Raw genomic sequence first — 230,686 nt, 5'->3', positions numbered from 1 at the left:
CGTTGGCATGGTCTTTCAAAGTTATGCGTTATTCCCGAATATGACAGTTGAAGACAATATCGCCTTCGGCCTAAAAATGCGTAAAGTCAACAGCACTGAGCGCAATAAAGCGGTTGCAGACGTTATTGAAATGGTTGAGTTGCAAGGTAAAGAGCAGCAATTTCCTCACCAGCTTTCGGGTGGACAGCGGCAACGTGTCGCCCTTGCTCGTGCATTGGTGATGAAGCCCCAAATATTGCTATTGGATGAGCCACTTTCGGCATTAGATGCGCGTATTCGTAAACATCTGCGCCAACAGATCCGTCATATCCAACGTGAGTTAAAATTGACGACCATTTTTGTTACTCATGATCAAGATGAAGCCATGATCATGTCTGATCGCATCTTTTTAATGAATAAAGGGGCGATTATCCAGAACGATACAGCTGAGAATATCTACACGCAACCAGCCAATGAGTTTGTGGCGCGTTTTATGGGCAATTACAACCTTGTGGAGGCTGACAAAGCCAATGCGCTACTCGGGCTTAATTTGCAAGGTACGCTCGCTATTCGCCCAGAATCCATCTATGTTAAAGAAGCAGGGCGACATTACGGTGAGCATATTTCACAGCCCGTCGATGCGATTATTTTAGATCATCAACTGTTAGGTAATATTATTCGTTATTCCGTCAATACCGCGGCAGGCAATATGACGGTTGATTTGTTAAATCGCTCATCTGAAAGACTATTTGAACCCGGTACACGCCTTGAGTTAATGTTTAATAAGAACGAAATTCGCGCACTACGTTAGCAAACGAGATAAAAGAGGCACAATGCAAAACAAATTGGCGGTTTTTGATTTAGATGACACCCTAATTCAGGGGGATAGCAGCGTACTGTGGACACAATACCTGTGGGATAAGCAAATTATCACCGACCCGCGTTTTGTCGAAGCCGACAAACAAATGATGGCACAATATAACTCAGGCTCCCTAGATATGGCGACTTACCTGCGTTTTAGCCTGCAATCGCTATCTGGGTTCAGCATCGAGCAAGTTGATCTCTGGTTAGATGATTTTGTTGAGAGCATGATCGTGCCACGTATATATCCCGAAGGGATCCGCACAATCGAGCAGTATCGAAAGCAAGGGATCCCGATCATTGTGATCTCTGCAACCGTTTCTTTTATTGTGAAAAAGATAGCCGAACGATTCGCTGCTGATGTCGTGATGGGAATCGACATCAAGCAGAAAAATGGCGGTTACAGCACCGAAATAGAAGGCATTGCGACTTTTAAAGCAGGCAAAGTCAAACGCCTGCTTCAGTGGATCAGCCACCAGCCAATTACCGATGCCTATATTTATTTCTATACCGATTCCGCCAATGATCTGCCCATGTGCCAATTTGCCGATGAGGTGTTTATCGTAAATGGTGACGCGCGTCTTTGCCAAGTCGCCACCGAACAACATTGGACACAATATCACTGGGAAGTTTGAATATTTTTTTTGCACCTCTTATACTAGGTCCATCTTGTCGGAGTGCCTAGTGGCGAAAGCTACGGGCTGAGACCGTTAATTCGGGATCCGCGGAACCTGATCGGGTTAATACCTGCGAAGGGAACAAGAGTAATCATTCAGCGTAACAATTTTGGTTATTTGCTTTTGCATATTTAGGCTGACAACTCATACGCAACACAGCAAACGTCAGCTAACAAAATGAACACGCAACGCCATACCATTACTCCATCCGAACTCCAGACAAGCAACTTTCTTACGATAAACCTGAGTGCTACGCCCATATACGCGTAATCGCTCGTGACAATGTCAGGAAATTGCTATGTCCCAAAATAATATTATCCCTACAAGCGATCTTTCTCCTAAAGCGGCGCCTGCAAGAACGCGCAAAGCACAACGTGATGCGGCCGAAAACTTTATCAATACGGTTTCTGGCGTATCCTTCCCTAATTCAAAACGTATCTACCTAACAGGTTCAAGAGACGATATCCAAGTGCCAATGCGAGAAATCCAGCTCTCACCAACCCTCATTGGCGGCGATAAAGATAATCCTCAATTTGAAGATAATGAGCCTGTTCCTGTTTATGATACTTCAGGCCCCTATGGCGACCCAGCCGCAGAATTAAATGTTCATAAAGGATTAAAAAAGATCCGTGAAGGTTGGATCCGCGAGCGTAATGATACTGTTCCGGTTGATACCCTCAGCTCAGATTTTACGCAGCAGCGACTTGCCGACGCGGGTCTCGATCACTTACGATTTAATCATCGCCCCCACCCATTGAAAGCGATGAAGGGTCGCTGTGTAACACAGCTTCATTATGCACGCCAAGGTATTATTACCCCTGAAATGGAATTTATCGCCATTCGCGAAAATATGGGACGTGAACGTATTCGTGGTGACGTTTTAAGACAGCAGCACCCCGGACAATCATTTGGTGCAAATCTGCCTGAAAACATCACGCCGGAATTTGTCCGCCAAGAAGTTGCCGCGGGCCGTGCCATCATCCCAGCCAATATCAATCACCCTGAATCTGAGCCAATGATTATTGGTCGCAACTTCCTAGTGAAAGTGAACGCCAATATCGGTAACTCATCGGTGACTTCTTCCATTGAAGAAGAGGTTGAAAAACTGATTTGGTCTACCCGCTGGGGAGCCGATACCGTTATGGATCTGTCTACTGGTCGTTATATTCATGAAACTCGTGAGTGGATCCTACGTAACAGTCCAGTGCCAATTGGTACTGTGCCTATTTATCAAGCACTCGAAAAGGTTAATGGGGTTGCCGAAAATCTCACGTGGGAAATGTTCCGCGATACACTGCTTGAACAGGCCGAACAAGGGGTCGATTACTTTACTATCCATGCAGGTGTGCTCCTGCGCTATGTCCCTATGACGGCGAAACGTTTAACCGGTATTGTCTCCCGTGGTGGCTCGATCATGGCGAAATGGTGCCTCTCTCATCACCAAGAAAACTTCTTATATGAAAATTTCCGTGAAATTTGTGAGATTTGTGCAGCCTATGATGTATCACTGTCATTAGGTGATGGTTTACGCCCAGGGTCAATTCAAGATGCTAACGATGAAGCCCAATTTGCTGAACTGCATACCCTTGGTGAGCTTACAAAAATTGCTTGGGAATATGACGTGCAAGTGATGATTGAAGGCCCAGGACATGTGCCAATGCAGATGATCCACCGCAACATGACGGAAGAGCTTGAACATTGTCATGAAGCGCCATTTTATACCCTCGGCCCACTAACTACCGATATCGCTCCCGGTTATGACCATTTTACATCAGGTATTGGGGCAGCCATGATCGGCTGGTTTGGCTGTGCAATGCTCTGTTATGTCACCCCAAAAGAGCATTTGGGCTTACCAAATAAAGAGGATGTTAAACAAGGGCTAATCACCTATAAAATTGCGGCTCATGCTGCCGACCTCGCGAAAGGGCATCCCGGAGCACAAATTCGTGATAATGCTATGTCTAAAGCGCGTTTTGAGTTCCGCTGGGAAGATCAATTTAACCTAGCTCTCGACCCAGATACCGCACGTGCTTATCACGATGAAACCCTGCCACAAGCGTCAGGGAAAGTTGCCCATTTCTGCTCTATGTGTGGTCCTAAATTCTGCTCAATGAAAATTTCACAAGAAGTCCGTGATTATGCGGCGCAAAAGGAAGCTGGCATGGAGCAAATGTCCGAAGCTTTCCGCGCTCATGGCAGCGAGTTGTATCACAGTGCCGAGGTCGTGTCCGATGAAAAAATTGCCTAGCACTCCCTTTGCTCCCACTGAGCAACGATTGGGGCTTTATCCTGTGGTCGACTCTGTAGAATGGATTGAACGCTTGCTTAATGCAGGCGTAACGACTATCCAGCTACGTATTAAAGATAAGCATGATGATGAAGTGCGTGATGATATCCAACGAGCGATTGCTCTCGGTGAAAAGCATCATGCGCGGCTATTTATCAATGACTATTGGCGCTTAGCTATCGAGCTCGGTGCCTATGGTGTTCATCTTGGGCAAGAAGATCTGGAAACCACCGACCTATTGGCTATTCATCAAGCTGGGCTACGTTTAGGCATCTCAACTCATGATCAACATGAGCTTGCTATCGCTAAATCCGTGCGCCCTTCTTATATTGCGATGGGGCATATTTTCCCAACAGAAACCAAGAAAATGCCCTCAGCACCTCAAGGATTGGAGACACTCAAAACCATGGTAGAAGCGACTCCCGATTACCCCACGGTCGCGATTGGCGGTATCTCTATCGATAGAGTGCCAGCAGTGCTCGCAACCGGTGTTGGAAGTGTCGCCTTAGTGAGTGCAATTACCAAAGCAGATGATTGGCTAGAGGCAACAAAAACCCTTTTACGCCTCGTAGAAAATCACTGATTACCTGAATCAAACCCGCCCACACGCTCTCGTGATGGCGGGTTAATTCGAGGAGTTCATCATGTTAAATGATCATGAATTTATGCGTTATAGCCGCCAGCTACTGCTTGAAGATATCGGCCCTGAAGGACAAGGCAAACTTAAAACGAGTAAGGTACTGATTGTTGGCCTTGGTGGTTTAGGCGCACCGGCATCACTTTATTTAGCAGCCGCTGGCGTCGGTGAGTTATGGCTTGCGGATCACGACGAGCTACACCTTTCTAATCTACAGCGGCAAGTTTTATATGGCACTGAGGACATTCCTCAATCTAAAGCCAAACTTGCCGCAAAACGACTACAAGATCTTAATCCACTGATCCATACCCATGTCTTACAACAAAAGTTAGATATTCACACATTGCTTCCCTTGGTTGAGCAAGTCGATTTAGTTCTCGATTGTTGCGATAACATGGCCACTCGCCATGCCGTTAATGCGGCCTGTGTCATGGCAAATAAAACATTGGTTAGTGGCAGTGCCGTGGGGTTTGGTGGGCAGCTTATGGTGCTTGAGCCACCCTTTAATCACGGCTGTTACGCATGTTTATACCCTGACCAGACGGAGCCTCAGCGTAACTGCCGTACCGCTGGTGTACTTGGCCCTGTCGTGGGGGTCATAGGCACATTGCAAGCCTTAGAGGCCATCAAATTATTAGTCGGATTGCCTTCCTCGCTAAGCGGTAAATTGCGTTTATTTGATGGTAAACAGCAGCAATGGAATACCTTGCAACTGACACCGTCCATTCAATGTCCAATCTGCCGAGAAGAAACATGCGCCTTATAATTAACGACCAGCCAATGGAGTTTGATGCGCCATTAACCGTGTCTCAATTACTCGCTTCTCTAGAGCGCAGTACGGTCGGCACGGCTTTGGCCATCAACCAAGTGATCATTCCTCGTCATCAATGGGATTCACACCTCGTGAATGACCAAGACAATATCTTATTGTTTCAAGCTATCGCTGGAGGCTAATCATGTTAAAAATTGCCGATGTGACTTTTCAGTCACGCCTCTTTACTGGCACAGGAAAATTTGCCAATCCAACATTGATGCAAAACGCAATCACTGCATCAGGCAGTCAGCTTGTTACCATGGCGATGAAACGTATAGATTTACGTGGCAATGACGATGGCATTTTAAAGCCTTTGCAAGAGATTGGGGTAAGACTGCTCCCTAATACTTCTGGTGCGAAAAATGCCCAAGAAGCTATTTTTGCCGCACGCCTTGCCCGTGAAGCGTTGGGAACTCATTGGGTTAAACTAGAAATTCACCCCGATGTGAAATATCTCTTACCCGACCCCGTCGAAACCTTAATTGCTGCCGAACAACTCGTAAAAGAAGGGTTTGTGGTACTGCCTTATTGCAGTGCTGACCCTGTGCTGTGTCGTCGTCTCGAAGAAGTCGGTTGTGCAGCCGTAATGCCACTTGGTGCACCGATTGGCACCAATAAAGGTTTAGTCACCAAAGAGATGTTACGGATCATTATTGAGCAATCGACGATCCCCGTAGTGGTTGATGCTGGGATTGGCGCACCTAGCCATGCGATCGAAGCGATTGAAATGGGGGCCGATGCCGTACTAGTCAATACCGCCATCGCTGTAGCAAAAGATCCTGTGCTCATGGCTCAAGCTTTTAAAGTCTCCCTTGAAGCCGCAGAGCTTGCCCGACGCGCTGGCCTTGCTAGCCCGAAACAACATGCTGAAGCTTCAAGCCCATTAACCGAGTTTTTGGGAGCATTACAATGAACAGCAGCTTTCGCCAACGCTGGCAGCAGCTAAATTGGGATGACCTAACCTTACAAATTTATGCCAAAAATACGCGAGATGTTGAGCAGGCTCTTGCTAGCGATACTTTAACACTTGATGATTTTATGGCATTGCTCTCCCCTGCCGCTCGCCCTTTTATTGAGCAATTAGCGCAGAAAGCCCAAAAGCTAACACGGCAACGTTTTGGTAATACCGTGGGGTTCTATGTGCCACTGTATTTATCAAATCTATGCGCTAATGATTGTACATATTGTGGTTTTTCAATGAGTAATCGCATTAAACGAAAAACGCTCGATAAAAACGAAATCATTAATGAGTGCGAGACAATCCGTAAAATTGGTTTTGATAGCCTGTTGTTAGTCACAGGGGAGCATCAAAATAAAGTGGGCATGGATTATTTTCGTGAGCATTTACCCACAATACGCCGCTATTTTAGCGCCTTGATGATGGAAGTTCAGCCACTGAGCACCGAAGAGTACGCTGAACTCAAGACATTAGGACTAGATGGTGTGATGGTGTATCAAGAGACTTACCACGAGCCAGCTTATCAACTACATCATTTGAAAGGTAAAAAACAGGATTTTCATTGGCGGCTGGAGACCCCTGACCGTTTAGGGCGGGCTGGTATCGATAAAATAGGACTTGGAGCATTAATTGGTTTATCTAACAGTTGGCGCACCGATTGCTATATGGTGGCGGAGCACCTGATTTATCTCCAAAAACACTATTGGCAGAGCCGTTATTCTATTTCATTTCCTCGTTTACGCCCTTGTGCTGGTGGTATAGAGCCGGCTTCTTTAATGAGTGAAGCTGAACTTGTGCAGCTTATTTGCGCATTTCGTTTATTGGCGCCAGATGTTGAGCTATCACTTTCAACCCGCGAATCGCCTTATTTTCGCGATCACGTTGTGCCACTTGCCATTAATAATGTCAGTGCGGGTTCAAAAACACAGCCGGGCGGTTATGCCGATGACCATGCTGAATTGGAACAATTTGCACCGCATGATAATCGTAGTGCCGCACAAGTTGCAGAATCTTTAATTCGTTCGGGTCTACAACCGGTCTGGAAAGATTGGGATGGCTATTTAGGGCGTTAATTTATCCGATAAACTTCAAGGAGGAAGTTTATCCCTTTTTTGGCTACTTTTACGTTTCATTTATCGGGCTATACTCCGTTCTCTGTTCACGACAAATGAATCATATATGATGACCCAAAAATGGTTTTTTCTACTTTTTGTCTTATTCTTTTCATTATTAATGAGTGGCTGTGCCAACGTTCGTTGGAAGCATCCAACGCCTTCGCGTGAAATCATCCAATTAATGATGTTGGAAATTCAGGGAGCCAGAAATATTGATGAAGAAGAGTTCGCCGTAGAAGAAACGCTTGCCCGATTAAAAGCACAAAAAGTATCTCATGGCACACGCCCTTTTCAGGTCGTATTGTTCGGTAAAGATCATGAAATACGAGTTGAAGGCTATAGTGAGTATTTTGATTCACTTGGCATAATTTCCGATGCCGATTTTGCGCGTTTTTCTATCCCAAATAAAAACAATATTCAGGGATACTACTACTCCTACCGCGGCACAATGAAAGCTGTGGATTACAGCCTCCCTCACATGGTAAGGGATTCAAACAGTAAAGACAGCTTAGTTTTATATACCAAACCACTCACAAACTACCAGATCACCGTGATCTATTTAGAGGGTGCCCAATATCAATTTAACTACGGCTCGGCGGATTCAAGTCCGAAGTGCAACGCTAAGCCGCCTTTCTTAGCTCCGCAAACACCACCGAAGGTTGTCTGAACCCCAGACACTTGCGTGGCCTGCTGTTCAACGCTCCCTGATAGCGTTGTAAGTCTTCTTCTGTCACTGTCCGCAGGTCTGTTCCTTTCGGGATAAACTGTCTTAACAACCCATTCGTATTCTCGTTCAGCCCACGCTCATGCGAGGCATACGGATGGGCAAAGTACGTATCTGCGTTCAGTGCTTCTGCTATCGCCTTGTGCTCACTAAACTCTAGACCGTTATCGAACGTTATTGTGTGACATACATCCTGATACTCACTCAGCAGTGAGATAATGGCCTTACTGACTTCCACCGCATCCTTTGAAAACACCTTTTTTGTCAGGTAAATACGGCTTTTGCGTTCTGCCAGTGTCACGATAGCACCAGTGCCCTGTTTACCCTGCACCAAATCGGCCTCCCAGTCCCCCAGACGGCTACGGTCATCGACGACTGACGGCCGTAGCTCAATGGATACCGCATCAGGGATGCGCCCTCGTTTCTGCCCGTAGCCCTTACGATATCGCCGTTTGCCCTGCCTAAGATGCCTGTACAACTCGCCACCGCTACGCTTATCCGCATAGATATACTGGTAAATCCATTCATGGCTGACGCTAAGACCAATAATGCTGCCAATTGCACTTATTTGCTCAGGACTCCACTTCCACTCCAGAGCAAATATCACGAAATCTATGGTCTGCTGAGGAATTGTCCTTTTGGCAGATGACAGCCGCCTATCACAGCACTTCTGGTGTGCCTGTTGTGGGTTATAACCAGTATCTGAAGTGTTACGCCTCAGTTCACGGGAGACCGTGGACTTGCTTACACCGATACGGATACCTATCTCATGGCAGGATAAATTATCCTCACGCAGTATCGATATCTGGTATCGTTGTCCTTCGGTTAGTTGCTGATACTTCATACTTACTCGCTCATCTTTGGTCGGAAGAGCAGGATAGCTTATCAGTAGCTAACCGTCCTTCCATCTAACATGACCGAGCGTTGCACTTATTATCTGAATTCGCGCTCAATGCCAATATCAATCGGGATTTTTGGTCCCGCTAAGTCCTATAAGAATAGTTTTGATGGCCGGTTTTATATCTCACCTAGCGACAAAACAAATCGTTACCAACTCCGCTCGCCAATGTACTAATGCGTGATCTAACCTCATTATAAACGCTACATAATGAGGTTTTTCTGTATTCGTTAATGAATCTTATCCCACTTAATACTGTTTTCGAGGATCAACGACAAAATGATCCCCATTAACAAACCATTCCCTAATAATGAACTAAACATCATTGGTAATGAATCCATGACAGCATCGGGGGCTGACATTAAAAAAATACCGATAAATAATGGTAGTGCTAAACGATAAATATTGCGGGCGTTCAGTTTAATTTCGGCTAGAAATGAAAAAGAAGAGAATAATAATGGCAAATAAGTTGCCAACATCACCGCGCTACCAATCGCTAACGGTAATGAACGAAAAAACTGGGTCAATACGGCAACTGCACCAACGAATAACAGCAGTAAACTCCCAATCGTAAAAGAGACCCGCGAAGTATCCTTGGTCTGTGTAATCAAACCAATGGATGAGACAAACGGTGAAAACGGCACAACACCTAATGGTGCTGAAAATAAAGTTAAAACACCTGACGTCACAAAACTCCGCCGATAAATAGATTTTGTCGACTCTTTTTGCGGATAAAAAACATCACTGCCTCGTATCGCACCAAAAGTGTTTGAGGTATTCAAAATACCTGCCAGTATCGCAGTGATCACAATGCTTGGTTGAATATCATCTGCCCGTCCTAATGGAAAGAGTAGCCATTTAGCCTCTGAAACTGTGGAGATTTGTCCATGAAATAGCAGGCTGTAAGCCCCCCAGCCTAGAACAGTTCCACAGAGTAAAGCGTATGTGCTAATACTCGGGGGTAGAAAGACAATCATAGCGATAACAAAAATCAGCACTGCAAAGGCAAGAAAGAAAACTGGATAATTAACGGTAACGCTAGGATCTGAAACCCCAAAGGGTAGCCCTAACATCCCTTTTAGGAAAATTGAGACTAACTGAGCGCCAAGTAAAAACATAAATACGACTAAGACACCCGGTTTAAATAAGCCAGAGAGCCAGTTACCTAGTCCTGTTAGCCCTATTAATATAGTAACAATACCTGATAAAAAAATACCGACGGCGAGACTCCAACCAATAATTGCTAAAGAGGTTCCTTGCATCGACTCTGATAGCGTCACGGTTAAGATTGTTGCCCACCATAAACCGGTCGAACCTTCCATCAGTGCACGTTTGTGCCCTAAAAAAGCTTGTAGCAAACAGGCTAATGCAATAAGCAAAAAAGCGTATTGGGTGATAACAAATGTGGTTTCAGCCGATAAATGAAAGGCAGATTGCAGTGTAGGTGGAATAACAACGGTATTGCAAAAAATAAAGAAAAACCATTGGAAGCCCGAAATAAAGCTACTTTTTTTGATTATATTTTTCTGCACTGAAGACCCCATTATTTATTATTATCGATGGTTAACAGTCTAGTCGTGTTTAAATTAAATTTCTAATTATTATTTTTGGCCTATTACTTGGATATTTATCGATTATATTGAAAGGGCAGTCGCTAACAATGCTCTAAAATTAATGGTTAAATTTATTTAATTTTGAGTTAGGGAGATAGTATTTTTCTTTCATGACCTATTTTATTAAATTTGCAAATTAACTTTTAAACCTACTCTTCATATTTATTTAATGTCATAGCGATAAGTTCACATTAATCACTTTATAATAAAAGCTAATAAATAAACATATATCCTATCGCTATTTATATTTGTGATATTAATGACTATGTATATTCTTTTCTACTTAAGGACATGACATGGTGACTCGAAAATATCGTGTTATGCCTTCCATTGAGAATGACACCATCAAACATAATTTGCAGTATTCTTCTTTTGATACATTACCCGATATTTATGAAGAGATATGGCGTTGGCCATATCTAGAAATACCTACGATCGAATGCAGGATTTCATGAAATTAAAAAAGAGCCTTTAATTTCTTCCCCAAATAATTATTTTCCAGAGTTAGCCAATTATCTCGCGTGTCCGCATATTCACATTATCACTGCCAATAAGGGTTAGTGGCAAAACGGACATTTTATATTGCTGATTTATACCTACAAAAAAACCGGCGCTATTGAAGCGCCGGTTTTATTATTGTGTTTCAATCAGGCTTATAAGCCTTAATTGTTATCGCTGCTGAACCCTGCATTTAACAGTTCAGCCAGGTTAGCCGTAGCTTCATCTGCGCTGACTTGTGGCGCTTCCACAACATCATTCAGATGACGGCGACGGATACGGTCTTGATGATACGCAAAACCAGTACCTGCTGGGATCAGACGACCCACAATAACGTTCTCTTTCAGACCGCGAAGCTCGTCACGTTTACCTGCAACGGCAGCTTCTGTCAGTACGCGTGTGGTTTCTTGGAACGATGCTGCTGAGATGAAGGATTCTGCTGCCAGAGATGCCTTCGTGATACCCAACAGGTCACGTTCGAACTTAGCTGGGATCTTACCATCCTGCTCAAGTTTACGGTTAGAAACTTTAACACGTGAGTACTCAACCTGCTCACCTTCAAGGAATTCAGAGCTTCCCGCGTCAGAGATAGTCACTTTACGCAGCATCTGACGAACGATAACTTCGATGTGTTTATCGTTAATCTTAACGCCTTGTAAGCGGTAAACTTCCTGAACCTCGTTCGTGATATAACGCGTAACCGCATGAACACCACGCAGACGCAAGATATCGTGTGGAGACTCTGGGCCATCGGAGATCACGTCACCGCGCTCTACGATCTCACCTTCAAACACGTTGAGCTGACGCCATTTAGGGATCATCTCTTCATACGGATCAGAACCATCCATCGGTGTGATCACCAGACGACGTTTACCTTTGGTTTCTTTACCGAAGGAAACAATACCGCTGATCTCAGCCAAGATTGCAGGCTCTTTCGGACGACGTGCTTCAAACAGGTCAGCAACGCGTGGTAGACCACCCGTGATATCTTTAGTCCCCACAGATTCTTGTGGAATACGCGCTAAAGTATCACCCACGTTGATAGCGATGCCATCATCTAACTGAACAATTGCTTTACCCGGTAAGAAGTACTGAGCAGGCATGTCTGTGTTAGGAATAAGCACATCGTTACCATTTGCATCAACAACACGCAATGCAGGACGCAGGTCTTTACCACCACTAGTACGTTCCGCAGTATCCAGAACAACGATTGAAGACAGACCGGTTAATTCATCAGTCTGACGAGTCATTGTTTGACCATCAATCATGTCAGAGAAGCGGATAATACCGGATACTTCACTGACAACTGGCATGGTATGTGGATCCCAGTTAGCAACAGTTTCGCCACCGTTAACTGCTTCACCGTCACCTTTAGTCAGGTGCGCACCGTAAGGAACTTTGTAGCTCTCTTTAGTACGACCGAACTCATCAATCAGGCGTAATTCGGTATTACGTGAAGTAATAACCAGTTTGCCTTCTGAGTTAGTCACAAATTTCGCGTTAACCAGTTTCAGCGTACCTGGATTACGAACTTGGATGCTAGATTCTGCTGCCGCACGAGATGCCGCACCACCGATGTGGAACGTACGCATCGTCAACTGTGTACCTGGTTCACCGATTGACTGTGCCGCGATAACCCCGATAGCTTCACCTTTGTTGATGATATGACCACGAGCCAGGTCACGACCATAACAGTGAGCACACACACCGAAGTCAGTTTCACAGCTAACGACGGAACGGACTTTAACGCTGTCAACAGAGTTTTCTTCTAACAGGTCACACCATTTTTCGTGTAGCAACGTATTACGTGGAACCAGAATGTCCGCGGTACCTGGGATCAGGATGTCTTCCGCAGTCACACGCCCCAATACACGCTCACGCAGTGGTTCTTTAACATCGCCACCCTCGATAACCGGAGTCATCAGGATACCTTCGTGAGTACCACAATCGTCTTCAGTCACAACCAAGTCCTGAGCAAGGTCAACGAGACGACGAGTCAGATAACCAGAGTTCGCTGTTTTCAATGCGGTATCCGCAAGACCTTTACGAGCACCGTGCGTAGAAATAAAGTACTGGAGAACGTTCAGACCTTCACGGAAGTTCGCCGTGATTGGTGTTTCGATGATTGAGCCATCTGGCTTAGCCATCAGACCACGCATACCCGCAAGCTGACGGATCTGAGCGGCAGAACCACGAGCACCGGAGTCGGCCATCATAAAGATACTGTTGAAAGAAACCTGTTGTTCTTCTTCACCGTCACGGTTAATAACTGTTTCAGTTGACAGGTTTTCCATCATCGCTTTAGCAACACGTTCGTTTGCCGCAGCCCAGATATCGATAACTTTGTTGTAACGTTCGCCTGCTGTCACCAGACCAGACTGGAACTGTTCCTGAATTTCTGCAACTTCCGCTTCTGCTTCGGCGATGATCCCTGCTTTTTTCTCAGGAATAACCATATCGTCGATACCAACAGATGCACCAGAGCGTGCCGCGTAGGCAAAACCGGTATACATGATTTGGTCAGCAAAAATAACCGTTGGTTTCAGACCCAGTACACGGTAACAGGTGTTCAGCATTTTGGAGATCGCTTTCTTACCTAGCGCTTGGTTAACCAGCGAATAAGGCAAGCCTTTTGGTACGATCATCCACAAAATTGCACGACCAACAGTAGTATCAACCATACTGGTGTTAATCGTAATATTACCTTCACCGTCTTTCACTTCTTCAGTGATACGGACTTTAACGCGGGCATGCAGTGATGCATGACCTGAACGGTAAACACGCTCAGCTTCTTTCGGGCCGGCCAGAACCATGCCTTCGCCTTTCGCGTTTACGCAGTCACGAGTCATATAGTAGAGACCCAATACAACGTCCTGTGAAGGAACGATGATAGGCTCACCACTTGCTGGTGACAGAATGTTGTTGGTTGACATCATCAACGCACGTGCTTCTAACTGAGCTTCCAGAGTTAGAGGAACGTGTACCGCCATTTGGTCACCATCGAAGTCGGCGTTATATGCCGCACAAACGAGTGGGTGCAATTGGATAGCTTTACCTTCGATCAGAATTGGTTCGAACGCTTGGATACCCAGACGGTGAAGTGTTGGTGCACGGTTCAGCATGACTGGGTGTTCACGGATAACTTCATCCAAGATATCCCAAACTACCGCTTCTTCGCGCTCAACCATTTTCTTCGCTGCTTTAATGGTTGTTGCCAGACCACGTAGTTCTAATTTGCCATAAATAAATGGTTTGAATAGCTCAAGAGCCATTTTCTTAGGCAGACCACACTGATGCAGACGCAGGTATGGACCTACTGTAATAACCGAACGACCTGAGTAGTCAACACGCTTACCTAGCAAGTTCTGACGGAAACGACCTTGTTTACCTTTGATCATATCAGCCAAAGATTTCAGAGGACGTTTGTTAGAGCCTGTAATTGCACGACCACGACGACCGTTATCTAACAGTGCGTCAACCGCTTCTTGCAGCATACGTTTTTCGTTACGTACGATGATGTCTGGCGCAGCCAGATCCAGAAGACGTTTCAGACGGTTGTTACGGTTGATCACGCGACGATACAGATCGTTCAGATCTGACGTTGCGAAACGGCCACCATCCAGAGGAACTAATGGACGTAGATCAGGTGGTAACACAGGTAGAACGTTCAGGATCATCCACTCTGGTTTGTTGCCAGATTGAATGAACGCTTCTAATAGTTTAATGCGCTTAGTCAGCTTCTTACGCTTAGTTTCAGAGTTAGTTTCATTCAACTCTTCGCGTAGTGTTTCACACTCGTTCTCAAGATCGAGGTTTTTCAGCAGACCTTGGATTGCTTCCGCACCCATTTTCGCGTCAAATTCGTCACCGAACTCTTCCAGCGCATCGAGGTATTGTTCTTCTGTCAGGATCTGTCCACGTTCAAGGCTAGTCATACCGCCTTCAACAACGACATAAGATTCAAAATACAGAACACGCTCGATATCACGCAGAGGCATATCAAGTAACAAACCGATACGGGATGGCAGTGATTTTAAGAACCAGATGTGTGCTGTCGGAGAAGCAAGTTCAATATGCCCCATGCGCTCACGACGAACTTTAGTCTGGGTGACTTCAACGCCACATTTCTCACAAATCACACCGCGGTGTTTTAAACGTTTGTACTTACCGCACAGACATTCGTAGTCTTTTACTGGCCCGAAAATACGCGCACAGAAAAGGCCGTCACGCTCAGGTTTGAACGTACGGTAGTTAATGGTTTCTGGCTTTTTCACTTCACCGAATGACCATGAACGGATCATATCAGGTGATGCCAGAGCAATTTTGATCGCATCAAACTCTTCGGTCTTGGTTTGCGCTTTCAGAAACTTAATTAAGTCTTTCACAAAATGGCTCCTGTCGGAGTTAGACCTGTCAGGTGAGAGGCCCCTGCCTCTCCCCTAATCCCAGTACTTATACTGGCCGGAAGACTAAAATTAGCCTTCCGGTACAAACGAATTACTCGTCTTCCAGTTCGATGTTGATACCCAGTGAACGGATTTCTTTCAACAATACGTTGAAGGATTCCGGCATACCAGGTTCCATCTGATGGCTGCCATCGACGATGTTTTTATACATCTTCGTACGGCCGTTAACGTCATCCGACTTAACAGTCAACATCTCTTGGAGTGTATAGGCTGCACCGTATGCTTCCAGTGCCCACACTTCCATCTCCCCGAAACGCTGACCACCGAACTGAGCTTTACCACCCAGCGGTTGCTGAGTAACCAAGCTGTAAGAACCAGTAGAACGGGCGTGCATTTTATCGTCAACCAAGTGGTTCAGTTTCAGCATGTACATGTAACCAACAGTTACTTGACGCTCAAACTTCTCACCAGTACGGCCGTCGAACAATGTAATCTGACCAGAAGTTGGCAGACCACCCAGTTTCAACAGTTCTTTAATTTCAATTTCTTTCGCACCATCAAACACTGGCGTTGCGATTGGCATACCTTTTTTCAGGTTCTCAGCCAGACGCAATACTTCTTCATCAGAGAAAGTATTCAGATCCACTTTTTGACGTGGGTCATCACCAAGGTCATAGGCTTTCTGGATAAACTCACGCAGTTTGGCAACTTCTTGCTGCTGTTTAAGCATAGCATTAATTTTGTCACCAATACCTTTCGCAGCCATACCCAAGTGGGTTTCCAGAATCTGACCGATGTTCATACGTGAAGGTACGCCCAGTGGGTTCAGAACGATGTCTACAGGGTTACCGTTTTCATCGTAAGGCATGTCTTCAACTGGGTTGATTTTTGAGATAACACCCTTGTTACCATGGCGACCCGCCATTTTATCACCCGGTTGGATCTGACGTTTAACAGCCAGATAAACCTTAACAATTTTCAGTACGCCTGGAGCCAGATCATCACCTTGGGTGATCTTACGACGCTTAGCATCGAGTTTTTTCTCAAACTCAGATTTCAGCTCATCGTACTGCTCAGCAAGTTGCTCTAACTGGTTCTGTTTCTCTTCATCAGCCAGAGACAGCTCTAACCAGCGATCGCGAGGCAGTTTGTCCAGTTTCTCTGCTTCAATTCCGCCACTGATCAATACAGAACGGATACGAGCAAATATACCGGCTTCGAAAATACGTAACTCTTCAGTTAAGTCTTTCTTAGCATCACGTAATTGTGTTTCTTCGATTTCCAGCGCACGCTTGTCTTTTTCTACGCCATCACGGGTAAATACTTGTACGTCAATAACCGTACCAGAAACACCGTTAGGAACGCGTAGAGAAGAGTCTTTAACGTCAGACGCTTTTTCACCAAAGATTGCACGTAGCAATTTCTCTTCTGGTGTCAGTTGGGTTTCGCCTTTCGGCGTCACTTTACCAACTAGGATATCGCCGCCTTTAACTTCAGCACCGATGTACACGATACCAGACTCATCGAGTTTAGAGAGTGCCGCTTCACCGACGTTAGGAATATCAGCAGTAATTTCTTCAGGCCCCAGTTTGGTGTCACGAGACACACAAGAGAGTTCCTGAATATGGATGGTTGTAAAACGGTCTTCTTGAACAACACGCTCAGAAACGAGGATGGAGTCCTCGAAGTTATAACCATTCCATGGCATGAATGCCACGCGCATGTTTTGGCCAAGTGCCAATTCACCTAGGTCAGTTGAAGGACCATCAGCTAACACGTCACCACGTTCAACTGGTTCACCTAAAGATACACAAGGCATCTGGTTAATACAGGTGTTCTGGTTAGAACGGGTATATTTGGTTAGGTTATAAATATCGATTCCAGCTTCACCCGGATACATCTCATCTTCATTAACTTTAATAACAATACGAGAAGCATCAACGTACTGAACTGTACCACCGCGTTTTGCAACTGCTGTTACACCGGAGTCAACAGCAACCGCACGTTCCATACCTGTACCCACTAATGGTTTATCAGCGCGTAAAGTTGGAACCGCTTGACGTTGCATGTTCGCACCCATCAATGCACGGTTAGCATCATCGTGTTCAAGGAATGGGATCAGTGACGCACCAACAGAAACAACCTGTTGAGTCGAAACGTCCATATATTCAACTTGATCGCGGCTGAACAAGCTTGATTCACCACGGTTACGACAAGTGATCAGTTCTTCAACGAAGCTACCATCTTCCGCCAATACGGTGTTTGCCTGAGCAATGATGAAGTTACCTTCTTCAATTGCTGACAGATAGTGAATTTCGTCAGTAACGATACCATCGCGCACTAAACGGTAAGGTGTTTCTAGGAAACCATACTCGTTAGTCTGTGCATAAACAGACAATGAGTTAATCAGACCGATGTTCGGACCTTCAGGGGTTTCGATTGGACAAACACGACCGTAGTGAGTTGGATGAACGTCACGTACTTCAAAGCCCGCACGCTCACGAGTCAGACCGCCTGGGCCTAACGCTGAGATACGACGTTTGTGTGTGATTTCTGACAGTGGGTTGTTTTGGTCCATAAATTGAGACAATTGGCTGGAACCAAAGAACTCTTTCACTGCCGCAGAAATTGGCTTCGCGTTGATCATATCTTGTGGCATCAATGCATCGAGGTCGCCCAGAGAAAGACGCTCTTTCACTGCACGCTCAACACGGACCAGACCGACACGGAACTGGTTTTCTGCCATTTCACCAACAGAACGAATACGACGGTTACCTAAGTGGTCAATATCGTCGACTTCGCCTTTACCGTTACGGATATCGATGAGCTTACGCATAACATCAATGATGTCTTCTTCACTCAGGATACCAGAACCTTCGATTTCATCGCGGCCCAGTGAACGGTTGAACTTCATGCGACCTACCGCAGACAAGTCGTAACGATCTTCTGAGAAGAACAGGTTATCGAACAGGTTTTCAGCCGCTTCACGTGTTGGTGGCTCACCAGGGCGCATCATACGGTAGATTTCTACCAGCGCGCTCAGGCGGTCATTTGTTGGATCGACACGCAGGGTTTCAGAAATGTAAGCACCGTGGTCTAAGTCGTTAGTAAACAATGTTTCAATTGTTTTATGACCCGCTTGGCTCAGACGTGCCAACATATCTAATGAAAGTTCCATGTTAGCCGCACAAATCAGCTCGCCAGTACTTTCATCAATGTAATCTCTTGCGACTACTTTACCCGCGATATATTCAACAGGCACTTCAATGCTGTTGACTTCTTCTTTTTCTAGCAAGCGGATATGACGTGCAGTGATACGACGGCCTTTTTCAACATAGACTTTGCCGTTTGCTTCGATATCAAATGAAGCAGTTTCACCACGTAGACGCTCAGGAACCAGCGTCATCATCAGCTTGTTATCACGGATTTGGAATACAGTTTTGTCGAAGAACAAGTTCAGAATGTCTTCGGTGCTGTAATCCATTGCACGTAGAATAATGGTCGCAGGTAATTTACGGCGACGGTCGATACGTACAAACAGGTTATCTTTCGGATCGAATTCGAAATCAAGCCATGAACCGCGGTAAGGGATAATACGCGCGTTGTACAGGACTTTACCTGAGGAGTGTGTTTTACCTTTGTCGCTGTCGAAGAACACACCAGGGCTACGGTGTAACTGAGAAACGATAACACGCTCAGTACCGTTGATAACGAAGGTTCCGTTTTCGGTCATGAGTGGAATTTCACCCATGTAGACTTCTTGTTCTTTGATGTCTTTTACAGTGCCTTCTGGTGCTTCACGCTCATAAACAATGAGGCGCAGCTTAACACGCAGTGGTGCAGAGTATGTGACGCCACGGATTTGACATTCTTTAACATCAAAAACAGGCTCACCCAGACGATAGCTGACATATTGCAGTTCAGCATTACCGCTGTAGCTCTGAATAGGAAACACAGAACGGAAAGCTGCTTCCAGCCCGTTCTGACCATCAGGATCTTGCTCGATAAACTTCTGGAACGAGTCAAGTTGGATAGAAAGGAGATAAGGTACATCCAACACTTGTGGACGTTTACCAAAATCCTTACGAATACGTTTTTTCTCGGTATAGGAGTAAACCATAGGGTTCCTCAGCTCGCTGATCAGTGACCCACTCTGTCCGTCCATAAGGACAGCATCGATAACGCTATTTTTTGAAATGGAAAATGAACACTTTCCGTAATACTCATTGCTATTACTCTTAAATCATTTCATTGTGCCACTCTGACTACCGAGCTACCCGAGCGGGTCGTAGCTGAGAACACAGTATATTAAGTCGTCAATAGAAAGAAGTATTGGAGGGTTTGTTAACATCAAAATTGCGTGAAAAAGCTGTTAACACCCAATCACGCTTTACAGCGCAAAAAGGCTGGTGATTAAAAAATCACCAGCCATCAGCCTTTAAGTTAGGCTGCAAACTGAAGACTGAACTTATTTAAGCTCAACAGAAGCGCCTGCTTCTTCAAGAGATTTTTTCAGAGCTTCAGCTTCGTCTTTGCTAGCACCTTCTTTAATAGTTGCTGGCGCAGATTCTACCATATCTTTAGCTTCTTTCAGACCCAGACCGGTCGCACCGCGAACTGCTTTGATAACAGCAACTTTGTTACCGCCAACAGAAGCCAGAACAACGTCGAACTCAGTTTTTTCTTCAGCAGCTTCAGCAGCAGCACCTGGAGCAACAGCAACAGCTGCAGCAGCAGAAACGCCGAATTTTTCTTCCATCATAGTGATCAGTTCAACAACGTCCATTACAGACATTTCAGCAACTGCGTCAAGGATTTGGTCTTTAGTGATAGACATAACAAGTGTTCCTAAAATTCAGAAATAGTTTATACGTTAAAAAGCAACGAAGGAAAGGGCTTATGCAGCTTCTTTCTGATCGCGCAGAGCAGCCAGAGTGCGAACCAGTTTGCCTGCAGCGGCTTCTTTCATGGTTGCCATCAGGCGTGCGATTGCTTCTTCGTAAGTTGGGAGTGTTGCCAGACGATCGATATCTTTCGCTTGGATTAACTCACCTTCAAAGGCCGCAGCTTTAATCTCAAATGCTGGATTCGCTTTCGCGAACTCTTTGAACAGACGAGCAGCAGCGCCCGGGTGTTCGTTAGAGAAAGCAATCAAGGTTGGACCAACAAACGCGTCTTTCAGGACTTCGTAAGAAGTACCTTCAACAGCACGACGGATCAGCGTGTTACGAACAACACGGATGTAAACGCCAGCTTCGCGACCTGCTTTACGCAGTTCAGTCATTTTTGCTACAGTTACGCCGCGTGAATCAGCAACAACTGCAGAAAGCGCGCCTTTGGCTACTTCGCTGACTTCAGCAACAATCGCTTGTTTGTCTTGAAGATTTAGTGCCATTAGCTTCTTGCTCCTGGATTAACCGGGAAACCCCGGGGACTCACATCACCCAAACACGACATGTGTTGAGCGCTAAAACACGGTGAGCAGAAGCCAGAATAAAATTCTTGGTATCTCTGTCACCGTCTACGCAGGTAGATTAAGTATTGCTACACCTGCGGTCTTGGACGGGGTCTGGAAAGGCCAGACTCCATACCGAAATTCGTGGTTTACTAATACTAAAATAGTACTAGCAAACTCAAGGCGTCAGATTTTATACAAATCTGACGCAAAGGTAAAGTTTAATTACTAAAAGTATTAGTATTAAACTGCTGCTGACAGACCAGCTTGGTCGATAGCAACACCTGCACCCATCGTAGTAGACAGGCTAACTTTCTTGATGTACACGCCTTTAGCAGAAGCTGGTTTTGCTTTTTTCAGCGCAATCAGCAGTGCTTCTAGGTTTTCTTTCAGTTTGTCAGCATCAAAGTCAACTTTACCGATAGTGGTGTGAATGATACCGTTTTTGTCGTTACGGTAACGAACCTGACCTGCTTTAGCATTTTGAACTGCTTCAGCAACGTTAGGTGTTACAGTACCCACTTTCGGGTTTGGCATCAGACCACGTGGACCCAGGATTTGACCTAATTGGCCAACAACGCGCATTGCATCTGGAGAAGCAATAACAACGTCGAAATCCATCTCACCAGCTTTAATTTTATCAGCCAGATCGTCCATACCAACCAGCTCAGCACCAGCAGCTTTAGCTGCTTCAGCGTTTGCGCCTTGAGTAAAGACTGCAACGCGAACTGAACGGCCAGTACCGTGTGGCAGTACAGTTGCACCACGTACGTTCTGATCAGATTTACGAGCGTCGATGCCGAGGTTAACAGCAACGTCAACGCTTTCTACGAATTTAGCAGTCGCTAATTCTTTCAGCAGAGCAACGGCTTCGTTGATGTCATACTGTTTAGTTGAATCAACTTTTTCACGGATATTGCGCATGCGCTTATTCAGTTTAGCCATTGATTAGTCCTCCACAACCAGGCCCATGGAACGAGCAGTACCTTCGATTGAACGCATCATAGCGTCAACATCAGCACCAGTCATGTCCGCAGCTTTAGTTTCAGCGATTTCGCGAATCTGAGCAGAGGTTACTTTACCAACTTTCTCTTTGTTCGGCTTACCAGAACCAGACTTAACGCCAGCCGCTTTTTTCAGCAGAATTGCAGCCGGTGGAGTTTTGGTAACGAAAGTGAAAGAACGGTCTGCGTAAACAGTGATAACAACAGGAATTGGCAAACCTTTTTCTAGGCTGTCTGTTTTTGCGTTAAACGCTTTACAGAATTCCATGATGTTCACACCTTGTTGACCCAGCGCTGGACCAACCGGTGGGCTTGGGTTAGCCATACCAGCCGCAACTTGCAGCTTAACGTAGGCTTGTACTTTCTTAGCCATGTATATTTCCTCTAGATGGGTGATAGCGCCTAATTTTAGGCTCCCCGTTAATTAACACGCCCCGCAATTTGTTAACCAAATAATGCAAAGCGTAAAAAACAAAAGGCGCGAAATTGTAGTCAAATTTCACACCTTTTGCAAGCCAGTTTTTGCCGTAAAAAGTTAGACTTTTTCGACTTGGCTGAAATCTAATTCGACAGGCGTTGCACGACCGAAAATAGAAACAGAGACCTTCAAGCGGCTCTTTTCATAGTCGATTTCTTCAACCACACCGTTAAAGTCAGCGAATGGACCTTCGCTAACACGCACCATTTCACCTGGCTCAAACAATGTTTTAGGACGTGGTTTGTCGCCAACTTGCTGTAGGCGATTCATAATCGCATCGACTTCTTTATCACTAATTGGTGCTGGACGATCCGACGTTCCACCGATGAAGCCCATCACACGCGGTACACTACGTACTAAGTGCCATGAATCATCATTCATAACCATTTGAACTAATACATAGCCTGGAAAAAACTTACGTTCGCTTTTGCGACGCTGACCACTACGGATCTCAACAACTTCTTCGGTTGGAACCATGACTTCGCCGAAAGAGTCTTCCATACCATGCAATTTGATATGTTCACGTAGTGATTGCGCTACACGGCCTTCAAAACCAGAGAAAGCCTGAATAACATACCAGCGCTTTTTAGGTGAATCTGACATTTAGAATAACCTCAGGCTTGTAATAATCGAAACTAAACGCACTAGGATACCATCTAATCCCCACAGTATTAATGACATAACAGCCGTTACTGCAGCAACAATCAAAGTCGTTTGTAATGCTTCTTGGCGAGTTGGCCAAATCACTTTTCGCATCTCAATGCGAGCTTCACGCGCAAACGATAGTGCTTGTTTCCCCTTTACGGTCCACAAAGCGACAGCACCTGCAATGGCGACAATAGCCACAACAGCAAAAGCACGCAGCGCGAGGTTATATTGACGGAAGTAATAGTTGCCAGCTATAGCAATCAGTAGTAGGACAGCTACCACCACCCACTTAAAGACGTCTACACTGCGTCCACTTCCTTGAGCTTCGCTATTCGCACTCATAATTCAACCTGTTACCATGAAGTATGTATAAAGCCTGTTAGCCTACAAAACGGTAAAGCAAACAGACCGAACCAATAGAATATGCCAACATATCCCTTATGTACCCGCCGAGCTTGCTAAGTCAAACAGGGAGTATCGTTGACAATACCTGCAAAAGTAAAAGTGTCGTCAGCGAGCAAAAAGACAATTGCGCCCTATCTACTTTCCGCAGGTCATTACTGGCATGCTCAGCAAATTTTTCGCCACGATATTATGAAAATGAATTTCTTAATGTGGCAGCGGTAAAATATACCATATCTTCTGAGCAAAACCTTAATAAATCTCATATAACTGCATAAAGCTGGTGATACAGCCGTTATTTCGTTGCATCAGAGCCTATCTCACCAATAATTAGAACAACTATTGATGAGATAGGTTCTTAATTTTACAACGCATATACTCACAATCCATCGGGTCATATAGTTAGTCTATATAACTCGAATAATTTTAAGTATAAAAAGGGCATCCTATAGATGCCCCTTTTCACTACAGTGGGTTGTTATTATGCAATGATTTTTGCAACAACACCCGCACCTACTGTACGGCCACCTTCACGGATTGCGAAACGCAAACCATCGTCCATCGCGATTGGGTGAATCAGAGTTACTTTCATGTTCACGTTGTCGCCTGGCATTACCATCTCTACGCCTTCTGGCAGTTCGATAGTACCTGTTACGTCAGTTGTACGGAAGTAGAACTGTGGACGGTAACCTTTGAAGAATGGCGTGTGACGACCACCTTCATCTTTGCTCAGAATATAAACTTCTGATTCGAAAGTTGTGTGTGGCTTGATTGAACCTGGTTTCGCCAGAACTTGACCACGTTCGATTTCTTCACGCTTAGTACCACGCAGCAGAACACCTACGTTCTCACCTGCACGGCCTTCGTCCAGCAGTTTACGGAACATTTCAACGCCAGTACAAGTGGTTTTCGCAGTCTCTTTGATACCTACGATTTCAACTTCTTCACCAACTTTGATGATACCACGCTCAACACGGCCTGTGACTACTGTACCACGACCTGAGATTGAGAATACGTCTTCGATTGGCAGCAGGAATGGCTTGTCAATTGCACGCTCTGGCTCTGGGATGTAGCTGTCCAGTGCTTCTGCTAGTTCAACGATTTTCGCTTCCCACTCTGGGTTGCCTTCCAACGCTTTCAGCGCTGAACCACGGATAACTGGAGTGTCATCACCTGGGAAATCGTATTGAGACAGAAGTTCACGAACTTCCATTTCAACCAGTTCCAGCAGCTCTTCGTCGTCTACCATGTCACATTTGTTCAGGAACACGATGATGTAAGGAACGCCAACCTGACGACCTAACAGGATGTGCTCACGAGTTTGTGGCATTGGGCCATCTGTTGCCGCAACAACTAGGATTGCACCGTCCATCTGAGCAGCACCCGTGATCATGTTTTTAACATAGTCGGCGTGTCCTGGGCAGTCTACGTGTGCGTAGTGGCGAGTTGGTGTATCGTACTCTACGTGAGAAGTAGAGATGGTGATACCACGCGCTTTTTCTTCTGGTGCGTTATCGATTTGATCGAATGCACGAGCGCTACCGCCGTAAGTTTTTGCCAGAACAGTAGTGATTGCTGCTGTCAGGGTAGTTTTACCGTGGTCAACGTGGCCGATTGTACCAACGTTAACGTGCGGTTTTGAACGTTCAAATTTTTCTTTAGACACGACTCTATTCCTTATGGAGTTCCTTCTTCACTGTGAAGAAGGAACTTAATTAAAGTAGTTAAATCGATTAAAACCGATTATTTAGCGTTACGAGCTTCGATAACAGCTTGTGCAACGTTGTTTGGTGCTTCATTGTACTTCAAGAACTCCATTGAGTATGAAGCACGACCTTGCGTTTGTGAACGCAGGTCAGTCGCGTAGCCAAACATTTCTGACAATGGTACTTGTGCACGGACAATTTTACCAGTTGCCATGTCATCCATACCTTCAATCAGACCACGGCGACGGTTCAAGTCACCAATTACGTCACCCATGTAGTCTTCTGGTGTTTCCACCTCAACTTTCATGATTGGCTCAAGCAGAACAGGTTTCGCTTTTTTGAAGCCATCTTTAAACGCGATTGATGCCGCCAGTTTAAATGCCAGTTCAGATGAGTCAACATCATGGTAAGAACCAAAGTGCAGACGAATCCCCATGTTAACAACAGGGTAACCAGCCAGTGGGCCAGATTTCAACTGCTCTTGGATACCTTTATCAACGGCAGGGATGTATTCACCAGGGATAACACCACCTTTGATTTCGTTGATAAATTCGTAATCCATTGGAACGCCGTCTTTATCATTTTTGTCAAGTGGGTACATATCGATAACCACGTGACCGTACTGACCACGACCACCAGACTGTTTCGCGTGTTTACCTTCGATATCAGTAACTTTCGCAGTGATAGCTTCACGGTAAGCAACTTGTGGTTTACCAACGTTCGCTTCAACTTTAAATTCACGACGCATACGGTCAACCAGAACGTCCAAGTGCAATTCACCCATACCAGCGATGATAGTTTGACCTGTTTCTTCATCACTTGATACGCGGAATGATGGGTCTTCCTGAGCCAGACGACCCAATGCGATACCCATTTTTTCTTGGTCAGCTTTAGTTTTTGGTTCAATTGCAACAGAGATTACTGGCTCTGGGAATTCCATACGTTCTAGGATGATTGGTGCATCAACCGCACACAGAGTATCACCTGTAGTAACGTCTTTCAGACCGATAGCAGCCGCGATGTCACCAGCGCGAACTTCTTTAATCTCTTCACGCTTGTTAGCGTGCATCTGAACGATACGACCAAAACGTTCTTTTTTAGCTTTAACTGGGTTCAGTACAGTGTCACCTGAGTTAACAAAACCAGAGTAAACACGGAAGAACGTCAGGTTACCAACGAACGGGTCAGTTGCAATTTTAAATGCTAAAGATGAGAACGGCTCATCGTCACTTGCGTGACGTTCCGCTGGAGTATCTTTACCGTCATCCAGAATACCGTTGATTGCAGGTACATCTGTCGGAGATGGTAAGTACTCAATAACTGCATCCAGCATTGCCTGAACACCTTTGTTCTTAAATGCAGAACCACAGGTAACCAGGATAATTTCGCTTGCAAGAACGCGTTGGCGAAGAGCCGCTTTGATCTCTTCTTCAGACAGTTCATCACCGCCCAAATATTTTTCCATCAGTTCTTCTGATGCTTCAGCAGCAGATTCAACGAGGAAGTTATGCCATTCTTCAGCTTGTTCTTGCATGTTTGCAGGGATATCTTCGTATTCGAAGGTAACGCCCTGATCTTCATCGCTCCACTTGATCGCTTTCATTTTGATCAAGTCAACAACGCCGGTGAAGCCTTCTTCAGCACCAACTGGCAGTTGAAGTGGAACTGGGTTTGCAGCCAAACGTGTTTTTAATTGATCAACAACACGCAGGAAGTTTGCACCCATACGGTCCATTTTGTTAACGAACGCGATACGTGGAACTTTATATTTGTTAGCCTGACGCCATACTGTTTCAGACTGTGGCTGAACACCACCAACTGCACAGTAAACCATGACCGCACCATCAAGAACACGCATAGAACGTTCTACTTCGATTGTGAAGTCAACGTGTCCTGGGGTGTCGATAATGTTAATACGGTGTGGTTCGAATTGTTTTGCCATACCAGACCAGAATGCAGTAGTCGCTGCAGACGTGATAGTAATACCACGTTCTTGCTCCTGCTCCATCCAGTCCATTGTTGCAGAACCTTCGTGAGTTTCACCAATTTTATGGTTTACACCTGTATAAAACAGAATACGTTCAGAAGTTGTTGTTTTACCGGCGTCGATGTGTGCACTGATACCGATGTTACGATAGCGTGATATGGGCGTTTGACGAGCCATTTTTTCCTCTCTCGTGGGCGTTCAATTCATCATTTAAAGGGTAGCAGAAAGCTACCCTCAGAAACACTAACGTGGTGAAATTACCAACGGTAGTGAGCGAACGCCTTGTTAGCTTCTGCCATACGGTGAACGTCTTCACGTTTCTTAACAGCAGAACCTTTGTTTTCAGCTGCATCCGATAATTCGTTTGCCAGGCGCAGAGCCATTGACTTATCACCGCGTTTACGAGCAGCATCAACGATCCAACGCATTGCCAGTGCATTACGACGAACCGGACGAACTTCTACAGGAACTTGGTAAGTTGAACCACCAACACGGCGGGATTTAACTTCCACAGTCGGACGCACGTTGTCTAGTGCAAGTTCGAATGCATCAAGTTCACTCTTACCAGAACGCTGAGCCAGGGTCTCAAGCGCGTTATATACGATTGCTTCAGCAGTAGATTTTTTCCCGTCTACCATCAGGATGTTCACAAATTTGGCCAGTAATTCTGATCCGAACTTAGGATCTGGAAGAATTTTACGTTGACCAATTACGCGACGACGTGGCATGGATATTACTCCGTTTTTAATTCAGGTTTGCCCAAAACTCGATTCGAGTATTTTGACATTAAGTTTAAAAATGTTTGGCCTTACTTAACGGAGAACCATTAAGCCTTAGGTTTCTTAGCACCGTATTTAGAACGGGCTTGTTTGCGGTCTTTAACACCAGAGCAGTCCAGTGCACCGCGAACGGTGTGATAACGCACACCTGGCAAGTCTTTAACACGACCGCCACGGATCAGGATTACGGAGTGTTCCTGCAAGTTGTGGCCTTCACCACCGATGTAGGAAGAAACTTCATAACCATTAGTTAAACGAACACGGCATACTTTACGTAGTGCTGAGTTTGGTTTTTTAGGAGTGGTGGTATATACACGAGTACATACGCCACGTTTTTGCGGGCAAGCTTCCAGTGCTGGAACGTTGCTTTTAACAACTTTCGAGCTACGTGATTTGCGTACCAGCTGATTAATAGTTGCCATTATTAAAAAAGCTCCTGGTTTTTTTGCTTCGTAAACACGGATTTTCGACCTCGTTCGCCAACATGACGATACACGAGGACGCGAAATTTTATTGCTGACTGACTCAGGTGTCAAGAAATATACAACTTTTAACCCTTTTATAGGGCAAAATGTTGTTTATGACTCACTGTGAGCTGTACAAAATCTCGATATGAGGCTAAAGACACCTGCTCTGAAATCATATTCTGCAAGCCGCGGGCATTAACATCTGCATCTAATGCGTAGACTCGCGCACCTTTTTGTTGCAGTTCACGTAAATGAGTCGATTGACTTACCGCGGCAATCACACCGTCTTGTATCAGTAATACCGCATCATCTGGCGCAATCAGCCGCAAAATGGCCGTGAAATCACAATGAAAAGGTGAAGTTGCTATAGTATAAAGCATAGAAAAGATCCTACAACAGATCAAAATTTAAGCACAACATCACATTTGGATAATTTATCGCGAATTTGTGTCGAATTGATGACACTCGCGTCCACAATCCATCGACTCTCTTCGCAAATTCCTCTTTCCTTTAAAGAATCAGAGCAAATGTAAATATTGTCGATATCGTAAAGCGGCAAAATTTTAAAGGTAGAAATATAGTCCCGCGCTAAAATTTCAGTGGGATTTTGATTTGCCAGTAACTGGCACACACCATCCGACAAGAAAAACACTGAAATATCCTCCGTCAGTGCTGATGTCGCCAATAAGGCATCTAACCCTTCTCGGCCACTGGCATTTCCATGAGGCATTGATGTAAAAACAAAAGCGAATTTTTTCATATCTGCTCTAAATAATTCGAAATGCGGCTAGGCATTGAGGTAACGGCATCATTCGCACGGATCCCCCACGAACGTCACCATTTCTACTGCAATATCATGCTATTTTTGCAGTATAACGAGGAAGCCCTAAAAACGGATAGTACGATCTGCCGTCATCATTGCTTCTGCCAAACTGCCTAATCCGCTCATGATAAAGCCATCACCGAGGTTACTGACAGCAAGGGAGAGTAGCTCAGCTTGTTCTTTATCGACCACACCACGGCGCAATGCAGCAGACACACAGATATGCATTTCACAACCCGACTTTTGAGCAAGCTGTTGCCATGCTTTCACTAAATTAAATTCATCATTGGCAGGTGAAGTGAGCGCATTCGCATTTGTAACACCTTCACTGTAAAAAAACAGTGTTTTTAAACAATGCCCTTCTTCAAGAAGGGCATGAGCAAATTGGTAAGCACTCGCGGCTTGCTGAGTACCATAAGCAGGCCCGGTCACCAGCAAACAGTATGTTAGAGGTTGTGTGTTCATTCCCCACTCTTAAACTGGCGAATATAGAGATAAACAGTATGTTTAGAGATATTTAGGCGATCTGCAACTTGGTTTATCGCATCTTTGATATCAAAAATCCCTTTTTCATAAAGATTCAGGACAACCTGTTTATTTTTCGCATTATTTGACACATTACGATCAGAGCTAACTTCTTCAATCGTATATTCTAATGTTTGTGCAACCAAATCATCGACTGAGGAGGCAAAGTTAACGTCTGAAGTCACATCTTGCTTCTCTTCAGGGACAAAACTTTTGATGATTTCTGAGAATGGCACATCAAGATTCATGTTAATACACAGTAAGCCAATGACACGCTGATTGCGGTTACGAATGGCAATCGTAACCGATTTCATTAAATCGCCGCTTTTAGCCTTGGTGAAATAGGCTTTTGATACATTAGATTCTTCATCAGCCATGTCATGCAGCATACGCAATGCAAGATCCGTGATTGGTGAACCAATTTTACGCCCTGTATGTTGCCCGTTGGCTATTCTGACGGCTGAACATTTTAAATCTTCCAGAGAATGAAGGACAATTTCACAATGTGCACCTATCAACATAGCTAAGCCATCAACGGCCGCTTCATACGATTTTAGAATTTCATGATCGGTTTGGGTGAAAGGCTCATTATTAAGTAAATTAATATCACTGTGATCATTTGAAAGTACTGAGTTAGACATTTTTAAACACCATCCTTCAAGTGTACGAAAATTCACCAACCTGACTAATGAGGCGTTAATTGTTAGAGGCTTTTGCCTGCATTTCATTATAAAGCGTCAGTAAATAAGGCGAAGAAATAATAAAACGTTATATAGTGAAGTTAAAACTACGGGGCGCTGCCGTCAAGCGATTGCATGCAAGACAGTTTGTTTTATCACAAGTTTTAAACAAAATAAGCATTATTTTTAGCAAATAATCAATAAACTTATTCGAAATCAAATTCCAGATGGCTTTTCTTAAATATGTCAGCATAATCAACTAATTATTTATTATATCTTGTTTAACTTTTTCTTCGCAAAAAATAAGTTGATCCCGCCTTAACGTAAAAAACCCAGACAATGCTGGGTTTTTTAAACTACTGCTTAAAAGTTATTTGCCTGTTGGCTTGATATCTAACAATTCAACATCAAACACCAGTGTGGAGTTAGCAGGAATACCTGGAACACCATTTTCACCGTACGCCAGTTCTGCAGGGATCACTAACTGGATTTTCCCGCCTTTTTTCACGTTAACTAGACCTTCGGTCCAACCTTTAATCACTGAATTCAGTGGGATTGTCAGAGGTTCATTGCGTGAATATGAGCTATCGAACTCAGTACCGTCAACTAATGTACCTTTATAATGAACAACAACGGTATCATCTGCTTTAGGTTTAGCGCCAGTACCTTCTTTTTCAATTTTGTATAACAGACCAGATTTCGTTTTCACTACGCCTTTTTCTTTCGCGTATTTTTCACGATATTCAGCACCTGCTTTTTCGTTAGCCGCTGACTCATCTTTCATTTTTTTTCAGCTGCTTCTTTCACTTGGCCTTCAAACTGACGCAAAGTTTCTTCAACTTCTGCATCCGTCATTTTACTTTTGTTGTTGAACGCATCTTGAACGCCTGCAAGCAGTTGCGCTTTATCTAAATTGATACCAATATTTTTCTGCTCATCCAGTGAGTTTTGCATATAGCGGCCTAAAGATGCCCCTAACGCATAGGCATTACGCTCTTCGGCTGATTTAAATGCGCTACTTGTTGGCGCTTTCGTTGTCGTTTCAGCGGCCATAACTTGTGGTGCTCCGAAAGCTAGCGCCAATGTCGTTGCCAGAAGACTTGCCTTAAACAGTGATTTCATCCTAATCTCCGATATCTATTATAAGTATGCGTTGTTACTTACTTCATAATCTTTAGTATAGAATAGTAAGCAACAGAATTGACTACTTAGACAACATTAACAAAAAGAGGTTTCAACGCCTATCCTTTTAACTAAAACTTATCTATTGATTTGTAATGTTCAGTTATTATGATGATTTTTTTATGATGAAAAACCATAAGGAGCCACTAAATGGATTCATCGGACGCTTTTGAACAACGCCTTGAGCTTTTGGAAAGCAAAGTTGCTTTTCAAGAGGTAACGATAGAACAGCTCAACCAAGTCATTACGGACCAACAAATGCAACTGTCTAAATTACAAGAGCATATCCGTATTGTGGCTGAAAGACTAAAATCATCACAATCCTCGCATCTTGCGAGGCCTGAAGAAGAAACACCACCGCCACACTATTAAGTTTTCACCCATTATAAAAACAAAAAAGGAAAGCGATTTCAATGCGTTCCTTTTTTTAATATTGATTAATTAGTGGCAGCCACAACCGCCGTGTTTGTGACCATGTCCGTGACCTTCGCTACCACCACAGCAACCACCTTCTTCGCCATGGCTATGACCGTGACCACCGCCACAGCAACCCCCTTCATGGTCATGATCATGACCGTGAGCGCCATGTGCGTGACCATGAGCTAATTCTTCTTCTGTTGCTTCACGAATTGCGATGATCTCAACATTGAATTTTAGGTTTTGGCCAGCCAACATGTGGTTACCATCAACGATCACTTCATCACCTTCAATACCGGTAATTTCAACTGGCACTGGTCCCATATCTGTATCAGCCAAGAAGCGCATACCAACTTGTAGTTCTTCAACGCCCATAAACACATCTTTTGGAACACGCTGAACTAAATTTTCATCGTATTGACCATATGCGTCGTCTGATGCCACTTCAACGTCAAAGTGATCACCCACCGCACGGCCTTCTAGCGCTTTTTCCAAACCTGAAATTAAAGAACCACGGCCATGTAGATAGTCGAGTGGCGCATTTGCCGGGGACTCATCAACTAAAACACCGTCTTCTGTTCTTACTTGATAAGCCAAGCTGACTACCAAATCGTTTGCTACTTTCATGACATCTCCTACTACCCATAGAGGGGGAAAAAATTTTGCTAATTGTACCGGAAAACAAGACGGCTGTATTGAGAATTGACAAAATTCTCTTACTCAGGTGTAAAAATTCCGATAACTTGTTCCTGCTTGCGTACATGAGGCGTTGCACTATCGTCAACTTGGCGCTGCTGATCCCCACAATTCACACATTCGACGACATCAATTTTATCTTCACGCCACATCATAAGAGTGTCTTGTGACTGACATTTAGGGCATGTTGCCCCTGCAATAAATCGCTTACGTGTTGACGACATTGTCCTATCCTTTATTCATCATGATTCCAGCTATGAGGCTGGCGGTGCTCTCTAAGCATCTCTTTTTCGAACAGCTCATTTAATTCTCTACGAGCCTCTTTCACACGGGAAATTTGACCACTATCCCCTTCATTTTCAGGGATAATCTCTCTTAATACCCGCATATCTAAGCGCCTAAAATGCTGTTTTGCACGATAGGCTTTATGAGGGTGCATTCCCGTACTGATTAACGCCTTGCTGCCAAGCTCTAAAGCACTGGAGAACGTTTCACGGCTGAAATCTTTAACGCCGCTTTGCAATAATTCATGGGCTTCAACGCGCCCTTTCGCCCTAGCAATAATATGCAGGTTAGGGAAATTTTCTTGGCATAAATGAACAATTTCCATGACCTCTTCGGGAACATCGCTCGTGATCACAATCGCCTTCGCTTTATCTGCCCCAGCAGAGCGTAGCAGTTGTAATTCGCGCGCATCCCCATAATACACCGTATAACCATAACGGCGCATGGTACTAATTGCCGTGACATCCTGCTCAAGTACCGTAATTTTAACTTTGTTCGCCATCAATAAACGCCCGACGACTTGCCCCATCCGCCCAAAGCCAACCAAAATAACGTGTGGGTCGTTATCTTCCACAAAGGGCTTCTCCGTGGACGTTGGCTGGCGATTATAACGGTAGTTGAGGTAGGCATCTATCAACTGCATCACAAGTGGCGTCGTCATCATAGACAAGGTGACGACGACTAAGAGTAGATCCATTTGCCTTTCATCAATCACGCTTGCCCCAGAGGCGGTCGCAAAAATAACAAAAGCAAATTCACCACCTTGGCTTAATACCCCTGAAAATTGAGCTCTCGCGCCACCGCGTAATCTTGCTATCCAACTTAAGATATATAAAACCAATGCTTTAACCGTGACTAAAGCCAACACCCCAAGCAAAACTTGCGGTAGGTATGACCAAAGGACTTGTAAATTTAACGACATCCCTACTGAGATAAAAAATAGCCCCAATAATAGCCCTTTAAATGGCTCTATATTGATCTCTAATTCATGACGAAATTCCGTTTCCGCCAGCATTACACCAGCCATAAACGTACCTAATGCCATAGAGAAGCCAAGGCTTTCCATAATCAGTGCAGAGCCAAGCACTACGAGCAATGCCGCCGCGGTAAAAATTTCATGTACGCCAGATTTTGCAGCAAGACGGAACATTGGGCGTAACAGATAGCGTCCTACAACCCAAAGGCCAGCGAATGCCACCACTTTTATCCCTATACGATACCAATCATTACTTGCTGTATCGCCAGCTAACAGTGGGATCAACGCCATTATCGGGATCACCGCCATATCTTGGAATAGTAAAACCGAAAACCCTAGCTGCCCGCTCTCTTTGTTGGACATCCCTTTTTCGTTCATGAGTTGCAATGCCATTGCGGTTGATGACATCGCCATACCAAGACCACCCACAACGGCAGCTTGCCAAGAGAACTTAGCTAAAAAGAGTAAACCTGCCATTAAAGCAGCCGTCACAACGACTTGAGCCGTTCCTACCCCAAAAATTGAGCGGCGTAGCTCCCACAGTTTGGATGGTTTCAGTTCCAATCCAATCAGAAACATCAAAAAGACAACGCCCATTTCTGAGAAATGGAGAATATCGTCAACGTTATGGATAAAGCCAAATACGAATGGCCCGATCACAATCCCTGCGAGAAGGTAACCCAGTACCGCCCCTAAACGAATTTTTTGTGCGATGGGCACCATCACTACACCAGCACACAAGAAAATAATCACAGATTCAAAGATATCGAGTTGCCCCATTAGGATAGCCCCCCAATTTGTAGTGGCTGTTGAATCCACTCGCGATATCCCGCAATAATCTGTTGTAACTGTTTTTTATCTTGCCGACGTGCTGCATAAATCACACTTGGCTCTAACCATTGCATATCACACATCGCTGCCGTTAATTCAAAAGGCCGTAAAATATCGCTCAAAGGGTAATGGTTATACCCTCCGTATTGATAGGCCTCTTGAGGTTCCCCTGTAGTAATAATGGAACGCCAATATTTCCCTTTTAGCTTTTGATATCCCATATCCGTTGCGAAACGGCGAGTTAATACCCTATCAAACCACTCTTTTAATAAGGCCGGACAGCTATAGGTATAAAGTGGGTGTTGAAATACAATAATATCGTGCTGGCATAACAATTTTTGCTCTGCCGTCACATCAATAAAATAGTCAGGATACGTCGCATACAGATCATGAATTGTGACATGTTCTAAATCCTCAACGGCTTTGAGTAAAGCTTTATTGGCGACGGATTCATCAGGATCTGGGTGTGCATAGAGCACCAGTATTTTCAATTTATTTGACATCTTTCCCTCCTCAAAGGCGTGTCAGACGGATAATTTTCCGTTACCATGCAGCTTTTGGTAAAGCGCTTTTATTTTTACGCCCCGTCATTTTCATATGGCCATACGCTTGTTGAAAATCTGAGGGTATTCATTATTTAATTTAACATATTTTCAACTGACGGCTGCTATGATTGTTTTCTCTTCCTTACAAATTCGCCGTGGCGTACGTGTTCTTCTGGACAATGCCACCGCTACAGTTAACCCCGGTCAAAAAGTTGGGCTCGTGGGGAAAAATGGCTGTGGCAAATCCACACTGCTTGCGTTACTCAAAGGTGAATTACAAGCAGAAGCAGGCTCAGCTACCTTTCCCAGCACATGGTCACTGGCATGGGTTAATCAAGAAACACCTGCGCTGGATGTTCCTGCTCTAGAATATGTCATTGATGGTGATCGCGAATTTCGTGCGCTTGAACAACAGCTACAACTTGCCAACGAAAAAAATGATGGTAATGCAATCGCGGCCTTGCATGGTCAACTTGATGCAATTAATGCTTGGAGCATCCGCTCTCGCGCCTCTAGCCTATTACATGGCCTAGGTTTTAGCCAAAACCAGTTACAAGAGCCTGTAAAATCTTTTTCAGGTGGATGGCGTATGCGCCTTAACCTTGCTCAAGCGCTGCTATGTCGCTCAGACCTCTTGCTGTTGGACGAACCGACCAACCACCTTGATTTAGATGCTGTTATTTGGCTAGAAAAATGGCTCAAAAGCTATCCCGGCACATTAATATTAATTTCTCATGACCGAGACTTCCTCGATCCTATTATCGATAAAGTGCTGCATATTGAACAAGAAACAATGTTCGAATATACGGGCAACTACTCCTCATTTGAACGTCAACGCGCCACGAAACTCGCTCAGCAACAATCTCTCTATGAGAGTCAGCAGGCTAAAGCGGCTCACTTACAAAGTTATATCGACCGATTTAGAGCAAAAGCCACCAAAGCGAAACAAGCACAAAGCCGTATTAAGATGTTAGAGCGTATGGAAATGGTGGCACCTGCACATGTGGATAATCCGTTTCATTTTTCATTCCGCCAGCCAGAGAGTTTGCCAAATCCATTATTAAAAATGGAGAAAGTCAGCGCGGGTTATGGTGATAAAGTCATCCTAAACTCAATCAAATTGAATTTAGTACCAGGCTCTCGTATTGGTTTATTGGGCCGTAATGGCGCAGGTAAATCGACACTGATTAAACTACTTGCAGGTGATTTGCAGCCTCTGCAAGGCGTAGTATCGCTAGCGAAAGGGATTAAACTCGGCTATTTCGCACAGCATCAGCTTGAGTACTTGCATGCGGATGAATCCCCTTTACAGCACCTAGCACGAATTGCGCCACAAGAGACTGAACAACAGTTACGTGATTATTTGGGAGGGTTTGGTTTTAAAGGCGATCAAGTTACTGATCCTAGCGGGCGTTTTTCTGGAGGGGAAAAAGCACGCTTAGTGTTGGCATTGATTGTTTGGCAACGGCCTAATCTGTTACTACTCGATGAGCCAACCAACCATCTTGATTTAGATATGCGCCAAGCCTTAACAGAAGCTTTAATTGATTTTGAAGGTGCATTAGTTGTCGTTTCCCATGATAGGCACTTATTACGCTCAACAACGGATGATTTGTATCTCGTGCACGACGGTTTAGTAGAGCCTTTTGATGGTGATTTAGATGATTACCAGCAATGGCTAGCAGAGCAAAATAAACTGGAGTTGCAGCAGGTTCGTGAATTGCAAGAAAAAGAGCGACCAACCAATAACGCAACGGTCACTGCGCAAGATAGGAAAGATCAAAAGCGCCGCGAAGCAGAATTTCGCCAACAAACTCAGCCTATCCGTAAAAAATTGATTGAGTTGGAAAAGAAAATGGAGAAACATTCAGCGCTGCTAGCAGAATTGGAAGCAACATTATCTGACGCTGCAATTTATGAGCAAGAGCGTAAAGCTGAATTGACCGAGTGCCTGAAAAAGCAAACGGAGCAAAAAAACGCATTAGAAGAGGTAGAAATGGCGTGGATGGAGTTGCAAGAGCAGCTTGAAACCATGACTAGCGAATTTGAGGCCAACGCATAATTGTTTGATTAAGATAGCCCATTTAATATCGGGCTATCTTTTATCGCTTATTCATCACATGTTTTCACACACATCACATAATATTGGCCATCAATAATTTCTGTTCCTTCTGTTTCATGCTCAAACCCGGGAAATTCACTATCCCATGCCTGTAAACTCCGTAGATAATGAATATGCGGGCTATTTTCATCACCAAAGTTCTCCCCCGATAAGAGCATCGGGATCCCCGGTGGATAAGGAATAATCGAGTTTGCAGCCACTCTCCCCATGAGCTGATCAACGGGTACGGCTTCAACACGGTTAGCGACTATTTGTTGATAGGCATCGCGTGGAGTCATCATCACTTGAGGTAATTGCGAATAGGCCTGATTTAATCGTGCACCCGGATTATTTTTTTGTAGATAGGCAAACATTTTATCGCCGAGATCACGTAACCCCATTTCACCATAAATTTCAGGTGCTGACGCCACGACTTCGGGTAACACCTTTTTCAAGGCAGTGTTGTTATCATAATGGCGTTTAAAGGAAAGTAACGTATTAACTAATGTTCCCCATTTCCCTTTGGTGATGCCCATGGAGAATAAGAACATAATTTGGAAATCCGTCGTTCTTGTTGGCACAATGCCATAGTGATTCAGCCATGCTGTCACGAGAGCGGCAGGAACCCCTGTATCTAACAGCTTTCCATCGTCTCCCATACCGGGAGCAAGAATACTCACTTTAATGGGGTCTAGCATGGCCCAATTATCAGGAATATCATTAAAACCATGCCATTTATCTTCAGGGTGCATTACCCAACAACTCTGTTCCCTCATCAATAATTCAACAGGTGCATCTTCAAAGGCGTATCGTTTCCCTGTTGCGGGGTCTTTCACCATCTCCTGATTCCAAGGTTTGAAAAACCATTCATCATCATTGAGAAACTCTTTATATAGGTAGGCTAAAGATTGCCTAAAGTCGATAGATTCTCGGATCACTTCATCCGTCAGTGAACGTCCACTATTGCCGTCCATCATGTCGGCAGCAATATCATTAGATGCACAAATAGCATATAGCGGTGAGGTTGTTGAGTGCATTAGATAGGCTTGATTAAAACGATTAAAGTCAATGGCGTTACGCCCGTTACGCACATGAATAAACGACGCTTGAGACAGCGCATTGAGTAATTTATGGGTGGAATGGGTAGCGAAGATAGTCGGCTCGTTTTCTGTCCGCTCTTCGTCACGCATGGCAAAGTGGTTACGATAAAGCGGGTTAAAGCGCGCGTAACCATACCAAGCCTCATCAAAATGAATACGGTCTAAAGAGCCATCGAGCAAATCTTGCACTTTACGTGCGTTATAGCAGACACCATCATAAGTACAGTTAGTCACCACACTATAAGCGGGTTTTTGCTTTACTTTACCTTTCGTTAACGGGTTAGCCGCGATTTTAAATTTAATCGCATCTGGGGTCATTTCTTTTGGGTAAATTGGCCCGATAATACCGTAACGGTTACGACTTGGGATCATATAAACGGGTTTTGCTCCCGTTAAAATCAAGCCCTGCTCGATCGATTTATGGCAGTTACGGTCAATCACCACCACATCATCATCGGTCATACAGGCCTGCATAATTGTCCGATTAGAGCCGGACGTACCGACCACCACGGAATAAGATTGGTCGGCGCCAAAAATGCGAGCGGCGTTTTTTTCACACTCACCAAATGCACCGGTATGATCCAGTAGCGATCCCACTGCCACCCGTTCAATACCAATATCTGTACGAAAGAGATTTTCACCAAAGAAATCATGGTAAATACGTCCAGCAGGCGTTTTGGTAAAACCAACACCTCCTTGGTGCCCCGGCGCTGCCCATGAATATTCATGAACATCACTGTATTTAATGAGGCTTTTCATGAGCGGCGGGAGTAGTTGTGAGCGATAACGTTGGATAGCGGCAAGTACTCGACCCGCAATAAAGTCGGCAGAGTCCTCCAATATCCATGCGAACTCGTCAACTTGCTCCATCATATTGCGGTCAAAGGCGACCAATGCCTCTTCACGGTCACTAAGCAAGAAAACCGGTACATCTTCTTGCCTTCGGTGTAATTGCGTAATTAAGCGATGTGCTTGGATTTGTTCGTCACGATCCGACATATCGCGACCGTATAACAAGCAATCAATACTGGTATTTGAACGGATATAAGCGAGGCCATCTTCAAAGTCACGAATAATGACAGTTTCCACATGCTCATCATTCAACTCACTGGCAAGTCTTGCTACGGCATGGCTAATCACGGAATCTTTATCCGTTAGCTCGGTATAAACAATTAGTGCCCTCATTAATAATGCCCCTATAAATTACGTCAAATTATTCACTCACTACATTAGTCTTAACGCAAATAGGTACTTTTTGCAAAAACAAGCGGATTACTAATTGATAAAAAACAGCTTTATTTTTATTCATCTAGCCTGTTGATCATGACTCGCGCATTCATCACCAACATTTTCGCCCGTGCTTCACGTTTTTGTAATAGCGCCATAAACAGCAGATCGGTTAAGGTATTTTGTGCCGTGCGTGAGGAAATCGATGAACTGCGCCATTCATTTTCTTCCGCGATACTCTCAAGCACATAATCAGCTAATTGAGCAAGCGGTGACAGCCGGCTACGGGTGATTGCAATCACATTCGCGCCTTGCTTACGTGCAATACTCGCGGCGGTCAGCATGTCTTTACGTTTGCCCGTAAAAGAAATGACAATCTGTGTATCTTGTGGGGTCAATGTCAACGCTGCAGCAATTTGCACATGATGATCGGATTCCACCAATGTGGTAATGCCTATCTTTTGTAATTTATAGCTTAAATCCTTCGCGGTTAACCCCGAGCCGCCAATGCCAACAATTTGTACACGCTGGGATTTATCAATGGCATCCACAATTTTTTCAAACAGTTTGAAATCGATATGGCGAGTTGTTTCAGTAATCGAATAATTTTTTTCTAATGCTAATTTTTGTGCAACTACCATCAAGTTATCATTTTGCGTGATACGGTTATGCAACGCCGTATGCGGATTGGCCTCATCAAATTGCTGCCGTCCGATGATCTCACTTAACGCTAACTTCAATGCTGGATACCCTTTGACACCGACTTTTTGGCTAAATTTCACCACAGCGGATTGGCTCACATTTAATGTTTCCGCTAACTGCTGTGACGATAAGCTCAGTACACGCTCTGGCTTCTCAAGAATAAACTGAGCGATCCTACGTTGGTTTTCCGCAAGTCTTGGCAGCAAACAAGTGATGGTATCCAGTAAAGTCATCCTTAATTCCTTATTTGTTGAATATAATAAAAAATAAATTATTCCTATTAGAATAACTTCATTACTTAGTTTTAATCCTTTAAATTCAATAAGTAATTTATTTAAGCAATCTAAATTATCCGAAAATATTCTTTCATATTGGCAATTCAGAATAGAGAACGCCGTGATCATTATCACATCACTGGAATAAATAATTCCTTAATATCGCCTCATTAACTGAGGTAGGAGTAATTTATTATGACCATTGACTTAAGCAGAATGGTAACTGAAAGCCGTAACGCCGCGAGCACCAATATCGATCAACTGTCGACCATCGATATGTTGCAAGTCATTAATAACGAAGACAAGCAAGTGCCTTTAGCGGTTGAGAAAGTCCTGCCGCAAGTTGCCCAACTTGTCGATAAGGTGGCCCAAGCATTTCTTAATGGTGGCCGCTTAATTTATGTTGGTGCTGGCACTTCTGGCCGTTTAGGAATTTTAGATGCCAGTGAATGCCCTCCTACCTACGGTACACCTCATGAACAGGTGGTCGGCTTAATCGCTGGCGGCCACCAAGCTATTTTTCGCGCTGTGGAAAATGCCGAAGATAAGCCAGAGCTGGGTGAGCAAGACCTGCTTAATATCCAATTTAATGATAAAGATGTTTTAGTGGGTATCGCGGCAAGTGGGCGTACACCTTATGTACTCGGGGCACTGGCTTATGCGCGCAAGGTCGGCGCAGTTACCGCTTCAATCAGCTGTAATCCGAATAGCCCTGTCGCAAATGCTGCCGATATCGCCATCACCCCTATTGTCGGGCCTGAAGTCGTGACTGGCTCTTCACGTATGAAAGCAGGTACTGCACAAAAACTGGTGCTCAATATGATCACGACTGGCGCCATGATCCGTATCGGAAAGGTTTTCGGTAATTTAATGGTGGATGTCGAGGCAACCAATGCCAAATTGGTTGAGAGACAAGTCAAAATTGTCATGGAGGCAACTGAGTGTGACAGGCAAACTGCGGAGCTAGCACTACAACAATGCCAAAGACACTGTAAAACTGCAATTTTGATGATCTTATCTGGGCTTGATGCTCAGGAAGCGCGTCAATTGCTATCGGACAACCAAGGTTTTATTCGTACAGCTCTTAATGTCGCAAAGTCCGTTTAATACACGGGAACTGATAGGGTAAATGGCATGGCTAAAATAACAAAAGAAATGATGCAGGCAATCCTGCAAAATGTCGGGGGTAGTGAAAATATTCGTCATGCAGGAAACTGTATGACACGTTTACGTTTGACCCTCAACAATGACCAACTTGTCGATAAAACAGCAATTAAACAGATCCCCGGCGTTCTTGGTGTGATTGAAAGTGAAGATCAATTGCAGATTGTACTCGGCCCCGGCAAAGCACAAACCGCCTCTGATCTCATGAATCAGCTCTTAGAAAGCGATGAATCTGGTTTCTTTTCTAACATCGATACATCATTAGAAAATAACTTAAATGCCCTCGCTTCATCCAATAAACAGCAAATGAAGCAAAAGCAAACAAGTGCAATTCATCGTTTTTTATCTAAGTTTGCGACCATTTTTACCCCTCTTATTCCGGGCTTTATTGCAGCAGGCTTATTACTCGGTTTTGCTACGTTAGCAACTCAAACCCTTTACCCTGGGGGTTTACCGAAGTCGCCTGAACAACAGACATTCGCAGTTCATCTGATCCTGTATATGTCAGTGTTTAGTAAGGGGCTATTTAGCTTTTTAAGCATTCTGATTGGTTATAACGCGCAAAAAGCATTCGGTGGAAGTGGCGTCAATGGTGCTATCATCGCTGCACTATTCGTCCTTGGTTATGACCCAAATGCCACTTCAGGGGTCTTTTCTGGAATGACCAACTTCTTTGGTTGGGATATCGACCCGCGTGGTAGCATTATTGGCGTGTTAATCGCTTGTATTTTCGGTGCATCGGTTGAAAAACAAGTCCGTAAAATCATTCCTTCTAACCTCGATATGATTTTAACATCAACCATCACGTTGCTTATTGTTGGTGCTGCCGCTTATGTTGTCATTATGCCACTAGGAAGCTGGTTATTTAATGGCATGTCATGGCTGTTTATGCACTTAAACGGTAATCCTTTCGGAACGGCAATATTAGCGGGTTTATTCTTGATTGCGGTGATGTTTGGTGTACACCAAGGGTTTGTTCCCGTCTACTTTGCCCTAGTGGATGCACAAGGCTTCAACTCCCTATTCCCTATTTTAGCAATGGCGGGGGCAGGACAAGTCGGTGCAGCATTAGCGCTCTATGCGAAAGCGAAGAAAGGCTCTATCTTACGTAATCAAATTCGTGGCGCTATCATTCCGGGTTTCCTCGGTATCGGCGAACCGCTGATTTATGGTGTCACCTTGCCTCGAGTAAAACCTTTTGTAACGGCTTGCTTGGGGGGTGCTGCGGGTGGTTTCTTCATTGGGCTAATCGCTTGGATGGGGTTACCTGTCGGGCTTAATACCGTATTCGGGCCATCGGGTCTTGTCGCCATTCCGCTAATGACATCAGCCCAAGGCGTATTTGCAGGAATGGCTGTGTATGTTGGTGGTATTGCTGTTGCTTATGTGTGTGGATTTATTTTCACTTACTTATTTGGCAGCAAAAATATCGATTTAACATAAAGCCAATCAATGCAATGGGGGGGTTATCTATCCCCCCTTTTTTATTCGAGCCAAATTAATGGCACACACGCCGCGGTTAATAGCCCCATCACTAAGTTAAAAATAAACCACGCTCTGCGACTTTTTAGAAAATGGCCGATCAATGCTCCGCCCGCCATCCAGATTAGCCCTGCCACAAAATTAACGGTAACCACCGCAATACTCATGATGATAATGGATTGCACAAACAGTTCTCCGGGTAGACTATAGCTCCCCACAGCACCTAACCCCATCATCCATGCTTTAGGATTTAAAAATTGTAACAAACCACCTTGATACCATTTGATATTTTTTGTTGCTGTCGTTTCTGTTTTTAGTGGCGAATAACGAGCCGTAGCGGTTTTCCATGCTAACCACAATAGGTACGTACTACCCGCGATTTTCATCGCCACATGCAAAGCAGGATAAAGCAATAAAAGCGCTGCAACACCGAAAGCGGAGAGGTAAAGTATTGATTGCATGCCTAACATAATCCCTAATAATAAGGGAATACTGCGACGAAACCCATAATTTGCCGTGCTTGATGTTAATAGCATGTTATTAGGGCCAGGTGTTATTGCTGCAATGAATAGAAATGTAAAAAGAGAAAAAACCAGCCCTAGACTCATTTATAATCAATCCTCAAAAATTGAGCATACTTGCATCATAAAAAAATAACAGTATGTTATGTGCCCTACAAGGGAATTACTAAATTAAATTAAGGCTATGTCAGAAAACTTTCGCCCTATTAATTGGGCTAAAAATCCACATCTTCAAACATTATTGCCAAGAATTTTTCGTAGAACGCCGAAAATCAAACCAATTTGGCAACGGCTAGAGCTACCTGATGGCGACTTTATTGATCTTGCATGGAGTGAAGCTCCCGAACAGGCAAGCAAAAAACCTCGTTTAGTCATCTTTCATGGCTTAGAAGGTAACTTTAAAAGCCCCTATGCGCATGGGATGCTTGAAAGTGCCCAAAAGCAGGGATGGCTGGGTGTGATTATGCATTTTCGCGGTTGCAGCGGCGAGCCTAACCGCCAAAAACGGATCTATCACTCTGGCGAAACCAGTGATGCACGTTACTTTTTGCATTGGTTAAAGCAGACTTGGGGGGATGTTCCGACAGCGGCTGTTGGTTATTCTCTTGGTGGCAATATGTTAGCCTGCTATTTAGCAGAAAATGGTGATGACGCCGATATTGATGCAGGTGTTGTTGTTTCCGCACCTTTAATGCTAGAGCCTTGCTCAATCCGTATGGAAAAAGGGTTTTCTCAATTTTACCAACGCTATTTACTTAATGGATTAAAGCGTAACGCAACACGTAAACTCGTTCGCTACCCGGGTTCATTACCGCTTAATTTGCTACAATTAAAGCAGCTAAAACGTATTCGTGAATTTGATGATGTGATCACCGCAAGAATTCATGGTTTTGAGAATGCGACCGACTATTACCAGAAATGCAGTGCATTACCAAGGCTGCCTCGTATTACAAAACCAACATTAATTATTCACGCAAAAGATGACCCTTTTATGGCACCTGAAGTCGTGCCAGATATCTCACGTTTACCTGCTAATATTGAATACCAAATGACAGAGCATGGTGGGCATGTTGGTTTTGTTAGTGGTAGTTTAAGAAAGCCAGAAATGTGGCTAGAGAAACGTATTCCACAGTGGCTAACACCGTATTTGGATAAACAATCATGATTATTCCTTGGAAAGATTTAGCACCTGAAACTTTGGAAAACCTAATTGAAGCTTATGTGCTCCGTGAAGGAACGGATTACGGCGAGCATGAAAAGACGTTACAGCAGAAAGTGGATGATGTGAAACGGCTGTTAGTTTCTGGGGAAATTGTGCTAGTCTGGTCAGAATTGCACGAATCTGTTAATTTTATGCCTAAAAATCAGTTTCGCCCGTAACCCCGTTTCGCTCATGGCTTAAACAGCGTGGACGTAACGCAACACAGGGAGTCCACGATGTCAAAAAAGCACCCCATTATTGCAATTACCGGTTCTAGCGGTGCTGGAACCACCTCAACAAGTCTGGCATTTCGTAAAATATTCCACCAATTAAATATTCAAGCCGCAACCTTAGAAGGTGATAGTTTCCATCGTTATACTCGGCCTGAAATGGACATGGCTATTCGCAAGGCGAGAGAGCAAGGCCGCCATATCAGCTACTTTGGTCCAGAAGCCAATGACTTCGCCTTATTAGAGCAGACACTGTTAGAGTATGGCTTACATGGTAATGGTAAATCGCGTAAGTACCTGCATACCTATGATGAAGCGGTACCGTATGGGCTTCAACCCGGTACATTTACGCCATGGGAGTCCCTGCCTGCGAACAGTGATATTCTTTTTTATGAAGGCTTGCATGGCGGGGTGGTGACGCCAGAAAATGATGTTGCACAACATGTTGATTTATTGGTGGGCGTTGTACCAATTGTTAACCTTGAATGGATTCAAAAGTTGATCCGCGATACGACCGAACGCGGCCATTCACGTGAAGCCGTCATGGACTCCGTCGTTCGTTCAATGGGGGATTACATCAACTATATTACGCCGCAATTTTCACGTACGCATATTAATTTCCAACGCGTCCCCACTGTCGACACATCAAACCCATTTTCTGCGAAAGCGATCCCTTCACAAGATGAAAGTTTTATTGTGATCCGTTTTAGGGGGCTGGAACAAATTGACTTCCCATATTTACTGTCCATGTTAAACGGCTCATTTATATCAGCAATGAATACCATTGTTGTTCCTGGCGGTAAATTAGGCTTAGCCATGGAATTAATTATGACACCTCTCGTTGAAAAATTAATAAAGCAGAAACACGATTAAGCGCCGATGATGCTTATTATTATTTAATAAATAAGCATCATGAATTAAAAAAATTATATAATTAATAAATAAATTATTGATTCTGGATTTCAAAACTGTGGGTAACTTTAACCGCTTTTTCTAACATTAAAGAGACTGAGCAATATTTTTCAGCCGAAAGTTGAACTGCACGTTCAACCGCTTTTTCCGTTAAATCCGTTCCAGTTACAATAAAATGTAAGTTGATATGGGTAAAATAACGTGGAGCTTCATCGCGGCGTTGTGAGGTTAATTTAACTTCACAACCTTTTACGTCATGGCGGCCTTTTTGTAGAATAGACACAACATCCACTGAACTACACCCCCCAACCGCCATTAACACCATTTCCATTGGACTTGGAGCTTTATCACCTGAATTGCCATCCATCATAACTTGATGGCCTGATGCTGATTCTCCTAAAAATGAGAGACCTTCAACCCATTTAACTCTTGCTTCCATATTTAATTCCCCTAGGAAAATATTTTCTAAAAGATAACATTGTTGCATAAATACTTTCAATCAAATAGCTGCTTTAAGATGCTGAACCGATAAAAGCAAGACTTTCTCGGTTGAATATGTTACAAACAAAGTTCCACCTGATAGGGTTAAGATCAAAACTCAAGGTTTCAATTGATAATATTATAGTGTTGGTATTAACTTGCTCTATAATGCGAATTAATATGCTAAGCTAGTGACTTTAAAAACCAGCCGTTCTCGTTACAATTAACTGAATGGCTGTATTAACATACAGAGGATAACGCTAATGGTTCTCGGCAAGCCACAAACAGACCCTACTCTTGAATGGTTTTTGTCACACTGCCATATTCATAAATATCCATCCAAGAGCACTCTGATTCATCAGGGTGAAAAAGCAGAAACCCTTTACTATATCGTTAAAGGCTCAGTGGCTGTTTTAATCAAAGATGAAGAAGGCAAAGAAATGATCCTCTCCTATTTAAATCAGGGAGATTTCATTGGTGAACTAGGGTTATTTGAAGAAGGACAAGAACGTTCAGCTTGGGTTAGAGCAAAAAGTGCCTGCGAAGTCGCTGAAATTTCTTACAAAAAATTCCGTCAACTTATTCAGGTCAATCCTGATATTCTTATGCGCCTTTCTGCGCAAATGGCAAGTCGCCTGCAAACCACCTCAGAAAAAGTCGGTAACCTTGCTTTCCTTGATGTGACAGGCCGTATTGCACAAACTCTGCTTAATTTAGCGAAACAGCCCGATGCGATGACGCATCCAGATGGAATGCAAATTAAGATCACTCGCCAAGAAATTGGCCAAATCGTTGGTTGTTCACGCGAAACCGTTGGTCGCATTTTGAAAATGCTAGAAGACCAAAATCTGATCTCCGCACACGGTAAAACGATTGTCGTGTACGGTACTCGTTAACCGATATTAGTCTCACCACTTTGGTAAGACCGCGATTGCATAATGGCTTTATATCTTTGATATAGAGCCATTTTTGCTTCAACATCACCGAAAAACCAGAAAATAGCATTAATATCGTTATTTTATATTATTCATATCTACTAAAAAATAAAATCTAGAATAATTAATATACTATTATTTGAAGGTTTTATTAAAATGAAAATAAGTGAACATCGTCCATCCCTAAAATATATCAACCAAACAATCACGGCTCATGCAGAGATGCTAAAGCGTGGCAATATGACCCCTGAGACAATCTCTGAATCATGCCGGATAAAAAGAAATAATTTAGAGGCAAAATATAAGTTTCTTAACGAAACAAATAGCATTAAGCCAATATCAATCACCTTACCTACACCAGTAAAATTCGATGACAACGCATTTAAAGAGCGACAAGCTAAAATCGATGCGGCAATGAATATCGCCAATATCCTAAAGGAGAGTCAACTCCCTTCTCTGCCCTCATTATCGTTACCATTGAACTATTCATTAAAATCGAAGCATTCAACAAATACGATTAAAGAGCATGATTGTAATATGAGTGGTAACCAGTCAGCTCATTCGCTAAATATACCTAGACCCACAACGGATCTTCGACAAAAACTTGAGCAGTTGAGATCTAAATGTGAGAGGGTTGCTGCTAATTTAGATGCTAATAGTTATTCTGCTGAATCACTAAAGGTGAATTCAATGATCCACCTGAAAAAATTAGAACTCAATGCAAGCCTTATTGGCACTGACTACTCAGAGCTGGATTTAGTATGGTATATGGATAAAAAAGCACAAACTCAATCCGAGAAAGAGGCAATAATTAAAAATTTCACGCCCCCAAAACCAATCGCACATCAAAAAGGAAGCCGAATTCCCCTCAAGATACCGACTATCACTCAGGAATTAGATCAACCTAGAAAAAAACGTTCCATTCATCAGGCTACTGACATTATTTCATCTCATTCTCAGGGCAAGGGGCGAGTGATTATCAATGGGCAGGTAAAAAGAGACCTGAGTGGAATGGCATTATCCCCTTCGACTGCCGATCCGCGCAAAACAAATATCGATAAAATGCCAAAGAAAGAAATTAGCATTAATCATACAAAAAATATCAATACAAAAAGTGCTAAGGCATGTTGACCTTTGCTGTTTATTTTTTAATAAATCATATAGGGAGCCACATGACTGAACATGCTAAGGCAATCATGTTTTCATAATTGCTTGTTAATTTGTGATACCGAGTTGCGACGGCTCGGTATTTCTAAATTTACAGGAAGGCATTTTCAACTACGTGCCAATATTACTTGTCCACAGCTCCTTAATTGAGACAGCGATAATTAGATTTTTAGCCCGAAAAATATAACGCTTGTTGCCGACATCCAGTGTGTGGGCTGGCTGAATCATGCCAATGAAGTTATTTATTGAATAAGTGAAATCAAATCTCAGTAGATAAAATTAACTACTGGTAACTGATTGAACAGTTAAGGATTTTTAAGTCTATAGTCGAGGTGATTGTACTGTAAAAACACAAACAGCTAAAGAACACGCGGTAAAATCAAGACAGTATACCATGGGGTACTTGCGCCCCCGCCCATAGCTGATTATTAGTGGTCAGTGGCAGAATGAGCTCGGGTTTACGGCAGGCAGTCACTTTACCCTCACACACCAAGCCGAGTCGTTGATTATCCGGCTGACTGATAATTTCAATCCTTCTTTATCTGCCATTGCGGCAATATCCACATACAGGCTCTTTTGTCACCCTCATATTCATATCTCGACTAACGGTAATAATCTTCATATGCTTACGAATAGTACCAACTTCAGCATGAGCAGAAGCCATATTTCCATTCGATACATATTTGCTAGGATTTTTTCTACTTTAGTTTCATTCTATCGTTAATTAACGTTGGACGATTTTTATCACCTAAAAAATAATCCGGTCTATTTCCTTGGTTAGTATCTTTAAATATTTCGCTTTTTTCTTTATTTATTAATTAATTCCGCTTTCACCTTCGGAATAGATGTATGTGTAGTGGCATAGTTAATTTGGCCACCTAAATAGAGCTGTTATTATACACTGCATAACTTAACAGGTGACATGTATAACAAAGCAAATTCGACGTAACTTCAGGGCGGAATTTAAACGAGAAGCGGCTCAATCAGTTCACTCGACGGCTAACTAAACTGACCGTTGAAACAACATTAAATGTGGAATTAACTAAACACCTTGAGCATGAAAAAATCCCCCTCAATCAGGCTCTAATGATCCTGTGCGTAAAGCCATTTATTTAGCGATTGAATCGGCCTCTAAAAAGTAGAGTATGCCAATTCAAAACGGGAAACAGGCAATGAGCCGTTTTATTATTGTATTTGGTGACCGCCTAAACGGTCACCTTTAATGAAAGGCAAATACCCCAAATTATTTATAGGGTCAAAAAGACTCAAAGAGGTATTAACCTCTTTGAGTGTTAAAAATGTATTTATTTCAGAATACGTTCAATCGCTTTTTCTAATTTCAACATACCACTATTAATTTCTTCTTCCGAAATAATTAACGATGGCGTAAAACGTAATACATTAGCGCCAGCATTAAGCATCATTAATCCTTCATTGGCACAAGCTTGTAAAATATCTTTCGAACGATCTTTTAATTCCCCTTTAAGCTCTGCACCAATTAATAGCCCCATACCTCTAATTTCAGCAAAAATATTATATTTCTCATTCAGCTTATTCAAATGAGCAACAAATAATTCGCGACGCTTTGTCACACCATCAAGTACCTCTTTTGTATTGATAATATCAAATGCTGCATTACCAACCGCACAGGCTAATGGGTTACCACCATAAGTGGTACCGTGAGTTCCCAACCCCATAGCTTGCGCAATTTCATGGGTTGTTAACATTGCACTGATAGGGAAACCGCCACCTAAAGCCTTAGCTGTAGTCAGAATATCCGGTGTCACGCCGTAGTGCATATAAGAGAATAACTGCCCAGTGCGCCCCATACCACTTTGTACTTCATCAAATACCAGTAATGCATTGTTATCATCACATAGCTTACGCACACCTTGCATAAACTCTTGCGTGGCAGCAGTCACACCACCTTCCCCTTGAACAGGCTCTAATACCACCGCACAGGTATTTTCATCTATCACCGCTTTCACGGCATCGAGATCATTAAATGGCACATGAATAATATCAGCAGGTTTCGGCCCAAAACCATCCGCATATTTCGCTTGGCCTCCAACTGAAACCGTAAAGAAAGTACGCCCGTGGAAAGCTTGTTTGAACGCAATAATTTTGGTTTTATATGGGCTGTGCTTGGTAATGGCATAATGGCGCGCTAACTTAAACGCAGCTTCATTAGCTTCCGCCCCTGAATTGGCGAAGAACACTCGCTCAGCAAACGTCGCATTGATCAGCTTCTGTGCCAATCTTAAGGTTGGCTCATTAGTAAAAATATTACTGACATGCCATAGTTTCTCACTTTGCTCACGAACAGCAGCAACTAATGCAGGATGACAATGGCCTAATGCCAATACCGCGATCCCACCAGCAAAATCGATATATTCTTTACCTTGCTGATCCCAAACTCGGCTACCTTCCCCACGGACAGGAATAAATTCCGCTGGAGAATAAATAGGTAAAATAACCTGATCATAAGTTTGCCGATTTACTGCTTGTGGTTCTTTCATACCCCTCACCTGCCTTATCCAATGCCTAAGTGAAAATATAATCATTAAATATGAATAAAAAATCACAAAAGAGCAATAGCAAAGCGAGTGATGGGGATGAATTTATTTTTTTATAGATACAGTGAGTAACTAATATTTTAAAAAATTATTCAGTAATTCATGGCCTTGTTCACTCAGAATACTTTCTGGGTGAAACTGAACCCCCTCAATTGGCAGAGTTTTATGACGTATTCCCATAATTTCATCTACGTCACCGTTATTCAGTGACCATGCGGAGACATCAAAAGACGCTGGTAATGTTTCTGCGGCAATAACGAGAGAATGATAACGTGTAACTGTTAGTGGCCGATTTAAACCTTTAAATACCCCTTGGTGGTTATGATGAATAGCCGATGTTTTGCCATGCATCACTTCTCTAGCCTTCACAACCGTTGCACCAAAGGCTTGACCGATCGCTTGATGACCAAGACAAATGCCTAAGATAGGGATTTTCCCTGCAAAATATTTAATTGCTTCAAGAGAGATCCCTGCCTCATCAGGCGTACAAGGGCCTGGTGAGATCACTAGGTGTGTAGGCGCTAACAACTCTATCTCTTCGATAGAAATTTCATCATTACGTTTAACGAGTACTTCCGCCCCTAATTCACAGAAGTATTGATATAGGTTATAAGTAAATGAATCGTAATTATCAATAAGTAAAAGCATAGTAGCCTATCCGACTGATTTTTATCATTATATGTTATATTCCCATACACAGTTTTTTGCGCTTAGCAATCAGAACTCTGACTAAAAAATAGCAAAAAATAGTCGGGGGCAGGTATCATAACACAGCCGAAGCAGGAAAATAGCCTATTTAAATCAAGTAATCTGATTTACTGAAGCCAGTTTCCATATAAAAATCATGGAATTATATTCACATACTGATAACAAGTTATTCTTAATTAATAAGAATAACAACGTTCCATTCTACATCTATTCATACAATTGCAAGACAACCGCTTAGGGCATGGCGTTTCATACCCTAAATCTGTTTATCGTTGAAAAACCCGCTTACCGTTTACAAAGGTTGCTTGTATTTCGCCTGCTGTATCACAGAGCGTTAAATTCGCTTGCTTGTTGGGGGCGATTGATCCCAGACGATCCGCAATACCTAATGCTTTTGCTGGATATAAACTGCCATGTAACCATGCTTGTGCGAATGATATGTCGCAAGCTTGCTGCAATGTTTTCACTCCTTGTTCGAGGGTTAAGGTACTCCCTGCGAGGCTACCACTTTCTGTTCTGACAACCCCCTTTTTCATCTGCACAGTCATTTCACCGAGAGAGTATTCACCATCAGGCATGCCAGTAGCACGCATCGCATCTGTAATCAGTAGTAACCGCTCCCCACAGCAGCGGTAAACCACTTTGATAGCGGCAGGATGTACATGATGACCATCACAGATTAATTCAACCTGACATTGGTCGTTGGTTAAGGCTGCACCGACCATGCCTGGCTCACGATGATGTAGGCCATTCATGCCGTTATAGCAATGAACAACCCCATCCGCACCTTGATTTAGCCCATCCTGAGTCAATGCATAATCCGCACTGGAGTGGCCAAGCATGACACGGATCCCTTGTGATTTTAACCAAGGTATTAGTTCAAGAGAGGTTGGATGCTCGGGTGCGAGAGCTACACATTTTAAACTTCCTTCAGCAAGTGATATCCATTGCTGTAATAGGGCTTTCTCAGGTTGGTGCAATAAGCTTTCTGGGTGAGCTCCTTTATGTTGGGCCGTAAAAAATGGCCCTTCAAGATAACTTCCTAGAATTTCGGCGCCATCTACCCCTTGCTTCTGGCTATCTTTCACTTGAACCAATGCCCGCTCAATATCTTTATGCTGGGCGGTCACTGTTGTTGCTAAAAATGCGCCAACGCCTTTCGATGCTAAGAAACGAGATATATTATTGAGCGATTCATGGGTCGCATCCATCACATCGGCACCAGCACTACCATGAATGTGGGTATCAATAAGTGCAGGCAATAATGTGAATGGCAATAGCTCTTCAGCAGACTGCGTATTCGGGATAACGTGTTGGATACACCCATTATCATTCAATACGACTAAAACATTATCAGCCCACCCAGAAGGCAATAATGCCCTACGAACATATATCTGTTTATCTGATTTCATCATCTTACATCCTATCAGTGCCTCTTGTATGCGTCAGTAAACACGACTTACATCATACCTGCACTGCCACAAATATTGATTTTACTTTCAACGACTTTACGCATTGCCTCTTTACCTGGTGTAATATATTTACGAGGGTCATTAGCGTCTGGGTGCTCAGCAAAATGCGCTTTGACAGCATCCGCAAAAGCAATTTTTAAATCTGTTGCCACATTCACTTTGCACACACCAAGTGAAATCGCTCGTTTAATCATCTCTTCAGGGATACCAGAAGCACCGTGTAGGACCAAAGGAATATCGACTTGCTGTTTAATCGCCGCTAAACGCTCAAAATCAAGGTGAGGTTCACCATGATATAAGCCATGGGCGGATCCTATCGCGACGGCCAATGAATCAATACCTGTACGCGTGATATACTCTTTCGCCGCCATAGGATCAGTATAGAAGCTATCTTTGCTATCAACGACTAAATCGTCCTCTTGCCCCCCTAATCGCCCTAACTCCGCCTCAACGCTGACATCATAATTTTGGCAATATTTCACGACTCTACTGACGGCTTCGATATTCTGTTCGAAAGCAAAGTGAGAGCCATCAATCATCACAGAACGAATACCGGCACGTACTTTACGGCAAATATCGTCATACTCCTCATGGTGATCAAGATGTAATGCAATCGGTAAGTGATTCACTCGTGCAGCTTCACGACAAATCGATACCATGTATTCCAATCCTGCATAAGTAAACGTGCTCGGTGTTCCTGCTAAAATAACAGGGGATGACATTGCTGCTGCTGTTTCGACAACAACTTGAACAGTTTCAAGGTTATGTACATTAAAAGCGGGAACTGCATAACCATTACGTTGTGCTTTTTTCAACATTTCACGGTTAGAAATTAAATACATATGCTCTCCTTAAATGCCATCATCATGAGCAACAGATTGTTTTTCACGTTGTTGCTCATGCCACAAACTGGTTAACCCCCGATGCCCACACTCCAATGCCATATCGCGGAATTCTGTTACTGACATTCCATCCCTCTCCAGCATCATTTCTGCGACCATTTGCATATTGGTTCCAGTGATAACTTGGTAGTTTTGATTTTCCAAGGCCATCAATGACGCTTGCCGAAATGGTGAGCCACCTAATAAATCTGTTAAAAAAACGACACCATCACCTTGATCACATTGCTGACTTGCCTTTCTTAATGCTTGTTGAAGCGAATCGGTACACATTCCCTCAGGAAAATCTATCGCAACACATTGTTCTTGTGGGCCAATAACCTGTTGTACTGCTTGTAACAGGCCACTCGCAAAACCTCCATGGCCTGTAATGACGACACCTAACATTTGCCATTCCTCTTATAAGAATCCAACTAATTTACCAAGCACGCCAAATACCACGGTGACACCAATTAATTTCACAGGTGAAAAACCTTTTTTCATTAGCCAGTAGACAAGTAACGTAAAGCTTAATGGCAATAAATTTGGCATCAGTTTGTCTAAAACGTCTGTCTGTAAAGCCACTTTTGCTTCACCAGCCGTCATGATTAGTGGTGTAGAAAGATGCACATAAGAGGCAACTAGGGCGCCGATAACCGTCATTCCAACAATAGAAGCGGCATGTGAGATATTTTTGGTATGTGCTTTTAGCATGGTTATCGCTTTTGTTCCCGCGCGATAACCATAATGAGCCAGTCCAAAACGCAATGCGAAATGCACGATATTGAACATAAGCAGAAAAATAATCGGCCCAAATAAACTGCCTTGTAGTGCGAGTGATGCCCCAATACCAGCACAGATGGGCAATAAGGTTAGCCAGAACAACGCATCGCCGATGCCGCCTAGCGGCCCCATTAACGCTATTTTCACTGCACGAATGGTGGAAATCTTCTCCTTGCTACGCTCCATCGCTAGCACTAAACCGGATAAAAATGTCACATCAAATGGATGCACATTGATAAATTCCATATGCATTTTCATAGAATTAGATAGATCTTCCGGTTTTTTATGAATTTTACGTAACGCTGGGATCAAGGTATAAAGCCAACCGCCAGCTTGCATACGTTCATAGTTAAAAGAAGCTTGTAGTAATAGCGAACGCAGTGCCATAACGTTAATATCACGGTGAGTCAGTGCTGTTGCAGGTTCGCTATCAAGGTAATCATCACGCTCAACCTGACTAGTTGCCATCGCTTGAGCCATTCGTTGCTCCGCTTTTGCTGCCAGAGCTTCATCATTGTCATTAAATGCCATCATTCATCTCCTGAGCAACTTTAGGTGAGCTGCCGTTATCATTGTTGTCATTACGTGTGCGGTTGAAGAAATCAATCAGTGCGATTGCAAACGCGCCAAGTGCGACCGCAATAATGGGCATATTCAGGAAAGTCACTGAAATAAAACCAAGAATAAAATAGGCAACATACGTCTTTTTCATCATGATTTTCATCAGTAGTGAGAAACCAATCGCAGGCATCATGCCCCCCGCCACAGCTAAGCCATCCAATAGCCATTGAGGTGCTTTTTGTACCATGGCGCTTGCGGCATCAGCACCAAAGTAGATGGGTAAGAAAGCAACAATAAAGTAGAAAGAAAACAGAATCAGGATCCCAAAATAGTTCACCATCTCAATACCGCGCCAATTGAGCTTTTTCACCATTTCGTCGCATTTATGCATCATGGGTGAATAGAGTGTGAACAGTAATGTGATACAGCCTTGTACCGCGATAGAAAACGGTACAGCAATACCGATAGCAACTTTAGGATCCGCATGTGTCATGATGGCAAATGTCGTGCCAATAATACCGCCAATCACGACATTGGGTGGCTGAGCACCAGCAAGTGGCACCATCCCCATCCAAACCAGCTCTAGCGTTCCTCCGACTAATAACCCCGTTTGCACATCACCTAAAATCAATCCAACAATAGGCCCAATAACCACAGGTCGATGGAAGTGTGTCAAACCATTAAATAAATCGACTCCCGCGATCCCAGCAATCAAAGCGATAAGTAGTGCGTCAGTCATCATACTGACCTCCTTAGCTAATTAGCTTAGAGACGGCTTCCCCCGCCTCATCAGGTACACGACGAATTTCACAAGTGATCCCTAATTTTTCTAATTCGCGGAATGCATTAATATCGCTATCATCCACAGAGACCGTTTTATGAATTTGTTTTTTACCTTCGATAAAGTGCATATTGCCAACATTGACAAATTTGATAGGAACTCCACCTTGAACTAGGGTGAGTACATCTTGAGGCGTTTTACAAACGATAAAAATCTTTTGTCGATCCGCAGCCTTATGGATCACATCAATGGTTTTTTGCAGCGTAAAATAGCGAGTTTGTACACCATCGGAAACCACCATATCCATCAAAGATTGAGCAACGGGATCAACGGCGGCTTCATCATTTGCAACAACCACTAAATTAGCACCAAGAGAATTTGTCCAAGTCACGCCAACTTGACCATGGATCAAACGATTATCGATACGAGTCATCAATATATTTGGGGTAGACATACTCACTCCTATTATTATTTTGTTGATTTGTATGGGTATAGCTGAACACCTTTAACAACACGATTCACTTCCCCCGTCGGACAAGGGTTATCCGGTGATAAACCATGATTGAGAGAAGCTTCAAATGACAAAAGCTGTAAAAAGACGAGATAAGGAAATATCAACCAAATATCATTGAGTGGGCTATCAAGCACGACGGCCTGCTCTAAAGGTAAACTACTCAATGCCACAATGTGTTTTGCCCGCTGGTCATGTTTCAGCTCATTGAGCAAATCTATATCATAGTGACGGCAATACTCCTCGGCTGATAACATCACTATTACCAATGTTTCTTTATCAATCATAAATTTAGGGCCATGGCGAACCCCTAATGTTGAATCAAAGCGCGTTGCAACTTTCCCCGATGTGAGCTCTAACATCTTCAGCGCCCCTTCTTCGGCAATCCCCGTAAAACAACTTGAGCCAAGCACAACCATTCGACTAAAACCATTTCCTGTCATGCCTTGGATCATCGGCAACCATTGTGGAATGCCGGTTTCTGCAAGTGTGGCAATCTCTTCAACATAACTACGTGCTTGAGTAAAATCTTGAACACCAAATAGTAATAATGTCGCTAATGTCATACAGCTAAAGCTTGAGGTCATGGCAAAGCTGCTGTCATGAGAACCATCGGGCATGATTAAAGAGCAAACATGCTTTTTCCCTTCCGCATAACGTGCCAAAGCGCCATCTGGATTACAGGTCAACATAAGGTGATAAACATCGTCGAGTAGCTCATCTGCCAGCTCTACGACACCAACACTTTCAGGACTGTTACCCGAGCGAGCATAAGAAACTAATAATGTCGGTTTATGTTTATCGAGGTAATGCCAAGGTGTTGGTACAATATCGGTAGATGCATACGCATGTACGTCTAATCCACAATATTCACGTAACCAAGGTGCCATGGCTTTCCCTGCAAAGGCAGACGACCCAGCACCACATAACACAATTTGTAAATCCGGCTTGGCGAGCAGTTCAAATAAAAACGGTTGCCATTGCTCCGATTTAGCCGCTAACTCCCGATATAATTCACGCCATAAGCGGGGCTGATGAGTAATTTCTTGTGCAGTAAACAGAGCGCCGTGCTGCTCTAACCATGATTGTGAATATGACAATATTTCCTTCATGCCACCGCTCCTTTTGACTGTGATTCACATGCCAACGCATATTGAAGTAATACGCTTCGAACCTTATCCATGACCCACGCTTTTGGGTCATTCTCTAAGTCACCGACTTTAACGGCTTCGGCCTGCTCTGGTAGGTATTGGCTCAGCATCGAAATCGGTACTGGGTTTTGCCGTAAGTTGTCCAATAATTTCGCCACTGCTTTTTCAACTTCAGGCTCCGCCCAGTAATAGCGAATACGGTCACTTAAGCTATATTGTCTGTCGATGTATTGCTGATGAGCACTTCCTTTGTAATAAGGGCTCCAACGCTCTGGCTGCTCATTCATAATTTGTTCGAGGGTTGCGTGTAAATGGGCAGCATCACGCTCACCATTCCATTCACGATCTAATTTATCGAGTGCAAATAACCCTTCACGTAAAGCAAACGTTAATGCAGGGCCAACTTTTAAGATCGCAAAATGGTCGCGGACTAACTGACGATACGCCTTTAGTGCTTGGTAATCGGTAGAGTGTGCTTCATAAACAAGATGGGGAACTGATTCGATAAATTGGCTAAGTGCTTTCGCTTTTTCAGGTTGATAATGTTCAACATTGTGATGATCAAATTCGACCCCTGGCTGAACAACCAAGGCAATCACTCGGGGCCACACATCGGCTAACCCATGCTCTTGCCATTTATTTTTATGGATAGACAATGTGGTTTTAGCAGCTTCGGGCGATGTAACTTGTAATCCATCCATCGATTCTTTCGCACCGCCCGGCACAGGAACTTCTGTGCCAATAACATAAACAGGGGCTTCACCACCATGATCTTGCCAGCTACGTTCAGCCACTTGGCATAGCCTTGCCGCACGGGAAGCGACAACGTCATCGCTCAAAGGAATAGGGTCATCAGCACAAGACATTGAACAATCAAGGTGAATTTTACGAAAGCCTGCCGCAACATAATCATAAATGAGTGTTTCTGATAGTTGCATCGCCTCATCAGCGCAACGATTTTGCCATGCATTAGGGCCTAAATGATCGCCGCCTAACCACACTTTTTCACGTGGGAAAGCCAATCGATCGGCAATTTTCCATACCATTTCACGAAAATCGCAAGGAAGCATACCGGTATAGCCACCGAACTGGTTAACTTGGTTAGAAGTGGCTTCAATTAATACTGAAGAGTTACGTTGTTTAGCAAAACGAATCGCACTTTCTAGAACCCAAGGGTGTGCGGAACAGACAGAGTAAACCCCAACGTCCTCGCCAGATTTATGGCGATGGATCAGCTGTAATAGCGGCTGCATAATATCTCCAAATAACTCAGATATGATTAAAAACGTTGCGTTTTTAATTAAGAATTAAAATAGATATGCCTTATTCATCAACAACAATGACTTCTACACCAAATGCCGTTAAAGCTTGGCGATAATGAAGTGGAATGCGGCTATCAGTAATAAGACGATGGATCAGTCTAGCTTCGCGTATTAAACAAAAACTCTTTCGCCCAAATTTAGTACCATCTGCTACAGCGATAATTTGATGTGCCACATCACACATCACACGGTTGAGATGCGCTTCTCCGCTATTCGGTGTGGTGATCCCAGCTTCAAGATCAAAGCCATCTACCCCAAGAAACAACGTATCAAAACGGTACTGTGATAACTGCTGTTCGGCGGCAGGACCATAAAGGGAATAAGAATTTTTGCGTACGTGTCCACCAAGAACCATAACATCTACGCTGTCGAAACCGGCCAGTTCGTATGCGATATTGAGAGCATTAGTCATCACGACTAAATCACGGTGGTGTTTTAAAAAAGGAACGATTTCTGCTGTTGTTGAGCCTGAATCAATGATGAGAGAATCCCCATCATTCACAAATTCCGCCGCTTTTTTGGCAATACGAGTTTTAATTTCTCGATCCATGCGGCCTTTCACTTGTAACGGTCTATCAAAAGCAAATTTATGATTCACCATTGCGCCGCCATAAGAGCGTAAGGCACAACCCTTTTTTTCCAGATAACGTAAATCATTACGAATAGTGACGCTAGAAACATTAAACTGTTTGCTTAAAGCATCGACACGAACACTCCCTTCTTGGCACAACATATCCATGATGCATTCACGTCTTTTTACGGTATCTGTACTCATGTTTATCACTCCGAAAAACATCACCTTGTTATCACGATTGACCATGCTAACAACATATCTGAATTACAGCAGAGTGAGCCAATCGAAAATGTGATCCTTGTTAAAGTTCATTTTTAGAGCAAAAAACCTCAAAAAACCTTTCGATTCCATTCAAATCGAAAGTCATCGCTTTCAATTGATTGACTTATTTTTTCATGCAAATGCCTAGCAAAGGCCAATATTTAAGTTAGTAAATCTATTAACAACGAAACACAAAGAAAAAATGTCAAACAAACCGTTTTCAAACCGCGCGGTGAGCAAGATCACAAAATTGAATTTATGTAAAAATAACTAGCAGGTTAATAAGAAGAAAAGAATGAAAAAAGAGAAGAGAAAAAGAAAATAAATTCTAATTAATGAGGAAATATACTCAGTGAGTACATCACTACATAAATAGCACTCACAGTGATACAGCCTTATACATGAAAAATAATATAAGTGGGTAAATACTAGCGACCTACCCACTCTATCTATTATGGCTTTTTAATGACTTCCGCAGAAATAATTGATATTGGTTCAACAGGCACATTTTGATATGGACCAACATTCTCTGTTTTTACTTTAGAGATTTTATCCACTACATCCATGCCTTTTACCACTTTACCAAAAACAGCGTAACCAAAATCACGTTGACCGTGATCTAAGAAAGCATTGTCAGCGACATTAATAAAAAACTGGCTGGTCGCACTGTCTTTATTCGCTGTACGTGCCATAGAAATGGTTCCACGTAAATTGCGCAAACCGTTATCTGCTTCATTTTTAATTGGAGCACGAGTCTGCTTTTGCTGAAGATCTTTGTTAAAACCGCCACCCTGGATCATAAAACCAGGAATAACACGGTGAAACGTTGTTCCGTTGTAATAACCTTCATTCACATATTGTAGAAAGTTCTCAGTGGTCACAGGTGCTTTTTTATTATTCAGTTCTAATTCAATATTACCTGCTGAGGTGACTAATTTAACATACGTTTCACCCGCAGCTAATGCTAGAGAAGATGCGCTGATAGCACAGACCGCCAGTAAAGGCACAAAAATTCGTTTTAACATTCAAGATCCCTTTCGCTATAGCTAAATGACTTAATTATACTCGAAATAGTTCGAGGTGCAGCTAAGCGCATAAGCAAATATGTGACTCATGTGAATAGACATAGCCAACAAAGCTGCAACTGGAAGTATGACGAGTACAATTCACCAATTCTAGAGCTAAGCTGAATATATTGCTAAAGATTTACCTTTATTTACGTCAGATAAGCGAGTAATCATCAAAAACAGTCAGATGACGCCCAATATGTACGTAAAATCGTTGTTTCAAAAGCAAACAGCTACTGCTCTATCGCAATTTTGGCTTTGTTTGTCTGCCACCAGTCGCTATAATCCCTCAGCCTCAAAAGGTCAACTCAGGGAGAACAACCTATGACAATCAAAAACCATAACTACCATATGACAAAATTTGTCATCAGTGCACCCGATATCCGTCATCTACCAAAAGATACGGGTATAGAAGTTGCCTTTGCAGGCCGCTCCAATGCAGGTAAATCCAGCGCACTAAACGCGCTTACACAACAAAAAAGCCTTGCTCGCACCAGTAAAACGCCTGGACGGACACAGTTAATTAACCTGTTCGAAGTGGAAGAAGGCATTCGTCTTGTCGACTTACCGGGTTATGGCTATGCCGAAGTGCCGGAAGAGATGAAACGCAAATGGCAAAAAGCGCTTGGTGAATACCTACAAAAAAGGGAGTGTATTAAAGGTCTTGTCGTATTGATGGATATTCGCCATCCACTAAAAGACCTTGATATGCAAATGATTGAATGGTCTATTGCGATGGAAATTCCTGTATTAGTCCTTTTGACTAAGGCAGATAAACTCGCTTCTGGCGCACGCAAAAAACAATTAATGGAAGTCCGCCAAGCACTCTCTCCATTAGGGGGAGACGTCGAAGTCGAATATTTTTCAGCATTGAAAAAAATCGGTATTGATAAATTGCGTCTCAAACTTGATAGCTGGTATAGCACGCCAATTTGATCCATTTCGATCCTTGTGCGTCACTCGGCGCACAACGGCAAGCACGATAACTTTACACAAATTTTGGATAAAAAAATGCTCCAGTCAAAATTTTGACTGGAGCAGCTAATATTCAGCTAAATCCGATTACGTGAAGTAAAAGGTCTGAAAGATAGAACATCTTACCTCTGTACCCTACGCCTTATACTTTACTTGATTTTTTACGCGAAAAAAAGCTTTTCTGTAATTTTTTTTCAATGCTTACTACGATTCAGCGAATAAAACATCATAATAATAGCCAAAAAACGTATTTTTATTACATATTTATGAGAGCCAAGTCGCATTAATATGTAATGTAAATTTTTTATCTCATTAGGTAATAACGCGTATTTTGTTCAAATAACAGACAGAAATAAGCTTTATCGCATCTATATGGCAACATGCGATAAAGAAAATAAGAAGAGTGTTTTATCGAATCGGCGAATAGGTTGACGCCATTATTGATGACTCAGAGAATAAGCAAGCTCGCCTCTATTGTTTTATATCCGCTGATGACAATGCGCTTTCGGGAAGTAATGCTCCGCCATCAACGACAATAGTCTGTCCTGTCATATATCCCGCGGCTTGTGAGGCTAAAAATACCATAGCGGCAGCAATATCTTCTGCTTCCCCTAAACGCCCTAGTGGTACAGCACGAGCAATCCTTTGATTCAATTGCTCATCCCCTAAGTTTTCCATCGCAGGTGTTCGTATCATCCCCGGCTCAACGCCATTCACCGTTATCCCAAAAGGAGCCAACTCCAATGCGGCTGACTTAATAAAACCATTAACCCCCGCTTTAGAGGCGGCATAATGCGCAAGCCCTGGGTAAGCGACTTTAGGACCAGTGACAGATGAGGTGATTAAAATACGCCCTCTTCCCTGCCTTTTCATAATCGGTTGAGCAGCTTGAGCCAAATAAAAAGGCGCCATTAAATTAACACTCAGTGTCTGTTGTAATAAAGCCTCATCAATTTGCATAAATTCTGTTAGCGGAAAATAAGCTGCATTATGGATAACAACATCTAATTGATGATATTCGCGATCTATTTTTGCAACCAAAGCTGTTATTTGTTGCTGCTTTGCACAGTCACAACCTTCCGCCTGAACGTTAAACCCTTTTGCTACTAATGAAGCTGCGGCTGCTTGCGCCTTTTGTAACTGCAAATCAGCCATAATCACGCAAGCCCCTAATTGAGCAAAGGCTTCAACAATCGCTAAACCAATACCTTGAGCCCCACCAGTAACTAGCACGACCTGCCCTTGAAATGCAGTTGGAGAAAATAAGCGTTCCATGATTAATCCTTTGGCTCTGAGATAAGCCTGTCGCCATAAAAGATATTACGTTACATGAACGCTATATTGAGGTAAAAAAATGTACTGTGACAATCGTTCTTAGGTAGTAAATGCACATTACGTTCGACAGTAAAATAATCTCATTTTTTACACTAACTTAATCAAGTTAGCTCATATAGCAAAACATATACATTAAATTAAACTTTTAAATGTGGTTTTTTATATTTACATTTTAATAGCTGAGCTATAATTTAATTAAAACCTCTTTCTTAAATCCCATTTAGACTAAACTGTAAAAAATTAATTAGGAATTAATAATAATGAATAAAATAATTAAATTATTTATTTTAATAAGTTCAATAATTATAGGTTATAATTGTAACGCAGAGGATTTATTGCAAGTTTATAAAATAACGAAAGATAACAACCCCACATTAAAAAAAACAGAAAGTGAACGTTATCAAGCCTATAAAAAAATAGATGAAGAGCGTAGCTCATTACTCCCTCAATTAAAATTAAAAGCTAATTCAAACTATAAAAACAATGATGGTACAGATGATAATAAAAATATTAAGAACACCGAATTATCTCTACAAATGACACAATCTATAATTGATATATCTAAGTGGAAATCACTATCTATTCAAGAAAAACATGCAGCTATTTCAGATATTAACTATCAAATAAGCCAGCAAGATCTGCTGTTAGAAACGGCTATCTCTTACTTTAATATATTAAAGTCTATTGATGCCCTCACTTACATAAAAGCCCATAAACTCGCGGTTTATCATCAGTTAGATCAAACCACACAACGCTTTAATGTAGGGCTAACGACCATCACTGACGTACAAAATGCGAGAGCTAACTATGACAGTATCATTGCTCAAGAGGTTCTAGGTTACAACGAATTGAAGAATTCAGTTGAGGTATTAAGAAAAATCAGTGGAGTACGATATACTCAATTAGCAAAACTCAATATTAATAAGTTACAACTCACCAAACCAGATAATATCACATTTCTACTTGAAAATGCGCGAATTAAAAACCTGAGCTTATTAAAAGCTCGCCTGTCACAAGAAATATCAAATGATAAAATATCCCTCGCCAAAAGCGGGCATTTACCTATAGTCACTTTAGATGCTTCTACAGCCATCAATAACACTCGGCTAGATAAGAATAGTATCGAAAGCCAGCATAAAATAAATAACCATTCAGGGAAAAACAATGCAGCCCTCTCGTTAAATTTACCAATCTATCAAGGAAATACGGTTAATTCTCAAGTTAAGCAAGCTCAGTATGGTTTTGAGGCTGCAACAGAGCAACTTGAAAGTGATAATCGAAACGTCATCCAGCAAGTTAACTCTTCATACAATAATCTATTGTCGTCAATAAGTAGTATTAATGCCTATAAGCAACTAATCATTTCAACACAAAGCTCATTAGATGCCACAGAAGCGGGTTATCAAGTAGGAACACGCACTATTGTCGATGTACTATCTGCAACTGCCGCCCTCTATCAGTCGAAAAAAAATTTATCGAATGCCCAATATGATTATTTAATCAACCAATTAAAAATGGAATATTTACAAGGTTCCTTAAACGAAAATAGCATTCAGCGTATCAATAAAATGCTAGGCAATGAAATATCAATTTATGAACCAACAATGCAATAATTAGCATTCGAATTATTTAATATTAAATAATTTATTTTAATTAAAACTTAATAAATTTCATTTTTATCACTCATCATTTTCTATGCCATTATTGATTTTAAAGTAAAAATGAGCTCAAGGAAATAAACAGTGAAAGTAAATGAAATGTATTGCATTAAAAATGGAGAAGCGTTAATCATTTCTCCTTCACCACAAAAAAGGAAAATAACCATTCCAAAATTGATGGCATCGAGTAGAGGGCAAAAAACAAAAGCCCATCACCGTCTAGATATCAATGGAAAGCAAGTTGCAATTGCTGAAGTTGATACACGTTATAATCAATATGGAGTTACTTTAATCAGTATATCATCTTGGTCTGGAATTATTGAGCCTAATACCCAAATGAAAATCATGGCTAGTGAAAGAACATCCAAATATTCATCTGTACTTAGTTATGTATTAGTATTAATAGAATAATATATAATTTCACAATAGATAAGGCGGATTCAAGTCCGAAGTGCAACGCTAAGCCGCCTTTCTTAGCTCCGCAAACACCACCGAAGGTTGTCTGAACCCCAGACACTTGCGTGGCCTGCTGTTCAACGCTCCCTGATAGCGTTGTAAGTCTTCTTCTGTCACTGTCCGCAGGTCTGTTCCTTTCGGGATAAACTGTCTTAACAACCCATTCGTATTCTCGTTCAGCCCACGCTCATGCGAGGCATACGGATGGGCAAAGTACGTATCTGCGTTCAGTGCTTCTGCTATCGCCTTGTGCTCACTAAACTCTAGACCGTTATCGAACGTTATTGTGTGACATACATCCTGATACTCACTCAGCAGTGAGATAATGGCCTTACTGACTTCCACCGCATCCTTTGAAAACACCTTTTTTGTCAGGTAAATACGGCTTTTGCGTTCTGCCAGTGTCACGATAGCACCAGTGCCCTGTTTACCCTGCACCAAATCGGCCTCCCAGTCCCCCAGACGGCTACGGTCATCGACGACTGACGGCCGTAGCTCAATGGATACCGCATCAGGGATGCGCCCTCGTTTCTGCCCGTAGCCCTTACGATATCGCCGTTTGCCCTGCCTAAGATGCCTGTACAACTCGCCACCGCTACGCTTATCCGCATAGATATACTGGTAAATCCATTCATGGCTGACGCTAAGACCAATAATGCTGCCAATTGCACTTATTTGCTCAGGACTCCACTTCCACTCCAGAGCAAATATCACGAAATCTATGGTCTGCTGAGGAATTGTCCTTTTGGCAGATGACAGCCGCCTATCACAGCACTTCTGGTGTGCCTGTTGTGGGTTATAACCAGTATCTGAAGTGTTACGCCTCAGTTCACGGGAGACCGTGGACTTGCTTACACCGATACGGATACCTATCTCATGGCAGGATAAATTATCCTCACGCAGTATCGATATCTGGTATCGTTGTCCTTCGGTTAGTTGCTGATACTTCATACTTACTCGCTCATCTTTGGTCGGAAGAGCAGGATAGCTTATCAGTAGCTAACCGTCCTTCCATCTAACATGACCGAGCGTTGCACTTATTATCTGAATTCGCGTAATATGACTAAATAAAACTGAGTCGAATTAAGCATTATCCGACTCAGTTCAGACTCTAGCTAGTGGGCTTCATCCCAGTTATCACCAATACCGACATCAACCTTCAACGGTACATCAAGTTGCATACTTTGTTCCATCAACTCACGTATTTTGGTGGTCACACTATCAAGCTCTGACTCTTTGACTTCGAAAACTAATTCATCATGCACCTGCATTAGCATGTCTGCATGCGGTTTTTCGGCCTGTAACCAAGCATCCACCGCGATCATCGCTTTCTTGATAATATCTGCTGCCGTACCTTGCATCGGTGCGTTAATAGCCTCACGCTCAGCCGCTTTACGACGCATTCCATTACTTGACTTAATGTCGGCAAGATACAAGCGACGCCCTTCTAACGTTTCAACATACCCCTGCTCAGCCGCTTGATGGCGCGTATTTTCCATATAGCGCAGCACGCCTGGATAACGTTCAAAATAGAGGTCCATATAACGCTGAGCTTCACCACGAGGAATGCCTAACTGTCGAGCAAGACCAAATGCGCTCATACCATAAATCAAACCGAAGTTAATCGCTTTTGCACTACGACGCTGATCACTTGTCACTTCATCCAGTGGTACACCAAATACCTCTGCTGCCGTTGCACGGTGAATATCTTTGCCTTCAGCAAACGCCGTTAATAGCCCTTTATCTTGCGATAGATGCGCCATAATACGTAATTCGATTTGCGAATAGTCCGCGGCCACTACTTTGTAGCCTTTGCGTGCAATAAATGCTTGGCGGATACGGCGACCTTCTTCCGTCCTAACCGGAATATTTTGTAAATTGGGGTCTCGAGATGATAAGCGCCCTGTCGCTGTCACTGCTTGATGATACGAGGTGTGTACCCGTTGAGTTTTCGGGCTGATCATCAACGGCAACTTGTCGGTATAGGTTGATTTCAGTTTTGCGAGACTACGGTGCTCAAGCAAGAGTTTAGGTAGGGCGTGATTTAGAGCCAACTCCTCAAGCACTTCTTCGTTGGTAGACGGTGCACCACTCGGTGTTTTTTTCACTACAGGCAGTTGTAGCTTTTCAAACAGAATCGTTTGTAATTGTTTGGTTGAAGCAAGATTGAACTCTTCACCCGCAAGCTCAAATGCCTCTTTCTCCAATTCTGCCAAACGCGCAGTAATCTCTTTCGATTGGGCCGCTAGTACCGCAGCATCGATTAATACCCCTTTACGCTCCATTCTGACAAGAACAGGCACTAATGGCATTTCAATTTCACGAAAAACGTGATTCAGTTTAGGCTCAGCCTCTAATTGAGGATACAGTGCTTGATGAAGCAATAACGTCACATCGGCATCTTCTGCCGCGTAATTGGCTGCCTGCTCAAGCGCTATTTGATTGAATGTCAGCTGCTTTTTCCCCTTCCCTGCAATCTCTTCAAAAGAGACCGTTTTATGGTTAAGGTGCCGTTCAGCGAGGCTATCCATATCATGGCGCCCCATGCCCGCTACGCTATTTAGCACATAGGATTCCAGCATGGTATCAAATGCAATACCTTTCAGTTCAATATCGTAGTTGAGTAAAACCTCAGCGTCATATTTTAAGTTCTGACCTATTTTGAGTATTTTATCATTTTCCAATATCGGCTTCATGGCAGCCAACACATCATTTAATGGGAGTTGGGCTGGTGCATCAAGATAATCATGACCTAATGGCAAATAGGCCGCATAGCCGGGTTCAATGGCAAATGACATCCCAACTAAACGCGCTTCTTGTGTATCCAAACTGTCCGTTTCAGTATCAAAGGCAAAGATTGAGGCTGACGTGAGTTTTTCTATCCAGCGGTCTAAATCCGCTTTTTCCAAGATAGTTTGATAGTTTTCCGCACTCAACGTCGGTGCTGCCATGACGGCTTCAATTTTCTTTTCTGTTTTACTTGCCGCTGGCGCACTACTTTTACCACTTTTACCATCCATCCACGTGCCATTCTCAACATCCGCTAACCAGCGTTTAAACTCATAACGGCTAAACAACTGGTAAAGTTTGTCTGTGTCTGGCTCGGAGATCGCAAGTTCTTCGCAGCTTTTTTCTAGCTCCACATCGGTTTTGATGGTCGCTAATTGGTATGAAAGGAAAGCAACCTCGCGATTCTCTTCCATTTTCGGGGCTAATGTTTTCGAGCCTCTAAAGCCAAGTGGGGCGATTTTATCTAAAGAGTCGTAAATCTCTTTTAAACTGCCAATGCCTTGCAGCAAAGCAAGTGCCGTTTTTTCGCCCACACCGGGAACGCCTGGAATATTATCGGAAGAGTCGCCCATCAATGCGAGGAAGTCGATGATCAGCTCTGGCGGAACCCCATATTTATCCTCAACTTCTTGAGGGCCTAAAATGGTATTGGTCATGGTATTGATCAAGGTGATATTAGGCTCAACCAATTGAGCCATATCTTTATCGCCTGTGCTGATCAAGACAGGGATCCCTTTTTGACTCGCTTGCCTCGCAAGAGTACCAATGACATCGTCCGCTTCAACACCGGAAACCACCAGCAACGGTAGTCCCATCGCTTCGACCATTTCATGCAATGGCGCTATTTGCTCACGCAAATCATCTGGCATCGGTGGGCGGTGTGATTTATAACTCTCAAACAGCTCATCACGGAATGTTTTTCCTTTGGCATCAAAGACGACAGCCACATGACTTGGCTTATATTGCATAATCAAGCTACGCAACATATTGAGCACACCATACATGGCTCCTGTCGGTTCGCCCGCACTGTTAGTCAGTGGTGGGAATGCATGATAAGCACGGTACAGGTAAGATGAACCATCTACCAATATAAGGGGATTTTCTGCTATCTGAGCCATAATCTGTCATCATCTTTTTGTCAGGAATGAATAATAATAGGATGCCACAATGTGCGCTTAGATACACGTCGAGTTTCAACTTCATCAACAATCCTCCCCCTACTCAATTAAATAAATTAAATCGTCATTTTACTCCTTCGCTACCCTATTTTGACCGATATAACCTGTGGATAACTCTGTGAGCAAAATAATGTTATGCCTTAGATTCAATGACTAAGAAAAGATCAAGGGGTTAAACAAGAAAATAAAATCAATGAGTTAGACGAAAATCGCTTGATCTAGCTCAAAAAAAGGATTTTAAACGTATTGTGGATATTGATTACGGAACGTGAATAATTATGAATGTGGCGGCGAGTCACGCCGCCACAAGGAGAGATTATTTTTTGTCGAGCAGATAGTTCACAACTTTAGAAAACTCTTGCCCATAATCTTCGGCTTTATCGACCGCAATGCCATCATTACGGATTTGGTATTTACCATCAACAAACATCGCTGGCACACCACGTAGTTTTAGATCTTGCGCTGCGTTTTGTTGTTTAGCGACTAAAGATTTTACAACGAAGCTGTTTAGTGCAGCATCATACTCTTCACCACTCACACCTGCTTTAATAAAGGCGTTACGGATATCGTCTACCGTACGAATAGATTGTGTTTTTTGGATACCTTCAAACAGAATTGGCGTCACTTTATCTTCAACTTTTAGAACGATTGCCACTGCCCAAGATTGAGTGAGGTTTTTCCCTAATGGGCCTAAGAAATCAACGTGGTAACGTTCCATTTTGACGCCTTCAGGTAAGTTTTTCTCTACCGTTTGTGGCACTTTATACACATTTTCAAACTGATAGCAGTGAGGGCAATAGAAAGAGAAGAACTCTAAAACTTGTGGTAAGTTTTGTACTGGTTGTTTTAAAGCAACGTACTCTTTCCCTTCTGAATAGTTTGCGGCCGCTGCCCCAAATGACATGGCAATACCAATTAAAGCCAACATGATTTTTTTCATATACTACGTTCTCCAAAAAATACCACTTATTTATTAAAATTGAGGGTTTAACTGCAAAGGGGCTTCCTGCAATCGTTCAATTTGCTGAGCAAATTCGACGGATTGTTTTTGCCAAAAATCATCATCCTGCAACCATGAAAATGCTCTTGGAAAAGCGGGATCTTGCCAGCGGCGAATAATCCATCCTAAGTAATGAACCATTCTCATGGCTCTCAGTGGCTCGATTAATTTGAGCTCTTTTACATCAAAGTCACAAAACTCATTATAGGCTTCTAACAGCGTATCTAGTTGGATTAATTGATCCTGACGCGAGCCATTTAATAGCATCCACAAATCTTGTACCGCTGGGCCATTACGCGCATCATCAAAGTCCACCAGCCAAGCCTCATCACGCCACAAAATATTACCGGGATGGCAATCCCCCTGTAAACGTATTGGTGATGAGATAGTTGGCCAATACTGCTTCACTTGCGTAATCAATCTATCGAGTGATTCAATAATGGAAGCCTGCCACCTTGGAGCGATCAATTCACTTTGTACGATAATTTGGCGAGGTTGCTCAAGATACTCAGCAACACTCAGTGTTGGGCGAAAAACAAACGTTTCTTTCTTACCAATTTGGTGAATACGGCCTAATAAGCGCCCGACGTCTTCAAGCTGAAATAAATTATCGGTTTCATACTGGCGACCACCAATACTTGGAAAAACAGCAAAGATGAAACCACCAAATTCCAGCACGGTTTGCCCTGCAAACTCCAGTGGCGCAGCCACAGATAAACCCGCGTCTTGCAATTCTAATGTGAAATCATGCTCTTCTTGAATTTGTGACCGGCTCCAACGCTCGGGGCGATAGAATTTCACGACAAAGCGTTTTCGGTTTTCATCCTGAAACTGATAAACCCGATTCTCATAGCTATTTAGCTCTGTTAATCCTGATTCAGGGTAAATGCCCGCTTCCATCAACGCATCAAGGATCAAATCAGGGGAAATCCCACTAAAGTGAAAATGAGAGTGTTCGATATTATTCATCTCTGATTAATCTTTTATGATGCCGCGAGCGCGCAATAACGCGGTTTTAAAGTCTTCTTCATAATCTTTTTTCAAGCCCGGTATCGCTTCATCACTGCTTTTTCCACGCATTTTCAGGTGATATATCAACACATCATCTGTTAGCTCAGACAATGGTCCTTTAAAACCTGCCTCATCGGCCAGCTTTTGTAGTAATTCCACTAAGTTTAAGTCTGAGTTGTCTTTCCATACAGGATGCAGCAGCTCAATAACTTCATTTAAGCGATGGCATTTCATGTTTATTCCTTCATCACGAATATTCGGGCTAAATTAATTGCTATCATACAAGAGAAAAAGCGAATTGATGTCAATCTAAGTAAAGTTTAACTTTAATTCGCATGAACATTCGTTGATTTTATAGGAAAATAGAATAAATTTTGGCAAATACTATAACGAAATTTATTTTCGAACATGTTGAAACCTTTTATTGAAGATAGTCAGGAAAATTGAATATGTTAGATACGCAGTCAATTACGGGTGTCATACTCGCAGGCGGTTTAGGTCGGCGTATGGGGGGCGAAGATAAAGGCTTGGTACCTTTACTCGGTAAGCCACTGTATCAACATATTATTGAACGCCTAATCCCACAGGTAGGCACGCTGATTATCAATGCTAATCGCAACCAAGAGCGCTACCAACAAAGTGGATTTACCGTCATCTCTGACCTCAATCATGATTTTGCAGGGCCACTAGCAGGCATGCAAGCAGGGTTACATCATGCAGCCACAGAGTGGGTACTGTTTGTGCCTTGTGATGTACCTGCTTTTCCACTCACACTTGCAGCAACCATGTTTCAACACAAAGGTGATAGCTTGGCTTGTTATGCCAATGATACTGAACGTGACCACCCAACTTTTGCCTTACTCCATCGTTCATTAGCCCCCTCATTGGATGAGTACCTTGTAAAAGGAGAGCGCAAATTAATGTTTTTTATGCGGGAAATAGCAGCGAAATGTGTGATTTTCCCTCCACAATTAGGCTCTTTTGCTAATTTAAATACCCCTGAAGATAGCCTCAACTGGGAGCAACAACAAAAATAATCATGAAACAAAAATCTCTACCTCTACTCGGCATCACCGCCTATAGTGGCACCGGCAAAACCACACTATTAAAAAAAGTGATCCCATTATTACGGCAACGCAATGTTCGCGTCGGTTTAGTCAAACATACACATCACGATATGGATGTCGATAAACCCGGCAAGGACAGTTATGAATTACGTAAAGCGGGCGCTGATCAAACACTTGTCGCCAGCCAAAAGCGCTGGGCGCTGATGACCGAAACCCCAGCTCAAGATGACGAATTAGACCTGCATTATTTGGCGGGCCGTTTTGATCCTAGCTCCCTCGATCTGATTTTAGTCGAAGGGTTTAAGCATGAGACGATCGATAAGATCGCGCTGTTTAGATCGGAAGTGGGTAAACCATTAGATGGCTTAATTGACCAACATGTGATCGCCGTCGCCAGCAATCAAATTATTGATACCACCTTGCCACAATTAGATATCAATAACCCAGAACAAATCGCTGATTATATTGTGTCTTGGTGGCAAAAAAGCCAATAGCCCCCTGCCGCTGGATTTTGGGTGCATTAAAAACAGGGAATCAATATGTTAAAAATGGAAACAGTGCGACTCAATAGTATAGCGGGAGCTATTAGGCATGACACAACGGGATTTAGCCAATAAGTAGAGGCACGGTGAATACGATCCATAAAATAGTATCAGCATAGCCCCTACGCTCAGGTATTTCACTGGCAATGATTTAAATGGATTCGTCGGAGTTTAGTTATTTGGAGTGAAATGTCTGAGGCTGAACGGATAACGTTCAGCCTTTTTAACGTGTTGTGACGGTGACTCTTAACGCATTGTCACAAATTCTTCTGCCGCTGTTGGGTGGATAGCCACAGTATTATCGAAATCTTTCTTCGTTGCCCCCATCTTCAGTGCAACGGCAAAGCCTTGTAAGATTTCATCCATACCAAAGCCAATACCATGAATACCAACAATTTTCTCATCCGTTCCCACACACACCAATTTCATACGGCATGGCTGACGATGAGAAGTGACCGCGGTATACATCGCTGTAAATGAAGATTTATAACATTTAACCTGATCCGCCCCGTATTTTTCGATTGCTTCAGGCTCCGTCAAACCAACGGTACCAATAGGTGGATGGCTAAACACAACGGTTGGAATATTACTGTAATCTAAGTGTTCATCTGGCTTATTATTAAATAAACGTTCAGATAGACGACGACCCGCAGCAACCGCAACTGGTGTTAACTCAACAGCCCCCGTGTTATCACCTACCGCATACACACCCGCGACGTTGGTGTTTTGGTATTTATCGACTTTGATATAACCTTTTTCATTCAGCTCAACACCCGCTGCTTCAATATTCAGGTTATCAGTCATTGGTTCACGGCCAATCGCCCAAATCAATGCATCGACAGTTTGTTCTTTGCCATTTTCCAATTTCAGCGTCAAAGAACCATCGGCATTTTTGACGACCTCTTTTGGTACAGATTCTGTATGCAGAGTTGGACCTTCGGTATTCATCACCTCAACCAAAGTTTCAACAATCAGAGGGTCAAACGAACGTAGCGGAGCATGTTTACGGACAAATAGATGAGCCTCACTGCCTAGACCATTTAAGACACCCGCCAATTCAACCGCAATATAACCAGCACCAACAACCGCAACACGTTTTGGTAAATCTTCAAGCTCAAAGAAGCCGTCCGATGTCATGCCATATTCTGCACCAGAAATGGCAGGGATCACTGGGCGACCACCTGTTGCAATTAAAATATGATCAGCGGTATAAATTTCACCATCGACTTCAACAGTATGTGCATCGACAAAACGAGCAAACCCCTTGATCACATCGACCTTGTTATTACCTAATACACGGTCATAAGATTGATGGATACGATCAATATAAGCAGTACGACTTGCAATTAAGGTTTTCCAATCAAAACGGTTAATTGTGGTATCAAAACCATAGTCAGGGCCATAAGCACGGATCGCCTCAGAGATTTGTGCGGCATGCCACATCACTTTCTTCGGTACACATCCCACGTTCACACAGGTTCCACCTAACGCTTTCGCTTCAATTAGGGCACACTTTTGTCCATACATTGCCGCTCGGTTCATAGAAGCAATACCGCCACTTCCGCCACCAATCGCAATATAGTCGTAATGTTTGCTCATAACTTGGTTATTCCCATTTTTGATTAATTAAAAAGCTAATACTTACTATTATGCTATTTATCAATTTGATCACAATAGCAATAAAAGATAGGTATCTCCTCTTAATGAAATAGAGGCTGCCTATTCAGGCACAATCCACTCGACTAAGGTATGCCCTGTTCCTTCTGGAACGAGGGTTTTGTGTAGCCAAGGGAGCACTTTTTGCATCTGCTGCTCTAATTTCCATGGTGGATTGATCACAATCATACCTGATGCCGTCATGCCTCGTTGATCGCTATCAGGACGTACAGCTAATTCAATTTGCAATATTTTACGGATCCCAGTCGCTTCCAATTGACTGATCATGCGCTTAATTTGTTGTCTCAATACAACAGGATACCAGATCGCATACGTTCCCGTCGCAAAGCGTTTATAGCCTTCGACGATCCCCTTCACGACAGCTTCATAATCAGATTTCAGCTCATAAGGCGGATCAATCAACATAAAACCGCGACGGCTTGGTGGCGGTAATTTCGCTTTCAGTTGTTGATAACCATCGTCTTTGGACACCTGAGCACGGTGATCGCGAGAAAATTCTGCACGCAATAACGGGTAATCAGTAGGATGCAACTCAGTGAGCACCAATTTGTCTTGCTCACGCAATAAATGCTTCGCTAATAGCGGCGAACCAGGGTAATAACGTAACCGCCCATTTTCATTCATGCGACGGACAATATTCATATAAGGAAGCAATTCCTCTGGTAAGTCCGGCTGTTCCCAAATGCGCGCAATCCCTTGTAGATATTCACCTGTTTTTTCTGCATGTTCACTGGTTAACTGATAGCGACCAGCCCCCGAGTGCGTATCCACATACAGGAAAGGTTTTTCTTTCTCTTTAAGAGATTCAATAATAAGGCTTTGAACAGTGTGTTTTAACACATCTGCATGGTTGCCTGCATGAAAACTATGGCGGTAACTTAACATGACACTTTTCTTTCCTGAGGAAATTCAACACTAGCCAAATATGACTATTATCAAATAGATTCTTTAAAGACAGCCTGTAAAATAAAACATAGACCGAATGATTTGTTCTGATTCTGAACCATTATAGCCAAATTTCGTTAAAATTAGCACTATTCCTAATTTGACAAAACGGCATGACTTCAACATGATAAAAAGCTATCCTAAACAAAATTAAAATATAATTAAGGACAAAAAAATGCATAAATCACTCATGACAACGATAACAGCGGTTTTACTTTTAGCAGGGACTTCGGCAACGGCAGGAAATAAACAAAATGGCTGTGAAATTAAAAAGCAGAAAATTGAAACTCAAATAAAATACGCCAAAAAACACGGTAACACTTACCGTGTTGCAGGTTTGCAAAGGGCTCTTGATAACGTTAATACCTATTGCACGCCGACATCGCTTTACCGTGACAGCCAAAAAAATGTGGCTGAAAAACGAGAAAAAGTACAAGAAAGAGAAGCTGAATTATTGGAAGCAAAACAAAAAGGAAATAGCGATAAAATCGCAAAGCGCGAACGTAAGCTAAAAGAGGCTCAAGAAGAGCTAAAAGAAGCACAAGCGGAGTTAGAGCTCTATAAAACAGGCCTATAAATTCTTCGTAACCTTCTATTTTTCCGACCAAATTCAGTCCTCATTTGCAATGAAATAACCGACCTTAAAGCCTATTTTGTAGATAAAAATGGGCTTTAAGGTGAAGAATTTTGCAAATTTACGCTATAGTATGGTGAAAATTAAGTAAAATTAGATACGGAGTCAAAGGGGAACGAATGTCGAATATGCATGAAGAAGAGCAAAAAGACGCCAGTAAATTAAAATCAAAGCTCAATAAAAGCATCGATAACAGTAAAAAAGCACTGACATTTTCTATGCGAGTAGTGAATTTTATTTGTGCAATTCCTTTTATTGCACACCTTATTCGTACTGCTCAACGATTCACTGATCGTATGGGGAACCAGTTCGGTGCTGCGATTACCTATTTTTCGTTTCTTTCTTTAATCCCTGTATTAATGTTTACCTTTGCAGCAGCGGGTTTTGTATTAGCCAGTAACCCAGAATTACTTGAACGGCTAGTTCGCGGTATTTCTGCCAGCATCAGTGACCCGACATTAGCCAATACATTAGAAAGAACCATTGATACCGCAATCCGCCAGCGGACTACCGTTGGTTTAACCGGTTTGGCATTAGCCGTTTACTCGGGCGTAAACTGGGTTAACAACTTACGATTAGCCATTTTGGCGCAATCACGCCCTGTTTGGGAGCGCAATGAAGATGAACATGAAAAAATTTATTTCCGCTATTTGCGCGATTTTCTATCCTTAATTGGCCTACTTATCGCCTTGATCGTAACAATTACGCTCACCTCTGTCGCAGGCTCCGCTCAAGCAACCATTGTTAGAACGCTTGGCCTAGATAATATCGAATGGTTAAAACCGGCTTGGACTCTGATTGGTCTGACGATTTCAATTATCGCTAACTTCTTGCTGTTCTTATGGATTTTCTGGATTTTACCGCGTATGCAGCACCGCCGCTCTTCCTTATTGAAAGGCACTCTACTCGCGGCTATTGGCTTTGAAGTGATTAAATCAATCATGACTTGGATTTTACCAAACTTAGCCTCATCCCCTTCTGGCGCGGCTTTCGGTTCGGTGCTGGGCTTAATGGCCTTCTTCTACTTCTTTGCTAGATTGACTCTATTTTGTGCTGCGTGGATCGCAACGGATGAGCCAAAGAACGCAAAAGAGAACGAAATTCTCACTTCTTAACGCATTGACAGGGTGGCAAAAGATCCATCATTTGCCACCCTTCAAAATTTCTCACATGTTACAACTTTACACATTATTTCGTCATTTCTGATACAAGCGTCTCTACCAATACGCTCGCTGGCATCTCTCGCGCTTTCAACGCATTTTGGCCCGCCCAATGTGCGGCAAAATCATCACTCCCCATTTTACTTGCTGCTGCATGCAACTGTTTTCCAAGATCATACGCTATCGGGTAATCCGGTATAGCAGGACAATCATCCGCTTGTGTCATACGAATAAATTGGTTCACAATCCCTCTTGCGGGTCGACCAGAGATAGCCGCTGTTAATGCCGTGTCCGCTGCATTTTGGCTTTTCAGCTTATGACGGTAACCTTCATTTGCTGCTGATTCAGGGCACAAAATAAACGCTGTACCAAGTTGAGCCGCCACGGCTCCTTGCTCTAAAGCTGTTTTAATTTCTTGCCCATCCATCAAGCCGCCCGCAGCAATAATCGGTAATTGGCTATTTTTCACTAGTAATTCAACCAAGTGGAATGTTGTTATCGCTTCATCTTCGGCATTAACATCAAACATTCCTCGGTGCCCACCCGCTTCAATGCCTTGAGCGATAATGGCATCAATACCTGCCTGCTCGATCAACTGAGCCTCTCGTAAGCAAGTTGCCGTCGCCATTGTATAGATCCCTTGGGCTTTTAACTGATCAATCACCTGTTTATCCGGAATATTAAAATGGAAACTGACAACTGCTGGCCTCATTTCTAGCAGTAGTGCCAACATGTGAGGATCATCTAAGAATGATGTGTAAACTTGGTTTAATTGCTGAGGTGGCAATACGTTAAACTGAGCTAATTGTTGGGCAAAGTAATGAATCCATGCTTGTTCAATCTCACGATTACGTACGGGGGTAGAATGGCAGAACACATTCACATTAAAAGGTTTGTCTGTTAAAGCATTAGTTTTCTCAATCAATGCTTTAGCTTGAGGTACAGAGCTAGCCCCAAGCCCTAATGAGCCTAGCCCCCCTGCCTCAGAAACTGCCGCAGCCAACTCAGGTGTTGAAACGCCCGCCATAGGGGCTTGAATGATTGGGTAACGTAAGCCCAAACGTTGGAGAAATACTTCAGAATGCTCCATTATCTTTCCTTTATCATCAAGTAGGGTTACACTTATTATTCTGTTATTAAGAATAAATATAGCATCATATTCACGAAAAAAGAAAATGAACTCTGAATCCCTAAAAATATTTTGCATGGTCGCAGAAGAACTCAGTATCACACGCGCAGCAATGCGCCTCGGTAGGGTTCCCTCAAATATTACAACGCGTATTCAACAGCTTGAGTCCGATCTGGGAGAGCCGCTGTTTATTCGTCAAGGTAAGCAGATGCAATTGTCAGAAGCCGGCACACGCTTCCTACAATACGCCTATCGTTTACTGGCGTTAGAGCAAGAAGCCCGCCATGTCACGAGTTTAGGCAGAGAAGGAGGACAACTAAGAATAGGTAGCATGGAGAGCACGGCGGCCTGCCGGTTACCTCAACCTTTGGCAGCCTACCACCAACAGCACCCAACAACCCAATTGTCATTATTAACCGGAACCTCACAAGCCCTAATTGAGCAAGTACGTCGTGAACAGTTAGATTGTGCTTTTGTGGCTCTTCCCCAAGATTTGTATGATATTAACCAACTCTGTGATATGGGCATTCAGTCACAAGTCGTTTGGCAGGAGCAGCTAGTCTTATTGCTTCCCGAGCAAGATAAATTAGCAAAGACCGCCTCAGATATTCAAACACGCTCACTTGCTACCTTCGCCCAAGGATGCAGCTACCGCTATATTGCTGAGCAGTGGCTAAATATCCCAAATCAACGAGATTGGCATATTCAGCAACTTAGCTCCTATCATGCGATGGTCGCATGCGTCAGTGCAGGAAGCAGTATCGCGCTACTACCGGCTCAATTATTTCATTCTATGGGGGATGCTTCCTCATTGTTAGCCTCGCTCCCCGTCACAACATGTGATACCTATTTGATTTATCGTACTGGATACCAAGTGCCTGCTTTTACGGCTTTTAAGACATTAATTTTATCGCGTGAGGTTAATTAAAAATTCACCGCCTTTCTGGACACATGGCAAGCTGATTATTCAAGTATGTTATAAGTGAATATGAGCACTCACTCTATCTCTAAAGACCAAATGAGTTGGGAGAAAAATGATAACTACACAATATATTCAGCAGTTAGAAGACTTACCTTGCGGCGTTGTGCTTTACTATCACAACCAAAAAAAGGCGAGTATCAGTACATTTTGTGCTAGAGGAAGCGATCTGGCAGGTCGCCCATTGACGGTTGATACCCCATTACGCATTGCCAGTAACACAAAAACGTTTACCGCAGCAGCCATACTTAGGTTAGTTGAAATGGGGAAATTATCGTTAGATGATGCCATTTCACAACATATCACACCTGAATTTAACCAATTACTGTGTGACAGCTATGCCACCGATCATATCGCTATCCGTCATCTACTCAGCCATAGTAGCGGGCTTTTTGATCATGCAGATGATCACTACCTCAAGCGCGTACTTGCGAAACCGACACACCAGTGGACTCGGTTAGAGCAAATACAGCTCTATGTGCGTAAAAAATTCCCCGTTGTCGCACCTTCAGACACATTTATTTATTCAGATACAGGTTACATACTGTTAGGCGATATCATTGAACGTGTTACGGGCCAATCGTTAGGCCACGCCGTTAGGGGGTTATTAAAATTCAATAAAATTGGATTAGATACCGCTTATTGGGAGTATTTAGAGCAACCTACGACAGATGCACCTCGTGCACGCCAATACCTAAAAGAGATAGAAGGTACACATATTCATGCTTCGATGGATGTGTATGGCGGGGGTGGTTTAATTACCTCATCTCAACAAATGGCTCGATTCCTTGAAGCCTTATTTAATGGCGAAATCTTTGAGAAACCAGAAACTCTACAGACAATGCTGAGTGTAGGTCACCATGTGGGCGCCCAAGAGTACCGATTAGGGTTGATGGCAAGTGTTGTAAATGGCATGACGCTATATTCACACCTTGGTTTTTGGGGATCTGCCGCCTATTACTCACCGGAAACCCAGACAAGTGCAGCCGGCTTTGTCGATGACAGGGATTCCCGAGAAACCTTAATTCGGGTGATTGAAGGGTTACTGACGCAACGTTAAAAAACAACAGGATGAAAAGTAAATAGCCCCTAAGTTGGGGCTATTTAATGACAGATTATTTCGCTGCTTTTGCAGGCTCCGCTTCAATTGCCGGTGTAGGCTCAACCTGTGGCCACAGCACCTTAGTAAATTTCTGGCGGATTTGCTCAGCATCCATCAACTGCTTCTCTTTCGGTTGAACCAACACAAAGGCAGCTTCTTGAGACAATAAACGACGCACTTCCATATTCACTTGATCCAGCGTTTGCCCCGCTAAGAAAGATTGCCTTAGTCGTTGATACTGCTCAGGAGCGATATCAACCACCCCATTTTGTTGAGAGATCAAGCGTTGGCCTGCTAACACATCCGTACTGGTACGAGCATAGGCCGCAAACAATTGTGATAATTGCACCTGTTTTTCATTGAGCATTTCATCAAACAATTCAGGTGAAATCCCATTTTGAACAGCGGTTGATAGCTCATTGAGAACAACATCTGTCACTGCTGCCATTTTTTCTGGCGCTGCTGCAACCGTTAACGTACAGCTAGCCTTCTGATATTGCACTCGGCAATCTAAGTTCGAATTCACTTCATCTTGGTTAAACTTTTGGCTAAAGGTTTTTTGTAATGAACGATAAAGTGCTTCACGGGCTAAATCACTTCCCCAATAGCGCATCAGTACGGCAGAGTCATTAATCGGTTGCCAATCGATATCCCAAATTAGGGATAAGCTATCTTTTGTTTGCTTATCTTGCAGAATGTCGATGGATTGAGGTTTCACCTGCGATAAAACAGCTACCGCAACAGGCTCTGAACGTTTACCTTCTAGTGAAGAGAACGTTTGAGTGATGTAATCAGATAACATGCGTGAATCAACATGACCTGCAACATACAGCGTCATAACATCTGGCGTATACCATTTTTGGTAAAACGAATTCACACTCTCTAAATCTACATTGTCCTTAACCTTTTGCCCTGGGTCATAGCCCATCATTGCAGAGCCTTTCAGACGTGCGCGCCATACAGGATCCGTCGCATCAATAGGCAATGTAGCAACAGGAGCATTTGTCACACTCAGACCATTGTGCAGTGTGGTTTCAGTATAAGTTGCCCCAGCCGCGGAGGTTGCTAACCAGTTGAGTGCTTGTTTGAGAAGCTCTGGCTTATTGTGTGGTAAGCTCAAGCTATAAATTGTGTAGTCATATGAGACGACCGCTGGCGGAATGGGAACATCAGGATCGGTTGCCTGACGCCAAAAATTTTGCAACGTTGCGGTTGGAAATGCTTCTGTTTGATGTAACAGCGCCATTTTAGGGATTAAGTAGCTGTAACCTTTTTCATTTGCTTTTTCTGACAAAGACCCTGTTTTAATGGCCAATCTCAGTTGAATTCGGTCATTAGGACGCTGTGGAGTCTGCAATAGCTGCCAGCTAAAGCCATTTTCAAGCTTTCCTTGCTGCCATGCCGGATCAGGCTGCAATGGCTCAGCACTCGCAAGGCCAGCGACTGACAGTAGCACCACACTAAAGATATACCGAATTTTCAAACCCTGCATGTAAACCCCTATGTATTTTCTATCCTTGTATTTAACCGCAAAAATATGACTGATAAATTAACGAAAAACGCTAATTATAGGGTTAAACGATATGGTTTGGTCTCATACACTGTAAGTGACACCAATTATTAACGATATTAGACCACAAAGCTCGCCACATGTTCATGACTTAGTCTGAATTTTGCTGTTTTCTTTGGCGGTTATAATTCTTCGCCAATAAGCCTATCTCGTCATCCTTATGATAACCTGATACTTTGATGTCTTGATCGCCGCTATCTTGTAATTCTAGCGCAATTTTACGTAATGGCCTGACAATCATTCGACTTACACACCATGTCATCGCAATCGCAATGATCAAAACTAACAACAAATATGTCGTTATCATTAATGCCAACGTGTTGAAGGCGAATCGATAAACACGATTTGAATCAACTTGCAGCGTTAAATACCCTTGGGGTTTCGCCGTCAAGACGGTATTCCCATAGGCATACAAAGGTACTGTCATCTCTACTGGAATACCGGCAAATTTCACCGCCCAACTAGGAATTGGACGGGGTGTCGCAAAGTCTAAATGGATAACGGTCGCCCCATCGACTGTCACAATCGCTTTGCCCATAATACCCGATGTTTTCAAGCTCACGAGTAGCCGTTTAACTTCGTTCAGATCTGAACTTAATAATGATTCAGTCAATGGTTTTTGAATTTGTACAACCGCATTACTAAGCTGATTGAGATAGTCACCTTTTCTTTGCTCAAGTAAGTAACTAAATTGAATTGCCAAAAAAAGGGCGAGTGAGCTTAACGTGATCACAAAAAATACGATCATGCTTTTTAACGTTAGAGAACGTTGCACCCTGTTCTTCATGTTTCCGAAACCTTCTTTATCAAGCTTCTTTTGAATTGAATATTTTTCGCTTTAAAAAGCGGCCCTTTATCAACAAAGTCAGATAAACACCGACTAACATCCCCCCATTAACCCAACATATCACAATATTTTTTACCAATATTGAGAAACTGCAACTGGGCGCGAATCATTATTCAAGCCAAATAATCAATAAGTTTGGGTAGCGCGCCCAAAAAGGTAGGTTTTATGGGGCATTGGATGTCACTGAGTTATTCTCAGTATACTTGATTTTATCAATAAAGGAGCAGTTAAAAGTGAAAGTTTATGTAATTAAGACAAAGGGGGGATTTACGGAAACAACAACAACGTATCACACTGGATAACGGCAGAAAAGCAATATTTCTGCCGTCTTAGTGGGGATTAACTGGCTACAACGCTATTTTTTTCATCTTCATCGACGGCAAAACAGGCAACCAGTTGCCCTCCGTACTCTTTAAGAGCTGGTTGGAATTGCGTGCATTGCCCGAATGCTCGGCGGCAACGAGCTGCAAAAGCGCACCCCGGTGGTGGATTCAGCGGGCTTGGTAACTCTCCCGTCAACTTGATCCTTTCACGCCGTGAATCAGGGTTTAACCTTGGTGTTGCTGATAGCAGTGCTTGAGTATAAGGGTGCAAAGGATTATTAAAGATCTGTTCTTTAGTTCCTTTTTCTACGCAACGCCCCAAATACATCACCATCACTTCATCAGCTATATGTTCAACCACGGATAGATCATGCGAAATGAACACATAAGATAGCCCTAGCTCTTGCTGCAAATCCATCATTAGGTTAAGCACTTGAGCGCGTACGGAAACGTCCAGTGCTGAAACTGGTTCATCAGCAACAACAACATCAGGATCTAACATTAACCCTCGTGCGATTGCGATGCGCTGGCGTTGCCCGCCCGAAAACATATGAGGATAGCGCTCATAATGCTCCGTTTTTAACCCAACCTTAGCCATCATCGATAACACCTTTTCTCTACGCTGCTCTTTAGATAACGAGGTGTTAATCAATAAAGGCTCCTCAAGTATTTGCCCGACTTTTTTACGAGGATTTAAAGAGCCATATGGGTTTTGAAAGACAATTTGAATTTTTTGGCGACGTAGCTTTTCAGCCGCCTTGTCTTTAACCAGTAGGTTTTGGTCTTGATAGTAAAGCTCCCCCTCTGTGGGTTGTTCAATCATGGTCAGTAAACGACCTAGTGTCGATTTACCACACCCAGATTCTCCAACAACGGCGAGTGTTTTTCCTTTTTCTAGCTCAAATGAAACGCCATCGAGAGCTTTGACTAACCTTTCTGCCGAAAATATACCGCTTTTCGCTGAATAATATTTCTTTAAATTAATAGCCTGTAGTAAAGGCTTATGTTGATTTTCACTCATAGTGTCGGCCTCCCCATATCATCCAGCGGCATGTGGCATTTCACCTGCCTATCTCCAACAGAGCGCAATTCAGGCTCCTCAATACGACAACGCTCTGTCGCATAGGGGCAGCGAGGGTTCAACAGACAACCTTGTGGTCGGTCATATTTCCCCGGCACAACGCCCGGTAATGACGCTAACCGAGATTTATTAGTGGCAAACTCAGGCAAGGCACGTAACAGCGCTTGAGTATAGGGATGACGAGGATGTTTAAAGATATCAGAGGCCTTCGCTGATTCCACGACTTGGCCCGCATACATCACAATAATGTGATGTGCCGCTTCAGCAACCAAGGCAAGATCATGGGTGATCAAGACCAAGGCCATATTCTCTTGTTGTTGTAATTCAAGCAATAACTCAATAATTTGTGCTTGGATCGTCACATCAAGTGCGGTCGTCGGTTCGTCTGCAATCAATAACTTAGGCCGACATGCGATCGCCATCGCAATCATGACCCGCTGACTCATCCCACCTGATAGCTGGTGTGGATAAACATCAAGCCGCGATTTCGGGTCAGGGATCCCGACCATCGTCAGTAAATCAATTGCACGTTGTTTACGCGTACTTTTACTACCGCCTTGGTGCACTTTCAGCGCTTCCATTATCTGATAACCCACTGTAAAACAGGGGTTCAGACTGGTCATAGGGTCCTGAAATATCATCGCTACATCGGCACCAACAATTTGCCGACGCTCTTTTTCGGGAATAGACAATAAGTCACGCCCGTCAAATTGCAACGAATTAGCCATCACTTTCCCAGGATAGTCTATCAGCCCCATTATCGCTAAAGAGCTTACCGATTTCCCCGAGCCAGACTCACCCACTATGCCAACAACCTGACCTTTTTCAACGCTATAGTTGATGCGGTCAACGGCACGGAACGGGGTACTTTCATCACCAAAGTGTACTGAGAGTTGTTCTACATTTAACAATGCCATTAGATTACCTCATCACTGCTTGAGTTTTGGATCAAATGCATCACGCAAACCATCACCCATCAGGTTAAACGCTAATACAGTTAACAAGATTGCCAGACCAGGGAAGGTGACGACCCACCACGCACTTTGAGCGAATTGCAGCACGTCAGACAACATTGTGCCCCATTCAGGTGTTGGTGGCTGTGCTCCCATACCAAGGAAACCCAAAGCAGCCATATCTAAGATGGCATTAGAAAAGCCAAGTGATGCTTGAACAATCAACGGTGCCAAGCAGTTCGGTAAAATATTAACAAACATCTGACGCGTAGCACCGGCGCCTGCCACACGTGAAGCGGTGACATAATCGCGATTCACTTCCACCAACACCGCGGCGCGAGTAAGCCGGATATAGTGAGGCAATGCAACGAAGGTCAGTGCAAGTGAGGCATTAACGATTGAAGGGCCAAAGATTGCCACCAATACTAAAGCCAGCAATAAACTCGGTAGGGCTAACATGATGTCAACGATACGCATAATCACAGCATCGACCACACCACCGAAATAGCCTGCAATAACGCCGACCGTCACCCCCATAATCAATGAGAGCACCACCACAAGGCAGCCGACTAACAGAGATAAGCGTGCACCATACATTAAGCGAGATAACAGATCTCGACCAACGTCATCCGTACCTAAGATAAATTGCCAACTTCCGCCGGATTCCCAAACAGGTGGTACCAATAAGAAATCGCGGAACTGCTCATCTGGTGCATGAGGGGCTAAAACACCTGCAAAAATAGCCACTAAGATCATTAAAATGATATATGCCATTCCGGCAACCGCACCTTTATTACGCTTAAAGTAGTGCCAGAATTCTTGGAATGGGGTCATCGGCTTAGGGGCGCTGACAACCGTTGGCTCAGTAGATTGAGACATGTAAGCGCTCCTTATTTTTTATGACGAATACGTGGGTTAACAATGCCGTACAGCAGATCAACCACGAGGTTAACAAAAATAATCAAAGTTGCGACTAATAAAACCCCACCTTGAACCACTGGGTAATCACGACGTTGAAGCCCTTCAATCAGCCAACGACCTAGACCTGGCCACGAAAAAATAGTTTCCGTTAGAATTGCGCCAGCGAGCATAACACCCACTTGTAAACCAATCACGGTGACAACAGGCAGCATCGCATTTCTCAGCGCATGAATAAGAATAACGCGTGCACGACTAACCCCTTTGGCTCGAGCCGTACGAATGTAGTCTTCCCCTAGTACTTCTAGCATCGATGAGCGAGTCATACGGACTATCACCGCCAGAGGTATGGTTCCAAGCACAATGGAAGGAAGTATGAGATGCTCAACCGCATCAATAAAGTTCCCTTCATCCCCCCAAATTAAGGTATCAATCAGCATAAAACCAGTCAGCGGATAGGAGTCATCCAAAAATACACTGTCGCTAACGCGCCCAGATACGGGGGTCAAATCCAACTGCACTGACACCAGCATGATTAACATGATCCCCCACCAGAAAATTGGCATTGAGTAACCTGTTAGGGATAAGCCAATTGCTGTGTGATCGAAAATAGAGCCACGCTTCACTGCGGCTAAAACACCGACAGGGATCCCCACTGAAATTGCAAAAATCATCGCACAGATTGCCAGTTCCATCGTGGCTTTAAAACGGGGGAAAAATTCATCCCAAACCGCTATCCGGCTTTTCAATGAAATCCCTAAGTCACCATGAAATATGCCATTAATATAGTGAAGATATTGTTTCCACAATGGCTGGTCTAAGCCCAATTCAGCCATTAAATAAGCGTGTCGTTCGGGCGATAAGCCTCTTTCACCTGCCATAATCATCACGGGGTCACCCGGGATCATATGCACAAATGCGAACGTGAGTAATGTGATACCGATAAACGTAGGGATAACTAGCCCCAAACGTCGGAGGATAAATTGCAACATATCCTGAATCTCTTTTAATAATGCCTTTGACGGCTCTGAGTCCGTTTGGCTAATCAGAAGAGTGTGACTCTTCTGTCTGCTCACAAAGAACTGAGTTTTCTGTTTCCCTGAAATTCAGAGGTGAAAACGCCCTTCGCTATCAAAAAGATGGCGAAGGGCTGATACAAATTAACAACGATTATTTTTCAATATCGACGTTTTCAAAGTGGTGTTTGCCGAGAGGGTCGACAACATAGCCCTTCACTTCTTTACGGACTGGTTCATATACCGTTGAGTGAGCAATGATCAGGGCTGGTGCTTGTTCATTCATAACAACCTGTGCTTGCTTGTAGAGATCAATACGTTTGTTATGATCTGCTGTCATACGAGCAGGCTGGATCAAGTCTTCAAAGCCTTGATAACACCATTTCGAATAGTTAGAGCCTTGCTCTTTCGCCGCACAGCTAAACAGTGTCGCGAAGAAGTTATCAGGGTCACCATTATCACCGGTCCAACCCATCATTACCGTTTGCGGTTCACCATCTTTAGCACGCTTCAGATATTCGCCCCACTCATAGCTCACTACTTTCGATTTAACACCAATTTTTGCCCAGTCAGCTTGGATCATCTCAGCCATACGGCGCGCATTTGGGTTATATGGACGTTGGACTGGCATTGCCCATAAATCAATTTCGAAACCATTCGGGAACCCGGCCTCAGCCAATAACGCTTTTGCTTTTTCAGGATTATATTCATAATCCTTCACATCATCGTTATAGCCCCACATCGTTGGTGGAATTAAGTTTTTCGCTTTCTGTCCTGCACCTTGATAAACGGCATCGATGATAGCGTCTTTATTCACAGCCATAGATAGCGCTTGGCGCACTTTCTGGTTATCTAGTGGTTTTTTCTCAACGTTGAAAGAGAGATAACCGACGTTCAAGCCTGGTTGCTCCATCAATGTAATATTTTTATCTTGCTTCATGCGTTCCAAGTCTGCCGGATTTGGGTATGGCATAACTTGACACTCATTTTTTTGCAGCTTGGCATAACGGACAGACGCATCAGGTGTAATCGAAAAAACTAAACGATCAATCTTAGGTTTATTACCCCAATACTCTTTGTTGGCTTTATAAAGAATACGTGAATCTTTTTGGTACTGCTGTAGCTCAAATGGGCCTGTTCCAATAGGGTTCAAATCCACTTTTTGCGGTGTGCCCGCTGCTAACATTTTGTCAGCATATTCAGCAGAAAGAATGGAAGCGAAGTCCATTGCCATATCAGCTAAGAAAGGTGACTCTGGGCGAGAGAGTGTGAAACGTACGGTGTAATCATCAACTTTTTCAACTTTATCGATGATTTTATCCATATCCATGCCCATAAAGTACTCATAGCTACCGCCGGAGACTTTGTGGTATGGGTGATTCGCATCTTTCTGACGCATGAAGGTATAAATGACATCATCCGCATTAAAGTCGCGGCTTGGCTTAAATTCTTTATTTGAATGCCATTTTACGCCTTTACGTAAGTGGAAAGTATAAACTTTGCCATCATCGCTTACTTCCCAACTTTCCGCTAAACCTGGCTCTATCTCTGTAGTACCAAGTTTGAACTCAACTAAACGGTTATAGAGTGGAATTGAGCTAGCATCGTAAGTCGTACCGGAAGTAAATAGCTGAGGGTTAAAGCCCTCTGGAGAGCCTTCTGAACAGTAGACTAATGTTTTCGCTTGCACAGAAGCAGAAACTGCAAGTGCTGCAAGTGTTAGCCCAATGGTTAAACCTGTCTTTTTGATTGAGAGCGTCATCTGTATGCTCCTGTGGTGTTCATGTGTTATTTGCTTGATGCCCAAACCCATCCTTGAAATGACAGATAGGGGATCTGTATTTTTTTGTTATTCACTGTGCAATTAATCAACTGTCATCCACTTCGTCAATAGTATCTCTCTTTAAACAGACAACTATCTTATAACATTTTAGAAACATATTAAGAGTGTTCTTAGGTCTTTGTATGGTTATTTAAGTCATATGGCAGACATAATAACCATAAAAATACTACAGGATAGTGTTTTATCTCTGGGTGATTTATTTTTATATTTGTGATTAAGTGCTGAATTACTGAACGAAAATAGTGCAACACCTAAGAGAGTGCGGCATAAAGTTCTGGTGTGTTTAAAACAAATAATTACTTTAGGTTGTTATTGTTTTGCTTGTTTTTTATTCATATAAAAAAGTACGGTTCATTAAATTTTAACAATTTATTGATTAGTTAATAACTTCAATAATCGCACGATCTACTTGATTTCATTCTCTCTACGGACCTTCACTATATGACTCTGCTCTCATTCAATGACTCGCCTTTTCCAAAATAAATAATTTACTTTAATATCAATCCATTATAACTATTCACGCCGGAATATCGCTAATCTCATCCCCTTTACTCGCTATATTAATTGCTTTATAAGTATTCCAATGCCTGCACAACAATGCTCAGAGATACCTAAATAGCCGTTATTTGGGGGCTTTATGAGTACAATATAACGGTTTCCTTGAACTCGCTGCTGTGTAACCCTACTTCAACCAGACTTCTGCTTACCTATTTATGTTTGGGCATAAACCATATTCATAGCCAATGAAACTGCGACCAAATAAACTGGCTAATAATCAATACTCACTTTCGCCCCAACATTCACCGCGTTCGTTGCTAATTTCGCCGACTGCCAAAGAGGAGCCTCGATAAAGAGTTGGTAGTTCAAGCGATCAATCTGCCCTCTCACACCAATTTCTGTACCGAATAACCTGTTGTCTCGCCAAATATGTGCGCTTTGCGAAGATGTCGAGGCGAAATCCAATGCACCATATAGCTCATAACCCCGCCATGGGGTAAACCACACCCACTCATTTTTAAGTTTCAACGTGTTATCTCCCAAATTCTCCGTTAATACGCTATTTGAGAACCCCCTAATCCCAAATTTCCCAGTAGGACTATTTAGCTCAAGCTGCGGATCTAGTGGCGAGCGACTTAATTGCATTTCAAGCTCATGTCGGTGATACATCGATTGGTTGGCTAAATAAAATTGCCGTTGAAAATCTACCGAAAATAGATATATGCCGGCTCGCTCTAACCCTGTCACTTGGCGCCTTGTGGAACCGAACCAATCCGTATCTTGTTTATAACTCAATGAAAATGTCACATTACCTTGTGCAAAATGACGCTGATGTTTTACCCCAAGTAAGAGATAACTTGTAAAGCGTTGTTGGGTTTTCAAACGATATCGCTCTAAAAAGAGATCTAATGTTTGAATTTGAGTCCCCATACTTATCGACGTTGAGTGATATAAGGCTCGATGAAGAACATACTCAGCTTGTAGCGACAGTAATCGGCTTCTCACATCATTTCTAACTTTAATGCTATCAATTAATTGGAAGTTTTGATGAATGCTGTTCTCTTGATAGCCCGCATATAAACTCAATAACCAATAATGGTAAGGAACTGAATACAAAATGGAGACCGATTTCAATTTCTTTTCAGGCTCTTTTCCAATATCACTATCTAAATTTAGAAAAAAGAAATCATTCAGTGCTAATGGATTAGCTAACATAATCAGATTGCTGACAACATGGGTAGGAAATTGCGGTGATTGTTTCGACGCTAAAAGTAGTTTTCCTTTAAAAGCTCTTGCTGCATTACGTTGGATCACTAAACGGTTCATATTGTTCTGTTCGTGATCGGAAACAATATGAATTTGATGTGGGATCAACTGGGTATTGCGTAAATTAGCCAGACCTTGATTTATAGCGTGGATATCTACGACTTGCCCTTTGCGTAATGGAAAAGCGTACGCTAATGATTGGCTAGCACTATCTTGATACTCAATACTGCCGAGCTTCCCCGCGACTAATTCAACCTGCAACACACCAAATAACAGAGTTTGCTCTGGGTAGTGAATAGACGATGTGATATATCCTACCTCAGCCAACTGTGCGTTAAGAAAGTCTGCATAGCGCAATAGCCCTTCCTCACTAACACATCTCCCTTCAACGCCCTGTTTCCATTTATTGATATCACTCGAGGTAATTAACGGAAATAGTGCCAATGTTGAGAAATGAACTTGGTGAATCGCAATACAGGGGGTTGATGGTGATTTCACCGCAAAATCAAGCTGCCTATTGGCATAACAAGGCAGATAGTTGAACAGTAAAAATAACAAAATAAACAGTGTTGGTGCTGTTTTCATTAACAGGTTCCTTGTTATGAAAAATCCATTGATAGGTAATAAACAACTCGCGACTACATCATGCTTTTCATTACACTCAAGAAAACAACGTTAATGAACATAACAACAGATTATGACGAGAAAGGACAACAAAGTTACTCTGAAAGCGCATGTTGGTAAGTTAGACAAAAACCATGCCACCAGAATCAGTATTTGAATGATGAGAAAAATTACTGTGTGAAATGTTTGCTGATGTGTAAATGCAAAAAACCCCACCTCATATGAGGTGGGGTTCTGGAATCTGGTCGGCGAGAGAGGATTCGAACCTCCGACCCACTGGTCCCAAACCAGTTGCGCTACCAAGCTGCGCTACTCGCCGAAAACGGTGTGAATCATACTGTTGAGCGCCCTTCCCGTCAACCCATTTTTCACTAAATTTGTTTGTATGCTGATAAAACCATCAACTTGATAGGGTTTTTTAACTAATCGCCCCTATAAGACAATATTAAGCCCTTGCAAGATCTTATCCTGCAAGGGCTTATAAAGATTAATAAATGATATTTTTAGTCAATACCATCACTTGTTCACGATTTATTGTAGCAATGAGATATCTGCAACTTTCAAGAACAAATCACGTAATTGACTAAGCAGAGTTAGACGGTTAATACGTACCGCTTCATCTTCATCCATAACCATAACATCAGCAAAAAATGCATCCACAACTTCACGTAAAGAAGCCAACTCAACTAAGGCATCTTGATAATTACGCTCAGCAAACATTGGCTCTAGTTTTTCTTGTAATACAACAAGGTGTGTAGCCAACTTCACTTCTTGTGGTGCTTTTAGCACAGATGCGAGAACTTTATCAGCCAGCTTCTCATTAGATTTACTCAAGATGTTCGAAACACGCTTATTGGCTGCCGCTAAAGCTTCTGCATCTTCCAATGTACGGAAGTGAGTCACAGCCTTCACGCGTGCATCAAAATCGGCTGGTGACGTTGGACGGCGCGCTAACACCGCTTGAATCGTATCAATACTATAGCCAAGCTCTTGATACCAAGAACGGAAGCGGCCAAGCATAAATTCAACAACATCATTCACTACATTTTTGTTAGTGAGTTTATCACCGTAAAGGCGGACGGCTTCTTCTGTCATTTCAACGAGATCAAGCTGATAGCCTTTTTCAACAATAATGCGTAACACGCCTAATGCAGCTCGACGCAGTGCAAATGGGTCTTTATCACCTTTCGGATGCTGACCGATGCCGAAAATACCGGCTAAGGTGTCCATTTTCTCGGCTAAGGCAAGTGCCGCTGAAACATCAGTAGACGGCAACGCATCCCCTGCAAAACGAGGTTGATACTGCTCTTTCAGTGCTAATGCAACATCTTCTGATTCACCGTCATGGCGTGCGTAGTGCATCCCCATCACGCCTTGAGTGTCTGTAAATTCAAACACCATATTGGTCATCAGGTCACATTTTGCCAACAAACCCGCGCGAGTCGCATGATTAACATCTGCACCAATCTTCGCTGCAACCCAACCTGATAAGGCTTCTAAACGGTCAGTCTTATCACGCAATGTGCCAAGCTGTTGTTGAAACAGAACGGTTTCCAAACGTGGTAAATTATCTTCAAGACGTTGTTTACGGTCAGTTTTAAAGAAAAACTCCGCATCCGCCAAACGAGGACGTACCACTTTTTCATTACCGGAGATAATTTGTTGTGGGTCTGAAGATTCAATATTCGCCACAAAAATGAAATTTGGCATCAGGTTGCCAGCATTGTCATAAACAGGGAAATATTTCTGATCCCCTTTCATGGTATAAACCAATGCTTCCGCAGGTACTTCTAAGAACTTCTCTTCAAATTTTGCAGTTAATACGACAGGCCATTCAACTAATGAAGCAACTTCTTCTAGTAAGCTGTCGGTTAAATCCGCTTTCCCACCAAGGGCGAGCGCGGCTTTTTCAGCATCAGCTTTGATGACGGCTTTACGTTCTTCATAGTCAGCAATGACTTTGCCGCGTTCACGTAAGATCGCCGGATATTGGTCTGCATGATCAATCGTAAACTCTGATTCACCCATAAAACGGTGACCACGGATTGTACGACCGCTCTTAATGCCTAGCACTTCACCGTCAACAACATCGCTACCCAATAATAAGGTTACGGTGTGGACAGGGCGCACAAAATGCGTCTCTTTATCGCCCCAACGCATGAGTTTTGGAATGGGTAACTTAGCCAGAGAACGGCTTACCATATCGACCAACAATTCACTAACTGCTACGCCTTTTACTTGAGCGCGATAAAGTAACCATTCACCTTTATCCGTTTTTAAACGCTCGGCTTGGTCAACGGAAATACCGCAACCACGAGCCCACCCTTCAGCAGCTTTGGTTGGTTGACCGTCAGCGCCAAAAGCAGCAGAAATCGCAGGGCCGCGTTTTTCAACTTCACGGTCAGGTGATGAGTCTGCAAGAGCAGCGACTTTTAAGGCCAAACGGCGAGGTGCTGCAAACCAGCTAACTTCACCGTGTGCAATATCCGCGCTATCCAATTCAGCCGTAAAGTTTGCCGCAAATGATTCAGCTAATGAACGAAGAGCCTTCGGCGGTAACTCTTCTGTGCCGATTTCCACTAGGAAAGTCTGTTGAGTCATGACAGCCTCTTAATTCTTGTGACACATAGGGAATCCGAGCGCCTCACGGGAAGCATAATAAGCTTCGGCAACCCCTTTAGTTAGGGTACGGATACGTAGAATATAACGCTGGCGTTCTGTCACTGAGATTGCTTTACGAGCATCCAGTAAGTTAAATGTATGAGCCGCTTTCAAAATACGCTCATAAGCCGGTAGCGGCAGTGGTGTTTCTAGTGACAGTAAATATTGAGCTTCTTTCTCATACTCTTCAAAGCATTTGAAAAGAAAATCGACATTAGCATATTCAAAGTTATAGGTTGACTGCTCAACTTCATTTTGATGATAAATATCACCATAGGTCGTTTTACCGAGTGGGCCATCGCACCAAACAAGGTCATAAACGCTATCAACACCTTGAATATACATAGCAAGGCGTTCAAGACCGTAGGTAATTTCACCCGTTACAGGCTTGCATTCCAGCCCGCCAACTTGTTGGAAGTAAGTAAACTGAGTGACTTCCATGCCATTTAGCCACACTTCCCAGCCTAGACCCCAAGCGCCTAGTGTTGGGTTTTCCCAGTTATCCTCAACAAAACGGATATCATGAACGGTGGGATCAATTCCCAATTCCTTCAATGAGCCGAGGTAAAGTTCTTGAATATTGTCAGGTGATGGCTTAATGATCACTTGAAACTGATAGTAATGTTGAAGGCGGTTTGGGTTTTCACCGTAACGGCCATCAGTAGGACGACGAGAAGGCTGAACATAAGCCGCCGCAATTGGCTCAGGCCCTAACGCACGCAAGCACGTCATTGGATGAGATGTTCCTGCGCCGACTTCCATGTCCAGTGGTTGAACAATGGTGCAGCCTTGGCGCGCCCAGTAATCCTGCAATGTCAGGATAAGACCTTGGAAGGTTTTGGTATCAAACTTTTGCATGTTAGATCCGCACGCGATACATATGATTTAATGAAAGTACGTCAGTATACCCTTTGACCGCCAGATATACAGCATTGAATCTACGTCTATTTGCCCTATAAATAAAAAAACTTTATTTTGTCTCTTTTAAACTGGACATTTATACAGTATAAATAGGGCATATAAGCCTTGGCCCCCCTTGAAAGGAGACAAAATGAATTCATCGCCAATTCGTTGCCATTGGGTAAATCAAGACCCAGAATATATTGCCTACCATGATAATGAATGGGGGAAGCCAACAAAGGATAACCAACAGCTATTTGAGATGATCTGCTTAGAAGGTCAACAAGCTGGGCTTTCTTGGTACACCATTTTAAAAAAACGCCAAGATTATCGCATACTGTTCCATCAGTTTGATCCTGCAAAAATTGCCATGATGAGTGAACAAGATGTTGACAGCTTAATGCAGGATCCTCGTATCATTCGGAACCGCGCTAAAATTAACGCGATTATTGCTAATGCAAAGGCTTATTTAAAAATGTCTGAAAACGGCGAGGATTTCTCAACATTTTTATGGCAATTTGTGGGTGGCAAACCTATCGTCAACCAGTGGCAGTCTCACACTCAAGTTCCCACAGAGACAGAGCTTTCAAAACGTTTATCCAAAGCACTTAAAAAACGTGGATTTAAGTTTATTGGTTCCATTACTTGTTATGCTTTTATGCAAGCGACAGGCATGATTAATGACCATTTAAAAGATTGTTGCCAATATAAATAAATCAGAATGAATCGGCATCACCCCCCATTATCAAAAGCAACATTCACCATATTTTAACCAATTTTCACAAATATCAGCCCAGAAGTTAATAAAAAAGCAGTATTTTGTATCAATACTATATTGATTGAAGCTGTTGAACTCTCTTGTCGAGCAGAGTATGTTTTTAAATTCCATTAACAACCTACTTAACATATGTGAATAAATGAGATGATATTTTCTAAATTCGGTAATAAATTCGCACAAAATTCAGGTATATCAACATTAATGAAAGACTTGAATGATGGCTTGAGAACTCCCGGTGCAATTATGCTGGGTGGTGGGAACCCTGCTCATATCCCTGAGATGGATGCCTATTTCCAAACACTATTAGCAGAAATGTGCGCCAACGGTAAATTAACGGATACTTTGTGTAACTATGACGGTCCACAAGGTAAAGATGCCATGTTGAAAGCGCTAGCAGCAACCCTAAAAGCAAAACTAGGCTGGAATATTAGCGCCCAAAATATTGCCCTATCCAATGGCAGCCAAAGCGCGTTTTTCTACCTATTTAACTTGCTTGCTGGTCGTTTTGAAGATGGCATCACTCGTAAGGTTCTATTCCCACTAGCCCCCGAATATGTTGGCTATGCCGATTCAGGGCTAGATGACGATCTATTTGTGGCAAATAAGCCACAAATTGAATATTTACCGAATGGTCAATTTAAATATCACGTTGATTTTAATACATTAGAAGTAACTGATGATATTGGTGTTATCTGTGTTTCACGCCCAACAAACCCTACCGGTAACGTGATAACCGATGAGGAAGTGGAGCACCTTGATAAACTGGCAAAGCAACACAACATTCCATTACTCATTGATAACGCTTATGGAGTTCCTTTCCCTGGCATTATTTTTAGTGAAGCGACGCCATTTTGGAATGAGAATGTCATTCTGTGTATGAGCTTGTCTAAGCTAGGGTTACCCGGTACTCGTTGCGGTATTATCATCGCGAATGAAGAGATCATTGAAGCGGTGAGTAACATGAACGGCATTATTAGCCTTGCACCGGGTAGTGTTGGCCCTGCATTAGCGTTGGAAATGTTGCAGCGGGATGATCTGATTTCTTTATCAAAAAATGTTATTGGCCCCTTCTATAAACAACGTGTAGAAGAGGTTATCCGCATTATCCGTCGCTATATTCCTGAAGATAAATGTCTGATCCATAAGCCTGAAGGTGCTATTTTCTTATGGTTATGGTTCAAAGATTTGCCGATTAATAGCTTAGAACTCTATCAACGACTAAAAAAACGCGGTGTTTTAATGGTTCCGGGACATTACTTTTTCCCTGGTCTAGAAGAAAACTGGCCACATGCACATCAATGTATGCGTATGAATTATGTGCCAGAGCCAGAAAAAATCGAGAAAGGTATTGCTATCCTTGCTGAAGAATTAGAATTGGCTTATCAAACTGTCGAATGTTAGATGTTCCTGTCGTTAGCCTGTTGTCATCCTTGTATATCAAGGATGACTGGTTAACTAACACGGTTAATAGATACCTGATACCCTAAAAATAAAAAAAAAGCCCTTTTATGAATTAAAAGGGCTAAAAATTAGCGAGAACTCCGTAATCAAATATTACATTACGAATATCATTCAACTGTATTAAACCATCTTTTTAGATTATTCATCGTTTGAATAAACACCATTTTTACCTCTATATATCTAAATACCCTTCTCGCCCATCATCACTTTTAGCAACTATCGTCACAATGTCCAAAATAAAATCGCCAATAGCTGCGGTGAAATAATGCGTAAAAACATCGCTAAAGGATAGACGGTTGCATAAGAGAGAGCCGGTGCCCCACTGGTTGAATGAATATTGTTAGCAAATGCCAGTGCTGGTGGATCTGTCATTGAACCTGCCAGCACACCACACAGGCTGAGGTAATTCATCTTGCCGAAGATCCGAGCAATAAGGCCAGTAATAAATAACGGAACAAAGGTGATTAATAAACCGTAGCCGATCCAAGTTAGCCCATCACCTTTAACTAAGGTATCAATAAAACCACCGCCTGAATTTAAACCGACCACGGCAAGGAACATCACAATACCGAGCTCCCGTAATGCAAGGTTAGCACTAGGCGGCATAAACCAATATAAACGCCCTATGGTGCCTATACGCCCTAAAATCAGTGCGATGACCAATGGTCCACCTGCCAGCCCAAGTTTTAATGCTGCGGGGAAACCCGGAATAAAAAGAGGTATCGACCCCAACACAACACCAAGACCTATACCAATAAACACAGGTAGCATTTGTACTTGCTGTAGTTTTTGTTTGGCGTTGCCAAGCAATGCGCTAACGGCTTCAATAGACTCAGGCCTTCCCACAATATTGAGAATATCACCGAATTGCAGTACTGAATTATTATTCGCCACAAGCTCAATCCCTGCTCGATTTAGTCGAGTGACCACCACGTCATATTTCTGTTTTAAGTTCAGATCACGTAGACGTTTACTCAATACTGAATCATTTGTTACTACTACACGAACAGAGTGAAGTATTGAGCCAGATGTCGATAATGATGCATCCACCTCCTCACCAAGAATTAAACGGACTTTATTAAGGTCTTCTTTTTGCCCAACCACATGCAGTAAATCGCCTAATTGAATTTCCGTTGTAGGCTGAGGCACCATAAGCATTTCGCCTCTTTTCAATCTTGAGCAAACAATATCCTCACTTCCTAATAAAGGAATATCTTGCATCATCAAGCCATCTAAGTTGGTATTGCGAACCGCAATATTCATCGTTTGCAATGTTTCTCGCTGATGCACATTCTGGCTGCTAAAAGCCGCGGCTTCTTTATCAACACTGATCCTAAAGATGATACGGATCAACCACATTACTAGCAAAATACCACATATCCCCATCGGATAAGCCATGGCATATCCCATTCCCATTTGCCCAACCAGCGCAGGGTCCGAGCCTAAGTCAGTGAGTATTTGCTGGCCTGCACCTAAAGAAGGCGTATTCGTGACCGCACCAGAAAAAATCCCCAAAATAATTGGTAACGGAATATTGGCTAATTTGTAGATAACCGCGGTTACTACAGCACCTAATACAACAACTAATAAAGCAAAGCCATTTAGTTTTAATCCAGAAACACGCAATGATGAGAAGAAACCTGGCCCCACTTGAATACCGATAGTATAAACAAACAGGATCAAGCCAAATTCCTGAATAAAATGCAGCATGTGACCATTGAGTTGTAAACCATAGCTTTGTGCGAAATGGCCGACAATAATGCCGCCAAATAATACCCCGCCGATCCCAAGGCCAACATTACGGATTTTCCAATTACCTATCCATAAACCAAGTGCAGCAGCTAACGCCAACAAACTCACAGTAAGAGCTAATTCACTCATAGACCGCTATCCTTTTGACGAAAAGTCACTTACAAAGCGTAACGTGAAAGACGATAAAACGTACAACTGAATCGATTATGTCAAATAAAAACAAAGTAATATGTGCATTAGTCCACAGTTCGTCATTTATGAAAAAGAGATTAGCTCACCGATTGATGCCAATACATATACGTATTAAACATTCAATGATATTAGTTAATATTGGTAACAAAATAGATCATTTGTTTAGACAGTTATCAATTTTTATAATACAAATTCAACAATTCATATTATGCTGTGATTGTGAATTTTTGATTTTTAGCTATTATTGTCACAGGGAAAGATAATAAATTTAAAACATAGGTTAAATGGACTATATGGCTGGACTATTGCTAAAAAGAATATTGATATGTTTTACACCATTAATACTTTCAGGTTGTTCAAGCATTATGACTCATGCAGGGCCTTCTGACGGTTATTACCCCGGCTCTAAAAACAGTATCGAAATGATTAAAGATAAAGATACTGGCTGGGTTATGCGCCCACTATTAGCGATTGATTTACCCTTTACCGCGGTAATGGACACATTGCTTATTCCCTTAGATTATGTGAAATCTGATAGTAACTCTGAAGAGAGTTCACCTAAAAAGCGTATTGAAGCACTCGATAAACAAGCTAATACCCAAATAAATAACCACCCAGACTCTTTAGAGAGCAATCTAGAATAGCGTATTTGTTACAAGTAACATATTCAGTTAATGAGTATTAATTTTATAATTAATTACTCTTTGTTTTACTCTTTATTTGCATACTTTTTTCAATGTTATTCTAATTAACACGATTTAATAATGATTAAATCACCGAATAAATTACTAAGATATAATTAATTAACACTATAAACACTAGCTAATTAATTATATTTCGAGTATTGAGAAGAGGCACTTTCACCTCTTCTCTCTTACTTTATCTAGGTGGTTACCTAGCATGCGATTTAGCATCCTAAGCCTGTTTCTACAATATGAATTTGCCTATACCCCTTTGTGTCATCACGCATAAAAGCAATCAAACGGTCATCAGGTGAAAACACAACGGCGTCCGCAACGGGAGCGGTTGCACTTCGCACCGTCAATCTTTCTAATTCACCTGAAATCACATTGCAACGCATCACGCTGTTATCACAAATAAAGGCAATATGCTTGCCCTGACTATCCCAACTAAAGGCAGATTGGATAGATGAGGAACACTGTGTAATTTGCTTAAGGCTTCCTGTCGATGTACTGGCTAACCATAACTGAACAACGCCATTATCATCCTTCATTAAGCAGGCAATAAAACGGCCATCGGGCGATGAACGTAACCAGTGCCTTGGTTGTTTCGCCAGCCCTGGATATTGCCGCTCATGGGTAAATGTCAACCTACGTTGTTGAATATTTTTAGGGGGAAAAGGTAGCCGAGAATCCGTGCCTTGCAGCGGGAAATCACCTTGTTGCATAAAGGCATTCTCATCCTCGGGCAGGTCAACGATGAAGATTTCAGGAATAATTTCACCATCAAGCGAGTGAGTATCACCAATAAACGCGATTGCCCTGCTTTGCCACTGCCCATTATCTGATAAATACCCTTTTTGCCCAATCCAACCTTCTTCGTAGGCTCGGCTGATTTGATGACTGCCAAGAATCGGCTCTGGGGTTGTGTGGGAAATAACACAGCAGAAATATTCCCCGCTATACTCACGTTGATGACCTTTCGGCTCCACATTGACTGCTTTGATAGGAACAGCGATAGCAACATTACGTTGATCTAACCGAATATCTCTTTCATGCATAACATGGTCGTTATAAGTAAAACTTAACCACTTACCATCGGGACTAAAGACATGAACATGTGTTCCTCCTCTTAATGCTCCTGCAAGATAAGGTGGAGTAATACACATGGCATCAATTGAATGCGCCTCTCCTAATTTATCATCTCTAACGTATACGCCTCTGCGATGATGAAAATCGTATTGCCACTGCTCATCAGGAAATTCAGGGCCATGAATAAAGGCATAACGAGGTGGGTCTTCAGCACTTACCGTCACAACACCCACATGCGCACCATGATTAGCGCGATAGATTTCACATGGCATCTGACGCTCAATATGAATTTTTTCTATGGTCAACCCAGTAAATGAACTCGGACTAGGGCGAACATCATAAGCTATCCATTGGCTATCCGCTGTCCAAACATTAATATTTGTAAGTTGATGACTTCGCTTATCGTGCGTTATTTGAGTTTCTTTATAAGGTAATTTGCCGTTCAATCTGTTATCCTTTGACATCTCTTAATATGGGCTATCGGATTACTTTAACTAATCTATTTTGTAAGGCACTAGAAAATCTCAGTCGAGAATTTCTATAAGTAATATTACCCTTTAGCAATCACTTTAGTGTCGAATAGAATCATTATGTTATTAAGTGTTCTTTATATTATTGGTATTACCGCTGAGGCCATGACAGGCGCCCTCGCAGCCGGTCGCCGTAAAATGGATGTTTTCGGCGTTATTATTATTGCCTCAGCGACCGCCATTGGCGGAGGCTCTGTGCGCGATGTCTTACTTGGGCACTATCCATTAGGTTGGGTTCAAAACCCCGAATATATCTTGACAGTCGCCGGTGCCGCTATCGTTACTATTTGGATCGCACCAATGATGAAACATTTACGTCGTTTGTTTCTAATTTTAGATGCGATAGGCCTTATTGTATTCTCAATTCTAGGTGCCCAAATAGCCCTTGATATGAATTATAGCCCAGTGATTGCCGCGATTGCTGCTGTAATTACCGGAGTATTTGGCGGTGTCCTTCGTGACATGCTATGTAACACCATCCCCCTCGTTTTCCAAAAAGAAGTTTATGCTGGCGTCTCATTTGCCGCTGCATGGCTGTATATTGGGCTTTTATATACCCCACTACCACAAGACATCGTCGTTATTATTACCCTCGTCGCGGGGCTAAGCGCACGGCTCATCGCCATACGTTATCGCTTAGGGTTACCCATTTTTAACTACGAAAGCCAAGACTAACGATTTAGGCCATCAAGCGGTTAGATTGATGGCCCGTTTCTTATCTCATCAATAACCTGAAATATCTCTTTGATATCCGGTGTTGAAAGCCATTGATTAAGCTTTGTTTTTTGTATGATAGACAAACCTAACCCCTCTAAAAAAAGCGTATTATCTAATAGGCTTAATTCTGTAATTAATGATAAATGTTTATCTTTTAAAGGGATCCCTAAGCCTTTTAGCCAATTCATGAGTGGTTGCTGCCCCACCAACCTAAATTGCTCAATGATTTTCTTGGTTTTTTTAGTATTGGGTAGACTGGTTTGCCAGCTTGGAGATAACCATGTTGTCAGCTTATTCAGATGGTAATGTTCTGCCCATTCACGCCAAGTAGCTTCACTAATTCCTTTTATCTTCAATTGCTTGCCTAGCCAATTTAAACGAGCAACAAACTGCTGCTCACACTGAGGAGTCATTACAAAACAGCTTAAAGCGTGAAACTGCTTAAACTGAGATAAGTCAGGGTAGGTGCGTTGTTGAAGGCGCCAAATTACCGATTCAAGTTTTGGAATACCATGCCCCGCTAGTGCCACTTGAATAGTATCACCAACCAGCAGATCCTTTTTCTGCCATGATTTCAATGAGCCTAAATAGAGCCGACTCACCTTTTTACTATCTAGTTCAACAGGTTCAATTTCCGCCACCACACTCACAGCCCCCGTTCTCCCCACGCGAAAATGGAGGTCAGTCACTTTTGAGGCGATTCGAGTATAAGGATGCTTCCAAGCTACAGACCAACTGTTGTGATTCACTTGCCATGCCGCTACCCGTGGCGTTGGAAATGACTTAAGTACAATACCGTCTGTCGCAAAAGGCATCGGCTGTTGATAGTAATAGGACTGCCATTTTTTCACTTGTGCCATAGTCGTGACTTTATGGCTATATTGCTGAGTAAGTGGAAACCCTAAATTTGCCAGTTGCCGCCATTGCTCTTCGGCTTTCCCCACTCCCTCTGGCCATGCCCAAATAAAGACATCAATATTGGCCTCAGGGGTTACAGGCTTACTTTTGCGCATTAACCACCCTGCAACTTGATTTCTGGCATTAACCCCACCACTGGCTTGTTGCCTATGATCTTTTAGCCGCCAAAATAGCTCTCCTTGTAATATAAGCTGTGGTTGTGATGTCGGTAGTTGCTTGGGGATAGCTGGAATAAAATCCGCTTTATCACGCCATTCAAGCCCCTCAATACCATTTCCACGACTGATCATTGAAACCAATTTCCCTTGCTGATAAACCAACGAAATGGCAACGCCATCAACCTTCGGTTGTAGCCAGACCTCCTCCCGTGTATCTATCCATTTTCCAATATCCACTTCATTTAATTTTTTTAAGCCCGTATGCACAATAGGATGCTTGACTGTGCGCGAATGAGGTGGCAAATGGATAGGCGGTAATTGCCCAGACAAATTTTGGCACTTTTGCCATTGTTGCCATGTATTCAGCAGTTGATCATATGTTTCATCTGTTACGGGGCTATTCCCCGATAAACGGTATAGACGGTTCCATTGCTGCAATTGCTCACCCAATTTTTGGCTCTCTTTTTTTAACTCATCCTGACTCAATGTTGAGCATTGGTGGGGATAAAAAAGCCGTGTTGCATCGGCTGACACATAGCTACAGTAAAAACTCAGTACCACAAAGACGTATTGAGCAGCCTGCCCTCTTTTTTCCTGAACAAATCCCTTTTGCATAAGCTGTCCTTATTCCTTTAGTTATCCCTTCAGATTGCACATCGATCCTGACGCGATAATCCAAAACTATCAGCTTAATTTCGATACTTCTGCAAAACATTTCGCAAAAAGAGTGTACTTTGCATCAATAAAAAAATATTTTCTGGAACGGCTTCGCAATTCATCTATTTCTTAAATAAATTGCGCTGTATACTCTAGATAATTTGAGATGCAATAAGAAATGAATCGCTATCAGCGCACTGCCGTTTGCCGTTCGCGTTAATGAATATCATCAAGAATATGGCAGCTTAAAGAGAAACAAGCATGCTTCATGCTTGATTGATAACGCTGCATGTTGGTGTAAGTCCGTGTATACTATGTGGGGTTTATCATTATCATTTATGTTTAACCCTCGATTATTCAAGAAACCATCATGATACAAGGCACATTATATATTGTTTCTGCGCCAAGCGGTGCAGGTAAGTCCAGCCTGATCCAGGCGTTGTTGAAAACACAACCGTTGTATGACACTCAAGTTTCAGTCTCTCATACAACAAGAGCTGCACGCCCCGGTGAAGTTCATGGTGAGCACTATTTCTTTGTATCCGAAACTGAATTTTTGGCAATGGTCGAAAATAATGAGTTCTTAGAGCATGCCTGTGTCTTTGGCAACTACTATGGTACTTCACGGCCGATCATTGAAGAAGTCCTCAAAAGTGGGGTTGATGTTTTTCTCGATATTGACTGGCAAGGTGCGCAACAGATTCGTGCCGCCATGCCAGAAGCACGTAGTATCTTTATACTACCGCCATCAAAAGATGAGCTTTATCGCCGTTTGCGAGGTCGTGGCCAAGACAGCGATGAGGTCATTGAGAAACGCATGTCACAAGCTGTTGGCGAAATTGAACATTACAATGAGTACGACTATCTCATTGTAAATGATGATTTCAATACCGCATTGAGCGATTTGCAATCGATTATTCGCAGCGAACGCTTAAGATTGGAGCGCCAAGTCCAGCGACATGATGCTTTAATCAGCAAATTACTGGCAGACTGAGCATAGTTTCAGTATCATATCAGGTCATTTTTTTATTTCTTTTGGAGTAGCACATTTATGGCACGCGTAACGGTTCAAGACGCTGTAGAAAAAATTGGTAACCGCTTTGACCTTGTACTGGTCGCGGCTCGTCGAGCTCGTCAGTTGCAAACTGGCGGTAAAGATCCTTTAGTTCCTGAAGAAAACGATAAATATACAGTTATCGCACTACGTGAAGTAGAAGAAGGTTTAATTAACGGTCACATACTGGATGTACGTGAACGTCAAGAACAGCAGGAGCAAGAAGCGGCTGAAATGCAAGCAGTTTCTGCTATCGCTGAAGGTCGTCGCTAATTACTAAGGTGGGTCTGCCTTGTATCTGTTTGAGAGCCTAAATCAAGTAATTCAGAAGTATCTTCCCGAAGAACAGATTGAATTACTGAAAAAAGCCTATGTTGTCGCACGGGATGCCCATGAAGGACAAACCCGTTCAAGTGGTGAGCCTTATATTACTCATCCCGTTGCTGTGGCCTGTATTCTTGCCCAAATGCGTTTGGATCATGAAACATTAATGGCAGCGCTACTTCATGATGTCATTGAAGATACTCCAGCGACATTTCAGGATATAGAAGAGCTATTTGGCACCATAGTTGCGGGGCTTGTTGAAGGTGTGTCTAAATTAGATAAACTCAACTTCCGCGACAAAAAAGAAGCTCAAGCAGAAAACTTCCGCAAAATGATCATGGCGATGGTTAAAGACATTCGCGTCATTTTGATAAAACTGGCAGACCGCACTCATAACATGCGCACGCTTGGGTCGCTTAGGCCTGATAAGCGTCGGCGCATTGCAAGAGAAACGCTGGAAATCTACAGCCCTCTTGCGCACCGGTTAGGTATTCACCATATCAAAACTGAGCTAGAAGAGCTCGGCTTTGAGGCGTTATATCCAAACCGTTATCGCGTTATTAAAGAAGTGGTCAAAGCCGCCCGTGGCAACCGTAAAGAGATGATCCAAAAAATCCTCTCTGAAATTGATGGTCGCCTTACTGAAGCGGGTATTCCCTGCCTAGTCAGTGGCCGAGAAAAACATCTTTACTCTATTTATCGTAAAATGCACCTTAAAGAGCAGCGTTTCCATTCCATTATGGATATTTATGCGTTTAGGGTGATCGTAAAAGATGTTGATACCTGCTACCGCGTCCTCGGGCAGATGCATAACCTCTACAAACCACGCCCCGGTCGTATTAAAGACTATATTGCCATCCCCAAAGCCAATGGTTACCAATCACTGCACACGTCATTAATCGGCCCACATGGTGTTCCCGTTGAAGTGCAAATTCGCACTGAAGACATGGATCAAATGGCTGAAATGGGGGTTGCAGCCCATTGGGCATATAAAGAGCAAGGCGAACAAGGCACTACCGCTCAAGTTCGTGCTCAACGCTGGATGCAAAGTTTACTTGAACTACAACAAAGTGCGGGAAGCTCTTTTGAATTTATCGAGAGTGTTAAGTCTGACCTCTTTCCTGATGAAATTTATGTGTTCACACCGGAAGGCCGTATTGTTGAGTTACCGACAGGCGCAACCCCAGTCGATTTCGCCTATGCCGTCCACACGGATATCGGTCATGCTTGCGTAGGTGCTCGGGTTGATCGCCAACCTTACCCACTTTCTCAGGCACTCACCAGTGGTCAAACGGTTGAAATTATCACTGCCCCTGGTGCAAGGCCGAATGCAGCTTGGCTCAATTTTGTTGTCAGCTCAAAAGCGCGAGCGAAAATCCGCCAATTATTAAAGAACCTTAAACGAGAAGATTCCATCAATTTGGGCCGTCGCCTATTGAATCATGCGCTCGGGGCGGGTTGTAAACTCAACGATGTGCCACAAGCGAATATCGATCTTGAATTAGCACGCATGAAGCTCAATTCAATTGATGACTTACTTGCTGAAATTGGTTTGGGTAATGCGATGAGCGTTGTTGTGGCGCGTAATTTACAAAGTAATCCACAGACTGCACCTGAAGATGAGCCTGTCGTGACGACACGCAATAAGCTCTCCATAAAAGGGGCTGATGGCGTTCTTATTACCTTTGCGAAATGTTGTCGCCCTATCCCAGGCGACCCCATTGTGGCTCATATCAGCCCCGGTAAAGGGCTTGTTATTCACCACGAGTCTTGCCGTAACATCCGTGGCTATCAAAAAGAGCCTGACAAATTTATGGCTGTAGAGTGGGATAATGATACCGATACCGATTTTATTGCTGAAATCAAAGTCGATATGATTAACCATCAAGGGGCCCTTGCCAATTTAACAGCTGCCATTAATGATGCTAACTCAAGCATTCAGAGCATGAATACCGAAGAAAAAGATGGGCGAGTTTATTGTGCCTTTATCCGCCTAACGACGAAAAATCGCGTTCAATTAGCCAACGTGATGCGTAAGATCCGGATCATGCCTGATGTGTTACGTGTTAGCCGGAACCGTAATTAACGATGAATGAACGCCGCTATCGCCGCATTTGCCAAATGATGGCGATGCGGCAACCCGATCTCACCATATGCCTTGAAGAAGTTCACAAACCCCACAACGTTTCAGCGATCGTACGTAGTGCAGATGCCGTTGGTATCCATACCATTCATGCTATTTGGCCTGACCAACAAGTTAAACTCTCTGTCTCTTCTGCTGCGGGCAGTAACAGTTGGGTCAATGTGATTTCACACCCATCAACAGAGGCTGCTATTAGCCAATTAAAATCACAAAACATGCAAGTGCTTGTCACCCATTTGTCTGAACAAGCCGTCGATTTTCGTGAAATTGATTATACTCAGCCGACCTGTATTATGGTGGGACAAGAGAAAAAAGGGATATCAGCAAAGGCGCTTGAGCTTGCTGATAAGCACATTATCATTCCAATGGTAGGGATGGTGCAGTCTCTGAATGTTTCTGTGGCTTCCGCCTTGATCCTCTATGAAGCACAACGCCAACGGCAGCTTGCGGGAATGTATTCTCGAGAAACCAGCCTTCTTTCTGAGCAAGAGCAGCAGCAGTGGCTATTTGAAGGTGGCTATCCCGTCCTTGCAGAGGTTGCCAAACGTAAAGGCCTACCTCGCCCCTATATTAATGCACAAGGGCAAATAGAGGCTGAAGAGTCTTGGTGGGCACAGATGCAGTTAACCGAAAAAATGAAAAAACGACAGTTAGGTTAAGGAAGGAATAATGAACAGTGGGCTGCTTGATACCATTTCACTGACGACTCTACACGGCGTAGGGGCTAGCCAATCGGAAAAATTAAGCAAGATAGGCCTAAATACCGTTCAAGATTTATTGCTGCATCTTCCACTTCGTTATGAAGATCATACTCGCCTTTACCAAATCCGCGATCTTTTACCGGGCACAACCGCGACTATCGTTGGTGAAGTGCTCCAAACAAAAGTGGTGTTTGGTCGTAAGCGAATGATGACCTGCTTAATTACCGATGGTACAGGGAATTTAACATTACGTTTTTTCAATTTTTCTGCTGCCATGAAAAATAGCTTAGCAGAAGGCCGCCATGTTATTGCATATGGTGAAGTCCGTCGTGGCAATACTGGGCCTGAAATTATTCATCCTGAATATAAAGTATCCCAAGATACCTCAAATATCTCACTGCAAGAAAACCTAACGCCCGTTTACCCTACAACCGAAGGGGTAAGACAAGCAACACTGAGAAAGTTAATTGAACAGGCTTTGAAGCTGTTAGAAGGGGGGCAGATCAAAGAGTTGCTACCGGAAGAGCTTAGTCGTGGCTTAATCAGCCTCCCAGACGCGATCCGCCTTTTGCATACTCCACCCCCTGATGTGGCATTAAGTGAGCTTGAGAAAGGGCAGCACCCGGCTCAAAAACGTTTGATATTAGAAGAATTGCTCGCACACCATTTAAGCATGTTAGCCATTCGAGCCGGTCACCAACGCCTCTATGCTCAACCAATGGTGATCACAGGTCAATTAAAGAGCCAATTTTTGGCAAGCCTACCGTTTACCCCAACCCATGCACAAATACGGGTTGTCGGCGAGATAGAGCAAGATCTGATTAAAGATGCACCGATGATGCGCTTAATTCAAGGTGATGTTGGCTCAGGAAAAACTCTGGTCGCGGCTCTCGCTGCATTATCTGCCATTGAAAATGGCAAACAAGTGGCTTTAATGGCTCCCACCGAGATTTTGGCTGAGCAACATGCCAATAACTTCAAATTATGGTTTGAGCCTTTAGGCATCAATGTGGGCTGGCTTGCAGGGAAACAAAAAGGTAAAGCGCGCGAGCAGCAACAAGAGGCTATCGCCAAGGGTGAAGTGAGTATGGTTGTTGGTACACATGCCCTGTTCCAAGAGCATGTGACGTTTAAAGCTCTTGGACTGGTCATTATTGACGAGCAGCACCGATTCGGTGTTCACCAGCGCCTCGCTCTACGTGAAAAAGGTGAACAACAAGGTTTTCATCCTCACCAACTTATCATGACCGCAACGCCTATCCCTCGCACACTGGCGATGACCGCTTATGCCGATATGGATACCTCTATCATTGATGAGCTGCCTCCTGGACGAACTCCGGTAACGACAGTCGCCATTCCAGATACACGGCGTAAAGATATTATTGAACGTGTCAGGCAAGCTTGTATTGATGAAGGACGCCAAGCCTATTGGGTATGTACTTTGATTGATGACTCCGATGTATTAGAAGCACAAGCGGCACAAGCGACGAGTGATGAATTAGCATTAGCGCTACCTGAATTGAAAGTGGGATTAGTACATGGACGCATGAAACCGGCTGAAAAGCAAAGCATTATGGCGGCATTTAAAAATAATGAGATTCAGCTACTAGTTGCAACTACCGTTATCGAAGTGGGTGTTGATGTTCCAAATGCGAGCTTAATGATCATTGATAACCCTGAACGGCTTGGCCTAGCCCAATTGCACCAATTAAGAGGACGTGTTGGTCGCGGCGCAGTCGCTTCCCACTGTGTGCTTCTCTATAAAACACCGTTGACCCATACGGCAAAACAGCGGTTACAAGTACTGCGTGATAGCAATGATGGTTTTGTTATTGCTCAAAAAGATCTGGAAATTAGAGGCCCCGGGGAGTTATTAGGTACTCGGCAAACGGGGAATGTCGATTTTAAAGTCGCCGATTTGTTACGTGACCAATATATGCTGCCTGAAGTACAACGTATCGCGCGCCATATTCAGCAGAACTATCCTGAAAATGCCAAATTAATTATTGAAAGATGGCTACCTGAACGCGAGCAATACAGCCAAGCTTAATTCAATCATAACTCGATAAATACCTTAATATTTATTGTAAAAATTAAAAGTCATAGCAACAAGGGATAGTGGAACATGAAGATACAAATCTTAATTGGTAGTGTTCGACAAACACGAATAGGACCTCAGATAGCACGCTGGGTTAAGGATGTCGCCGAGAAAAAATACCCTACTGAAATCCTTGATCTCAGAGATTGGCATTTACCAATGGATGATGAGCCCTATCTCCCCGCCGAAGGAATATATACCCAAGAGCATACCATTGCTTGGAGCAAAAAAATCGCTGAAGCCGATGCTTATATTTTTGTTTTCCCACAATATAACTGGGGCTATCCCGCTGCACTAAAAAATGCGATAGACCATTTGTATAAAGAGTGGAACAACAAACCTGCCTTAATGGTCAGTTATGCCAATCGAGGTGGAGGAAAAGCTGCGGAGCAGTTGCAACAAGTGTTGCAAGGCATTCATATGCGTACTACAGAATCTCATTTAGAAATTAAACTCTCTGAAGTTAATTTCTCACCTTCCAACAGTGATGCCTCTTACCCTGAAACACTTTGCCACTATGAAAATGCGCTAATTTCAGCGCTAAATCAGCTGAGCCTGTTGCACACATCACGCTAATTGCATCATTTTGTACCCTATAAACGAAAATTGCCGTGAATAAATTCACGGCAATACCTGCTATTTACCTTTATATATTTTTTATCTGTTATCCAGCCACTGATGGGAATACGGGTAACATTAGATATAGTTTGATCACAATCGCGTTAACGATATCAATAAAGAATGCGCCAACCATTGGAACAACTAAGAATGCAAGATGTGATGGACCAAATTTGTCCGTGACCGCTTGCATGTTCGCGATTGCTGTTGGCGTTGCACCTAGGCCGAAACCACAGTGCCCTGCCGCCAATATCGCCGCATCATAGTTTTTACCCATCACGCGGAAGGTAACGAAAATAGCATAACCCGCCATCACACAGGCTTGGACTGCCAAAATAATCAGCATAGGAATCGCTAAAGATGCCAGTTCCCACAACTTCAGGCTCATCAGAGCCATCGCAAGGAATAGGGAAAGGCTAACGTTACCAACAACAGAAACCGCGCGGTCAAACACGCGATAAAAGCCCGCTAAAGATAGGCTATTACTTAAGATAACCCCAACAAATAACACACAAACGAATTTAGGAAGTGCAAAGGCAGTATCTGCCAGTAAGCCAGCAATAAAACTCCCCGCCATCAAACAAATCGCAATTAATGCAATAGTTTCAATCAACACCATAGAGGTGATCATTCGGCCTGATTGCGGCTTCTCAAATGCTGTTGGTACATCTTTATCATCTTCAGCAGTGCTTGGCGTTGGAATATTACGGATTAAGAAACGTGCAACTGGCCCACCAATGAGCCCGCCAAGCACAAGACCGAATGTTGCACATGCCATCGCAACTTCAGTCGCACTCTGGAAACCATAGCTATCTGTAAAGATTTTACCCCAAGCAGCCCCTGTACCATGACCACCAGATAAAGTGATAGAGCCAGCAAGCAGCCCCATTAGCGGGTCAAGGCCAAGTAATTCGGCTAAGGCAATACCAACCGTATTTTGTACTAATAGTAAACCTACAACGACAAAAATGAAAATAAACAGTGCTCTACCACCAGCTTTCAAGCTGGCTAAGTTTGCGTTTAAACCAATCGTGGCAAAGAATGCCAACATCATAGGTTCTTGTAATGAAAGGTCGAAAGACAAGCTCCAATCAAATACTTGCTTGATCACCAATAAGCTAAAAGCGACCAGCAACCCGCCTGCAACAGGCTCCGGGATAGTATATTTTTCGAGGAAAGGAACTGATTTTACAAGCTTACGTCCGAGCAATAGCACAAGGGTAGCAGCCACAAGCGTACCGTAGACATCGAGATGATACATTTATGTACCTCGTCTGTTGTTAATATTATTTAAAACTAGTAAGACGTTAATTTCTTCCTTAAAACGCCAAAAGCAGGTTCCTGAATTAGAAAAAAAATCGGAGATAAACACAAGTTAAAACATATAAAAATGTGACATTCCTTATCTAACTATAAAGAAATATTTTTCGCGCAAACGATTGCTTTTTTATGTGGTCGCTTTACAATGCGTTTTTTGTTGGCAGAGAAATACCAAAATGACCACCGAAGCATCTCAAAGACAGGCCGTTGAAGTCGAGCCAAAAAGTGAACTCATTTACCGTTTAGAAGATAGGCCACCACTCCCTCAGGCGTTGTTTGCTGCGGGTCAGCACCTTCTCGCCATGTTTGTGGCCGTCATTACCCCCGCAATGCTTATTTGCCAGTCATTAGGGCTACCCGCCCATGATACACAGCGCATTATCAGTATGTCACTGTTTGCTTCGGGTATTGCTTCCTTAATTCAGATCCGTGCTTGGGGGCCTGTTGGCTCCGGGCTATTATCTATCCAAGGCACCAGTTTTAACTTTGTTGCACCTTTAATTATGGGGGGTGTTGCACTCAAACAAGGTGGCGCTGATATCCCCTCAATGATGGCGGCACTGTTTGGCACACTGTTGGTCGCAGCACTCACTGAAGTTGTTTTATCGCGTTTTCTGCATTTAGCTCGTCGAGTGATTACCCCATTAGTATCTGGCGTGGTAGTCATGATCATTGGGCTGTCACTGATCCAAGTCGGTCTGACTTCTATTGGTGGCGGGCACAGCGCAATAACTGATAATACCTTTGGCTCCCCCGATTATTTGCTACTGGCAGGTATTGTGTTGGCTGTCATTATTTTACTCAATCGCCAAAAAAACCCTTACTTACGCGTCGCCTCTTTGGTGATAGCTATGGCAATCGGCTATCTTGCGGCTTGGTGGATGGATATGCTTCCCACAACTCAAGACACCGATAGCACACAATCCGTGATCACCATACCTGAACCTTTCTATTATGGATTATCCTTTGATTGGAACTTGCTGATCCCACTCATGCTCATTTTTATGGTGACCTCTTTAGAGACAATTGGCGATATCACCGCGACCTCCGATGTCTCCGAGCAACCTGTGCGCGGCCCCATTTATATGAAGCGAATTAAAGGCGGAGTGTTAGCAAATGGTTTGAACTCCATGGTATCTGCTGTATTTAACACCTTCCCTAACTCCTGCTTTGGCCAAAATAATGGCGTGATCCAGCTTACTGGCGTGGCAAGCCGCTACGTGGGTTATATCGTTGCTTTAATGTTGATCCTATTAGGGGTATTTCCTGCTGTCGCCGGCTTTGTTCAACAAATTCCTGAGCCTGTTTTAGGCGGTGCCACCATTGTGATGTTTGGTACGATTGCAGCTTCTGGTGTGCGTATTGTTTCCCGTGAACCCCTCAACCGCCGTGCAATTATGATTATCGCCTTATCGCTTGCGGTCGGTATGGGGGTTTCACAACAGCCACTTATTTTACAATTTGCCCCTGATTGGCTGAAAACACTCTTTTCATCCGGTATTGCCGCAGGGGGTTTAACCGCAATTGTTCTGAATTTAATTTTCCCTCACGAAAAGTAACCTGTCATTTACCGCCAGAGTTGAATACACTGGCGGTTATTCTGTATTCTATCTTGATAATTTATCCATCAGCGCATTTACCCATCAGTCCAATTATGGAGGGGCAGATAAACCATGAGGTGGTTAACCAAGCTCATCATAGCGCTTCTGCTACTGTTCTTACTCGCCGTGATATTCACCTATGCAGGGTTGCAAACACGCTGGGGTGCATCCTACGCTAGCCATTTTTTAAGTAAATTCACCGATTTTGATATTGATGTTGGTATCATGGGGCATGAGTTTTCGAATGCGGGTGAATTTGTTTTCCAAGACGTAAAAATCGCTTCGCGTAATCAAGACATGACACTGGATGCGAAACAAATTGTTGTCGATGTTAATTGGCGGAATCTGTTTAGCGGTACCGCAATTCGTCGCTTCGTGATCACGCAAGGTAATTTAGCCGCGACGACCTCAGAAACGTCAACGCCAATTCCATTGAGTGCAAATATCCTCCAGTTTGAAAATAGCAATATCCAGCTAAACCAAGCAGAAAATCGCCTTCAAGTTTCTGGGTTCACAGGTGGCATCACACCATGGCAGCCAACCACAAACCATCCGTTTGGTTATGGTGATTTCCGCTTCACCACTAAACAGTTAGATATCAATGAATTGCCCTTAAAAAATGTTGCAATCACAGGGAAGCTTCAAGAGAATTTCACTGAATTTACCGATGCCAGCGGCTATCTTAATAATGGCTACATCACAGGCTCAGGAAAAGCATTAGCAGACGGTTCTATCACCATTAATTCTTTAGCGATGGATAAAGTTGGCTGGCAAAATAGCATTCCCTTTGACTCATTGCGTGAAGCAATCGAGAGCCAACGCACTATCTCATTAAAAAATGTTGCGCTAACTAATGTTGATCTCCAAGGTAAAGACTGGGCAATCTCAGGGCTTAATACTGAAATTGACCATATCAACTGGGTGAGGGGAAGTTGGAGCAGTCCTAAGAGCCATATTAACTTTACTGTTAATCAATTGGTTATCAAGGATCAACAGGTCGATACCCTGATTGGTGATCTCAATATTCAGGGCGATAACCTCAACATTGAAAAGCTTTCAGGTTATTACTATAAAGGGGTATTTAGCCTTAATGGTGTGTGGCAACGTAACGACCAAACCCTTACCCTCAATGACGCAAAACTAGCCGGTATTTTATACACTCTGCCTGAAAATTGGTTGCAATTTTTCAGTCAACCTTCTCCTAATTGGCTATCAGGGCTGACTATCAAACAGTTTACCCTATCTCAATCATTGCTTATGAATATCGACTCTCGTTTCCCATTCGAATTGACTGCGCTCAGTGGCAACGTAGAAAATGTGAGTCTTATTAAGCAAAAACAGTGGGGAATTTGGAGTGGTAAAGCCTCATTCAATGCAGATAGCGGAACGGTTAATCAAGTTATGATACGCCGGCCTTATATGGATTTACGCCAAAGTGGGCAAGCCTCTGCTGCGGCTTCATTAACTGCCAGCACTGATAAAGGAGTTGTGAAGGTAGGTCTATTGGTGAAGCAGTCACCTAAAAAAGTGCCATTTTTACTGCGAGCTTCAGGTACGAATGTCGACCTTTCCGTCCTAAATCAATGGGGCTGGCAAGGCTTTCCACCTCAAGTCATTGGCGATTTTGATACATCACTACAAGGGGATTTATTAGCGCCATCCTTAGCAAAAAGCGTAAATGGTGAATTAGTCGCTACTCCACTGCAAGGGAAGCAAATGTATCGGACTGTGGTGAACGGTGTTGTTACCTCTTCTGTTGAGAGTGATGCGCCCCCTACCGAGTCACAACCTGTGGGCTCTCTACCAACGAACGATCAGCTCCCAGCGCTACTTACGCAATAATAGAAAGGCAGGCCAATCATCTCATTGGCCTGCCTCTCAATCGCTATCATCAAGATGATTTTATGGTCTTTTCCACCGGTAAAACCATATAGACACCGCTAAATACTGCTCCAACCTCACTGTTCGCGCCACTGACGGCTACCTCAAGTTTCACTCTCGCTTTACTTCCTCTTGCGAGACGGTCAAGGTCGCCACTCATATGTGACATATCGGCAACGGCTGTTGGCCTGCCACTAACAGGCTTGCTATAACGAATGCTGGCATCCACTAAGACAATATCACCACCGAGTTGGTGCTCTTGCATGAGTAGCCAAATCAAACCCCATCCCGTTAATGTTGCCAGTGAAAATTGGCTACCTGCAAAAATTGTTTCATGGGGGTTTTGGTTACCCGCTTCAGGCATCGTGGTAATAAATTTTTTCCCTGTATATTGTTCAATACGAACACCCATTTTTTCACTTAACGGGATATATTTATACCACGCTTGTTGCAGTTCGCCACACCAATCGGGTCGATGGAGGATTTGATCGAGGGTTTCAATCGGTTTAATCATTAAATAGTGGCGAACGGGTGTTTTCAGTTCACCAGCGATAAGGCCACGACTTTCAAAGCCGATCTTACTAAAGAAAGGAACGGCCTCTTCCCGAACACTCGATACAATGCGTTTTACACTTTCTTGTCGCGCAATGGACTCTAGGGCCATCAAGATGAGTTTACCTAAACCTTTACCTTGCATCACAGGATTAACAGCAAGAAAGCGGATCGCGCCTTCATTATCGGCATTAATATAAAGCCGCCCGATCGCTAAAATACGGTTTTTATCATCAACGACCATTTGATGATAAGCAGTAAGATCATAACCATCTTTCTCAGAACCAAGAGGCTGATTAAAGGGTTTACGTAACATCTCCCAGCGGAACTGGTAATAAGCATCAAACTCAGCGTCATCTTTAGGTGCACGCAGATGGTACATAGTCTCCCCCTAAATAGTTGAATCAGACTTGCAACCAGAAAGTCACAGGACCGTCGTTGGTCAGGCTGACTTGCATATCCGCGGCAAATTGCCCTGTTTCAGTGATCACACCTTGTTGGCGACTCTGTTCAACAAAATATTCATATAGCTGTTCAGCGCGTGCAGGCTCTGCTCCCCCTGAAAAGCTGGGTCTCATCCCTTTTTTCGTATCTGCTGCCAATGTAAATTGCGAGACAACTAACAAATGACCGCCAGCTTGTTGAACATTCAGGTTCATTTTTCCCTGTTCATCACTAAAAATTCGATAACCAAGTACTTTCTCACACAGCCGTTTTGCTTTTTGTTCGTCATCATCTTTTTCAACGCCGAGTAAAACAAGTAACCCAGAACCGATTTGACCAACAACTTGCTCATTCACAACGACTGCTGCATGAGCGACTCTCTGTATTAATGCAATCATGGTAACTCTATAAAAATATGGAGTAACGGTTTAGGTTACTCCACGGTGATAACTCATTAATTATTCGACTTCAGCGTTGAAGTCATAAGTACGAAAATATTCAGGTACAGTGTCTTTGTTAACGACATGAACACCTTTGATACCTAGCGCTTCGGCAGCCTTAATATTGTCCTCAACATCATCAAAGAATATGGCATCTGCCGCGTCAAACTCTTCAGATTCCAGAACATATTGGTAAATGGCTGGATCAGGTTTGCGCATCCCCAAGTCTTGAGAGAGGTAGAGGAAATCAGAGGAGGCTGCAATTTCAGGGTAATGTTCAGGCCAGTAATCAAGGTGTAGGCGGTTGGTGTTAGATAAAACAACAACACGATGCCCTTGCTCACGTAGGCGCTCCATTATATCAATAACTTCTGGGCGCACCGACATAAAGATAGCGTGCCAGCCTTCCGCAAACTCTTCAAAACTGAGTGTAATGCCGAGTTCTTCGCATAGCATTTCAGCAAATTCAATATCTGAAATTTTGCCACACTCATGTTGTTGGAAGATATTCCCAAAAGTAAACCGTGATTTGATCTGCTCAGAAGGCGTACCGCTCAGCTCTGACCATTTATCAAAAACACGATTAAAGTCGATATCAATAATCACATTACCCATATCGAAGATATACAGCATACCGTTTCCTCGTTGTTATTAACTAAATTCACTTTAATCATAATTCATACAACTGAACAGCCCTAATTGCAGATTATTTGTTGTTTTTTTATTAATAAAGGGTGCTATCGTCTCTATCATGACAATAGATTCGAAACAGTCGAGCTAGATGCTCCCCTGCTGGCGACAAGGTATGATCCCGCCGTTGCACCAGCGCAAAAGTTGCATAAGGCAATTTTTCAGCCAAATCTAGTGCGATAAATTGCTGGTCAAATAAAGGGTCATCAATTGTATCAACAGAGACAATCGTCAAAAAATCGCTTTGTGCCACCAAGCTCATGCAGCCAATTAATGTTTCACATGTCACACTAAAGCTCATTGGTCTCTCCATTCTGGAGAACACTTCAGAAAGCTGCTTATAATAAGTGCCTTTCGGTGTCGGCATTGTCCAGTCACAATTTGCTAATTGCTCTAATGACGTAGCATGCCTCATCGGGTGATCTTTACGCATGATCACCTTATATTCTTTGCGCATTAACCTTTCAAAATTAAATTCAGCATCCAAACTACCGGGGTAATAAGTATTCACCGTAAAATCTAATTCACCTTGGCGTAATTGCGGCAACATCGTCAATAATTGCCCTTCCATGATACGGATCTTGATATTGGGAAAGTCACGATGAAATTGAATAATGACTTTTGGCATCACTGAACGTGCAATACTCCCTGCGACACCAATATTAATCGTACCGCTGGATAACCCAATGCGCTGCTGTATTTCCTCTTGCCCTACACGTAACTCTTCCAAAATAATACTGGCACGACGTAAAAAACTTTCTCCACAATCCGTTAAATAGATCCCTTGATTACTACGAATAAATAATTTTGCTTCCAAAGAGCTTTCTAATTCACGAATGGATTTGGTCAATGCTGGCTGAGAAAGCTGTAAAAAACGGCTTGCCGCCCTAATGCTGCCATGGCGACTCACTTCAACGAATGCCCTCAATTGATTCAACTTTATTGGCAAAGCCATATTAGCCCCTGATAACCATTAATTATATAGACAAAGATAATCGTATCTTTTTTACCCTATTTTGATTGTGTACAGTCAACTTTTGATAATAACAAATAATTAACATAACTACTTATTAACTATTTTTTAATTATTAAAACAATCAAATGCAGCATATTAAATTAGTTTAAAAATATTAAATAAAATTTAATTTTATTTAAATTGAATCGTTCTGGGTATTTATACCGAGCCACTCCCACTTTGTCGTGATAACTAAAAGAGATAACAATTATGGAGATTTCTTTAAATAACGCTATTGGATCCATCACACATCAATTACAAATTTGGCGGCGTGATTTTCATCAATATGCCGAATCCGGTTGGTTTGAATTTCGAACTGCAACATTAGTTGCTGATGAGCTGGACCGCCTCGGCTACCAATTACAACTAGGAAAGGAGGTCATCAACGCTGAAGATCGCATGGGGCTTCCCTCACCACAGCAATTGGCAGAGCAAGAAAAACGAGCCATTGAGCAAGGCGCGCTAACCAAATGGCTTCCCTATTTTTCAGGAGGATTTACGGGGATCGTTGCGACGTTAGATACGGGTAAACCGGGGCCTACACTGGCGTTTCGTGTTGATATGGATGCGTTAGATCTGAATGAAGATCTCACTGAGCAGCATCGTCCACACGCAGAAGGCTTCTCTTCTTGTAATGCCCATATGATGCACGCCTGTGGTCACGACGGTCATACCGCCATTGGCCTCGGTTTGGCACATATCTTGAAGCAATTTCAAGCACAACTGACTGGTCGTATCAAAATTATTTTCCAGCCTGCCGAAGAAGGAACCCGTGGAGCAAAATCAATGGCAACCGCTGGTGTTGTGGATGATGTCGATTTCTTTGTCGCCATACATATCGGCACTGGAGTGCCTAAAGGGGAATTAGTGTGTGGCAGTAAAAGTTTTCTTGCGACCACTAAATTTGATGTCACTTTTCAAGGGAAAGCCGCACATTCAGGAGCAAGACCAGAAGATGGCAAAAACGCATTAGTTGCCGCCGCTCAGGCCACACTGGGTCTATATGGTATTCCTCGGCATAGTGAAGGTAGTTCTCGTATCAATGTTGGTGTACTCAATGCAGGAATTGGACGTAATGTCATTGCTGATCACGCATTAATGAAAGTTGAGACGCGCGGCGAAACGAATGATATTAATGCGTTTATGTATCAAAAAGCCCTCAATATCATTGAAGGTGCCGCCAAAATGCAAGATGTTGAGTTCAACATCAAATTAATGGGCGCTGCACAAAGTAGTCATCCTAGCCCGCAATGGGTCGATTTCATTATGCGTCTAGCACAGAACAATATTCCTGAGCTGACTTCCGTTATTAAAGATAAACCTCAAGCAGCAGGTTCAGAAGATGCAACCTACTTTATGGAGCGCACCAAAGCACTTGGTGGGCAAGCAACCTATATGATTTTCGGTACTGAGCTTAGCGCAGGGCATCACAATGAACGTTTTGATTTTGATGAAGATGTTATGCCTGTTGCCGTCAAAACCTTAGCCACTATTGCGCTTTCGCTACCTGAATTTGGAGATCACCCTAATGAGTAACGCATTCACATCATTCATCAATCATTATATTGAACAGAATCGCGCACGTTTCACCCAATTAAGCGATGCGATTTGGGATCATCCAGAAACCCGTTTTGAAGAGACCTTCTCGGCTGGGCTACTCGCTGATGCACTGGAGCAAGAGGGCTTTACTGTAGAAAGAGGGGTGGGCGATATTGATACCGCATTTATTGCCAGCTTTGGCTCCGGCGCCCCTGTGATAGCGCTGCTGGGTGAATTCGATGCGCTTGCTGGTTTAAGTCAGCACTCCGCTTGTAGCCATCCTAGCCCCGTTATTGAAAACGGTAATGGTCACGGTTGTGGGCATAATTTATTGGGAACTGCCGCATTAGCTGCCGCCTTTGCCGTAAAAGCTTGGATAGAGGAAAACCAACTACCAGGTACAGTACGTTTCTATGGCTGTCCGGGTGAAGAAGGCGGCTCAGGTAAGACTTTTATGGTAAGAGAAGGCTTATTTGATGATGTAGATGCGGCGGTAACATGGCACCCTGAATCATTTAGTGGTGTTTTCAATGTTCAATCCCTCGCCAATATTCAAACTGCATTTCGCTTCAAAGGCATTGCAGCACACGCGGCAAACTCTCCACATTTAGGCCGTAGCGCACTTGACGCGGTTAGCCTAATGAATGTTGGTGTTCAATTTTTACGTGAACATATTATTCAAGAAGCGCGCATCCACTATGCAGTCACGAATACGGGAGGCGCTTCCCCTAACGTCGTTCAAGCAGATGCCGAAGTTTTGTATCTGGTTCGTGCACCACAGCTAGACCAAGCTCAAGATATTTATCAACGAGTTATTGATATCGCTAAAGGCGCAGCTTTAATGACTGGTACACAATTAGAGATCCGACTCGATAAAGCATGCTCAAATTATGTTCCTAATCGCACTATTGAAAAAGCGATGTATCAGCATATTACCCATTACGGTATTCCTGAATACAGCGAGCAAGAGCGCCAATTTGCAGAAGAGATCCATGCCACCTTAACCAAAGATGATTTGCACAACGCAAAACTGAATGCCGCGCGTAGTGGTGGTGAACAAGCGATAAAATGGGGTGAGCGCCAAGGTAACAAGGCTCTGACGGATGAAGTTTTACCCTATGTTGAATCAAAAGAACTGATGTATGGCTCAACGGATGTGGGGGATGTCAGCTGGGTCACACCAACGGCACAATGCTTTAGCCCTTGCTTTGCATTCGGCACACCTCTGCATACATGGCAATTGGTTGCGCAAGGAAGAACATCTATCGCCCATAAAGGCATGCTATTAGCAGGGAAAATTATGGCAGCTACCGCCGTTGATCTACTCACAACACCGAACTTACTCGCTCAAGCAAAAAGTGAGTTCCAACGTCAACGTGCTCAACAACCTTACCACTGCCCAATTCCCCCTGACGTTAAGCCGTCTAAATTGCAGTAATTTTGTATTGGCGGGTCAATAACAATCACAAATCCCGCCATCAAGACCATAAAAATAACAATAATTGCAAATACATAGGAAAAACATCATGAGCCAAACCACAACATCAATGAATAAGAGCCCAGGTGCTATTTTTCGTTGGATAGAGCGTGTTGGGAATAAAATACCAAACCCTTTCATTCTTTTTGTCTATCTTCTGGCGATCTTAATGGTCGCTACGGCTATCCTTTCTTGGTTTGATTTATCGGTAAAGAACCCAGCTAACGGCGAACTCGTTTCCGTAAAGAACCTATTGAGTGTCGAAGGCATACAGTGGATTTTACCTAATATTGTCAAAAACTTCAGTAGCTTTGCTCCATTAGGCGCCATCTTAGCGCTCGTCATCGGGGCAGGACTCGCTGAAAAAGTGGGTTTATTACAAGCCTTAATGTACAAGATGGCATCAGGGATTAATAAACGTTACGCCAGCTATATGGTATTATTTATCGCCTTTTTCAGCCATATTTCATCAGATGCCGCTTTGGTGGTTATGCCCCCTTTAGGTGCATTAATTTTTATTGCGGTTGGTCGTCACCCCGTCGCGGGTCTACTCGCGGCTATTGCTGGCGTAGGCTCCGGCTTTACCGCTAACCTCCTGATTGTTACAACGGATGTTTTACTCTCTGGGATCAGTACGGAAGCCGCCATGATCATCGACCCTAACTTACATGTTAGTGTCATTGATAACTGGTATTTTATGGCTACATCCGTCATCGTCTTAACGATTGCAGGTGCCATCTTAACGGATAAATTTATTGAGCCACGGTTACCAAAGTGGGAAGGCACTTCTCATGACCGCTTAGAAAAATTAACCCCATTACAAAATCGTGGGTTATTAATGAGCGGGCTCTCGGCATTAATATTTATTGGACTCGTCGCATTAATGGTTGTACCTGAAGGTGCACCACTTCGTGACCCACAGACAGGCTCGGTGATCCCTTCACCATTTATTAAAGGTATTGTGCCTGTCATCATTATTTTCTTCTTTGTCGTCTCAATTACTTATGGTATTTCGACCAAGCAAATTAAAAAACCAAATGATATTCCTGACCTATTAGTTGACCCCATGAAAAGCATGGCGGGCTTTATTGTCATGGTTTTCCCTCTGTCTCAGTTCGTTGCGTTTTTCAACTGGAGCAACATGGGGAAATTTATGGCGATTGGCTTGACTGATTTACTCGAAAATTTAGGAATGACAGGCGTGCCTGCCTTTATTGGTTTGATGTTTTTATCTGCATTCTTATGTATGTTTATTGCCAGTGGCTCCGCAATTTGGTCTATTTTAGCGCCAATATTTGTGCCAATGTTTGTGCTGTTAGGCTTCCACCCTGCTTTTGCACAGATAGTCTTTCGTATCGCTGACTCCGCGGTACTCCCACTTGCACCGATGTCTCCATTCTTACCTCTATTTTTAGGGTTTCTACAGCGATATTACAAAAATGCCCAGCTTGGTACTTATTACACCTTAATTCTGCCTTACCCACTAGTTTTCTTTGCAGTATGGATATTGCTGCTCGTCGGTTGGTACTATGCCGGTTTACCAATAGGGCCAGGGGTTTATCCTCAACTGACACCTTAATAAGTCACCCATTACCTTTAAAATTTACTGTATCAATAGAAGGTGGGATAGCTTCCCGCCATCCTCTTACCCTACCGTACATACAGCGCTGTATGCACGGTAGTTTGTACTTATTCCGCTCAGGTCGTCACACATGTGTGTCGCTAATAATTTCGTTACTGTTCGTTTATCGCGCCTAACAAAATTAAGGTAATTTTGGGAAGAGCTTTCCTTCTCCACGCGCGATGACTGATTATTCGTTATATCTACTCAAGTTGCAGTGTGATAATAGATATCACTCAGAACTGATTGATTTTACGAACGTAAATATCCTTCCGAAATGTGTTTATCTCGTGCGATAGTTTGGAATTAATATGATGGGAATGAGAGGCTTTGAATATGTCGGCTAGCTCACTATTTATACTAGCCCCATAACAGCAAAGTCCTAACCTTTTAGGCTAGGACTTTGTTAGCAATCTGAAAGCGCCCAATGAGCGCCTTCAGCAAGAAGAATAACTAAAAATTAGTCTTCTTTTGAACGGTTCGCACGGCGACGATCGTTTTCAGTTAAGTGACGTTTACGCAGACGGATAGACTGTGGAGTCACTTCAACTAATTCGTCATCATCAATAAACTCTAGTGCTTGTTCCAAAGTCATTTTAATTGGTGGTGACAAGGTTGTCGCTTCATCCGTACCAGACGCACGCATGTTAGTCAGTTTTTTACCTGTTAAGCAGTTCACAGTCAGGTCATTTGAACGTGAGTGAATACCAATGATTTGGCCTTCATACACTTCTGCACCATGACCTAAGAATAGCTTACCGCGGTCTTGTAGGCTGTACAGGGCGTAAGCAACTGCTTTACCTTGACCATTCGAGATCAATACGCCATTTTGACGACCACCAATTTCGCCTGGGCGAACATCATCGTAGTGGCTGAATGTTGAGTACAGCAAACCCGTACCTGACGTCATCGTCATAAATTCAGTACGGAAACCGATCAAACCACGGCTTGGGATAACATAATCAAGACGTACACGGCCTTTACCATCTGGCATCATGTCACGTAGGTCACCTTTACGCTCACCCAACGCTTTCATGACATCACCTTGGTGCTGCTCTTCAACGTCTAAAGTCACTTGCTCAAATGGCTCTTGTTTACGGCCATCCACTTCACGGAAGATAACTTTTGGACGAGAAACACCTAACTCAAAGCCTTCACGACGCATGTTTTCGATCAGAACTGACAAGTGCAATTCACCACGACCGGAAACTCGGAATGCATCTGGATCTTGAGTTTCTTCAACACGCAATGCCACGTTGTGCACTAGCTCTTTGTTCAAACGGTCAAGGATCTGACGTGAAGTCACATATTTACCTTCACGACCACAGAATGGTGAGGTGTTAACACAGAAGAACATGCTCACGGTTGGTTCGTCGACCGCCAATGCTGGTAACGCTTCAACATTACCCACATTACAGATAGTGTCTGAAATGTTTAGTTCACCTAAACCCGTCAGAGCAACGATATCACCTGCTTCTGCATGTTGAGAATCAATACGTTCTAAACCTAAGTGAGTCAGAACTTTACCGATTTTACCGTTACGTGTTTTGCCTTCGCTATCGATAACTGTCACTTGTTGGTTTGGCTTAACAGTACCACGTTTGATACGACCAATACCGATAACACCTAAGTAGCTGTTGTAATCTAGTTGTGAAACTTGCATCTGGAAAGGCCCTTCCAGATCAACTTTTGGTGGCTCAACATATTTGACAATTGCTTCATAAAGCGGGGTCATGTCTTCTGCCATATCTGTATGGTCAAGACCCGCGATACCGTTTATTGCTGACGCGTAAACGATAGGGAAATCAAGCTGTTCATCCGTTGCGCCTAAGTTAACGAATAAATCGAATACTTGGTCAATAACCCAATCAGGGCGTGCACCAGAGCGGTCAACCTTATTGATAACAACAATCGGTTTTAAGCCATTATCGAACGCTTTTTGGGTAACGAAGCGTGTTTGTGGCATAGGGCCATCAGTGGCATCAACCACCAGCAGAACGCTGTCAACCATTGACATAACACGCTCAACTTCTCCACCAAAGTCGGCGTGACCTGGGGTATCTACGATGTTGATGCGATAGTCATTCCATTTGATAGCGGTATTTTTGGCAAGGATAGTAATACCACGCTCTTTCTCCAAGTCATTGGAGTCCATAACACGCTCATCCACAGTTTCACGTTCACCGAACGTGCCTGATTGCTGCAATAATTTACCAACCAGTGTTGTCTTGCCATGGTCAACGTGAGCGATGATGGCGATATTTCTTAAGTTTTGAATTGACAAGGATTTTTACCGTTTAATTGACAGGAAAGGAATATGCTTTATAGAGCCTAACTATAAAACTGCAAAATAGGAAGCATACTTTCTACGTTAATTTGCTGTTATTTTACACGTTTTTCCGCGCAAGTGGAATAAATGTGAATTTCATCACTGTATAAAAAGTTTTTAACTAAAAAACATTTAGTTGCGTAACAACTACGGAATATCTCAAAAAATAACTGGTATCAATACTGAGAAATCACAAAGTAACAGAATAATACGCTATATTTTAAATTTTAACAGCCGTAAAAAAGAATAAAAAATAGAAATTCTTCTACTAACTCCCTCTTTCACGCTTTTTTCTGTAATTTAGATATATCTAAATTGACCAATTAGATATATCTAATTATATTTGTTCTCGTAAATTCGATATATCTAATCAAGGAGAATTATATGCGAATTCATTGTTGCCGTCATGTTTATCATTCACGCCATGAAGACGGTCATGGACACCAATGTTGCCACGGCGAAGGTCGTCATGGTCATGGCGAAGGTTGCCATGGTCGCGGTGAGGGACGTGGGCAGGGTGGTGGTCGCCATAGAGGTCGTGGATTACGCCGTTTATTTGATCATGGTGATTTGCACATTATGGTGCTTTCATTAGTGGCTAAAAAACCTAGCTATGGCTATGAAATTATCAAAGATATCCAAGAAGCCTCAAATGGCCTTTATGTACCAAGCCCAGGTGTTATTTATCCAACGCTAACACTACTCGAAGAACAAGGTTTCCTTGAGTCAGAAGTGGTTGAACGTAACCGTAAAAGTTTCAAAATCACGGCAGAAGGTGCAGCACATTTAAAAGCGAATCAAGAGACAGAAACCATTATTTTCCGTAAATTAGCCAAAGCGCGTGATATGCAGCACGGCGGTAATTTATCTGAAGAAATCGAAATGGCTGTCAGCCGTTTTAAAGCGCTCTTGCGCCATAAAATGGTTTTAAAACAATTAAGTGAACAACAAACTCGTCAAATTGCGCAAATCATCAATGATGCCGTACAGCAAATTGAGCAAGTCAACATTTTATTAACTGATAACATTGATGAATAAAAAGCGGGTTGGTTAATCATTTATTTTATCTAAATGGCCTTGTGTTTTGACGTCAAGCACAGGGCTAACGGTCAAAGCTCCCCCTCTCTACTAGCCATTAATAATGACTTTACTTTGGCACGGCAAAACCTTTGTGTAGCCGCTAATCCTCGCTTTTTATTACTAAAGCACCAATATAGTGCACTCCACATAGAAAATGCACCATATTGGTGCAATAATTCACATGTACTCTCCTACTAATTTGTCATAACGGCGTAACACTCCATATTTAGGCTATTTTAAAAAGTTGGCACGTTTTTCGCTTATACTTTTATGTGAGAAGTTACACCTTGATTAACTGATGCTGAAAAGCCAGAAATAATTGCAAAAAGTAACGCAACTGTATGTGGTTATTTTGCAGACCCGACCTGACCAGGAGAGCCGACGATGTCCGCAGAACACGTTTTATCGCTGATAGAAGAGCACAAAGTAAAATTTATTGACATGCGTTTTACTGATACCAAAGGTAAAGAGCAACACATCACCATCCCTGCTCATCAAGTCAACGAAGACTTCTTTGAAGAAGGTAAAATGTTTGATGGTTCATCAATTGGTGGCTGGAAAGGCATTAACGAGTCTGACATGGTGCTAATGCCAGATCCATCCACTGCAATGCTCGACCCATTTTTTGCCGACCCAACTTTGATCATTCGTTGCGATATTCTTGAGCCAGGCACAATGCAAGGTTACGACCGTGACCCGCGCTCTATTTCTCAACGTGCAGAAGATTTTTTACGTGCCAGCGGTATTGCTGACACCGTGCTGTTTGGGCCAGAGCCTGAATTCTTCATCTTTGATGATATTCGTTTTGGTAACAGCATGCACAGCAGCTACTATCACATTGATGATATTGAAGCGGCTTGGAATACTGGTACAAAATATGAAGGCGGTAACAAAGGCCACCGTCCGGGTGTAAAAGGCGGTTACTTCCCAGTTCCCCCCGTCGATTCTTCACAAGACCTCCGTTCTGCGATGTGTACCACCATGGAAGAAATGGGCTTAGTCGTTGAAGCTCATCACCATGAAGTGGCTACCGCAGGTCAAAACGAAGTGGCATGCCGCTTTAATACAATGACCAAAAAAGCAGACGAAACACAGATTTATAAATATGTCGTGCACAATGTTGCCCATGCTTACGGTAAGACGGCGACCTTTATGCCTAAGCCATTAGTCGGTGATAACGGTTCAGGTATGCACTGCCATATGTCACTGTCAAAAGATGGTATTAACCTATTTGCAGGCGATAAATACGGTGGTTTGTCAGAAATGGCGCTTTACTACATTGGCGGCATTATCAAGCACGCACGCGCACTGAATGCCTTCACTAACCCAACAACCAACTCGTATAAACGTCTGGTTCCGGGCTTTGAAGCACCAGTTATGTTGGCTTATTCTGCACGTAACCGCTCTGCATCTATTCGTATCCCTGTGGTTGCAAGCACCAAAGCGCGTCGTATTGAAGTGCGTTTCCCTGACCCAGCAGCCAACCCATACTTAGCGTTTGCTGCGCAATTAATGGCGGGTCTTGATGGCATTATCAATAAAATCCATCCGGGCGACGCCATGGATAAAAACCTATACGACCTGCCACCAGAAGAAGCAAAAGAGATCCCAACAGTGGCTGGTTCACTAGAAGAAGCCTTGGCTGAGCTAGATAAAGATCGTGAATTCTTAATTCGCGGTGGTGTATTCACCAACGATGCAATTGATGCCTATATCGAACTACTCCGTAGCGATATTCAACGCGTTCGCATGACCCCGCATCCATTAGAATTTGAAATGTACTACAGTGTGTAACACGCCGTTCCACTGCTAGTCTTTGTTGCCGTGAAACATTTGCCCCATCTCTGATGGGGCCTTTTCTCCTACTTTCAGTGGTATCATTTTATTTACGGCACCGTTATTCAAATTGCAGCTTTGTTGGGTAAATCAAGTATAATGCACCAAAATAGTGCAGGAGCAGAATTACATGAAAGCCGAACATTTGCCAGCACCGGAACATATTCTTGATTCACTGTTAAACAGCGTCTTAATCGTTGATTATGACCTTGTGATCCATTATGCCAATCATGCGGCTTTACAAATACTTGCCCAAAGCCAACGTAAAATATATGGCACCCCATTACCTGTACTTTGCAATTATTGCTCCTTAAATGATGAGCTAATGTTAAATAGCTTAAAAGAGGGCCATAGCTTCACCGATAACGAAGTTACGCTCGTTTTTAATAATCATTCCCATGTTATGTCGTTAAGTGCACAGCCTTTCTCTGCTCAGTTTATTTTGTTGGAACTGTCTCAATTAGATAGCCAACGCAGGCTCAGCCAAGAGCAGGTACAAAATGCTCAGCAATTGGCAGCAAGAGAGCTGATCCGGGGTTTGGCTCATGAAATAAAAAACCCATTAGGCGGCTTAAGAGGCGCTGCACAGTTGCTTTCAAGGGCATTACCTGACCCAAAACTGAATGAATATACGCAAGTTATTATTGAACAAGCCGACCGATTAAGGGCATTAGTCGATAGATTACTTGGCCCTCAATACCCTGGGCCAAAAACACAACAGAGTATTCACCACAGCGCTGAAAATATCGTGCGCCTTGTGTCATTAGAGAAGCCCGAAAATATCACGTTAATACGCGATTATGACCCTAGTTTGCCTGATCTTGAGTACTATCCCGATCAAATTGAACAGGTTCTACTCAATATTATCCGTAATGCGTTACAAGCACTTTCCGATACGGGTGGCACAATAACGCTACGCACTCGCACAGCATTTCAGGTCATGTTACAAGGGGAGCGTTATCGCTTAGCCGCTCGTATTGATGTTGAAGATAATGGCCCAGGTATTCCACCCGCTATCCAAGATACGTTGTTTTATCCTATGGTAAGTGGTCGCGAGGGCGGAACAGGATTAGGCTTATCTATCGTTCACAGTTTAGTGGATCAGCACGCTGGGAAAATTGAATTTACCAGTTGGCCCGGTCATACCGAATTTTCTATTTATCTACCAATTAAAAAATAGGGGATAACAATGCAGCAGGGAAAAATCTGGGTTGTTGATGATGACAGTTCTATTCGTTGGGTGCTTGAGCGCGCCTTAAATAGTGCCTCTTTTCATTGCACCTGCTTTGACAGTGCCGATGCTGTTCTTGCCGCTTTAGAGCATGATTGCCCTGATGTTTTGTTATCAGATATTCGTATGCCGGGTATTGATGGTTTAGCCTTACTTAATCGACTAAAGCAGTCGCACCCATCGCTTCCCATTATTATTATGACGGCACACTCTGATCTTGATGCAGCGGTAAATGCTTATCAATCGGGGGCTTTTGATTACCTACCTAAGCCTTTTGATATTGATGAAACCGTCGCTTTAGTCGAACGCGCCTTGAGCCATAGCCGAGAACAAAACCACCTCGAACGTGATTCTAAACAGAAAACGGAGAGTGTCTCTTCCACCATGATAGGTGAAGCTCCTGCTATGCAAGAGGTTTATCGGATCATAGGTCGCCTCTCTCGCTCATCCATTAGTGTGCTGATTAATGGTGAGTCCGGTACAGGTAAAGAATTAGTTGCACATGCACTGCATCAGCATAGCCCTCGTGCCAACGGCCCTTTTATTGCTCTCAACATGGCGGCTATTCCTAAAGATCTCATTGAGTCAGAGCTATTTGGTCATGAAAAAGGGGCCTTTACTGGCGCCACACAGGTTAGGCAAGGCCGTTTCGAGCAAGCTAATGGCGGCTCACTATTTCTTGATGAAATTGGCGATATGCCTCTAGATATACAAACACGACTATTGAGAGTTCTTGCGGAAGGGCAATTTTATCGTATCGGCGGTTATACTCCGGTAAAAGTCGATGTGCGTATTATCGCAGCAACACACCAAAATCTAGAAAAACGTGTTAAAGAGGGGCTATTCCGTGAGGATTTATTTCATCGCTTAAATGTCATCCGTGTACAGCTCCCACCATTACGTGAAAGAACAGAAGATATCCCACGTCTTGCCCATTATTTTTTACAAAATACTGCCAAAGAGCTCGGTGTCGATAGTAAGGTACTACATCCAGATAGTGAACATATTCTGCAACGCTATCATTGGTCCGGTAACGTGAGGCAATTGGAGAACGTTTGTCGCTGGTTAACGGTTATGGCGGCTAGCCAAGAAATTCTACCGCAAGATTTACCAGAGGACCTGTTGGATAGCCCACAACCGGACGATGCTAGCGAGGAGCCAGCAGCACGTCAGTCTGTCACAAGTCATCATCCATCATGGTTTGAACTGCTCGAGCAGTGGACACACAGTGCATTAGCTGAAGGTAAAGAAAACTTATTAGCTCAAACCGTCCCTCTAATGGAGCATACCATGCTAAATTGCGCCCTCAAATATACGAATGGGCACAAACAAGAAGCGGCTCGTTTATTAGGTTGGGGGCGAAATACTCTCACCCGCAAATTAAAAGAGTTGGGTATCGAGTAAATCACCACAGGCTTATTTCTGCACCTCTGCAAGTAGCCAATGACGAAAGATAGCCATTGCAGGGGTTGTCGGTCGTGATTTCAATCGACTCAGCCAATATCCCCCTAAAGTGACGCTAATATCAAACGGTTGAACCAATGTACCGGCGCTCAATTCGTGCTCGAACATACAACTTGGAGCCAGCGCCACGCCATCCGTTAACAGCGCAGCTTCAACCATTAAGCGCGAAGAGTCGAAAATTGGCCCTTTCACTCGCCATGGCTCAAGCTCTGCTGCTATCTGCCATTTTTCCCATTCGTCTTTACGATAAGAGCGCATCAAACTGTGATCTTTTAAATCTAATGGATGAGTTAACTTATTGGCCACTTTTTCAGAGCACAGTACGGTATGAGCCGCTGAAAATAGCGCCGTATTTTCTGCTAATGGCCACAATCCTTCCCCAAAACGGATCGCAAAATCAACCCCCTCGGCTGCTAAATTAACCACGTTATTGTGCGTCATGATGCGCAAATCGATATAAGGATACAATGCAGCAAAAGCGGGTAAGCGTGGTAATAACCAACCTACTGCAAACGTACCGACAACGGAGACACTCAAGACTTCATGGTAATGCCCATCTTCAAATTGTTGTAACAATGACTCTATTTGGTCAAATGAGCGGCTGAGTACAGGAAGTAAAGCCAACCCTTCATCGGTCAGAGCCAGCCCCCGAGGTAAGCGAATAAATAGCTCAAGTCCAAGCTGCTCTTCCAGCAAACGTACCTGCTGACTCACAGCGGCTTGGGTCACATTCAACTCCAGCCCTGCTCTTGTAAAGCTTAGGTGCCGCGCTGAAGCTTCAAATGCTCTCAACGCATTCAAAGGGAGACGATGACGATAATTCCCTGACATAAGTTTTTCTTTTACCTCATCGAATTTTATATCGTTTCAAATCAGAATTTAAAATAGGCATACTCTTTGCTCATCATCGGACAATACGGTATTAATCAATGCCTCAGCATCTAAGGCATGTGGAAATTAGAATACCTGAATTTTAATTATCAATAACTAAAACTTTTACTTTAATGGATAACTCTATGAAAAATATTTTTCGTCAGGGGCGGCTTTTTATCGCCTTAAGTTTAGCAATGACATCGATTTCCGCCTTTGCCCTTACACAGCAAGAGGTCGATGACATTATCAAGCCCCTGATGAAACAAGAACAGATCCCGGGTATGTCTGTTGCCATCTCAGTGAATGGCAAACAAGCTATTTACCATTACGGTGTTCAGTCAAAACAGACCCAAATTCCTGTTTCTGATAGGACGCTGTATGAAATTGGCTCCTTATCAAAAACCTTTACCGCAACACTGGCAACTTATGCGCAAATTCAAGGAAAACTCGACTTTAGCCAAAGTGTCAGTCATTACCTACCTGAATTAAAAGGCAGTGCTTTTGATAATGTTAGCGTGATGAATTTAGCCACCCATACATCAGGGTTATCGCTATTTGTACCTAGCGATATCAAAACCAACGATCAATTAATGGCGTATTATCAAAAATGGCTTCCTGACAATGAGGTTGGACAATATCGTTCTTATTCAAATTTAGGGGTTGGGTTACTTGGTATCGTGACGGCAAAGCAACTTAATATGCCTTTTTCTCAGGCTATGGAAAAATTGATGCTGCCTTCACTTGGCTTAAAACATACTTATATCCATGTTCCCAAAAGCCAAGAGAAATATTACGCACAAGGCTACAATAAGCAAAATCAGCCTGTTCGCTTAAACCTAGCAATCCTTGGACCAGAGGCTTATGGCCTAAAGTCCAATGCCAAAGATTTGATCCGTTATTTAGAAATCAATATGCAATCCATTAAAGTGGCGAAAACTTGGCAAGAAGCGATTGAAAACACCCATACTGGCGTTTACCTAACCGATTCGTTTGTGCAGGATATGATGTGGGAAAGCTATCCATGGCCGGTGTCGCTTTCACAATTACTGCAAGGCAACCGTGATGATATGGCTCTCAAACCACAAAAAGTGGAATTGATTAAGCCAGCCATGGCGCCAGAAGTACGCGCTTATTATAACAAGACTGGCTCTAGCAATGGCTTTGCGACATACGCGATATTTATTCCAGAAGAGAAGATTGCCATTGTTATGCTATCCAATAAATGGATACCTATTCCTCAGCGCATTACAGCGACTTACCAGTTACTAGAGAAAATCGAACGCTAAATACTCAAACGGCTCCATTGTAATATGGAGCCATGTATTTAAATAACACGAGAAAATTGCCGTTGACGCATTTGATTACGCAAATAGACATCAAAGCACATACAGATATTGCGGATCAGCAAGCGCCCTTGAGGAGTCACCTTAATCGCGGTTTCTGTTATTTCGACTAAGCCATCTTCTTCCATCGGTTTTAACAGCGCTAAATCCTCTGCAAAATAGCGTTTAAACTCGATAGGATAAAGCGCCTCAATTTGCGCATAATGAAGTTGGAAATTACAAATCAGTGTCTTTATCACATCTCGGCGTAAGCAGTCATCATTGGTTAACACTAACCCACGCCACAAAGCATGCCCTTGCTCTTTTACTTGCGCATAATAGGTTTTTAAATCTTTTTGGTTCTGCGCATAACTATCACCCAACATACTGATCGCCGATACGCCCAATCCTAATAAATCACAATCCCCTTGAGTGGTGTAGCCTTGGAAGTTGCGATGTAAAATCCCTTCACGCTGTGCAACGGCTAACTCATCTTGTGGTTTGGCAAAGTGATCCATACCAATAAACTGATAGCCTTCTGAGGTTAAGGTCGCGATGGTTTCTTGCAAAATATCCAGTTTTTGCTCAGCACTTGGCAAGTCTTCATCTTTAATTTTACGCTGTGCCGCAAACAAGTTAGGCAAATGAGCATAGTTAAACACGCTTAAACGATCCGGTGACAGTTCAATCACTTTTTTCAAGGTAAAAGCAAAGCTTTCTGGGGTTTGCTTTGGTAGACCGTAAATCAGGTCAATACTGGTTGATGTAAACCCCGTTTCTTTTGCTCGATTAATGAGCGCAAAAATAAAATCTTCATCTTGTTCGCGGTTAACTAAAACCTGAACGTCTTTATTAAAATCTTGCACCCCCATACTCAGGCGGTTGAACCCTTCGCTGCGCAAATGATCTATCATATCCAGTTCAATTTCACGGGGATCTACCTCTATCGACATTTCAACGTCATCAGAGAAATGGAAGTGTGTTTTGAGCAAAGTGACCAAATGGCTAACTTGAGCCTTATCGAGATAAGTAGGTGTGCCGCCGCCCCAATGCATCTGTGTAACGGTTCGCCCTTTTAATAAGGCTGCACGTTGAATAATCTCTTTTTCGATGACCTGCAAGTATTCATCTGCTTTATGCTTTTGCCGTGTCACCAGTTTATTGCAGCCACAAAAATAACAAAGCTTATGGCAAAAAGGGATGTGAACATAGAGCGATAATGGGTTTTCAGGGTAGCGTTGAGTTGCAGCCACAAACGCACTCTCATCATACTCTTGGTTAAATTCCAAAGCTGTCGGGTATGACGTATAGCGTGGCCCTGAATAATTATATTTTTGGATGAGAGAGAGATCCCAAACGATATTTTGCTCTGACATTAACATTCCTCAATTGCGCCGAATACCTACTTACAGGCTGTATCTTATGCTTTTTTATTGGCGAACTTATATACACGACATAATAACATAAAAGAAATTATAACTTGTGATTGGCAAGAGAGAGTTGATGCAGCACCAAAAGTCGCATGACTTGAATGAATTTTAACCAAAACCTTCTCCAGCAGTGCACCGGAGGAGATAGAAAAACGATTATTTACTTTTCAGGATACGCATAATGTCATCCAGTTTATCTTCGTCTTCTTCTTCATCGTCGTCGGTCAGTTCAATACCTAAAATAGACATCAGCTCATCAATGCGGTCTAAACAAGTATCAATATACGCCTGCTCTTCCGCTGTCACCGTTTCACCATCTTCTAAACGCGCCAACAAGCTATCTAAACGATCGTCCTGCTCAAGCATTTCAAGCTCTTGCTCTGGTGATAATTTAACTTTTACTGCCGGCTCTTTAGCGGGCGCTGGGCGTGTTACCACCGCATTATCATCAACAACCAACGGAATCGGTTTTTTGCTACCCACACGTGGGTCTAGGGCCTGATTTTGATTTCCAGACTTGCTATTCGTTGATTTTTCTTGATAACGCGCCCCTGATTTATTACCACGATGCTTTTTCTGGCGTTTGCGCTCACGCCCTTCTGCATTAAGCTCTTCTTTTGTTTTACGGTACTTTTTCTTGGTTTTGCTGGCGGTTTTACTTGCCGGTTTTTTTGGTGAATTCATGGTCTGATACCTTGATAAGTCAGTTTCTGCTGCGGAATCTAGCAGAATCCCTCAAGCTGTGAAAGCACTTGAGCAGCAATTAAAACGGTTTTTTGCATTTTGCTTGTCAGTCTTATTGATTATAGCTCGAATTGATAGCAATTAAGAGTATTTGATGACAAAACGGCTCCAAGAAGGGAGCCGTTAGATAAGGAAGGTGATTAGGCGTCGACTAAAACCATTTTTAAAATAAATAAAATGGAAACTAAAACAACACATAACCCTAAGTCGCGCCAACGACCAGTACCGATCTTCATTGCACAGTAAGCGATAAAGCCTAATGCAATACCTTCTGTAATCGAAAAGCTAAATGGCATCATGACCGCAGTAATAAATGCAGGCACCGACTCCGTCAAATCATCCCACTTCACACGCGTTAAACTGGATGTCATCAACACGCCAACATAAATCAGCGCGCCCGCGGTTGCATAAGCAGGAACCATACCCGCTAAAGGAGAAATAAACATGGTTAATAGGAATAACACCCCGACCACAATGGCAGTCAGACCAGTACGCCCACCAACAGATACCCCCGAAGAGCTTTCGATATAAGCGGTTACCGATGATGTTCCCATTGCAGAGCCGGCAACAGAACTTAAGCTATCCACATAGAGTGCTTGCTTCATGCGCGGGAATGTTCCGCGAGCATCAGTAATGCCAGCTTTATCCGTAACCCCAATCATTGTGCCGGATGAGTCGAATAAGTTAACCAACATAAAAGCAAAGATGACCCCAGACAGCGCCAAGTCCAGTGATCCCAAAATATCGACTTGCCCCACTACACTGGTGATGCTAGGTGGCAAAGAGAAGATGCCGTTGAACTTCACATCGCCTAATGCAAGGCCAATCAAGGTAGTGACCACAATGGAAACTAATACTGCTGCATGAATATTACGGGCAGCTAAAATTGCAATAATGAAAAAGCCCAGAGCACCTAACCAAACGTTATGTTGGGTGAAGTTACCAATGGAGACTAAAGTGTCTGGATTCGCCACGATAATACCTGAATTTTTCAGCCCCATCATGGCAATAAATAGACCGATACCGCTGGTGATCCCCACACGCAAACTCAATGGAATATTTGCAATGATCCAGTAGCGGATACGAAAGAGTGTTAGAATAAAGAGACCCACAGCGCCCCAGAACACAGCGCCCATCGCAACTTGCCATGAATACCCCATCGCCCCAACGACGACAAAAGCAAAAAAGGCATTTAGCCCCATTGCTGGTGCCACCGCGATAGGTAGGTTTGCTAATAACCCCATCAAAATACTGCCGATAGCCGCAATTAAACAGGTCGTTACGAATACGGCTTTAATGTCCATCCCTGCGACAGATAAAATTTGAGGGTTAACAAAGACAATGTAGACCATTGTGAGGAAGGTTGTAAAACCTGCAACGACTTCAGTTTTCGCCGTTGTTCCGTGTTCTTGTAATTTAAACACGCGTTGGAACAGACCCTGTTGTTGCACAGAGCCAGAAGATTGATTACTCATTAGATATTGCGCCCAAAAAAAAGTTTTTTTCGCCCTATCCTACAACAAACAAATCGAGAGTGTTACCGTTAAAATGAAAAAAAGAAAACGTTTGCGTGATGATAATACTCAAAAGTGCGTTAACTTACTGATACAGCAAGATGAATTGGAATTTACAGAAAAAAGAAATTTTTGCGTGATCGTGGCGGCGCCATTTGCACCGCCACATTATGATGATTACGATAAGGCGAGTAGCTTCTGCCTACGCCAAAAGAGTAATGACCGCTTCGCAGCAAATGGTTTAGCCCCACGATGATGACTTAAACGTTTTGCTATCAAGTTGGCGACAATTTCTAATGTCAGACAGATGACAAAGTAAATAAACGCGACAAATAAGAAAATTTCGAGTGGATAAACCATTTCACGGTTATTCACCTGTGTTGCCAAAAATGACAGTTCAGCAACGCCCACAATGTAAGCCAAAGACGTGTCTTTAATCAGCGCAACCCATTGGTTAATAAACGATGGCACCATCATGCGTAATGCTTGGGGTAAAACTATTTGCCAAAGCACTTGCCAACGGCTAAAACCTAACGATAAGCCAGCCTGCCATTGCCCTTTGCCTATTGCTAAAATGCCCGCCTTAACCGCATGGGCCAAATACGCCGACGTGATTAAGGCGAGAGCGCAAATCACTGAGGCGATACCCGGTATTTCGGTTCCGAGCACAACGGGCAAAAAGAAATAAGTCCAAAAAATCAGCATAATGACGGGAATGGCGCGGAAAAAGCCTAAAACAGCAGCGAACAGGTTCATCCAGAAACCACGTAACATCGCTAAGGCAACACCACCAAGCGTACCGAATACAATCGACATTGCCCCCGCGACCAAGCTGATAATTAATGTTAATGCGGCACCTTCAATAGGGCCATCTGGAAACGCACCAAACAAAAGGTACTGCCAGTTTTGCTCAATGACTGAAAAATCCATCTTACACACTCTCCACTAAATTACGTTGCGCTCGCCACTGCCCCCAACCTTCCATTACAGCGATAATCGCAATATACAGCACAGTGGCTAGGCCAAATGCCGTAAATGTCTGTAGTGTTTGGCTTTCAACCTGACGTGATACATAAGATAGCTCAGCCACACCAATCGCCATGGTTAAAGAGGAGTTTTTAACGACATTCATGTATTGCCCAAGAAGAGGTGGCATGGCTATTTTAACGGCCTGGGGTAGCACCACATGTTTCATCGCTTGCCACCCTGTTAAACCCAGCGCAAAAGCGGCATATTTTTGGCCTTGTCGTACACCACGGATACCGGAGCGTATTTCTTCGGCAATAAATGGTACGGTATATAACGTTAAGCCAATAAAACCTGCTAAAAATTCAAACGAAGGCCAACTGAGCGTCATCCCCGCAAATGTGATTTCGTGGGGAGTATTAAGCCACGCCATCATATCCGATGATAAAATTTCACCGGAAGCGAAATACCAGAAAAAGAGTTGAACCAACAACGGGGTATTGCGAAAAACGGAAACATACACTCCGACAATCCAGCGTAGCGGAGCAATTTGGCTATCCCTTGCCGCAGCAACCACAAAACCTAATAACGTTGCAGCGATAATGGTACAAATGGAGATCCAGAGGGTCAGTAAAAAACCATAACCAAACCATTCCAAATACTCGGGAGCTAAAAAATGCTCAGAAAGAAACTCGCCGCTCGTTAATTTTTCAAACATAAGTGCTGCCTTTTATAACTAAGAACCCCGCGATAATATGCGGGGCTATTTATTCTATGCTTATCGACCAGTGAGCATGGAATCGGCGAAATAGAACGCCTATTATTTTTGCTGATCCAGTGGTGCAAATTTGAACTCACCGCGAGGTTGAGCGGCCTTTGTATCAGGACCAAACCAACGGTTATAAATCTGTTCTGCTTTGCCTTCTTTTTCAAGCTTCAACAACGTGTTATTCACATTTTCGATTAAACGTGTTTCACCTTTAGCGGCAGCAACCGCTTGATATTCGCGAGTGATGCTAAATGGAGAGATTTCAAAATCTGCTTTGACTTTCTCAGGTAAGTTACCAAGTAATCCCACTAATTTTGCATCGTCTTGGGTAATTGCTTGTACGTTACCATTGCGTAAAGCCGCAAATGCCTGTGGTGTATCATCATAAGAAATGACTTTTGTATTCGGATAACGTTCACGTAATGTCACTTCTTGCACGGTACCTTTGTCGGCACCAATACGTAAAGGTGCGATATCATCAGGCGTCTTCAATACCCCTTTGCGCGCAATAAACTTTTGCCCTGTTGCAAAATCAGGAATAGAAAAATCAACCTGCTTAGCACGTTCATCAGTGATAGTGAAATTTGCCCCAATTAAATCGACTTTACCTGAAGTCAGTAGTGGAATACGGTTTGCTGGGTTGGTTGGACGCAACTCTAACTTGACGCCAAGGTCATCCGCTATCGCCTGTGCGATATCAACATCATAGCCCGCGAGTTTTTTCGTTTGTGGGTCAATAAAACCAAATGGTGGGTTACTGTCAAAAACAGAGATACGGATCACACCCGCTTGCTTAATATCATCCAGCTTATCTGCATTGGCGACATTGGCCACCAGCGCAAGGCCTGCAAGTAGTGCGGTAGTTAAAACGCGAGCTTTCATTGAACACCTCTGACGGTAAACTTATGTAAATTGACCATCCCAAGTTATCAAGGAACGCTTATTTCTTGAAATACTATTAGTTAATATATTTATATCAAAAAAGAATATAGAAATGCGGATATAAAAAAAGGGCAAACACCATCGGAGACGCCCTAAATTATGGTCTAAACCATGAATAGCCTTTTCTTATAACGAAAAGGAAAAACGGAAATGTTTAAAGGTTGACTAGAGCGGGTATCACCCCAGACGAAAAAGAAAGTTTGTACCAAGGAGTCACCGTGAGGCGGCCCCTTGGCGGCATTACCTCGTTATTCCTTCTTAGTAATCATCTTTTCTAAGCGATCACCACCTACATGGCGGAAGTCTTGGCCTTTGACATAGTAAAAAATAAATTCACAGATGTTTTGGCAACGATCACCGATACGTTCAATAGAGCGAGCACAAAACAGCGCAGTCAGTACACTTGGGATAGTCCTTGGGTCTTCCATCATGTACGTCATCAGTTGACGCACGATCCCTTCGTATTCTTGGTCTACCTTTTCATCTTCTCGATAAATCCGAATGGCTTCTTCCAAGTCCATGCGTGCAAAGGCATCTAAGACATCATGCAACATTTGCACAGTATGACGACCTAATGACTCGAGGCTCACCAATAACGGCTGGTGCTGGTGAGAAAACTTTTCCAATGCAGTTTGGCAAATTTTATCGGCAACATCACCAATACGCTCAAGTTCGGCAATCGTTTTAGAAATTGCCATAATCAGTCGCAAATCGCTCGCTGTCGGCTGGCGTTTTGCGATAATTTTCACGCATTCTTCATCAATAGCCACTTCCATCATATTGACTTTATGGTCATTTTCGATAACTTCGCGCGCAAGAGCCTCATCCTGATTATGCATCGCTGTGATAGCTTTGGTGAGCTGTTCTTCAACCAGCCCTCCCATTGTCATCAACTCTGTATGGATATGTTCCAGTTCAGCATTGAACTGCCCAGAAATATGTTTGTTGTGGTTCAGCGTATCCATAGTCGGCTCCATATCAACCGTAACGACCAGTAATGTAGTCTTCAGTTTGTTTCTTTTCAGGTGTGGTGAACATCTTGTCTGTATTATTAAACTCAATCAGCTCACCCAAATACATAAAGGCCGTATAATCAGAACAACGCGCAGCCTGTTGCATATTATGAGTTACGATCACCACGGTGTATTCAGATTTGAGTTCGCTGATCAACTCCTCAATGCGCCCTGTTGAAATTGGGTCAAGAGCTGAACACGGCTCATCAAGCAATAACACTTCTGGGCGGATAGCAATACCACGTGCGATACATAGACGCTGTTGCTGACCACCAGATAGGCTATAACCACTTTGATGTAATTTATCTTTGGTCTCATTCCACAGAGCCGCTTTGGTTAATGCCCATTGAACGCGCTCATCCATCTCTACACGAGAGAGTTTTTCAAACAGGCGTACACCAAATGCAATATTATCGTAGATTGACATTGGGAATGGCGTTGGTTTTTGGAATACCATTCCGACCTTGGCACGTAACAGAGCGATATCCTGTTTGTCTGTCAGAATATTTTGACCATCAAGTAAGATTTCACCTTCCGCACGCTGTTCACCGTACAGCTCATACATTTTATTGAAGGTACGCAGTAAGGTCGATTTACCGCAACCAGATGGGCCGATAAAGGCGGTGACTTTATTTTTTTCGATATCTAATGAGATATTTTTTAATGCGTGGAATTTCCCGTAATAAAAATTAAGGTCACGTACTTTAATCTTACTGTTTGCAATATCATTTGCATTAATCATGGCAACTTCTCTCTATAAATCTTTATTCAATCCGGGGTTAGTGTTTTTTCTGAGCAAACACAACACGTGCGACGATGTTAATTAACAAGACACATAGGGTGATTAATAGAACCCCTGCCCATGCCAGTTGTTGCCATTCGGAGAACGGGCTCATCGCAAATTTAAAGATAGTGACGGGTAAGTTAGCAATTGGCTCATTCATATCCGTACTCCAGAACTGGTTCGACAGTGATGTGAACAGTAATGGTGCGGTTTCCCCCGCAATACGAGCAATAGCCAGCAAAATACCTGTAATGATCCCGGAGACAGATGCTTTAAGCGTAATCGATAAAATCATTTTCCATTTTGGCGTACCTAGCGCATATGCGGCTTCTCGTAAGCTATCCGGCACTAACTTCAACATGTTTTCAGTGGTACGGATAACAATCGGAATTTGCAACAACGCCAATGCGATAACGCCAGCCCAGCCAGAGAAGTGCTGCATTTGCGCCACCACAATGGTATAGACGAATAGCCCCACCACAATCGATGGTGCTGAAAGCAAAATGTCATTAATAAAACGCGTTACAGAAGCTAGCCATGATTTACGGCCATACTCTGCCAAATAGATCCCTGCTAAGATCCCAAGCGGTGTACCCACGACCGTTGCCCACAAGATCAACAGCCCACTACCTACGATAGCATTAGCAAGGCCGCCCCCTTCCGTATTCGGTGGAGGAGTCATTTCTGTGAACAAGTTCAATGACATGCCATCGAACCCTTTGGTAACGGTTGAGAACAAAATCCAAATTAACCAGAACAGCCCAAATGCCATCGTTAGCATCGAAACAAACAGAGCGATTCGGTTAACTTGGCGTCGCCATGCCTGACGACGGGCTCGTTCTTTTTGATTAACGACAATATTATCGGATGTCGACATATTAACGGCCCTCGTTCTTCGCTAAACGCATAACCATGAGTTTTGATATCGCCAGAACAATAAAGGTGATAACAAATAGAATTAACCCAAGTTCCATCAGCGCAGCGGTATGTAGACCACCTTCCGCTTCGGCAAATTCATTCGCCAATGCAGAAGTAATACTGTTACTCGGCATAAACAACGAGAAACTATCCAGTTGATACGTATTACCAATTACAAAGGTCACCGCCATTGTTTCACCAAGCGCGCGCCCTAAACCTAACATTACCCCACCTATCACACCGTTACGTGTATAAGGTAGAACAATATTCCAGATCACTTCCCATGTGGTACAACCGATACCATATGCTGACTCCTTCATCATGACAGGTGTTTGTTCAAACACGTCACGCATGACAGAGGCAATATAAGGAATGATCATAATGGCGAGGATAATACCTGCTGCCAAAATACCAATCCCGAATGCAGGACCTGAGAAAAGCTCACCGACAATTGGGATACTCGACATCACATTGCCGACAGGCTCTTGAAAATATTCCGCAAACAGCGGCGCAAAAACAAACAGCCCCCACATACCATAAACGATACTAGGAATGGCAGCGAGAAGCTCAATCGCAATCCCTAATGGGCGTTTTAACCAATTAGGTGCAAGTTCAGTTAAGAAAAGAGCAATACCAAAGCTCACGGGTACTGCAATAATCAGGGCTATCAGTGATGTGACGATGGTGCCATAGATAGGCACAAGCGCACCAAACTCCTCAGCGGGAGCATCCCATTCTTTAGTCCATAAAAACGAAAACCCAAATTTTTGCATACTCGGCCACGAGGCAAAAATAAGGGAAATAATGATGCCACCAAGCATTAACAAAGTGATTAGCGCGGCAATTTTGACTAATGCGCCAAATATCACATCGCCTGACTTGCTCGGTGCTTTAAATGCCGTTGTTTTTTCGGCCATGCGCTTTGTCTCATCCTACACCTACTTTATTTAGTAGGATTTAGTTACTACGTCAGAAGGCGGATGTTAATCCTAAGCATCCGCCTACCATTACCAACCCGAGGCTCACTGATTAGAACAGTGGTTTGCCTTGGCTATCTTTGACTTCTGTTTTCCATGCTGCACGAATTGCTGTCACAACTTCTTGAGGAAGGATAGCATAATCCAATGCTTCTGCTTGCTGACCACCTTTCTCATAAGCCCAGTTAAAGAAATCGAGCACAGCTTTTCCTTTTTCTGCATTCGCTTGATCTTTGTGAACTAAGATAAACGTGGTTGAGGTAATTGGCCATGCGTTCTCACCATTACGGTTAGTCAGGTCTTGAGCGAATGACTTAGACCAGTCAACTTTCTTCGCTGCTGCGCTGAAGCTTTCACCTGTTGGGGAAACAACCTTACCATCTGCGGAAATGAGTTTAGTATAAGCAAGGTTATTCTGTTTCGCATAGGCATACTCCACATAACCGATAGAGCCTGGTAAACGCTGGACGAAAGCTGCAACGCCATCGTTACCTTTACCTGCGACGTTGTTTTTCGGCCAGTTTACTGTAGAGCCTGCACCAATATCATTTTTCCAGCTTGAGCTGACTTTTGATAAGTAGCTCGTAAATACGAACGTCGTACCTGAGCCATCAGAGCGTCTTACCACTGCAATGTTTTGATCGGGTAAGTTAACACCTGGGTTCAATTTAGCGATGGCAGGATCATTCCATTTGGTGATTTTACCGAGGTAGATATCACCTAATGTTGTACCGTCTAATGTCAATTGACCTGACTGGATACCTTTTACGTTAACCGCCAGTACCACACCACCGATTACGGTTGGGAACTGGAATAGGCCATCTTCTTTCAATTTTTCATCGGTTAATGGCGCATCAGACGCACCGAAATCAACCGTTTTTGCATTAATTTGTTTAACACCACCAGAAGAGCCAATCCCCTGATAGTTCACTTTATTACCTGTTTCTTTCTGATAAGAGTCCGCCCACTTAGCATAAACAGGAGCAGGGAATGTTGCACCCGCGCCAGTTAAGCTTGTGGCAGCAAAAGAAGACATTGCAGTCATTGAAAGGGTTGCTGCCATTACGCTAGCTAAGGTTGTACGCATCATTTTCATAATCCCTCCGGGGATGTATAGAAACAATTAAGTAGTAAATTGTTGGTGAAATGTCACGGTAGGAAAAATAGGACAATTTGATGACAACAACATGTCTGATTTATGACAGTTTTATGACAATTGACGATTTTCGTCTAGCTATCGAAAAAAACAGCAGCTTAAAAAAACAAAATTGACCATAAAATCAATAAGTAATGAAATACAGAGCAGAATATCTCTATATTGAGACCACCATGACAAACTGTCATAAAAAAGTCGTAAAATCCTTTTTTACTGCTTCTCTATTTTGATAATACGGTTTAATTCACCGTTTCAAGGGAGAAACATGCGCTTGCCATCAAGGGATTAAAATCAGCAATTTGCGTATGCGGTCAGACTACCATCACAAAATGGTCATCTCGCGTGGTGCCTGCTTTATGATAAAGCAGGCAGATAATCAGCGAAAATTGAGCCTCACGCCAGCTACGCAAACAACAAGCAAATATTCATTATTCTTTATTTGACTTGAAAACCGGATGTTGTTTGAGCTGAGCGATTACTTGATCCATCCCCGTTTTACCATGAGCGGTCTGCGATGATGCCGCTATAGTGTTGCGAAGACCTGCAAATTTTGCCATCGGCGGTGGAGGTGGCGGTGTATTTGTCGACGTCGGTTGCTCCGTGGCTGCGGCTTGGTATTTCTGCGCATTGGCTTTAAATACTGGGCTATTTTTAAGTTCAGCAATCACTTGATCCATCCCCGTTTTACCATGAGTGGTCTGCGATGATGCCGCTATATTGTTGCGAAGACCCGCAAATTCTGCCATCGGCGGTGGAGGTGGCGGTGTATTTGTCGACGTCGGTTGCTCCGTGGCTGCGGCTTGGTATTTCTGCGCATTGGCTTTAAATACTGGGCTATTTTTAAGTTCGGCAATCACTTGATCCATCCCTGTTTTTCCGCCATCTCCTGTTTGAGCGGGCTTAATATCAGGCTTTGGCATAGGGGGTGGCATAGGAATAGATAATGCCCCTTTCGATGCTAAGGGTTGATTTGGAGGTAGTTGTATAACGGTTGCCAGTTGTTTGCTCCATTTCACCTGCTTAAAGGCCTTTTTGGGTTCTTGAAACAGCCCTACGACTGTGTTTTTGATATTAATTATTCCCGTGGAGAGTGTAGCCTGCTTTTGCTTTCCCTCTATTCCAGCGAAAGCTAATGCCGCTTTACTCTGAAAACAGCAAATAGGTTTAGAAAAATAGATATGCATAAATTCACCTGAGTTATTTTATTTATGTTTATTATCTAAATAAAATAACTATCAGATCTTTTATATAACGATGGTATTACTTATAGAGTAAGTTATTTTTTATATGATGACTGGCGCGTAAGATAGGCGTTAATACCGAAATAAAATAGAAGGTAGGTCGTTTTATACGACCCACTACCGACAATGGTTACTCTTCTTTTTCTTTCAATGGCAGGAGTGCACGAATGGCGAAACCGCCGCGTTCACTTTTATGGATTTCGATACTACCTTCATGGGCATCGACAATACGGCGGATAATTGCCAATCCTAGCCCTGTTCCCTTATTGCTACGGGCTTTTTCACCTTGCACAAAAGGTTGGAAGAGGCGTTGAATATCTTCTTCTTTGATACCTGCACCATCATCTTCCACTTGGAACCAAACCGAATCCTCATTTTTGCCACTGCTCACTTTGATCCAGCCGTTACCATAGCGATAAGCGTTAACAATCATATTGGTGATGGCGCGTTTAATGGCTAATGGATTCGCATTCACGATCAGACTACCCGGCTCCAGTGCCGTTTCAATTTCACCGGTCACGCTCGTTTCAGCGGTAACTGCCTCATTGAGGATGCTATTTAGGTCACAAAACTCCATATTCATTTCCTGACCCGTTTTCAGGTAGTCCATAAACTGACCAATAATCGCATCACACTCTTCAATATCCTTATTGATGGATTCTGCTAGGTAGCCATCTTCAGGGCTCATCATTTCCGTCGCCAATCGGATCCGTGTCAGTGGGGTACGTAAGTCATGACTGACCCCCGCCATTAAAATTGTCCGATCATTTTCAAGCGTCTTTATGCCCGCAGCCATATGATTAAAGGAGCGGATCGCGGCTCTTACCTCAGTTGCCCCTTTTTCCTGCATGGCGGGTAATATGACCCCTTTCCCCACTTGCCCTGCATGGTATTCAAGTTCAAGTAATGGCTTGTTTTGGTAACGAATATAGAGCCAGACCCCTGCAAAAATAGACAGAAAAATGGCTAAAGTATAGCGGAATACTAACGAAAATTGGTTTTGCCCAATTTCAGTTAATGGCACACGCACCCAGATATCAGGCGCAAGATAGGAGGTCAACCAAAGAATAGGATATTCGCGGCCAAGCTCAAGACGCACTTGGGCTTCGCCACCAATATATTCCGACATGTTTTCGCTGAGAAAATCGTATTCTTTCGCCCAATTTAAGCCTTCTTCCATCGCGGCTGATTGAGCATAAAAGGTGATCCCCAACTCATTGTAGATTTTTTTACGTAATGCGGGAGAGACCCGTACTGTGGTTCCATCTTGCAGCACCATCCGCTCCGTCATTAATGTTCGCACTTCATAAGCCAACACTTTGTTGAATTGCTGCAAACTTGGCATAACAACAAAATTCAGCACCACCATATAGCTGGTGACAAGGCTGGCAAACAGTAATGCAACAAACAAAAATAACGAACGCGAAAATGTACTACGGCGAGAGAACCTCAGTCGCTTCATGCTTTACTACCGTCCGGCACAAATACATAGCCCAAGCCCCAGACTGTCTGAATGTAGCGAGGGTGAGCTGGATCTTCTTCAACCATACGACGTAAACGTGAAATTTGAACGTCAATTGAACGTTCCATCGCACTGTATTCACGGCCTCTCGCTAAGCTCATCAGCTTATCACGAGATAATGGCTCCCTTGGGTGCGAAACCAATACTTTAAGTACAGCAAACTCACCGCTCGTCAAAGGCATATTTTCTTCGCCTTGGAACATTTCACGTGTGCCTAGGTTCAGTTTAAACTTACCGAAGGTAATAATCGCATCATCCTGAGATGGTGCGCCTGGCAATTCGTTTGCTTGGCGACGTAATACAGCACGAATACGTGCAAGTAATTCACGCGGGTTAAAAGGTTTAGGAATGTAATCGTCGGCGCCAATCTCTAAACCAACAATACGGTCAACCTCTTCACCTTTAGCCGTTACCATAATAATCGGTATTGGATTGTTTTGGCTGCGTAAACGACGACAAATTGACAGACCATCTTCACCTGGCAACATCAAATCTAAAACGATTAGATGAATCGACTCCCTCGTTAGGATCCTATCCATTTGTTCAGCATTCGCGGCACTACGTACCTGAAATCCTTGCTCTGTGAGGTAGCGTTCAAGCAAGGCACGCAAACGCATATCATCATCGACGACAAGAACTTTATAGCTTTCTTGCATTTTGTAGCCCTCAAGATGTGCAATCTATCGAAATTATTTTTAAAATAAGAATATACCCACCATGCTCCAAGCTGTATGGGTGTTACAAAGCGCTGCTATCTAAATCACAAAAATAGTCATGACGATAAATTTTTACTTGCGCTTAATAACGGCATATCACCTGAATTATTTTGTGTATAAGTAAAATATAAGATAGTTAACGTCCTAATTTACCATCAACTTGAAATTTAATGAATAATTTTACGCCTTATAGGACTAGCGGTTTATAACTAATTTCTAACACTGTATAGGTTACCCGCCCCCCAGGTGTATTCACCGTAATTTCATCATCAACCTGCTTACCAACTAGCGCGCGAGCAACTGGAGAATCAATAGAAATCCAATTTTTGGATGGATTAAACTCATCGGCACCGACCAATCGGAATATTCTGATATTTTCATTATCGTCTTCTAATTTCACCCATGCGCCAAAAAAGACTCGCCCTTCTTGCCGTGGGTCTGGTTCGACAATTCTTAGTTGATCCAATCTTTTAGATAAAAAGCGTACTCGACGATCAATCTCTCGCAAACGCTTTTTACCATAAATATATTCCGCATTTTCTGAACGATCACCTTGAGCCGCAGCTTCAGAAACCGACTGAGTGACTCTTGGGCGCTCCTCTTTCCAAAGATATTTAAGTTCTTTGTCTAGCGCATCCCAACCTTCGCGTGTGATTAAGAGACTCTTATTCATAACCTTCATAAATCAGTAAGCAAGTTAGATAATTATAAATTATATACAGAATTAATCTTTAACTTTAGCAAAGTTCACCCTAGAAATTCTGCTTCTGTGCAAGTATAACAGTGCCATAAATTTTTTAACCATTCTTTGACTAGGTATTAAAAAGCGACATGAATGAAACTCTAAGCCAAATAATCGCGGGAGAGCTACAAGTTCAACCGAAACAGGTATTTTCTGCTATCACCTTGTTAGATGAAGGGAATACGGTTCCTTTTATTGCTCGTTATCGTAAGGAAGTCACAGGAGGCCTTGATGATACTCAGCTTCGCCAATTAGAGAACCGTTTAGGCTATTTACGAGAGTTAAATGAACGCAAGCAAACCATCCTCAAGTCAATCGAAGAACAAGACAAACTCACTCCCGAACTCGCCGCTGCTATCAATAACACCTTAAATAAAACCGAGCTTGAAGACCTCTACTTGCCCTTTAAGCCCAAACGCCGCACTCGTGGGCAAATTGCTATCGAAGCAGGCCTAGAGCCGTTAGCAGACACATTGTGGAATGACCCCACTCAATCCCCCGATGATGTCGCTCAATCCTTTGTCAATGCCGAAAATGGCGTGGCAGATACGAAAGCGGCTCTCGATGGTGCTCGTTATATCTTAATGGAGCGTTTCGCCGAAGATGCAGCATTATTAGCTAAAGTTCGCGACTATTTACTGAAAAATGCCCATTTGGTTTCCAAAGTTATCGATGGCAAACAAACCGAAGGCGCTAAATTTAGTGACTACTTTGATCACCAAGAACCTGTTTCTTCCGTTCCGTCGCATCGCGCATTAGCCATGTTCCGTGGTCGTAATGAAGGTATTTTACAGCTATCACTAAACTGTGACCCGCAATTTGAAGAGCCACCAAAAGAAAGTTACTGTGAAGAGATCATTACTCGCCACCTTGATGTTCGATTGAATAATGCACCAGCAGACCAATGGCGTAAAGCGGTTATTAGCTGGACATGGCGCGTCAAAGTATTGCTACATCTCGAAACTGAGATTATGAGCTCACTGCGCGAAAAAGCAGAAGAAGAAGCAATCAATGTGTTTGCGCGTAACCTCAGTGACTTATTGATGGCGGCACCAGCCGGTATGCGGGCGACTATGGGGTTAGATCCGGGTCTACGGACAGGGGTGAAAGTCGCGGTGGTGGATGCGACAGGTAAACTTATCGCAACGGATACTATCTATCCACACACAGGTCAAGCGGCTAAAGCGGCGGCTAGCGTTGCGGCCTTATGTCAAAAACACCAAGTCGAGTTAGTCGCTATCGGTAACGGAACGGCTTCAAGAGAGACTGAGCGCTTCTTTGCTGACGTGCAAAAACAGTACCCCGAAGTCACAGCACAGAAAGTGATTGTGAGTGAAGCGGGGGCCTCCGTTTACTCGGCATCAGAGCTGGCCGCTCAAGAATTCCCTGATCTTGATGTGTCACTGCGCGGAGCCGTGTCTATCGCACGCCGCTTACAAGACCCCCTCGCCGAATTAGTGAAAATCGACCCGAAATCGATTGGTGTTGGTCAATATCAACACGATGTGAGCCAAACTCAATTAGCTCGTAAACTCGATGCCGTGGTCGAGGACTGTGTAAACTCTGTCGGCGTTGACTTGAATACCGCTTCTGTTGCCTTACTAACCCGCGTTGCAGGTCTAAGCAAAATGATCGCGCAAAACGTGGTAAATTGGCGCGATGAGAATGGCCGTTTTGCAGATAGAAAACAGCTTCTAAAAGTCACTCGCTTAGGGCCAAAAGCCTTTGAACAGTGTGCGGGCTTCTTACGGATCACCAACGGCGATAACCCACTTGATGCTTCTGGCGTTCACCCAGAGGCTTATCCCGTTGTTGAAAAGATCCTCGAAACTGTTCGCCAGCCCCTTAAAGAGATTATGGGCAACTCCTCTGTTTTAAATAGCTTAAGCCCTCGCGACTTCACAACAGAGCAGTTTGGGGTTCCTACTGTTACCGATATTATCAAAGAGCTGGACAAACCGGGTCGCGACCCACGCCCTGAGTTTAAAACGGCGACCTTTGCCGAAGGCATTGAAACCATGAATGACTTAGTCGCAGGCATGATTTTGGAAGGTTCGGTGACTAACGTCACTAATTTCGGCGCTTTCGTTGATATTGGTGTGCATCAAGATGGCTTAGTGCATATTTCATCGCTGTCTAACAGCTATGTTGAAGACCCACATAAAGTGGTTAAAGCAGGTGATATCGTTAAAGTAAAAGTGATGGATGTTGATATCCCTCGCAAACGTATCGCCTTATCGATGCGCCTTGATGAACAACCCGGCGATACCAATAGCGCACCACGCCGCCATAATGGCCAGCAAGAGAGAAACTCACGTAAACCGCAATCTGCACAACGTGACATGTCACGGAAAAACCAAGCCGCCACTGGAAACAGTGCGATGAGTGATGCCCTCGCTGCCGCATTCGGTAAAAAACGCTAATCCCTCAACCTCTACAATCCGATTTCTCTTTGATTGTAGAGGTTTTTACTCACGCCCAAGCTATTTCGCCCCGTGAATAATTAACAAAACAAATACATTAATCGATTTTAATTTACTCTATAAATTTATTGGGTTTCGCCTTGGTGCGCGGCAAACTCAATGCTTAGTTGATCCACATCAATTAAATTTGACGAAAAAAGAGGCTAAATATAACGAATAGTTGATGATTATTATTATCATTATTGATTAGATTTTTTTCTGTTTATGCTGACTTTTTACTTGTATCTCTCTTAATAACAATCATCAGTATTATTACCTATGACTAATGGAAGGCGATATGTCACTACTTCCTCAACACAGCTACAAAATACTCGGTTTTTCACCGCAGATAAGCCCCGCTTACCGACAAAAACTGCTCTCGCTTGGTTTATTACCGGGTTCCATTTTTAAAGTAGTACGTTTTGCTCCTTTAGGAGACCCAATACAAATCGAAACGCATCGAGTTAGTCTTGTACTACGAAAAAAAGATCTCGCCTTACTCAACCTTGATGAAGCCACGCCGACTTAATATCAGGTGTTGTTATACCACGTTACTATTTTGTATTTTTATTATCGGTAAACACTATGAAACCATTAACCATCGGCCTCATTGGCAATCCAAATGCAGGTAAGACAACGCTATTTAACCAATTAACTGGCTCTCGCCAACGGGTTGGTAACTGGGCTGGTGTCACCGTCGAAAGGAAAGTTGGGCGTTTTAATACGGCTGAGCATCATATTGAATTAGTTGACTTGCCCGGTACTTATTCGCTAACCACCATTTCAGAACAGACATCTCTCGATGAGCAAATCGCCTGCTATTTTATTTTAAGCGGCGAAGCCGATATGCTGATTAACGTCGTCGATGCCTCTAATTTAGAGCGCAACCTCTACCTCACTTTGCAATTAGTGGAGTTGGGAGTACCTTGCATCATCGCACTTAATATGTTGGATATTGCACAAAGCCAACACATTGAGATTGATGTTGAAAAACTGCAACAGCAGTTGGGTTGCCCTGTCATTCCGTTGGTTTCAACCCGTGCTACAGGGATTGATAAACTCAAACAAGCGATTGATAAACATCCTCAGAACAATATGACAGCGCTGGTTGAATATCCGGCGGCCTTATTACAAGAGGTGGATTCACTCTCTGAGCAGATCTCGGCGCAGCAATTTAGTCAGCAACAACGTCGTTGGTTAGCATTGCAGATACTCGAAGGCGATATTTATAGCCGCCAGCGCGCGAATATTACAGAAGCGCAATTGCAGGCCACTCAACAGCACTTAAAAGCTAGCTTAAATGAAGAGCCTGAACTGTTAATTGCCGATGCCCGCTATCAATCCATTGCGGCGATTTGTGAGAAATCCATCAATAACAGTGCCGCGGAGCCCAACAAATTAACGCAATCCCTTGATAGACTCATCCTTAACCGCTGGCTTGGCGTTCCGATTTTTTTATTTGTCATGTACTTAATGTTCGTCTTGGCAATTAATATTGGTGGCGCTTTGCAGCCGTTCTTTGAAGGTGCCTCAGAAGCCATCTTTATCCATGGTATTCAGTGGGTAGGGGCGTATTTCAGTTTCCCTGATTGGCTCACCGTCTTCCTTGCACAAGGTATTGGTGGCGGTATCAATACCGTACTCCCTCTCGTACCGCAAATTGGTATGATGTACCTGTTTTTATCTGTCTTAGAAGACTCGGGCTATATGGCACGAGCCGCCTTTGTGATGGATAGATTAATGCAGGCCTTGGGCTTACCGGGTAAATCCTTCGTGCCATTAATTGTGGGTTTTGGTTGCAATGTTCCCGCCATTATGGGCGCACGTACGTTGGATGCACCTCGTGAGCGCCTCATTACCGTATTAATGGCTCCATTTATGTCTTGTGGTGCACGGCTCGCTATCTTCGCGGTATTCGCCTCCGCGTTTTTTGGGAAAAGTGGCGCAAGTATTGTTTTTTCACTCTATATCCTCGGAATTGTTGTCGCTATCTTAACGGGTTTGCTACTGAAACATACCTTAATGCGTGGTGAAGCCTCTCCCTTTGTGATGGAACTCCCGGTGTATCATGTGCCCCACTTAAAAACGCTGTTGATCCAAACTTGGCAGCGCCTAAAAGGCTTTGTGATCCGTGCTGGTAAAGTTATCGTGGTTGCCAGTATGTTTATCGGCGCTTTAAATAGTTTTTCCCTTTCAGGAAAACCTGTCGATAATATTAATGACTCCGCTCTTGCTTCCGTCAGTAAAGTGATTACCCCTGTTTTACAGCCTATCGGAGTGCATACCGATAACTGGCAAGCCACTGTTGGTTTGATTACTGGTGCGATGGCAAAAGAAGTTGTTGTAGGAACATTAAACACCCTCTACACCGCGGAAAATATCACCGCCGAGCCATTCGATGCCCAATCCTTTGATTTACTCGATGAGTTGGGGGATGCAGTCGCAGAAACTTAGGATAGTTTGAAAGAGACCTTTACCCTAAGTGCACTTTCTAATCCAATCGAGGCAAGTAAAGGCGATGGTGAAATGGCTTCTGGATCCATGGGCACCATGGCAGCCAAATTTGGTTCCGATATTGCCGCATACAGCTACCTTATTTTTGTCTTGCTGTATGTCCCTTGTGTTTCGGTCATGGGGGCTATCGCTCGTGAAACCAATAAAAGCTGGATGGCATTCTCCATTTTATGGGGGCTGAATGTGGCTTATAGCCTTGCGGCTCTGTTCTACCAAGCTGCAACTTTTAGCCAGCACCCGCAAAGCAGCTTAATTATTATTGTTGCAGTTATCATATTTAATCTTGTGCTGTTTACCTTATTGCGCCGAGCACGGAGCAGAGTAACACTGAATCTGGCAAATCAAACCGCCAAATCCTGTTCCGACTGCTCAGGCAAAGCCTGCCACTAACGGGGAATAACGATGGTCAGCTTGTTACAAATCAGGGATTTCATTGCACTGTATGGGCAAGCTGACCTCGACTTACTCAGCCAACGACTCCATGCCCCTAAATCACTTATCCAAGCGATGCTCGATAAATTAGTCGCAATGAACAAAATCGAAAAAGTCGATATAACAGCCTGTTTAACCGGAACAAGCTGTAAAGGATGCCCCGAAAGCAGTAATTGCTCACACCCTTTATATAAAATAAAGTCACCCCCGCTCTGTGAGTGACTTACGCGACCTCGACAATGTCTCTTTTTTAAAGTTTTAATCAAATTACTCACTAAAATACATGACTTCATTCAGGTTAAAAGAGGAAGTATGTATGACAAGATTTGATAAAAGCCTATTTTTAAATAATACGCTTAATTACCTTCGTCAATTCGGCTATCAAGCAATCCCATCAGAAGTGAAATATAATTTAACCAAAGGCCTTACCGCTTATTTCCTCGTTACCTCAGTGAAAAATAGTGGTAACAGTTACATCAGCTTGTTATCGCGAGCGCAAGATTATCTTAATCGTACTCACTTAACTTCAAATAAAACCGATATCTCCCATGAATTACTCACAACAAGTATCAAAAAAGTACTTGATATCCAAAAACCCTTAGATGTGATTAAACGCTATCAAGACTATCATGCCAGCTCTAGCAAAATTGATCGCCGAGGTTTAGGCGTCAAACAATCACTCGCAACCCACCGAAAAGCAGATGTTGAAAGCAGCCAACATTTCAAAAAATATAGTGACAGCGTTCATCAATTAGCTGAACAATATTTTAATGCACTAAAAAATAAAGCACTTAAAAACGTTGATGAGCTCGACCCCTCATTAAATAAGGTTTTATTTAAAAAATTACTCAGCAGATACCCCAATAATTTATCAAAACTCATTACCAAATCCGATAAAAGCCTAATAGAGGCCTGCTTTAATACCGCTGCGGAACAAATGCGTTGCCCCAAGTTAAAGCAATATGACCAATTTATGGCAAAAAATGGATTTATCACAGCGAGTGAAACTGAGCTTAGCTATTTTTTTCAAATAAAAACGCCTGTTGAAATTAAACTAGGGTTACGTGAAGACGCCCGGCAGGCTGAAACAGGCAATAAAGAGACAGGGATACAAATTTTTGCCGGTAAAGATACATTAGCGGCCTATATCCGTAAAAATCCAGCGGATGATGTCACAACTTTCACCCTCTTTGACCCTAATGTCGGTGTTGAAAAATTCTATAGTATTGACGCCTTTCTTACGACGCTGATTAGCAAAGCTACGGCTTATAACCTTGAAAATGGCTATTCTACCGAAACATTGAAATACAAAAAGTTTTATTACCACCGACCACCTGCCGCCGACCAAGAACAAACGGCAACCCATCGTGCAAACCTTTTTGCGCCGTCCGCGCCACCACTCCCTTTTGAGCCTTCCGCCCCACCCGAGGCGTTGATGGCAGAAGACACGGTTGGCTCTACCTGCTCTGCCGTTCCTCCATCTTATGGCGAACTATTTCTAGGGGATAAATCCCCTTTAGCGCTCCATGACGCACATCTTTCTGGGCAACACAACGCACCAGCTCCCCCTTATGCCCTATTTTCGCCTACCCAGCAACGTTAGTTTTATCATTTTACTCAGTGGCTTATTGCCACTGAGCTAATAGGTCACTCTTCCAATCGTGCCAGAAAGTCCAGTAAATATTCACAAAATTCATCTGGATGGGAAATGAAGGGTGCATGGGCGCTATGGCGCATCACAACAGAAGGTGAATTAGGATAACGTTCATCAAGTAATGTCGCGACTTTACGTGGCACCAAACCATCTAAGTAACCATAAAGACGTAAAAATGGCACGGTGAGAGCTTTAAGCTCCTCACGTAAATCTGTAATACGTAAAATTTCTAGCCCTGCATTTAGAATTTCCACTTTTGGCATAGGCTGCTCCAGCACCACAGATTTTAGCAATTTAGCATCTTGACGAGCGCTTTCAGTGCCTAACGTTTGCAATGCTAAAAAACGTTCGACTGTGCGCTGAAAATCTGTCGATAGTTGCTGTTCAAACCCAAGTAGCACCGTTGATTTTATCCCTGGCCAGCTCCCCTCATGGGCTTGAAAACAAGGTGATGAAGCGACCGTAATCAATCCTTTTACCTGCTGAGGATGGCTAAGTGCAATATGACTGGCGATTAATCCCCCCAGTGACCACCCGAGCCAAATAGCCTCTTTAGGCGCCTGTTGCCATAAAGTATCAGCCATCGCGGCTAAATTCATCGCATCAAACCCTTGGCTACGACCATAGCCAGGCATGTCAACTAAATGCAAACGAAAATGCGGTGAGATTCGCGGAATAATGGAACGCCACACTTCGGCATTCAGCCCCCATCCGTGCAGCAACACAAGATCTTGAGAACCTTCACCGATTGTCTCCCAGTACAACTGCGTCATGGTTACACTCTCTTTTTTCACAGGAATATGCTTATGCTAACAATGCAAGGTGCCTGTTGGCTATGCCAGCAGCCATTAAAATTAGTGGATCACGGGATTTGTGCGTTCTGCATAAAGCGCATCCCAACCATGTCAAATGTCTGCCATCGGTGCGCACTACCAGCCGAACAAGGCCACATCCTATGTGGTCGCTGCTTAATTCAGCCGCCTGCGTGGCATCGGTTAATCGCTGTTAGCCCCTATCAAGCCCCTTTACGTAAATTAATCCATCGTTATAAGTTTAACCCACAGCCTCAATTAGCTTTCACGCTTGCTAAAGTGTACGCATTACATTGGCTTAATGGTTATCGCCAGCAGCTTTGGCCTAAGCCTGATAGGCTTTTGACAATCCCTTCACACCCTAAGCGGCTATGGTTACGTGAATTTGACCACATTGCTTTTATCGGTGAATATTTAGCCAAGTGGTTAAATATTGCCTATTCACGAAATTCATTATTGCGCACTCGTGATACACTGGCTCAGATAACATTAAAACGTAAACACCGCCACAGCAATCTTAATGGCGCATTTACCCTAACAACCCCTGTCATAGGGCAGCACGTCGCTATTTTTGATGATGTGCTGACGACAGGCGCGACGATGCAAGCCGCGGCACAATTGCTGATTTGTGCGGGTGTAGAGACAGTACAGGCTTGGTCACTCTGTCGCACCTTGTAGGAATGGGGCAAATGGGCGTATTATAACCAACTAAAGCGGTCAACTATTATTGAGCAAATGATTATGATTAATATTACTGAAGCAGCACAGGCTCATTTTGCCAAATTACTGGAAAACCAAGAGCCAGGCACCCAAATTCGCGTGTTTGTCATCAACCCAGGCACACCTTCTGCTGAATGTGGCGTTTCCTACTGCCCACCGGACGCTGTTGAAGCAACAGACCAAGAATTGAAATTTGAGCGCCTATCCGCTTATGTTGATGAGATCAGCGCACCATTCTTAGAAGACGCAGAAATTGATTTCGTGACAGATCAGTTGGGTTCACAACTGACGCTCAAAGCGCCTAACGCAAAAATGCGCAAAGTCTCTGATGACGCACCTCTTATCGAACGTGTTGAGTATGTTTTACAATCACAAATTAACCCACAACTTGCAAGCCATGGCGGTCGTGTCTCACTGATGGAGATCACTGATGACGGCTTTGCTATTTTACAGTTTGGTGGCGGTTGTAACGGCTGTTCAATGGTCGATGTCACATTAAAAGAAGGGATTGAAAAAGAACTTCTCAAAATGTTTGAAGGCGAGCTAAAAGGTGTTAAAGATCTTACTGAGCACCAACGTGGTGAGCATTCGTTCTACTAATTGTTCACCTAAACTTGCTAATCTGACGGCGCCCGTATCTTATTGCGGGTGTCTTTTATTATTTCATCACCTTTATAATTCGGTATTTTATGGAACAATTTGAGACGCTAACGCCTGCACAGGCATACCAACATTGGGTTGATGGCACCGCGATATTAGTGGATGTTCGTGACCCACAAAGCTTCCGTGCGGGGCACGCAAGTGGCGCCTATCATTTGACCAATGAAACACTGAGCGCATTTTTAGCACAAACAGACTATGAGCAGACCATCATGGTGATGTGTTATCACGGTCATAGCAGCCAAGGAGCTGCACAGTACTTAATTAATATTGGCTTCGAATCCGTCTACAGTATCAATGGTGGTTTTGAGGCTTGGTTGAGGGAATATCCACAAGCCGTTACGGCTCTCTAAGCGAGAAAATCCATTCATGATCCATGTTGTTTCATTCACAAATCCCAGAATGGCCCAGGCTTTTGTCGATTATATGGCAAGCCAACATATCGAATTAAAAGTCCATCCTGTTCCAGAGCAGCAGCAAATAGAGCTTTGGCTTCAAGATGAGCAATATCTCGCAAAAGTACAGCAAGAGCTTAACCTTTTTTTGCAAGATCCATCAAACCCCCGTTATACCGAAGCAAGCTGGAAAATAGGTAACACCCAAACCGCGTTTAAATATCGCAACACTTTGACCTTGGCTAATCTCAAAGCACAATCAGGTCCTTTAACCATCGCCGTCATACTGATCTGTGCTGGCGTTTATTTTTGGTTAGCCATAACCCAGCACCTTGATGTGCTACGTTATCTTGCATGGCCACGGGAAGGGCAGCAATTTGAACTTTGGCGGTGGTTTAGCCCTGCATTCGTTCAATTTTCCCTATCTCAGCTCATTTTTAACCTCGTTTTGTGGTGGTATTTAGCTAGCCAAGTTGAACGTAGGCTAGGCTCCGGTAAATTACTAACGATCTTTTTAGTATCTGCCTTATTCTGTAATTGGGGGCAATCGCTGTATAGTGCATCTAATTTTGGTGGACTATCTGGGGTTGTCTACGCGCTGATCAGCTACGTTTGGCTAATGGGTGAACGTCAACCCGAAAAAGAGGTCAGTGCTCCGAGAGGGTTAATCATTCTAGTTGTTGTTTGGCTCGTGTTAGGTAACTTAGAAATTTTAGGTCCTGATATCGCAAATGCCTCACATATATCGGGGTTAATTATCGGATTATTGATGGGAATATGGGATAATCGACATACTTTTACATCCCATCGCTCCAGATAGAACATACATATTTAGTTAGAGGCTAACACCGTGAAACAGACCCAGAGACATGATGCAATCATCGAACTCGTTCGCCTTCAGGGCTATGTGAGCACTGAAGAGCTTGTTGAGCATTTCGAGGTTAGCCCTCAGACGATCCGCCGTGACCTCAACGACCTCGCAGAACAAAATAGGATCCAGCGCCACCATGGTGGTGCAGCCCTGCCTTCTAGCTCGGTTAATGCGGCCTATCACGACCGTAAAATCATGTGGTCAAATGAAAAAGCTCGCATTGCTCAACGCGTTGCCAGCCAGATCCCTGATGGTGCAACCTTATTTATCGATATCGGTACAACCCCTGAAGCCGTGGCTCATGCACTGGTGAATCATAAAAATCTACGGGTCGTGACCAACAACCTAAACGTCGCCACACTACTAATGCCAAAAGAAGACTTCCGCTTGATCCTCGCGGGTGGCGAAGTACGCTCACGCGATGGCGGCATTGTTGGTGAGGCAACTCTGGATTTTATCTCACAATTTAGGCTGGATTACGGTATCTTAGGGATCAGCGGCATTGATATGGATGGTTCACTACTTGAGTTTGATTATCACGAAGTGCGCACCAAACGCGCAATTATCGAAAACTCACGTTGTGTGATGCTAGTCACTGACCACTCAAAATTTGGTCGTAATGCCATGGTCAACCTCGGCAATATGAATCTGATCGATCATTTATTTACCGACAAGCTACCACCTGAAAGCATTCAAAAAGTGATTGAACAGCACAATGTACAACTCGAGCTGTGCTAATACTTTAATCTAGATGGTAGTATCGGCTACCATCTTTCCTTTCCTGCCAAACTTAACCTTTTCGTTAACCCTCTCGATAACGCTCTCAATGACATTCTTTCGTTAATGTTCGAACATTTTCACTTTGTAAAAATAGTCACAGTATATGTGTGGTTATTGAAAATAATTTGTTACCTTTATCACGATTTGTTGTTTTTTGTTGGTTAACAGTTGGCATATTAATCGATTTTGATTACAATCAAATGAGCGAAAACGAACATTATAGAAAACGTTTCGAACATCTCAGGGGGATGCATGGAAACTAAAGACTTGATTGTAATCGGCGGCGGTATAAACGGCGCTGGTATCGCGGCAGATGCCGCTGGCCGTGGATTATCTGTATTGCTGCTTGAAGCTCAAGACTTAGCAAGTGCGACATCATCTGCGAGTTCAAAACTGATCCACGGTGGTTTACGTTATCTTGAGCATTATGAATTTCGCCTTGTGAGTGAAGCACTTGCTGAACGCGAGGTGTTATTAAAACTTGCGCCACACATTGCGTTTCCAATGCGCTTCCGTCTGCCGCACCAACCTCACTTACGCCCAGCTTGGATGATCCGTATTGGCTTATTCCTGTATGATCACTTGGGTAAACGTACCAGCTTGCCCGGCAGTAAAGGGTTAAAATTTGGTCAAAATTCCGTCCTTAAGCCAGAACTTAACAAAGGTTTCGAATATTCAGACTGTTGGGTCGATGATGCGCGTTTGGTTGTATTAAACGCTCAAGAAGTAGTACGTAAAAATGGTGAGGTTCGCACACGTACAAAAGTCACTCGAGCCTATCGTGAAGATGGCTTATGGGTGGTTGAAGCAGAAGACCTGCGCACTGGTGAAAAAGAAACTTGGAAGGCGAAAGGTTTAGTTAACGCCACTGGCCCATGGGTAAAAGAGTTCTTTGACGATGGTTTGAAACTCAAATCACCTTATGGCATTCGTCTTATCAAAGGTAGCCATATTGTTGTGCCTCGCGCTCATGATGAGCCACAAGCTTATATTTTACAAAATGAAGACAACCGTATTGTGTTTGTGATCCCTTGGATGGATGAATTTTCCATTATCGGCACCACCGATGTCGAATACAAAGGCGATCCAAAAAATGTTCGTATTGATGACAATGAAGTGAACTACTTACTAAAAGTCTATAACGATCATTTCAAAAAACAGTTGAGCAAAGCGGATATTGTTTGGGATTACTCAGGGGTTCGTCCATTATGTGACGATGAGTCTGATTCACCACAAGCCATTACACGTGACTACACACTCGATATTCACGATGAAAATGGCAAAGCACCGCTGCTGTCTGTTTTCGGCGGTAAATTAACCACTTATCGTAAACTCGCAGAAGCGGCTGTCGGTAAACTTGCGCCTTACTACCCAAATGCAGGTGCAGCATGGACTAAAAATGGTGTGCTGCCTGGCGGTGATATTGAAGGTTGTGATCGTGATGGTTATGCACGCTTACTACGTCAACGTTACAATTGGCTACCAGAAGGCCTTGCTCTACGTTTTGCAAGAACATACGGTAGTCAAAGCAAGTTGATCCTCGAAGGCGCTAACTCACTCAGCGATCTTGGCGAAGCATTCGGTCATAACGTCTATGAAGCAGAGCTACGTTACTTAGTCGAACATGAGTGGGTTACTGAATTAGATGACGCTATCTGGCGTCGTACCAAATTGGGCATGTGGCTGAACGAAAGTGAAAAACAGCGCATCGCACAATGGTTGGCAGAGCATGTGAACGTCGCTCAACCAGCCACAGTTTAGTTGTAAAAATCTCGTTGGCAATGCACCAAAAGCCAGTCGGTTTATCATCGGCTGGCTTTTCTTTTGGAATTTATACTGACCCATAGAGCACAATACCTACTACTTTATCAGTTGCCTAAACGCATAGAGTTTGATTAAATAATCAAATCACTCTTTCTTCCACCTAGCTAAAGGTATTCCCCGACGATGATTTGAGATCTGCCAGAAAATGCTTACAGATACCCAACACGGTATTTCTTTTTCTGTTTTTGGCAGACAATGGTCATCAATCGTCTCATTTCTTGAAAGATAGCACGCTGTTGTCTGCCCCCTGCTCTCAGGAGGTACACATGACTGTTGCTTGTCATTTTTCACAACTTAATATCGAATTTCACCAAACAGCGCTTTTTCCCCCCTTAAATGGCTCCTTGATATGCCAAAAAAATGCGTTAATTGGCAACAATGGCAAAGGAAAGTCTGTATTAATGCGGCTACTTGCTCAACAAATGCAACCAACCTCAGGCTACGTTAGTTGGGCGATGCCTTTTATGCACGTTGACCAGCTCACACGCTTAGAAGGAGATACCATCGCAGACGCTTTAGGTGTTAGCCCCTTGGTCGATGCATTTACAAGAGTCGATTCGGGTAATGCGACTATGGAGGACTTAGAGCTATTGGAAGATAAATGGCACTTACCTGCCATTTGGCAGAGCTTATTGGACTCAGCCAAATTACCCGTGATGATAGATGCTCCAATTAATCACTTAAGTGGTGGTGAGCGAACTCGTCTTGCATTATGTCGAGCCTTCTTACATAAAGACCATTTTCTGTTATTAGATGAACCCGATAACCACCTTGACCATGAGGGTCGCCAGTGGCTAAGCAATAAATTGGCAGAACATAAAGCAGGCTCTTTGGTTATTACTCATAACCGAGCTTTACTGGCTCATATGCAAATGATTTTTGAGTTAACCGATAAAGGGCTACATGAATATGGCGGCAACTATGCCCTTTATGAAGAACAAAAACATTTTGCTATGGCAGCCATTGAGGCCAAAACCGAACGGCTAGACAACCAAATCCGCCAAGAAAAACGCCAACAACACGCCACGTTGCAAAAAGCAGAGCAACGACGCAAACAAGGCGAAAAAGTTCGTTATAGTGGCTCTCAGTCCTTATTGCTACTGGATATGCAAACCAATCGTGCGCAAAAAAGACAATCTAACGTGGCTGAACGCCATCAGCGTGTTATGAACGATTTACAAGGCCAATTACAGGACGTACAAGACAAACAGATCCATAATAAACAACAGAAAATGACGTTAAATTACCAGCCAGATGGTCGTAAGGTCACGATTTTTGCCTCTCAGCTACAACTGCCTTATGGCTACACGGAGCCTGTTTCTTTCACTGCCTATACAGGAGAACATTGGCACATTAAAGGCCGTAATGGCAGCGGTAAATCAACATTGTTAAAAACCCTTGCGGGGACGATTGCTGCGATATCCGGAGAATACCGAATTAACCCTGCATTTTGTTATCTCGATCAACATCTCAATTTATTGGATAAAACCCTCCCCGTCGCGGAAGCGCTACAACGCTATCAACCTGCATTTACCGTTGAACAATGGCGCACCCAATTGGGTATGCTCAGGATCCGAGGGGATAAGTCACTCCAACCACTTAGCCAACTTAGCGGTGGTGAACAACTAAAAGCGACGCTATTAGCGCTAACCCATAGCCCAACCCCCCCTGCGGTATTGTTACTGGATGAACCCGATAACCACCTTGATTTAGATTCAAAAACATTATTGGAAGGATTACTCAGCGACTACAAAGGCACGCTTTTTTTGGTGTCGCATGATGAGACTTTTGTCGAACAATGTGGGATGACCAATGAATTAGTGCTGGCAAATTAACCTTTTTATGCCATTGGCTGCCTACTGGCAGCCAACGAGCGACTAGTGAATAAACGTCTGCTTGACTCTATCTGACATCAAAACATAGGGGATCCAGATAAAGCAGTAGAAACAGCTATTTACCACATTAATAATGTAGCTATACTCAATTTCAATGCCAAAAATATTTGGGAAAACAAAGCGCGAAACAACAACCATCACGGTATAAAATAGCATCGAGATAATAAATAAAGGTTTCGCGATTTTTAGGCCTTTGAGGGCTGCGATAACGTTCCACGCCAACAAAACTATCAATATACCTTGGGCCATTTGTAGCATATAAAAAGCGTTTGAAAACCCATCGACATAAAAATCAGATTGCTCATTCGTCACAAGGTGCCAAGCTGATTTAACTTGTAGGATATCTAAGTACATCATGATGATAGTCTGATAAAGCATATAAAACAGCCCCAGCATAGGTAAAATAAGCCATCCTCTAATGCCTTGTAGTGGTGTTTTTTGAGGGCCCGTTAAGACTGCGGGTGTGTTGACATCCATCTGATTAATAACCTTATTCTTGTGACTTAATACAGCGTTCTAAATATGCTTTCAATACGTGTGCCTGATTATGCACCTTATCTTTAGCACTATACAGCAAGGTGAGATTGCCTAGCTTCGCTTTCTCTACAAGAGGCATCCAAGCCGCTGAATGATGACTTAATTCTTGATGATAGTCTTCAACAAATTTATCGAATTGGTCAGGATGTTGATGAAACCATTTACGTAACTCATTGGATGGCGCAACGTCTTTATTCCATTCATCATAATCGAGCGCGACTTTTTTTATCCCTCTTGGCCATAACCTATCAACCAATACACGGTATCCATCTTCAGACGAAACGGCATCATAGACTCTTTTACAGTAAATCATGCACCCTCACATTCGCGATATTCAGTATCGCTATTACTTAATTAACAAACGTATTTTTTACCCTGACAGAAACTAAGAAATATAAGCCCCAAATAAAGAGGCGTATCCCACTACCGACAATATCTACAATATCTTCATCCTCTGCTGATATTGAGAATAATGAACTCAATAAAACGACACTTGCTATGGATAGTATGAAGTCACTCGCGTAAAAGAGAATAATGACTTTAATCACCAATTTTTTCTTATAAATAAAGAGATAACATACGAATAACAATAAGCCATAAATCAATGCACTCGAGAGTAAGTTAAAATATATGAACTCCCTAGCCATTGGAATAAATGATAATGACGTAGGGTCAGTCATCTTCTCCAAACCTTCTAGCTGCTCTGGAAGGTCTTTCAATAAAGTATAAGGAGTGATAATTAGCGTAAGAAATAATCCTAACATAGGGATTAGTAGCCATCCCCCAAAACCGACGGGTTCAGAAGAAAGAGGCTCATTTTCAACCGTTACTGATGGGCAATCCGTTTTTTGATCTGAACCCTCATTAATTTTACTTGAGGAGAGATGTTCTTCAGATTGGTTCATGGCTAGCTCCTTGCTTTTTAGTTTAACCTCAATGCAAATAGTTAACTTAAATGGAAAATTTATTTTATATAAATCTAACGCTTTTCGATTAAAATATCACCTTTGAATTAAAAATTATCAAAGCCAAAATACGAAAAATATCAAAATAACCTCATATTTTTTGTCCATAAAAATAATAATCCCGATAAGGCCTACTCTATGCCAAAAATAACCGCCCAGCTGTCTCTACCTCCCCATTATCAGACGAATGACTTTTTCGCCTTTCATTTAAGAGATCAACATAATATTGCCGAAATTGTTGAAGGTAATTTATTACGCAAAGGTATATTGTGGGCGCACTCTCCAGCTCAATTACTTATTGAGATTGATAAAGACAAGGCACACATTATCCTTGATATTGATAACGCTAAAAATCGGCCCAGCGAATACGATGTTGTTGAACTAGGGAAACATATGCTCGGTTTACGGCAAGCCGTCGAACAGTTTGAAGCGGAATATTTATCACATCCCATTATCGGTAAGCTGATTAAGCAACAACAAGGTTTACGAATATATCAATCTTCAAGCCCATTTGAAGCATTAGTGTGGGCGATTATTGGCCAACAAATCAGCGTAACAGCCGCGATTGCAATACGTCGTCGCTTTATTCAAGCCACTGGTTCAAAACACTCATCGGGCATTTGGTGTTTTCCAGATGCACAGCAGGTGTCAAAAGTGACTGATGAATCACTACGCCAAGCTGGGTTTTCTACTGGTAAAATCATCACCATACGAGCGCTTTGTCACGCACTGTTAAGTCAGCAAATCGACCTATCACAACCTATCAGCAACCATAATGTCACGATATTGACCGACCAATTAGTCAGCCTTAAAGGTATTGGCCCATGGACGGTAAATTATGCGCTTTTACGCGGTTTTAACTACCTCGATGGCTCGTTACATGGCGATGTGGCCGTGAGGCGCAATTTGCAGTCTCTGCTTGGCGCAGAGAGCCAGCCTACAGCAAAAGAGACGGAAAAATGGTTAGAGGCATTTTCGCCATGGCGTGCCTTAGTTGCCGCTCATTTATGGCGTAGCCAATCGGCTGCGGGGTATTAATTCCCTCATACAGATAGCAGCCAACCCTAATTGGTTGGCTGCGTAAATTGCCTAATTCGGCAAAGCAGATCAGTCAAAATGACCGATTAACGTAACCAGTTGGTTTTCGCTAATTCAACAACTTCATCACCACGACCACTTAAAATGGCTTTGAGCATATATAGGCTAAAACCTTTTGCTTCTTGCAAATTAATTGTCGGTGGCATAGAAAGTTCTTGTTTTGCTGTGACAACATCGACAACAACAGGGCCATCATGAGCGAAAGCTTCCTTCAATGCGGCATCCACATCTTCACTCTTCTCAACGCGGATCCCTTTGATCCCAGCAGCATTGGCAACTGCCGCAAAATTAGGATTATGGAGATCAGTGCCTTCTGTTAAGAAGCCACCTACCTTCATTTCCATAGCGACAAAACCTAACACGCCGTTATTCAGAACAATGACTTTCACAGGTAAATTCATTTGTGCCAGTGACAACAGATCCCCCATCAACATACTAAAACCGCCATCACCACTCATGGTCACAACTTGGCGTTGTTTATCGACAGATTGGATCCCCATCGCTTGCGGCATCGCATTTGCCATTGACCCATGATTAAACGAGCCAATCAAACGGCGTTTACCATTCATTTTTAAGTAACGAGCCGCCCATACCGTTGGCGTTCCCACATCACAGGTAAATACCGCGTCATCATTCGCCAATGCACTGATCCGGCTTGCTAAATATTGAGGGTGGATCACACCGTCTTTACCCGGTTTTGCTAAATCATCAAGACCTTCACGCGCTTCGGTATAATGTTTCAATGCGCTATCTAAGTGGTGCCTATCTTGTTTCACGTCTAAGTGAGGTTGCAATGCGGTCAAAGTGGCTTTAATGTCACCAATCATGCCCATATCGATATGGCAATGGGATCCTAAGCTACCTGCATTAATATCGATTTGAATAATCTTAGCCCCTTGAGGATAGAATGGGCGGTATGGGAACTGAGTACCCAGTAACACCACCGTATCGGCATTCATCATTGCATGGTAGCCGGATGAAAAACCAATCAGCCCCGTCATACCAACGCTATATGGGTTATCCCACTCAATGTGCTCTTTACCGCGTAGTGCATGCACGACTGGCGCTTTTAATGTTTCCGCCAGCTTAATCACTTCATCATGTGCACCAGCACAGCCTGCCCCACAAAATAGGGTGATATTTTGTGCTTGGTTCAGTGCATCCGCTAACTTCGCAATTTCAGCAGGCTGAGGCATGATCAACGGAGCTTGCGGCTGATACCATGTATCATTTGCTGTTTCCGGTGCTTCACGTAACGCAATATCTCCTGGCAGTACAATGACAGAGACACCTTTTTCTAGAATCGCTTTACGCATCGCAATCCCAAGCACTTGAGGAAGCTGCTCAGGGTTAGAGATCAGTTCGCAATAATGACTACATTCGCGAAATAGCTCTGTTGGGTGCGTTTCTTGAAAGTAGTTACTACCGATTTCACTAGAAGGGATATGTGCAGCAATTGCTAATACAGGCACGCGATTACGATGGCAATCATACAACCCATTGATTAGGTGCATATTACCCGGACCACAAGAGCCTGCGCAAACGGCTAGCTTACCCGTCATTTGCGCTTCTGCACCTGCGGCAAATGCTGCAACTTCTTCGTGACGGGTGCCTAACCATTCGATTGTGCCAAGACGGCGTAAGCTATCACTCAGCCCATTGAGTGAATCACCCGTAACGCCCCAGATGCGCTTCACACCAGCATTATCTAGGACTTTCGCGACATAGGATGCAACTGTCTGTTTTTTCATAATGGCACTCTTTCCAGTCAGATTAGGTTAAAATATTCACAGAGCATCAAATCTATTTTCTCTGTAATACATCATCATTATTAAACCAATTTACGCACTTTAAACTTAGTGTAACGAATTAAATTTGCGGTTCCTACCGAGGAAAACAAATAGCTATTAAGAACAGAACAATCCTCCACTAATATCAAAAGAAGAATCTAGATACAGCATAAATTAAATATTCATTGTGCGCTGAAATATCAAAAAACAATAACATTAACAATTATTTAATAACCAGTCATAATAAGAGTATTTAATAAATAATATCGATAATGATAAGTAATTTGTTGATTATCCTAGAGGAGTAAAAATAAGATAAATAATTGTATTGGTTAAGGTACCAGAATATTTAAATTGGTGATTGAAGTGCAAGAAGCTGGCATCAAAATAGAAATATTCACGAAATTCAAACCAGAAATAAGACTCAAAAATAGCTATCGATACATAACTCAAATTCCATACCCTCCATCGGATAAATGGTATGGTTTACCAATAGGTCAAACGCGATATTTTTGCGCGCTGCTGCATAACTCCCCCTCTTGTAAAAAATTTAAGATAAGCATCATATTATTAAGCATTAAACACATCGCAATTTTTTATTAAAAAACAACACACTAAGTATAAAAACCAATTAAGTATTTTTAGCAAGGTTAAAAAATTAATAAAGCCACTAAAATCAGCATAAATAACCGACATTTTACATTTAATCGATATTATTGTATTATTGATGACCTGTTTAAGTCACATAAAGGTTCTCATTTTGCTTTTTTTACAAAATGCACAACAACAAACTAGCTCACAACACTTCTCTATTCCCTGCTCTTCTCTGCGCAATTGTTAGCGGTGATTTTCCCCAAGTCGTCTTAGCAAATTCGATATGAAACACTCGTCATATTGATGATCTTTGCCAGTGATAAATAAAATATTGATGCATTCTACAGATAACGACTATTCTAATATAACGATCTCTGTTTTTATCTGGCGCGAGCAAGATATAGAGATATGGACCACACAGATCATGAATGCAATTCATTACGTTTCGAAATTCAGATAAAAGGATGGTTCCATGAAGTTCAAAAAGAAAAAAGAAAAGCCTTTAAATATTAATGATATTACTATCATTGATGATGGAAAATTAAAAAAAGCCATCACTGCGGCGTCGCTGGGTAATGCGATGGAGTGGTTTGACTTTGGGGTATACGGTTTCTTAGCCTATGTACTCGGTCAAGTTTTCTTCCCTGGCGCATCACCGAGCGTACAGATGATCGCCGCTCTAGCCACTTTCTCTGTTCCTTTCTTAGTTCGACCGCTCGGCGGTGTCGTCTTCGGTATCCTAGGGGATAAGTATGGCCGACAAAAAGTCTTAGCCGTCACCATTATCATTATGTCGATCAGTACCTTCAGTATCGGTTTGATCCCTTCATATGAGACTATTGGTATCTGGGCGCCTATCCTACTATTGTTAGCAAAACTCGCCCAAGGCTTCTCCGTGGGTGGAGAGTATTCAGGTGCAGCTATCTTTGTTGCCGAATACTCACCTGACCGTAAACGTGGTTTTATGGGAAGTTGGTTAGACTTTGGCTCTATCGCAGGTTTCGTGCTAGGTGCTGGTGTTGTGGTACTCATTTCAAGTATTGTTGGTGAAGAAAACTTCCACGAATGGGGCTGGAGGATCCCTTTCTTCCTTGCACTGCCTTTAGGTATCATTGGCCTGTATTTACGCCATGCACTTGAAGAGACCCCAGCATTCCAACAACACATTGAAACGCTCGAAAAACAAGATAAAGCCAATATTCAAAATCCACCGAAAGTCTCTTTCCGTGAAGTCGTTTCTAAATATTGGAAAAGTTTGATGATCTGCGTTGGTTTAGTTATCGCAACAAACGTGACTTACTACATGTTGCTGACTTATATGCCAAGTTACCTGTCGCATAACCTAAACTATTCTGCTGACCATGGTGTGCTGATCATCATTGCCATTATGATTGGTATGCTCTTTGTCCAACCAATTATTGGTTTAACCAGCGATAAAATTGGTCGCCGCCCATTCGTTATTGCAGGGAGTTTAGGTCTGATAGTGTTAGCCTATCCTGCCTTTATGCTCATTGATAGCGGCTCTGTTGGCTTGATTTTTGTTGGTTTGCTTATTTTAGCTGTGCTACTGAACTGTTTTACAGGGGTTATGGCATCAATTTTACCGGCTATTTTCCCAACGCACATTCGTTATAGCGCCCTCGCAATCGCCTTTAATATTTCAGTTTTGATTGCCGGTGCCACACCGACAGTAGCAGCATGGTTAGTTGAATCAACCAATAATCTGTATATGCCCGCCTTTTATTTAATGGTTATCGCCTTAATTGGCCTCTATACTGGTATTACTATGCCAGAGACCGCAAACAAACCATTAAGAGGGGCAACGCCTGCGGCATCTGATAGAGCAGAGGCGAAAGAGATCTTAAGCGAGCACTATGACAATATTGAACAGAAAGTTGAAGATATTGAACAACAGATCGCTGAGCTAGAGAAAAAGCGTCAGTCATTAATTAATCAGCACCCTAAATTGGATTAAACCTGATGTAAGGCAAAGGAGCAGAAGATGGCGAAAAAACAGGCTTGTCACCTAGTCTGGTTTCGTAATGACCTTCGTGTCACCGATAATAAAGCGCTGTCATCTGCTTGTGCTGATCCTGATGCTAAAGTGCTCGCCGTGTTTACGGCTACACCAGAACAATGGCGAGCACATCACCTCTCCTCTCGGCAAATCACCTTTTTGCATCAAAATCTCATTGCGCTTCGTGACTCGCTAGCCAAATTAAGCATCCCTCTGTTTTGCCAAACAACCCCCGATTTTTTAAGTGCCGCACAATGGGTACTGGATTTTGCTCAACAGCAGCAAGTTGACCACCTATATTTCAATCATCAATATGAACTCAATGAGCATAGGCGAGACGAATGGTTGATTCATCACCCACAACGCGCTTTCCGAGTACATGCTTTTGATGATGCCTTACTATTACCACCAAAATCCGTCACAAATCAGAAAGGCGAAATGTACCAAGTGTACACTCCGTTTCGTCGAGCCTTTATTAGCCAATTAGTGACCACCGATTTTCGTTCCTTACCAGCACCTCAACCACGAGGGGAAGCACTTGCTATCGATGACCTATCACTCCCCTTGTTTGCGCATCACGCCGTCGATATTGCGCCACATTTCCCAGCGGGTGAATCAGCAGCACGCCAACAACTCAGGCAATTTTGTCGCCTAAAAGTGCAGCATTACCAACAGCATCGCGATATTCCCTCAATTGAGGGTACCAGCCTGTTATCCCCATATTTGGCAATTGGGGTACTCTCACCACGGCAATGTTTAAATCGCCTGCTCGCTGAGTATCCACCGCTTTTTGATTCCCCAGATAGCGGGGCATTCACATGGCTTAATGAATTAATTTGGCGAGAGTTTTACCATCATCTACTCGTCGCTTTTCCACGCTTATGCCGCCACCAGCCTTTTATTGAATGGACCAACCACATTCAGTGGAATAGCTCCGATGCTGACTTTAAAGCGTGGCAGCTTGGGCAAACGGGATACCCCATCGTTGATGCTGCAATGCGACAACTCAATACCACAGGTTGGATGCATAATCGTTTAAGAATGATCACTGCGAGTTTTTTAGTGAAAGATTTACTGATTGATTGGCGACTCGGCGAACAATATTTTATGCAGCAATTAATTGATGGCACACTCGCGGCAAACAATGGAGGCTGGCAGTGGTCTGCTTCGACAGGTACTGATGCACAACCTTGGTTTCGTATTTTTAATCCAACCACTCAGGGTAAAAAATTTGACCCTCAGGGTGCATTTATTCGCCAGTGGCTTCCAGAATTACAATCCGTACCCGATAAATATATTCACACACCGCATGAGTGGGCAGAGGCTAACCACGTTACTTTAGATTATCCCGCACCAATTGTTGACCATAAACAAGCACGTTTAGCCACATTAGCCGCTTTTGAAGCAGGAAAAAGCGATAGCGTAAAACACCATTAATTATCAAAGTAATAATTTCAGTTAGGGATTATACTGTCTACTACTCATCCATAGAACAAGCAAAAATCGGAGTCGTTATGCAGGTGATTTTACAGGTCGATTTCCCTTATCAAGGCCCTTGGGGAGAGCAGATGGCTGATGCAATGAAAACATTAGCCGAGTCTATCAATGATGAACCTGGCTTTATCTGGAAAATTTGGACGGAGAACCCATCGACACAAAAGGCTGGAGGTATTTACCTGTTTGCGTCAGAAGAGCAAGCTCAAGCTTACTTACAAAAGCACAGTGCGCGGCTAAAATCCTTTGGTGTTCCTGAAGTCCGAGGGGAGATCTTTGCCGTCAATCATGCGCTTAGCCAACTGAACCAAGCGCACTTTATTCACAATTAATTTCTGACTGCTGATAAGAGGCTGGACAGCGGCTAGCCTCACCGCAACCTGCTATTGAATACGGGCGAATCATCCCCGTATCCGTTCAGCCGCTAAAAATCCCCTTCACGGCGCTCAACAAGCGTCAGAATACTGTATAAGGCAACGGCAACATTATTTTGATTGAAGACTTGAACATCCCATTCAACCACGCCATTTGGCTTATCTTCTGCCGTTTTTTGTGCTTTTTTAATCTTTTTCTTGCAAGTTAAACGCACTTGGATGGTATCACCAATTTTTACAGGCTCAATAAAACGTAAGTTTTCCATACCATAGTTGGCGATCACAGGACCGACTGCCGCATCAACAAATAAACCAGCCGCTGCTGATACAACAAAGTAGCCATGAGCCACTCGCTCACCAAATAATGATTGCGCAGCGCCAATTTTATCCATATGTGCATAGAAATGGTCACCACTTAAACAAGCGAAGTTGACTAAGTCTGCTTCCGACACCGTGCGTCTTGCCGTCAATAAGGTATCGCCAATGACTAAATCCTCAAAATACTTCCTAAACGGATGCACTTGATCCGTCACTACATCTGCACCACGGATCCACTGCTTGGTGACGGCAGTCAGCATAGAAGGGCTACCTTGAATAGCCGTTCGCTGCATATAGTGTTTAACTGCCCTCAATCCGCCTAGCTCCTCGCCACCACCCGCGCGACCCGGGCCACCATGCACTAATAGTGGTAATGGTGAGCCATGCCCCGTTGATTCTGCCGCTGAGGCTTCATTCAGAATCAACATTCGACCATGTGCCCGTGCACTTCTACGGATAACATCTTGCGCTACTGAGGTGTCTGCCGTTACTAATGTACCCGCAAGGCTCCCTCCTCCCATAATGGCCAACTCAACCGCTTGGTCACTCGTCTCATAGCCAATCAATGTTGCAACCGGCCCAAATGCCTCCGTTTCATGGACGGCCTGATTAGTATAAGGATCGGCGCAATAGAGCAAGGTAGGCGGATAGAATGCCCCTTTTTGGCTATCGGCCCCCATCACATTCAGCTCTTGAAGATCCCCTCCACACAGGATTTCACAACCGTTTTGCTGTAAATACATAACCTTTTCATGAACATCATCACGCTGCTCTTGATTGATTAAAGCCCCCATGCGCACGCCTTCAACGGCAGGGTCACCGACAGTGATACCCGATAAGCGTTTTAATAATGCCTGTTTAACTGTTTCTAACTGGGGCTTCGGCACAATGATACGACGGATTGCTGTACATTTTTGCCCTGCTTTCACCGTCATTTCACGGGTCACTTCTTTAATAAATAAAGAAAATTCAGGTTGTTCTGGAGTAACATCAACCCCAAGTATTGCGCAGTTAAGGGAGTCTGCTTCCATGGTGAATGGGATCGACTTTTCACGTAATCGAGGGTGAGATTTTAATTTTTGCCCTGTTGCTGCCGAGCCAGTAAAGGTCACCACATCCTCAAAATCGAGATATTCAAACATATCACCGATCCCCCCGCAGATTAGCTGAATAGCACCTTCAGGCACTAACCCACTTTCAACGATCAGGCGCACCATTGCTTGAGTAACTTGAGCGGAAGCCGTCGCAGGTTTAATAATCGCAGGCATCCCCGCTAGCCACGTTGGTGCCAATTTTTCTAGCATTCCCCAACAAGGGAAGTTAAATGCATTGATATGTAATGCCACACCATGGCGGGAAGTTAAAATATGGCGAGCAATAAATTGGCCTTGTTTCGATAGCGGGATCATCTCATCTTCGGGCCAAATCGTATCATCTGGCAACTCGCGATTTGCAAGCCCTGCAAAAGAGAAGAGTGTTGCGATCCCACCTTCAATATCAACCCAACTATCTGCTTTAGTCGCCCCTGTTTGTGCTGATATTTCATAAAGAGACGCTTTATGCTCTAGCAAATATTTAGCGACGGCTTTTAACATTTGGCCGCGCTGCTGGAAAGTCATGGCGGATAAAGCATCCCCGCCTTTTTTCCGACCGTAATCAAGACAATCAACCAGAGGTAAACCCGCAGTGGTAACCTCATATAACGCCTGACCAGTCAATGCATGATAAATTTTGCGGCCTTCACCTTCACCATATAACCACTTCCCCGTTATATAACTTGTTAATTGCTGCATGGCATCTCTCCAAAATAAAAAACAACAAACACAAATATTAAATAAATATGTATCACAATATGGGCAGCGAATGCCAACCTCAATTTAACAAATTAAGAACAAAACTTATCCATTAGCTACTAACAAATAAAAACCACACTAATTTACATAAAATTAACCCTATGATTTAAATCAATAAACTTAAATTGATTGTGAAGCCAATCGCAAAAGAAGAATAAATGAGATTGATTTTATTGTTAACGATTCCTAGCATTAATGTTAAATATTGTGATTCATTTTTTATTTTTATTTAATTTAATACGAATCATTTGGAAGAAAACAATGAATGAGCAAAATCAGGCAAACTTCGAGGCCAAAATCGAAGCCGACATTAATATTGAGCCAAAAGATTGGATGCCCGATGCCTATAGGCAAAACCTGATCCGCCAAGTTGGACAACATGCACACTCGGAAGTTATCGGCATGCTGCCAGAAGCAAACTGGTTAACTCGCGCACCCACATTGAGACGTAAAGCTATCTTGTTAGCAAAAATCCAAGATGAAGCAGGTCATGGCCTCTACCTTTATAGCGCAGCCGAAACATTAGGATGCACTCGCCAAGACATCTATCAAAAGATGCTCGATGGCAAAATGAAATATTCGTCTATTTTTAACTACCCCACCCTAACTTGGGCCGATGTAGGTGTGATTGGCTGGTTGGTTGATGGTGCCGCCATTGTTAACCAAGTTGCCCTCTGCCGAGCCTCATATGGCCCCTATGCACGAGCGATGGTGAAAATCTGTAAAGAAGAGAGTTTTCATCAACGTCAAGGTTACGAAGCTGTCACTGTACTGGCGAACGGCTCTGATGAACAAAAAGCCATGTTACAAGATGCCATTAACCGTTTCTGGTGGCCTGTTCTGATGATGTTCGGCCCGAACGACAGTGACTCCCCACACAGTGCACAAAGTATGGCATGGAAAATTAAAAGATTTAGTAACGATGAGCTACGCCAAAAATTTGTTGATAACACAGTACCGCAAGTGGAAGCCCTCGGTATGACTATTCCAGATCCAGAACTGAAATGGGATGAGGAGCTAGGGCACTACCGCTTTGGTGAAATCGACTGGGAAGAGTTTTATCAAGTCATTAAAGGCGAAGGCATCTGTAATTACGAACGCGTGCATGCCAAACGCAAGGCTTGGGAAGATGGAGCATGGGTACGCGAAGGTGCCATGGCACATAGCCGAAAACAGAAAGCCGTTAAATCCGCCGCCTAGCACAGAATAAAAGGAAAAGACCATGAGCAATCAAGATTGGCCATTATATGAAGTTTTTGTTCGGAGCAAACAAGGGCTTGCGCATCGTCATGTTGGTAGCCTGCATGCCGCTGACGATCTGATGGCACTAGAAAATGCACGCGATGCTTACACTCGTCGTAGTGAAGGATGCTCCGTTTGGGTGGTCAAAGCGACGCATATTATTGCCTCTCAACCAGAAGATAAGAGCGCTTTCTTTGACCCTGCTGACACCAAAGTCTATCGCCACCCAACTTTTTATACCATCCCCGATGGCATCAAAAACATGTGAGGCAACGATATGAATCAGCATGAAGCACTCAAACAATATGTTTTAAGGCAAGGCGATAGCGCATTGATCTTGGCTCAACGGCTATGTGAATGGTGTGGTCATGCACCAGAATTGGAAATCGACCTTGCTCTCTCCAACATCGGTTTGGACTTACTCGGTCAGGCAAGAAACTTTTTAGCGTATGCCGCAACCCTATCAGGAACAGAGTTTGATGAAGATAAAATTGCCTTCCTCCGAGATGAACGTGAGTTTTGCAACTTACTGCTGGTAGAGCAACCAAACGGCGGCTTCAACGACACGCTAGTACGCCAATTTTTTATGGATGCCTACCATGTTCCGCTTTATCAAGCCTTAATTCACAGCGCAGATGAACAATTGGCAGCCATCGCGGAAAAATCGCTCAAAGAGGTGCTCTACCACTTACGCTTTAGCCGTAACTGGATGATCCGCTTAGGTGATGGTAGCGAAGAAAGCCATCGGCGAATTCAGCAGTCGGTCGATCAACTGTGGCGCTTTACAGGCGAATTATTCCACGCCGATGAAGTCGAGATTGCGCTCGCGGAGGTAGGTATCGCCGTTGACCCTCGAACATTACGTGAACAGTGGTTAGAAACGGTCACAGAGACTTTCGCGCAAGCCACGCTGACGATGCCTGAACAAAATGCATACCGTTTAGGTGGCAAACAGGGTAACCACACTGAACACTTGGGCCTCATTTTAACCGAGCTACAGTTTGTCCAACGCGCTTATCCAAATTGTGAATGGTGATGCTATGGAACAGAGATTGCAAAACAGCGGGTTACAACCCCCTCAAATTCATCAGATCTGGCAGCAACTACATCAAATCCCCGATCCTGAGTTACCTGCACTCTCCATTACTGATCTTGGCATGATCCGCAATGTTTTTGCCACATCTCGTGGCTGGAAAGTGATGTTTACACCCACTTATTCCGGTTGCCCAGCAACTGAATTTTTAATTAACGAAATCAAAAATGTTTTAGAGCATGCCGGGTTTCCCAATGTGGAAATCGAGGTCGTTCTCACGCCGGCATGGACAACAGATTGGATGAACCAAGACGCCAAACAACGCTTGCGTGAATTTGGTATTGCGCCGCCAGCAGGAAAAGCCTGTGAACACCCCGAAAAATCGGGGCCAATCTGTTGCCCACGTTGCGACAGTCAACACACAGAGAAAATCAGCGAATTTGGCTCGACCGCCTGCAAAGCGCTATATCGCTGTCTCGAATGCTTTGAGCCATTTGATTATTTTAAATGTATTTAAGGGCACACTCATGACTGTATTTCATCGTTTAAGTATTGCTGCAATTGAACGTGACACGCCTGATGCGGTTGCTGTGACCTTCTGCGTTCCTGATAATTTGCGCGAGCACTATCGCTACCGCCCTGGGCAACATTTAAGCCTAAAAGCCTTAGTCAATGGCGAAGACTTACGCCGCTGTTATTCCATTTGCAGTTCACCTGACGACGGGGTTCTAAAAATTGGTGTTAAAGCCATCCACGAAGGACGTTTTTCAAATTTTATTAACCAACAACTTCATGTTGGCGATAGCCTTGATGTGATGATCCCCCAAGGGAAATTTGGTTATCAACCTCAAGTCACAACAGAAGGTCGTTACCTTGCGGTTGCGGCAGGCTCCGGTATCACACCTTTACTTTCCATTATTAAAGCCACCCTACAAACTGAGCCACACAGCCGCTTCACTTTAATTTATGGCAACAAAAATAGCCGTTCGGTGATGTTTAAAGAGAGCATTGCCGACCTTAAAAACCAGTATGCAGAACGTTTTCAGGTGCTCTATCTATTTAGCCAAGAGCAGCAAGACAGTGCACTGCTTAGCGGTCGCGTGAATAAGCCACAATTAATGGCATTGGGTAAAACCTTGCTCAATTTTAAGCAATTTGACCATGCTTTTGTGTGCGGCCCTGAAGAGATGATGGACGATGTGCAATCTGCATTAGCTGAATGTGGCATGGCGCCAGAGCGTATTCATAGTGAGCGTTTTAACACTTCCGGCACGAAATTCCGCCCATCTGCAACATTAGCAACGGATAACCGCCAAGTCAGCATTCACCTTGATGGACGTACAATGACCATCAATATGGATAGCCAAGACGACAGTATTCTGGATGCGGCCTTACGCCAAGGCGCAGACCTTCCCTATGCCTGTAAAGGCGGTGTTTGCGCAACATGTAAATGTAAGCTTAAAGCGGGCGAAGTTGAAATGGGCGTCAACTACAGCCTTGAGCCGGACCAAATTGCGGATGGTTATATTTTAAGCTGCCAAGCATGGCCGAAAGGCGATGGCGTAGAACTCGATTTCGATGTGTAGGAGGCTCATATGCAAACTGATTGGATCCTAGCTCATATTGAACATCGCGTCCTAACATTGACGTTGAATCGCCCTGATGTGCGTAACGCCTTAAGTACTGATTGCCTCGAATTACTTGTCGATCACCTTGAACAAGCCGATAAAGACCCACAAATCGGCGCCATCGTTATTGCCGGTAACCCACGTTTTTTTGCGGCGGGTGCTGACCTTAAAGAGCTCCAGCAACAAACCGTTGCGGCGGCGATCACGGATAGGCGCCCTCAAGTTTGGCGTCGTTTTTCGCAAATTTCCAAACCCATTATCACCGCAGTCAATGGTTATGCATTGGGTGCTGGCTTTGAATTAGTACTTGCAAGTGATGTGGTCATTGCCGGTGAAACGGCGCGTTTTGGCTTACCTGAAATCACCCTAGGGCTAATACCTGGCGCGGGAGGAACTCAACGTCTGGTTCGCGTGGTTGGCAAATCCCTTGCGATGCAAATGGTACTCACGGGCGAGGCGATTCCTGCACAACGTGCCTTACAAGCAGGATTAGTGAGTCAAATTTGTGTGGATGGGTTAGTTGTTGAATACGCACAGAAACTTGCCCAACGCATGGCGGATCACGCCCCACTTGCCGTGAGAGCGGCTAAAGCATCCATTAATGCAGCTCAAGAAATCTCACTTTCAGAGGGATTACAGCTTGAGCGCCAATATTTTGTCACCTTGGCAGGTACTGATGACCGCCGCGAAGGGATCAATGCTTTCTTTGAAAAGCGACAGCCAAAATTTACAGGACAATAAGATGCCAAACAGCGCAATGATACTGACAACACTGGAAAATGGCGTACTCACCATTACATTAAACCGCCCTGACCGGTTAAACAGCTTTAACGATGAAATGCATCGTCAACTAAGTGATGCACTAAAAATTGCTGAACGTGATGATACCGTGCGTTGTTTAGTGATTACAGGAGCCGGTCGTGGTTTTTGTGCAGGTCAAGATTTGAATGATCGCAATGTTTCGGTTAGCGAACAGGCACCGGATTTAGGTTATTCCGTCGAAACTTTCTATAACCCCCTGATCCGCCGACTCACTTCACTACCGAAGCCTATCATCTGTGCCGTTAATGGCGTAGCCGCAGGTGCAGGCGCGGCAATCGCCTTAGCGGGTGATATCGTTATTGCGGCTAAAAGCGCCAGTTTTATTCAATCTTTTTGCCGCTTAGGTTTAGTACCGGACTCCGGTGGTAGCTGGTTCTTACCTCAATTAGCAGGCCATGCAAGAGCCATGGGGATGGCATTACTTGGCGATAAAATTAGCGCTGAGCAAGCACTACAGTGGGGCATGATTTGGCAAGTCACTGAAAATGATGAGCTGACAACCACCGTTAATCAATTAGCCCAGCACCTCGCCACACAGCCAACTTATGGCTTAGGACTAATCAAAAAAGCTATCTATCGTGCCGCAACTAACACATTAGATGAGCAGCTAGACCTAGAACGTGATTTACAGCGCTTAGGTGGACGCAGCGAAGACTATCGCGAAGGAGTCGATGCCTTTTTGAATAAGCGCGAACCTAAGTTTAAAGGACGCTAATATGACTTTAACTCTTAATACCGTCGCTGTCATTGGTGCTGGCACAATGGGTATCGGCATTGCACAGGTGGCAGCAAGCGCTGGACATACGGTACTGCTATTTGACATCAACACACAAGCACTGAATAAAGCAAAACAGTCTTTAACTGAACGGTTAAATAAGCGCGTTCAGCAGGGCAAAGCGGATGCGCAAACAACAGAGGCACTGCTTGCGCGTATTACACTTGTACATACGATGGCTGACTTAGCACCGGCTCAATTAGTCATTGAGGCTGTCGCTGAGAAACTGACTATAAAACAAGCGATATTTAGCGAACTTGAAGGCATTTGCAAAGAAAATACCCTCTTTGCAAGTAACACCTCTTCGTTATCGATTACCGCCATCGCCAGCCAACTTAAACACCCAGAGCGCTTTGCTGGCTTCCATTTTTTCAACCCAGCTCCCATTATGAAGTTGGTTGAAGTTATTCGTGGGCGCGAAACCGCAAGCGCTGTTATTGAACAGCTAAAAAACTTGGCGGTCGCATGGGGCAAAATTCCCGTTATCTGCCGCTCAACGCCTGGCTTTATCGTTAATCGAGTTGCTCGCCCTTTTTATGCTGAAACATTACGCGCACTTGAAGAGCAAATCGCAAACCCTGCAACATTAGATAGTGTTCTACGTGATGCCGGTGGGTTTTCCATGGGCCCTTTACAACTGACCGACCTTATTGGTCATGATGTGAATTACGCGGTGACGGATTCGGTTTTTCAAGCATTTGGCTACGACCCTCGGTTCCAAACCTCCTTTGAACAATTAGAGCTGGTTCAAGCGGGACATCTCGGTCGAAAAACTGGCCGCGGCTTTTATCATTACGATGACAACAAACCACTGCCTAAAGCCACAATGGCAGAAAAAGTGATATTAAACAATCCCCCCTCCGTTACGGCTCGAGGCGATTGGCAAAGTTTACCTGAGTTTGCACAATTATTAAGGCAAAACGGGATCCCTCTCGAAGAATCTAAAATAGATAGCCACGAATTGCCTACACTCCGAGTTAACAATGTTATTGTTATGTTAACGAATGGTGAATTAACTTCTGTACGAGCGCAAAAAGCCAATCAGAGCATGGTGCAATTTGATTTATCCGCTGATTATGCCAAAGCAAACGCAATTGCAATCAGTTGTGCAGTCCAAAACAGCCACCAAGAAAACCAGAGTGTCATTGCCTTTTTTCAATCGCTCAACAAGGACGTGATTGTATTACCTGATTATCCCGGCCTATTGACGATGCGGACGGTTGCCATGCTATGCAATGAAGCTTTAGATGTTGTCAATAAAGGCGTCGCTAGCCCAAAAGATACTGATAACGCAATGCGTTATGGCGTGAACTACCCTAAAGGGCCGCTCGCTTGGGGCGCCGAAATTGGCTGGCAACATATCCTTAATACACTCGATCAGTTATCGCAGTTTTATGCCGACGGGCGCTACCGGGCGAATCCCCTGTTGCGCCAATTGGTTGCTGGGGTGCGGTCATTACCTGCTAAGGAGCTGCAATGAGTTCACAAACCACAATAACATTGGCTCAACAATCCGCAGACATCATGTACCGTGACGATGCTTGCGCAAAAGCGATGGGGATGGTGATAGAGCAAGTTTCTGAGGGAGCCGCTCAACTCTCCATGACCGTTACTTCGCACATGCTTAATGGCCATAAAACCTGCCATGGCGGTCAACTATTCAGCCTAGCTGACACCGCGTTTGCTTACGCTTGCAATAGCCATGGACTCGCCGCTGTTGCCTCAAGCTGCTCCATTGATTTTATCCGCCCTGCATATGAAGGGGATACATTGACCGCAGTCGCAAACGTTAAGCATCAGGGCAAACGTACTGGCTTATATGAAGTAGAAATTGTCAACCAACAAGGCAAAACCTTAGCTTGGTTCTACGGGCGAGCGCATCGCCTAGGTCACCGTTTAACAGGAGAAGAGTGATGAGAGATGCCTTTATCTGTGATGGTATCAGAACCCCAATTGGCCGCTACGGAGGCGCACTGTCCTCTGTACGCCCTGATGACCTCGCCGTTTTACCTTTAAAGGCTCTAATGGAAAGGCATCCTCAATTAGATTGGTCAATAACTGATGACATTATCTTAGGTTGCGCAAATCAGGCTGGTGAAGATAACCGTAATGTCGCACGAATGGCGAGTTTATTAGCGGGTCTTCCATTATCCGTATCGGGCACTACCGTGAATCGTCTTTGTGGTTCAGGCCTTGATGCAATTGCACTTGCGGCTAGAAGTATCAAAGCGGGGGAAGCGAATTTTATGATTGCAGGCGGTGTCGAATCAATGAGCCGCGCACCCTTTGTTATGGGTAAGTCAGAATCGGCCTTTTCAAGGCAAGCACAAATATTTGATACCACAATTGGTTGGCGATTTGTCAATCCACTGATGGAAAAGCAGTTCTCAACACATTCGATGCCAGAAACGGCGGAGAACGTTGCAGAAGAGTATCGCATCCATCGAGCTGACCAAGATGCCTTTGCTCTACGTAGCCAACAACGCACCGAACAGGCTCGTCAACAAGGCGTTTTCGCACAAGAGATCATCCCCGTCACCATTAAACATCGCAAAGGGGAGACGATTGTTACAGAAGACGAACACCCAAGACCTGAAACAACCTTGGAACAATTACAAAAGTTAAAAACACCGTTTCGTGAAAATGGCTCAGTGACAGCAGGTAATGCTTCTGGGGTGAATGATGGTGCAGCCGCCTTGATTATCGCTTCGCAAGAAACGGCTAAAGCTCAGGGGTTAACCCCTAAAGCACGAATTATCGCAACAGCAACCTGTGGTGTTGAACCACGGTTTATGGGGATAGGACCATTACCCGCCACCCAAAAAGTCCTCAAAATGACGGGGCTAACAATCGAACAAATGGATGTGATTGAGCTAAACGAAGCTTTTGCTGCTCAAGCACTCGCTGTACTAAGAGGATTAGGTTTACCTGACGACGCGCCACAAGTGAATCCAAATGGTGGTGCCATTTCCTTAGGCCACCCTCTTGGTATGAGTGGGGCAAGGTTGGCGATTACCGCCGTGAACGAATTACATCGTCGCCAAGGGCGCTATGCCTTATGCACCATGTGTATTGGTGTGGGCCAAGGCATAGCCATGATTATTGAACGAGTTTAGACCGATTAACCTACCCAAAATCACACCGTTCTAATGAGATGAATGATGGGTAAAAAATAAAAATGCCTGAAACCCTACACCTGCTCAGGCCAATACTGCACTCGCTTTTCGCCATTGCATATATACCCGCCCTGACTCGGCAATATATCGCAAAAAAGGCTTAAAGCATGCGGATATCAATAATTATAAGGACTAGCAATTATGAGCACTCTACAACACACTATTGATCCAATTGAGTTTGCATCGAGAGATGAAATCGAGGCATTGCAGTTCTCAAGACTGAAGTGGACACTCACTCACGCTTATGAAAATGTGCCGATGTATCGCAAAAAATTCGATGCGGCCGGCGTTCATCCTGACGATTTCAAGCAACTGAGTGATATCGAAAAATTCCCGTATACCACAAAGCAAGATCTACGCGAGAATTACCCATTTAATACCTTTGCAGTGCCCATGGATAAAATCATCCGTATTCATGCCTCTTCGGGCACGACGGGTCGCCCCACTGTTGTCGGCTATACCCAACAAGATATTGATAATTGGGCTGATTTAATCGCTCGTAGCCTACGCTCTGCGGGAGCCACGAAAGGAGATAAAATCCACGTTGCCTACGGCTACGGCCTATTTACCGGTGGCTTAGGCGCTCATTATGGTGCTGAGCGTCTTGGTGCAGCCGTTATTCCTATGTCTGGTGGTCAGACAGAAAAACAGGCTCAATTAATTGCTGATTTCAAACCTGACGTCATCATGGTAACCCCCTCTTACTGTCTAAGCATCATTGATGAGCTAGAGAAAATCATGGGAGGAGACGCAAGTAAGTGCTCACTAAGACTAGGCGTATTTGGTGCAGAGCCATGGACTGAGGCATTAAGAACAGAAATTGAAACTCGCTTAGGCATCAAAGCGCTTGATATCTACGGCCTGTCAGAAGTCATGGGGCCAGGTGTGGCCATGGAGTGTGCCGATGCCGGAGAAAGTGGGCCTACAATCTGGGAAGATCATTTTTATCCGGAGATTATCTCACCTGATACTCTAAAAACACTCTCGCCCGGTGATAAAGGTGAGTTAGTATTCACTACCCTAACAAAAGAGGCTATGCCTGTTATCCGCTATCGCACTCGCGATTTAACCCACTTAATGCCGGGGATTAATCGTAATATGCGCCGTATCGGTAAAATTACCGGCCGCTCTGATGACATGATGATCATTCGTGGAGTCAACGTTTTCCCATCGCAGATAGAAGAGCAAATCATGCAGTTCAAAGAGCTTTCCCCTCATTACCAGCTAGAAATTAGCCGTAAAGGGAATATGGATAGCTTAGCTATTCGCGTCGAGCTGAAAAAACCCGATCTTCTGACCTATGATGAGCGTTGTAATATCTGCCATAACCTTAAGCATCGAATTAAGTCAATGGTAGGCGTGAGCACACAGATCAGTATCGTTAATTGCGGTGATATCCCTCGTTCACAAGGCAAAGCGGCTCGTGTTATTGATACAAGGATCGCCATATAAATCTTCTCTACGAGGCACCTTACAATGGATAAATGTCGGGGTGCCTTTAATTTTAGTTTCCTAATATAACAATGCCCTGTGTAGCAAATAGAAGACAAGCAAGATGTTTTTGTCTACTATTCATTCATATTTTTGATACAGATATTCATCGGATAATGACAAAATGGAAACTAAACTTAACCAATTTATACAGCATGCGCTAACCAGCCAGCCAATTAGTGGAACATCACTCATTATCTCTCTTTATGGCGATGCGCTACACCACCGCGGGGGCGAAGTATGGCTTGGTAGCTTAACCAATTTACTTGAACCAATGGGCTTTACCGACCGCTTTGTCCGTACTTCTGTATTTCGCTTACAAAAAGAAGGCTGGCTAGATGCTGAAAGAATCGGTCGTCGTAGCTATTACCGAATATCTGAACGTGGTCAAAACCAATTTCGTCACGCTGAAAGTAAAATCTATCAAAGTGAGCAACCCAATTGGGATGGCAAGTGGGATTTATTGTTACTTGAAGCCGCTGACAAAGATGAAAAAGCAAGGCTCAAAAAAGAGTTAAGCTGGTTAGGATTTGGTCAATTTAGCACCTCACTGATGGCAGCACCAAGTAGCGCTCAAAGCGATATTCCGTCATTACTTAATGAACTTAATGCAAGTGAAGAGGTGATCTACTTTCGAGCAGATTACCCCTATAACCGCTCCGAAAAACACCTAAAAGAGTTGGTGTCAGACAGTTGGTCGTTACAACAGGTGGCTGAACATTATCACCAATTTATCGTGTTATTTCGCCCACTCGCACTCTTATTAAAAGAGTTATCGGATGAGCAAATAACACCTGAGCAATGCTTTCAACTACGCTTATTACTGATCCACTTTTATCGCCGAGTAGTATTAAAAGATCCGCTGCTACCTGATGAGTTACTCCCTGCGCAATGGGAGGGGCAAATAGCCAGGAATCTGTGTATCAATATTTACCAGCGTGTTGAAGTAGCAGCAACACGCTACGTCAGCGAAATATGCGAAACAACTGTAGGGGAACTGCCGCAACCGACTACAACCTATTTCCGACGTTTTGGCGGTGTATTAAAAGAGATCGCGGCATAAATCTTCTTAAATACCGATGTAACTTAAACAGAAGGGGAACTCAATATGCCTTTTTATCAGATAGATGGCATCACGCCAGTTGTTAGTCCAGAAAGTTTTGTGCATCCAACCGCTGTGATCATTGGCGACGTGATTATCGGAAAAAATGTTTATATTGGTCCTAATGCGAGCTTACGTGGAGACTTCGGGCGTTTGATCATTAAAGAAGGGGCTAATGTTCAGGATAACTGTGTTATGCATGGTTTCCCGCAATACGATACCATCATTGAAGAAAATGGTCATATTGGTCACGGTGCGATTTTGCACGGCTGCCATATTAAACGTAATGCCTTGGTTGGAATGAACAGTGTCATTATGGATGGCGCCGTGATTGGCGAGAATTCTATTGTTGGCGCTTGCTCCTTTGTGAAAGCAGAAGCGGTATTTGCAGATAATACGTTGATCGTAGGAACGCCTGCTAAAGCACAAAGAACACTGTCTGAAAAAGAAATAGCTTGGAAAAGCCGAGGTACTGCTGACTATCAAGACCTTGTTATCCGCTGCCAACAAAGCTTCAAAGAAGTTACCCCACTCACACAAGAAGAGCCAGATCGCCCGAAACTGACATTTGAAGGTGTCATTCCGAAATCAGCCCTATAGTTACCCCACAAATAAAATAATAAGCACTCCACTTCGAGTGCTTTTATACCCATAATTAAGTAAAGTCACTGATTATTGGCAATAAATCATCATTAAATTGATACTATTCTGATTCGCTTATATCGCCGTGTTTAATACAATCCCTTAGAAATAAAATAAGCAGTGGCTGTTTTTCAACCCACAATAACAAAGAATAACAATTCGTTATGGGTATTTATCGTGCAAAATACCCCCCATGTTGAAAAATTCACCGCCTTTTCTTCTATGTGCAAAAGAAAAGGTAAATTAATAATAAAGTTAATTTGTTTTTTGCCGATAATGAAACCTGTAGAAATGAATAAATCATTTTTCGATAAATTAAGTTTAACTGGCAGACCTTTTTCGAAGTGAGCCAATATAAAATAAACCTTATTATTAATACGGTTATTTTATAGATATTAGCTATTAATATGATAGTTAAAACCTAAAATTGATTAATATTTACTCATCGATACGTCATTGTTTATATCAAAAAAATATTTCACATGGTGAATATATTTATTAACAATAATACATATTAAGAATAGTTTCATTTTTATATAAATATTTATTTTGACTAAACTTATTTATTCAGATTAAAAATTTGAATAAAATAAAATTATTAAAATGATTTTCATCAAAAAAATTTATGTATTTTGACTATTTATCAACTACTACCAAAGGAGTACCTGACTTAACATATTGATTTAAAATCAATAAAGAAATACAAATCCACAAAATGAAACGTTTGGTAACAAGTTTTTAACTCTACTTTTGCAGCCAAAAAATACATATAGCTCTGAATTAACTGAAATTAAAAAATAAAACACCACCCTCTTTTCAAAATACGCCCTTTAACACGTAATCAGCAATCTTTTCCGAGCCTAATTCGATATTTAATTTTTAAATCTAATATGAGTAATAATCCCCCTCTTTTTAAACAAATGATTACACGTATAATAGCGCCCTATAAAATTTGATATAAATCAAATTACCCTCAAATTTAAATGAGGCTGAAATATAAAGCGCCTTTGTTAAAAAGTGCCGTTTCGTATTTCTGTTTTTTAAATTCAACGTAATTAATAAATTTTTTTAAACTGGCTGAGGATGGCTTTCTATTTCTATAAATAACAGAAGGCGCAAACTTTGCCATTCCTCTTTTATTAACATATATACAGCTTTTCTCGGAGAAGAAAATGAATAACAAATTTGCATTATCAGTTGCAACGGCATTAATTCTTTCTGCTACACCAGCACTTGCTGCTGAAAAAGCAGCTGGTGGTGTAATTAACTTTAGTGGCGCAATTACTGATACAACTTGTACTATCAATGGCGGTAAAAGTGCGGATTTCACTGTTGCATTAAATCCAATCACTGTTGAAGATGCAGGCACGACTCAAGGCATTATTACTAAAAATAAAAAAACAGTATCACTCACTTTCTCTAACTGTACTTCTGCAAGCGGCGCTGCTGATACCCCTCTGAAAATTTATTTCTCATCTGCAAATAATATTTCTACTGATGGTAAGTATCTGCAAAATACCACAGTTAATGAAAATGACACGAGCGTTTCTCGTAACGTTGGTTTCGCCATTACTAAAACCGCGAATTCAGATAATAAGTGCAACGCTCGGTCATGTTAGATGGAAGGACGGTTAGCTACTGATAAGCTATCCTGCTCTTCCGACCAAAGATGAGCGAGTAAGTATGAAGTATCAGCAACTAACCGAAGGACAACGATACCAGATATCGATACTGCGTGAGGATAATTTATCCTGCCATGAGATAGGTATCCGTATCGGTGTAAGCAAGTCCACGGTCTCCCGTGAACTGAGGCGTAACACTTCAGATACTGGTTATAACCCACAACAGGCACACCAGAAGTGCTGTGATAGGCGGCTGTCATCTGCCAAAAGGACAATTCCTCAGCAGACCATAGATTTCGTGATATTTGCTCTGGAGTGGAAGTGGAGTCCTGAGCAAATAAGTGCAATTGGCAGCATTATTGGTCTTAGCGTCAGCCATGAATGGATTTACCAGTATATCTATGCGGATAAGCGTAGCGGTGGCGAGTTGTACAGGCATCTTAGGCAGGGCAAACGGCGATATCGTAAGGGCTACGGGCAGAAACGAGGGCGCATCCCTGATGCGGTATCCATTGAGCTACGGCCGTCAGTCGTCGATGACCGTAGCCGTCTGGGGGACTGGGAGGCCGATTTGGTGCAGGGTAAACAGGGCACTGGTGCTATCGTGACACTGGCAGAACGCAAAAGCCGTATTTACCTGACAAAAAAGGTGTTTTCAAAGGATGCGGTGGAAGTCAGTAAGGCCATTATCTCACTGCTGAGTGAGTATCAGGATGTATGTCACACAATAACGTTCGATAACGGTCTAGAGTTTAGTGAGCACAAGGCGATAGCAGAAGCACTGAACGCAGATACGTACTTTGCCCATCCGTATGCCTCGCATGAGCGTGGGCTGAACGAGAATACGAATGGGTTGTTAAGACAGTTTATCCCGAAAGGAACAGACCTGCGGACAGTGACAGAAGAAGACTTACAACGCTATCAGGGAGCGTTGAACAGCAGGCCACGCAAGTGTCTGGGGTTCAGACAACCTTCGGTGGTGTTTGCGGAGCTAAGAAAGGCGGCTTAGCGTTGCACTTCGGACTTGAATCCGCCAACAACAGACCAAATTCCTCTGTTATTAAACCAACCATTCGTTACTGATATCAAAGGCAACGACTCTAACACTGAAACCTTAGCATTAGATATCTATTACTATAAAACGAATGCTCTGCCAGCAAGAGTTGGTAGCTTAAGCTCTAACGTCACTTATACCATTTCATATCTGTAATTATTTACCCAAATAGCCAGGCTATTTTATTAGCTTGGCTATTTCTGAGTTTATTATTATGCGCCTACTTATTTTATTTTCCTTACTCGCTAGTATTAATACTGCCTTTGCTAATATTGTTGTTAATGGAACACGCGTTATTTATCCAGAAAAAAATAACGAAACCATCGTACAACTTATTAATAATGGAAATGATTCAGCCTTAGTCCAATCATGGATTGACGATGGTGATATCAATTCAACACCAGAAACAGCCAATGTTCCTTTTTTGCTTTCCCCCCCTGTTGTTAAGGTATCAGGGAATGATGGGCAACAATTACGCATTAAAAAACTCCCCGCATCGCTGCCAACCGATCGCGAATCTGTTTTTTATTTAAATATATTAGATATCCCACCAACACCAGAACATCTGCAAGGGAAAAACACGATGCAGTTGGCGATTAAAACACGTATTAAACTGTTCTATCGTCCGAACCACTTACAAGCCGGTGTTGAACAAGCACTCGAACAGATTGAAGTGAAAGCGGAAAACAAACAATTCCGTATCACTAACAATAGTCCTTATTACGTCACTCTTGCGAATGTTGATGATAAAAAAGGTAAAAAAATATTGACCGATTCACTCATGGTAGCGCCGTTTTCACATACTTTAGCACCAACTAAAACCGCTGTCAGTGCAGGTCAAAAATACAGTTTGCTCTATGTCGATGATCTCGGCGCCTATAAAAATAAAGATGTGATTGCAAAATAAAATATAAGAGAGCTTGTAATAATGAAGTTGCATGGCCGCCATAGGAGCCTATTAGCAGTTTGCCTAATTCTTGGAACATCAAAAAGCTGGGGGGTGAGTTTTGATACCTCTTTACTCGCTGGTGATTCCGCGAAATCCGATCTGTCTCGCTTTTATGAAGAGCAAAGCATGCCAGCGGGTACACAAGAGATGGATGTCTTTATTAATGGCGATTGGAAAGGCCGTTATCCTTTTATATTTACAGACTCTCACAACCGTATTTTTCTTAGCAAACGCGAAGCTGGACTTTTAGGGATCAAATTACCTGAAACATCGGATGAAGAGCAGGAATATACATTAGAACAATTGGTGCAAGGTGGTAGCTTTAATGTCGATATCAGTACATTAAGCATCAAAATGTCTATTCCACAAAGCTTTCTTTTGCGCAACGAAGTGGGCTATGTTCCTCCCGAATTTTGGGAAGAGGGTATCCCCGCAGCCATGCTTTCATATAACGCGACTTACTATAAAACAAAGAATAAAAATGGTGATAAATCATCGAGTGATGATCTCTACGCGGGTTTTGAATCGGGGCTCAATTTTAGCTCTTGGCAATTTCGCGATAGCAGCTCACTCCGAAAACATTCAGGTGATAGCTTAAAATGGGAAAATAATACACGCTATCTACGCAAAGCTTTACCATTATATCAATCCAATTTTATTGCAGGTGATTTTTACTCCCAGGGAACACTATTTGATTCAGTGCGAGTTCGTGGCGTTTCTCTCGCCTCAGACATTAATATGCGCCCCACTTCACAACAAGGCTTTGCCCCGATTGTTAGAGGTGTCGCTCAAACTAACGCCCTTGTCAAAGTCATACAAAACGGCAGTATTATTTACCAAGAAAACGTGCCACCAGGGCAATTTACCATCGATAATATTCAGCCAACAGGGTCGGCTGGCGATTTGTTAGTGATCGTAAAAGAAGCCAACGGGCAAGAACAATCTTTTACGGTTCCATTTTCTGCCGTACCGGGGATGTTAAAAGAGGGGGTAAGTAATTATGCCCTGCTCGCTGGTAAGGTGAACCAAGAAAATGGTCACTATCAGCCCAAATTTCTCCAAGGCACCTTCGAATATGGTTTTAATAACCTAATCACTGGCTACACGGGGGTGATTGCAAGTGAAGATTATCAAGCTTATCTGGTCGGCTCTGGTTGGAACTTACCTATTGGTGCTGTTTCTCTCGATATCACACATGCCAATACTCAACTACCTAATGACACGCAGAAAGGCCAAAGTATGCGAGTGTCATACAGTAAGTTTCTCAATACGACAGCTACCAACTTCACCTTAGCCGCCTATCGCTATTCGACCAAAGGCTATTATAGCTTCAGTGATTCGATTCATGCCCATGAGGGTTACCGTTTATATCAGGAAACTTTAGAAAAACAGGCCACAGAGACACTGCCTCATCGTGAATTACCTGCTTTCGATATAAATACGTGGGATTCTATGCGTGGGGTTCGTCCAAAAAATACCTTCACGATCAATTTAAATCAGCGCTTACCTGAAAACTGGGGAACCTTCTACGTTTCCGGCTCCCAACGTGACTATTGGTCGACTACCCCAACAACCCGCGAGTACCAACTAGGCTACTCGAATGCGTATTCAGATATCAGCTATTCACTGTCCGCTAGCCGAGTACGGGATGGTAAAGGCGAAGAAGAAAATCGCTACTATATTTCAATCAGTTTACCTCTGTCTGTATTTGATAATGATATATGGGTCAGCACAGGCCTTACTGCTACCGATTCTCACTATCAACAAAGTACCGTTTCTTTAAGTGGTACGGCTTTGGAAGCAAACCGATTGAGTTATTCACTTTCCGGCAGTAATCAGCAAGGTGGCCAAAACATGGCAAGCGCCAATGTGGCTTATCGCTCAAATGTTTCCACTATTGGTAGTTCACTCAGTGAATCTAATGACTACCATCAAACTGGGCTGAGTGCACGCGGCAGCTTAGTCGCTATACCTTGGGATATACTCGCATCTAACGAAATCGGCAATACAATGACCATCGTCAAAGCGCCCCATGCACAAGGCTTAATGGTGAATGGCGACCAAAGTATCGTGACCAATAAAGAAGGACTGGCATTAGTACCTTATGCAACGCCATATCGTAAAAATACGATTATGCTTTCAAATACAGAAAATACACAAGGCGCTGAAGTTATCGGCAATATGGCAAATAGCGCACCAATCGAAGGTTCAGTGAATTTAGTGAAATTCAAAACCGATACGCGCACCTCTTGGCTCAGTCGTGCATTACGACAAGATGGCAGTGCATTACCTTTCGGCGCAGAAGTAACTGACCTTCAAGGAGAAGCGATTGGCTATGTAGGGCAAGCCAGTGTGCTGTATTTAAAAGCAGAAGCTTTTCCTAAGTCGGTCATTATTCGGTTAAATGAGGGTCACTGCACCATTCATAACTTACCAGACAACCTTGACGGCCCCACTGGCGTTTGCCAATAACGAGATGAATGTCATGATGCGATCCTATCTTTTTTTAATCCTAATTCTCTTTAGTGGCTATAGTCAGGCAATTTGCCATGAAAGTGGCATAAGCTATGCTTCGCCAATTAGCATTGATTTGTCGGATAAACTCACCCCCGCCACCCCCGAGTGGACAACGACCATATCGACACAGTACTCGGGTAGCTTTAATTGTTCCACCCGCCAAAGCGAATTTGGTTATACCAAAATCCTGAATACTGACAACCAATATGCAACCATTTTGAGTTTTATGAATGGGAAATATCATGTCAGGGCACAAATCATTAATGATATTCCGAATAAGAAACTGAATAAATCAGGTCGTCACTCTGCTTCTGAGTTAAATACACCAGTGACGATTAAATTTACGCTTGAACCAAAACAAGGCACGCTCATTGCCGGTGATACCGTCCATCTACATGATATTCTCTTCGTCACAGATTTAAGCGGAATGTCAATTTTTGATATTGTGCTATGGCCCGTTAAACAACTTCTGAAAATCCTACAATGGTTATTTAACGGTTTTAACTGGCCCTATGATGACCGTGATATGTTCGGTCAGCCACTAATATTAAAATATGCACCAAAATTAACTACCTGCGCTTTCCAAAATGCGGGGCTTGTTGTCACATTACCAACATTAAGCCGCCATCAAGTCATTAATGGAAACCAAGCTGGCTATACACCGTTTTCATTGAATATGCGTTGTGAGAACCTTGGGGGCGCAAATAATACGGCAGAAAGAGCGATCGATGTCTTTTTATCTAGCAATAATCTGCTTAGCTCAGATAATACGGTCTTGATTGATAAAACAGCCAATGCCGCACAAGGTATCGGGCTACGCTTAGTTAAAACTAATGCGCCAAATACCCCTGTGGTGATTTCACAAAATCCAAACTCCCGAGGTAATGCAACGTCGCTGTTTTACGTAAATGCAGGAGGCCAACTGGAACCGCACTTTAGTATTCCAATGGCTGTTTACTATTATGCATGGGACCCTCAGCGAGCAACCCAAGGCACCCTCAAAACCACGGCGACACTCAATATTGTCTACCCGTAAGCTTCAAAAGATAAGAGCGCTAATCGTTAGCGCTCTTATTGTATTTAACTTACGCTTTACTACCAAAAGGCGGTTTTGCAAACCAGACGGTGATAATCAGTCCAATAAACACCCATCCACATAACCAAAAGATTTCATTGGCCGCAATGATTAATCCTTGGCTAGTGATCTCCTGCGCAATAAAGCCCGATGTCTGCTCATGACTTAAGCCATGTGCCGCCATCTCTTTATACATCTCTAGCGACTCAGGGTTATAGTCAGTGATGTATTCCGTTAACTGGCTATGATGGAGCGACTCTCTATCACTCCACATCGTGGTTGTGATTGATGTTCCTATCGAGCCTGCAAGAGTACGGAAGAAGTTTGCAAGACTTGACGCCGACGCCAATTTTTCAGGGGGTAAACCTGACAGTGTTAACGTCGTCAGTGGCATAAAGAAGCAAGCCACAGCCATCCCTTGCACTAACTGAGGCCAAACTACGGCAGAAAAGCCCATACTTGGTTCAAAGGTATATGCCCGCCAGAAGAAACAAATCGCATAGAATACAAAACTAAATGTCACTATCCAGCGAATATCAAGGAAGTCTGACAATTTCGCGACGGGGGCAGAGAACAAGACGGGCAATAACCCTATCGGCGCAAGGGCCAACCCCGCCCATGTTGCCGTATACCCATAGACCTCCTGCAATAACTGGGGCAAGAGAACGATAGCACCAAAGTAGGCCATATAGGCTAAGCTAACGGAAATCGTGCCTATCGTGAAGTTACGTGATTTAAATAGTGCAAGCTCAACAACTGGATTTTTGTCTGTTAGTTCCCAAATAACCAAAAAAACCAATGCTATCGCTGAAATTACCGCTAATGTGACAATTTCATCAGAGGCTAACCATCCTAACTCTTTCCCCTTATCCAACAGGACCTGAAGGCAACCAACACCCACTGACAATAATGCCAAGCCAATCAAATTAAACGGGACATTGACTACTTTCGATTCCATTCCTTTAAGGATAATAGAGCCTACAATAACCACAAAAATACCCAGTGGAACGTTCATAAAGAAGATCCACCCCCAATGGAAGTTATCACTAATATAACCACCAAAAATAGGGCCAAACACCGGGGCTAAAATGATCGTCATTGACCAAAATGCCAATGCCATATTTTGCATTTTAGGGGGGTAGCAACGCATGATCAGACTTTGTGAAAGGGGGATCACCGGCCCCGCAACAGCACCTTGTAAAACACGAAATAAGATTAACATGCCAAGGCTATCAGAGAAGCCACAAAGTAATGAAAAAATGGTAAATAAAGCGGTTGCCCATATAAAAACACGGACTTCACCAAACCGTTTAGCAAGGAACCCAGAGATCGCAATGGAAATGGCATTAGAAACACCAAATGAGGTAATCACCCATGTTCCTTGTGACATTGAAACACCGAGATCACCAGCAATGGTTGGGATGGCAACGTTAGCGATTGTCGAATCCAGCACCTGCATAAAGGTTGCAAGTGACAATGCAATCGTTGCCCATACCAGCTTTGAGCCCTTTAGTGGTTGAATATCTGCCACAGCCACTCCTTTCGGGCTAATCCGCGTTTTCGTTAATAATCGTGTCGATCACCGAATCGACATCCGCCAGCTTTAACACCAGCACATCACTTTCAAATGCTGGCGTGTCACGCTGAACTTCTGCTAACACAGGGCCATTTTGATCTTTAATATCAATCGTTGCATTCATTGATAACCCAATACGCAACGGATATTTGGCAACCTGTTCAGGGTCTAGCTCTACACGAACAGGCAAACGTTGTACCACTTTAATCCAGTTACCTGTTGCATTCTGTGCAGGTAATAAAGAGAAAGCACTCCCCGTTCCCATATCCAAACCAGCCACCTTACCGGTATACACAATATCATCACCATAAAAATCACTGGTGAGTGTTACTGGCTGCCCTATGCGCACCTTTTCTAATTGTGTTTCCTTAAAGTTCGCATCCACCCAAACGGGTTGAGCTGGCACAATAGCCATCAAAGAGCCTTGCGGACCGACTTGTGAACCGACTTGCACATTACGACGCGAAACATAACCTGTGATAGGGCTTTTCACCTCTGTACGTTGCAAAGTAATCCATGCGTTGCGCACATTATCTGCGGCTTGTTGGATTGCCGGTTGTTTTCTCAACTCGGTATTGCGCAATAGTGCTTGGTTCGCATTATATTGCTGAATGGAAATATCTAAGGCCGCTTGCGCCAACTGCACCGCTTCTTGGGAGTGTTGTAAATCTTCTTTAGAGATAGTCCCACTTCGTCCTAAAGCGGCGCGGCGTTGATAATCTTTCTGTGCTTGCGCAAGTGAGATACGATTTTTTTGGATTTGCGCTTGGTATTCATCACCATTAATGTACAGCTCTTTGGTTTTGCGCACCGTGGTTGCGAGGTCATGTTTTGCCTGCTCGTAGGCTAGCCGTGCATTGGTTTTATCCAAAACCACCAGCACATCACCCGCTTTAACCAAATCGGTATTTTCAAAATTAACCTGAGTCACATTACCTGTAGTCTGCGCAACAATAGGTACTTGCACACCGGAGACATAAGCATCATCAGTATATTCTTGAAAACGTAATACCAAAAACCAATAAGCACCATAAGCAACAAACAGTAGAACAATAATAATTGAAGCAATTACCATCCAGACTTTTCTACGTTTTTCATTCTTCGTTTTTTGATTAGTTTCGGTTGAACTCGTTGGTTGATCCATAATAACTCTCTGGGTCTCACACTTTATTAATCACTACCCTTATATTTACGGACTAATGCTAATAAAGCAATAGAGAATTCCATTTAACAATATTAATTTTTAGTTTTGTCATTAATTAATGTTTTATATTTCACATCAATAAATGACAGTAATATTTAATCAAGAGCATCCGAAATTGAAAAGCATTTAAACGCATAGATTCAACTAGTTATAGATGTTGACTTTTTAGCACCTAGACTTATTATCATAAGAAACAAAACCATTTCCAATTCATCTATTTTTGATGACTTTACTCCAACACCAAGCAGCTTTATTGTTTTATCGCTATATTAAAATATAAAACATTCCTAATTTGATAGTTATTGACTTATCTCAATATTTTTATCAAATGAAATTGTGGACTATTATTTTGTATCATTGAAAAGATAAATAATAACAAATAGCGCTCGTTTTAACGCTACCTTTAGCATCTAAAAGTTAATCATGAAAACGATAATATAAGGCGGCTAGCTGCGACTGATTTCATTCAGGAGAGGTGATGAAAGAGAGAGAAAAACCATCAGAGCAACAACTGATCATCGATCAATTATTTGCCGGACATTATCGTGACCCTTTTGCTTTCCTTGGTATGCATCAACAAGGAAAAGTCACCTATTTTCGAGTCTTACTCCCAAATGCTCAAGAGGTCACCGTACTGGATAGGTTGACCGCAGCCCCCGTTGTGCAACTATCACGCCTTGATGAACGCGGCTTTTTTTCAGGCGATGCAACAGACTTAGACGCTAATTTCACTTATATTTTGCAGGTTAACTGGGGCAATTCACAACAGGTTATTGAAGATCCGTACCGTTTCGGCACATTACTACACGATGCAGATACCAAAGGCCTCCAGCGTACTTTCTCATTTGAAACACTCGGTGCGCATGTACGCCAAGTGGGTGATATTACAGGTACGCATTTTTGTGTTTGGGCACCGAATGCCCAACGAGTCTCTGTCGTGGGCGCTTTTAACTTTTGGGACGGTCGCCGATACCCCATGCGCCATCATCCCGAAAATGGCCTTTGGGAAATCTTTCTTCCCGCGATTCAGGCAGGTACTCACTATCAATATGAAATATTAGATGCAAAAGGCGAAATACAATTAAAATCCGATCCTTATGCCTTTCGCAGCCAATTACGACCAGATACGACATCAATTGTTTCCCTGCTTCCAAAACAGCGCCACCCCACAGCACAGCAAATCCAATCGAACCAACGCAATGCCCCTATCTCTATTTATGAGGTTCACCTTGGTTCATGGCGGCGCTCAGCCAATAACCATAGTTGGCTCACTTACCGAGAACTGGCAGAAACATTACTTCCCTATGTTAAAGAGATGGGGTTCACCCATTTAGAAATATTGCCTATTAGCGAACACCCTTTTGATGGCTCATGGGGCTATCAGCCATTAGGTATCTACTCTCCTACCAGCCGTTTTGGGTCGCCACAAGATTTGATTGACTTTGTTGATGAAGCACATCGATTAGGTATTAATGTGATCCTAGATTGGGTGCCCGGCCATTTTCCTTCGGATAATAGTGGGTTAGCCAATTTTGATGGTACGCCACTCTATGAGTATGCTGACCCAAAAGAAGGTAAGCACCGCGACTGGGATACTCTGATCTACGACTACCGCAGTCACGAGGTACGCCAGTTTTTATCCGATAATGCCGTCTATTGGGTAGATCGATTTGGCTTCGATGGCTTACGCGTTGATGCTGTTGCATCGATGATTTATCGCGATTATAGCCGCCCTGACGGCGAATGGATTGCAAACGAGTATGGTGGCAATATTAACCTTGAGGCCGTCAGTTTCTTACAGCATACCAACGAATTACTTCACCGTATCCAGCCTAATGTATTAATGGCCGCAGAAGAGTCGACAGACTTCTCTGGGGTGACATTGCCACCATCCCTTGGCGGACTTGGATTTAACTACAAATGGAATATGGGGTGGATGCATGACACGTTAAGCTATTTACAGCTAGACCCTATCGCCCGTAAATACCACCATAATAAAATGACATTCAGCGTGATGTATGCGTGGAGTGAAAACTACATATTGCCTCTATCTCACGATGAAGTTGTTCACGGTAAAGGTTCCTTATTGCGCAAAATGTCAGGCTCACCTGACCAAAAATTTGCCACGCTACGTGCCTATTATGGGTTTATGTGGGCGCACCCAGGTAAAAAGCTGCTGTTTATGGGGGGAGAAATCGCACAATGGCGTGAATGGGATCATGATGGGGAGTTAGATTGGCATCTGGTGGATATTCCTACCAGCCCGCATGCTGGTGTTCAACGTCTGATCAGAGATCTCAACGTTACTTATCGCAGTACACCCGCCCTGTACGATAACGATCACAATGAAAGTAGTTTTGAATGGGTGATCGTCGACGATCACGATAATTCGGTTTTTGCATTTATTCGCTACGCCGAAAATGGCGACCCGCTGCTTGTAATCAGCCATTTCACTCCAGTAACGCGAGCAGATTACCGCATTGGTGTCAGGCTACACGGTCAATATCAAGTCTTATTAAACACAAATGATTCACGCTATGGGGGCAGCGATAAGCATCCTGTTGCTCCTATTTCCAGCCAGCCAATCAAGGCACATGGCTGCCAGTATTCTATTGCATTGACGCTGCCACCGTTATCAACGCTATATCTGACCATAAAGCCAGCCACAAAAAAAAATAAGGAGTAAAAAATGAAAGTATTACATGTTTGTGCCGAGTTTTTTCCTTTATTAAAAACAGGTGGACTGGCTGACGTTGTTGCGGCACTCCCGCCCGCTCAGCGGCAACATGGTGCAGATACGAGAGTCTTAGTGCCGGGTTTTCCTACTATTATCAATCAACTTGCTGATAAACAAAAAGTCACGACCCTTAACACATTCGCAGGGGAAGTGACCTTATTTTATTGTCTATATAACGATACGCCATTATATCTTATTGAAGCACCGCACCTTTACCAACGAGAAGGTAGCCCCTATCACGATGGTTATAACAATGCCTATCAAGATAACTATCGCCGCTTTGGATTATTAGGTTTTATCGCCGCTGAACTCGCCAGAGGCTGTGACCCACTATGGCAAGCCGACATTGTGCATGCTCATGATTGGCATGCTGCCCTAGCCTGTGCCTACCTTGCAGCCTATGGCTACCCTGCCCGCTGTATGTTCACCATCCATAATATCGCTTACCAAGGGCTATTTTCACCCCATCATATTCATGAACTGTGGTTGCCCCCTGAGTTTTACAACGTTGATGGAATGGAGTTTTTTGGTCAACTCTCATTTATGAAAGCAGGGCTATTTTATGCCGATCATACTAACGCCGTTAGCCCGACCTATGCCAAAGAGATCTTAAATCCGCATTATGCTTATGGCCTCGATGGGCTTTTAAATCGGCTCAACCACGAGCAGCGCTTAAGTGGTATTTTAAATGGCATAGATACTGAGGTCTGGTCACCTTCAAGTGATGCCTTAATTGCGCAAAAATACAGTGAGCGTAGTGTAAAAAATAAGGTAAAAAACAAACTGGCTTTGCAACAATCCCTCGGCCTTGCGCAACAAACGGATAAACCGCTCTTTGCTGTTGTTAGCAGAATGACCCGCCAAAAAGGTTTGGATCTGATCTTAGAAATCTTACCGGATCTACTGAGTTCTGGTAGTCAGTTTGTTTTACTTGGCAGCGGCGATCACGACCTCGAAAATGCCTATCGCCATGCTCAATCACAATATCCAGATCAGGTACGCGCGATTATTGGTTATGATGAGCCATTATCCCACCAAGTCATTGCAGGTGCAGACGTATTAATGGTGCCAAGTCGTTTTGAGCCATGTGGCCTGACACAGCTCTACGCGCTACGTTATGGCACGTTACCACTCGTGCGCAACACCGGTGGCCTAGCCGATACCGTGACAGATTGTTCATTGGAGGCGATAAAACGCAAAGAGGCAACAGGCTTTGTGTTTAATGAGAGTCATGCCGCCGATCTTAAATCCGCAATCGACCGCGCGTTAGCTTTGTGGGATTCTCCAGCACAATGGCAACAGGTCCAAAAAAATGCAATGGCAAAAGATGTGAGTTGGCAAAAGTCGGCGGAGGCGTATTTAAATATCTATCGAAGAGTGCTGGGGCGATGAATTCTAGGCCCTGTGAATAATTCTATATATTTGCCTATTTATAAAAGGTGGTCGTTCAAACGATCACCGAAATCAATAAATTTAAATGTTAGAGAAATTTCCATCATGCGGAATAGTATTCTCAGGTAATTCGGCTACTACTTAATATTGCAAGCAGTTTCTCTTTAGCAAATTAAAGAATATTATTCGTTTAATCTTATAGTGTGCTAATACCGGTTGATATTCATTTTCCAAATAAAAAAACGCTTGACGTTCGCTACTTTGAATAATTTTTTTGCTTTTTGCCGTCAGCGTCATGACATTATCTATATTCACAGTCAGTAAATTACTGCCTATTAATCGTGATTAAAATAACTTGTGAATCACTTGAAGCTCGGGATTAATCGAAATCAAGTCATCAATCATTTGGTGATAAATAGCGGGCATATTTTGTTTCCATCCTATCATATCCGGACGGTGGTCTATTGCCATGGGGGTTTTTAATAGCGGATGATCAATGATGGGTGTTGTCAAATCATGGCGGGCACGGAAATTTTTGACGGCTTGGTATTCAAACGGCCACGCTAATAAAATTTCCATATCAATTTCATAGCCTGTTGAGCTTTGTTCATTCTCATTATCTGCAAATAATGCAGACCATTCGACATGACAGTCACAAAGTGCAATAAGCCATTGGGAAACAACATCGTGATTTTCATTATACAATGCTTCTTGGCAGAAACGTTGATAGAATGGGTCAATAGGAATTCCGGCGCTTTCCCAATCTATTGTTTGGTTTTTCTCGCTTGCCAGCATTTCAATCGCTAGGACACCTAATTTCTGTGGTCGAGTATACATAGGGAGTGATTCTGCCATTTTACCCGATTGAATACTTTCAATAATTTTATCGTAGCAAAAGTGCCCTATTCGAAAATCATTACAGGCGAAATCCATTAATAAAATTTCACCTTGCTCCGCTAAATTGAGAAATAATTCCTCTCTATTTTTTGTCATAAGATAATTTAATACAAACAGTATATTCTTATGGTAAAAAAAACGCTCAAATTCATAAGGTGAATCATTATCATTTTTGTATATTCTTCGCATGTATGTTAGTGCAATACTTGATAAGTAAGACTCTAGTAAAACTTCATAACGAATATAGCGTTCTGAGTTACTTAACCCATGTAATTCATCTAGACTATCTATAGTTTCGCTATATATGATTTTATTAATCTTTGCAACATCATTATTTGAAGAGTTAACTAAATTCTCTATATATTTAATTACTTTATTTGTTCGATTCATTTTGCCAAATCCTCAGCGATGAAAAATTCAGTGTATTTACTGTTATGTGAAGGATTAAATTCATTATCTAAACCTACTGTTATTTTATAACCAACTACCTGACACTTTTTCATACTTAATTTAATTTCTTTTAGTATTCTAAATTCTTTTCTAGTTAAAGAGTAATCATTATCACCATGAAATAAAGAGCGCGTTCAGCTAATTCAGTATGGCGTCTGATATTTTTTTATAGTCTACTTGTATTTCTGTAAGCTTTCCAGGCGGATTCAAGTCCGAAGTGCAACGCTAAGCCGCCTTTCTTAGCTCCGCAAACACCACCGAAGGTTGTCTGAACCCCAGACACTTGCGTGGCCTGCTGTTCAACGCTCCCTGATAGCGTTGTAAGTCTTCTTCTGTCACTGTCCGCAGGTCTGTTCCTTTCGGGATAAACTGTCTTAACAACCCATTCGTATTCTCGTTCAGCCCACGCTCATGCGAGGCATACGGATGGGCAAAGTACGTATCTGCGTTCAGTGCTTCTGCTATCGCCTTGTGCTCACTAAACTCTAGACCGTTATCGAACGTTATTGTGTGACATACATCCTGATACTCACTCAGCAGTGAGATAATGGCCTTACTGACTTCCACCGCATCCTTTGAAAACACCTTTTTTGTCAGGTAAATACGGCTTTTGCGTTCTGCCAGTGTCACGATAGCACCAGTGCCCTGTTTACCCTGCACCAAATCGGCCTCCCAGTCCCCCAGACGGCTACGGTCATCGACGACTGACGGCCGTAGCTCAATGGATACCGCATCAGGGATGCGCCCTCGTTTCTGCCCGTAGCCCTTACGATATCGCCGTTTGCCCTGCCTAAGATGCCTGTACAACTCGCCACCGCTACGCTTATCCGCATAGATATACTGGTAAATCCATTCATGGCTGACGCTAAGACCAATAATGCTGCCAATTGCACTTATTTGCTCAGGACTCCACTTCCACTCCAGAGCAAATATCACGAAATCTATGGTCTGCTGAGGAATTGTCCTTTTGGCAGATGACAGCCGCCTATCACAGCACTTCTGGTGTGCCTGTTGTGGGTTATAACCAGTATCTGAAGTGTTACGCCTCAGTTCACGGGAGACCGTGGACTTGCTTACACCGATACGGATACCTATCTCATGGCAGGATAAATTATCCTCACGCAGTATCGATATCTGGTATCGTTGTCCTTCGGTTAGTTGCTGATACTTCATACTTACTCGCTCATCTTTGGTCGGAAGAGCAGGATAGCTTATCAGTAGCTAACCGTCCTTCCATCTAACATGACCGAGCGTTGCACTTATTATCTGAATTCGCGAACAAGCTAAATTAAAGGCATAGTTTGCACTATCATTGTGCTTTATACTGCAGTCTGTAATGAAATAATTGAATGGGCGGTAATGGCGATGAATGGAACAATCACAACGTGGTTTGAAGATAAAGGTTTTGGGTTTATCAAAGATGAAAACGGCGATAACCGCTATTTTCATGTGATTAAGGTCGCCAACCCTGATCTGATTAAGAAAAATGCAGCAGTCACCTTTGAGCCAACAACAAATAATAAAGGGTTATCGGCTTACGCGGTTAAAGTGATACCTGAAAGCAAGTATATTTATATTGCTGGTGAACGTATTAAGCTGACATCCATCAAGTCTTATGTGGTTTACAGTGAAGAAGTACCTGCTGATACAGGAATTAATAAAGAAAATGCTGTATTATCTGTAGGCGCTTTAATGAATAATATTAGGCCAAAATCAGACATTAAAGCGGGTGATATGCGCTCATTAAAAAAATTGGCGATCACCACGTTACATGGCACAACGCTGATCTTCTCAGAAGATGAAATAGATATTGATGAAACGGTAAAATTGATCAAATGACCGGTTTTTGATGCTGTTTTTATACTGAATAAGGCGGTAAGGTATGTTGGAATTTTTAAAAAATTACGATAACTTAACAATTAGCGAAAAAAAAGTATTAAAATATCTTACCGATAATATTACTGATATCCCTTATTTAAATATTAATGAATTAGTGGCTAAAACCTTTGTCTCAAAAACGGTGATCATTAACTTATCGCAAAAATTAGGGTTTAGTGGTTTTAAAGAGCTTAAATTTCAAATTAATAATTATATTCTCAGCAAAAATAAAACAGAAAAAATAAACCCGTCATCCTACAAAAAACAACTAGAAAGAAACATTAATAAAAGCTTTACATTGATAAATGAGGAGCAAATTGCTAATTGTGCCAAAACATTACGTCATTCTAGGAATATTTTTATTGTTGCTAGGGGAACGAGTAAAGCTGTAGGTTTTTATCTTGAACATATGCTGTTTGCACTGGGGCTACATTGCTTTTTTATTAATGATTACAACCTATCGGATTCATTCACACGCTTAGTGACCAAGGACGATACCGTGATTTTTATTTCTCTGTCTGGGGGAACAAAAAAAATCATTGAAACAGCGAAAATTGTCCAGTTAAAAGAGGCAAATATCATTAGTATGACAGCATTTCATACCAATGAGCTTACCAGCTATGCAGATAATACTCTATTTTGTTTTTCAGATAGTTATGACACTAAGATCGATGATACCAAGTCCAGAACTGGCTTTTTTATTTTAGTTGATTTATTGATCAATGAATTGGAGTATTTGCTTTAAAATAATCTGTACTCGTCATATTTCAAACTGCAATGCTTCTCGTTAAAGTATGGTGACTACATTGATTTGTTACTTATCTATATCTCGAATCACTAAAGTATAAATAAAGTTAAATTAAAATTTTTTCATCTAAAGAAATGCCTATGTATTGTTTATTATATCCACTTAACTTAAATAAGTTTAACCATTATTTAATGTAAGCAACAATATTATTCCTACATTATTTAGAATAATTTCCTCTCATATTGGAAAAAATAAAATGACCTAGGTCATAATTAATGACCTAAGATAATATTTAAAACCGAAACATCATTTATTTTACTCGATCTCCAGTGCTAGTATCCCTTTTATACTCGTCATACTTCTAGTTGCAGCGTTTTCTAAGCGCATAACGATTTTTTTGCTTGTCGCTTAGCTGCACCTCGAATTATTTAGAATATATTTTATATTCGAAGTCATAAGGAAAAAAATATGGCCAAAAAAAAGTTCGGTGAATCAATTCAACGTTTTGGGAGAACCTTACTTCTTCCAATCGGTGTTTTGGCACCCATTGGTATGATTTTGGGTATCAGCGGTGCTTTAGTTCAATCCTATATGATAGCTCGGTTTCCTTTTCTGGGGAATGAAACCGTTAATGCGTTATTAGTCAGTATCCGTTCAATTGCAGGTGTTATTTTTGACAATATCCCGCTCCTTTTCGCAATGGGGGTGGCTTATGGCATGAGCTTAAAAGATAAAGGCATTGCTGTTTTTGCCTCTGTCGTTGGCTACCTAACATTAATCATAACCATTAATGTCTGGCTAGTACTGACAGGTAAGCTTGCGGATCCTGCCGTTATGACTCAGGTTGGGCAAATTAAGGTGTTAGGCATACAAACCATGAATATTAGCGCCGCGGGCGGGATAATCACTGGGTTAATTGCTGCTTGGGCCACCGATAAATTCTATAACCTTGAGTTACCGACTGCATTTGCCTTCTTCTCAGGTAAAAAATCAGTATCGATTATTATGATTGGTTTAATGATCGCAGTGGGTGCAGTCTTACCTTTTATTTGGGAAATTTTGGTTCTTGGCTTGATGAAATTATCAGCCGTGATCCTCAGCCCAGTCGGACCATTCTTTACGGCAGGTGGTGAACGACTCTTTATTCCATTTGGCTTACACCATGTTTGGAACGTTTTATTTAGATTTACAGAAGCAGGCGGCTCTTACGTTATTGATGGGCAAACTTTTGTCGGGGTTGTTCCTGCAATGACGGAAGTGTTATTCAAACAAGGACCAAACAGTGAATACTGGGCAATGATGCCAAGCCTGACACGTTTTATGGCTCAACAGCAGATGTTAGTGACCTTGTTCTTATTCCCTGCTATTGCCTTAGCCATCTATAAAACATCCAAAAAAGAGAATCGTGCTGAAGTTAAATCAATGTTAGTTACCATGGTATTAACCGCCATATTAGGTAACGTGACTGAACCGTTAGAATTTACCTTCGTCTTTATCGCACCTCTTTTATATTTAGTTTATGCAATCATTGTTGGGATTGGTGCAGTTCTACTCTCTTTAGCGGGTGTTGCAATCGGCTATATCCGGGGAACAATATTTGACTTCACTATCTTTGGCTTGCTGTATGAACATACGAACTGGATCTTCTTAGTGATTATCGGAAGCTGTTTAGCTGTTGTCACTTACTTTATCTTCTACTGGGCAATCATCAAATTTGATATCAAAACACCGGGCAGAGAAGAATCAAGTAATTTGAAAAATACCTTAATTAAAGAAAAGCGTTATGGCGAGGTTGCAGAAATACTGATCAATGCATTAGGTGGAAAACAAAACATTCGTAATGTTGATAACTGTATTACCCGTATGCGTATTGACGTCGCAGAAGTGAATCAAATTGATAAAGATTTAATGTTGGAGTCTGGTTGTACTGCATTCTTCTTCCCATCGGCAAACCATGTCCATGTTGTCTATGGTCCAAAAGTTGAGTTTGTTCGTAATGCTGTTGATGAAGCAATGAAGAAATAAAGAAGGGATACAAAATGAGAGCGTTATACGATTCTAAAAGTAAAACTATTGATGACCGTGGAATAAAAGACCTGTTATCGAATGAAGCCAAATATTCAACTTGGTTAATGTTTGAATCAATGCTAGCTCAGGCTCAAGCCGAACTTGGTTTTATTCCTCAATCGGCAGCGGATGAAATTAAAGAAAAAGCAGTTATCGAGAATATTGATTTCGAAGAAATGAACCGTATTTATCAAAAAATCGGTCATGGCTTTGTACCTTTTTTAAAAGTACTGGTGAATGCTTGTTCCGAAGAGAGCGGTAAATATATTCATTATGGAATTACCACACAGAATATACAACAAAGTTCACAGCTGTATATGATGAAGACGGTACATCATAAGTTTATGTTGCTGCTCGGCGAGATCATTGAAAACTTATCTAATTTAGCATTGAAAACCAAATCGATGGTCATGCCGGGAAGGACCCATGGTCGCCATGCGATCCCGATTACCTATGGATATAAGGTTTCTGTCTGGATCAGTGACTTCATTGACTGTTATCAGCGCATGCAAGAGTGTGAAAAGCGTGTATTTACTATCATGATGGGCGGCGCTGTTGGGGCATTTAACTCTATGCCTGGTGTAGGTTTAGAGGTACAAAAAAGAGTTGCCGAATTAGTGGGCATGGAAGCGATGGAAGTACCATCAAGAAACCTGAGTACCCATAAATTAGAATATATGGCTAACTTAGCGTTGATGGCTAATATCTGTCATAAAATTGGTGAAGAAGTCTATAGCACAACATTGGAAGAAATCGCTGAGGTTTCGGAAGGGTTTACTAAAGGCACCGTGGGTAGCAGTACCATGCCACATAAAATTAACCCTAAATTAGCCAAAGGGATCATTGCTAACTCACAGAAATTATATTCCTTGCCAAGTGTGGGTATGTACTCTGCGGTGAGACCATATGAAGGGGATAGCAGTTCATACATGTTGTTTGATGGCTTGATTGAAGAAGCATTAGAGCTTACTACGGAGATCTTGTTGAGAACTGAAGAGCTGTCTAGAACGATTGTGCCTCATGAAGAAAGAATGCTACATAACGTCCTCAGAAATAAAGGATTAGATAATACTGAATACGTTATGATGAAGATGGCTGAAAAATTGGGTAAAGATAAAGCTCACTCACTACTCTATGAGGAAGCGATTAAAACCGCTGCTGATGGTGAGGATTTTTATACTAACTTAACTAAGAATGAGATCATTTCCGCGGCATTTAGCAATGATGAAATCAAAGAAATGTTAGACCCTCGAGCTTATATTGGTTTGTCTGTTGAAATTGCCGAGAAAGAAGCAAAACGTGGATTTGCTACTGCGCAAAAGATTCAACAACATTATAAATAAACCATAATGTTAATAATAAATAATATATTAAATATTATTTAAATTTCTAATAGATATGGCCGTCTTTATATTTATAGATAAAGATGGCCAATCATCACTTAAAATTCACACTGGCTATATTATTCAAACGCTTGTCCATGTAGCATACCACCACACATTTCCCTGCACCCATCCATATATGTCCACTCCCCATTAATTAAGACACTTCAAATTAGAGATTTCTAACTGTTTACGGTATGTCTCCGGTGGGAGGTTATTTAAACTTTCGTGGGTTCGATTTAGATTGTAATCTTGCTGCCAAAACCACACCATCTCTCGTACTTGGCTTAATGATTCAAATAAATAGGCATTTAAAAATTCACGGCGAAATGAACCATTAAATCGTTCGATAAAACCGTTTTGTTGAGGTTTACCGGGTTGAATATGGCATAAATCAATTCGATTATTTTTACAATAATTCAATAGATTAGCTGAAATAAGTTCAGGTCCATTATCCACTCGAATTTGTTTCGGCAATCCTCTATCGATTTTCAAACGTTCTAGTACTCTAATGACTCGTTCAGCAGGCAATGACGTATCAACTTCAATTGCCAGGCACTCACGTGTCCCCTCATCAATAATATTCAAGGTTCTGAAGCGTTTACCACAGTACAAACTGTCGTGTACAAAATCCAAAGCCCATTGAATATTCGGGACTTTTTCTATCACTAATGGTCTTTTTTCACGCTTCGGAAGCACCTTTTTAACCCGTCGTTTCAAGTTCAATCCTAATCGACAATAAACGCGATAAACTCGTTTATGATTAAAAGAATAGCCTTGAAATCGCAGCCGAAAATAGCATTTCCAAAATCCTGATTGTGGTGATTTCGCTAACACAGATTGTATGGCGCGAATTCAGATAATAAGTGCAACGCTCGGTCATGTTAGATGGAAGGACGGTTAGCTACTGATAAGCTATCCTGCTCTTCCGACCAAAGATGAGCGAGTAAGTATGAAGTATCAGCAACTAACCGAAGGACAACGATACCAGATATCGATACTGCGTGAGGATAATTTATCCTGCCATGAGATAGGTATCCGTATCGGTGTAAGCAAGTCCACGGTCTCCCGTGAACTGAGGCGTAACACTTCAGATACTGGTTATAACCCACAACAGGCACACCAGAAGTGCTGTGATAGGCGGCTGTCATCTGCCAAAAGGACAATTCCTCAGCAGACCATAGATTTCGTGATATTTGCTCTGGAGTGGAAGTGGAGTCCTGAGCAAATAAGTGCAATTGGCAGCATTATTGGTCTTAGCGTCAGCCATGAATGGATTTACCAGTATATCTATGCGGATAAGCGTAGCGGTGGCGAGTTGTACAGGCATCTTAGGCAGGGCAAACGGCGATATCGTAAGGGCTACGGGCAGAAACGAGGGCGCATCCCTGATGCGGTATCCATTGAGCTACGGCCGTCAGTCGTCGATGACCGTAGCCGTCTGGGGGACTGGGAGGCCGATTTGGTGCAGGGTAAACAGGGCACTGGTGCTATCGTGACACTGGCAGAACGCAAAAGCCGTATTTACCTGACAAAAAAGGTGTTTTCAAAGGATGCGGTGGAAGTCAGTAAGGCCATTATCTCACTGCTGAGTGAGTATCAGGATGTATGTCACACAATAACGTTCGATAACGGTCTAGAGTTTAGTGAGCACAAGGCGATAGCAGAAGCACTGAACGCAGATACGTACTTTGCCCATCCGTATGCCTCGCATGAGCGTGGGCTGAACGAGAATACGAATGGGTTGTTAAGACAGTTTATCCCGAAAGGAACAGACCTGCGGACAGTGACAGAAGAAGACTTACAACGCTATCAGGGAGCGTTGAACAGCAGGCCACGCAAGTGTCTGGGGTTCAGACAACCTTCGGTGGTGTTTGCGGAGCTAAGAAAGGCGGCTTAGCGTTGCACTTCGGACTTGAATCCGCCTGGCATCGATCACCACTTGGTCTTTTTTACGCCAATCTAACGGTTGACGGTAAAAAGTAGCTCGGGGCAATGAAGTTAGTTTGCAAGCCTTAATGACTGATAAACCTGCCTCTTTTAATGATTGTGCACAGGACTTCTTTTCAGTCACTACCAACCCTTTTTTGCAAAAAGCTCCTTCATCGCATGATTTTCAAGGCTGACTTCCGCAAAGAGCTTTTTCAGTTTCGCATTTTCATCCTCAAGCTCTTTTAATCGTTTAACATCATTAGCTTCCATGCCACCATATTTTGATTTCCAATTATAATAAGTGGCGTTACTGATCCCATTTTGGCGACAAATGTCTTCCACTTTCATCCCTGAATCAGCGAGCTTTAAAATATTAACGATCTGAGTTTCAGTAAAACGGGCTTTTTTCATCATGACCTCTGCAATTTTTAGGGCAGAAACTCTAATTATAGCTGTCTTATTTTAGGGGGAGTGGACAGCCTGAGCGTGTCAGCGCAACTGCATTAAAACCATCCCACAAAGCGGGCGGGCGAGGCGGGGAAAGCACTGCGCGCACGAGAGTAAAACATTACTCAATTGAAAAATGTAACATTCCTCTCTCTCTCGGTGTAATAGTGTTGGGATGAACTAACCGTTCCATTTCAAAACCAAAATCATGATAAGCAGTATTATAAAAAGAGCTTAAAATAAATTTCACAAACGTTACCGGACATAATGGTGACGACAATGGTATCCGGCAATTTTTAAACTGACCTAGGGTTAGGTGTGCTGCTGGATGAATAACATCATTAGCGTCATCAGGGGCATAATCCACTCGTATCGGAACGGGTAAAATTGATTTTTGGACAATGTCAGCATAAAAGTTGCTTTCGTCTAAATATAACTCAGGGTCATTCTGGAATGATTCGTAATTAGGCGCGGGGAAATAACATAGTCTTTCTTTTACAAGTTTCATTCGACGATCAAACTGAAATAAAAGATGGAGTAACCCACCATCTAATAATTTGATATTATATTGCCTTTTTTCGTCCAAGAAGTTATAGATATCAACATACTCAATATTTCTTAATGCAATTGAAGTATCAGCGAATCCGCTATAGCTGACATAATAATATTCTTTATCCCGTGTTATTACAGGATAGTTTTGTGCGTCACTGATACCCACTGATATCAGATGAGATGTGATTTTTCTAATTGCTGCGCAAATGCTACTTGAGTTCATCTCATTCACCCTTCAGTTGCTTAATTAAAGCAAGGCGTAATTCTTCTGGTATATCTTCAACTCTAACTTGTCCATCCAATAGAACCATGAGATTATGGGCGTTCAATTTAGCTTGGTGTACTCTTTTTCTCTCTTGAGAAGTCATATCCCTGTTCACCAGTCGCATTTTTTTACGCTCTGCTTCTGTTGGGTATGTAAATTCCAGTTTAAATCCTCTTTGTTTCACCTCATTGTATTCGTTAATCAGGCCATCAAAGGAAGAACCCACACCACATACACGAAGCCATGCTTTAGTTCTTGTCATTGCAGTAAAAAGGATATTTCTACGCTTTGCCAGTTCATAATCCACGTTGCAATAATGAGCATCCATGATGTATACCATAGCTGCTTCGTTTCCCTTTGCTCTGAATATGGATGTAAATGTTACACTATTATCTGAGAAAAACTCATCAGGAGAGCTTGTAATTCCAGCTATAGATGTATTAATTCCGTTTTGGAATAAAAGGTCACGCAGATAACCTACTTCATTTCTCATACGTATTGTATCTGGGTGAATTACAACAATGTCGCTAGGTAATATCTCTTCCTCATGAATATTTTTAAATATTTCCTGCGCAATCCAATTAGATTGAGAATGCTTGTCTTCAAATTTAACAAACTGGATCATCTCATCAATTGAGTTATGTGCACTCAATAGGGATGGGCTAGATTTCGTTGTCCTTGATAATATAACCTCCTTTCCCTCAACTAATTCACCATCTATTTTTTCATAACCAATCTCTGTCCATAATCCTTCAAAATCAAACATCTGAATTATTGGTTTATGATAAATACCAAACCCTAAAGCATGAGCCGTGGTTAAGATTGGGCCTGGATTTCGATAACAAATGTCTAAAGTTATATCTTGTTCTTCACTGGTGAAACTAACAATTGGTTTTCCATGCTCGTCTACTCCCCAAATTTGTTCAGGAGAAGGCATGGATGAATCCCCAAGATTTTGTAATTCATCATAAGCGTAAACTAATCGTTTCTTTTCCCCTAGCAAAGAATAACATATGCGGAGAAACTCAATTGAAAAATCTTGAGCCTCATCAATAAGGATGAAATCATATAATTTCTTATCTTCTTTTTTATTATCGAGGAAGTTCTTACAGGCAGCCTGAAAAGGTGTTTCATTAAATTCTGCAAGACGACATGCGCCGTTATAATCGTAATAAGGTATATTATGTGCCACACATGCGTTGTAATATAAACCTTCTGTTTTAGAGCCGCCCCAGGCATGAATAATGTCTACGTTATCCCAATCAATTCCATTATCATCTGCGAATGCTGAGACTAAATGTTTTAGTTGCTCTTTGAGAGAGCGACTATTGAAAGTAACTGCTATTTTCCAGTGAGGATTTTGTGAGTGTATATGTGCAATTTTTCGAGCGAGAACAATAGTCTTACCTGAGCCAGCAAGCCCACGAATCCTTTGGACATTATCAATATTGACCAAGACGGCAGTCGTTTGACTAGAATCAAGAGTGGCAAGTGAATTCTCCAATTTTTTTAGTACGCTACCCTTTGAGTCAATCTGTCTGACATAGCTTCTTTTTCTCTTGGGCTTCAATTTTGAAAGTGATTGAACATGGGATAGTAAAGTTTCAAGAAGGGAACCATCATCCCAGGTAATGTCATTGAGAATAGATAATATTTCATCAACATTGGAACTAATGCTTAAACCACTGTCACAATCAAAATCATCAATATTTATACAGTTTGGTGCGAAAACAATACTGTTCACAGGTACGTTTAATATTCTGTTTTTAGTCAGTGCTTTTACTTCAGAAAGTTTTGCGACGAATTTCATGTGCATTTCGTCAATGATATCAATATCATCTTGGGTTAACTCTCTTTCCTCATTGAAATGGAAAATGACAACACCATGCTTTGATGAGCAAATTAGACCATCAAGAGTAACATTGTTTTCGCTCAGAAAAATAACAGGAAAACCGCGATAATAATATCCAGCTATATCATTTATCTTTCTTATTGAATTTTCTAGAATATCAGAAACAGTATGATTCTGAGGTTTCATTCCCAATATTTCAATCATTTTGAACTCCGGTAGATAAATTCATCAAAAAATCCGAGTATTTTTGCATCATATATTTTCTTTTATCAAGATACAAAGCATGATTATATGTGCCTCGGATAGTATTCTTATCAACATGTGCGAGCTGAATCTCAATCCATGCGCTCTCAAATCCCATTTCATGAAGAATTGTCGATAGTGTATGCCTAAAACCATGACCAGTAGTTCTTCCCTTATAACCTAATGATTCAATAACTTGGTTTACACTTTCTTTGCTTATCGGTTTTCTACGATCATTTCTGCCAATAAAAACATAGGGATAGTCCGATGTTATCGGTTGTAGTTGTTTAAACAGTTCAATTACCTGAGATGATAAAGGTACTATATGTGGCCGACGCATTTTCATCCGTTCAGCAGGTATTTCCCAGATACCTTTTATCAAATCAATTTCACTCCAAGTTGCAAAACGCATTTCCTGCGTCCTGACTCCTGTCATCATTAGGATCTTGGTTGCGTTTTTGGTAATAATACTTCCAGTATATGACTCTAGATCTCTAACAAAATGAGGTAGCTCTTCCGCGGATAAAAACGGATGATGCTTTTGCTTGGGAATAGCCAAAGCGATTGCTAAATCAGGCGCCGGATTGTATTCAGCACGGCCAGTGATGATCGCGTAGCGAAACACTTCTCCACATCGTTGGCGAACTTTTCTGGTTTTCTCCAACGCTCCACGTTTTTCGATGCGCTTAAGTACTTCAAGCAGTTCTAATGGCTTAATTTCAGATATTGGGCGTTTACCAATGAAAGGAAAAACATCCTGTTCGAATGTTTTAATAATTTCCTCCCGATAAGCGATAGTCCAGCGATCTGCTTTTGCTGCATGCCATTCTCTGCTAACTGACTCAAAAGAATTTTCAGTTGATAATTTTTGAGCAAGTTTCTGAGCCTTCCGTTCTTCTACTGGGTCTATGCCGTTTGCTACCTGCTTACGTGCAGTATCACGTTTCTCTCGTGCTTCTGCGAGGCTAACAAGTTCGTAACTACCAAATGACATTAGCCGTGCTTTACCGGCGAAACGAAAGCGGAAGCGCCAGCCCTTTGAACCGTCTGGCTTGATGAGTAGTGACAAACCGTGCCCATCATTCATTGTATATGGTTTGTCTTGTGGTTTTGCGCGTTTGATTTGTATATCGGTTAGAGCCATGTGTATAACTGAAAACTGCGTATGAAGATTCTATACACATTACTATACATATTTTTCGCGGATTCAGGGAGATGATCTCGGACTATTACGGACAAGATGATTATTTATCATATTGAATATAAAGGATTTTATGGAGTATCTCGGAACTGGCTGGATGAAGTTTGGCGGAAGATCACAGGAGTCGAACCTGCCCGGGACTGCTGGCAGCCCCAACTGGATTTGAAATCCAGCCGCCTCACCGGAGACGACGATCTTCCTTATCTGTAGAGGCTTGATTATAGCCCGAATACTCTATTTTCCAAAGCCTATGAAATCAAATAGTCACATTTATTGATAAAGATTAAGCACAAAAAACGTTATCTTGTATTGAGGTTTTCATTTCCGCCCCCATATAATTTTACATATTCACAGTGGCGTGCTGCTTTCGTTAAGTTGAGGGTCAGCCGTTTAACTTATTGTCAATACAGTAAGCCTTGGCCTACGAGCGCAAGCCTGCTATCACAGGATGTTTATATGACAAACCCATTATTAACCGATTCTGTACTACCTCATTTTACTAAAATTGAACCTGAACACGTCTTTCCTGCGGTTCAACAAGTCCTGACTGAATATCGTCAAACTGTCGAAAATATCCTGTCAGCCACTCATCAATATACTTGGGATAACCTATGCCAACCGCTTGAAGAAGCAAGCGATAAACTATCCCGTGTATGGTCACCCGTTGGGCACCTTCATTCCGTCAAAAATAGCCCAGAACTGCGTGAAGCTTATGAAAAATGCCTACCATTACTCTCTGAATTCAGCACTTGGATGGGCCAACATGAACCTCTCTATCTGGCGTATAAATCCCTAAAAGATAGTGCACAATTTGCTTCACTCAGCCAATCCCAGAAAAAATCGATTGAAAATACGCTGCGCGACTTCGAATTGTCAGGCATTGGTCTACCACCTGAAAAACAACAGCGCTACGGTGAAATTGTTGCCCGTTTGTCAGAAATCGCCTCTAAATTCAGCAACAATGTCCTTGATGCGACAATGGGCTGGACCAAATTAATTAAAGATGAAAGCGAACTGGCTGGTATGCCTGAAAGCGCTATCGCGGCAGCAAAAGCAATGGCTGAATCCAAAGGTGAAGAAGGCTATTTACTCACTCTGGATATGCCAAGTTACTTACCTGTAATGACTTATGCAGATAACGCTGAGCTACGCCGCGAGATGAGTTATGCCTATAGCACTCGTGCTTCCGATCAGGGTCCGAATGCAGGCAAATGGGATAACAGTGAACTTATCGATGAATTGATGGCACTGCGTCATGAACTCGCTCAATTGCTTGGTTTTAAAAACTTTGCTGAAAAGTCACTCGCAACAAAAATGGCTGAATCGCCAGAGCAAGTATTAGACTTCTTAACCAATTTAGCTGAACGAGCTCATCAACAAGGTAAGGATGAATTAGCGGAACTCACCGCATTTGCGAAAGAACATTATGGCGTCGATAAGCTCGAATCTTGGGATATTGCTTATTACAGCGAAAAACAGAAGCAGCACAAATTCTCACTGAGTGATGAGCAACTGCGCCCTTACTTCCCAGAGCAACGTGTTATTGAAGGTCTGTTTGAAGTCGTTCATCGTATTTATGGTTTAACAGCCAAAGAGCGCAAAGATGTTGAAACATGGCACCCCGATGTGCGTTTCTTTGAGCTATATGATGACACCAACACATTGCGCGGTAGCTTCTACCTTGACCTATACGCGCGTGAGCACAAACGTGGCGGTGCGTGGATGGATGATTGTGCAGGTAGAATGGTTCATAAAGATGGCTCGCTACAAAACCCTGTCGCTTATCTGACTTGTAACTTCAACAAACCACTTGGTGATAAACCCGCTTTATTCACTCATGATGAAGTGATCACCCTATTCCACGAATTTGGTCATGGCCTGCACCATATGCTGACAAAAATCGATGTCGCCGATGTTGCGGGTATCAATGGTGTACCTTGGGATGCCGTTGAATTACCAAGCCAATTTATGGAAAACTGGTGCTGGGAGCCTGAGGCGCTTGAGTTTATCTCTGGACACTATGAAACGGGTGAGCCATTACCACGCGCAATGCTTGATAGCATGTTGGCAGCGAAAAACTACCAATCTGCCATGTTTGTTCTGCGTCAGTTGGAGTTTGGTTTATTTGATTTCCGCTTACATGCTGAATATGACCCAGCGAAAGGCGCGCAAGTCATGCCAACCTTATATGCGGTAAAAGAAAAAGTAGCCGTTGTTCCATCACCTGAATGGAGCCGTTTCCCACATGCCTTCAGCCATATCTTTGCGGGTGGTTATGCTGCGGGGTATTACAGCTATTTATGGGCAGATGTACTTGCGGCAGACGCCTATTCACGCTTTGCGGAAGAAGGTATTTTTAACCGCGAAACTGGGCGATCATTCCTCGACAATATCCTCAGTCGTGGTGGTTCAGAAGAGCCAATGGTACTGTTTGAACGTTTCCGTGGCCGTAAGCCTGAGCTGGATGCAATGTTGAAGAGCTATGGTATCAATGGCTGATCACATCAAGATCCAATTGATCTGTGAAGAGGGTGCCGATCAAGGCGCCCTATCTCAACTTGCTGAAAAATGGAATCTTATCCATTGTCCTGATGCCATTATGGCGCTGGTTCTGACACCTGAGAATTTGCAATTACGCAAAATGGATGAACCAAAACTAGGGGGGATTTTTGTCGATTTTGTTTCAGGGGCAATGGCGCACCGACGTAAATTTGGTGGCGGCCGTGGTGAAGCTGTTGCCAAAGCTGTTGGGATCAAAAAAGATTATTTACCCGATGTAATTGATGCGACTGCTGGTCTTGGGCGTGATGCTTTTGTGTTAGCGGCGCTAGGTTGTCAGGTACGTATGTTTGAACGTCATCCTGTTGTTGCCGCGCTGTTAGATGATGGACTACAACGTGGTTATCAAGATAGCGAAATTGGCGAGTGGCTAAAACAACGTATGTCGTTAATCCATGCCTCGAGTATTACTGCATTAGCCAATATCACAACACCGCCTGATGTTATTTATCTCGACCCAATGTATCCACACCGCCAAAAAAGTGCATTAGTCAAAAAAGAGATGCGTGTTTTTCAATCATTGGTAGGGGCTGATGATGATGCCGATTCTTTATTGGCTCCCGCTTTAGCCTTAGCTAAACGTCGTGTCGTTGTGAAGCGACCAGATTATGCGGACCCCCTTGCGGGGCAAAAAGCGCCTTCTGCCGTCACAACTAAAAACCATCGGTTCGATATTTATCCATGTATTAAAACATAACAACGAAGGGCGCATATATCGTTATAATCGCCCTTTCGCGTATGTTTTTAATTAGGAAATTACAAAATACCTTGTGCGAACATTGCATCGGCTACTTTTACAAAACCTGCAATGTTTGCGCCTTGTACATAGTTGGTCTGTTTCCCTTCACCACCAAACTCAACACAGTGGTTATGGATATCTAACATAATATGATGCAAGCGCGCATCAACCTTCTCTGCTTTCCATCCCATACGGGCTGCGTTTTGTGCCATCTCTAAACCGGATGTCGCCACTCCTCCCGCATTCGCGGCCTTACCTGGTGCAAATAAAACACCGGCCTCAAGGAAAAGCTCAGTCGCTGGGATTGTCGTTGGCATATTCGCGCCTTCAGCAACCGCTTTAACACCATTTTTGATCAGCAATTCTGCGGCAGCAGTATCTAATTCGTTTTGTGTCGCACATGGTAGAGCAATATCAACAGGTACACACCAAGGTTGCTGACCTGCTAAGTAGGTTAAGCCAAACTCTTTTGCATAGGCCTCTACACGACCATAATTGTTTTTAATTTCTTCCAAACGCGCTAATTTTTCTGGTGTAAAGCCAGCTTCATCAACAACAGTACCATTTGAGTCGGATGCCGTGACGACCGTTGCGCCAAGCTCCATACATTTTTCAATCGTATACTGCGCAACGTTACCAGAGCCAGATACCGCTACACGCATGCCTTCAAAACCTAAACCATGGCGTTTTAACATCGCATTTGTGAAATAAACTAAACCGTAACCGGTTGCTTCTGGGCGAATTAAGCTTCCCCCGAAAGAGAGTCCCTTACCCGTGAAAACACATGAAGTATCATTCGATAATTTCTTCATCATCCCAGCCATAAAACCAACTTCACGACCACCAACCCCGATATCACCCGCGGGTACGTCAGTATCCGCGCCTAAATGGCGATACAATTCGGTCATCAGTGCTTGGCAAAAGCGCATCACTTCACCATAGCTTTTGCCTTTCGGATCAAAGTCAGAGCCACCCTTGCCACCGCCCATTGGTAAGGTTGTCAGTGCATTTTTTAGTGTCTGTTCAAAGCCTAAGAATTTTAGAATGGAAAGGTTAACTGAAGGGTGGAAACGCATACCGCCTTTAAATGGGCCGATAGCAGAGCTATATTGAACCCGCCAAGCCCTATTCACTTGCACTTTACCTTGGTCATCCACCCAACAAACACGAAACTGAATCACTCTTTCAGGCTCAACAAAACGCTCAAGTAGTGCTTGTTCACGATATTTAGGATTATTTTCTAAGAATGGCCAAAGTGAGGTAAAGACTTCGCGAACAGCCTGGAGGAATTCAGGTTGCTGAGGGTCTCTTTTTTGTACAGACTCCAAGAACGATGATAGTGAATTCATCTATATCTTCCTTTTTAAATTTTTTGTTGTGATATTCCTCACTCTTTCTTGTGATAATTTTTGGGGAAATGTGAGGTTGATTTGCATTTACCTATTGAATATATCACTAGTTTGTATTCAAGTTTCAAGGTTTTTTTTACTCTAATACAAAAAAATTTTTCTTGACCCGACAATAAGTAACTTAATTTAAATTTTTTAAGCCAAAAAAAACGCTTGCATAAGCAAGCGTTTTTAGCGAATAGTTTTTCATTTTTAACTGAATGGATTATTCATCATCGTCATTCAGTGGAACAATCAACATATCAACATGGACAGTATTAATCAACTGGCGAGCTGAAGACATCAACTTGCTCCAAAAATCTTGGTGGTGACCACAGACCACTAAGTCCATATCATATTTTTTAATTGCATCAACCAAGACCTGACCAAGATCACCACTACCGCTCAATGTTTCTTGAATTTCATAACCTGCGCCTGCGGAGAGGTCTTTGAGTGAATTACGAGTTTCATCCGTGATACGCTGTTGCATGTCGCCCAAATTCACATCAATAAGGCCAGTGTAGAGATCTGAGTAGTTCACATCAACATGGATCATGGATACTTTAGCCCCGTAAGGTTTTGCCATAGAGACGGCTTTATCCAGTAATATTTTACTTTCAGGTGATAAATCTACCGCTACGAGAATATGTTTGTACGCCATAAAGTAAACTCCTTCCGAATGCTGATTTTGTGATAAGTTAAGAGCCTATCCTATTCTTAGCCTCTTAACTCACCAATCGCTTATAAATACTATACCTGCATACTATGATAGATAAGTGTCGTTTTGATCACATCTGTGCAGATTAGCCTAGTGAATCTTTCATCACATAACATTTTAGAAAACAATAACATCATCTCTACAATATTAATATATAAACGAGAGTTATGTGTGATATTTTTCAATATAAACAAGCAGTAGCCTATTTCTTAGATAATCATTCTGTTATTACACACTTTTACCCAATATCTCTTTTTTATCAGCTTAAATTCGGATAAAAATCGCTCAAAAATCCTCGAGTTTGCACTTTTTTTAGGCAACTTATTATCCTACAATAAACAATAAGCTAGCTTAACACTGTGTTTGCTTTATTTCCTTTGTAGCAACAGCGCAAGCTGATACCTAAGGAGGTGAGTATGTTCAGTATGGTTGCCTTGTTCTGGGCTTTATGCTTTTTGTGTATCATCAATATGATACGCTACTTTTCTTCCATCCGTGTTTTGCTTTATATCCTACGGGATACCGACCCGTTGCTTTATCAATCTGTCGACGGTAATGGCTTTTTCACAACCCACGGCCAGTTAAACAAACAGCTAAAACTGGTTCGTTATATCAATAGTAAGCAATACCTTGAGCATTTTGACGATGAGGTCATATTACGGTGTGAGAGGATACGCAAACAATTTCTACAAATTAGTCAGCTAAGCATCTTAGTGATTGTTAGCTTAATTTACCTACTTATTTTTGCTTAATAGCAGGGTAAAAAAACAAACTCGATACTCCACGGTTTTCAAGGCAAAAAAATAGTGATGAACTGAGCAGCTCATCACTATTATGTTGTATTCATTCTATCAACAGTTTGTGAAACTGTTCTAGATAATCATCAATGCAATCCAGTACAAACCACCAGATAGACAGATAGAAACAGGCAGTGTTAATAACCATGCCAAAGCAATACTCTTAATTGTCTTGCTCTGAACACCCCCACCGTCAACGACCATGGTTCCCGCAACTGCGGAAGATAATACCTGAGTCGTCGAAACAGGCATCCCTGTGTAGCTCGCAACACCGATTGAAACAGCGGCAGTCACCTGAGCAGAAACACCTTGCGCATATGTCATGCCTTTCTTACCGATTTTCTCACCGATAGTGACAGCAACGCGTTTCCAACCAAACATTGTTCCGAGAGACAGTGCTAAAGCAACTGAAATAATGATCCACAATGGCGCATACTCAACGGTATACAGTAAGTCATTACTCAATTTTTTCAGCAAGCTTGCATCTTGAGAGCTAGTTTCTGGCAGCTTAGCAACCGCATTTGCGGTATCAGAGATACACATTAATAAGCGACGCATATGATTACGTTGCTCTGGTGATAACTCATCGTAGCTTTGTACGCCATTCAACAGCTTTTGAGCTTGGCTCAGAACGATAGCCGTACGTGAGCTATCACAATGGAACTCTTCGCCAATTTCATCGGTGCCAGTCACTGCTGGTGTATTTTCAATTGCATGGTTGAGTGCTGGTTTATGTGTCTCATAGTATTGTTGCAAGTGAACAACAGCATCATGCGTTCTTGCGATATCGTAACCGCTTGAATTCATATTGACGACAAAACCGGCTGGCGCAACACCAATCAGTACTAACATGATAAGACCGATGCCTTTCTGACCGTCATTTGCACCATGTGAGAAACTCACGCCAACGGCGGAAAGAATCAGTGCAGTACGGGTCCAGAATGGTGGCTTGCGCTTACCATCTTTTTTCTCACGCTCTGCGGGCGTTAAGTGAATACGGCGACGTTTTTTCGTACCACTCCAGTAACGGCGTAGAACAAATATCATCAAGCCCGCGATCACAAAACCAATAGCAGGAGAAAGGATAAGGGACATGAAAATACTGATCATTTTGGGTATGTTGAGTGCATCCACAACCGATGAATCAGTCACAATTGCATTGGTTAAACCAACACCAATAATCGCCCCGATTAACGTATGAGAACTGGATGCAGGGATACCAAAGTACCAGGTTCCAAGGTTCCAGATAATTGCAGCCAATAGCAATGAAAAGACCATTGCTAGGCCGTGAGCTGAACTCACATTAAGCAAAAGATCTGTCGGCAATAGGTGCACAATTGCATAAGCAACGCTTAACCCCCCGAGCAGAACGCCAAAAAAGTTAAAAACACCCGCCATAACAACCGCGAACTGAGCGCGCATTGCACGGGTATAAATAACTGTCGCTACCGCATTCGCGGTATCATGGAAGCCATTTATAGCCTCATAGAACAGCACAAATAACAGTGCCAGTACTAACAGTAGGCCGGTGTAAAATTCCAAACCTGTAAAAAGATGTAGCATAGACGTTAAGCCATTTTATGTTGGTCATGAACGCGGCGCATTATCAGTGACAAACGCTAGCGGTGGAAGCAAAATCTAACCTTTTTTTGATTTCACTACTGTTGAAAAAAGTACAACATGATTATTATCCTATAATTATCAGCATATTACACAATTTGTTTTTATTCTGATTTTTTTTCTCTTTTTCGTTAGAATTTCACGCAAATCAGAGTAAATTCATCTTTTTTGGCGAATATCGAACGAACCGCTGATCTTTTAGAAAAACCCTAAAACCAATTTTAGGTCAGCGTCATTGATTAATCACTGACCAAAAAATAAGCCTAAAAGTTCAGCAGACCCTAATTATAATATGTATTCAATACTTTTCATCAGTTGTTACACGATACATGGTATCGCAACGATAAAAGTTTAACGAACTCTAGCCACTCATAAAATTGTAGTGTCTTTTAAAATCAAACAGATAGAGAATTTCTTATTGTGAAAAATTATAACGTCATTATTCTGGGTGCAGGTGCCGCAGGACTTTTTTGTGCATCACTCGCAGGGAAGCGTGATTTGAATACACTGGTCTTGGATAACGGAAAAAAACTTGGCAGAAAAATCCTCATGTCAGGAGGCGGGCGTTGTAACTTTACCAATATCTATGCCGAACACAGTAATTACCTTTCCGCCAACCCTCACTTTTGTAAGTCAGCACTTGCTCGCTATACACAGTGGGATTTCATTGCGTTGGTTAATAAATATAATATCCCTTACCACGAGAAAACATTAGGCCAATTATTCTGTGACAATAGCGCCCAAGATATTGTTGATATGCTCGAAGAAGAGTGCCGCTTACCCAATATCACCATAAAATTGCGTAGCGAAGTGACTGGCGTTGAAAAAATAGACAACGGTTTTGTGGTAACAGTGAACGGAAATAAAGTGAGTGCACACTCACTTGTTGTCGCAACGGGCGGCCTATCCATGCCCGGACTAGGAGCGACACCTTTTGGTTATCGAATTGCCGAACAGTTCGGTCATCAGATTTTACCGACCCGCGCAGCGTTAGTTCCTTTTACACTGCATAAGCCACTGTTAGAGACGCTACAAGTCCTCTCGGGTGTCTCTGTTGCAGCAACCGTTACCTCCGCCGATGGTACTTTATTTAAAGAAAATATTCTTTTTACTCACCGTGGCCTATCTGGCCCCGCTATTTTACAGATCTCCAATTATTGGAACCCCGGAGAGTTTGTAAGTATTAACTTACTTCCTGAACACTCTCTGACGGATTATTTGGCTGAAGAAAAGCAAACACATCCAAACCAATCCCTTAAAACAACACTCGCCAAATTATTACCAAAACGGTTAGTTGAAGTTTTGCAAACGCTAGGCCAGATACCTGATTGCGCACTCAAACAACTTACCCACCCACAAATTGAGACACTGCATAACAACTTACATCAGTGGCAAATACAACCTAATGGTACTGAAGGCTATCGTACCGCTGAGGTCACTTTAGGTGGCGTTGATACCCGCGAAATTTCATCGAAAACGATGGGCTCACTAAAAACAGAAGGATTATATTTCATCGGTGAGGTTTTGGATGTCACAGGCTGGCTAGGCGGTTATAACTTCCAATGGGCGTGGAGTTCGGCTGCGGCTTGCGCGGAAAATCTGCCGTTACATACAGAGCAATAAACTATTTAAAGGCGTAACCTACGCAAAAAATCATTTAAAGCCACGCAATGGTTTTTGCATAAACATGATTAAACGGGGTAATAGCGAGGCATTCTAACCTCAATAATACCCCTACTTTCCCTATGTATCGTTCAAAAATCTCGCTGAACCTATAAAAAGTTAATCCATTGAAAAATAATGGATATTATTTAATTTGATAGAAATCATATAATTGCGATTTTTATTGTAATTTATACGATTTTGATTAAAAAAAACACTTTACAAACGATAGTGATAACTATTATCATCAAATCACTACCTCGACATCACTGATACAGTCACTGTCTTGGCAGTACGACATTGCTCACATTGCTTCCAGTGTTTAGTTTAGCCAGCCTTGTGCTGGCTACTTTTTTATCTCCTGATCTTGTTCAAACTTTTTGAATTCTATGGTCAATCGTAACGGCTTCTCTCTATTATTAAATTGTTTAAACTGTCATCAACAAATTTAGCACTGTTCCAACATCGGTTGGCGATAGGCTTTTAAGGAGATGACACAATGATCTATTTACGCAAAGCAAATGAACGTGGCCATGCTAATCATGGTTGGCTAGATAGCTGGCATACTTTTTCGTTTGCCAATTATTATGATAAGCAATTTATGGGTTTCTCTGCGCTCCGTGTCATCAACGAAGACGTTATCGATGCAGGGCAAGGCTTTGGTACCCATCCTCATAAAGATATGGAGATCCTCACCTATGTTCTAGAAGGCACCGTTGAACATAAAGACAGCATGGGCAATATGGAGCAGATCCCAGCCGGTGAATTTCAAATAATGAGTGCCGGTACGGGGGTACGTCATTCTGAGTACAACCCTGATGATAAAAACCGCCTTCACCTTTATCAAATCTGGATTTTGCCGGAAAAGGCCGGTATCGAGCCACGTTATGAGCAAAAACGTTTTGATTCAAAGGATGGGAAACAGCTGGTGCTATCACCTGATGCGAGAGATGGCTCGCTAAAAGTGTATCAAGACATGACATTGTGGCGTTGGGCGTTATCGAACAATGACACCCAAACCTATGCGATTGCCGACAAACGCGTTGTTTGGATCCAAGTGGTTAAAGGCAACATCGAGGTTAATGGCCAAACTGCCACAACCAGCGATGGCTTAGCGATCTGGCAAGAAGCTAGCCTCACAATGACAGCGAGTGAAGACAGCGAAATTTTACTGTTTGATTTACCTGCTGCTGACTAATAGATGACTGCATGCAGATTTACTCACTCAATAAAAAAACAAAGGCCCTGAATTCAGGGCCTTATAATTATTGGTTCAACAAACCCATTACAGTTTAGGGCCTGCTTTCACTAATGCTGCACCTGCTGGCGTGTCAGTATATTTGTCGAAGTTCTTCACGAAACGATCAGCCAAGTCTTTCGCTTTCTCATCCCATTGTGATTTATCAGCATAGGTATTACGAGGGTCAAGGATATTGGTATCAACGCCCGGTAATGCTGTTGGAACTTCCAAATCAAAGATTGGCAGCTTAATGGTATCTGCTTTTTCGATATCACCACTTAAGATAGCGTCAATAATAGCGCGCGTATCTTTAATAGAAATACGTTTACCAGTACCGTTCCAACCCGTATTCACTAAGTAAGCTTTCGCGCCGGCAGCTTCCATACGCTTAACTAATACTTCAGCATATTGTGTTGGGTGCAGTGATAGGAATGCCGCACCAAAACAGGCAGAGAAGGTTGGTGTTGGTTCAGTGACACCACGCTCAGTACCTGCCAATTTAGCCGTAAAGCCAGATAGGAAATGATACTGTGTTTGCTCTGGCGTCAAACGTGAAACTGGAGGTAACACCCCAAACGCATCTGCCGTTAAGAAAATGACTTTCGTCGCGTGACCCGCTTTAGAGACTGGCTTAACAATGTTTTCGATATGGTAGATTGGGTAAGAAACACGCGTGTTTTCTGTTTTCGAACCATCGTCAAAATCAACGCTACCATCCGCCAGTACCGTGACGTTTTCTAACAGAGCATCACGTTTGATGGCACCATAGATATCTGGCTCAGCTTCTTTAGAAAGGTGGATAGTTTTTGCATAGCAACCACCTTCAAAGTTAAACACACCATCGTCATCCCAACCGTGCTCATCGTCACCGATTAGCTTACGTTTTGGATCTGTAGACAATGTTGTTTTACCTGTACCAGACAGGCCGAAGAAAATAGCGACATCGCCTTTTTCACCAACGTTAGCAGAACAGTGCATTGATGCGATGCCTTTAAGTGGCAACAGGTAGTTCATCATTGAGAACATACCTTTTTTCATTTCGCCGCCGTACCAAGAACCACCGATTAACTGCATGCGCTCTGTTAGGTTGAAAGCCACAAAGTTTTCTGAGTTCAGACCTTGCTCTTTCCAATTTGGGTTAGTGCATTTTGCACCGTTCATAACGATAAAGTCTGGCTCAAAACCAACCAGTTCTGCGTCAGTTGGGCGAATAAACATGTTTTTAACGAAATGCGCCTGCCATGCCACTTCCGTGATAAAACGCACTTTTAAGCGAGTGTCCGCATTCGCGCCACAGAATGCATCAACGATAAACAAACGTTTACCTGATAGCTGCTCTGTCACTAAATGTTTTAATTCACTCCAAACTTCTTGGGTCATTGGTTTGTTGTCGTTTTTACCTTTGCCCTGATCAGCCCACCAGACAGTATCACGGGTGACATCATCACGCACAATGTACTTATCTTTTGGTGAACGACCAGTAAAAATACCGGTATCAACCGCAACAGCACCTAACGTGGTCACTGTGCCACGCTCATAGCCTTCTAATCCAGGTTTAGTTTCTTCCTTGAATAGCAGTTCATAACTAGGGTTATAGACAACTTCGGCTACATCATGAATGCCATATTGTTCGAGTTCCTTCGGGGTAATACTTTTAGCGCTCATTATTATTGCTCCTGGTAATCATAACTAATCTACAGATGATCATAATTCTTTACGACTAATTAACAGCGATAGCTATCAAAGAATTGAAAATGTATAATTTTTTTTAATTCATTATGAGACTTAGAGCACGTAATAAGCCTTTAAAATTATAAAAAAAGGGTGCAAAATTGCACCCTCGTCACATAATTAGGTTGCTAAATCGTATCAGTGAAGTTGCTGATTTTGCTCATTTTTCAACCCTTGAATATCGGATTCAATAAATACGTAGTGTGAGCCACAATATTCACACTCCATATCAATTTTTCCATCTTTTTGCAATATATCGATAACATCTTCTTCAGGTAAAGTCATTAATGTGCTTTCACAACGCTCCCGTGAGCAAGTGCAACGAAATTCAACGGATTGTGGGTCGTATAGCGTAACATCTTCTTCATGATATAAACGATGTAGCACCTCTTTGACATCCAGCTCACTCAACTCTTCGCCTTTAATGGTCGCGGTCAACTGCACTAAGTGATCAAAGATATCATGGCTACCTTCATCCGCAGCAGGGAGTACTTGCAGTAACATGCCGCCGGCAATCGCTTTACCTTGTGATTCACCAACGCGAATAAACAAGCGCGTTGGTAACTGTTCTGACTGCATAAAGTAAGCATCAATGCACTCTTCTAGCGTTTCACCTTCGATTGCAACAATCCCTTGATAACGCTCCCCTTGATTGGGTGTGATAGTAATGACCATATAGCCATTACCAATCATCTGCTTTAGTGTGCTCCCAGCAACCACGGGGCCATCAACACGCGCAACACCCCGCATTTGTTGTAAGTTATTGCCATTAATAACAGCCAAATTCACTGGGCCATCACCTTGGATTTGTACAGTAATATCACCGTCAAATTTCAATGTTGCGGTAAGCAGGCTGGTAGCAACAAGCAATTCACCTAATAGTCCTTTAACGGCATCTGGGTAGTCATGATTGTTCAGGATCTGCTGAAATGTCTCATCGACAGTGATCATCTCTCCACGTACAGCATGCTGTTCAAAAAGGAAACGGTGGAGTAGGTCTTGTTTAGCCATAATTTCTCTCTATTGCTTATGAGAGGCCTCGTTAAAAACCTCTCACCTTGATTAAAATGTTTTTAAATACGAATAACATCAACGGTTACACGTCATGGGAATTTGTCTGCTTAAATTTTAGCAGGGTTCGACGCTCTTTTTTATCGGGTCGCCGTTCTGGATGCGGCATCGTTAATGCGTTCATCTTCCGAGCTTGGGCCAATTTTTCACGCTGCTCTTGGCTCTCGGGGGTTTCACGATAAAGTAATTGGGCTTCTGGCGCGCCTCTGCGCTGACCACTCACTTCCAATACTTCGACAGTCCGTTCATCATTACCTTGCCTTAGCCTGATTAACGCATTCAGTTCAACAATTTTACCGGGCTTGGTCCTTTGCCCGTTGTAATGAACTTTTCCGCCATCAATCATATCGCGAGCTATCGAGCGTGTTTTGTAAAAACGCGCTGCCCATAACCATTTATCTAGGCGAACTTGTTCTGTAGGTGATTGTTTCATGATGTTATCCTCAGTGCCAATCTTTAAAATGAGGCCTCCATCATTTAGAAACTAACTTTGATTGGAGGGATTGTCTGCCTCAAAGCACTTATCATAATATCGTTTAATATTACGTAATCGCTTTTTATTATTCATGATACGGAATATGACTAAAGTACCATTTAATAACACGCCAATGCCGAGAAAGAGAGTGAATAAGGAACTGATCACATATTGCGACAATACCTTCTCATCCGGTTTGCTATGAAGGGTGATATGTAATGTCCCGTTCGCATCCGTCGACAAATCCGTGATAATACCTTCGACATCAAACGGGGTGTTGATAAGCAAGCCCGCTATCCGTTTAAGCTCCACCCAGCGTTGCAAAGGCGTCATATCATTGAATGTGCTCCCCACGATAAAATCGACGAGCGCTTTATTTTCATCACTGATCAGTAGCACGCCACCCGGTGGAGGGCTATTCAGTTTTGCAGCCTCTTTTTCAACTTCGACTTTGATAAATTCATATGTGGTGACTTCAACTAGCTTTTCCAAGGCCTCGGCACTACCTGCGCGTAATAAAACATGAGCGCCACTTAATTTCCCTGTGGACGCTTTAACAACAAGTGTTCCCCAATCATCGGTGCTGCCTAAATTGGTTAGCGCACTTTTCAGCTTAGAGCAGGCATGTTCTTGGTAACATAACTCGTTGGTTTTCAATATTATTTCAGAGAAATCAAAAATAATATTCATCCCTGATTTCATAATATCACGCTGTAAGCGCGGGTTAACCCCAACACTGTTTTTTTCAGGGTGTAACTGCTTTTGCACTGTATTAAGTAGCCTAATTGCGCGCTCTATCACTTCAGATTCCGGGTCTGGCGTCAAATTCATATTGTTCCAATACACACCTGAACAATCAAAAGGCGCAAACTGAGCATGATTCGTATCAGACAGATTAGGCGGCCGATAGCACATCCCAACCCCTTTCGCACTTAAACTATCACCAACTTTTAATTTTCGCGTTTCCAGTTCAGCCACATTCATGACCTTGATCTTTTCAGCGCCCTCAAGCCATGCAAAC

At 43.0% G+C, this 230,686-nt stretch carries 194 protein-coding genes, 2 tRNA genes, 8 pseudogenes and 1 riboswitch (2 of these 205 cut by a window edge); of the genes and pseudogenes, 95 read left to right on the top strand and 109 right to left on the bottom strand.

Going from position 1 to position 230,686, the window contains the following annotated elements; translation table 11 throughout:
- The 9 genes from M1E93_RS01495 to M1E93_RS01455 form a co-directional block, all read left to right on the top strand.
- Window positions 1–790, top strand: the 3' portion of a protein-coding gene (locus tag M1E93_RS01495; protein ID WP_004924798.1) for an ABC transporter ATP-binding protein. It extends 227 nt beyond the left edge of the window; the window shows 790 of its 1,017 coding nt (coding positions 228–1,017); its start codon lies off the left edge, out of view; it ends in the stop codon at window positions 788–790.
- A 22-nt stretch (window positions 791–812) separates the two neighbouring features.
- A complete protein-coding gene (locus M1E93_RS01490; protein ID WP_004924796.1) occupies window positions 813–1,475 on the top strand; it encodes an HAD family hydrolase in 663 nt (220 codons plus the stop codon).
- Between the two features lie 28 nt (window positions 1,476–1,503).
- A riboswitch (TPP riboswitch) is annotated at window positions 1,504–1,615 on the top strand.
- Between the two features lie 200 nt (window positions 1,616–1,815).
- A complete protein-coding gene (thiC, locus tag M1E93_RS01485) occupies window positions 1,816–3,765 on the top strand; it encodes a phosphomethylpyrimidine synthase ThiC (protein ID WP_004924795.1) in 1,950 nt (649 codons plus the stop codon).
- Window positions 3,749–4,387, top strand: a complete 639-nt coding sequence (gene thiE / locus M1E93_RS01480; RefSeq protein WP_036942138.1) for a thiamine phosphate synthase — start codon at window positions 3,749–3,751, stop codon at window positions 4,385–4,387. Before thiC ends, thiE begins: the two co-directional genes overlap by 17 nt.
- 61 nt (window positions 4,388–4,448) lie before the next feature.
- Window positions 4,449–5,207: a HesA/MoeB/ThiF family protein gene (locus tag M1E93_RS01475; RefSeq protein WP_004924791.1), complete on the top strand. Its 759-nt coding sequence runs from the start codon at window positions 4,449–4,451 to the stop codon at window positions 5,205–5,207.
- A complete protein-coding gene (gene thiS, locus M1E93_RS01470) occupies window positions 5,195–5,395 on the top strand; it encodes a sulfur carrier protein ThiS (protein WP_004924788.1) in 201 nt (66 codons plus the stop codon). Before M1E93_RS01475 ends, thiS begins: the two co-directional genes overlap by 13 nt.
- A 2-nt stretch (window positions 5,396–5,397) precedes the next feature.
- On the top strand, window positions 5,398–6,168 hold the full coding sequence (locus M1E93_RS01465; RefSeq protein WP_014656952.1) for a thiazole synthase: 771 nt from the start codon (window positions 5,398–5,400) through the stop codon (window positions 6,166–6,168).
- Window positions 6,165–7,286: a 2-iminoacetate synthase ThiH gene (gene thiH / locus M1E93_RS01460; protein ID WP_004924784.1), complete on the top strand. Its 1,122-nt coding sequence runs from the start codon at window positions 6,165–6,167 to the stop codon at window positions 7,284–7,286. Before M1E93_RS01465 ends, thiH begins: the two co-directional genes overlap by 4 nt.
- A 106-nt stretch (window positions 7,287–7,392) precedes the next feature.
- Window positions 7,393–7,995 carry a hypothetical protein gene (locus M1E93_RS01455; RefSeq protein WP_426207064.1) on the top strand — a complete coding sequence of 201 codons (603 nt, stop codon included), beginning with the start codon at window positions 7,393–7,395 and terminating at the stop codon, window positions 7,993–7,995.
- Here the strand turns inward: M1E93_RS01455 and M1E93_RS01450 are convergent.
- The 19 genes and pseudogenes from M1E93_RS01450 to fkpA form a co-directional block, all read right to left on the bottom strand.
- Window positions 7,949–8,896, bottom strand: a complete 948-nt coding sequence (locus M1E93_RS01450; protein WP_140035165.1) for an IS30 family transposase — start codon at window positions 8,894–8,896, stop codon at window positions 7,949–7,951. The genes M1E93_RS01455 and M1E93_RS01450 overlap by 47 nt on opposite strands.
- A 284-nt stretch (window positions 8,897–9,180) precedes the next feature.
- Window positions 9,181–10,494 (bottom strand): uracil/xanthine transporter, encoded by a 1,314-nt coding sequence (locus M1E93_RS01445; RefSeq protein WP_060561190.1) that lies wholly within the window; start codon window positions 10,492–10,494, stop codon window positions 9,181–9,183.
- A gap of 731 nt (window positions 10,495–11,225) precedes the next feature.
- Entirely contained in the window at window positions 11,226–15,446 is a 4,221-nt protein-coding gene (gene rpoC / locus M1E93_RS01440) for a DNA-directed RNA polymerase subunit beta' (protein WP_426207063.1), read from the bottom strand.
- A gap of 112 nt (window positions 15,447–15,558) precedes the next feature.
- Window positions 15,559–19,587, bottom strand: coding sequence for a DNA-directed RNA polymerase subunit beta (rpoB, locus tag M1E93_RS01435; protein ID WP_014656956.1), 4,029 nt, complete (start codon window positions 19,585–19,587; stop codon window positions 15,559–15,561).
- 348 nt (window positions 19,588–19,935) lie between these two features.
- On the bottom strand, window positions 19,936–20,304 hold the full coding sequence (gene rplL, locus M1E93_RS01430; protein ID WP_004924778.1) for a 50S ribosomal protein L7/L12: 369 nt from the start codon (window positions 20,302–20,304) through the stop codon (window positions 19,936–19,938).
- A 60-nt stretch (window positions 20,305–20,364) separates the two neighbouring features.
- Window positions 20,365–20,862 carry a 50S ribosomal protein L10 gene (gene rplJ, locus M1E93_RS01425; protein WP_004924776.1) on the bottom strand — a complete coding sequence of 166 codons (498 nt, stop codon included), beginning with the start codon at window positions 20,860–20,862 and terminating at the stop codon, window positions 20,365–20,367.
- Between the two features lie 303 nt (window positions 20,863–21,165).
- Window positions 21,166–21,867, bottom strand: a complete 702-nt coding sequence (gene rplA, locus M1E93_RS01420; protein ID WP_004924773.1) for a 50S ribosomal protein L1 — start codon at window positions 21,865–21,867, stop codon at window positions 21,166–21,168.
- A 3-nt stretch (window positions 21,868–21,870) separates the two neighbouring features.
- A complete protein-coding gene (rplK, locus tag M1E93_RS01415; protein WP_004924771.1) occupies window positions 21,871–22,299 on the bottom strand; it encodes a 50S ribosomal protein L11 in 429 nt (142 codons plus the stop codon).
- Between the two features lie 162 nt (window positions 22,300–22,461).
- A complete protein-coding gene (gene nusG / locus M1E93_RS01410; RefSeq protein ID WP_004924769.1) occupies window positions 22,462–23,007 on the bottom strand; it encodes a transcription termination/antitermination protein NusG in 546 nt (181 codons plus the stop codon).
- Entirely contained in the window at window positions 23,008–23,394 is a 387-nt protein-coding gene (gene secE, locus M1E93_RS01405) for a preprotein translocase subunit SecE (protein ID WP_004924767.1), read from the bottom strand.
- A 541-nt stretch (window positions 23,395–23,935) separates the two neighbouring features.
- Window positions 23,936–25,120, bottom strand: coding sequence for an elongation factor Tu (gene tuf / locus M1E93_RS01400; protein WP_036942149.1), 1,185 nt, complete (start codon window positions 25,118–25,120; stop codon window positions 23,936–23,938).
- Window positions 25,121–25,197: 77 nt separating this feature from the next.
- Complete coding sequence (gene fusA / locus M1E93_RS01395; RefSeq protein ID WP_004923927.1) at window positions 25,198–27,324, bottom strand: elongation factor G; 2,127 nt, start codon at window positions 27,322–27,324, stop codon at window positions 25,198–25,200.
- An 80-nt stretch (window positions 27,325–27,404) separates the two neighbouring features.
- Entirely contained in the window at window positions 27,405–27,875 is a 471-nt protein-coding gene (gene rpsG / locus M1E93_RS01390; RefSeq protein WP_004923925.1) for a 30S ribosomal protein S7, read from the bottom strand.
- Window positions 27,876–27,973: 98 nt separating this feature from the next.
- The gene (gene rpsL / locus M1E93_RS01385; RefSeq protein WP_004923923.1) at window positions 27,974–28,348 is read right to left on the bottom strand and encodes a 30S ribosomal protein S12; all 375 of its coding nucleotides are present in this window, start codon (window positions 28,346–28,348) and stop codon (window positions 27,974–27,976) included.
- Window positions 28,349–28,485: 137 nt separating this feature from the next.
- Window positions 28,486–28,773, bottom strand: coding sequence for a sulfurtransferase complex subunit TusB (gene tusB / locus M1E93_RS01380; protein WP_004923919.1), 288 nt, complete (start codon window positions 28,771–28,773; stop codon window positions 28,486–28,488).
- A gap of 20 nt (window positions 28,774–28,793) precedes the next feature.
- Window positions 28,794–29,153 (bottom strand): sulfurtransferase complex subunit TusC, encoded by a 360-nt coding sequence (tusC, locus tag M1E93_RS01375; protein WP_004923916.1) that lies wholly within the window; start codon window positions 29,151–29,153, stop codon window positions 28,794–28,796.
- Between the two features lie 126 nt (window positions 29,154–29,279).
- Window positions 29,280–29,681 carry a sulfurtransferase complex subunit TusD gene (gene tusD, locus M1E93_RS01370; protein WP_014656962.1) on the bottom strand — a complete coding sequence of 134 codons (402 nt, stop codon included), beginning with the start codon at window positions 29,679–29,681 and terminating at the stop codon, window positions 29,280–29,282.
- Window positions 29,678–30,382 carry a helix-turn-helix transcriptional regulator gene (locus tag M1E93_RS01365; RefSeq protein ID WP_014656963.1) on the bottom strand — a complete coding sequence of 235 codons (705 nt, stop codon included), beginning with the start codon at window positions 30,380–30,382 and terminating at the stop codon, window positions 29,678–29,680. The genes tusD and M1E93_RS01365 overlap by 4 nt, the downstream gene beginning before the upstream one ends.
- A 409-nt stretch (window positions 30,383–30,791) precedes the next feature.
- Window positions 30,792–31,543, bottom strand: a pseudogene (gene fkpA / locus M1E93_RS01360) (FKBP-type peptidyl-prolyl cis-trans isomerase).
- Between the two features lie 210 nt (window positions 31,544–31,753).
- On the opposite strand from fkpA, the gene M1E93_RS01355 reads away from it, so the two are divergent.
- Window positions 31,754–31,975 (top strand): SlyX family protein, encoded by a 222-nt coding sequence (locus tag M1E93_RS01355; protein ID WP_004923904.1) that lies wholly within the window; start codon window positions 31,754–31,756, stop codon window positions 31,973–31,975.
- Window positions 31,976–32,044: 69 nt separating this feature from the next.
- On the opposite strand, the gene slyD is transcribed toward M1E93_RS01355, so the two are convergent.
- From slyD to kefG, 4 genes are all read right to left on the bottom strand, one after another.
- A complete protein-coding gene (slyD, locus tag M1E93_RS01350; protein ID WP_053110224.1) occupies window positions 32,045–32,647 on the bottom strand; it encodes a peptidylprolyl isomerase in 603 nt (200 codons plus the stop codon).
- 89 nt (window positions 32,648–32,736) lie between these two features.
- Entirely contained in the window at window positions 32,737–32,940 is a 204-nt protein-coding gene (locus tag M1E93_RS01345) for a YheV family putative zinc ribbon protein (RefSeq protein WP_004923902.1), read from the bottom strand.
- Between the two features lie 11 nt (window positions 32,941–32,951).
- Complete coding sequence (gene kefB / locus M1E93_RS01340; RefSeq protein ID WP_004923898.1) at window positions 32,952–34,757, bottom strand: glutathione-regulated potassium-efflux system protein KefB; 1,806 nt, start codon at window positions 34,755–34,757, stop codon at window positions 32,952–32,954.
- Window positions 34,757–35,311: a glutathione-regulated potassium-efflux system ancillary protein KefG gene (gene kefG / locus M1E93_RS01335; protein WP_004923894.1), complete on the bottom strand. Its 555-nt coding sequence runs from the start codon at window positions 35,309–35,311 to the stop codon at window positions 34,757–34,759. The genes kefB and kefG overlap by 1 nt, the downstream gene beginning before the upstream one ends.
- 166 nt (window positions 35,312–35,477) lie before the next feature.
- On the opposite strand from kefG, the gene M1E93_RS01330 reads away from it, so the two are divergent.
- On the top strand, window positions 35,478–37,415 hold the full coding sequence (locus M1E93_RS01330; protein WP_036942164.1) for an ABC transporter ATP-binding protein: 1,938 nt from the start codon (window positions 35,478–35,480) through the stop codon (window positions 37,413–37,415).
- A gap of 47 nt (window positions 37,416–37,462) precedes the next feature.
- Here the strand turns inward: M1E93_RS01330 and adiA are convergent, their stop codons facing one another.
- Both adiA and M1E93_RS01320 read right to left on the bottom strand, forming a co-directional pair.
- A complete protein-coding gene (gene adiA / locus M1E93_RS01325) occupies window positions 37,463–39,739 on the bottom strand; it encodes an arginine decarboxylase (RefSeq protein ID WP_004923888.1) in 2,277 nt (758 codons plus the stop codon).
- Between the two features lie 116 nt (window positions 39,740–39,855).
- Entirely contained in the window at window positions 39,856–40,716 is an 861-nt protein-coding gene (locus M1E93_RS01320; RefSeq protein WP_014656964.1) for a MurR/RpiR family transcriptional regulator, read from the bottom strand.
- Window positions 40,717–40,953: 237 nt separating this feature from the next.
- On the opposite strand from M1E93_RS01320, the gene murQ reads away from it, so the two are divergent.
- Window positions 40,954–41,865 carry an N-acetylmuramic acid 6-phosphate etherase gene (murQ, locus tag M1E93_RS01315; RefSeq protein ID WP_040132705.1) on the top strand — a complete coding sequence of 304 codons (912 nt, stop codon included), beginning with the start codon at window positions 40,954–40,956 and terminating at the stop codon, window positions 41,863–41,865.
- Window positions 41,866–41,892: 27 nt separating this feature from the next.
- Window positions 41,893–43,365, top strand: coding sequence for a PTS N-acetylmuramic acid transporter subunit IIBC (gene murP, locus M1E93_RS01310; protein WP_004923877.1), 1,473 nt, complete (start codon window positions 41,893–41,895; stop codon window positions 43,363–43,365).
- A 41-nt stretch (window positions 43,366–43,406) separates the two neighbouring features.
- Here murP and M1E93_RS01305 read toward each other — a convergent pair whose 3' ends face one another.
- On the bottom strand, window positions 43,407–44,012 hold the full coding sequence (locus tag M1E93_RS01305) for a LysE family translocator (RefSeq protein WP_004923874.1): 606 nt from the start codon (window positions 44,010–44,012) through the stop codon (window positions 43,407–43,409).
- Between the two features lie 97 nt (window positions 44,013–44,109).
- On the opposite strand from M1E93_RS01305, the gene M1E93_RS01300 reads away from it, so the two are divergent.
- Genes M1E93_RS01300 through M1E93_RS01290 form a run of 3 tightly spaced genes read left to right on the top strand, consistent with a single transcriptional unit; the run spans window position 44,110 to window position 46,229 of the window.
- Window positions 44,110–45,090, top strand: a complete 981-nt coding sequence (locus tag M1E93_RS01300) for a hydrolase (protein ID WP_004923872.1) — start codon at window positions 44,110–44,112, stop codon at window positions 45,088–45,090.
- Window positions 45,087–45,305: a YheU family protein gene (locus tag M1E93_RS01295; protein WP_004923869.1), complete on the top strand. Its 219-nt coding sequence runs from the start codon at window positions 45,087–45,089 to the stop codon at window positions 45,303–45,305. The genes M1E93_RS01300 and M1E93_RS01295 overlap by 4 nt, the downstream gene beginning before the upstream one ends.
- 57 nt (window positions 45,306–45,362) lie before the next feature.
- The gene (locus M1E93_RS01290) at window positions 45,363–46,229 is read left to right on the top strand and encodes a phosphoribulokinase (RefSeq protein ID WP_004923866.1); all 867 of its coding nucleotides are present in this window, start codon (window positions 45,363–45,365) and stop codon (window positions 46,227–46,229) included.
- 73 nt (window positions 46,230–46,302) lie between these two features.
- Here M1E93_RS01290 and M1E93_RS01285 read toward each other — a convergent pair whose 3' ends face one another.
- The gene (locus M1E93_RS01285) at window positions 46,303–46,707 is read right to left on the bottom strand and encodes an OsmC family protein (protein ID WP_014656965.1); all 405 of its coding nucleotides are present in this window, start codon (window positions 46,705–46,707) and stop codon (window positions 46,303–46,305) included.
- Window positions 46,708–47,011: 304 nt separating this feature from the next.
- On the opposite strand from M1E93_RS01285, the gene crp reads away from it, so the two are divergent.
- Together crp and M1E93_RS01275 are read left to right on the top strand one after the other, a co-directional pair.
- Entirely contained in the window at window positions 47,012–47,644 is a 633-nt protein-coding gene (gene crp, locus M1E93_RS01280; RefSeq protein ID WP_004923862.1) for a cAMP-activated global transcriptional regulator CRP, read from the top strand.
- Between the two features lie 195 nt (window positions 47,645–47,839).
- A complete protein-coding gene (locus tag M1E93_RS01275) occupies window positions 47,840–48,814 on the top strand; it encodes a hypothetical protein (protein ID WP_104873046.1) in 975 nt (324 codons plus the stop codon).
- Between the two features lie 25 nt (window positions 48,815–48,839).
- Here M1E93_RS01275 and M1E93_RS01270 read toward each other — a convergent pair.
- Together M1E93_RS01270 and M1E93_RS01265 are read right to left on the bottom strand one after the other, a co-directional pair.
- Window positions 48,840–48,974 (bottom strand): annotated as a pseudogene (locus M1E93_RS01270) (IS5/IS1182 family transposase); the annotation flags it as partial.
- 414 nt (window positions 48,975–49,388) lie between these two features.
- Window positions 49,389–49,514 (bottom strand): cytidine deaminase-like fold-containing protein, encoded by a 126-nt coding sequence (locus M1E93_RS01265; RefSeq protein ID WP_419177201.1) that lies wholly within the window; start codon window positions 49,512–49,514, stop codon window positions 49,389–49,391.
- A gap of 418 nt (window positions 49,515–49,932) precedes the next feature.
- Here M1E93_RS01265 and M1E93_RS01260 point away from each other — a divergent pair.
- Window positions 49,933–50,073: pseudogene (locus M1E93_RS01260) on the top strand (IS256 family transposase); the annotation flags it as partial.
- An 81-nt stretch (window positions 50,074–50,154) separates the two neighbouring features.
- On the opposite strand, the gene argD reads toward M1E93_RS01260, so the two are convergent.
- The 12 genes from argD to ppiA form a co-directional block, all read right to left on the bottom strand.
- The gene (argD, locus tag M1E93_RS01255; protein ID WP_042117047.1) at window positions 50,155–51,369 is read right to left on the bottom strand and encodes a bifunctional acetylornithine/succinyldiaminopimelate transaminase; all 1,215 of its coding nucleotides are present in this window, start codon (window positions 51,367–51,369) and stop codon (window positions 50,155–50,157) included.
- A 129-nt stretch (window positions 51,370–51,498) separates the two neighbouring features.
- Window positions 51,499–52,074 carry an aminodeoxychorismate synthase component II gene (locus tag M1E93_RS01250; RefSeq protein WP_004923848.1) on the bottom strand — a complete coding sequence of 192 codons (576 nt, stop codon included), beginning with the start codon at window positions 52,072–52,074 and terminating at the stop codon, window positions 51,499–51,501.
- A 326-nt stretch (window positions 52,075–52,400) separates the two neighbouring features.
- Complete coding sequence (gene nagA, locus M1E93_RS01245) at window positions 52,401–53,549, bottom strand: N-acetylglucosamine-6-phosphate deacetylase (RefSeq protein WP_004923842.1); 1,149 nt, start codon at window positions 53,547–53,549, stop codon at window positions 52,401–52,403.
- 44 nt (window positions 53,550–53,593) lie between these two features.
- Entirely contained in the window at window positions 53,594–54,448 is an 855-nt protein-coding gene (locus M1E93_RS01240) for a tagatose bisphosphate family class II aldolase (protein ID WP_014656969.1), read from the bottom strand.
- 9 nt (window positions 54,449–54,457) lie between these two features.
- Complete coding sequence (agaF, locus tag M1E93_RS01235) at window positions 54,458–54,892, bottom strand: PTS galactosamine/N-acetylgalactosamine transporter subunit IIA (RefSeq protein ID WP_004923836.1); 435 nt, start codon at window positions 54,890–54,892, stop codon at window positions 54,458–54,460.
- A gap of 12 nt (window positions 54,893–54,904) precedes the next feature.
- Entirely contained in the window at window positions 54,905–55,798 is an 894-nt protein-coding gene (locus M1E93_RS01230; RefSeq protein WP_014656970.1) for a PTS system mannose/fructose/sorbose family transporter subunit IID, read from the bottom strand.
- Window positions 55,788–56,570 (bottom strand): PTS N-acetylgalactosamine transporter subunit IIC, encoded by a 783-nt coding sequence (gene agaW / locus M1E93_RS01225; protein WP_004923830.1) that lies wholly within the window; start codon window positions 56,568–56,570, stop codon window positions 55,788–55,790. Before agaW ends, M1E93_RS01230 begins: the two co-directional genes overlap by 11 nt.
- Before the next feature lie 10 nt (window positions 56,571–56,580).
- Window positions 56,581–57,063: a PTS N-acetylgalactosamine transporter subunit IIB gene (agaV, locus tag M1E93_RS01220; protein WP_014656972.1), complete on the bottom strand. Its 483-nt coding sequence runs from the start codon at window positions 57,061–57,063 to the stop codon at window positions 56,581–56,583.
- Between the two features lie 14 nt (window positions 57,064–57,077).
- Complete coding sequence (locus M1E93_RS01215) at window positions 57,078–58,232, bottom strand: SIS domain-containing protein (protein WP_104873047.1); 1,155 nt, start codon at window positions 58,230–58,232, stop codon at window positions 57,078–57,080.
- Entirely contained in the window at window positions 58,229–59,524 is a 1,296-nt protein-coding gene (locus M1E93_RS01210) for a D-tagatose-bisphosphate aldolase, class II, non-catalytic subunit (protein WP_004923825.1), read from the bottom strand. Before M1E93_RS01210 ends, M1E93_RS01215 begins: the two co-directional genes overlap by 4 nt.
- 70 nt (window positions 59,525–59,594) lie before the next feature.
- Window positions 59,595–60,368: a transcriptional repressor AgaR gene (agaR, locus tag M1E93_RS01205; protein WP_014656973.1), complete on the bottom strand. Its 774-nt coding sequence runs from the start codon at window positions 60,366–60,368 to the stop codon at window positions 59,595–59,597.
- Between the two features lie 512 nt (window positions 60,369–60,880).
- Window positions 60,881–61,453, bottom strand: a complete 573-nt coding sequence (gene ppiA, locus M1E93_RS01200; protein ID WP_014656974.1) for a peptidylprolyl isomerase A — start codon at window positions 61,451–61,453, stop codon at window positions 60,881–60,883.
- Between the two features lie 366 nt (window positions 61,454–61,819).
- Between ppiA and yihA the strand changes: the two genes are divergently transcribed.
- Window positions 61,820–62,431, top strand: coding sequence for a ribosome biogenesis GTP-binding protein YihA/YsxC (gene yihA / locus M1E93_RS01195; protein ID WP_004923816.1), 612 nt, complete (start codon window positions 61,820–61,822; stop codon window positions 62,429–62,431).
- A gap of 510 nt (window positions 62,432–62,941) precedes the next feature.
- Here yihA and M1E93_RS01190 read toward each other — a convergent pair.
- Window positions 62,942–63,745, bottom strand: a complete 804-nt coding sequence (locus tag M1E93_RS01190) for an SDR family oxidoreductase (protein WP_004923813.1) — start codon at window positions 63,743–63,745, stop codon at window positions 62,942–62,944.
- A gap of 320 nt (window positions 63,746–64,065) precedes the next feature.
- On the opposite strand from M1E93_RS01190, the gene tolC reads away from it, so the two are divergent.
- On the top strand, window positions 64,066–65,418 hold the full coding sequence (gene tolC, locus M1E93_RS01185) for an outer membrane channel protein TolC (RefSeq protein ID WP_061064623.1): 1,353 nt from the start codon (window positions 64,066–64,068) through the stop codon (window positions 65,416–65,418).
- A gap of 129 nt (window positions 65,419–65,547) precedes the next feature.
- Complete coding sequence (locus M1E93_RS01180; protein ID WP_004923806.1) at window positions 65,548–65,874, top strand: hypothetical protein; 327 nt, start codon at window positions 65,548–65,550, stop codon at window positions 65,872–65,874.
- A gap of 48 nt (window positions 65,875–65,922) precedes the next feature.
- On the opposite strand, the gene M1E93_RS01175 is transcribed toward M1E93_RS01180, so the two are convergent.
- The 5 genes from M1E93_RS01175 to M1E93_RS01155 all read right to left on the bottom strand — a co-directional run bounded on the left by M1E93_RS01175 (window position 65,923) and on the right by M1E93_RS01155 (window position 72,132).
- Window positions 65,923–66,870, bottom strand: coding sequence for an IS30 family transposase (locus M1E93_RS01175; RefSeq protein WP_140035165.1), 948 nt, complete (start codon window positions 66,868–66,870; stop codon window positions 65,923–65,925).
- A 164-nt stretch (window positions 66,871–67,034) separates the two neighbouring features.
- Complete coding sequence (polA, locus tag M1E93_RS01170) at window positions 67,035–69,827, bottom strand: DNA polymerase I (RefSeq protein ID WP_060561265.1); 2,793 nt, start codon at window positions 69,825–69,827, stop codon at window positions 67,035–67,037.
- A gap of 376 nt (window positions 69,828–70,203) precedes the next feature.
- Window positions 70,204–70,827, bottom strand: coding sequence for a thiol:disulfide interchange protein DsbA (gene dsbA / locus M1E93_RS01165; RefSeq protein WP_004923800.1), 624 nt, complete (start codon window positions 70,825–70,827; stop codon window positions 70,204–70,206).
- Window positions 70,828–70,860: 33 nt separating this feature from the next.
- The gene (locus M1E93_RS01160; RefSeq protein ID WP_104873048.1) at window positions 70,861–71,856 is read right to left on the bottom strand and encodes a serine/threonine protein kinase; all 996 of its coding nucleotides are present in this window, start codon (window positions 71,854–71,856) and stop codon (window positions 70,861–70,863) included.
- A gap of 6 nt (window positions 71,857–71,862) precedes the next feature.
- Window positions 71,863–72,132, bottom strand: coding sequence for a YihD family protein (locus tag M1E93_RS01155; RefSeq protein WP_004923794.1), 270 nt, complete (start codon window positions 72,130–72,132; stop codon window positions 71,863–71,865).
- Window positions 72,133–72,347: 215 nt separating this feature from the next.
- Here M1E93_RS01155 and mobA point away from each other — a divergent pair, with 215 nt between their 5' ends.
- Window positions 72,348–72,935: a molybdenum cofactor guanylyltransferase MobA gene (gene mobA, locus M1E93_RS01150; protein WP_104873049.1), complete on the top strand. Its 588-nt coding sequence runs from the start codon at window positions 72,348–72,350 to the stop codon at window positions 72,933–72,935.
- A gap of 2 nt (window positions 72,936–72,937) precedes the next feature.
- Entirely contained in the window at window positions 72,938–73,459 is a 522-nt protein-coding gene (gene mobB, locus M1E93_RS01145; protein ID WP_104873050.1) for a molybdopterin-guanine dinucleotide biosynthesis protein MobB, read from the top strand.
- 294 nt (window positions 73,460–73,753) lie between these two features.
- On the opposite strand, the gene gorA is transcribed toward mobB, so the two are convergent.
- A complete protein-coding gene (gene gorA, locus M1E93_RS01140) occupies window positions 73,754–75,106 on the bottom strand; it encodes a glutathione-disulfide reductase (protein ID WP_104873051.1) in 1,353 nt (450 codons plus the stop codon).
- A 120-nt stretch (window positions 75,107–75,226) separates the two neighbouring features.
- A complete protein-coding gene (locus M1E93_RS01135) occupies window positions 75,227–76,069 on the bottom strand; it encodes a 23S rRNA (adenine(2030)-N(6))-methyltransferase RlmJ (protein ID WP_104873052.1) in 843 nt (280 codons plus the stop codon).
- Between the two features lie 235 nt (window positions 76,070–76,304).
- Between M1E93_RS01135 and M1E93_RS01130 the strand changes: the two genes are divergently transcribed.
- A complete protein-coding gene (locus M1E93_RS01130) occupies window positions 76,305–76,706 on the top strand; it encodes a DUF1090 domain-containing protein (RefSeq protein WP_004923780.1) in 402 nt (133 codons plus the stop codon).
- Between the two features lie 176 nt (window positions 76,707–76,882).
- The gene (gene yhjD, locus M1E93_RS01125; protein ID WP_014656980.1) at window positions 76,883–77,878 is read left to right on the top strand and encodes an inner membrane protein YhjD; all 996 of its coding nucleotides are present in this window, start codon (window positions 76,883–76,885) and stop codon (window positions 77,876–77,878) included.
- 73 nt (window positions 77,879–77,951) lie between these two features.
- Here yhjD and M1E93_RS01120 read toward each other — a convergent pair whose 3' ends face one another.
- Window positions 77,952–79,013 carry an NAD(P)H-dependent flavin oxidoreductase gene (locus M1E93_RS01120; protein ID WP_036942188.1) on the bottom strand — a complete coding sequence of 354 codons (1,062 nt, stop codon included), beginning with the start codon at window positions 79,011–79,013 and terminating at the stop codon, window positions 77,952–77,954.
- A gap of 85 nt (window positions 79,014–79,098) precedes the next feature.
- Between M1E93_RS01120 and M1E93_RS01115 the strand changes: the two genes are divergently transcribed.
- Both M1E93_RS01115 and M1E93_RS01110 read left to right on the top strand, forming a co-directional pair.
- On the top strand, window positions 79,099–79,980 hold the full coding sequence (locus M1E93_RS01115) for a LysR family transcriptional regulator (protein WP_071599670.1): 882 nt from the start codon (window positions 79,099–79,101) through the stop codon (window positions 79,978–79,980).
- Window positions 79,981–80,086: 106 nt separating this feature from the next.
- On the top strand, window positions 80,087–81,091 hold the full coding sequence (locus tag M1E93_RS01110; RefSeq protein WP_004923765.1) for a serine hydrolase domain-containing protein: 1,005 nt from the start codon (window positions 80,087–80,089) through the stop codon (window positions 81,089–81,091).
- Between the two features lie 55 nt (window positions 81,092–81,146).
- Here the strand turns inward: M1E93_RS01110 and M1E93_RS01105 are convergent, their stop codons facing one another.
- The 11 genes from M1E93_RS01105 to glyQ all read right to left on the bottom strand — a co-directional run bounded on the left by M1E93_RS01105 (window position 81,147) and on the right by glyQ (window position 95,591).
- Window positions 81,147–82,625, bottom strand: coding sequence for a M16 family metallopeptidase (locus M1E93_RS01105; protein WP_014656983.1), 1,479 nt, complete (start codon window positions 82,623–82,625; stop codon window positions 81,147–81,149).
- A 169-nt stretch (window positions 82,626–82,794) separates the two neighbouring features.
- Window positions 82,795–83,490: a HAMP domain-containing protein gene (locus M1E93_RS01100; protein WP_076914632.1), complete on the bottom strand. Its 696-nt coding sequence runs from the start codon at window positions 83,488–83,490 to the stop codon at window positions 82,795–82,797.
- Between the two features lie 399 nt (window positions 83,491–83,889).
- On the bottom strand, window positions 83,890–84,894 hold the full coding sequence (gene dppF / locus M1E93_RS01095) for a dipeptide ABC transporter ATP-binding subunit DppF (RefSeq protein ID WP_004923755.1): 1,005 nt from the start codon (window positions 84,892–84,894) through the stop codon (window positions 83,890–83,892).
- Window positions 84,891–85,871, bottom strand: coding sequence for a dipeptide ABC transporter ATP-binding protein (gene dppD, locus M1E93_RS01090; protein WP_163761900.1), 981 nt, complete (start codon window positions 85,869–85,871; stop codon window positions 84,891–84,893). The genes dppF and dppD overlap by 4 nt, the downstream gene beginning before the upstream one ends.
- Window positions 85,872–85,883: 12 nt before the next feature.
- Entirely contained in the window at window positions 85,884–86,786 is a 903-nt protein-coding gene (gene dppC / locus M1E93_RS01085) for a dipeptide ABC transporter permease DppC (RefSeq protein ID WP_004923748.1), read from the bottom strand.
- A gap of 11 nt (window positions 86,787–86,797) precedes the next feature.
- Complete coding sequence (dppB, locus tag M1E93_RS01080; RefSeq protein WP_040132698.1) at window positions 86,798–87,817, bottom strand: dipeptide ABC transporter permease DppB; 1,020 nt, start codon at window positions 87,815–87,817, stop codon at window positions 86,798–86,800.
- A 178-nt stretch (window positions 87,818–87,995) separates the two neighbouring features.
- Entirely contained in the window at window positions 87,996–89,603 is a 1,608-nt protein-coding gene (gene dppA / locus M1E93_RS01075) for a dipeptide ABC transporter periplasmic-binding protein DppA (RefSeq protein ID WP_014656985.1), read from the bottom strand.
- An 849-nt stretch (window positions 89,604–90,452) separates the two neighbouring features.
- Window positions 90,453–92,033, bottom strand: coding sequence for a ShlB/FhaC/HecB family hemolysin secretion/activation protein (locus M1E93_RS01070; protein ID WP_426207062.1), 1,581 nt, complete (start codon window positions 92,031–92,033; stop codon window positions 90,453–90,455).
- A 281-nt stretch (window positions 92,034–92,314) separates the two neighbouring features.
- Window positions 92,315–92,391: transfer RNA gene (locus tag M1E93_RS01065), tRNA-Pro, on the bottom strand.
- A 212-nt stretch (window positions 92,392–92,603) separates the two neighbouring features.
- Entirely contained in the window at window positions 92,604–94,673 is a 2,070-nt protein-coding gene (gene glyS, locus M1E93_RS01060) for a glycine--tRNA ligase subunit beta (protein ID WP_004923731.1), read from the bottom strand.
- A 9-nt stretch (window positions 94,674–94,682) separates the two neighbouring features.
- Window positions 94,683–95,591, bottom strand: coding sequence for a glycine--tRNA ligase subunit alpha (glyQ, locus tag M1E93_RS01055; protein ID WP_004923728.1), 909 nt, complete (start codon window positions 95,589–95,591; stop codon window positions 94,683–94,685).
- A gap of 193 nt (window positions 95,592–95,784) precedes the next feature.
- Here glyQ and M1E93_RS01050 point away from each other — a divergent pair, with 193 nt between their 5' ends.
- Both M1E93_RS01050 and M1E93_RS01045 read left to right on the top strand, forming a co-directional pair.
- Window positions 95,785–96,348 carry a DNA-3-methyladenine glycosylase I gene (locus M1E93_RS01050; RefSeq protein WP_426207061.1) on the top strand — a complete coding sequence of 188 codons (564 nt, stop codon included), beginning with the start codon at window positions 95,785–95,787 and terminating at the stop codon, window positions 96,346–96,348.
- A 207-nt stretch (window positions 96,349–96,555) separates the two neighbouring features.
- A complete protein-coding gene (locus M1E93_RS01045) occupies window positions 96,556–97,812 on the top strand; it encodes a valine--pyruvate transaminase (protein ID WP_163761899.1) in 1,257 nt (418 codons plus the stop codon).
- Window positions 97,813–98,094: 282 nt separating this feature from the next.
- Here M1E93_RS01045 and M1E93_RS01040 read toward each other — a convergent pair whose 3' ends face one another.
- Complete coding sequence (locus M1E93_RS01040) at window positions 98,095–99,753, bottom strand: putative transporter (RefSeq protein ID WP_004923717.1); 1,659 nt, start codon at window positions 99,751–99,753, stop codon at window positions 98,095–98,097.
- A 347-nt stretch (window positions 99,754–100,100) separates the two neighbouring features.
- Here M1E93_RS01040 and M1E93_RS01035 point away from each other — a divergent pair, with 347 nt between their 5' ends.
- Complete coding sequence (locus M1E93_RS01035) at window positions 100,101–100,460, top strand: YceK/YidQ family lipoprotein (RefSeq protein WP_004923714.1); 360 nt, start codon at window positions 100,101–100,103, stop codon at window positions 100,458–100,460.
- A 263-nt stretch (window positions 100,461–100,723) separates the two neighbouring features.
- Here M1E93_RS01035 and M1E93_RS01030 read toward each other — a convergent pair whose 3' ends face one another.
- Window positions 100,724–102,052, bottom strand: a complete 1,329-nt coding sequence (locus tag M1E93_RS01030; protein WP_004923712.1) for a DUF3748 domain-containing protein — start codon at window positions 102,050–102,052, stop codon at window positions 100,724–100,726.
- A gap of 126 nt (window positions 102,053–102,178) precedes the next feature.
- Here M1E93_RS01030 and M1E93_RS01025 point away from each other — a divergent pair, with 126 nt between their 5' ends.
- Window positions 102,179–102,793, top strand: coding sequence for a trimeric intracellular cation channel family protein (locus M1E93_RS01025; protein ID WP_004923710.1), 615 nt, complete (start codon window positions 102,179–102,181; stop codon window positions 102,791–102,793).
- A 20-nt stretch (window positions 102,794–102,813) separates the two neighbouring features.
- Here the strand turns inward: M1E93_RS01025 and ligB are convergent, their stop codons facing one another.
- Window positions 102,814–104,526, bottom strand: a complete 1,713-nt coding sequence (gene ligB, locus M1E93_RS01020; RefSeq protein ID WP_004923705.1) for an NAD-dependent DNA ligase LigB — start codon at window positions 104,524–104,526, stop codon at window positions 102,814–102,816.
- 412 nt (window positions 104,527–104,938) lie between these two features.
- On the opposite strand from ligB, the gene gmk reads away from it, so the two are divergent.
- From gmk to M1E93_RS00990, 6 genes are all read left to right on the top strand, one after another.
- Window positions 104,939–105,562 carry a guanylate kinase gene (gene gmk, locus M1E93_RS01015; RefSeq protein WP_004923701.1) on the top strand — a complete coding sequence of 208 codons (624 nt, stop codon included), beginning with the start codon at window positions 104,939–104,941 and terminating at the stop codon, window positions 105,560–105,562.
- A 57-nt stretch (window positions 105,563–105,619) separates the two neighbouring features.
- Window positions 105,620–105,895, top strand: coding sequence for a DNA-directed RNA polymerase subunit omega (gene rpoZ, locus M1E93_RS01010; RefSeq protein WP_004262665.1), 276 nt, complete (start codon window positions 105,620–105,622; stop codon window positions 105,893–105,895).
- 19 nt (window positions 105,896–105,914) lie between these two features.
- Complete coding sequence (spoT, locus tag M1E93_RS01005; RefSeq protein ID WP_004923698.1) at window positions 105,915–108,032, top strand: bifunctional GTP diphosphokinase/guanosine-3',5'-bis pyrophosphate 3'-pyrophosphohydrolase; 2,118 nt, start codon at window positions 105,915–105,917, stop codon at window positions 108,030–108,032.
- Between the two features lie 2 nt (window positions 108,033–108,034).
- A complete protein-coding gene (gene trmH / locus M1E93_RS01000) occupies window positions 108,035–108,748 on the top strand; it encodes a tRNA (guanosine(18)-2'-O)-methyltransferase TrmH (protein ID WP_040132696.1) in 714 nt (237 codons plus the stop codon).
- Window positions 108,749–108,758: 10 nt separating this feature from the next.
- Window positions 108,759–110,840, top strand: a complete 2,082-nt coding sequence (recG, locus tag M1E93_RS00995; protein WP_004923694.1) for an ATP-dependent DNA helicase RecG — start codon at window positions 108,759–108,761, stop codon at window positions 110,838–110,840.
- A 75-nt stretch (window positions 110,841–110,915) separates the two neighbouring features.
- Window positions 110,916–111,464, top strand: a complete 549-nt coding sequence (locus M1E93_RS00990; RefSeq protein ID WP_004923693.1) for an NADPH-dependent FMN reductase — start codon at window positions 110,916–110,918, stop codon at window positions 111,462–111,464.
- 88 nt (window positions 111,465–111,552) lie between these two features.
- On the opposite strand, the gene gltS is transcribed toward M1E93_RS00990, so the two are convergent.
- Window positions 111,553–112,767, bottom strand: a complete 1,215-nt coding sequence (gene gltS / locus M1E93_RS00985; protein WP_169342293.1) for a sodium/glutamate symporter — start codon at window positions 112,765–112,767, stop codon at window positions 111,553–111,555.
- A gap of 235 nt (window positions 112,768–113,002) precedes the next feature.
- On the opposite strand from gltS, the gene M1E93_RS00980 reads away from it, so the two are divergent.
- Complete coding sequence (locus tag M1E93_RS00980) at window positions 113,003–114,385, top strand: uracil-xanthine permease family protein (RefSeq protein ID WP_004923685.1); 1,383 nt, start codon at window positions 113,003–113,005, stop codon at window positions 114,383–114,385.
- Window positions 114,386–114,499: 114 nt separating this feature from the next.
- A complete protein-coding gene (locus tag M1E93_RS00975) occupies window positions 114,500–116,269 on the top strand; it encodes an AsmA family protein (protein ID WP_104873057.1) in 1,770 nt (589 codons plus the stop codon).
- 49 nt (window positions 116,270–116,318) lie between these two features.
- Here the strand turns inward: M1E93_RS00975 and fabY are convergent, their stop codons facing one another.
- From fabY to M1E93_RS00955, 4 genes are all read right to left on the bottom strand, one after another.
- On the bottom strand, window positions 116,319–117,242 hold the full coding sequence (gene fabY, locus M1E93_RS00970; protein WP_004923676.1) for a fatty acid biosynthesis protein FabY: 924 nt from the start codon (window positions 117,240–117,242) through the stop codon (window positions 116,319–116,321).
- A 22-nt stretch (window positions 117,243–117,264) separates the two neighbouring features.
- Window positions 117,265–117,702 (bottom strand): D-aminoacyl-tRNA deacylase, encoded by a 438-nt coding sequence (gene dtd / locus M1E93_RS00965; RefSeq protein WP_004923673.1) that lies wholly within the window; start codon window positions 117,700–117,702, stop codon window positions 117,265–117,267.
- Window positions 117,703–117,762: 60 nt separating this feature from the next.
- Window positions 117,763–118,377: a glucose-1-phosphatase gene (gene yihX, locus M1E93_RS00960; RefSeq protein ID WP_004923670.1), complete on the bottom strand. Its 615-nt coding sequence runs from the start codon at window positions 118,375–118,377 to the stop codon at window positions 117,763–117,765.
- A gap of 91 nt (window positions 118,378–118,468) precedes the next feature.
- Window positions 118,469–119,389: a LysR family transcriptional regulator gene (locus M1E93_RS00955; RefSeq protein WP_426207060.1), complete on the bottom strand. Its 921-nt coding sequence runs from the start codon at window positions 119,387–119,389 to the stop codon at window positions 118,469–118,471.
- Window positions 119,390–119,659: 270 nt separating this feature from the next.
- Here M1E93_RS00955 and M1E93_RS00950 point away from each other — a divergent pair, with 270 nt between their 5' ends.
- From M1E93_RS00950 to abgT, 3 genes are all read left to right on the top strand, one after another.
- Window positions 119,660–120,985 (top strand): M20 family metallo-hydrolase, encoded by a 1,326-nt coding sequence (locus M1E93_RS00950; protein ID WP_088498881.1) that lies wholly within the window; start codon window positions 119,660–119,662, stop codon window positions 120,983–120,985.
- Window positions 120,978–122,426, top strand: a complete 1,449-nt coding sequence (locus M1E93_RS00945; RefSeq protein WP_004923660.1) for a M20 family metallopeptidase — start codon at window positions 120,978–120,980, stop codon at window positions 122,424–122,426. The genes M1E93_RS00950 and M1E93_RS00945 overlap by 8 nt, the downstream gene beginning before the upstream one ends.
- A gap of 88 nt (window positions 122,427–122,514) precedes the next feature.
- Complete coding sequence (gene abgT, locus M1E93_RS00940) at window positions 122,515–124,044, top strand: p-aminobenzoyl-glutamate transporter (protein ID WP_014657002.1); 1,530 nt, start codon at window positions 122,515–122,517, stop codon at window positions 124,042–124,044.
- 502 nt (window positions 124,045–124,546) lie between these two features.
- On the opposite strand, the gene typA is transcribed toward abgT, so the two are convergent.
- On the bottom strand, window positions 124,547–126,370 hold the full coding sequence (typA, locus tag M1E93_RS00935) for a ribosome-dependent GTPase TypA (RefSeq protein ID WP_004923655.1): 1,824 nt from the start codon (window positions 126,368–126,370) through the stop codon (window positions 124,547–124,549).
- Window positions 126,371–126,799: 429 nt separating this feature from the next.
- Here typA and M1E93_RS00930 point away from each other — a divergent pair, with 429 nt between their 5' ends.
- The 4 genes from M1E93_RS00930 to glnG all read left to right on the top strand — a co-directional run bounded on the left by M1E93_RS00930 (window position 126,800) and on the right by glnG (window position 131,966).
- Complete coding sequence (locus M1E93_RS00930; protein WP_225829616.1) at window positions 126,800–127,453, top strand: PadR family transcriptional regulator; 654 nt, start codon at window positions 126,800–126,802, stop codon at window positions 127,451–127,453.
- A gap of 426 nt (window positions 127,454–127,879) precedes the next feature.
- The gene (glnA, locus tag M1E93_RS00925; protein WP_004923644.1) at window positions 127,880–129,289 is read left to right on the top strand and encodes a glutamate--ammonia ligase; all 1,410 of its coding nucleotides are present in this window, start codon (window positions 127,880–127,882) and stop codon (window positions 129,287–129,289) included.
- A 172-nt stretch (window positions 129,290–129,461) separates the two neighbouring features.
- Window positions 129,462–130,511: a nitrogen regulation protein NR(II) gene (gene glnL / locus M1E93_RS00920; RefSeq protein ID WP_004923641.1), complete on the top strand. Its 1,050-nt coding sequence runs from the start codon at window positions 129,462–129,464 to the stop codon at window positions 130,509–130,511.
- Between the two features lie 9 nt (window positions 130,512–130,520).
- Window positions 130,521–131,966 (top strand): nitrogen regulation protein NR(I), encoded by a 1,446-nt coding sequence (gene glnG / locus M1E93_RS00915; protein WP_004923638.1) that lies wholly within the window; start codon window positions 130,521–130,523, stop codon window positions 131,964–131,966.
- Window positions 131,967–131,978: 12 nt separating this feature from the next.
- On the opposite strand, the gene M1E93_RS00910 is transcribed toward glnG, so the two are convergent.
- The gene (locus M1E93_RS00910; protein ID WP_014657004.1) at window positions 131,979–132,857 is read right to left on the bottom strand and encodes a LysR family transcriptional regulator; all 879 of its coding nucleotides are present in this window, start codon (window positions 132,855–132,857) and stop codon (window positions 131,979–131,981) included.
- Between the two features lie 173 nt (window positions 132,858–133,030).
- On the opposite strand from M1E93_RS00910, the gene ampC reads away from it, so the two are divergent.
- A complete protein-coding gene (gene ampC, locus M1E93_RS00905; protein ID WP_004923631.1) occupies window positions 133,031–134,185 on the top strand; it encodes a class C beta-lactamase in 1,155 nt (384 codons plus the stop codon).
- Window positions 134,186–134,223: 38 nt separating this feature from the next.
- Here ampC and hemN read toward each other — a convergent pair whose 3' ends face one another.
- From hemN to greB, 15 genes are all read right to left on the bottom strand, one after another.
- Window positions 134,224–135,597 carry an oxygen-independent coproporphyrinogen III oxidase gene (hemN, locus tag M1E93_RS00900; RefSeq protein ID WP_104873058.1) on the bottom strand — a complete coding sequence of 458 codons (1,374 nt, stop codon included), beginning with the start codon at window positions 135,595–135,597 and terminating at the stop codon, window positions 134,224–134,226.
- 210 nt (window positions 135,598–135,807) lie between these two features.
- Window positions 135,808–136,335 carry a Der GTPase-activating protein YihI gene (gene yihI / locus M1E93_RS00895; RefSeq protein ID WP_004923620.1) on the bottom strand — a complete coding sequence of 176 codons (528 nt, stop codon included), beginning with the start codon at window positions 136,333–136,335 and terminating at the stop codon, window positions 135,808–135,810.
- A gap of 200 nt (window positions 136,336–136,535) precedes the next feature.
- A complete protein-coding gene (locus M1E93_RS00890; protein WP_004923617.1) occupies window positions 136,536–137,870 on the bottom strand; it encodes an NCS2 family permease in 1,335 nt (444 codons plus the stop codon).
- Window positions 137,871–138,086: 216 nt separating this feature from the next.
- Window positions 138,087–138,839: an amino acid ABC transporter permease gene (locus tag M1E93_RS00885; RefSeq protein ID WP_004923612.1), complete on the bottom strand. Its 753-nt coding sequence runs from the start codon at window positions 138,837–138,839 to the stop codon at window positions 138,087–138,089.
- 1 nt (window position 138,840) lies between these two features.
- Entirely contained in the window at window positions 138,841–139,593 is a 753-nt protein-coding gene (locus M1E93_RS00880) for an amino acid ABC transporter permease (RefSeq protein WP_014657009.1), read from the bottom strand.
- Between the two features lie 102 nt (window positions 139,594–139,695).
- Window positions 139,696–140,526: an ABC transporter substrate-binding protein gene (locus M1E93_RS00875; RefSeq protein ID WP_004923605.1), complete on the bottom strand. Its 831-nt coding sequence runs from the start codon at window positions 140,524–140,526 to the stop codon at window positions 139,696–139,698.
- A 308-nt stretch (window positions 140,527–140,834) separates the two neighbouring features.
- Window positions 140,835–141,551, bottom strand: coding sequence for a phosphate signaling complex protein PhoU (gene phoU / locus M1E93_RS00870; RefSeq protein ID WP_014657010.1), 717 nt, complete (start codon window positions 141,549–141,551; stop codon window positions 140,835–140,837).
- A gap of 13 nt (window positions 141,552–141,564) precedes the next feature.
- A complete protein-coding gene (gene pstB / locus M1E93_RS00865; protein ID WP_004923601.1) occupies window positions 141,565–142,341 on the bottom strand; it encodes a phosphate ABC transporter ATP-binding protein PstB in 777 nt (258 codons plus the stop codon).
- A 37-nt stretch (window positions 142,342–142,378) separates the two neighbouring features.
- Window positions 142,379–143,260 (bottom strand): phosphate ABC transporter permease PstA, encoded by an 882-nt coding sequence (gene pstA / locus M1E93_RS00860; protein WP_004923598.1) that lies wholly within the window; start codon window positions 143,258–143,260, stop codon window positions 142,379–142,381.
- A gap of 1 nt (window position 143,261) precedes the next feature.
- Window positions 143,262–144,218: a phosphate ABC transporter permease PstC gene (pstC, locus tag M1E93_RS00855; RefSeq protein WP_004923595.1), complete on the bottom strand. Its 957-nt coding sequence runs from the start codon at window positions 144,216–144,218 to the stop codon at window positions 143,262–143,264.
- Window positions 144,219–144,330: 112 nt separating this feature from the next.
- Window positions 144,331–145,374, bottom strand: a complete 1,044-nt coding sequence (gene pstS / locus M1E93_RS00850) for a phosphate ABC transporter substrate-binding protein PstS (protein ID WP_004923592.1) — start codon at window positions 145,372–145,374, stop codon at window positions 144,331–144,333.
- Between the two features lie 488 nt (window positions 145,375–145,862).
- A complete protein-coding gene (locus M1E93_RS00845; protein ID WP_104873059.1) occupies window positions 145,863–146,618 on the bottom strand; it encodes a hypothetical protein in 756 nt (251 codons plus the stop codon).
- Window positions 146,619–146,805: 187 nt separating this feature from the next.
- The gene (envZ, locus tag M1E93_RS00840) at window positions 146,806–148,137 is read right to left on the bottom strand and encodes a two-component system sensor histidine kinase EnvZ (protein WP_071599669.1); all 1,332 of its coding nucleotides are present in this window, start codon (window positions 148,135–148,137) and stop codon (window positions 146,806–146,808) included.
- Complete coding sequence (gene ompR, locus M1E93_RS00835; protein ID WP_004923581.1) at window positions 148,134–148,853, bottom strand: two-component system response regulator OmpR; 720 nt, start codon at window positions 148,851–148,853, stop codon at window positions 148,134–148,136. Before ompR ends, envZ begins: the two co-directional genes overlap by 4 nt.
- Window positions 148,854–149,100: 247 nt before the next feature.
- A complete protein-coding gene (gene greB, locus M1E93_RS00830) occupies window positions 149,101–149,586 on the bottom strand; it encodes a transcription elongation factor GreB (RefSeq protein WP_014657013.1) in 486 nt (161 codons plus the stop codon).
- A gap of 158 nt (window positions 149,587–149,744) precedes the next feature.
- Between greB and M1E93_RS00825 the strand changes: the two genes are divergently transcribed.
- The 5 genes and pseudogenes from M1E93_RS00825 to M1E93_RS00805 all read left to right on the top strand — a co-directional run bounded on the left by M1E93_RS00825 (window position 149,745) and on the right by M1E93_RS00805 (window position 156,666).
- Entirely contained in the window at window positions 149,745–152,078 is a 2,334-nt protein-coding gene (locus tag M1E93_RS00825) for a Tex family protein (protein WP_053110250.1), read from the top strand.
- A gap of 337 nt (window positions 152,079–152,415) precedes the next feature.
- Window positions 152,416–152,646, top strand: a complete 231-nt coding sequence (gene feoA, locus M1E93_RS00820; protein WP_036942241.1) for a ferrous iron transporter A — start codon at window positions 152,416–152,418, stop codon at window positions 152,644–152,646.
- A gap of 56 nt (window positions 152,647–152,702) precedes the next feature.
- Window positions 152,703–155,021 (top strand): annotated as a pseudogene (gene feoB / locus M1E93_RS00815) (Fe(2+) transporter permease subunit FeoB).
- 12 nt (window positions 155,022–155,033) lie between these two features.
- Window positions 155,034–155,285, top strand: a complete 252-nt coding sequence (locus M1E93_RS00810) for a FeoC-like transcriptional regulator (RefSeq protein ID WP_040132687.1) — start codon at window positions 155,034–155,036, stop codon at window positions 155,283–155,285.
- 94 nt (window positions 155,286–155,379) lie between these two features.
- Complete coding sequence (locus M1E93_RS00805; RefSeq protein WP_053110251.1) at window positions 155,380–156,666, top strand: hypothetical protein; 1,287 nt, start codon at window positions 155,380–155,382, stop codon at window positions 156,664–156,666.
- A 44-nt stretch (window positions 156,667–156,710) separates the two neighbouring features.
- Here M1E93_RS00805 and bioH read toward each other — a convergent pair whose 3' ends face one another.
- Window positions 156,711–157,490 (bottom strand): pimeloyl-ACP methyl ester esterase BioH, encoded by a 780-nt coding sequence (gene bioH / locus M1E93_RS00800; protein WP_004923560.1) that lies wholly within the window; start codon window positions 157,488–157,490, stop codon window positions 156,711–156,713.
- 33 nt (window positions 157,491–157,523) lie between these two features.
- Here bioH and M1E93_RS00795 point away from each other — a divergent pair, with 33 nt between their 5' ends.
- From M1E93_RS00795 to M1E93_RS00765, 7 genes are all read left to right on the top strand, one after another.
- Window positions 157,524–158,207 carry a hypothetical protein gene (locus tag M1E93_RS00795; RefSeq protein ID WP_014657020.1) on the top strand — a complete coding sequence of 228 codons (684 nt, stop codon included), beginning with the start codon at window positions 157,524–157,526 and terminating at the stop codon, window positions 158,205–158,207.
- A gap of 63 nt (window positions 158,208–158,270) precedes the next feature.
- Window positions 158,271–158,849 carry a Fe-S biogenesis protein NfuA gene (nfuA, locus tag M1E93_RS00790; RefSeq protein WP_014657021.1) on the top strand — a complete coding sequence of 193 codons (579 nt, stop codon included), beginning with the start codon at window positions 158,271–158,273 and terminating at the stop codon, window positions 158,847–158,849.
- A gap of 89 nt (window positions 158,850–158,938) precedes the next feature.
- Window positions 158,939–159,262 (top strand): thiosulfate sulfurtransferase GlpE, encoded by a 324-nt coding sequence (gene glpE, locus M1E93_RS00785; RefSeq protein ID WP_004923549.1) that lies wholly within the window; start codon window positions 158,939–158,941, stop codon window positions 159,260–159,262.
- Between the two features lie 16 nt (window positions 159,263–159,278).
- Window positions 159,279–160,124 carry a rhomboid family intramembrane serine protease GlpG gene (gene glpG, locus M1E93_RS00780; protein ID WP_014657022.1) on the top strand — a complete coding sequence of 282 codons (846 nt, stop codon included), beginning with the start codon at window positions 159,279–159,281 and terminating at the stop codon, window positions 160,122–160,124.
- Between the two features lie 30 nt (window positions 160,125–160,154).
- Window positions 160,155–160,913, top strand: a complete 759-nt coding sequence (locus M1E93_RS00775) for a DeoR/GlpR family transcriptional regulator (RefSeq protein ID WP_004923543.1) — start codon at window positions 160,155–160,157, stop codon at window positions 160,911–160,913.
- Between the two features lie 294 nt (window positions 160,914–161,207).
- Entirely contained in the window at window positions 161,208–162,716 is a 1,509-nt protein-coding gene (gene glpD / locus M1E93_RS00770; RefSeq protein WP_004923536.1) for a glycerol-3-phosphate dehydrogenase, read from the top strand.
- Window positions 162,717–163,045: 329 nt separating this feature from the next.
- Window positions 163,046–164,614 carry an ATP-binding cassette domain-containing protein gene (locus M1E93_RS00765; RefSeq protein WP_104873061.1) on the top strand — a complete coding sequence of 523 codons (1,569 nt, stop codon included), beginning with the start codon at window positions 163,046–163,048 and terminating at the stop codon, window positions 164,612–164,614.
- Between the two features lie 42 nt (window positions 164,615–164,656).
- On the opposite strand, the gene M1E93_RS00760 is transcribed toward M1E93_RS00765, so the two are convergent.
- The 3 genes from M1E93_RS00760 to M1E93_RS00750 are packed head-to-tail and all read right to left on the bottom strand — an operon-like array spanning window position 164,657 to window position 166,116.
- Window positions 164,657–165,151 (bottom strand): DUF2569 family protein, encoded by a 495-nt coding sequence (locus tag M1E93_RS00760; protein WP_053110253.1) that lies wholly within the window; start codon window positions 165,149–165,151, stop codon window positions 164,657–164,659.
- 13 nt (window positions 165,152–165,164) lie between these two features.
- Complete coding sequence (locus M1E93_RS00755) at window positions 165,165–165,524, bottom strand: DUF488 domain-containing protein (protein ID WP_004923526.1); 360 nt, start codon at window positions 165,522–165,524, stop codon at window positions 165,165–165,167.
- 37 nt (window positions 165,525–165,561) lie between these two features.
- Window positions 165,562–166,116, bottom strand: coding sequence for a DUF2569 family protein (locus M1E93_RS00750; RefSeq protein ID WP_053110254.1), 555 nt, complete (start codon window positions 166,114–166,116; stop codon window positions 165,562–165,564).
- 198 nt (window positions 166,117–166,314) lie between these two features.
- Between M1E93_RS00750 and M1E93_RS00745 the strand changes: the two genes are divergently transcribed.
- Window positions 166,315–167,214, top strand: a complete 900-nt coding sequence (locus tag M1E93_RS00745) for a DNA-3-methyladenine glycosylase family protein (RefSeq protein ID WP_053110255.1) — start codon at window positions 166,315–166,317, stop codon at window positions 167,212–167,214.
- Between the two features lie 86 nt (window positions 167,215–167,300).
- On the opposite strand, the gene poxB is transcribed toward M1E93_RS00745, so the two are convergent.
- Window positions 167,301–169,025, bottom strand: a complete 1,725-nt coding sequence (poxB, locus tag M1E93_RS00740) for a ubiquinone-dependent pyruvate dehydrogenase (RefSeq protein ID WP_004923516.1) — start codon at window positions 169,023–169,025, stop codon at window positions 167,301–167,303.
- Window positions 169,026–170,130: 1,105 nt separating this feature from the next.
- On the opposite strand from poxB, the gene proP reads away from it, so the two are divergent.
- From proP to M1E93_RS00725, 3 genes are all read left to right on the top strand, one after another.
- The gene (gene proP / locus M1E93_RS00735; RefSeq protein ID WP_004923504.1) at window positions 170,131–171,633 is read left to right on the top strand and encodes a glycine betaine/L-proline transporter ProP; all 1,503 of its coding nucleotides are present in this window, start codon (window positions 170,131–170,133) and stop codon (window positions 171,631–171,633) included.
- A 27-nt stretch (window positions 171,634–171,660) separates the two neighbouring features.
- The gene (gene phrB, locus M1E93_RS00730; RefSeq protein WP_014657027.1) at window positions 171,661–173,112 is read left to right on the top strand and encodes a deoxyribodipyrimidine photo-lyase; all 1,452 of its coding nucleotides are present in this window, start codon (window positions 171,661–171,663) and stop codon (window positions 173,110–173,112) included.
- Between the two features lie 77 nt (window positions 173,113–173,189).
- Entirely contained in the window at window positions 173,190–173,501 is a 312-nt protein-coding gene (locus M1E93_RS00725) for a monooxygenase (RefSeq protein ID WP_014657028.1), read from the top strand.
- A gap of 92 nt (window positions 173,502–173,593) precedes the next feature.
- Here M1E93_RS00725 and paaZ read toward each other — a convergent pair whose 3' ends face one another.
- Window positions 173,594–175,654, bottom strand: coding sequence for a phenylacetic acid degradation bifunctional protein PaaZ (paaZ, locus tag M1E93_RS00720; protein WP_004923491.1), 2,061 nt, complete (start codon window positions 175,652–175,654; stop codon window positions 173,594–173,596).
- 321 nt (window positions 175,655–175,975) lie between these two features.
- Here paaZ and paaA point away from each other — a divergent pair, with 321 nt between their 5' ends.
- From paaA to M1E93_RS00625, 19 genes and pseudogenes are all read left to right on the top strand, one after another.
- Window positions 175,976–176,914, top strand: coding sequence for a 1,2-phenylacetyl-CoA epoxidase subunit PaaA (gene paaA / locus M1E93_RS00715; protein ID WP_036944051.1), 939 nt, complete (start codon window positions 175,976–175,978; stop codon window positions 176,912–176,914).
- A gap of 22 nt (window positions 176,915–176,936) precedes the next feature.
- Window positions 176,937–177,224, top strand: a complete 288-nt coding sequence (paaB, locus tag M1E93_RS00710) for a 1,2-phenylacetyl-CoA epoxidase subunit PaaB (RefSeq protein WP_426207059.1) — start codon at window positions 176,937–176,939, stop codon at window positions 177,222–177,224.
- A 9-nt stretch (window positions 177,225–177,233) separates the two neighbouring features.
- Window positions 177,234–177,992, top strand: coding sequence for a 1,2-phenylacetyl-CoA epoxidase subunit PaaC (gene paaC, locus M1E93_RS00705; protein WP_014657031.1), 759 nt, complete (start codon window positions 177,234–177,236; stop codon window positions 177,990–177,992).
- 4 nt (window positions 177,993–177,996) lie between these two features.
- Window positions 177,997–178,506, top strand: a complete 510-nt coding sequence (gene paaD / locus M1E93_RS00700) for a 1,2-phenylacetyl-CoA epoxidase subunit PaaD (protein WP_014657032.1) — start codon at window positions 177,997–177,999, stop codon at window positions 178,504–178,506.
- 10 nt (window positions 178,507–178,516) lie between these two features.
- Complete coding sequence (gene paaE, locus M1E93_RS00695; RefSeq protein ID WP_426207058.1) at window positions 178,517–179,575, top strand: 1,2-phenylacetyl-CoA epoxidase subunit PaaE; 1,059 nt, start codon at window positions 178,517–178,519, stop codon at window positions 179,573–179,575.
- Between the two features lie 9 nt (window positions 179,576–179,584).
- Entirely contained in the window at window positions 179,585–180,358 is a 774-nt protein-coding gene (paaF, locus tag M1E93_RS00690; RefSeq protein WP_004923466.1) for a 2,3-dehydroadipyl-CoA hydratase PaaF, read from the top strand.
- 1 nt (window position 180,359) lies between these two features.
- Complete coding sequence (paaG, locus tag M1E93_RS00685; RefSeq protein WP_014657034.1) at window positions 180,360–181,154, top strand: 2-(1,2-epoxy-1,2-dihydrophenyl)acetyl-CoA isomerase PaaG; 795 nt, start codon at window positions 180,360–180,362, stop codon at window positions 181,152–181,154.
- Between the two features lies 1 nt (window position 181,155).
- The gene (locus tag M1E93_RS00680; protein WP_104873063.1) at window positions 181,156–182,694 is read left to right on the top strand and encodes a 3-hydroxyacyl-CoA dehydrogenase; all 1,539 of its coding nucleotides are present in this window, start codon (window positions 181,156–181,158) and stop codon (window positions 182,692–182,694) included.
- A complete protein-coding gene (gene paaI / locus M1E93_RS00675) occupies window positions 182,691–183,128 on the top strand; it encodes a hydroxyphenylacetyl-CoA thioesterase PaaI (RefSeq protein ID WP_004923454.1) in 438 nt (145 codons plus the stop codon). Before M1E93_RS00680 ends, paaI begins: the two co-directional genes overlap by 4 nt.
- The gene (pcaF, locus tag M1E93_RS00670; RefSeq protein WP_014657035.1) at window positions 183,128–184,330 is read left to right on the top strand and encodes a 3-oxoadipyl-CoA thiolase; all 1,203 of its coding nucleotides are present in this window, start codon (window positions 183,128–183,130) and stop codon (window positions 184,328–184,330) included. The genes paaI and pcaF overlap by 1 nt, the downstream gene beginning before the upstream one ends.
- Before the next feature lie 201 nt (window positions 184,331–184,531).
- Complete coding sequence (gene paaK / locus M1E93_RS00665) at window positions 184,532–185,842, top strand: phenylacetate--CoA ligase PaaK (protein ID WP_014657036.1); 1,311 nt, start codon at window positions 184,532–184,534, stop codon at window positions 185,840–185,842.
- Window positions 185,843–186,005: 163 nt separating this feature from the next.
- Window positions 186,006–186,944: a phenylacetic acid degradation operon negative regulatory protein PaaX gene (gene paaX, locus M1E93_RS00660; protein WP_104873064.1), complete on the top strand. Its 939-nt coding sequence runs from the start codon at window positions 186,006–186,008 to the stop codon at window positions 186,942–186,944.
- A gap of 45 nt (window positions 186,945–186,989) precedes the next feature.
- The gene (paaY, locus tag M1E93_RS00655; RefSeq protein WP_004923444.1) at window positions 186,990–187,583 is read left to right on the top strand and encodes a phenylacetic acid degradation protein PaaY; all 594 of its coding nucleotides are present in this window, start codon (window positions 186,990–186,992) and stop codon (window positions 187,581–187,583) included.
- Window positions 187,584–188,797: 1,214 nt separating this feature from the next.
- A pseudogene (locus tag M1E93_RS00650) lies at window positions 188,798–189,214 on the top strand (fimbrial protein); the annotation flags it as partial.
- 94 nt (window positions 189,215–189,308) lie between these two features.
- Window positions 189,309–190,256 (top strand): IS30 family transposase, encoded by a 948-nt coding sequence (locus tag M1E93_RS00645; protein ID WP_140035165.1) that lies wholly within the window; start codon window positions 189,309–189,311, stop codon window positions 190,254–190,256.
- A 42-nt stretch (window positions 190,257–190,298) separates the two neighbouring features.
- Window positions 190,299–190,457, top strand: a pseudogene (locus tag M1E93_RS00640) (fimbrial protein); the annotation flags it as partial.
- Between the two features lie 55 nt (window positions 190,458–190,512).
- On the top strand, window positions 190,513–191,208 hold the full coding sequence (locus M1E93_RS00635; RefSeq protein WP_426207271.1) for a fimbrial biogenesis chaperone: 696 nt from the start codon (window positions 190,513–190,515) through the stop codon (window positions 191,206–191,208).
- A 21-nt stretch (window positions 191,209–191,229) separates the two neighbouring features.
- Complete coding sequence (locus M1E93_RS00630) at window positions 191,230–193,722, top strand: fimbria/pilus outer membrane usher protein (protein ID WP_060561289.1); 2,493 nt, start codon at window positions 191,230–191,232, stop codon at window positions 193,720–193,722.
- Window positions 193,723–193,735: 13 nt separating this feature from the next.
- A complete protein-coding gene (locus tag M1E93_RS00625; RefSeq protein WP_040132675.1) occupies window positions 193,736–194,803 on the top strand; it encodes a fimbrial protein in 1,068 nt (355 codons plus the stop codon).
- 49 nt (window positions 194,804–194,852) lie between these two features.
- On the opposite strand, the gene M1E93_RS00620 is transcribed toward M1E93_RS00625, so the two are convergent.
- Window positions 194,853–196,373: a DHA2 family efflux MFS transporter permease subunit gene (locus M1E93_RS00620; RefSeq protein WP_014657040.1), complete on the bottom strand. Its 1,521-nt coding sequence runs from the start codon at window positions 196,371–196,373 to the stop codon at window positions 194,853–194,855.
- A 16-nt stretch (window positions 196,374–196,389) separates the two neighbouring features.
- Window positions 196,390–197,562, bottom strand: coding sequence for a multidrug efflux MFS transporter periplasmic adaptor subunit EmrA (gene emrA, locus M1E93_RS00615; protein ID WP_004923418.1), 1,173 nt, complete (start codon window positions 197,560–197,562; stop codon window positions 196,390–196,392).
- Between the two features lie 538 nt (window positions 197,563–198,100).
- Between emrA and glgB the strand changes: the two genes are divergently transcribed.
- Window positions 198,101–200,308 (top strand): 1,4-alpha-glucan branching protein GlgB, encoded by a 2,208-nt coding sequence (gene glgB, locus M1E93_RS00610; protein ID WP_004923415.1) that lies wholly within the window; start codon window positions 198,101–198,103, stop codon window positions 200,306–200,308.
- 3 nt (window positions 200,309–200,311) lie between these two features.
- The gene (gene glgA, locus M1E93_RS00605) at window positions 200,312–201,751 is read left to right on the top strand and encodes a glycogen synthase GlgA (RefSeq protein WP_426207057.1); all 1,440 of its coding nucleotides are present in this window, start codon (window positions 200,312–200,314) and stop codon (window positions 201,749–201,751) included.
- A 345-nt stretch (window positions 201,752–202,096) separates the two neighbouring features.
- Here glgA and M1E93_RS00600 read toward each other — a convergent pair whose 3' ends face one another.
- Together M1E93_RS00600 and M1E93_RS00595 are read right to left on the bottom strand one after the other, a co-directional pair.
- On the bottom strand, window positions 202,097–203,038 hold the full coding sequence (locus tag M1E93_RS00600) for a hypothetical protein (RefSeq protein WP_104873068.1): 942 nt from the start codon (window positions 203,036–203,038) through the stop codon (window positions 202,097–202,099).
- Window positions 203,039–203,323: 285 nt separating this feature from the next.
- The gene (locus M1E93_RS00595; protein WP_140035165.1) at window positions 203,324–204,271 is read right to left on the bottom strand and encodes an IS30 family transposase; all 948 of its coding nucleotides are present in this window, start codon (window positions 204,269–204,271) and stop codon (window positions 203,324–203,326) included.
- 186 nt (window positions 204,272–204,457) lie between these two features.
- On the opposite strand from M1E93_RS00595, the gene M1E93_RS00590 reads away from it, so the two are divergent.
- From M1E93_RS00590 to M1E93_RS00575, 4 genes are all read left to right on the top strand, one after another.
- A complete protein-coding gene (locus tag M1E93_RS00590; protein ID WP_014657106.1) occupies window positions 204,458–204,937 on the top strand; it encodes a cold-shock protein in 480 nt (159 codons plus the stop codon).
- A 43-nt stretch (window positions 204,938–204,980) separates the two neighbouring features.
- Window positions 204,981–205,721, top strand: coding sequence for a MurR/RpiR family transcriptional regulator (locus M1E93_RS00585; RefSeq protein WP_004926190.1), 741 nt, complete (start codon window positions 204,981–204,983; stop codon window positions 205,719–205,721).
- Window positions 205,722–206,192: 471 nt separating this feature from the next.
- Window positions 206,193–207,749, top strand: coding sequence for a PTS transporter subunit EIIC (locus tag M1E93_RS00580; RefSeq protein WP_004926187.1), 1,557 nt, complete (start codon window positions 206,193–206,195; stop codon window positions 207,747–207,749).
- Between the two features lie 14 nt (window positions 207,750–207,763).
- Window positions 207,764–209,134 (top strand): class-II fumarase/aspartase family protein, encoded by a 1,371-nt coding sequence (locus tag M1E93_RS00575; RefSeq protein WP_004926185.1) that lies wholly within the window; start codon window positions 207,764–207,766, stop codon window positions 209,132–209,134.
- Between the two features lie 192 nt (window positions 209,135–209,326).
- On the opposite strand, the pseudogene M1E93_RS00570 reads toward M1E93_RS00575, so the two are convergent.
- Window positions 209,327–210,028: pseudogene (locus M1E93_RS00570) on the bottom strand (IS3 family transposase); the annotation flags it as partial.
- Between the two features lie 97 nt (window positions 210,029–210,125).
- Between M1E93_RS00570 and M1E93_RS00565 the strand changes: the two are divergent.
- Window positions 210,126–211,073, top strand: a complete 948-nt coding sequence (locus M1E93_RS00565; RefSeq protein WP_140035165.1) for an IS30 family transposase — start codon at window positions 210,126–210,128, stop codon at window positions 211,071–211,073.
- Window positions 211,074–211,100: 27 nt separating this feature from the next.
- On the opposite strand, the pseudogene M1E93_RS00560 reads toward M1E93_RS00565, so the two are convergent.
- From M1E93_RS00560 to M1E93_RS00540, 5 genes and pseudogenes are all read right to left on the bottom strand, one after another.
- A pseudogene (locus M1E93_RS00560) lies at window positions 211,101–211,516 on the bottom strand (transposase); the annotation flags it as partial.
- A 157-nt stretch (window positions 211,517–211,673) separates the two neighbouring features.
- Window positions 211,674–212,327, bottom strand: a complete 654-nt coding sequence (locus M1E93_RS00555; protein ID WP_001697486.1) for a DUF2290 domain-containing protein — start codon at window positions 212,325–212,327, stop codon at window positions 211,674–211,676.
- 1 nt (window position 212,328) lies between these two features.
- Window positions 212,329–214,425 (bottom strand): DEAD/DEAH box helicase, encoded by a 2,097-nt coding sequence (locus tag M1E93_RS00550; RefSeq protein ID WP_169342357.1) that lies wholly within the window; start codon window positions 214,423–214,425, stop codon window positions 212,329–212,331.
- On the bottom strand, window positions 214,418–215,608 hold the full coding sequence (locus M1E93_RS00545; RefSeq protein WP_001697482.1) for a tyrosine-type recombinase/integrase: 1,191 nt from the start codon (window positions 215,606–215,608) through the stop codon (window positions 214,418–214,420). Before M1E93_RS00545 ends, M1E93_RS00550 begins: the two co-directional genes overlap by 8 nt.
- Before the next feature lie 162 nt (window positions 215,609–215,770).
- Window positions 215,771–215,865, bottom strand: a tRNA-Sec gene (locus tag M1E93_RS00540).
- Window positions 215,866–216,121: 256 nt separating this feature from the next.
- Between M1E93_RS00540 and prlC the strand changes: the two genes are divergently transcribed.
- Both prlC and rsmJ read left to right on the top strand, forming a co-directional pair.
- Window positions 216,122–218,164 carry an oligopeptidase A gene (prlC, locus tag M1E93_RS00535; protein ID WP_072502632.1) on the top strand — a complete coding sequence of 681 codons (2,043 nt, stop codon included), beginning with the start codon at window positions 216,122–216,124 and terminating at the stop codon, window positions 218,162–218,164.
- A 4-nt stretch (window positions 218,165–218,168) separates the two neighbouring features.
- Window positions 218,169–218,921 carry a 16S rRNA (guanine(1516)-N(2))-methyltransferase RsmJ gene (gene rsmJ / locus M1E93_RS00530; protein ID WP_169342359.1) on the top strand — a complete coding sequence of 251 codons (753 nt, stop codon included), beginning with the start codon at window positions 218,169–218,171 and terminating at the stop codon, window positions 218,919–218,921.
- Window positions 218,922–218,980: 59 nt separating this feature from the next.
- On the opposite strand, the gene gdhA is transcribed toward rsmJ, so the two are convergent.
- The gene (gene gdhA, locus M1E93_RS00525; protein ID WP_004916027.1) at window positions 218,981–220,312 is read right to left on the bottom strand and encodes an NADP-specific glutamate dehydrogenase; all 1,332 of its coding nucleotides are present in this window, start codon (window positions 220,310–220,312) and stop codon (window positions 218,981–218,983) included.
- 265 nt (window positions 220,313–220,577) lie between these two features.
- Window positions 220,578–221,012 carry a universal stress protein UspA gene (uspA, locus tag M1E93_RS00520; RefSeq protein WP_004916030.1) on the bottom strand — a complete coding sequence of 145 codons (435 nt, stop codon included), beginning with the start codon at window positions 221,010–221,012 and terminating at the stop codon, window positions 220,578–220,580.
- 473 nt (window positions 221,013–221,485) lie between these two features.
- Here uspA and uspB point away from each other — a divergent pair, with 473 nt between their 5' ends.
- Window positions 221,486–221,821: a universal stress protein UspB gene (gene uspB / locus M1E93_RS00515; protein WP_004916033.1), complete on the top strand. Its 336-nt coding sequence runs from the start codon at window positions 221,486–221,488 to the stop codon at window positions 221,819–221,821.
- Window positions 221,822–221,941: 120 nt separating this feature from the next.
- Here uspB and pitA read toward each other — a convergent pair whose 3' ends face one another.
- Window positions 221,942–223,429: an inorganic phosphate transporter PitA gene (gene pitA / locus M1E93_RS00510; RefSeq protein ID WP_004916035.1), complete on the bottom strand. Its 1,488-nt coding sequence runs from the start codon at window positions 223,427–223,429 to the stop codon at window positions 221,942–221,944.
- Window positions 223,430–223,906: 477 nt separating this feature from the next.
- Between pitA and M1E93_RS00505 the strand changes: the two genes are divergently transcribed.
- Window positions 223,907–225,109: an NAD(P)/FAD-dependent oxidoreductase gene (locus tag M1E93_RS00505; RefSeq protein WP_426207056.1), complete on the top strand. Its 1,203-nt coding sequence runs from the start codon at window positions 223,907–223,909 to the stop codon at window positions 225,107–225,109.
- Window positions 225,110–225,647: 538 nt separating this feature from the next.
- The gene (locus tag M1E93_RS00500; protein ID WP_004916039.1) at window positions 225,648–226,346 is read left to right on the top strand and encodes a pirin family protein; all 699 of its coding nucleotides are present in this window, start codon (window positions 225,648–225,650) and stop codon (window positions 226,344–226,346) included.
- 87 nt (window positions 226,347–226,433) lie between these two features.
- Here the strand turns inward: M1E93_RS00500 and pckA are convergent, their stop codons facing one another.
- From pckA to M1E93_RS00480, 4 genes are all read right to left on the bottom strand, one after another.
- On the bottom strand, window positions 226,434–228,053 hold the full coding sequence (pckA, locus tag M1E93_RS00495; RefSeq protein ID WP_004916041.1) for a phosphoenolpyruvate carboxykinase (ATP): 1,620 nt from the start codon (window positions 228,051–228,053) through the stop codon (window positions 226,434–226,436).
- A gap of 204 nt (window positions 228,054–228,257) precedes the next feature.
- Complete coding sequence (gene hslO / locus M1E93_RS00490; RefSeq protein ID WP_004916045.1) at window positions 228,258–229,130, bottom strand: Hsp33 family molecular chaperone HslO; 873 nt, start codon at window positions 229,128–229,130, stop codon at window positions 228,258–228,260.
- A gap of 85 nt (window positions 229,131–229,215) precedes the next feature.
- Window positions 229,216–229,623 carry a ribosome-associated heat shock protein Hsp15 gene (hslR, locus tag M1E93_RS00485; RefSeq protein WP_004916047.1) on the bottom strand — a complete coding sequence of 136 codons (408 nt, stop codon included), beginning with the start codon at window positions 229,621–229,623 and terminating at the stop codon, window positions 229,216–229,218.
- A 51-nt stretch (window positions 229,624–229,674) separates the two neighbouring features.
- A protein-coding gene (locus M1E93_RS00480; protein ID WP_004916096.1) for an IgaA/UmoB family intracellular growth attenuator crosses the window boundary here: on the bottom strand, window positions 229,675–230,686 show its 3' portion. 1,082 nt of this gene lie beyond the right edge of the window; only the last 1,012 of its 2,094 coding nucleotides appear in the window; its start codon lies off the right edge, out of view; its stop codon occupies window positions 229,675–229,677.

This window comes from Providencia sp. PROV272, from assembly GCF_049901975.1.
Lineage (GTDB): Bacteria > Pseudomonadota > Gammaproteobacteria > Enterobacterales > Enterobacteriaceae > Providencia > Providencia stuartii.
Note: the sequence above shows the minus strand (reverse complement) of the source record. Positions and strands in the feature narration are given on the sequence as shown.

Coding starts and splice junctions, on each gene's coding strand:
- M1E93_RS01490 (WP_004924796.1), top strand. CDS start 813: ATGCAAAACAAATTGGCGGTTTTTGATTTAGATGACACCCTAATTCAG.
- thiC (WP_004924795.1), top strand. CDS start 1,816: ATGTCCCAAAATAATATTATCCCTACAAGCGATCTTTCTCCTAAAGCG.
- thiE (WP_036942138.1), top strand. CDS start 3,749: ATGAAAAAATTGCCTAGCACTCCCTTTGCTCCCACTGAGCAACGATTG.
- M1E93_RS01475 (WP_004924791.1), top strand. CDS start 4,449: ATGTTAAATGATCATGAATTTATGCGTTATAGCCGCCAGCTACTGCTT.
- thiS (WP_004924788.1), top strand. CDS start 5,195: ATGCGCCTTATAATTAACGACCAGCCAATGGAGTTTGATGCGCCATTA.
- M1E93_RS01465 (WP_014656952.1), top strand. CDS start 5,398: ATGTTAAAAATTGCCGATGTGACTTTTCAGTCACGCCTCTTTACTGGC.
- thiH (WP_004924784.1), top strand. CDS start 6,165: ATGAACAGCAGCTTTCGCCAACGCTGGCAGCAGCTAAATTGGGATGAC.
- M1E93_RS01455 (WP_426207064.1), top strand. CDS start 7,393: ATGATGACCCAAAAATGGTTTTTTCTACTTTTTGTCTTATTCTTTTCA.
- M1E93_RS01450 (WP_140035165.1), bottom strand. CDS start 8,896: ATGAAGTATCAGCAACTAACCGAAGGACAACGATACCAGATATCGATA.
- M1E93_RS01445 (WP_060561190.1), bottom strand. CDS start 10,494: ATGGGGTCTTCAGTGCAGAAAAATATAATCAAAAAAAGTAGCTTTATT.
- rpoB (WP_014656956.1), bottom strand. CDS start 19,587: ATGGTTTACTCCTATACCGAGAAAAAACGTATTCGTAAGGATTTTGGT.
- rplL (WP_004924778.1), bottom strand. CDS start 20,304: ATGTCTATCACTAAAGACCAAATCCTTGACGCAGTTGCTGAAATGTCT.
- rplJ (WP_004924776.1), bottom strand. CDS start 20,862: ATGGCACTAAATCTTCAAGACAAACAAGCGATTGTTGCTGAAGTCAGC.
- rplA (WP_004924773.1), bottom strand. CDS start 21,867: ATGGCTAAACTGAATAAGCGCATGCGCAATATCCGTGAAAAAGTTGAT.
- rplK (WP_004924771.1), bottom strand. CDS start 22,299: ATGGCTAAGAAAGTACAAGCCTACGTTAAGCTGCAAGTTGCGGCTGGT.
- nusG (WP_004924769.1), bottom strand. CDS start 23,007: ATGTCAGATTCACCTAAAAAGCGCTGGTATGTTATTCAGGCTTTCTCT.
- secE (WP_004924767.1), bottom strand. CDS start 23,394: ATGAGTGCGAATAGCGAAGCTCAAGGAAGTGGACGCAGTGTAGACGTC.
- fusA (WP_004923927.1), bottom strand. CDS start 27,324: ATGGCTCGTCAAACGCCCATATCACGCTATCGTAACATCGGTATCAGT.
- rpsG (WP_004923925.1), bottom strand. CDS start 27,875: ATGCCACGTCGTCGCGTAATTGGTCAACGTAAAATTCTTCCAGATCCT.
- rpsL (WP_004923923.1), bottom strand. CDS start 28,348: ATGGCAACTATTAATCAGCTGGTACGCAAATCACGTAGCTCGAAAGTT.
- tusB (WP_004923919.1), bottom strand. CDS start 28,773: ATGCTTTATACTATAGCAACTTCACCTTTTCATTGTGATTTCACGGCC.
- tusC (WP_004923916.1), bottom strand. CDS start 29,153: ATGAAAAAATTCGCTTTTGTTTTTACATCAATGCCTCATGGAAATGCC.
- tusD (WP_014656962.1), bottom strand. CDS start 29,681: ATGAACACACAACCTCTAACATACTGTTTGCTGGTGACCGGGCCTGCT.
- M1E93_RS01365 (WP_014656963.1), bottom strand. CDS start 30,382: ATGTCTAACTCAGTACTTTCAAATGATCACAGTGATATTAATTTACTT.
- M1E93_RS01355 (WP_004923904.1), top strand. CDS start 31,754: ATGGATTCATCGGACGCTTTTGAACAACGCCTTGAGCTTTTGGAAAGC.
- slyD (WP_053110224.1), bottom strand. CDS start 32,647: ATGAAAGTAGCAAACGATTTGGTAGTCAGCTTGGCTTATCAAGTAAGA.
- M1E93_RS01345 (WP_004923902.1), bottom strand. CDS start 32,940: ATGTCGTCAACACGTAAGCGATTTATTGCAGGGGCAACATGCCCTAAA.
- kefB (WP_004923898.1), bottom strand. CDS start 34,757: ATGGGGCAACTCGATATCTTTGAATCTGTGATTATTTTCTTGTGTGCT.
- kefG (WP_004923894.1), bottom strand. CDS start 35,311: ATGTCAAATAAATTGAAAATACTGGTGCTCTATGCACACCCAGATCCT.
- M1E93_RS01330 (WP_036942164.1), top strand. CDS start 35,478: ATGATTGTTTTCTCTTCCTTACAAATTCGCCGTGGCGTACGTGTTCTT.
- adiA (WP_004923888.1), bottom strand. CDS start 39,739: ATGAGGGCACTAATTGTTTATACCGAGCTAACGGATAAAGATTCCGTG.
- M1E93_RS01320 (WP_014656964.1), bottom strand. CDS start 40,716: ATGACTTTACTGGATACCATCACTTGTTTGCTGCCAAGACTTGCGGAA.
- murQ (WP_040132705.1), top strand. CDS start 40,954: ATGACCATTGACTTAAGCAGAATGGTAACTGAAAGCCGTAACGCCGCG.
- murP (WP_004923877.1), top strand. CDS start 41,893: ATGGCTAAAATAACAAAAGAAATGATGCAGGCAATCCTGCAAAATGTC.
- M1E93_RS01305 (WP_004923874.1), bottom strand. CDS start 44,012: ATGAGTCTAGGGCTGGTTTTTTCTCTTTTTACATTTCTATTCATTGCA.
- M1E93_RS01300 (WP_004923872.1), top strand. CDS start 44,110: ATGTCAGAAAACTTTCGCCCTATTAATTGGGCTAAAAATCCACATCTT.
- M1E93_RS01295 (WP_004923869.1), top strand. CDS start 45,087: ATGATTATTCCTTGGAAAGATTTAGCACCTGAAACTTTGGAAAACCTA.
- M1E93_RS01290 (WP_004923866.1), top strand. CDS start 45,363: ATGTCAAAAAAGCACCCCATTATTGCAATTACCGGTTCTAGCGGTGCT.
- M1E93_RS01285 (WP_014656965.1), bottom strand. CDS start 46,707: ATGGAAGCAAGAGTTAAATGGGTTGAAGGTCTCTCATTTTTAGGAGAA.
- crp (WP_004923862.1), top strand. CDS start 47,012: ATGGTTCTCGGCAAGCCACAAACAGACCCTACTCTTGAATGGTTTTTG.
- M1E93_RS01275 (WP_104873046.1), top strand. CDS start 47,840: ATGAAAATAAGTGAACATCGTCCATCCCTAAAATATATCAACCAAACA.
- M1E93_RS01265 (WP_419177201.1), bottom strand. CDS start 49,514: ATGGCTTCTGCTCATGCTGAAGTTGGTACTATTCGTAAGCATATGAAG.
- argD (WP_042117047.1), bottom strand. CDS start 51,369: ATGAAAGAACCACAAGCAGTAAATCGGCAAACTTATGATCAGGTTATT.
- M1E93_RS01250 (WP_004923848.1), bottom strand. CDS start 52,074: ATGCTTTTACTTATTGATAATTACGATTCATTTACTTATAACCTATAT.
- nagA (WP_004923842.1), bottom strand. CDS start 53,549: ATGATGAAATCAGATAAACAGATATATGTTCGTAGGGCATTATTGCCT.
- M1E93_RS01240 (WP_014656969.1), bottom strand. CDS start 54,448: ATGTATTTAATTTCTAACCGTGAAATGTTGAAAAAAGCACAACGTAAT.
- agaF (WP_004923836.1), bottom strand. CDS start 54,892: ATGTTAGGTGTCGTCATTACAGGCCATGGAGGTTTTGCGAGTGGCCTG.
- M1E93_RS01230 (WP_014656970.1), bottom strand. CDS start 55,798: ATGGCATTTAATGACAATGATGAAGCTCTGGCAGCAAAAGCGGAGCAA.
- agaW (WP_004923830.1), bottom strand. CDS start 56,570: ATGATGACTGACGCACTACTTATCGCTTTGATTGCTGGGATCGCGGGA.
- agaV (WP_014656972.1), bottom strand. CDS start 57,063: ATGTCTACCCCAAATATATTGATGACTCGTATCGATAATCGTTTGATC.
- M1E93_RS01215 (WP_104873047.1), bottom strand. CDS start 58,232: ATGAAGGAAATATTGTCATATTCACAATCATGGTTAGAGCAGCACGGC.
- M1E93_RS01210 (WP_004923825.1), bottom strand. CDS start 59,524: ATGCAGCCGCTATTACAGCTGATCCATCGCCATAAATCTGGCGAGGAC.
- agaR (WP_014656973.1), bottom strand. CDS start 60,368: ATGAGTACAGATACCGTAAAAAGACGTGAATGCATCATGGATATGTTG.
- ppiA (WP_014656974.1), bottom strand. CDS start 61,453: ATGTTAAAACGAATTTTTGTGCCTTTACTGGCGGTCTGTGCTATCAGC.
- yihA (WP_004923816.1), top strand. CDS start 61,820: ATGACAATCAAAAACCATAACTACCATATGACAAAATTTGTCATCAGT.
- M1E93_RS01190 (WP_004923813.1), bottom strand. CDS start 63,745: ATGGAACGCTTATTTTCTCCAACTGCATTTCAAGGGCAGGTCGTGCTA.
- tolC (WP_061064623.1), top strand. CDS start 64,066: ATGAATAAAATAATTAAATTATTTATTTTAATAAGTTCAATAATTATA.
- M1E93_RS01175 (WP_140035165.1), bottom strand. CDS start 66,870: ATGAAGTATCAGCAACTAACCGAAGGACAACGATACCAGATATCGATA.
- polA (WP_060561265.1), bottom strand. CDS start 69,827: ATGGCTCAGATAGCAGAAAATCCCCTTATATTGGTAGATGGTTCATCT.
- dsbA (WP_004923800.1), bottom strand. CDS start 70,827: ATGAAAAAAATCATGTTGGCTTTAATTGGTATTGCCATGTCATTTGGG.
- M1E93_RS01160 (WP_104873048.1), bottom strand. CDS start 71,856: ATGAATAATATCGAACACTCTCATTTTCACTTTAGTGGGATTTCCCCT.
- M1E93_RS01155 (WP_004923794.1), bottom strand. CDS start 72,132: ATGAAATGCCATCGCTTAAATGAAGTTATTGAGCTGCTGCATCCTGTA.
- mobA (WP_104873049.1), top strand. CDS start 72,348: ATGTTAGATACGCAGTCAATTACGGGTGTCATACTCGCAGGCGGTTTA.
- mobB (WP_104873050.1), top strand. CDS start 72,938: ATGAAACAAAAATCTCTACCTCTACTCGGCATCACCGCCTATAGTGGC.
- gorA (WP_104873051.1), bottom strand. CDS start 75,106: ATGAGCAAACATTACGACTATATTGCGATTGGTGGCGGAAGTGGCGGT.
- M1E93_RS01135 (WP_104873052.1), bottom strand. CDS start 76,069: ATGTTAAGTTACCGCCATAGTTTTCATGCAGGCAACCATGCAGATGTG.
- M1E93_RS01130 (WP_004923780.1), top strand. CDS start 76,305: ATGCATAAATCACTCATGACAACGATAACAGCGGTTTTACTTTTAGCA.
- yhjD (WP_014656980.1), top strand. CDS start 76,883: ATGTCGAATATGCATGAAGAAGAGCAAAAAGACGCCAGTAAATTAAAA.
- M1E93_RS01120 (WP_036942188.1), bottom strand. CDS start 79,013: ATGGAGCATTCTGAAGTATTTCTCCAACGTTTGGGCTTACGTTACCCA.
- M1E93_RS01115 (WP_071599670.1), top strand. CDS start 79,099: ATGAACTCTGAATCCCTAAAAATATTTTGCATGGTCGCAGAAGAACTC.
- M1E93_RS01110 (WP_004923765.1), top strand. CDS start 80,087: ATGATAACTACACAATATATTCAGCAGTTAGAAGACTTACCTTGCGGC.
- M1E93_RS01105 (WP_014656983.1), bottom strand. CDS start 82,625: ATGCAGGGTTTGAAAATTCGGTATATCTTTAGTGTGGTGCTACTGTCA.
- M1E93_RS01100 (WP_076914632.1), bottom strand. CDS start 83,490: ATGAAGAACAGGGTGCAACGTTCTCTAACGTTAAAAAGCATGATCGTA.
- dppF (WP_004923755.1), bottom strand. CDS start 84,894: ATGAGTGAAAATCAACATAAGCCTTTACTACAGGCTATTAATTTAAAG.
- dppD (WP_163761900.1), bottom strand. CDS start 85,871: ATGGCATTGTTAAATGTAGAACAACTCTCAGTACACTTTGGTGATGAA.
- dppC (WP_004923748.1), bottom strand. CDS start 86,786: ATGTCTCAATCTACTGAGCCAACGGTTGTCAGCGCCCCTAAGCCGATG.
- dppB (WP_040132698.1), bottom strand. CDS start 87,817: ATGTTGCAATTTATCCTCCGACGTTTGGGGCTAGTTATCCCTACGTTT.
- dppA (WP_014656985.1), bottom strand. CDS start 89,603: ATGACGCTCTCAATCAAAAAGACAGGTTTAACCATTGGGCTAACACTT.
- M1E93_RS01070 (WP_426207062.1), bottom strand. CDS start 92,033: ATGAAAACAGCACCAACACTGTTTATTTTGTTATTTTTACTGTTCAAC.
- glyS (WP_004923731.1), bottom strand. CDS start 94,673: ATGACTCAACAGACTTTCCTAGTGGAAATCGGCACAGAAGAGTTACCG.
- glyQ (WP_004923728.1), bottom strand. CDS start 95,591: ATGCAAAAGTTTGATACCAAAACCTTCCAAGGTCTTATCCTGACATTG.
- M1E93_RS01050 (WP_426207061.1), top strand. CDS start 95,785: ATGAATTCATCGCCAATTCGTTGCCATTGGGTAAATCAAGACCCAGAA.
- M1E93_RS01045 (WP_163761899.1), top strand. CDS start 96,556: ATGATATTTTCTAAATTCGGTAATAAATTCGCACAAAATTCAGGTATA.
- M1E93_RS01040 (WP_004923717.1), bottom strand. CDS start 99,753: ATGAGTGAATTAGCTCTTACTGTGAGTTTGTTGGCGTTAGCTGCTGCA.
- M1E93_RS01035 (WP_004923714.1), top strand. CDS start 100,101: ATGGACTATATGGCTGGACTATTGCTAAAAAGAATATTGATATGTTTT.
- M1E93_RS01030 (WP_004923712.1), bottom strand. CDS start 102,052: ATGTCAAAGGATAACAGATTGAACGGCAAATTACCTTATAAAGAAACT.
- M1E93_RS01025 (WP_004923710.1), top strand. CDS start 102,179: ATGTTATTAAGTGTTCTTTATATTATTGGTATTACCGCTGAGGCCATG.
- ligB (WP_004923705.1), bottom strand. CDS start 104,526: ATGCAAAAGGGATTTGTTCAGGAAAAAAGAGGGCAGGCTGCTCAATAC.
- gmk (WP_004923701.1), top strand. CDS start 104,939: ATGATACAAGGCACATTATATATTGTTTCTGCGCCAAGCGGTGCAGGT.
- rpoZ (WP_004262665.1), top strand. CDS start 105,620: ATGGCACGCGTAACGGTTCAAGACGCTGTAGAAAAAATTGGTAACCGC.
- trmH (WP_040132696.1), top strand. CDS start 108,035: ATGAATGAACGCCGCTATCGCCGCATTTGCCAAATGATGGCGATGCGG.
- recG (WP_004923694.1), top strand. CDS start 108,759: ATGAACAGTGGGCTGCTTGATACCATTTCACTGACGACTCTACACGGC.
- M1E93_RS00990 (WP_004923693.1), top strand. CDS start 110,916: ATGAAGATACAAATCTTAATTGGTAGTGTTCGACAAACACGAATAGGA.
- gltS (WP_169342293.1), bottom strand. CDS start 112,767: ATGTATCATCTCGATGTCTACGGTACGCTTGTGGCTGCTACCCTTGTG.
- M1E93_RS00980 (WP_004923685.1), top strand. CDS start 113,003: ATGACCACCGAAGCATCTCAAAGACAGGCCGTTGAAGTCGAGCCAAAA.
- M1E93_RS00975 (WP_104873057.1), top strand. CDS start 114,500: ATGAGGTGGTTAACCAAGCTCATCATAGCGCTTCTGCTACTGTTCTTA.
- fabY (WP_004923676.1), bottom strand. CDS start 117,242: ATGTACCATCTGCGTGCACCTAAAGATGACGCTGAGTTTGATGCTTAT.
- dtd (WP_004923673.1), bottom strand. CDS start 117,702: ATGATTGCATTAATACAGAGAGTCGCTCATGCAGCAGTCGTTGTGAAT.
- yihX (WP_004923670.1), bottom strand. CDS start 118,377: ATGCTGTATATCTTCGATATGGGTAATGTGATTATTGATATCGACTTT.
- M1E93_RS00955 (WP_426207060.1), bottom strand. CDS start 119,389: ATGGCTTTGCCAATAAAGTTGAATCAATTGAGGGCATTCGTTGAAGTG.
- M1E93_RS00950 (WP_088498881.1), top strand. CDS start 119,660: ATGGAGATTTCTTTAAATAACGCTATTGGATCCATCACACATCAATTA.
- M1E93_RS00945 (WP_004923660.1), top strand. CDS start 120,978: ATGAGTAACGCATTCACATCATTCATCAATCATTATATTGAACAGAAT.
- abgT (WP_014657002.1), top strand. CDS start 122,515: ATGAGCCAAACCACAACATCAATGAATAAGAGCCCAGGTGCTATTTTT.
- M1E93_RS00930 (WP_225829616.1), top strand. CDS start 126,800: ATGCGAATTCATTGTTGCCGTCATGTTTATCATTCACGCCATGAAGAC.
- glnA (WP_004923644.1), top strand. CDS start 127,880: ATGTCCGCAGAACACGTTTTATCGCTGATAGAAGAGCACAAAGTAAAA.
- glnL (WP_004923641.1), top strand. CDS start 129,462: ATGAAAGCCGAACATTTGCCAGCACCGGAACATATTCTTGATTCACTG.
- glnG (WP_004923638.1), top strand. CDS start 130,521: ATGCAGCAGGGAAAAATCTGGGTTGTTGATGATGACAGTTCTATTCGT.
- M1E93_RS00910 (WP_014657004.1), bottom strand. CDS start 132,857: ATGTCAGGGAATTATCGTCATCGTCTCCCTTTGAATGCGTTGAGAGCA.
- ampC (WP_004923631.1), top strand. CDS start 133,031: ATGGATAACTCTATGAAAAATATTTTTCGTCAGGGGCGGCTTTTTATC.
- hemN (WP_104873058.1), bottom strand. CDS start 135,597: ATGTCAGAGCAAAATATCGTTTGGGATCTCTCTCTCATCCAAAAATAT.
- yihI (WP_004923620.1), bottom strand. CDS start 136,335: ATGAATTCACCAAAAAAACCGGCAAGTAAAACCGCCAGCAAAACCAAG.
- M1E93_RS00890 (WP_004923617.1), bottom strand. CDS start 137,870: ATGAGTAATCAATCTTCTGGCTCTGTGCAACAACAGGGTCTGTTCCAA.
- M1E93_RS00885 (WP_004923612.1), bottom strand. CDS start 138,839: ATGGATTTTTCAGTCATTGAGCAAAACTGGCAGTACCTTTTGTTTGGT.
- M1E93_RS00880 (WP_014657009.1), bottom strand. CDS start 139,593: ATGTTTGAAAAATTAACGAGCGGCGAGTTTCTTTCTGAGCATTTTTTA.
- M1E93_RS00875 (WP_004923605.1), bottom strand. CDS start 140,526: ATGAAAGCTCGCGTTTTAACTACCGCACTACTTGCAGGCCTTGCGCTG.
- phoU (WP_014657010.1), bottom strand. CDS start 141,551: ATGGATACGCTGAACCACAACAAACATATTTCTGGGCAGTTCAATGCT.
- pstB (WP_004923601.1), bottom strand. CDS start 142,341: ATGATTAATGCAAATGATATTGCAAACAGTAAGATTAAAGTACGTGAC.
- pstA (WP_004923598.1), bottom strand. CDS start 143,260: ATGTCGACATCCGATAATATTGTCGTTAATCAAAAAGAACGAGCCCGT.
- pstC (WP_004923595.1), bottom strand. CDS start 144,218: ATGGCCGAAAAAACAACGGCATTTAAAGCACCGAGCAAGTCAGGCGAT.
- pstS (WP_004923592.1), bottom strand. CDS start 145,374: ATGAAAATGATGCGTACAACCTTAGCTAGCGTAATGGCAGCAACCCTT.
- M1E93_RS00845 (WP_104873059.1), bottom strand. CDS start 146,618: ATGCATATCTATTTTTCTAAACCTATTTGCTGTTTTCAGAGTAAAGCG.
- envZ (WP_071599669.1), bottom strand. CDS start 148,137: ATGAAGCGACTGAGGTTCTCTCGCCGTAGTACATTTTCGCGTTCGTTA.
- ompR (WP_004923581.1), bottom strand. CDS start 148,853: ATGCAAGAAAGCTATAAAGTTCTTGTCGTCGATGATGATATGCGTTTG.
- greB (WP_014657013.1), bottom strand. CDS start 149,586: ATGAATAAGAGTCTCTTAATCACACGCGAAGGTTGGGATGCGCTAGAC.
- M1E93_RS00825 (WP_053110250.1), top strand. CDS start 149,745: ATGAATGAAACTCTAAGCCAAATAATCGCGGGAGAGCTACAAGTTCAA.
- feoA (WP_036942241.1), top strand. CDS start 152,416: ATGTCACTACTTCCTCAACACAGCTACAAAATACTCGGTTTTTCACCG.
- M1E93_RS00810 (WP_040132687.1), top strand. CDS start 155,034: ATGGTCAGCTTGTTACAAATCAGGGATTTCATTGCACTGTATGGGCAA.
- M1E93_RS00805 (WP_053110251.1), top strand. CDS start 155,380: ATGACAAGATTTGATAAAAGCCTATTTTTAAATAATACGCTTAATTAC.
- bioH (WP_004923560.1), bottom strand. CDS start 157,490: ATGACGCAGTTGTACTGGGAGACAATCGGTGAAGGTTCTCAAGATCTT.
- M1E93_RS00795 (WP_014657020.1), top strand. CDS start 157,524: ATGCTAACAATGCAAGGTGCCTGTTGGCTATGCCAGCAGCCATTAAAA.
- nfuA (WP_014657021.1), top strand. CDS start 158,271: ATGATTAATATTACTGAAGCAGCACAGGCTCATTTTGCCAAATTACTG.
- glpE (WP_004923549.1), top strand. CDS start 158,939: ATGGAACAATTTGAGACGCTAACGCCTGCACAGGCATACCAACATTGG.
- glpG (WP_014657022.1), top strand. CDS start 159,279: ATGATCCATGTTGTTTCATTCACAAATCCCAGAATGGCCCAGGCTTTT.
- glpD (WP_004923536.1), top strand. CDS start 161,208: ATGGAAACTAAAGACTTGATTGTAATCGGCGGCGGTATAAACGGCGCT.
- M1E93_RS00765 (WP_104873061.1), top strand. CDS start 163,046: ATGACTGTTGCTTGTCATTTTTCACAACTTAATATCGAATTTCACCAA.
- M1E93_RS00760 (WP_053110253.1), bottom strand. CDS start 165,151: ATGGATGTCAACACACCCGCAGTCTTAACGGGCCCTCAAAAAACACCA.
- M1E93_RS00755 (WP_004923526.1), bottom strand. CDS start 165,524: ATGATTTACTGTAAAAGAGTCTATGATGCCGTTTCGTCTGAAGATGGA.
- M1E93_RS00750 (WP_053110254.1), bottom strand. CDS start 166,116: ATGAACCAATCTGAAGAACATCTCTCCTCAAGTAAAATTAATGAGGGT.
- M1E93_RS00745 (WP_053110255.1), top strand. CDS start 166,315: ATGCCAAAAATAACCGCCCAGCTGTCTCTACCTCCCCATTATCAGACG.
- poxB (WP_004923516.1), bottom strand. CDS start 169,025: ATGAAAAAACAGACAGTTGCATCCTATGTCGCGAAAGTCCTAGATAAT.
- proP (WP_004923504.1), top strand. CDS start 170,131: ATGAAGTTCAAAAAGAAAAAAGAAAAGCCTTTAAATATTAATGATATT.
- phrB (WP_014657027.1), top strand. CDS start 171,661: ATGGCGAAAAAACAGGCTTGTCACCTAGTCTGGTTTCGTAATGACCTT.
- M1E93_RS00725 (WP_014657028.1), top strand. CDS start 173,190: ATGCAGGTGATTTTACAGGTCGATTTCCCTTATCAAGGCCCTTGGGGA.
- paaZ (WP_004923491.1), bottom strand. CDS start 175,654: ATGCAGCAATTAACAAGTTATATAACGGGGAAGTGGTTATATGGTGAA.
- paaA (WP_036944051.1), top strand. CDS start 175,976: ATGAATGAGCAAAATCAGGCAAACTTCGAGGCCAAAATCGAAGCCGAC.
- paaB (WP_426207059.1), top strand. CDS start 176,937: ATGAGCAATCAAGATTGGCCATTATATGAAGTTTTTGTTCGGAGCAAA.
- paaC (WP_014657031.1), top strand. CDS start 177,234: ATGAATCAGCATGAAGCACTCAAACAATATGTTTTAAGGCAAGGCGAT.
- paaD (WP_014657032.1), top strand. CDS start 177,997: ATGGAACAGAGATTGCAAAACAGCGGGTTACAACCCCCTCAAATTCAT.
- paaE (WP_426207058.1), top strand. CDS start 178,517: ATGACTGTATTTCATCGTTTAAGTATTGCTGCAATTGAACGTGACACG.
- paaF (WP_004923466.1), top strand. CDS start 179,585: ATGCAAACTGATTGGATCCTAGCTCATATTGAACATCGCGTCCTAACA.
- paaG (WP_014657034.1), top strand. CDS start 180,360: ATGCCAAACAGCGCAATGATACTGACAACACTGGAAAATGGCGTACTC.
- M1E93_RS00680 (WP_104873063.1), top strand. CDS start 181,156: ATGACTTTAACTCTTAATACCGTCGCTGTCATTGGTGCTGGCACAATG.
- paaI (WP_004923454.1), top strand. CDS start 182,691: ATGAGTTCACAAACCACAATAACATTGGCTCAACAATCCGCAGACATC.
- pcaF (WP_014657035.1), top strand. CDS start 183,128: ATGAGAGATGCCTTTATCTGTGATGGTATCAGAACCCCAATTGGCCGC.
- paaK (WP_014657036.1), top strand. CDS start 184,532: ATGAGCACTCTACAACACACTATTGATCCAATTGAGTTTGCATCGAGA.
- paaX (WP_104873064.1), top strand. CDS start 186,006: ATGGAAACTAAACTTAACCAATTTATACAGCATGCGCTAACCAGCCAG.
- paaY (WP_004923444.1), top strand. CDS start 186,990: ATGCCTTTTTATCAGATAGATGGCATCACGCCAGTTGTTAGTCCAGAA.
- M1E93_RS00645 (WP_140035165.1), top strand. CDS start 189,309: ATGAAGTATCAGCAACTAACCGAAGGACAACGATACCAGATATCGATA.
- M1E93_RS00630 (WP_060561289.1), top strand. CDS start 191,230: ATGAAGTTGCATGGCCGCCATAGGAGCCTATTAGCAGTTTGCCTAATT.
- M1E93_RS00625 (WP_040132675.1), top strand. CDS start 193,736: ATGATGCGATCCTATCTTTTTTTAATCCTAATTCTCTTTAGTGGCTAT.
- emrA (WP_004923418.1), bottom strand. CDS start 197,562: ATGGATCAACCAACGAGTTCAACCGAAACTAATCAAAAAACGAAGAAT.
- glgB (WP_004923415.1), top strand. CDS start 198,101: ATGAAAGAGAGAGAAAAACCATCAGAGCAACAACTGATCATCGATCAA.
- glgA (WP_426207057.1), top strand. CDS start 200,312: ATGAAAGTATTACATGTTTGTGCCGAGTTTTTTCCTTTATTAAAAACA.
- M1E93_RS00600 (WP_104873068.1), bottom strand. CDS start 203,038: ATGAATCGAACAAATAAAGTAATTAAATATATAGAGAATTTAGTTAAC.
- M1E93_RS00595 (WP_140035165.1), bottom strand. CDS start 204,271: ATGAAGTATCAGCAACTAACCGAAGGACAACGATACCAGATATCGATA.
- M1E93_RS00590 (WP_014657106.1), top strand. CDS start 204,458: ATGGCGATGAATGGAACAATCACAACGTGGTTTGAAGATAAAGGTTTT.
- M1E93_RS00585 (WP_004926190.1), top strand. CDS start 204,981: ATGTTGGAATTTTTAAAAAATTACGATAACTTAACAATTAGCGAAAAA.
- M1E93_RS00580 (WP_004926187.1), top strand. CDS start 206,193: ATGGCCAAAAAAAAGTTCGGTGAATCAATTCAACGTTTTGGGAGAACC.
- M1E93_RS00575 (WP_004926185.1), top strand. CDS start 207,764: ATGAGAGCGTTATACGATTCTAAAAGTAAAACTATTGATGACCGTGGA.
- M1E93_RS00565 (WP_140035165.1), top strand. CDS start 210,126: ATGAAGTATCAGCAACTAACCGAAGGACAACGATACCAGATATCGATA.
- M1E93_RS00555 (WP_001697486.1), bottom strand. CDS start 212,327: ATGAACTCAAGTAGCATTTGCGCAGCAATTAGAAAAATCACATCTCAT.
- M1E93_RS00550 (WP_169342357.1), bottom strand. CDS start 214,425: ATGATTGAAATATTGGGAATGAAACCTCAGAATCATACTGTTTCTGAT.
- M1E93_RS00545 (WP_001697482.1), bottom strand. CDS start 215,608: ATGGCTCTAACCGATATACAAATCAAACGCGCAAAACCACAAGACAAA.
- prlC (WP_072502632.1), top strand. CDS start 216,122: ATGACAAACCCATTATTAACCGATTCTGTACTACCTCATTTTACTAAA.
- gdhA (WP_004916027.1), bottom strand. CDS start 220,312: ATGAATTCACTATCATCGTTCTTGGAGTCTGTACAAAAAAGAGACCCT.
- uspA (WP_004916030.1), bottom strand. CDS start 221,012: ATGGCGTACAAACATATTCTCGTAGCGGTAGATTTATCACCTGAAAGT.
- uspB (WP_004916033.1), top strand. CDS start 221,486: ATGTTCAGTATGGTTGCCTTGTTCTGGGCTTTATGCTTTTTGTGTATC.
- pitA (WP_004916035.1), bottom strand. CDS start 223,429: ATGCTACATCTTTTTACAGGTTTGGAATTTTACACCGGCCTACTGTTA.
- M1E93_RS00500 (WP_004916039.1), top strand. CDS start 225,648: ATGATCTATTTACGCAAAGCAAATGAACGTGGCCATGCTAATCATGGT.
- pckA (WP_004916041.1), bottom strand. CDS start 228,053: ATGAGCGCTAAAAGTATTACCCCGAAGGAACTCGAACAATATGGCATT.
- hslO (WP_004916045.1), bottom strand. CDS start 229,130: ATGGCTAAACAAGACCTACTCCACCGTTTCCTTTTTGAACAGCATGCT.
- hslR (WP_004916047.1), bottom strand. CDS start 229,623: ATGAAACAATCACCTACAGAACAAGTTCGCCTAGATAAATGGTTATGG.